At 67.7% G+C, this 165,124-nt stretch carries 139 protein-coding genes; 60 read left to right on the top strand and 79 right to left on the bottom strand.

All coding sequences use genetic code 11. The annotated features are described in order from the left end of the window. Positions 1-112: 112 nt before the first annotated feature. The 3 genes from F4Y45_02835 to F4Y45_02825 all read right to left on the bottom strand — a co-directional run bounded on the left by F4Y45_02835 (position 113) and on the right by F4Y45_02825 (position 8,424). Positions 113-970, bottom strand: a complete 858-nt coding sequence (locus F4Y45_02835) for a glutaminyl-peptide cyclotransferase (protein MXY23445.1) — start codon at positions 968-970, stop codon at positions 113-115. A gap of 99 nt (positions 971-1,069) precedes the next feature. Continuing rightward, positions 1,070-4,978 (bottom strand): AAA family ATPase, encoded by a 3,909-nt coding sequence (locus F4Y45_02830; GenBank protein MXY23444.1) that lies wholly within the window; start codon positions 4,976-4,978, stop codon positions 1,070-1,072. Further along, positions 4,975-8,424: a PD-(D/E)XK nuclease family protein gene (locus tag F4Y45_02825; GenBank protein MXY23443.1), complete on the bottom strand. Its 3,450-nt coding sequence runs from the start codon at positions 8,422-8,424 to the stop codon at positions 4,975-4,977. Before F4Y45_02825 ends, F4Y45_02830 begins: the two co-directional genes overlap by 4 nt. A gap of 15 nt (positions 8,425-8,439) precedes the next feature. On the opposite strand from F4Y45_02825, the gene F4Y45_02820 reads away from it, so the two are divergent. Further along, a complete protein-coding gene (locus F4Y45_02820; protein ID MXY23442.1) occupies positions 8,440-10,377 on the top strand; it encodes a hypothetical protein in 1,938 nt (645 codons plus the stop codon). A gap of 58 nt (positions 10,378-10,435) precedes the next feature. Continuing rightward, the gene (locus tag F4Y45_02815; GenBank protein MXY23441.1) at positions 10,436-11,071 is read left to right on the top strand and encodes a PspC domain-containing protein; all 636 of its coding nucleotides are present in this window, start codon (positions 10,436-10,438) and stop codon (positions 11,069-11,071) included. A gap of 83 nt (positions 11,072-11,154) precedes the next feature. Here F4Y45_02815 and F4Y45_02810 read toward each other — a convergent pair whose 3' ends face one another. Further along, positions 11,155-12,102, bottom strand: coding sequence for a homoserine kinase (locus F4Y45_02810; GenBank protein MXY23440.1), 948 nt, complete (start codon positions 12,100-12,102; stop codon positions 11,155-11,157). Positions 12,103-12,191: 89 nt separating this feature from the next. Between F4Y45_02810 and F4Y45_02805 the strand changes: the two genes are divergently transcribed. From F4Y45_02805 to F4Y45_02795, 3 genes are all read left to right on the top strand, one after another. Next, positions 12,192-12,440: an antitoxin gene (locus F4Y45_02805; protein MXY23439.1), complete on the top strand. Its 249-nt coding sequence runs from the start codon at positions 12,192-12,194 to the stop codon at positions 12,438-12,440. Further along, entirely contained in the window at positions 12,427-12,816 is a 390-nt protein-coding gene (locus F4Y45_02800; GenBank protein ID MXY23438.1) for a type II toxin-antitoxin system VapC family toxin, read from the top strand. Before F4Y45_02805 ends, F4Y45_02800 begins: the two co-directional genes overlap by 14 nt. A 128-nt stretch (positions 12,817-12,944) precedes the next feature. After that, positions 12,945-13,712 carry a hypothetical protein gene (locus F4Y45_02795; GenBank protein MXY23437.1) on the top strand — a complete coding sequence of 256 codons (768 nt, stop codon included), beginning with the start codon at positions 12,945-12,947 and terminating at the stop codon, positions 13,710-13,712. 80 nt (positions 13,713-13,792) lie between these two features. Here F4Y45_02795 and F4Y45_02790 read toward each other — a convergent pair whose 3' ends face one another. The 6 genes from F4Y45_02790 to sufB are packed head-to-tail and all read right to left on the bottom strand — an operon-like array spanning position 13,793 to position 19,786. Beyond that, complete coding sequence (locus tag F4Y45_02790) at positions 13,793-14,449, bottom strand: DUF59 domain-containing protein (GenBank protein MXY23436.1); 657 nt, start codon at positions 14,447-14,449, stop codon at positions 13,793-13,795. A 3-nt stretch (positions 14,450-14,452) separates the two neighbouring features. Next, entirely contained in the window at positions 14,453-14,902 is a 450-nt protein-coding gene (locus F4Y45_02785) for an SUF system NifU family Fe-S cluster assembly protein (protein ID MXY23435.1), read from the bottom strand. Next, on the bottom strand, positions 14,899-16,218 hold the full coding sequence (locus tag F4Y45_02780) for a cysteine desulfurase (GenBank protein MXY23434.1): 1,320 nt from the start codon (positions 16,216-16,218) through the stop codon (positions 14,899-14,901). The genes F4Y45_02785 and F4Y45_02780 overlap by 4 nt, the downstream gene beginning before the upstream one ends. After that, positions 16,205-17,680, bottom strand: a complete 1,476-nt coding sequence (gene sufD / locus F4Y45_02775; protein ID MXY23433.1) for a Fe-S cluster assembly protein SufD — start codon at positions 17,678-17,680, stop codon at positions 16,205-16,207. Before sufD ends, F4Y45_02780 begins: the two co-directional genes overlap by 14 nt. Then, positions 17,571-18,341: a Fe-S cluster assembly ATPase SufC gene (sufC, locus tag F4Y45_02770; GenBank protein ID MXY23432.1), complete on the bottom strand. Its 771-nt coding sequence runs from the start codon at positions 18,339-18,341 to the stop codon at positions 17,571-17,573. The genes sufD and sufC overlap by 110 nt, the downstream gene beginning before the upstream one ends. Positions 18,342-18,343: 2 nt before the next feature. Beyond that, a complete protein-coding gene (gene sufB / locus F4Y45_02765; protein MXY23431.1) occupies positions 18,344-19,786 on the bottom strand; it encodes a Fe-S cluster assembly protein SufB in 1,443 nt (480 codons plus the stop codon). 315 nt (positions 19,787-20,101) lie between these two features. Between sufB and F4Y45_02760 the strand changes: the two genes are divergently transcribed. The 5 genes from F4Y45_02760 to F4Y45_02740 all read left to right on the top strand — a co-directional run bounded on the left by F4Y45_02760 (position 20,102) and on the right by F4Y45_02740 (position 25,380). Beyond that, the gene (locus F4Y45_02760; GenBank protein ID MXY23430.1) at positions 20,102-20,566 is read left to right on the top strand and encodes a hypothetical protein; all 465 of its coding nucleotides are present in this window, start codon (positions 20,102-20,104) and stop codon (positions 20,564-20,566) included. 4 nt (positions 20,567-20,570) lie between these two features. Next, positions 20,571-21,158 (top strand): RNA polymerase sigma factor, encoded by a 588-nt coding sequence (locus F4Y45_02755; GenBank protein MXY23429.1) that lies wholly within the window; start codon positions 20,571-20,573, stop codon positions 21,156-21,158. Then, the gene (locus F4Y45_02750; protein MXY23428.1) at positions 21,155-21,634 is read left to right on the top strand and encodes a hypothetical protein; all 480 of its coding nucleotides are present in this window, start codon (positions 21,155-21,157) and stop codon (positions 21,632-21,634) included. Before F4Y45_02755 ends, F4Y45_02750 begins: the two co-directional genes overlap by 4 nt. Positions 21,635-21,745: 111 nt before the next feature. Beyond that, positions 21,746-23,014, top strand: a complete 1,269-nt coding sequence (locus F4Y45_02745) for an ATP-binding protein (GenBank protein MXY23427.1) — start codon at positions 21,746-21,748, stop codon at positions 23,012-23,014. A gap of 5 nt (positions 23,015-23,019) precedes the next feature. Next, complete coding sequence (locus tag F4Y45_02740) at positions 23,020-25,380, top strand: AAA family ATPase (GenBank protein MXY23426.1); 2,361 nt, start codon at positions 23,020-23,022, stop codon at positions 25,378-25,380. Between the two features lie 51 nt (positions 25,381-25,431). On the opposite strand, the gene F4Y45_02735 is transcribed toward F4Y45_02740, so the two are convergent. From F4Y45_02735 to F4Y45_02725, 3 genes are all read right to left on the bottom strand, one after another. Next, positions 25,432-26,145: a G-D-S-L family lipolytic protein gene (locus tag F4Y45_02735; GenBank protein ID MXY23425.1), complete on the bottom strand. Its 714-nt coding sequence runs from the start codon at positions 26,143-26,145 to the stop codon at positions 25,432-25,434. 95 nt (positions 26,146-26,240) lie between these two features. Next, positions 26,241-26,933 carry a sel1 repeat family protein gene (locus F4Y45_02730; GenBank protein MXY23424.1) on the bottom strand — a complete coding sequence of 231 codons (693 nt, stop codon included), beginning with the start codon at positions 26,931-26,933 and terminating at the stop codon, positions 26,241-26,243. Next, positions 26,869-28,314, bottom strand: coding sequence for a PQQ-binding-like beta-propeller repeat protein (locus F4Y45_02725; protein ID MXY23423.1), 1,446 nt, complete (start codon positions 28,312-28,314; stop codon positions 26,869-26,871). Before F4Y45_02725 ends, F4Y45_02730 begins: the two co-directional genes overlap by 65 nt. A gap of 396 nt (positions 28,315-28,710) precedes the next feature. On the opposite strand from F4Y45_02725, the gene F4Y45_02720 reads away from it, so the two are divergent. Next, the gene (locus F4Y45_02720; GenBank protein MXY23422.1) at positions 28,711-29,028 is read left to right on the top strand and encodes a helix-turn-helix domain-containing protein; all 318 of its coding nucleotides are present in this window, start codon (positions 28,711-28,713) and stop codon (positions 29,026-29,028) included. A gap of 11 nt (positions 29,029-29,039) precedes the next feature. Here the strand turns inward: F4Y45_02720 and F4Y45_02715 are convergent, their stop codons facing one another. The 6 genes from F4Y45_02715 to F4Y45_02690 all read right to left on the bottom strand — a co-directional run bounded on the left by F4Y45_02715 (position 29,040) and on the right by F4Y45_02690 (position 35,402). Next, positions 29,040-29,222, bottom strand: a complete 183-nt coding sequence (locus F4Y45_02715) for a hypothetical protein (GenBank protein MXY23421.1) — start codon at positions 29,220-29,222, stop codon at positions 29,040-29,042. A 61-nt stretch (positions 29,223-29,283) separates the two neighbouring features. Next, the gene (locus F4Y45_02710) at positions 29,284-30,129 is read right to left on the bottom strand and encodes a hypothetical protein (GenBank protein MXY23420.1); all 846 of its coding nucleotides are present in this window, start codon (positions 30,127-30,129) and stop codon (positions 29,284-29,286) included. A 2-nt stretch (positions 30,130-30,131) separates the two neighbouring features. After that, a complete protein-coding gene (locus F4Y45_02705) occupies positions 30,132-30,740 on the bottom strand; it encodes an outer membrane beta-barrel protein (protein ID MXY23419.1) in 609 nt (202 codons plus the stop codon). Between the two features lie 130 nt (positions 30,741-30,870). Further along, a complete protein-coding gene (locus tag F4Y45_02700; GenBank protein MXY23418.1) occupies positions 30,871-32,379 on the bottom strand; it encodes a sigma-54-dependent Fis family transcriptional regulator in 1,509 nt (502 codons plus the stop codon). Positions 32,380-32,448: 69 nt separating this feature from the next. Next, entirely contained in the window at positions 32,449-33,516 is a 1,068-nt protein-coding gene (locus F4Y45_02695) for an MFS transporter (GenBank protein ID MXY23417.1), read from the bottom strand. 194 nt (positions 33,517-33,710) lie between these two features. After that, positions 33,711-35,402 (bottom strand): sodium:solute symporter, encoded by a 1,692-nt coding sequence (locus F4Y45_02690; GenBank protein ID MXY23416.1) that lies wholly within the window; start codon positions 35,400-35,402, stop codon positions 33,711-33,713. Positions 35,403-35,501: 99 nt separating this feature from the next. Between F4Y45_02690 and F4Y45_02685 the strand changes: the two genes are divergently transcribed. Next, positions 35,502-36,227, top strand: a complete 726-nt coding sequence (locus F4Y45_02685; protein MXY23415.1) for a TVP38/TMEM64 family protein — start codon at positions 35,502-35,504, stop codon at positions 36,225-36,227. 22 nt (positions 36,228-36,249) lie between these two features. On the opposite strand, the gene F4Y45_02680 is transcribed toward F4Y45_02685, so the two are convergent. The 5 genes from F4Y45_02680 to F4Y45_02660 form a co-directional block, all read right to left on the bottom strand. Continuing rightward, on the bottom strand, positions 36,250-36,672 hold the full coding sequence (locus tag F4Y45_02680) for a type II toxin-antitoxin system VapC family toxin (GenBank protein ID MXY23414.1): 423 nt from the start codon (positions 36,670-36,672) through the stop codon (positions 36,250-36,252). 10 nt (positions 36,673-36,682) lie between these two features. Continuing rightward, complete coding sequence (locus tag F4Y45_02675; protein MXY23413.1) at positions 36,683-36,925, bottom strand: plasmid stabilization protein; 243 nt, start codon at positions 36,923-36,925, stop codon at positions 36,683-36,685. 59 nt (positions 36,926-36,984) lie between these two features. After that, the gene (locus tag F4Y45_02670; protein MXY23412.1) at positions 36,985-38,142 is read right to left on the bottom strand and encodes an ATP-binding protein; all 1,158 of its coding nucleotides are present in this window, start codon (positions 38,140-38,142) and stop codon (positions 36,985-36,987) included. Between the two features lie 123 nt (positions 38,143-38,265). Then, positions 38,266-39,366, bottom strand: coding sequence for a mandelate racemase (locus F4Y45_02665; protein MXY23411.1), 1,101 nt, complete (start codon positions 39,364-39,366; stop codon positions 38,266-38,268). Between the two features lie 23 nt (positions 39,367-39,389). Further along, positions 39,390-40,184, bottom strand: a complete 795-nt coding sequence (locus tag F4Y45_02660; protein ID MXY23410.1) for a hypothetical protein — start codon at positions 40,182-40,184, stop codon at positions 39,390-39,392. 284 nt (positions 40,185-40,468) lie between these two features. On the opposite strand from F4Y45_02660, the gene F4Y45_02655 reads away from it, so the two are divergent. Continuing rightward, complete coding sequence (locus F4Y45_02655; GenBank protein ID MXY23409.1) at positions 40,469-42,409, top strand: PQQ-binding-like beta-propeller repeat protein; 1,941 nt, start codon at positions 40,469-40,471, stop codon at positions 42,407-42,409. Positions 42,410-42,447: 38 nt separating this feature from the next. Here F4Y45_02655 and F4Y45_02650 read toward each other — a convergent pair whose 3' ends face one another. The 4 genes from F4Y45_02650 to F4Y45_02635 form a co-directional block, all read right to left on the bottom strand. Next, positions 42,448-43,401, bottom strand: a complete 954-nt coding sequence (locus tag F4Y45_02650; GenBank protein ID MXY23408.1) for a hypothetical protein — start codon at positions 43,399-43,401, stop codon at positions 42,448-42,450. A gap of 27 nt (positions 43,402-43,428) precedes the next feature. Beyond that, positions 43,429-44,787, bottom strand: coding sequence for a cytochrome c (locus tag F4Y45_02645; protein ID MXY23407.1), 1,359 nt, complete (start codon positions 44,785-44,787; stop codon positions 43,429-43,431). A 98-nt stretch (positions 44,788-44,885) separates the two neighbouring features. Next, positions 44,886-45,908: a hypothetical protein gene (locus F4Y45_02640; GenBank protein MXY23406.1), complete on the bottom strand. Its 1,023-nt coding sequence runs from the start codon at positions 45,906-45,908 to the stop codon at positions 44,886-44,888. Positions 45,909-46,026: 118 nt separating this feature from the next. After that, positions 46,027-46,350 carry a hypothetical protein gene (locus F4Y45_02635; protein MXY23405.1) on the bottom strand — a complete coding sequence of 108 codons (324 nt, stop codon included), beginning with the start codon at positions 46,348-46,350 and terminating at the stop codon, positions 46,027-46,029. Between the two features lie 129 nt (positions 46,351-46,479). Between F4Y45_02635 and F4Y45_02630 the strand changes: the two genes are divergently transcribed. Both F4Y45_02630 and F4Y45_02625 read left to right on the top strand, forming a co-directional pair. Then, positions 46,480-47,613 (top strand): M20/M25/M40 family metallo-hydrolase, encoded by a 1,134-nt coding sequence (locus tag F4Y45_02630; protein ID MXY23404.1) that lies wholly within the window; start codon positions 46,480-46,482, stop codon positions 47,611-47,613. A gap of 20 nt (positions 47,614-47,633) precedes the next feature. Continuing rightward, a complete protein-coding gene (locus F4Y45_02625) occupies positions 47,634-48,587 on the top strand; it encodes a ribokinase (GenBank protein MXY23403.1) in 954 nt (317 codons plus the stop codon). Positions 48,588-48,650: 63 nt separating this feature from the next. Here the strand turns inward: F4Y45_02625 and F4Y45_02620 are convergent, their stop codons facing one another. Then, positions 48,651-49,691, bottom strand: a complete 1,041-nt coding sequence (locus F4Y45_02620) for a neuraminidase (sialidase) (protein ID MXY23402.1) — start codon at positions 49,689-49,691, stop codon at positions 48,651-48,653. 82 nt (positions 49,692-49,773) lie between these two features. Here F4Y45_02620 and F4Y45_02615 point away from each other — a divergent pair, with 82 nt between their 5' ends. Both F4Y45_02615 and F4Y45_02610 read left to right on the top strand, forming a co-directional pair. Continuing rightward, positions 49,774-50,832, top strand: coding sequence for a hypothetical protein (locus tag F4Y45_02615; GenBank protein MXY23401.1), 1,059 nt, complete (start codon positions 49,774-49,776; stop codon positions 50,830-50,832). A 31-nt stretch (positions 50,833-50,863) separates the two neighbouring features. After that, on the top strand, positions 50,864-51,661 hold the full coding sequence (locus F4Y45_02610; GenBank protein ID MXY23400.1) for a transporter: 798 nt from the start codon (positions 50,864-50,866) through the stop codon (positions 51,659-51,661). Positions 51,662-51,684: 23 nt separating this feature from the next. Here the strand turns inward: F4Y45_02610 and F4Y45_02605 are convergent, their stop codons facing one another. From F4Y45_02605 to F4Y45_02590, 4 genes are all read right to left on the bottom strand, one after another. Then, positions 51,685-53,307, bottom strand: a complete 1,623-nt coding sequence (locus F4Y45_02605; protein ID MXY23399.1) for a solute:sodium symporter family transporter — start codon at positions 53,305-53,307, stop codon at positions 51,685-51,687. Between the two features lie 75 nt (positions 53,308-53,382). After that, positions 53,383-53,817, bottom strand: coding sequence for a hypothetical protein (locus F4Y45_02600; GenBank protein ID MXY23398.1), 435 nt, complete (start codon positions 53,815-53,817; stop codon positions 53,383-53,385). 70 nt (positions 53,818-53,887) lie between these two features. Next, the gene (locus F4Y45_02595; GenBank protein MXY23397.1) at positions 53,888-54,694 is read right to left on the bottom strand and encodes a lysophospholipase; all 807 of its coding nucleotides are present in this window, start codon (positions 54,692-54,694) and stop codon (positions 53,888-53,890) included. A 22-nt stretch (positions 54,695-54,716) separates the two neighbouring features. Continuing rightward, on the bottom strand, positions 54,717-56,270 hold the full coding sequence (locus tag F4Y45_02590) for an amidohydrolase family protein (protein MXY23396.1): 1,554 nt from the start codon (positions 56,268-56,270) through the stop codon (positions 54,717-54,719). A gap of 20 nt (positions 56,271-56,290) precedes the next feature. Between F4Y45_02590 and F4Y45_02585 the strand changes: the two genes are divergently transcribed. Then, entirely contained in the window at positions 56,291-57,355 is a 1,065-nt protein-coding gene (locus tag F4Y45_02585; GenBank protein MXY23395.1) for a DUF3833 domain-containing protein, read from the top strand. A gap of 46 nt (positions 57,356-57,401) precedes the next feature. Here F4Y45_02585 and F4Y45_02580 read toward each other — a convergent pair whose 3' ends face one another. Beyond that, a complete protein-coding gene (locus F4Y45_02580) occupies positions 57,402-58,559 on the bottom strand; it encodes a PQQ-dependent sugar dehydrogenase (GenBank protein MXY23394.1) in 1,158 nt (385 codons plus the stop codon). A gap of 303 nt (positions 58,560-58,862) precedes the next feature. Here F4Y45_02580 and F4Y45_02575 point away from each other — a divergent pair, with 303 nt between their 5' ends. Beyond that, entirely contained in the window at positions 58,863-60,074 is a 1,212-nt protein-coding gene (locus tag F4Y45_02575; GenBank protein ID MXY23393.1) for a hypothetical protein, read from the top strand. A 31-nt stretch (positions 60,075-60,105) separates the two neighbouring features. Here F4Y45_02575 and F4Y45_02570 read toward each other — a convergent pair whose 3' ends face one another. Next, on the bottom strand, positions 60,106-61,872 hold the full coding sequence (locus F4Y45_02570; GenBank protein MXY23392.1) for a bifunctional metallophosphatase/5'-nucleotidase: 1,767 nt from the start codon (positions 61,870-61,872) through the stop codon (positions 60,106-60,108). A gap of 175 nt (positions 61,873-62,047) precedes the next feature. On the opposite strand from F4Y45_02570, the gene F4Y45_02565 reads away from it, so the two are divergent. Continuing rightward, positions 62,048-64,570: a DUF1592 domain-containing protein gene (locus tag F4Y45_02565; GenBank protein MXY23391.1), complete on the top strand. Its 2,523-nt coding sequence runs from the start codon at positions 62,048-62,050 to the stop codon at positions 64,568-64,570. Between the two features lie 36 nt (positions 64,571-64,606). Further along, on the top strand, positions 64,607-65,941 hold the full coding sequence (locus F4Y45_02560) for a DUF1552 domain-containing protein (GenBank protein MXY23390.1): 1,335 nt from the start codon (positions 64,607-64,609) through the stop codon (positions 65,939-65,941). On the opposite strand, the gene F4Y45_02555 is transcribed toward F4Y45_02560, so the two are convergent. Together F4Y45_02555 and F4Y45_02550 are read right to left on the bottom strand one after the other, a co-directional pair. Next, positions 65,938-67,392: a hypothetical protein gene (locus F4Y45_02555; GenBank protein ID MXY23389.1), complete on the bottom strand. Its 1,455-nt coding sequence runs from the start codon at positions 67,390-67,392 to the stop codon at positions 65,938-65,940. The two genes, F4Y45_02560 and F4Y45_02555, sit on opposite strands and share 4 nt — an antisense overlap. Positions 67,393-67,399: 7 nt before the next feature. After that, a complete protein-coding gene (locus tag F4Y45_02550) occupies positions 67,400-69,565 on the bottom strand; it encodes a PQQ-binding-like beta-propeller repeat protein (protein ID MXY23388.1) in 2,166 nt (721 codons plus the stop codon). Positions 69,566-69,621: 56 nt separating this feature from the next. Here F4Y45_02550 and F4Y45_02545 point away from each other — a divergent pair, with 56 nt between their 5' ends. Together F4Y45_02545 and F4Y45_02540 are read left to right on the top strand one after the other, a co-directional pair. Further along, positions 69,622-71,370 (top strand): PQQ-binding-like beta-propeller repeat protein, encoded by a 1,749-nt coding sequence (locus F4Y45_02545; GenBank protein ID MXY23387.1) that lies wholly within the window; start codon positions 69,622-69,624, stop codon positions 71,368-71,370. Positions 71,371-71,579: 209 nt separating this feature from the next. Beyond that, positions 71,580-72,086 (top strand): PIN domain-containing protein, encoded by a 507-nt coding sequence (locus F4Y45_02540; GenBank protein ID MXY23386.1) that lies wholly within the window; start codon positions 71,580-71,582, stop codon positions 72,084-72,086. A 7-nt stretch (positions 72,087-72,093) separates the two neighbouring features. Here F4Y45_02540 and F4Y45_02535 read toward each other — a convergent pair whose 3' ends face one another. Continuing rightward, complete coding sequence (locus F4Y45_02535) at positions 72,094-74,280, bottom strand: PQQ-binding-like beta-propeller repeat protein (protein MXY23385.1); 2,187 nt, start codon at positions 74,278-74,280, stop codon at positions 72,094-72,096. A gap of 27 nt (positions 74,281-74,307) precedes the next feature. After that, positions 74,308-76,368 carry a PQQ-binding-like beta-propeller repeat protein gene (locus F4Y45_02530; GenBank protein ID MXY23384.1) on the bottom strand — a complete coding sequence of 687 codons (2,061 nt, stop codon included), beginning with the start codon at positions 76,366-76,368 and terminating at the stop codon, positions 74,308-74,310. Between the two features lie 166 nt (positions 76,369-76,534). Here F4Y45_02530 and F4Y45_02525 point away from each other — a divergent pair, with 166 nt between their 5' ends. Together F4Y45_02525 and F4Y45_02520 are read left to right on the top strand one after the other, a co-directional pair. Continuing rightward, positions 76,535-78,919: an FtsX-like permease family protein gene (locus F4Y45_02525; GenBank protein ID MXY23383.1), complete on the top strand. Its 2,385-nt coding sequence runs from the start codon at positions 76,535-76,537 to the stop codon at positions 78,917-78,919. 46 nt (positions 78,920-78,965) lie between these two features. Beyond that, on the top strand, positions 78,966-79,967 hold the full coding sequence (locus F4Y45_02520) for a hypothetical protein (protein ID MXY23382.1): 1,002 nt from the start codon (positions 78,966-78,968) through the stop codon (positions 79,965-79,967). Between the two features lie 81 nt (positions 79,968-80,048). On the opposite strand, the gene F4Y45_02515 is transcribed toward F4Y45_02520, so the two are convergent. After that, entirely contained in the window at positions 80,049-82,493 is a 2,445-nt protein-coding gene (locus F4Y45_02515; GenBank protein MXY23381.1) for a PQQ-binding-like beta-propeller repeat protein, read from the bottom strand. Here F4Y45_02515 and F4Y45_02510 point away from each other — a divergent pair. The 6 genes from F4Y45_02510 to F4Y45_02485 are packed head-to-tail and all read left to right on the top strand — an operon-like array spanning position 82,416 to position 86,565. Beyond that, positions 82,416-84,248 (top strand): cytochrome C oxidase subunit I, encoded by a 1,833-nt coding sequence (locus F4Y45_02510; GenBank protein ID MXY23380.1) that lies wholly within the window; start codon positions 82,416-82,418, stop codon positions 84,246-84,248. The two genes, F4Y45_02515 and F4Y45_02510, sit on opposite strands and share 78 nt — an antisense overlap. Positions 84,249-84,295: 47 nt before the next feature. Then, positions 84,296-84,892: a heme-copper oxidase subunit III gene (locus F4Y45_02505; protein MXY23379.1), complete on the top strand. Its 597-nt coding sequence runs from the start codon at positions 84,296-84,298 to the stop codon at positions 84,890-84,892. Positions 84,893-84,920: 28 nt separating this feature from the next. Continuing rightward, entirely contained in the window at positions 84,921-85,265 is a 345-nt protein-coding gene (locus F4Y45_02500; protein MXY23378.1) for a hypothetical protein, read from the top strand. 32 nt (positions 85,266-85,297) lie between these two features. After that, a complete protein-coding gene (locus F4Y45_02495) occupies positions 85,298-85,507 on the top strand; it encodes a hypothetical protein (protein ID MXY23377.1) in 210 nt (69 codons plus the stop codon). A gap of 20 nt (positions 85,508-85,527) precedes the next feature. Then, a complete protein-coding gene (locus tag F4Y45_02490; protein ID MXY23376.1) occupies positions 85,528-85,806 on the top strand; it encodes a hypothetical protein in 279 nt (92 codons plus the stop codon). Continuing rightward, a complete protein-coding gene (locus F4Y45_02485; GenBank protein ID MXY23375.1) occupies positions 85,807-86,565 on the top strand; it encodes a cytochrome c oxidase subunit II in 759 nt (252 codons plus the stop codon). Between the two features lie 34 nt (positions 86,566-86,599). Here F4Y45_02485 and F4Y45_02480 read toward each other — a convergent pair whose 3' ends face one another. Both F4Y45_02480 and F4Y45_02475 read right to left on the bottom strand, forming a co-directional pair. Continuing rightward, positions 86,600-86,959 (bottom strand): hypothetical protein, encoded by a 360-nt coding sequence (locus F4Y45_02480; GenBank protein ID MXY23374.1) that lies wholly within the window; start codon positions 86,957-86,959, stop codon positions 86,600-86,602. Positions 86,960-86,963: 4 nt separating this feature from the next. Further along, entirely contained in the window at positions 86,964-88,094 is a 1,131-nt protein-coding gene (locus tag F4Y45_02475) for a thioredoxin domain-containing protein (protein ID MXY23373.1), read from the bottom strand. Between F4Y45_02475 and F4Y45_02470 the strand changes: the two genes are divergently transcribed. Both F4Y45_02470 and F4Y45_02465 read left to right on the top strand, forming a co-directional pair. After that, a complete protein-coding gene (locus tag F4Y45_02470; protein ID MXY23372.1) occupies positions 88,036-89,730 on the top strand; it encodes an FAD-binding oxidoreductase in 1,695 nt (564 codons plus the stop codon). The two genes, F4Y45_02475 and F4Y45_02470, sit on opposite strands and share 59 nt — an antisense overlap. Beyond that, positions 89,727-90,089 (top strand): phage holin family protein, encoded by a 363-nt coding sequence (locus F4Y45_02465; GenBank protein MXY23371.1) that lies wholly within the window; start codon positions 89,727-89,729, stop codon positions 90,087-90,089. Before F4Y45_02470 ends, F4Y45_02465 begins: the two co-directional genes overlap by 4 nt. 13 nt (positions 90,090-90,102) lie before the next feature. On the opposite strand, the gene F4Y45_02460 is transcribed toward F4Y45_02465, so the two are convergent. The 5 genes from F4Y45_02460 to F4Y45_02440 form a co-directional block, all read right to left on the bottom strand. Continuing rightward, positions 90,103-92,499 (bottom strand): heavy metal translocating P-type ATPase, encoded by a 2,397-nt coding sequence (locus F4Y45_02460; GenBank protein ID MXY23370.1) that lies wholly within the window; start codon positions 92,497-92,499, stop codon positions 90,103-90,105. 92 nt (positions 92,500-92,591) lie between these two features. Beyond that, positions 92,592-92,777 carry a hypothetical protein gene (locus F4Y45_02455; GenBank protein MXY23369.1) on the bottom strand — a complete coding sequence of 62 codons (186 nt, stop codon included), beginning with the start codon at positions 92,775-92,777 and terminating at the stop codon, positions 92,592-92,594. 24 nt (positions 92,778-92,801) lie between these two features. Continuing rightward, positions 92,802-93,260, bottom strand: a complete 459-nt coding sequence (locus F4Y45_02450) for a hypothetical protein (GenBank protein ID MXY23368.1) — start codon at positions 93,258-93,260, stop codon at positions 92,802-92,804. After that, complete coding sequence (locus F4Y45_02445) at positions 93,260-93,769, bottom strand: hypothetical protein (GenBank protein ID MXY23367.1); 510 nt, start codon at positions 93,767-93,769, stop codon at positions 93,260-93,262. The genes F4Y45_02450 and F4Y45_02445 overlap by 1 nt, the downstream gene beginning before the upstream one ends. A 122-nt stretch (positions 93,770-93,891) precedes the next feature. Further along, positions 93,892-94,920 (bottom strand): hypothetical protein, encoded by a 1,029-nt coding sequence (locus F4Y45_02440; GenBank protein ID MXY23366.1) that lies wholly within the window; start codon positions 94,918-94,920, stop codon positions 93,892-93,894. Between the two features lie 43 nt (positions 94,921-94,963). Here F4Y45_02440 and F4Y45_02435 point away from each other — a divergent pair, with 43 nt between their 5' ends. From F4Y45_02435 to F4Y45_02405, 7 genes are all read left to right on the top strand, one after another. Next, positions 94,964-96,193: an efflux RND transporter periplasmic adaptor subunit gene (locus F4Y45_02435; GenBank protein ID MXY23365.1), complete on the top strand. Its 1,230-nt coding sequence runs from the start codon at positions 94,964-94,966 to the stop codon at positions 96,191-96,193. A gap of 65 nt (positions 96,194-96,258) precedes the next feature. Continuing rightward, the gene (locus F4Y45_02430; GenBank protein ID MXY23364.1) at positions 96,259-96,954 is read left to right on the top strand and encodes an ABC transporter ATP-binding protein; all 696 of its coding nucleotides are present in this window, start codon (positions 96,259-96,261) and stop codon (positions 96,952-96,954) included. Continuing rightward, entirely contained in the window at positions 96,951-98,102 is a 1,152-nt protein-coding gene (locus F4Y45_02425) for an ABC transporter permease (protein ID MXY23363.1), read from the top strand. The genes F4Y45_02430 and F4Y45_02425 overlap by 4 nt, the downstream gene beginning before the upstream one ends. Positions 98,103-98,127: 25 nt before the next feature. Beyond that, a complete protein-coding gene (locus F4Y45_02420) occupies positions 98,128-99,315 on the top strand; it encodes an FtsX-like permease family protein (protein ID MXY23362.1) in 1,188 nt (395 codons plus the stop codon). A 66-nt stretch (positions 99,316-99,381) separates the two neighbouring features. Further along, the gene (locus F4Y45_02415; GenBank protein ID MXY23361.1) at positions 99,382-102,129 is read left to right on the top strand and encodes a UPF0182 family protein; all 2,748 of its coding nucleotides are present in this window, start codon (positions 99,382-99,384) and stop codon (positions 102,127-102,129) included. 14 nt (positions 102,130-102,143) lie between these two features. Beyond that, positions 102,144-103,478 carry an amidohydrolase family protein gene (locus F4Y45_02410; GenBank protein ID MXY23360.1) on the top strand — a complete coding sequence of 445 codons (1,335 nt, stop codon included), beginning with the start codon at positions 102,144-102,146 and terminating at the stop codon, positions 103,476-103,478. 73 nt (positions 103,479-103,551) lie between these two features. Beyond that, positions 103,552-104,037 carry a nucleoside 2-deoxyribosyltransferase gene (locus F4Y45_02405; protein ID MXY23359.1) on the top strand — a complete coding sequence of 162 codons (486 nt, stop codon included), beginning with the start codon at positions 103,552-103,554 and terminating at the stop codon, positions 104,035-104,037. A gap of 6 nt (positions 104,038-104,043) precedes the next feature. Here F4Y45_02405 and F4Y45_02400 read toward each other — a convergent pair whose 3' ends face one another. Further along, complete coding sequence (locus F4Y45_02400) at positions 104,044-104,967, bottom strand: MBL fold metallo-hydrolase (GenBank protein MXY23358.1); 924 nt, start codon at positions 104,965-104,967, stop codon at positions 104,044-104,046. Between the two features lie 62 nt (positions 104,968-105,029). On the opposite strand from F4Y45_02400, the gene clpS reads away from it, so the two are divergent. From clpS to F4Y45_02375, 5 genes are all read left to right on the top strand, one after another. Next, complete coding sequence (gene clpS, locus F4Y45_02395; protein ID MXY23357.1) at positions 105,030-105,356, top strand: ATP-dependent Clp protease adapter ClpS; 327 nt, start codon at positions 105,030-105,032, stop codon at positions 105,354-105,356. A 6-nt stretch (positions 105,357-105,362) separates the two neighbouring features. Further along, positions 105,363-107,759, top strand: coding sequence for an AAA domain-containing protein (locus F4Y45_02390; GenBank protein ID MXY23356.1), 2,397 nt, complete (start codon positions 105,363-105,365; stop codon positions 107,757-107,759). Next, on the top strand, positions 107,760-107,987 hold the full coding sequence (locus F4Y45_02385; GenBank protein ID MXY23355.1) for a hypothetical protein: 228 nt from the start codon (positions 107,760-107,762) through the stop codon (positions 107,985-107,987). It begins immediately after the preceding gene. Positions 107,988-108,009: 22 nt separating this feature from the next. Beyond that, positions 108,010-109,062 (top strand): sulfotransferase, encoded by a 1,053-nt coding sequence (locus tag F4Y45_02380; protein MXY23354.1) that lies wholly within the window; start codon positions 108,010-108,012, stop codon positions 109,060-109,062. A gap of 81 nt (positions 109,063-109,143) precedes the next feature. Then, on the top strand, positions 109,144-109,401 hold the full coding sequence (locus tag F4Y45_02375) for a hypothetical protein (GenBank protein MXY23353.1): 258 nt from the start codon (positions 109,144-109,146) through the stop codon (positions 109,399-109,401). Positions 109,402-109,435: 34 nt separating this feature from the next. On the opposite strand, the gene F4Y45_02370 is transcribed toward F4Y45_02375, so the two are convergent. Beyond that, a complete protein-coding gene (locus tag F4Y45_02370) occupies positions 109,436-109,819 on the bottom strand; it encodes an ACT domain-containing protein (protein MXY23352.1) in 384 nt (127 codons plus the stop codon). A gap of 41 nt (positions 109,820-109,860) precedes the next feature. Between F4Y45_02370 and F4Y45_02365 the strand changes: the two genes are divergently transcribed. Genes F4Y45_02365 through F4Y45_02355 form a run of 3 tightly spaced genes read left to right on the top strand, consistent with a single transcriptional unit; the run spans position 109,861 to position 115,852 of the window. Continuing rightward, positions 109,861-111,075 carry an aminotransferase class I/II-fold pyridoxal phosphate-dependent enzyme gene (locus F4Y45_02365; protein ID MXY23351.1) on the top strand — a complete coding sequence of 405 codons (1,215 nt, stop codon included), beginning with the start codon at positions 109,861-109,863 and terminating at the stop codon, positions 111,073-111,075. Between the two features lie 3 nt (positions 111,076-111,078). Beyond that, on the top strand, positions 111,079-113,991 hold the full coding sequence (locus tag F4Y45_02360; protein MXY23350.1) for a M1 family metallopeptidase: 2,913 nt from the start codon (positions 111,079-111,081) through the stop codon (positions 113,989-113,991). A 34-nt stretch (positions 113,992-114,025) separates the two neighbouring features. After that, on the top strand, positions 114,026-115,852 hold the full coding sequence (locus tag F4Y45_02355) for a hypothetical protein (GenBank protein ID MXY23349.1): 1,827 nt from the start codon (positions 114,026-114,028) through the stop codon (positions 115,850-115,852). Here the strand turns inward: F4Y45_02355 and F4Y45_02350 are convergent. Continuing rightward, positions 115,803-116,699, bottom strand: coding sequence for a diacylglycerol kinase family lipid kinase (locus F4Y45_02350; GenBank protein ID MXY23348.1), 897 nt, complete (start codon positions 116,697-116,699; stop codon positions 115,803-115,805). The two genes, F4Y45_02355 and F4Y45_02350, sit on opposite strands and share 50 nt — an antisense overlap. A gap of 121 nt (positions 116,700-116,820) precedes the next feature. Between F4Y45_02350 and F4Y45_02345 the strand changes: the two genes are divergently transcribed. The 4 genes from F4Y45_02345 to F4Y45_02330 all read left to right on the top strand — a co-directional run bounded on the left by F4Y45_02345 (position 116,821) and on the right by F4Y45_02330 (position 120,918). After that, positions 116,821-118,095 carry a hypothetical protein gene (locus tag F4Y45_02345; protein MXY23347.1) on the top strand — a complete coding sequence of 425 codons (1,275 nt, stop codon included), beginning with the start codon at positions 116,821-116,823 and terminating at the stop codon, positions 118,093-118,095. A gap of 400 nt (positions 118,096-118,495) precedes the next feature. After that, positions 118,496-118,981 (top strand): 3-hydroxyacyl-ACP dehydratase FabZ, encoded by a 486-nt coding sequence (gene fabZ, locus F4Y45_02340; protein MXY23346.1) that lies wholly within the window; start codon positions 118,496-118,498, stop codon positions 118,979-118,981. A gap of 116 nt (positions 118,982-119,097) precedes the next feature. Then, positions 119,098-119,742, top strand: coding sequence for a hypothetical protein (locus tag F4Y45_02335; protein ID MXY23345.1), 645 nt, complete (start codon positions 119,098-119,100; stop codon positions 119,740-119,742). Between the two features lie 21 nt (positions 119,743-119,763). Then, positions 119,764-120,918: a PAS domain-containing protein gene (locus F4Y45_02330; protein MXY23344.1), complete on the top strand. Its 1,155-nt coding sequence runs from the start codon at positions 119,764-119,766 to the stop codon at positions 120,916-120,918. Positions 120,919-121,322: 404 nt separating this feature from the next. Here F4Y45_02330 and F4Y45_02325 read toward each other — a convergent pair whose 3' ends face one another. From F4Y45_02325 to F4Y45_02315, 3 genes are all read right to left on the bottom strand, one after another. Then, on the bottom strand, positions 121,323-121,592 hold the full coding sequence (locus tag F4Y45_02325; GenBank protein MXY23343.1) for a hypothetical protein: 270 nt from the start codon (positions 121,590-121,592) through the stop codon (positions 121,323-121,325). 398 nt (positions 121,593-121,990) lie between these two features. After that, positions 121,991-122,842: a FliA/WhiG family RNA polymerase sigma factor gene (locus F4Y45_02320; GenBank protein ID MXY23342.1), complete on the bottom strand. Its 852-nt coding sequence runs from the start codon at positions 122,840-122,842 to the stop codon at positions 121,991-121,993. A 279-nt stretch (positions 122,843-123,121) separates the two neighbouring features. Then, positions 123,122-123,331: a helix-turn-helix domain-containing protein gene (locus F4Y45_02315; GenBank protein ID MXY23341.1), complete on the bottom strand. Its 210-nt coding sequence runs from the start codon at positions 123,329-123,331 to the stop codon at positions 123,122-123,124. 210 nt (positions 123,332-123,541) lie between these two features. On the opposite strand from F4Y45_02315, the gene F4Y45_02310 reads away from it, so the two are divergent. Continuing rightward, positions 123,542-124,963 (top strand): sigma-54-dependent Fis family transcriptional regulator, encoded by a 1,422-nt coding sequence (locus tag F4Y45_02310; protein MXY23340.1) that lies wholly within the window; start codon positions 123,542-123,544, stop codon positions 124,961-124,963. Between the two features lie 3 nt (positions 124,964-124,966). Here F4Y45_02310 and F4Y45_02305 read toward each other — a convergent pair whose 3' ends face one another. From F4Y45_02305 to mfd, 6 genes are all read right to left on the bottom strand, one after another. Then, the gene (locus tag F4Y45_02305; GenBank protein ID MXY23339.1) at positions 124,967-126,220 is read right to left on the bottom strand and encodes a DUF1501 domain-containing protein; all 1,254 of its coding nucleotides are present in this window, start codon (positions 126,218-126,220) and stop codon (positions 124,967-124,969) included. A 25-nt stretch (positions 126,221-126,245) separates the two neighbouring features. Next, on the bottom strand, positions 126,246-128,021 hold the full coding sequence (locus F4Y45_02300) for a DUF1800 domain-containing protein (GenBank protein MXY23338.1): 1,776 nt from the start codon (positions 128,019-128,021) through the stop codon (positions 126,246-126,248). Positions 128,022-128,255: 234 nt separating this feature from the next. Then, complete coding sequence (locus F4Y45_02295) at positions 128,256-128,753, bottom strand: 8-oxo-dGTP diphosphatase (GenBank protein ID MXY23337.1); 498 nt, start codon at positions 128,751-128,753, stop codon at positions 128,256-128,258. Continuing rightward, positions 128,750-130,042 (bottom strand): tRNA dihydrouridine synthase DusB, encoded by a 1,293-nt coding sequence (gene dusB, locus F4Y45_02290; GenBank protein ID MXY23336.1) that lies wholly within the window; start codon positions 130,040-130,042, stop codon positions 128,750-128,752. The genes F4Y45_02295 and dusB overlap by 4 nt, the downstream gene beginning before the upstream one ends. Beyond that, positions 129,924-131,048 (bottom strand): hypothetical protein, encoded by a 1,125-nt coding sequence (locus tag F4Y45_02285; protein ID MXY23335.1) that lies wholly within the window; start codon positions 131,046-131,048, stop codon positions 129,924-129,926. Before F4Y45_02285 ends, dusB begins: the two co-directional genes overlap by 119 nt. 24 nt (positions 131,049-131,072) lie before the next feature. Continuing rightward, complete coding sequence (gene mfd / locus F4Y45_02280; GenBank protein ID MXY23334.1) at positions 131,073-134,525, bottom strand: transcription-repair coupling factor; 3,453 nt, start codon at positions 134,523-134,525, stop codon at positions 131,073-131,075. 131 nt (positions 134,526-134,656) lie between these two features. On the opposite strand from mfd, the gene F4Y45_02275 reads away from it, so the two are divergent. Together F4Y45_02275 and F4Y45_02270 are read left to right on the top strand one after the other, a co-directional pair. Then, the gene (locus F4Y45_02275; GenBank protein ID MXY23333.1) at positions 134,657-135,187 is read left to right on the top strand and encodes a hypothetical protein; all 531 of its coding nucleotides are present in this window, start codon (positions 134,657-134,659) and stop codon (positions 135,185-135,187) included. Further along, positions 135,184-135,564, top strand: coding sequence for a type II toxin-antitoxin system VapC family toxin (locus F4Y45_02270; GenBank protein ID MXY23332.1), 381 nt, complete (start codon positions 135,184-135,186; stop codon positions 135,562-135,564). Before F4Y45_02275 ends, F4Y45_02270 begins: the two co-directional genes overlap by 4 nt. Positions 135,565-135,682: 118 nt before the next feature. On the opposite strand, the gene F4Y45_02265 is transcribed toward F4Y45_02270, so the two are convergent. The 20 genes from F4Y45_02265 to F4Y45_02170 all read right to left on the bottom strand — a co-directional run bounded on the left by F4Y45_02265 (position 135,683) and on the right by F4Y45_02170 (position 156,128). Continuing rightward, positions 135,683-137,941, bottom strand: coding sequence for an AAA family ATPase (locus F4Y45_02265; protein ID MXY23331.1), 2,259 nt, complete (start codon positions 137,939-137,941; stop codon positions 135,683-135,685). Positions 137,942-137,943: 2 nt separating this feature from the next. Continuing rightward, on the bottom strand, positions 137,944-139,050 hold the full coding sequence (locus F4Y45_02260) for a metallophosphoesterase (GenBank protein ID MXY23330.1): 1,107 nt from the start codon (positions 139,048-139,050) through the stop codon (positions 137,944-137,946). Further along, positions 139,047-140,450, bottom strand: coding sequence for an ABC transporter ATP-binding protein (locus F4Y45_02255; GenBank protein ID MXY23329.1), 1,404 nt, complete (start codon positions 140,448-140,450; stop codon positions 139,047-139,049). The genes F4Y45_02260 and F4Y45_02255 overlap by 4 nt, the downstream gene beginning before the upstream one ends. Next, a complete protein-coding gene (locus F4Y45_02250) occupies positions 140,348-141,175 on the bottom strand; it encodes an ABC transporter permease (protein ID MXY23328.1) in 828 nt (275 codons plus the stop codon). The genes F4Y45_02255 and F4Y45_02250 overlap by 103 nt, the downstream gene beginning before the upstream one ends. Beyond that, positions 141,165-141,998, bottom strand: a complete 834-nt coding sequence (locus F4Y45_02245) for a serine/threonine-protein phosphatase (GenBank protein MXY23327.1) — start codon at positions 141,996-141,998, stop codon at positions 141,165-141,167. Before F4Y45_02245 ends, F4Y45_02250 begins: the two co-directional genes overlap by 11 nt. Continuing rightward, the gene (locus tag F4Y45_02240; protein ID MXY23326.1) at positions 141,929-142,360 is read right to left on the bottom strand and encodes a F0F1 ATP synthase subunit epsilon; all 432 of its coding nucleotides are present in this window, start codon (positions 142,358-142,360) and stop codon (positions 141,929-141,931) included. Before F4Y45_02240 ends, F4Y45_02245 begins: the two co-directional genes overlap by 70 nt. A 21-nt stretch (positions 142,361-142,381) precedes the next feature. Then, the gene (gene atpD / locus F4Y45_02235) at positions 142,382-143,833 is read right to left on the bottom strand and encodes a F0F1 ATP synthase subunit beta (protein ID MXY23325.1); all 1,452 of its coding nucleotides are present in this window, start codon (positions 143,831-143,833) and stop codon (positions 142,382-142,384) included. A gap of 84 nt (positions 143,834-143,917) precedes the next feature. After that, positions 143,918-144,811 carry an ATP synthase F1 subunit gamma gene (gene atpG / locus F4Y45_02230; protein MXY23324.1) on the bottom strand — a complete coding sequence of 298 codons (894 nt, stop codon included), beginning with the start codon at positions 144,809-144,811 and terminating at the stop codon, positions 143,918-143,920. A gap of 6 nt (positions 144,812-144,817) precedes the next feature. Continuing rightward, complete coding sequence (locus F4Y45_02225; GenBank protein ID MXY23323.1) at positions 144,818-146,347, bottom strand: F0F1 ATP synthase subunit alpha; 1,530 nt, start codon at positions 146,345-146,347, stop codon at positions 144,818-144,820. Between the two features lie 89 nt (positions 146,348-146,436). Then, the gene (gene atpH / locus F4Y45_02220) at positions 146,437-146,979 is read right to left on the bottom strand and encodes an ATP synthase F1 subunit delta (protein ID MXY23322.1); all 543 of its coding nucleotides are present in this window, start codon (positions 146,977-146,979) and stop codon (positions 146,437-146,439) included. 129 nt (positions 146,980-147,108) lie between these two features. After that, entirely contained in the window at positions 147,109-147,984 is an 876-nt protein-coding gene (locus tag F4Y45_02215; protein MXY23321.1) for a ParB/RepB/Spo0J family partition protein, read from the bottom strand. Continuing rightward, positions 147,977-148,801, bottom strand: coding sequence for a ParA family protein (locus F4Y45_02210; GenBank protein MXY23320.1), 825 nt, complete (start codon positions 148,799-148,801; stop codon positions 147,977-147,979). The genes F4Y45_02215 and F4Y45_02210 overlap by 8 nt, the downstream gene beginning before the upstream one ends. 117 nt (positions 148,802-148,918) lie before the next feature. After that, positions 148,919-149,590: a 16S rRNA (guanine(527)-N(7))-methyltransferase RsmG gene (locus F4Y45_02205; GenBank protein MXY23319.1), complete on the bottom strand. Its 672-nt coding sequence runs from the start codon at positions 149,588-149,590 to the stop codon at positions 148,919-148,921. Between the two features lie 7 nt (positions 149,591-149,597). Continuing rightward, complete coding sequence (mnmG, locus tag F4Y45_02200) at positions 149,598-151,442, bottom strand: tRNA uridine-5-carboxymethylaminomethyl(34) synthesis enzyme MnmG (GenBank protein MXY23318.1); 1,845 nt, start codon at positions 151,440-151,442, stop codon at positions 149,598-149,600. A gap of 20 nt (positions 151,443-151,462) precedes the next feature. Further along, positions 151,463-152,893: a tRNA uridine-5-carboxymethylaminomethyl(34) synthesis GTPase MnmE gene (mnmE, locus tag F4Y45_02195; protein ID MXY23317.1), complete on the bottom strand. Its 1,431-nt coding sequence runs from the start codon at positions 152,891-152,893 to the stop codon at positions 151,463-151,465. Positions 152,894-152,944: 51 nt separating this feature from the next. After that, entirely contained in the window at positions 152,945-153,397 is a 453-nt protein-coding gene (locus tag F4Y45_02190) for a hypothetical protein (GenBank protein ID MXY23316.1), read from the bottom strand. Beyond that, positions 153,390-155,291: a membrane protein insertase YidC gene (gene yidC, locus F4Y45_02185; protein MXY23315.1), complete on the bottom strand. Its 1,902-nt coding sequence runs from the start codon at positions 155,289-155,291 to the stop codon at positions 153,390-153,392. The genes F4Y45_02190 and yidC overlap by 8 nt, the downstream gene beginning before the upstream one ends. Before the next feature lie 14 nt (positions 155,292-155,305). Beyond that, a complete protein-coding gene (gene yidD / locus F4Y45_02180) occupies positions 155,306-155,632 on the bottom strand; it encodes a membrane protein insertion efficiency factor YidD (GenBank protein MXY23314.1) in 327 nt (108 codons plus the stop codon). Then, positions 155,595-155,939: a ribonuclease P protein component gene (rnpA, locus tag F4Y45_02175; protein MXY23313.1), complete on the bottom strand. Its 345-nt coding sequence runs from the start codon at positions 155,937-155,939 to the stop codon at positions 155,595-155,597. Before rnpA ends, yidD begins: the two co-directional genes overlap by 38 nt. Positions 155,940-155,987: 48 nt before the next feature. Beyond that, positions 155,988-156,128, bottom strand: coding sequence for a 50S ribosomal protein L34 (locus F4Y45_02170; GenBank protein ID MXY23312.1), 141 nt, complete (start codon positions 156,126-156,128; stop codon positions 155,988-155,990). Positions 156,129-156,399: 271 nt separating this feature from the next. Here F4Y45_02170 and dnaA point away from each other — a divergent pair, with 271 nt between their 5' ends. The 5 genes from dnaA to F4Y45_02145 all read left to right on the top strand — a co-directional run bounded on the left by dnaA (position 156,400) and on the right by F4Y45_02145 (position 165,053). Further along, complete coding sequence (dnaA, locus tag F4Y45_02165; GenBank protein MXY23311.1) at positions 156,400-157,725, top strand: chromosomal replication initiator protein DnaA; 1,326 nt, start codon at positions 156,400-156,402, stop codon at positions 157,723-157,725. 288 nt (positions 157,726-158,013) lie between these two features. Next, complete coding sequence (gene dnaN / locus F4Y45_02160; GenBank protein ID MXY23310.1) at positions 158,014-159,165, top strand: DNA polymerase III subunit beta; 1,152 nt, start codon at positions 158,014-158,016, stop codon at positions 159,163-159,165. 68 nt (positions 159,166-159,233) lie between these two features. Beyond that, positions 159,234-161,696: a DNA topoisomerase (ATP-hydrolyzing) subunit B gene (gene gyrB, locus F4Y45_02155; protein MXY23309.1), complete on the top strand. Its 2,463-nt coding sequence runs from the start codon at positions 159,234-159,236 to the stop codon at positions 161,694-161,696. A gap of 7 nt (positions 161,697-161,703) precedes the next feature. Further along, on the top strand, positions 161,704-164,289 hold the full coding sequence (gyrA, locus tag F4Y45_02150) for a DNA gyrase subunit A (GenBank protein MXY23308.1): 2,586 nt from the start codon (positions 161,704-161,706) through the stop codon (positions 164,287-164,289). Between the two features lie 53 nt (positions 164,290-164,342). Beyond that, positions 164,343-165,053, top strand: a complete 711-nt coding sequence (locus F4Y45_02145; GenBank protein ID MXY23307.1) for a hypothetical protein — start codon at positions 164,343-164,345, stop codon at positions 165,051-165,053. The last annotated feature ends 71 nt before the right edge of the window (positions 165,054-165,124 follow it).

Here is a 165,124-nt window from a genome sequence, read left to right as displayed (position 1 = left end):
AGGCGGGGGTGGCGGCGGCGGAGGCGGGCGCACCGCCGTGCCGCGGCGCTAGGAGCCTGCTCGCCTGCCACGCGTCCACCGGGGCGCGCGGGCGCACCAGCACGCCTGGCGGTTACTCGAACGTCACCTCGAACATCGCCGGCCACAGCTTGCCGGTGAGGTAGAAGGTCTCCGCGTCCGGGTCGTACGCGATCCCGTTCAGCACGTCGGTCCCGCGCCGTTCCTCTAGCGTCAGCAGCCCGGCCGCGTCGATGTACTGCGTGACGCGGCCTGTCGCGGGATCGATCCGCACCAGGAACTCCTGCTGATAGACGTTCGCGTAGACCGCGCCGTCGACGCATTCCAGCTCGTTGATCTGCGGGAGCGGCAGGCCGCGCAACGTCACCCCCACATCGCCGACGGGCTCGAACGTCTCGCGGTCGCGGAACGTCAGACGATCGGAACCGTTGCTCATGATGAGGCGCGAGCCGTCATCGCAGAGCCCCCACCCTTCGCCCCGATAGTTGAAGCTCCCGGTGGGCGTGAAGCTGTCGAACTCGAAAACGAAGGCCCGCTGCGCCTTCCAGGTGAGCATGATCAGGCGGTTTCCGACCCGGGCGAGACCCTCGCCGAAGAAGGCAGGCGAAATCGCAACGCGGTGCTCCACCGCACCCGTCTGCGGATCGACGCGCCGGAGGGTCGAGGCGCCGTACTGGCCGGTGCTCTCGTAGAGCTTGCCTTCCGACCAGATCAGGCCCTGGGTGTAGGCGGACGTGTCGTGCGCGAAACGCCGGAGCACGTTGACGCGAAGTGATTCGGCATCGCCGGCGGACGTCTGGCGGGCAATCGTCTCGGCGGTGGTAACGCCCCCACCGGCCGACCGGATGACGCCGATGCTCGCCGCCGCAGCTATCAGCGCCAGCGCGAGAACCGGTCCGAGAACCGATCCCGCAACCCAGGCCGGCTTGCCGGGCCGGACCACACGGCGCATCGAGTGTGCGGTCGTCGGCCGATCGCCCGACGACCGCTTCCTTCTATTGGCGCTCACCGCGTGGAACCCTCCGCCATTCTGTCACACAGCCACGGGCTGCTAGATCCTCAACAGCACGCCGCGGGCGGGCTCACCTGTGGCGCGCGCGATCATCCCGGCGTAGAGAGCGACCTGCCGTCGATAGACGTCGAGCGCATCGTCGGCTTCGTCCAGCTCGCGGTCGGTCTTGTAGTCGACGACCATCCAGGCGCCGTCTTCGCGGAAGGCCACGTCGACGACGCCTTCAATCAACACGCCGTCATCGTCGAGCATGCTGACCGGCACCTCGCGCCGGCACTCGCCCCGGGCGAGGGCGCCGCGGGCGCGGGCGATGAGCGGATGCGCCAGCGTCCGGATTGCCACCTCGGCGGCCGCTTCCACCTCGTCGTCCGTGGCCCCCAGCACGCGGCCGTGGAGGCGCGCCAGTCCGGCGAACACTCCCGGAGCGCCGCTGGGCTCTTCAAGCGGCACCGTCGCCAGCAGGACGTGAACGAGCGACCCGAAGCGCGTTCCGCCGGGCCGGTCGGCCGCACGGTCGATGTCGATCACCTCGATGTCGTCCGGCGTGATCGAACCGTCTCCTCCGTTTGAGAAAGCGGCGTCCGACGCGCTCCCGTCACCCGATACGCTCTCCGCCGCCGCTTGCGCCCGCGCGGTCGCCGTAGTCACCTCCAGGCTGCGACGCGCCCCCCGTTCCAACGTGTCGTCATGGCCCCGGCGCCACTCACGGTAACGGCGCACATCTTCCGCCACCACGCTGTCCGGCGCCTTCTTCGAGAGCAGCTCCTCCTGACGGATACCGAAGGGCGCGTCGACGCCGAGTTCCAGCCGCGACGGATCCCACCAGACCACTTCCCAGGCGCTGGCAGGAACCGACGGATCCCGCGCGCCGGCGCCATTCCGCACGCTTCGATCCGGGAACGGCACGATCTCCGCGCCCGGCGCGGCGGCCTTGCTAGCCGCGTCGTTTCCGTCGCCACCCGCGTCGCGGGCTCGGCCGCCGATGTCGGCCAGCGTTGCTTGCCCCCCCGGTTCCCACGAGTGCAGGCCGGGGGAGACGGTGTCCCTGGTGGCGCCGGTGTCGTCCGGCCGTTCCAGCACCGAGTCGCGCCCGAAGGGTGGGCAGCCCGCCGCCTGAGCCGCATCCCTGCGTCGTTCCATGAAGGGATAGACGGCGGAGTAGAGCGGGCTGGTCCAGACGCCACGCAGCGGCGAGTAGTCCTTCCAGCCCTCGGTCGTCGTGATCCAGGAATCCGGCTCCGGCCCATCGCCCACGGCCGGCACGACCAGCAAGTCGCGGGCGCGCGTCGCCGCGACGTAGGCAAGCCTGACGCCCTCCTCCAGGTCGAGCGCAACCTCCTCTTCCTCGTGCTCTATCAGGTCGATCGGCGACCAGCCCGCAAGACGGATTGCGCAGAGGCCCGCCTCCGAGTCGATGTACCGGCTCGCGGTGGACGCATGCAGCCGGGCGGTCGGGTCGGCCAGGATCACCACGGGGAACTCCAGCCCCTTCGCCGAATGGACGGTCATGATGCGCACGCCGTTGCTGGACGCTTCGAGAATCGGCGCCTCGCCCGCTTCGTGCTCCGCCGCCTCGTCCGCCAGGTGATCGATGAAGCCCCGGAACGACAGGCCGCTCCTTTCCTCGTAGCGCCGTGCCAGTTCGGCAATCTGGAGGACGTTCGCGAGCACCTGCTCCCCGGCGCGACGCATGGCGAATCCGGCGTGCGCGCGCGTGGCATCGAGCAGCATCGCTATGGTGCGCGCGATGGGCACGTCGTTGCGCCTCCGGCTGAGCTCGCGCAGCAGCGCCAGTGCATCGGCCACGGGGCGGAACCGTTCCCGGTCCGTCGTCGACAGGCTGTCGCCCGCGTCGCCGTCGCCGGCCTCCCCCTCCGCCTCCGGGCGGAGCGCGCGTGGGACGCGGAAGGGATGGAGGCGGCGGAAGTGGTAACGCCAAGCGAAGAGGGTCTCGTCGTCGAACGCGAAGAGCGCGCCGCGCAGCGTCGCGAGCACCGACAACTCGTCGTCCGGCCATTCGATCGCCGCGAGCGCGCCCCGCACCGTCGCCACTTCCTCGCGGTCGTGAAACGAGCGCCCCCCCACGAGCAGATGGGGCAGTCCGCGCGACTCAAGGGCGTCGACATAGGGCCGCGTCTTGTCGTCCCGGAAGCTGGTGAATCGCCGGAAGAGCAGCGCCACGTGACGCGCCTCGACCGGCACCCGCGCCATTGCCCCGCCCGGCTGCCGCTCGGTGACGGTCCAGCCACTCTCCTTAACCAGCCAGTGGACGAACGCGCCGGTTGCATCGGGCAGCGACGCCTCGATCTGCCCCTTCGTGACATTGCGGATGCTGTAGGGCTTCGGCACCGGCAGCGCGACCACTGCCGGCTGCGACGGCTCGTCCAAGCGGTAGGGCCCGAGGGGAACGTACCCCGATCTGTGGACATCGTTCCCACCCGAAGCAGGCGCGGGCGGCGTGCTCATGAGCGGCTCGAACGCCGCATTCACCAGGCGTTGAATCATCGGCACGGCGCGGTAGCTGGTCGAGAGCGACAACATCTCCACGCCGACCCGCGCCAACTGCTCGGTCACCTGCCGGTAGACGCGGACGTCGGCGCGGCGGAAACGGTAGATGGACTGCTTCGGATCGCCGACGATGAACAGCTTGCCGGTAGCGGGCGTCACCTCGCGCCAGTCGCGCTGTTCGGGGTCGTCAGCGGCAAGCAGCAACAGGATCTCCGCCTGCAGCGGGTCGGTGTCCTGAAACTCGTCGACGAAGATCCGTGCGTAGCGTTCCTGCATGTCGCCGCGGACGACGTCGTCGTCATGGATCAGGTCGCGCGCTCGCAACAGCAGATCGACGAAGTCGACCGCGCCGGCGTCGGCCTTCAGCTTGCCGTAGCGTTCGATCGGATCTCGCAATTCGGTCTGCAGGCGCGCGGCAAGGTCGGCATTGGCGATGCGGCGGAACTGCTCGAGAACCTCGACGATCTTCCCGTGCCGTTCCAGCACCTCCGCGCGAGTGATGGCCGCGCCGTACAGGTGGCGGCGACCCTTGACCTGTGGGCGGACCACGTCACGGTCGCCGGCGAGCTGCACCAGTTGCGCCTCGATGCCGTCGTAGTCGCGGCGGCGCGGCCGAATCGCGTCCGTCTCGCGGATCCGCTGGACGACGGCGCGCACCGGCTGCATCGCCCGGTAGAGCGGATCACCGCGCTGCTCCGCCTTGTCCGTCAGGTCGGCGAACTCCGTCAGATGCGCCGTCACCTGATCAATCATCGACTCGCGCGGAAAGTCCTCTCGGCGCCACGGCCGCGTGAAGTCGCGCCACTCGGCCAGGCTCCAGGCGGCGCGCTCGATGCGGTCGGTCGGGCTGTCGCCTCTCGTGTCCGGGTCGTCGAAACCCGACCAGTCCCTGCGGCGGAGCGCGCGCCGAACGCCTTCAGGTGGATCGTCGAGCGCCGCCTGCAACCAGTCCTGAAACGCCTCCCGGAAGAGCCGGTGCGACTGCGACTCGTCCAGCACCACGAACTGCGGATCGACCCTCGCTTCGACCGGCCGTTCCCGCAGGAGGTCGGCGCAGAAACCGTGGATGGTCGAGACCTGCGCCTCTTCGAGATGCGCGATCGCTTCGTCCAGTTTCTGAGCCCGCTCCGCCGGATCCGGTGACGAGGCGGCGGTCGCGGTATCGTCACGGGCGTCCGAGTGCCGCGCTCGCTCGAGTTCCTCACGCAGGCGCAGCTTCAGTTCCCCCGCCGCCTTCTCGGTAAACGTGACGGCCAGGATCTGGTCTACTCTCGCGCGCCCGCCCTCCAGCACGGCAACTATGCGGGCCACGAGCTCGCTCGTCTTGCCAGTTCCGGCCGACGCCTCGACGACCAGCGACTCGTCGAGGGAATGCCGGATCCGGTGGCGGGCCTCGCCGTCGGCGAGCGGCAGACGCGGAGGCGTGCGGCCGTCGCTCATGGCCGGGACCTCAGCTCCCGGAGATCGCTCAGGACCTGCCGTTCCTTCTTCCCTATCCGACGCTCCTCCCAAGGACCGCAGACCGGCCGAAAGTCGCACCAGTCGCAGGCCCGGTCGCGTGGCGCGGGCACCAGCACGCCCGTCTCGATGGCGCGGTCGATCACCTCCAGCACCTCGATCCCCTGTCGTCGCTCCTTCTCACCCAGCCGCACAACGCGATGCCGGTAGCGGCCGACGGATGTGGCGAAGAAGAGCTGCGACTCGCTGACGGGCCGTCCGAGAGCCTGCTCCACGGCAAGGCCGTAGAGCACCGGCTGCAGCGTCTCACCGCCGTTCACCACCATGTCCCGCTTCGTCCGGTCCTTGCCGGTCTTGTGGTCGGTAACCCGCAACTCGCCCGTCTCGCTCGGCCTCGCCGGGGCCTCGATCTGGTCTACGACACCGCGCAGCATCCAGCGTCCGTCCAGGGTGGCCGGCTCTGACACGCTCTCCGGATCGAAGCCGGGGCCGGGCGGCAAGCCGAAGGCAAACTCGGCATGCAGCGGGGTCCACTCGCCGCCCTCGTCGGCGACTCGGTGGAGCCACCCCTTCAGGTCGGTCCGCATCGTTTCGATCTCGTCGCGCCAGACCCGCTCTATCGCGGGAACGAGCTCGTCCTTCCTGCGCGCCGCGACATCGTCGAGGATCCTGTCGATCTCCTGCTCGGCCTGCGCGAGCCGCGCACGCGTCACCGGCAGGGCATTCTGCTCCTGGAGCGCCCGTGTGAACTCCGCCTGCACCTCGTGGAAGATGCTGCCCCGCGTCAGCGGGTCGAGCTGCTCGATCGGCGCCGGGATCTCGTCGAGGGGGTGGATGCGCGCGACCGATCCGAGGAAGAACTGGTACGGGCAGACGGCGAAGCGCTGCAGGCCGGAACAAGAGTACGCGCGCCGGTCGAGCCGGTGGTCCGCCAACATCGCGCGCGTCGCGTCGCTCACGGCGTACAGGCCGTCGTGCCTAGACCAGCGCCGGTCCCAGCGGGCCCACCGCGCGATGAGGGCGCGGCGCAGGCCCTCGTTCAGATGGAACAGGTACCGTGCGCGCCCCGTGATCTCGTCCGTCGGCCGTCTGAATAGATCGTGCAGCACGGCCAGGTCATGTTCCGTATCGTCGATCGCGAGATCGGGATCCGGTGGCGCCGGCCAGGCGAGGCGCGCCGTCACCTGCTCGGACGCGCGGCGCTCCACCTCGCGGAAATCCGGGATGCGGCCCGTGCGCGCCCGCTCTATGTCGAGCGCGTAGAACGACGGAACCCGCTGTCGCGCCTTGCTCGCTTCCAGGCGGGGATAAGAGACCCAGATCCGGTCGGTCGCGGCGCCGACGGCGACCTGCAGCAGCAGCTTCTCCCGCTGGTTCAGATCGTGGCGGCTCGGGAGGCCGATGCGCGGCGGGTCGTCGTTCGTCGCCGCGTTGAGCTCGGCGCGGTGACGGTCGAGCAGCAGCGGATCCTGCCGGTGCCGGTGCGGAAACACCCGCTCGGCGAGGCCCGGGATGAAGATGACGCGAAAGCGCCGGCCCCGCAGTTGATCCGGGTCACCGACGAAGACGCGGCCGTACCGTCGGCGCGGCGGGTTGCGCTGCAGGTCCGTCAGCCGCTCGGCAAGCACATCGCGCACATCGGCAAGCGGCGCCGGCCCGACATTGGCCATCGGCCGCAGGTCGCCCAGGACGGCGAGGACGTCGTCCGGATCCTTCAACACCTCAGGCGCCAGCGCCTCGAGGTGATCGAGCCATTCACCCCAGAGCGCCTTCTGGGGGAGAGCGGCCAGGCGATCGATCACGGGCAGGGCAAATCGCCGGAGGTGCAACAGGTTCCGAGTCTGATGCTCGACACGCCGCAGGCGAGGTGACTCGGGTTCGTCGCTTCGGAGTTCTTCCAGGCGGGCGGCGAGTTCGGCGGCGAAACCGTCGAGGCGGCGTTCCCATCGGTCGCGGCCGCCGACGACGGCCGAATCGACAAGCAGCTCGTCCCAGCGGTGCGGTGCGCGAAGCGTGCCGCCCACGACCGGCGTCTCGTCGCTGTCCGCCGTTTCCCCTTCCGCGGCGCCACAGTCGCTGTCGGCGACGGCGGTCTTCTCCCCGGCGTCGAAGAGTGAAGGCTGCGACAGCGCCGGCGTCATCTCCGGCGCGCTGTCGGGAAGCGTCCAGCGCTCGCCGCTGCGAGGGGGCCCGCCGTCAGGATCCAGCCGCGGCACCTGGCCCAGCGAAAGGTACTCGGAGAAACGCCGGGCCGACAGGTTCTCAAGCGCGCAAGCAAGTAGCGCAAGGAACGCACGGCCGGCCGGATGCGGCACACGGGTGCCACGGGAGAAGTACGCATCGACGCCGGCGCGGGCGAGTGCGGTCTCCACCAGGCCGGCGTAAACGCCCGGCGAGCGGATCACGATCGCCATCTCGTCGAATGGAATGCCACGCGCCGCTTCCTTGACGATCGCCCGGGCAATCTCCACCGCCTCGCGGCTCTCGCCCGGGGCGGAGAAGAACGTCAGGGTCTCGGTGTCGGTGTCGGACGCGGTGTCGGACGCGGCCGGCGGATCCTCCGCCGCGAAGAGATAGCGCCGTACGCGGTCGAGCGGATCCCGCGCTGCGGCCCCGCCAGCCTTGCTCGCCGCCGCGGCGGCCGATGTGTCGATCGTCTCCGCGGCCGGCAACCGCCGGAGTGCACCCAGCGTCGGGCCGTCACCGGCAGGCACGGTCGCGAACACGGAGCTGGCGCGGCCGGCGATCGCCGAAACGAAATCGTACGCCGCATCGTCCAGCACCGCCACATCGAGCAGCAGCAGCGGACCGCCCAGTGGGAGGCCCGTCGTCGTCCCGTCGCGCCTCGCAACGTCGGCCCCCACGCGGAACAGCGCCGCATCGTCCAGCAGGCCGGCAGCGTCCATCAACGCGTCGTACCGGTCGGCGAGCCGGGCGACGTCCGGACCGCAGCCGCCCGTTTCCTTCGCGGCGGCGGGATCGACGCCGGCGCAGCGCAGATCGCGCAGGGTCGCCGCGAGAGTACGGCCAAACGTGCGGAACTTCGCAATTGGATGGAGGTAGTTGAGCCGCCGGCCGGTCAGCTCCTCGAAGGCCGCGTGGGTGGCCACCGCTTCCGCCGCGAGCGGACTGGCCGGTGCGAGGCCGCGACGCGCCAGCTCCACCGCCGCCACGCGCCACGCTAGCTGCCGCACGCCGAATCGATGCAGACCGAACGTGGCCCCCGCCTCCAACGCCAGGCCGCGCGCCAGTTCGTCCGCCGCCTCGCGCGTCTGCCCGACCAGCAGCACCTCGGGCGCCGTAGAGTCCTGCAGGTTGCGTCGCAGATAGTCCGCCGCCGCGTCAAGGCGTGCGCCGGCGGCCGGGCCCGTCAGGATCGTGATGCGCGAGGCAGGTGCCAACGGGCGGGCATCGTACCACGCCGTCATCTACTATGAGACCGGATGAGAACGGAGCCCTCGGACCCGGACGGCACGGCGGACGCGCGGCGGTTAGGCCGGGCGCTGTTGATCGCGGGTCTCGTGGGGTTGGCCGGACTCGCCGCGGTTCTCGCCTGGTGGGCCACCGCGGACGATCCGCCCGCGCCTCCCGCCACCAGGCGCGCGCTGTCCATCCTGGTGCCGGACGACGTGGAGTTGCTCGACATCGCCGTGTCCCGCGATGGGCGGCAACTTGCCTATACCGCCATCCGTGACGGCCGCGCGCGCCTGTACGTCCGGCCGATCGACAGCTTCGAGGCCGTGGAGCTGCCGGATACCGCCGGCGCCGAACAGCCCTTCTTCTCGCCGGACGGCTCCGCCATTGCCTTCCTCGCCGGGCCCCAACTGAAGCGGTCGGCGGTTCCGGCCAGCCCGGATCAGCCGCCGCCCGTCCCGGTGCCGGCGCTCCTGGCCGAATTCACCGGTTTGCCGGTGGGAGGCCACTGGCGTCACGACGGCACCATCGTCATCGGCGGTCCCGGCGCGACCGGCCTCCTCGCCGTGCCGCCGGACGGCGGAACGCCAGCGCCAATTACGACCGTCGACACCGCATCGGGTGAAACGGCGCACGGCTGGCCGCAACGTTTCGACGACGACCACCTCCTGTTCACGATCGGGCGCGACGGGCGCGATCCGCGCGTGGCGCTGCTGCACGTCGGGACCGGGCGCATGCTCCCGCTGCTTCTGGCGGACGGGGGCGGCTTCGCGGTCGAGCCGAACACCATCGTGGTCGCGCGCCGCGGCGAGATCTTCGCGGCCAAAGTCGACCGGGATCTGCTGGACAATCTCGACGACCCCTCCGCCCCGCCCCGCGATCGCCCGTCCGACATCGCGATCGCGCTCGGAGCCCCCGCGGACGCCGGGATGGATGGCGCCGCCCTGGCGCTCTCGCCGCGCCCGGTTCTGCGGGGAGTCGCGAGCAGCGGCATCGGCTATCACGGCCTCGGTCGCGCGCGCTTCGCGGCTGCCCGTGATGGCACGCTCGTCTTCGTTCCGCCCGCCGTTACCGCCGGCGCCAACCGCCTCGTCCTCGTCGATCGCGACGGTAGTGCCGAGCCGATCGACAACGTCGTCGCGCAGCACCAGACGCCGCGCGTTTCTCCCGACGGCCAGCGCATCGCGTTCGGCGCCACGACAACCATCCTGCAGCGTGATCTCTGGCTGCTCGACCTTGCCGGCGGATCACGCCGTCGCCTGACCGAAGACGCCGGCGACAACCACTCGCCTCTCTGGTCGCGCGACGGCGGGTCGATTACGTTCGCTTCGTCTCGCGCCGGCCTGCAGCAGGTGTTCCGTCTCGGCCTCCCGCAGTTCGAGACGTCCGGTCCGATACTCGCCGGCGATCTCCGAACGCCCGGGTCGTGGTCGCCCGACGGCCGGCGCCTCGCGTTCCACGAACCGCACCCGGACCGCCACCGCGACATCTGGACCTGGCGCGACGGCAGCGATGACGAACCCGAACCGTGGCTTGCGACCCCGGCCAACGAGCGCGCGCCCGCTTACTCTCCCGGTGGCCAGTGGATCGCGTACGTCTCGGACGGCACCCATGGCGATCAGGTCTATGTTCGCGTCGCTACGGCCGGAGCCAGCGCGACGGCGGTCCGGGTCTCGCCCGCCGGGGGAACCGAACCCGTCTGGGCGCGAACCGGCGACGCGCTCTTCTTTCGGCGGGGCCGCAGTCTGTACGAGGCGCCGATCGGCGACGGCGACGCCCGGCCAGCGGTTGGCGAACCGGCGCTCGTCCTCGAGGGAACCTTCCTCGCGGACGCGCTCGGCAACCTCCCGGCATACGACATCACGTCCCAACGGCAATTCGTGATGATGGAACTTGCGAGCCGCCCGAGCGTCGTACATATCGTGAGCGGTTGGCGGCAGGCGGTGTTCCCGCCTCCTCCGGACTGAAACTAGAATCGCGAGGACGAGACACACCGCGACCGGACGCAACGGAGAGGAATCACCGATGGAGAATCAGCAGACACCCGGCGGCGCGACCCCAAAGCAACTGCGGCGCTCGCTCGTCGACCGGCGCATCGGCGGGGTCTGCGGTGGCATCGCGCGCTATCTCGACACCGATCCGGTGTTCATCCGCGTGTTGTGGCTCGGCCTGACGGTGGCGGGACTGCTGGGACTGGGCATCGGCATCTTCCTCGGCGTCTTCGCCTACATCGTGTGCTGGCTCATCGTTCCGGAAGCGGAGGAAGGGTCGGAACCGATCGTTCAGGGCGTCAGGAGGCTGGAGCGATCGTCCACCGACATCAAGCTGGCGGGCGTATGCGGCGGTATCGCCAGTTTCTTCGGCGTCGATCCGAGCGCCGTGCGCGTGTTGTGGGTGCTGCTCACGCTCTGCACCCTTCTGATCGGCGGGCTGCTGATCTACCTGACGGCGTGGATCATCATGCCGCTCGCCGCGACGCCGGCCGCGGCCGAGCCGGCGCCAGCCCCGGCTCCGGCGGAGGAAGGCTCTCCTCCGCCGACGGAGGCCACCGCGTCGCCGGCGGACGCCGTTGAGCTGGCGGGCGACGCTGACGCCGCAGCGCCGGCGACGGACTCCACGGCGTCAACGACCGATACTGCCGCGGAAGAACCGCGGTCCTAGGGGCGTGCGGGCGCGTTGGAAGTTTCGCTGGCGCGAAAGCGCGCCGTGCCCGGCGCGTTGGAAGTTTCGCTGGCGCGAAACTTCTACGGCGCAAGCTCCTGGTCGACAACTCGTGCGCCGGCCGCGTTGACCGGCCCGACGTAGCGGTCGCTGCTGACGCCGGCTCGGGCGAGCGCCCCTTCCATCGCTGTCGCGACGGAATCGGCCGCCGCATCCGAGTCGGCAAACGCCAGCACGCTAGGCCCGGAGCCGGAAATGGAGCAGCCCAGCGCGCCGGCGGCCAATGCCGCTTCCTTGACTTCGGAGAACGCGGGCACCAGCGGAGCCCGGATGGGCTCCACGAGAGCGTCGCTGATGCTACGCCCCAGCATCGCGAGATCGCCCTGATGCAGCGCCGCCACCAGCGCGGCGACGTTTCCGAGGTTGGCGACGGCCTGGCCGATCGAGAACCGGTGCTCCGCCACCAGCCGGCGTGCCTCGGCCGTCAGCACCTCCGCATGCGGATGGACGAGGACGACTCGCAGCGCTTCCGGAACCGGCAGCGGGATCAGATCGAGAGGATTCGACGCGCGAATCAGGACAATCCCGCCCAGCACGCACGGGGCCACGTTGTCCGCATGCGCCGTCCCCGACGCCGCCGCCTCGCCACGCAACGCACACGCTACGAGATCATCCGCCGTGAGGGTGCCTCCGAACAGCGTGTTCACCGCCACCGCCCCGGCCACGCTGCTCGCCGCGGAACTTCCCAGCCCGCTCCCGAGCGGCATCTGCTTGTGCAGCCAGAGCCGGACGCCGGACGCGCCGTCCAGCCGGTCGAGCGCCGCCTGCGCCGCGATCCCGACCACGTTCTCGCCGGGATCCGTGCTTAGCGAGTCAGCGCCGGTCACCTCGACGATCTCGACCCCCGGCTGATCGCGCGGCTCCGCGTCGACCAGGTCACCCGGCCGCTCGAGGGCCAGCCCCAGCACGTCGAAGCCCGGCCCCAGGTTCGACGCCGTCGCCGGCGCGAACACCCGCACCCGATCGGACATGCGGGGATTATCGCCTACGCGCCAGCCGGCGCGGCACTTCCGACATCTGACGCCTCTACAGCAGAGAAAATAGGAGTATGCTCATACTTATGAGTACCCGGCTGCAGGTCGTGATGTCGGAAGAGGAGTTGGCGTCGCTGCGCCAGGCGGCCACACGGGCGGACCTGACACTGAGCGAATGGGCGCGGCGCGCATTGCGCCGCGAACGCGATTCCAGCTCGGGGCCGACACCCGCAAGCCGACTTCGCGCGCTCGATCAAGCACTCGCATGTGATCACCCAACGGGCGACATCGACAAGATGCTTGCTGATATTGAGAGGGGCCGTGATCTTCGTTGATTCCAACATCCCGATGTACCTGGTTGGAGGTCCGCACCTCAACCGCGACCGCATCGAGGCGTTCCTCCGGCATCATCCGGCAGAAGACTACGTCACGAGCGCCGAGGTGTACCAGGAGATTGTCCATCGCTACGTGTCGATCGATCGCAGACATGCGATCGACGACGCGTTCCGCATGCTCGACGATCTAGTGGCGTCAGTATTCCCCATCACTCGCGACGACGTGGAAGCCGCCCGGCGGATCGCACACGAGCAACGAGTCCTTTCCGCGCGCGACTGCCTGCACCTTGCGGTGATGGAGCGGCGCGGTGCGCAGGTCGTTTTCACATGCGACGCCGGTTTCGACTATCGGCCTGGCGTCGCCCGCGTGCCCTAAGGGGCCGCGGAGAATCGGAGCGGTACCCTCGGGCAGCCCTCGCGGCCTCGGCGTTACACGTGCGCGACAGGTATACACTGTCGCTTTGCGCGCGCCGTGCCGGCTCGCGAGAACAGAGGGTTGTTGTGATGACTCCACGCCACGCCGTCGCCGGGATCATCGTCGCCGCGGCTTCGTTCGTTTCGGTTGCCTGCGGGCCGCCCCCGGCGCCGGATCCGCCGCTGCCGGAGATTGTCGAGAAGGCGATCGCCTACCACGGTGGGGACCTGTACGAGCGGGCCCGGATGACGATGACCATCTCGTCGCTTTCGGGGAGCTTCCGGATCGAGGCGACGCGGAACGGCGGTGCGTTCGACTTTGTCGTGATCAACCCGGCGCAGGGCGAGCGGCCGGAGCGGCGGGTGCAGTTGACGAACGAAGGCGTCACCGAGTGGATCGACGGCGTCGAATCGGAACTCGATGAAGAGGGCGTGCGGCGCGCCACCGCGTTCGTGAACGCGCGGGTCTTTTTCCCGCTGCTGCCCTATACCCTGAAGGGCGACGACGTCCTGTTCGAGGACCGGGGGCTCGACCGGTGGGAGGGTCGCGACCTGCATCGGATGAAAGTGACGTTCAACCCGGGCACGAGCAACGACGCGGATGACGCCTATACCTTCTGGTTCGATCCGGAGACCGGCCGCATCGAACAGTTCGGCTACGACTTCGACAACGGGCTCCGCTATCGCCGGGCCATTTCGTTCGAGCGCGTGAACGGCGTGCTCTTCTCCGATCAGGACAACTACGCGGTCGACGGTGGCAAGGTGCCGGTCGACACGCTCACGCCCGACTACGTCGCCAGCACCATGCGCTTGCTGTCGACGGTGCGGATTTCCGAAGTTACGGTCGAACCGTTGTAGTCACGGTTCGCCGGCCTCCAGGCCGGCACTTCCCCCCCGTGGTCTGCCGGCCTGGAGGCCGGCGCACCAGGCGCCGTAGCTCAGTCGAAGATGCCGAGCTGAAGCTTCGCCGCGTCTGACATCCGGTCCTTGTCCCAGGGGGGCTCCCAGACGAGGTCGACCCGGGCGTTGCTGACGCCCTCGATCGCCTTGACCTTCCCCTGCACCTCCGCCGGGAGGGTGACGGCGGCCGGACAGCCGGGCGCCGTAAGCGTCATCTGAATCACGGCGACGCCGTCCTTGTTGACGCCAATGTCGTAGATGAGTCCCAGCTCGTAGATGTTGACGGGGATCTCCGGGTCGTAGACGGTCGAGAGCTGCTCCACGATCTGTGGCTTCAACTCGAGCGTCCGGACTGGATCGGCGTCAAACGCGGGCGCTGGCTCGGGCGGCGCCTCGGGCGCCGCGGGGGAAGCCGGTTCCGGATCGGTCAGTGCGCTGGTGTCGAAGATGGACGATTCCGGCTGCGCCGCCTGGGGCGGCGGAGCGGAGCCGTCGACGTGGGAAGGGATGACGGCGCCGGTCGCCGTGGTCTTTGTGGTTGCGCCCGGGGCGGGCCTGGAGGCCGGCGGACCAGTCGAGGCATCTGCCGGCCTGGAGGCCGGCGCACCGCCCTGCACATCCGTGGGCGAATCGGACGCACCCCCGGCTGCGTCATCGAACGGCGGCGGCACGTCATTCAGGTTCAGAATCCCCATGGTCTACTCCGTTGTCACCGTCTCGTGGCGGTCGTCAACCGCGGCGCGCAGCGTGTGCCAGGCGAGGCTGGCGCACTTGACACGCGTCGGGTAGTCGCGCACGCCGGCGAAGACGGCCAGCTTGCCGAGCCCCGGGGCGTCCGCGTCCGCGGCGTCGTCCGTCACGAGCGTCAGAAACCGCTGGAAGAGATGGCGCGCTTCTTCCAGCGTCTTGCCTCTGACCGCATCGGTCATCAACGACGCGGACGCTTTCGAGATCGCGCAGCCGGACCCGATGAAACTGACGTCGACGATCTTCTCGCCGTCGAGATTGACGTACACCGCCAGGCGGTCGCCGCACAGTGGGTTGTGGCCGTCGGCATGGCGGTCCGCGCCATCCAGTTCCCGGAAATTGTGCGGGTTCCGGTTATGGTCGAGGATGACTTCCTGGTAGAGATCACGCAGTTCGCTCATAGAGGAAACATCTCCCGCACCCGTTCGAGGGCCCGGACGAGTGCATCGATTTCCGCTCGTGTGCTGTACATCGCGACGGACGCGCGTGCCGTCGCCGGCACCCCAAAGTAGTCCATGATGGGCTGTGTGCAGTGGTGGCCGGTCCGAATGGCCACTCCCTCGGTGTCGACGATCGTTCCGACGTCGTGTGGATGCGCCCCCTTCATGACGAAGGCGAGGATGCTCGCCTTGTCCGGGGCGGTGCCGATGAGCCGCAGGCCCCTGACCTCGGAGAGCGCCGCGGTGCCGTAGGCCAGCAGATCCGCCTCGTGCGGCGCAATGGCCTCGAAGCCGACGCCGGTCAGGTAGTCGAGCGCGGCTCCGAGGCCGACGACGCCCGCGATGTTCGGCGTCCCGGCCTCGAACTTGTTCGGCAGCTCGGCGTAGGTGGTCTTCTCGAACGTCACCGACCGGATCATGTCGCCGCCCCCCTGATAGGGCGGCATCGCGTCGAGCAACGACTCGCGCCCGTAGAGGACGCCGATGCCGGTCGGACCGTAGGTCTTGTGCCCCGTGAAACAGAGGAAGTCGCAGTCGAGCGCCTGCACGTCGACCGGCATGTGGTAGACCGACTGCGACGCGTCGATCAGCACCGGCACGCCGTGGCGGCGCGCCAGTTCGACGATATCGCCCACCGGGTTGATGGTGCCGAGTGAATTGGACAGATGCACGACGGAGATCATCCGCGTGCGGGGCGTGATCAGGCGCTCGAACTCGTCCATCTGCAACACGCCGCGGTCGTCGATGGGCACAACCCGCAGCCGCGCATCCACCTGCTCGCACAGAAGCTGCCATGGGACGATGTTCGAGTGGTGCTCCATGTGCGTGATCAGCACTTCGTCGCCCGGCCCGACCTGTCGCCGTCCGAAGCTCTGCGCGACCAGGTTGATGCTCTCCGTCGAGTTGCGCGTGAAGACGATCTCGCGAGGGGATCGCGCGTTCAGGAAACGCTGGACGGTGACCCGCGCGGCGTCGTAGGCGGCCGTCGCCTCCTCGCTCAGGACGTAGACGCCGCGGTGGATGTTGGCGTTCCCGCTGGCGTAGTAGCGGGCAATCGCGTCGAGGACGGCGCGCGGCTTCTGCGTCGTAGCGGCGTTGTCGAGATACGAGAGGGCGTGCTCGCGGATCTGCCGGCGCAGGATCGGAAAGTCGGCCCGGATTCGCTCGATGTCGAATGCGGGAACGGACGCCGGCGCCGGGGCCGGCGCGGATGCCGGCGCCTCGGCCGAAGCCACCGGCGTCGGGGCCGCGGCCGTCACGGTCTCAGGGAGTGACATGGAACGACCCTCCGCCGGAGCCGGGCAACTGCGCGAGGAGGAGATCGTCGAGCTGATCCCGGATCGGTTCCACCCGGATCCGGTTCAGCAGGTCGCTGGCGAAGGCATGGATCAGGACGTTGCGCGCCTGCTCGAGTCCGAGCCCACGCGCGCGCAGATAGAACATCGCGTCCTCGTCGAGCTGTCCCACCGTCGCACCGTGCGTGCACTTGACGTCGTCCGCGAAGATCTCCAGCTCCGGCTTGGTGTTGATCTGCGCATCCTCCGAAAGCAGCAGCGCCTTGTTCGTCTGCTTCGCGTCGGTCTTCTGCGCGTCGATGGCGACGATGATCTTGCCGTTGAAGACCGCGCGCGCGCGGCCGTCGAGGATCCCCTTGTACAGCTCGTGGCTGTCGCAGTGCGGCTTCGCGTGATTGATCGTCGTGTGGTTGTCGATGAGCCGTTCCCCGTCCGCCAGGTACAGGCCGTTGAGCGTGCACTCGACGCCCTCGCCGTCAAGCACGGCGTGCGCGTCGTTCCGAACGATGGCGCCGCCGAGCGTCACCGCATGCGACGAGAACGTCGCGGAGCGCTCGCAGCGGATGTGCATAGACCCGATGTGGTAGGCCGCGGCGCCCTCGCGCACCACCTTGTAGTGATCGACGACGGCGTTCGGTCCGGCAACCGCCTCGGTCACGGCGTTCGAGAAGTACGGCGCGCCGTCGCCGCCGCCGTAGCTCTCGATCACGCGGACCTGGGCGTTCTCCCCGACGAGCAGCAGAACGCGCGGATGGGTCATGACCGGTGTTCCGTCCGCCGGCGGCACGGTGACCCACAACAACTGAATCGGCTCGTCGACCACCATGTTGGCGGGTATGCGCACGATGGCGGCGTCCCGCAGGAGGGCGGTGTTCAGCGCCGTCAACGCCTCGCCGTCGATCGGCGCGTCCGCTCCGAGGTGTGCCTCCACCGCGGCCAGCGTTGCCTCGTCGTTCGTCGCGACCGCGTCCGCCAGGCTTCGCACCTCGACTCCGGAGGGCAACCCCTCGAGATGTGACGCGGGCGCGACGTAGGTCCCGTTGATGAAAGTGATCCCGTTCGGCACCACGCCATGCGGGCCAGCGGTTTCGATGGCGGCGGCGCGGTCCGCTTCGGTGGCCAGCGTGAACGCGGTGCCGGCGATCGGCGCGATGTTCGTGAAGCGCCACCGCTCCAGCTTCGTCGTCGGCAGGCCCAGCGCGGTGAAGCGCCGGAAGGCGCGGCGACGCAGATCGACCAGGCCGGCGGGTGCGGGAGCCGTGCGGCGCACCGCCTCGAAGGCGTCCGCGTAGGCTTCGGCGGGTGCGAGGGAGGTCGTCGTCTCGGTCACCGACTCAGGCTCCCGCGGCTGCCCCGGTCGCCGCCCCGTCGGCGATCCAGCTATAGCCCTTCTCCTCGAGTTCGAGCGCGAGCTCCTTGCCGCCCGACTTGACGATCCGGCCATCCGACAGCACGTGCACCACGTCCGGGACGATGTAGTTCAGCAGTCGCTGATAGTGCGTGACGACGACGATCGCGCGCTCCGCGCTGCGCATCGCGTTCACGCCCTCGGAAACCGTCTTGAGGGCATCGATGTCGAGGCCCGAGTCCGTCTCGTCCATGATGGCGAGCTTCGGCTCGAGCACGGCCATCTGGAAGATCTCGTTCCGCTTCTTCTCGCCGCCCGAGAATCCTTCGTTGACCGGCCGGTTGAGCAGGCTCTGATCGATGTGGAGAATGTTCAGCCGCTCCTTGACGAGTGCCATGAAGTCGATGGCGTCCAGCTCCGTCTCGCCCCGGTGCTTGCGGACCTCGTTCACCGCCGCCTTCAGCAGGTAGGCGTTGTTGACGCCCGGAATCTCCACCGGGTACTGGAAGGCCAGGAAAATGCCTTCCCGGGCCCGATCTTCCGGTTCCATCTCCAGCAGGTCCTGGCCCTTGTAGGTGACTGAGCCGGCGGACACTTCGTAGTCTTCCCGGCCCGCGAGCACGGCCGCGAGCGTGCTCTTCCCGGAGCCGTTCGGCCCCATGATGGCGTGCACCTCGCCTGACTGCACCGACAGGTCCACTCCCTTCAGGATTTCGCGCCCCGCTACCGACGCGTGCAGATTCGTAACTTCCAGCATGGCTATCCGACACTTCCTTCCAGACTGATACCGAGCAGCTTCTGCGCCTCGACCGCGAACTCCATCGGCAGCTCGCGGAAGACCTCCTTGCAGAAGCCGTTGACGATCATGTTGACGGCGTCCTCCGTCGACAGCCCGCGCTGCCGGCAGTAGAAGATCTGGTCCTCGCCGATCTTCGACGTCGACGCCTCGTGCTCCACCTGTGATGACGTGTTGCGCACCTCCAGGTACGGGAAGGTGTGGGCGCCGCACTTGTCGCCGATGAGCAGCGAATCGCACTGCGAGAAGTTCCGGGCGCCCTTCGCGTTCTTCCCGATGCGGACCAGTCCGCGGTAGGTGTTCTGGCCCTGGCCGGCCGAGATGCCCTTCGAGACGATCGTGCTGCGCGTGTTCTTCCCGAGGTGCAGCATCTTCGTGCCGGTGTCCGCCTGCTGGTGATTGTTCGTGACGGCGACCGAGTAGAACTCGCCCACCGAGTTGTCGCCCTGCAGGATGCAGCTCGGGTACTTCCAGGTGATCGCGGAGCCGGTCTCCACTTGCGTCCAGGTGACCTTCGCGTTCGTGAACGCCTTGCCCCGCTTGGTGACGAAGTTGTATATGCCGCCGACGCCGTCCTTGTCGCCGGGGTACCAGTTCTGGACGGTGGAGTACTTGATGGTCGCGTCATCGAGCGCGACCAGCTCGACCACCGCCGCGTGGAGCTGGTTCTCGTCGCGCATCGGGGCGGTGCATCCTTCCAGATAGCTGACCGTCGCACCCTCGTCGGCGACGAGCAGCGTCCGCTCGAACTGGCCGGTCTGCGCCGCGTTGATGCGGAAGTAGGTGGAGAGCTCCATCGGGCATCGCACGCCCTTCGGGATGTAGGCGAATGACCCGTCGGAGAAGACGGCCGAGTTGAGCGCGGCGTAGAAGTTGTCCGAAGCCGGCACCACCGAACCGAGGTACTTGCGGACCATGTCGGGATGATCCCGCACCGCCTCGGAGAACGAGCAGAAGATGATCCCGAGATCGGCCAGCTTGTCCTTGAACGTGGTGGCGACCGACACGGAGTCGAAGACCGCGTCGACCGCGACGCCGGCCATCATCTTCTGTTCCTCGAGCGGGATCCCCAGCTTGTCGAACGTCGCCTTGATCTCCGGATCGAGGTCGTCGAGGCTCTCGAGCTTCGGCTTCTGCTTCGGCGCCGAGTAGTAAATGATCGACTGGAAGTCGACCGGCGGATAGTGGACGTTGTGCCACTTCGGCTCGGTCATCTCGCTCCAAACGCGGAACGCGTTCAGCCGCCAGTCGAGCAACCACTCCGGCTCGCCCTTCTTCGCCGAGATGACCCGGATGATGTCCTCATTCAGTCCGGGCGGAATCGCGTCGGCGTCGATGTCGGTGACGAACCCGTACTTGTAGTCCTGGGTCGCCAGTTGTTCGATGTTGTCGGTCGATGTTGCCATCATCCATCTCCCGCAAGGGCGCGGCGCCGCGCACCGCCAGCCGCCGCAAACCCGGCACAGCGCGTCATGTCTGACCGAACGCGTTCGACCTGACGCGGTCAAAAAAGCCCGACCGGAAAGGTCGGGTATCAGAATTCTATCGAACCGCGTGGGGAAGGCGCAAGAGGACGGCACAGCCTCCCCGAGTAGCCGCGGCGTGGAGGCCGCGGCGAGACCAGCGGCCCAGGCCGCCGCCGCTGTTCACATCTTGAGCCCCTCGTGCGTTGTACCCAATGAGAGCCGCAATGACGCGGCCTCCGACACAAGGAGATTGCCATGTTGTGGGAGGGTCTGGACGAAGTCATCATCCCGATCGTGTTCTTCGGCTTCGTCGGCTTCGTCGTCTGGATGGCGATCACGCATAACACCCGCCGCGCGAACCTTCGGGCCGAAACGCAGAAACACTTGCTCGAGAAGTTCAGCTCGGGCCAGGAACTGGCGGCATTCCTGGAAACTGGAGCCGGGAGGGAATTCCTCAAGGGCAACATCGAAGAGAAGGAGTCGGGACCCAGGTGGCTGGGAATGGCGCAGGGCGCGACCGTGGTCATCTTCCTCGCCATCGGCTTCCTGGTGACGTCCGGCGGAGGAGGAGAAGAGGGCTACATGACGATGCCAGGCACGATTCTGCTGGCCATCGGCCTCGGCCTGCTCGCCGCTGCAGGTCTCGCGTGGTACGGCGGGCGCAAGCGCGACGACGACGATCGGCCCGGTGACCGACTCCCCTCACATCCCGTAGAGTGAACACGTGAGCTACGCGCCGGTGTGGGATACGCCGCTGGATAGACGCGCCGCTCTGACGAAGGACGTCGGCCGCGCCGAGGGCGCGGAACACGGCCTCGCACTCGACCAGGCGGCGTTCGAGCTGTTCTACAACCGGACCGAACGGCCGCTCAGGGCGTACCTTCATCGACTTACCGGCAGTTCGAGCCTGGCCGACGACCTGGCGCACGAAGCCTACCTGCGGCTGCTCAGGAGCACGCCGCTCACGCCGGAACCGGCCGCGCTCCGTTCCTACCTGTTTCGCGTGGCGACGAACCTCTACCGCGATCACTACCGCCGGGTCGGCCGGCGCGAAACAGAAATGACCGAACCTGACCAGCAACGTGCGGTGGAGCCAGACCCCGCCCTGCGGGCCGACATGAGCCGGGCGCTGGACCAGCTCCGGCCGCGTCACCGCGCGCTGCTGTGGCTGACGTATGTCGAAGGACTCACGCACCGGGAGGTGGCGACCGTGCTCGGTCTGCGCCCCATCAGCGTCGGGCCGTTGCTGTGGCGAGCGCGGCGCAGCCTCGCCAAAGTGCTGCGGGCCCAGGGAATGGAGTTGAAGCCATGATCGGCATCTGCCGGCACGATGCCGCCGTCCACGAGGCGATCCGAACCGGGGAGTGGACGCCCGCGCTGCGTCAGCATGCCTCCGGCTGCGCGCGATGCGCCGAAGCTGTCGCGATCGGCCGCCTTCTCAACGCCATGCCTTCCCCGGAGTCGTCGGCGCGGAAGGCGGATGTCCTGTGGTGGCAAGCGCAACTGACCACCCGTAACGCTCGTGCCGAGCGCGTCCATCGGACGCTCGCGGTGATGGAAACCGTCGCCGTCAGCATCGCCGGCGCGCTCGCACTCGGTGCGGTGATCTGGGCGCTGCAGCCGGTCCTTCCCGACCCGACGATCCTGCGGACCGTGTTTGCCAATATCGCAGTGCCGCCGACAGCGCTTCCCGACCTCGGGGCGATTCCCGACGCCGCCTGGGTCGGGGCCGGGCTGCTCGTATCGCTTGCCGCCGTCTTCGCGAACCGGGTCTGGCGCGACGCGTAGCCCGCACCGGTCTGCTTCTTCCTCCGGCACCATTCATCCGGTGATTCGGCCCCGGCTTGACAGCAAGCCCCTTTTACCATCAATATTGTTGGCAACGGATTTGTTGGCAGAATGGCAGTCCTGAGAAAAGCCGGGTCGAACTGGGTCGATGGGGATCGCTTCTTCGACCGGCAAGCTGAGATCGATCTCCTCAAAGAGCGGGTTCGGAATGGCACCCACACGCTGTTGACCGCGCAACGACGCATGGGCAAGACGAGCCTCGTGCGGGAGTTGCTGCGTCGTTTGGCGGCAGAAGGGGAGTTCGAGACGGTCTTCGTCGATCTCGAAGACGCCGGTTCCGCGGCAGACGCCGTCGTCGAGATTGGAATCCAGTCGCGGGCCGTGCACGGCGCATGGCGCCGCATCAAGCTGGGGTTCGCCAATGCCTTGCGAGAGGTCAGTGATCGGGCCGATACGCTGGCTCTCTCCGAGCTTCGGGTGAAGCTGCGGGCCGGAATCGACGCCGGAAGCTGGCGGCAGAAGGGAGACGCAATCTGCGCCGCTCTGGCGGAGAATGAGCGCCCGGTCGTGCTCGCGATCGACGAGCTGCCCATCCTTGTGAATCGGATGCTCAAGGATGCCGATTCCCGAATCGTGCCCGAGGGAAAGTGCGCCGTCGACGAATTCCTGAGCTGGCTGCGCAGGAACGGCCAGGAGCACCGAGAGCGACTCTGCCTGATCGTCTCCGGCAGCGTGAGTCTGGAGCCCATCCTGAGACAAGCCGGGCTCAGTGCTCATGCGAACATCTTCTCGCCCTTCGAACTGAGACCCTGGAACCAACAGACGGCGCTGGAGTGTCTTGCCGCCCTCGCGGAGGGTTGTGGGATCGACCTGCCCCTCGCCGCTCGGCAGGACATGTGCCGGCGGCTCCGGTCCTTGGTGCCACATCACGTTCAGCGGTTCTTCGACGGGTTGGATGAAGACCGACGCATGGCGGGTCGGCGCTATGTCTCTCTCGAAGACGTCGAGCGCGTGTACAACGGCGAGATGCTCGGGGTCCGCGGACAGGCGGATCTGGATCATTACGAGGGCCGCCTGAAACTGGTGCTCGGGCCGGCGGGGTATCGGAACGCGCTTGACCTATTGACCGAAGCCGCAGTCTGCGATGGCCTTCTGACCCGCGACTCCATTGACAGGTTCGGTGCGTACTTCCGCGCCCGGGAAGTGGCTGATCCGGCCCCGATCGACGACGTGCTTCGGGTACTCGAGCACGATGGATATCTGGAGCCGAGGGGAGACGGGTACGGCTTCGTATCAGGTCTTCTGGAGGACTGGTGGCGCGCCCGGCACGGCCGGTATTTCGTTCCCATCGCACAGCGCGCGGTCCAACACAGAGCTTGAAGCGGATGGCTACAACTGCTCGCAAGTACAACCCGGGTTTCCTCACCGACGAGGAACTCGTGGCGTCGTTCTGCGTCCGAACCACGGAGTTCGAACTGCTCGCCGACGCCTTGCGCGAATGCACAGGATCCGCGAACCAGCACCAGCTGGTGATCGGTCCACGCGGCAGCGGGAAGACCAGCCTGCTCCTGCGAGTCGCGGCCGAGATACGCCGGGACCCCGGGTTAGCGGCCCGTTGCTTCCCCATAGTCTTCGCCGAAGAGAGCTACGAGGTGTCCACTGCCGGCGAATTCTGGCTGGAATGCCTGTCTCACTTGGCCGGTCAGTACGCGCGTCGCGATGACGATCCCGACCTGCAACGCACCGTGAACGAGCTTCGTGCCAACCGCAACGATCAACTCCTAGCTGACCAATGCCTCGGCGCACTCCTGGACTTCGCGGATCGGCATGACAAGCGTCTCCTGCTCCTGGTCGAGAACCTGAACACGTTGTTCCAGGACATGAGTGATCGCGATGCGGGCTGGAAGTTGCGGAAGGTCCTCCAGACCGAACCGAGGATCATCCTGTTCGCAAGCGCCACCAGCCGTTTCGAGGAAATTGACAACCCGGATCGCGCTTTGTACGACCTCTTTCAGGTGCGTACGCTACGGCCGCTGAACACCGAACAGTGCGCCGTGCTCTGGGAAACGGTAGCCGGCCGGCAACCTGCGCGCCCGACCGTCCGAGCACTGGAAATCCTGACCGGAGGCAATCCCCGCTTGGTCGCTATCGTCGCCCGCTTCGGCGCGGGACTGTCGTTCCGTGAACTCATGGCTGATCTCCTCGACGTGGTCGACGATCACACGGAGTACTTCAGGAGCCATCTGGAGTCCCTGCCGGCGCAGGAGCGACGTGTCTATCTGGCCCTTGCCTCCCTCTGGAAACCGGCCACCACACGGGAGATAGCCGAGCGGGCACGCCTCGATACCAGCACCTGCAGCGCCCAACTCGCGCGCCTTGCCGAACGCGGTGTCGTCCAAGTGGCTGGGGGCAGCGTCAGGCGCAAGCAGTACTACCTGACCGAGCGGCTGTACAACATCTACTACTTGCTGCGGCGCCGACGCGGTCCCGATCCGCTTGTCGAAGCGCTCATCCACTTCATGGAGTCGTACTATTCGCCCAACGAACTGAAGAGCATCGCGACTGGAATAGCTCTCGATGTCAAGCGCGTCGATCGGGACGCCCGGGCGCTTCACAAGGCCGTACTCGCACGGCTGGTACAACTGCCTGGACTGGCTGAGTTCCGAAGTGCGTTGCTAGATGTCGCTAGCGAAGAAGCACTCGCCATCCTCAACGAGGCAATCCGTCGCTTTGGCGCAAGCCAGAGACTCGCCGATATGACTCAGGCGGCGAGGGCCCTTGCCACGAAGAGCGTCCTTCTCAGGGAGTTGCGTCGGCCTGACGAGGCGCTCGACGCTTGTGATGAGCTAGCAAGTCGCTTCGGAGGCACCGACGCACCCGCCGTACTAGAGTTCGTTGCACGGGGTCTCGTCAACAAAGGCGACCTTCTCGTCTCACACGGTCGCTTCGACCAAGCGGTGGCCGTCTCTGACTACGTGCTCCATCGCTGTGGCGCCATTAACACACCGGAACTCTCGCAGCGTTTCGCGGAAGCTCTCAACATTAAAGTTGGCTCGCTGATTCTGCTCGAACGGTTCGACGCTGCGGTGGAGGCGTGCGACGAGAGCCTGCGTCGCTTCGGATCGGACCGGAGGCCCTCGTCAAGCGACTCTATCGCGACAGTGCTGGGTTTCAAGGCCTTCGCGTTCAACAAGTTGAAGCGTTGGGACGAGGCCTACGCGGCGCTCGACGAAGCAGTGCAGAGGCTCGAAGAAAGCGATTCCCCGTCGGCACTTGAGACAATTGCGAACATCCTCTCCCTGCAGGCACAGGTCGAACTGAACGGTCGGCGATACGAGTCGGCGATCACAACAACAGATCGGCTGCTGGCCCAGTGCGCCGACTTGTCCGAATATCGCTGGCAGGCACATCTGACCCGTGCCCAGGCACTTCTCAGAACCGGCGGTCGATCAGCTTGCGAACCCGACGTCGAAGCTACCCTAGCGATCCTCCCGAAGCTCGACGGCCTCCCTCCAGAGTGCCTCGACACCCTGATGGCCTTGAGCAGTGAGATCGGGACGAGGCGTATGCTGGAACTCATTCACGCATCGCCGTCGGCCACCCTCTTGCTGCCGCTAGCTACAGCCCTGGAGCAGGACCTTGGGCTGGCGCCCAGGGTGGCACAGGAAGTCGACGAAGTCGCTCAGGACATCCAAGTGGATCTCGCTGGGCGCAAAGGAACGCGAAGCGACGACGTTAGGCGGTGAGAAGGCCCACGCCACGCACCGGCCCGGCGAGCCTGACGGCTCGGCGCCCGACTACTCCTCGGTGGGCTCGTGCTGGGCTTCGTCCTTCATCAGCGCCGCCTTGATGGTGGACGCCCAGATCTCTGTGCCCTTCTCGTTCAGGTGCAGGCCGTCGTCGATGAAGATGTCGTCCATCACCTGGCCGTTGGACTGCAGGAAGGGATTGGCGACGTCGATGTAGGAGACGAGGTCGTGACTGTCCGCGAAGCGCTGGGAGAGCGCGTTGGCTTCCTGCGCCTTGTCCCAGACGTCTACGCGGGCGAGGCTCGGCTTGACGGACATCACGTAGACGCGCGCCTCCGGCACCTCGGCGTGAATGCGGTCGACGATGGACTCGAGCCGCCCGACGATCTCCTCCGGCGCGACACCGTACGCCGTGTCGTTGTCACCCTCGTAGATCACGACGGCGCGCGGCTTGTACTTGAGGACGATGCGATCGAGGAAGTACTCGAGGTCCTGCATCGTGCTGCCGCCGAACCCGCGCGGGATGACGGTGAGCGGGGCGAGATCCTGCTTCAGGCTGGGATGCCAGCGGCGGATGCTGGAGCTGCCGGTGACGACGATAGCGCCCTCGGGCGGCATCATCGCGCGGTCTTCGGCTTCAAACGCCTGGATGGCCTCCTCGAAGCGGGTCGGATCGATGGTCTGGGTCTGGGCGGCGGCCAGCGTCGTAAAGCCGAGCGCGAGCACCAGCAGGACGGCGATGCGGGCATAGCGGGTCTTCATGTCAACCTCCAGAGTCGTTCGGTGCGGGGCCGCGACGGCCCTCACGCAGTGGCCGCCATTATAGAGGGTGCAGGGCCGGTGGGAAGTGTGCGACGTTAGCGCGACGCGGCCGGCTGCCACGCATCGGCCAGACGCCGGCTCTCGCGCACGTCCTCGTCGGTCATCAGGTCCGCCAGCGCCTCACGCTGCCCGGCGTAGAGCGTGCGCGTGAAGTCGCTATCGGCGCCCCGCCAGGCGAGCTCCAGCCACAGGTAGGCGCGCACGTGGTCTTCTTCCACACCCGCTCCGTAGGTGTACAGGTAGCCGAGCCCCGCCTGGGCCGGCGCGTAGCCCTGCTCGGCCGCCGCCCGGTACCAGCGCGCCGCCTCGGCGTCGTTTCCGGGGACTCCGCGGTTGCGGAAATAGAGCAGCCCCAAGTTGTACTGCGCCGGCGCGAAGCCCTGGTCGGCGGCAAGCTGGATCCATCGTGCGGCCTCGGCGTCGTCGCGCTCCACGCCGCGACCGGCGTAGTAACGGCTGCCGACGTCATTCTGGGCGATAGGGTCGCCCTGCTCCGCGCGTTCCAGTAGTCCCGGGGGCAGTTGCCCGGCGCCGGCCGGCTGCATCGCGCCCGCCGCGGCCGTCGCGGCCGCAACCAGCCACGCGGTCACGAGCCCGCGGCGTAACCCCGCGGAGCACCGGGAGCAGCGAGGCGCACGCATGCTCAGGTCCTTCCCGCCGTCTTCAGCGGTAGTCGTCTTCGTCGAGCGAGACCCGAATGATCTCTTCGTCGTTCCGGAGCACGACATGGCGGTTGGCGAACGCCGGGTGCGCCCAAACCACGAGCCGGTCGCTCTGGCCGTGCCGGAACCGCGACGCGGTGCCGGCCCGCGACCCGCCGTAGCCGGAGCGGGACGTCGGGTTCAGCAGGTGGGTCCGGTCCAGTTCGACGTAGCCGTCGGGGTTGAACTGCGCGATGATCAGATCGCCGTTCTCGTTGTAGACGAAGTAGCGGTCCTCGTGCTGGACGAAGTAGGCGGATCCCCAGCGGTTCTGGTTCGTCAGCCCTTCCGCTTCCCACACGCGCTCACCGGACTCGGCCAGCAGCCCGCGCACCTGGCCGTGGCTGCCGATGCCGTAGATGTAGTCGCCGACGACGAGCGGCGTCGTCATGACGGAATGCAGCCCGGTCTCTTCCGCCACCTCGATGCCGCCCTCCACAACGCGGTTCGTCCCGTCCTTCCAGACCGCGGTCGCGGCCGGCCGGTCGAGGTCGAGGCGCATCATCATCGAGCCGGTATAGAACCCCGACACGAACAGGTAAGAACCGCTCTGGACGGCGTCGGCCACGGTCATGTTGGCGCGTCCCTCGAACGGCTCCTCCCAGTAGAGCTCGCCGGTCTCCGGATCGAGTGAGGACAGCCCGCGTGGGTGCCACACGATCAACTGCCGGGCGCCCCCCGCCTCGATGATCTTCGGCTGGTTGTAGCCCATCTCGGTGCGGGTCTCGAGGGCGCGCCAGACCTCGTCTCCGGTGTGTTTGTCGAAGGCCATGACCAAGGCGTCCGGCTCGCCGCCGACGAGGAAGATGACCCGGTCGCCATCGACGAGCGGCGCGCTCGACGTGCCCCAGATCGGGATGCTCGTGTCGTATTCCGCGACCGTGTCCTTCTCCCAGACCACCGCGCCCGTCGCCGCATCCAAGCACAGGATGCGCCCCGTCGAACCCGTCAGGTAGACGCGGTCGCCGTCAACGGTGGGCGTGGCGCGCGGACCGGTCGCATACGTGAACATCAGCATGCGGTAGGTGGTCGTCCACTCGTGGGTCCAGAGCACCTCGCCGGTCTCCTCGTCGAGGGCGAGGATGCGCTCCGTCCCGTCCATCGTGCGGGGCTCGGTTTCGATGTAGTCGAGGACGAACACCCGGCCGTCCGCGACCGCCGGGCCGGCGTACCCGCCGTTCACGGGCGCGCGCCACTTCACCTGCAGCCCCTCGTCGGGAAACTCGCGCAGAATGCCGGTCTCGGTCCAGATGCCGAGCCGCTCGGCGCCGCGCCATTGCGGCCAGTCGTTGGCGAGGACGGTCGGTCCGGCCGCCGCCGCGGCCAGGAGGCCGACGGACACGGTGAGGCAGGTGAACCGCGCCGATCGGGATGTCACGCCGCGGCCGCGCGCTTGGGTTCGAAACATGGGGCCTCCTCCCGTATGCGGAGAAGGTAGCACGGCACGAAGGGCCACTCCGGCTCGATCCTCCGGTTGGTCGAGCTCGAACTCAAACACCGCCTGGGAAACTACAGGATGTTATTAAGTATTTGGCCAATTTATTTTACACGACAACCCGCGTCCAGACTCCATACTGCATGTTTAGTCTATAACTGTTAATAAGTTATCCCCGCAAGCATCACGGTCACGGGCAAGAACACGGAAAATAGCGAGGGCAGATTGGATAAAGGTCGCACTTGGTGCTATAGAATAGGTATGGCAATAGGCGTTCGCGGGGTCAAGATTGCAGACCTTCAAGACCAAGGCATTCGCTCGTTTCGCCGATCGCGAGGGACTGGACGACTCCGCGCTGTGCGAGACCAGATGACCAAGCAATACAAGAGTGAAGCGCTAGCGGCAGCACATGAGGCGGCGCTCGGCCTCGCCGAGGCCGGTTTGATGTCGAAGCGGACCATGCGGGCGTTCGACGAAATGTGCCTCACACCAGTCGAAGAGATGGCCCCGGAGGATATCCGCGCGCTTCGGCTTCGCGAAAACGCGAGTCAGGCAGTGTTCGCGCGCCATCTCAACGTGACGACCGGGCTAGTGAGCCAGTGGGAGCGCGGCCAGAAACGACCGCGCGGCGCATCATTGAAGCTCCTGACGCTAGTAGCGAAGAACGGCCTGAGCGCCGTGGCGTAGACAGCGCGCTCTCACTCGCCCTCGTCCTCCAGCGCGTGCTTCCGGTCGAAGGCCTCCCAATCCTTGTCGGTCCAGTCAGTGAATGGCACGGGGCGTTCACGGTCTTCGTGACGGGGCGGAATCTCAATTTCACCGAGGCGCGGCATGTTCTCGATCAGCCACTGGCCGAGGGACTCGCTCGGCTCGTCCGGCAAGCCGGATCTGTCCTGCTACTCCCGTGACACGCGCTCCTCGCTGGCCGTCAGGAAGAAGGGGTCATCGCGCACCAACAGGACCGACGAGCCGGGTGCCCGTTTCCGCCTCCCGGTAGTCGAAGAACTCCTGCGTGATCGATCCTTGGAACGCGCCACGCGCGGTCATGATGCGTCCCCTCACGGTCGCCCGCGCCGGCATCCAGACGTCGCCGACGGGGATCATCTCCGCCGATGCCTTGAAACCCTCGACCCGCGCGAGCCAGCGCAGCGGTAGAAAGTCCATTCCGGCGTTGGCGAATTCGTACTTCGCGATCTGCTCTGTCTTCACGTCGACCCAGAACGTGACGAGCGAAGTCTTGTTGAACCCCTGATTGAGCCGCGTGCTGGACGACTTGGGATCCGGACCGGTCGGGTAGTACTCGATTCGAACGACCTCGCGGCCGGCGACCGTGTCATGGCCCGCGAAGTAGTAGGCGCCCGGCTCGAACGGGAACTCGGTGCCGTAGAACGCGTCGCTGACGAAGCGCGGCGCGAGATCCTGCGGGTCGCCGTGGGCGCGCCGGCGGCGCTCGCCGCGCCGCCAATCGTTCTCCGCATCGCGACGGTCGCCCGCGTCGAGGTCGATGCCGTTGAACCGCACGGGGCTGCGGATGGCCATACCGTCGAGCACGTACCACTCGTACTCGCGCCGGAGCCCCGGGAACGGAATCTCCAGCGGCGCTTCAAGGTCGACGGCAAGCACGTGGCGCAGGGTGAAGTCCCCGAGCTCCTGCCATGACGTGTACCGGTTCTCCAGCACCCGCTCCATGAGTGCGTCGATGTCATTGGCCTGCGTACGGGCGGTCGGCATCGCGCTGGCCCACGCGACGGCCGCCACCAGAATCAGGCTTCGCAGGATGGCGGCCATTGTCAGAAGCTCAGGTCGACGCCGATCGAAAGACCGACTCCGGAAAGGTCATCGATTCCTGCGTTACCGGTGGTCGCCAGATAGATCGCTTCGATCGGAATCGAAACGCGTTCACCGAGAACGACGTTGAGGCCGCCCATGAGGCCAACTCCGAAGGCGTTTTGCGTCACTCGTTTCGACCACGCCCGCTCGAGAACCAGTTGCTCCTGCACGAAGTAGACGTTCGTCTGGAGATAGGGGACGACGCGCCCGGCCGCCCGGCGCCGACCATTGACGCGGACGCCGGGGCCGATGAATCCGCTGGCCAACTCGACGATGTGAGACGTCGCCGTTGTCCATTGGCCAATCCAGTGCCCGGCGTGCAAGGCGAGATCAATGGAGGGGTTGAGGGAGTACCGATAGCTGACGGCGCCGTAGAACGTGTCCCTGCCGGCGTCGAGGTCGAGGCCGCCGAACTCGAAGCCCTCGGCCGAGTTGTTGAAGACGCCCGGTTGCAGGCTGACGTGGTGTGTCCGCGGCTTCGGCTGCGCCTCCTGAGCCGCGGCGGGCGAGCACATTAGCAGCACAATGGCCACCCCGAGCGAGCGATGAAGGAGTAATCGTGCATCCATGCCGGTAGCAGGATGCAAATTGCGTGCCGTCCTGAGCCTGCGATGCGGAGGGTCGCGCCTGGCCGGATTCCTGGACGTGCCGGGACGGGCGCGCTACGAGCTTGCGCCGGCCGCGCCCGCCAGGGCGTCGCTAGTTCGGCTCGGCGGCCGTCAGTCGCCCGAGCAGATCGGGATCGATCGACCGCTTGACGGTGCGCCGGTCGAGATCCAGGCGGCGCGCGGTCTCCTGATAGCTTCCCGTCGTCGCGTAGACGCGCGTGCAGTAGCGCCGAAGGAGCTCCTTGGCGGTCAGATCGCCTTCACGCCATGCCGCCACCACGCCATCGGCTGCATCCGATGTCTCGGGAGCCGTCCTCGGCCGGTAGCGCTTGTGCACCAGTACGTTGCAGACGCACTGTTCGAGCTCCCGCACGTTGCCCGGCCACGCATAGTCGGGCCCGAGATCCCGCTCGATGCAGGCCAGCACTTCCCCGGCCACGTCCGAAGCCTCGTCGGACCCGACCACGCGCTCACTGACGAACAGCACCATGTTGCGGAGCTCGTCCGGCGAGTCGCGCAACTGATCGCGGAGCGACGGCGTTTCGATGAGATCCGCGCACAGCCGGTAGTAGAGGTCTTCGCGAAAGCGGCCGGCGCGCATCTCGGCGTCGAGGTCTCGGTTCGTCGCGGCGATCAGCTTGCCCTTGAACTCGCGGGGCGTCGTCTCGCCGATCCGCTGAAACTCGCGGTTCTGCAGGACGCGCAGCAGCTTGACCTGAATCGAAGGGTCGAGCTCGCCGATTTCGTCCAGCAACACCGTGCCGAGTGGCGGGCACGATTCGAGCCATCCAATGCGATCCTGCAGCGCCCCGGTAAAAGCGCCCTTCCGGTGCCCGAACAGTTCCGATTCGATGAGGGTCGGCGACAGCGCGGACAGATTGACGGCGTGGAACGCCCCGTCGAGGTTCGCCGCGAACGTCCCGGGCTGAGGGTCGAACGGGATGTACCGAGAGAGCCCGATGGCCCGGGCGACCAGCTCCTTGCCCGTTCCGGACGGTCCCGTTACGAGCGTCGTCACGTCGTGCATGCGCCGGTAGAGCGAGCGGCGGTAGCGCCGCATGTCGTGCGTGAAGATGGATTGCCACACATCCGCGCGCAGCTTCGCGGCGGCCTTCGACGTGCCGATGATGTTCCGGAAGATGAGGTCGAACGCGCGGCGGGCCTGGAAGAAGCAGGCGAACAGGTGCGGCGGCTCCACGCGCCACGGCAACGGGATTCCGTCGAGCGTCAGGAAGTGCTCTACGTCCCGGTGGAATCGCTCGTAGAACGCCAGCCGGCGACGGCTGCGGCTGGGGTCGACGTGGACCTGGTGCAGGTCGTCCTCGTACCGCCAGTAGAGCATCTGGCCGACGACGTAGGCGTACAGCGCCAGCTCCTCCGGAGTCGCCGATCCCGACCGCAGTAGGCGTTCCCTGGCGTCCCGCGCCGCCCGCTCGGAGGCGGACACCAGCGGTTCGAGGGCCGGATTCCCCTCGTAGCCTGCCTCGAGGCTCCAGACCGGCCCATGCGGCACAAAGTCGTCGCCGAGAACCGCGTGTTCGATCTCGATGAACTCGGAGCCGAACGGATTGGTGTAGGCCAGCCGCGCCAGCGACTCCATGGTTCGACGCTCTTGCGGCCTAAAGAGTGACAAGACATGAAATGTACGTCCGTGTACATTTCATGTCAATCACCCGCTGCGGTCGGGCTCAGCCCGAAGGGGGAAACAATGCCGGCCCGCCTCGTGCCGTGAGAAGGGCCGCCCGCGGCGGAACTCACGCTCTTCGCTGGCCCGCTCGAAGGTGGCGCACAGCTCGTAGGCCGTTCCCTCCCCGGCCGCGTAGCCGTACGGCTCGCCGGTCACCGGGTCCGCAATCGCAACCTGCACGTCGGAATTGCGCTGCAACTCGTCGAGCGTCGCCGGTAGCCTCTCGTGCGTCGCCTCGTAGCGGTCGATGGCCCGCGAGATGGCGTCGAGGTCCTGGGCGCGGCGCGCGTCCAGCCGTTCCATCCGCTGGTCGGCCGGCGACCCGAGCGCCACCAGGCCGGCGACCACGGCGACCAGCACCGACGCGGCGCCGAGGGCGGGAAGGAGATCGCGCCGGCGCGGCGTCCGCGTTTCGCGCGGGTCCCGCTCCGTATCCCGCAGATCCCGTAGGTAATAGCTGAACACGCCACCGGCGATCGCGGTCACGGTCAGCGACTTCAGCACGAAGCGGGCGGTCAGCTCACCCCCGAGGAAGCTGTAAACGAGCCCGGTGACAGCGCCCACCAGAACGCACGACGCGACGAACAGCGTCAGGTACGTCAGTTGCTGGCGGATGCGCGATCGCCGGGAGCTGGGCTGCTCTTCAACGCCGCGCCGAATGACCCGGGTGACGAAGACGAACACCGGACTCGCCACGACCAGGGCCGACACGGAGAACCGGAGGATCTCGCGGATCACGAACGGCGGCAATCCGGCCGGGTCGGGCAGATAGGTATCGATCAACCCGAAGACCGCCGCTCCCAGGCTGTAGGCGCTGACGAACAGCGCCATGAACATCACGACGTAGAGGAAGGCCTCGCGCGGCCGGGTCGACACGGCTGGCCGCGGGACCGGGATCGGGGACTCGACGTCCGCGAATCCAGCCAAGGCCCGCCGAACCTGATCCGCCGGCCAGCCCGCGCGGGTCAGAATGTCCGCAATCTGTTCCCGCGAGAGTTTCCGTTCGAGACCTTCCTTGACGAAACCGACCAGTTCCGGGCTGAGCGCCATTCTCGTTCCTCCCTACCGTGCAGCAGTGCGTGATTCCGATGAAAGCAAGCACCGTGCCAGTCGCTCGGCATTCTCACAAGTGCCTGGATCGCCGGTTGTTACGCAAGGAACGGAGGTTGGTCCCGACACCGCACTCGCAGGTAGGATAGACACCAAATGTCATACCCCTGTGCACGTGATGTCCACTGAACGTCCTAAGCAGACGCCGGTCGGCGCAGCGTGGTGATCCCGCCGATGGCGCACACCGCCACGACCCCCACGAGGTTGTGCCACATGAACGACACGTCGGGGAAGAACGTGGCGACCGCGGCGACGGATGCCATGCCGCCGATGAGCCCCCAGAAGGCGCCGGCGGCGGTGACGCGCGGCATGCCGACCGCGAGGACGAAGACGCCGAGGAGCGAGCCGTAGAAGAAAGAGCCGAAGCGGTTGACGACCTCGATCAGCGAGCCGAGATTGGCGGCGTAGAGGGCGGTGACCGACGCGAAGAGGCCCCAGAAGCCGGTGGCGATCTTCGAGAACCGCAGGTAGTGGGCGTCCGACGCTTCGCGCTTGATGTGGCGGCGGTAGAAGTCGATGGTGGTGGCGGCGGAGAGCGCGTTGAACTCCGCCGCGATGCTCGACATCGCCGCCGCGAAGATCGCGGCGATGAGCAGCCCGACGAGGCCGATGGGGAGCTGCGTCGTGATGAACGTCGGGAAAACGTAGTTGACGTCGCTGTAGGCGGCATCGCCGGTGACGTCGCGCACGAGGTCGCGCGCCTGGGCGCGGACGTCGACCACCCGCCGATCGCTCGCTTCGAAGGCCGCCGTCGCCGACCGGAACGCCGCCTCGTCACCCGCCCGCCGCGCCGCGACGACCGCCTCCGCGTCGGAGCGTCGCGCCGCATGGGCCGCGCGGAATTGCTCGTCGAGCGCCCGGTACTCGCCCGCCCGCCCACTCGCTTCCACCGCGGGCTGGTGCGAGTCGTTGAACAGCATCGGCGGTTCGGTGAAGAGGTAGAAGCAGAAGACCAGAACGCCCATCATCAGGATGAGCACCTGGAGCGGGATCTTCGCGTAGGCGCTCATCAGCAGCGAGTGGCGTCCGGCGTCGATCGACTTCGCGGTGAGATAGCGCTGCACCTGGCTCTGGTCGCAGCCGAAGTAGCCCAGCATCAGGAACAGACCGCCGAGCAGGCCCGACCAGAACGTGTAGGTCTCGTTCAGGTCGAAGGTGAAGTCGATCGCCTGCAGCCGGCCCGTCGCCCCCGCCACCTGCAGCGCCGGCTCCAGCGAGACATCGTCCGGCAATCCGGCGATCAGCGCCGCTACCGCCGCGCTGACCCCCACCATGATCACCACCATCTGCTTGACGTCGGCCCAGGTCACCGCCTGCACGCCGCCGAACATCGTGTAGAGCGTCGTCGGCACGCCGATGGCGAGAATGGTGAGGGGCAGGCTCCACCCCAAGACGATGGAGAGAATGACGGCCGGCGCCGCGATGATCACGCCGGCGCTGAGGCCGCGCGACATCAGGAAGAGAAAGCTGGCCAGCGCGCGCGTGCGGGCGTCGAAGCGCCGCTCGAGGTACTCGTAGGCGGTAAAGACCCGGGCCCGGTGGAAGAACGGGACCAGGGTGACGGACAGGATGATCATCGCCAGCGGCAGCCCGAAGTAGAACTGCACGAAGCGGATCCCGTCGTCGTATCCCTGGCCGGTGGTCCCGACCAGCGTGATGGCGCTCATCTGCGTCGCCATCACCGACAGTCCGACCGCCCACCACGGCAGCGAGCGCGACGCGAGGAAGTAGCCCTCGACGGCGCCGGTGCCCTTCGCCCGCTTCACGCCGTCGTACAACACCCAGGCGAGATAGGCGACGATGATGGTCCAGTCGACGGGATGCACGGCCCCGGAGTCTCGCCCACACCCCATCCGGCGTCAAGCGACTGCCGGCGGCCCGGCCCGCCGGGCGGGCCCGCAGAGGCGTTCCAGTAGACTGATCGCATGGCGGAAGTCGAAGAGGCGCAGGCGAACACCCGGAAACCGCTCCCCATCGGGCGGATCCTGTTCGGGCTTGTGGCGGTCGTGGCGCTGGTCGCGCTCGGACGGACGTTCGGCGTGTTCCTGGATCGGTTCGTGGAATGGGTGGACGGGCTCGGCCCACTGGGGCCTATCGTGTTCATTCTGGGCTACATCGGGTCGACGGTGGCCTTCATTCCGGGCTCCGTGCTGACGCTCGCGGCGGGCGCGATCTTCGGCCTGGGAGAAGGCGTCCTCTACGTGATGACCGGGGCGACGCTCGGCTCGTCCGTCGCGTTCCTGCTCGCGCGCTACGTCGCCCGCGAGGCCGTGGAGCAACGCATCGCCGGAAACGCGAAGTTCGCGGCGGTGGACCGCGCGGTGGGGCGCGAAGGGTGGAAGATCGTCGTGCTGTTGCGGCTCTCGCCCGTCTTCCCGTACAACCTGCTGAACTACGGGCTGGGGCTGACGAAGGTCCGGTTCCGCGACTACGTGCTGGCGTCCATCGGCATGCTGCCCGGCTCGTTCCTCTATACCTATTCGGGCTTCCTCGTCGGTGACGTGATTCGCCTGGCCGGAGACGCCGGCCCGGAACGCGGGCCGCTGTACTACGCGGTCGTCGTCGTCGGGTTGCTCGCCACCATCGCGGTGACCGCCGTCGTGACCAAGACGGCGCGGCAGGCGATCACGGAGGCGACAGGCACGGCTTAGAACCGAGTCGAGCAGGAACTGCTCAGGTGCTCTCCCAGGGGTCGATCACGTTGATCCCCATGTCTTCGAAATCCCGAACGTTGCGTGTCGCCACGGCCATGCCCCGGGCGCTCGCGATCGCCGTGATCTGAGCGTCCGCCTGCGAGACCGGCCGGCCCATCAAGCGCCGGGCGGCGGCGATCTCGGCATACGCGCGTGCGGCGGCGCTGTCAAAGGGCAGGACGCGGTTTGCAAAGCCTGCTCGCAACATCCGCTCAAGTCCCGCTGCCAGGCCGTCCCGGCGTTTGCCCGCGGCCATGACTGCAAGACCGAAGCGCAGCTCGGCCTCGGTCACCGCCGTCAGAAACAGGCTCGATGTCGGACGCTCCGCAACCCACGACGCAACCACGGGATCGCCGGCGGGATGCATCAACTCGGACACCACATTCGTGTCGAGCACCACCATTGCCGCCATCTCAATCGAGTTTCGGGGGCTCGCGCATCGGTTCACGCGGCGGCAGTTCGAGTTCTACGCCGCCGAAGGGCGCGAAACACTCGCGAATGAACCTCGCCAGATTCTCCGGTTCGGGTTCCCGGTCGGTCGCCTCCCGCAGGATAAGCCGCACTTCCTCCTCCATGGAACGACCGTTCCCCGCCGCGCGGGTCCGAAGCCGGGTCTTCACATCGTCGTCGAGATTGCGGATCGTGATGCTCGCCATGCTCGCAGTACCTGTTCAGGTCGAAATCCAGACTACTCGATGATTGCAATGCAATCAAGTCACGACGCCGGCCGCAGCTCGATGTCGCGAATACGCGTCAGCGGCAAGGCAGTGATGCGGCCGGTCAGTGGGTACTTCCGGTCGCCGGGGTAGACCACCCACAGGTGCTCCAGCCCGAGGTCGTCGATGACGACGTGCATCGAACGGGTGGTGCGCGGGGCGTCGGCGCACTTGAACTCGAAGCCCCAGCGCCGCCCCCGCCGCAACAGGAGAAGATCCAGTTCAGCGCCCCGCTGGGTCCCGTAGAAGTACGCTTCGCGCTCCCCGTGCGCCAGCAGCGTCTGCTCCAGGGCGAACCCTTCCCAGCTTGCCCCGTAACGCGGGTGCAGCGGCAGGTCTCGCCGCTCTTCCAGCCGGAGCAGGAAGTGCAGGATGCCGCTGTCGCGCACGTAGACCTTGGGTGACCTGACGAGGCGCTTGCGCAGGTTCTCGAACCAGGGCGGCAGCACGCGGAGCATGAAGGCGCCCGCCAACAGGTCACGGTAGCGGTTCACCGTCGTCGCGCTCACGCCCATCGAGCGCGCCAGCTCGGCGGCGTTCCACGTCTGTCCGTGCACGTGCGCCAGCATGCGCCAGAAGCGGCCCAACGCGTCGGGGGAGACAGCCGACCCCAACCCGCGGGCGACGTCCCGCTCCAGAAAAGTGCGCGTGAACGACTGCATCCAGCGCGTCCAGGCCGCGGCCGACGGCGCCAGCCAGGCGCGCGGAAACCCGCCGCGCATCCAGAGGCGGTCCTGCTCCGCCCCGACCTCGGCCAGCGAGAACCCGCCCACGTCGACGAACAGCATGCGTCCGGCCAACGTCTCGGACACGCCCTGGACGAGGTCCAGAGAGGCGCTGCCCAACAGGAGGAAGACTGCGCGCCGATCCGAATCGTCGCAGATCGGCCGCAACACCTCGAACAGTTCCGGTCTCCGCTGCACCTCGTCGATGACAACCAGGCCTTCACTATGGCGGAGCAGCCGCTCCGGGGTGGCGGACAGGGCTTCGCGCGCCGCGGCCACCTCGAGGTCGAAGACGGTGGTCGGTCCGGGCCACGATGCCGCCACCTGCCCGGCTAACGTCGTCTTGCCGACCTGCCGCGCGCCCAGCAGGGTGACCACCGGCGCTTCGGCGAGTCCCGTGGTGGTTTCGGCGAGCAGGCCCGGACGCGCTATGTATTGTTGCAAATCACACTTCTGCGAAGTGATTGACAACAATTATACCCAGGTCCCAAGCTCGCCGCCAGCACGCGCCGGTCTGGTCGGCGCCGTACGGCATCACCGGTGCCGGGCCGCGTCCTATTCCAGATAGCGCGTCACCGCCGCCTCGTCCCATTCCAGGCCGAGCCCCGGGCCGCGGGCGGTGACGCAGCCGTCGACCACCCGGGGCGGCTCGGCGAGCACGGCCCCGGCCAGGTCGAGGAACTCCAGGTAGTGCGCCAGCGGCGTGATGGGCAGGACGTGGGCGCTCGCCTCGATGAACAGGTGGCTCGAGATCGGCACGGCGGCCTGCTCGGCCTGCCCCATGGCGCGCAGCCATCCGGTGACGCCCCCGATCTTCATCAGGTCCGGCATGCAGAAGTCGCAGGCGCCGGCGGCGAGGGCGTGCGCCATGTCGTGACCGAACCACCAGTTCTCGCCGGTCTGGACGGGCACTGGTGAGGCCGCGCGGACCCGCGCGTGGCCGGCGAGGTCTTCGGCCGGCACCGGCTCCTCCACCCACTCGAGATCGAAGCGGGCGAGGGCGCGGATGCGCCGCAGCGCTTCCGGCGCCGTCAGCGACTGGTTGTAGTCGACCATCAGCCGGACGTCCGCGCCGATCAGGTCGCGCACGGCAGCGACGGTGGCGACGTCCAGGTCGAGACCGCCGACTCCCAGCTTGATCTTGATCGCCCGGAACCCCTGGTCGACGCTCCGCCGCAGCGCCGCCCCATCCGCAACCGGATCGACGACGCCGTAGCTGTCGTAGGCGGGGACCGGCGCCGCCCGACCGCCAAGCAGCTCGACGACCGGCCGCTCCTGCGCCCGCCCCTGCAGATCCCAGAGCGCCATGTCCAGGCCGGACAGCGCCATGCCGACGATGCCCTGGCGGCCCATCAGGCGGAAGCGCGCCGCCATATCGTCGTAGACCGCCGATGGCGCGGCGGGCCGTCCCCGCACCACCTCGTCCAGGTCCTCGAGGAACGCCTGGAGGGCCCGCAGCGACAGCGTGGTGTAGCCGAAGACGTAGGCCCGGCCTACCGGACCCTCTTCCGACGCGACGTCGATCAGGACGAGAGGCGACACGGGCACGTCCCCCGACGCGGTCCGGAGGGGACGGGCGAGCGGCGCGGCCACGGCGCGCGCCGTCAGGCCGCGAATCGTGAGCAGCGACTCCCGCGTAGCCGTGGCGGTGTCCATCGTCCGGGCGGCGCAGGGCGGAATCAGGGAAGCGAGTCGCGCGGCGGCAGCGTCAGCATGCTGCCGGGCGGCCGCTGTATGTCGAACGCCTTGAGCGTGTAGTTCACGGTGGTGTAGTGGCCGATGAGGCCGGCCAGGTCCATGATGCCCGTGTTGCCGAGCAGGCGCTGCGCGGCCTCGAACGTCTCGTCGCTCAGCTTCGGCTCGAGGATCATCTCCCGGACGGCGCGGATGATTGTCCGTTCCGTCTCGCCCAGCCCCGGCAGGTCGCCCGCATCGGCAAGCGGACGGTCGTACCGGATCAGGTCGATGATCTCATCCTCCAGACCGGCGCTCCGGCCGAGCCCCTCGTGGGCCGACCACTCGTACTGGCTGTCGAGGAGCCGGGCGGCGGTCAGGATCGCCAGTTCCGCCAGCCGCTGATCGCGGTTGCCGTCCGCGCCGAAGCGGAGGTAGCTGCTGGCCGGGAAGAGATGCTCGGCCATCAGCGGGCTGTACATCCACATGCCGATCGGCCCGCGCAGGCCGTCGGAATAACGGCTATCGGGATGGACGATGACGTCGTAGGCCCGCTGCCCGTCCGCGTCGAGCGACTCGCGCGTGATCCGCGGGAGCCGCGCCAGCGAATCCTCGTGAATCCCCGGCGGGATCTCGGCCTCCGTCATCTCGCGCGGCGTGAACGGCTCGGCGGAAGCCGCGCCGGCCGACGCGGCCTCTCCATCCTGCGCCGCCGCCGCTTCGGTGTCGACCGCGTCCGGACCGCCGCACGCCGCCAGGGCAATGACCGCCACCGCCAGGACCGTTTGTTGCAGCTTCACGGGTGACCTCCTTCCCGAGTGACACGCCGACCGTCGCCGCGGCGGCGAGGCCGACGGAGAATACTGTCACGAAGCCGGACGCCCCTAATCTCTATCAAGTACCCCGACCACTGCAAACTGATATCTTCGAGTGTTCACTCCAGAAGAGCTATCCGGAGCAGAAGATGGCGCAACTGGCGGCGCCAGTCCGAGGATTTCGCTTGAGTCGCCGCACGAAACGGCGTTAGATTGACGAACCGTTCCGGACCGGCGAGCTCATCCCGACGGTGCCCGGGTGAGGCTCCATGCGCAGGAGGCGCTCTCGACTCATGGCAACAAGGTTCCCGACGATACGACATCGTGCGGTGCGGCGCTCGCTGTGGTTCCTCCTGGTCGCGACCCTCGCCGCGCAGGCGCCGGCGGTGCAAGCCCAGGACGACTGGGTGCACTGGGGACGCGACGCCGGCAACCAGCGGCACTCGCCGCTGACGCAGATCAATATCGACAACGTCTCGACGCTGGTGCCGGCATGGCGCTACGAGATGACGAAGGCGGGCGTGCCGTCACGGCCGGCGCAGTCGACCCCGCTCATGGTCGACGGCGTCCTGTACCTGTCGTTTCCGTACTACCGCGTGGTGGCCCTGGAGCCGGAGACCGGTGAGGAGATCTGGGAGTACACGGCGCCTGGAGACTGGAACTCGCCGGAGCACCAGTTGCACTGGACGGGTGGTTCGATGCGGGGGCTGGCGTACTGGGAAGGCAACGACACGATACCCCCGCAGATCGTGTTCGGAACCGAAGAGGGCGAGCTGATCTCGTTGAACGCGGCGACCGGCCTCCCCAACCCGCGGTTCGGCAACGACGGCTTCGTCGACATGAAGACCCCCGACGTGATGAACGGCTTCCCGGACATGCACTACGGCATCTCGTCCGGCGTGGCCATCTGGAAGCATCTGGTGTTCACGGGTGTCCACAACGCGGACGAGACGGGATCGAAGGGGCCGGCGGGCGACACGCGCGCGTGGGATCTGCGGACGGGCGAACTCGTCTGGACGTTCCACACGGTGCCCCACCCCGGTGAGTTCGGCAACGAGACCTGGCTCGACGACTCGTGGCGCAACGTTAGCGGCGCCAACACCTGGTCGTTCTTCACCATCGACGAGGAGCGCGGCATTCTGTACATGCCCCTCGGTTCCGCCCACAACGACTTCTATGGCCACGACCGCCCCGGGGACAACCTCTTTTCGGACTCGATCGTGGCCGTCGACGCCCTGACGGGCGAGCGGCTATGGCACTTCCAGGCCGTCCATCACGATCTGTGGGACCTGGACATGCCGGCGCCGCCCATCCTGTTCGATGTCGAGCGGGACGGCGAGACGATTCCCGCCGTCGGCGTCATGACGAAGTACCCGGTGCTGTTCATCTTCAACCGGGTCACCGGCGAGCCGATCTACGAGATCGAGGAACGTCCCGTACCCGCCGGGAACATGCCCGGGGAGTACTACTCGCCGACCCAGCCGTTCCCGGTCAAGCCGCCGCCCATCGGACGCATCGATTTCACGATGGACGAGATAGCGACGGTGACGCCGGAGCACACGGCGGCGTGCCGCGAGATGCTGATGCAGTACGACGGCGGGCGAAACCGCGGCCCCTACACGCCGCCGTCCGAGGAGGGTGCGCTCGTGTTTCCGTCGACCGGCGGGGGGACGGAGTTCACCGGCGGGACCTTCGATCCGAGCCTCGGGTACTACATCATCAACTACGCCGACACCGGTCACATCAGCCAGCTCGTACGGGTGGAGGACGATCCGGACCGCGGCGGCTACGTGGGCCCGCCCGAGTCGCGCCGCATCTACTGGCACGTCGTCACCCGGCCGTCCGTCAACGGCTGGCCCTGCTGGCAGCCGCCCTGGTCGAGACTGGTCGCCGTGGACGTCAACAGCGGCGAGATCGCCTGGACGATCCCGTTCGGCACCGTGGAAGGCGCACCGCCCGGCGTGAACACCGGCGCCCCCAACTCTCAGAAGGGCGGGCCGACCTCCACCGCGAGCGGCCTGCTCTTCATCGGCGGGGCCACCGATCGACTGTTCCGCGCCTACGAGACGAAGACCGGGCGCGAACTCTGGAGCTTCGAGACCGAGCAGTTGATCAACGGCTCCAACCCCATCACCTACCTGGGCGATGACGGAAAGCAGTACGTCGCGGTGGCCGCGGGGACCACGCTGCTGGCCTTCACGCTGCCATAACTCGAAGCTGGGTCCAGCGGCTCGCGGACTCTGGACGGCTACGGCGTGACGGTGACCTTCACATAGCCATTCGTCCAGCAGCACTGGTTGCCGGCGGAGCTGTCGACCCGGCCGAAGTTGTCGGCGCGTACACGGATCACGTACTCGCCCGGCTGCTCGAAGGTCGCAGTCGTGGTCACCATCCCCTCTGTCTCTGCGATCGGCTCCGTGCGCGGGCTGAAGACCACCGCGCCCGGACCGGCATGCTTGAACCAGGTCACGTTCAGCGCCGCGGTGTCGCCCCGCCGTCTGACCGGGAGCGGTTCTTCGTCCCGCACGCTGTCATCATGGATCCAGACCGTCAGCGAAAGCGGCGTGTCCACCGACGCGCGCATCGGCTCCGCGTCGATCCCGGTGGGACCCCGGCCGGCAGGGCCATCGGGGCTGAAGCGGACCAGTGGGGGCTGCGACCCCATAGCCATCGGCCATCGGAGCTGGTAGGCACCGATCTTGTCGCTTCCAGGCACGGAGAAGGTCCGTTCCTGGTTGACCAGGGTCCAGACGACGTCGCCGCTGAAGCTGGCCGGCACGGTCACGGTGAACACCCCCCGCTCCCGGTCTCGCCGGCGCCTGCTCGTGGCGCCCTCACGCGCGACAGGCGGGAACGACGTGGGTTGCCGGCCGTCGAACTCCGCCGGTTCGATGAAGTTGTCTGCACCCAGGGGAATCTCCACGACCTCGGTCAGGTTGAGGTTGGAATAGCCGAACGACAGGGTGACGGTTCCATCCGTATTCCGGTACCAGCCGTCGAAGAACGGGACCACCCGAAGTCCGTTTGGCGGCAGCGGAGTAAGTGGTCGTTGCCGCTGGGCCCCCAGCGATGGGGAGCCGATGAGCATTGCGGCTGCGAGGCCGCCCGCGAGCCATCGTCCGAGCACTGGCGTTCCCTCCATCAACGCGTTGCCGCCGGAAAAGCGAAAGAGCCTCTCGATACCGAGAGGCTCTTTCGCCACAGACTGATTCCGCACGTTTCCGTGCTGCTACTCCTCGTTGTCCGTCTGCTTGCGACTCTCCCGCTCGGCCACCAGACGCTCGTAGCCCTCGTCGTCGAGATGCGTCACGGCGATCCATGCATGCGACATCTCGTCCGCCGTACGGCTGCCGGGTCCCACCCACTGGTTCGGGTCGGGGTTCTGCCGGTTCCCGGCCGTATTGTCGTAGTAGCCGGTGATCACCAGGACGGACCCCGCCGGGACGAGCGGTGCGGCGTCTTCTGCGTAGATGTGACTGGTGTGCCAGTCGTTGGTCCAGTTGGACACCGAGCTCACCATCTCCAGATCGCCCGTCTTCGTATCGAAGATCTCAAGAGTCTTGCCCACTAGACGGAAGTGACCGTGCGGCTGGAAGCTGTCGATCCGCACCGGGGTCTCGAAGGAATGGAACCCCTGCGTCATCGCCGTGCCATGCGGTGGAAGCTCGAGCTCGCTGCCCTTCATCAGCAGGGAATACAGCTTGAGATCCTGTTGGAATTGCACCTGCTCCTGATGGCCCTTCGGGTAGAGCCACACGCCCATCTCGACCACGTCGTTCTCGATGACCTCGCCGGTCGGATAGTAGTGGACGTCCCAACTGACCATCGAGTCGGCCGGGAGGAGACGACAGGCGTCCTCCGGAACGATCTCGCCGACCTTCCCGAGCGCGTACTCGGAGAGCCGCTCGACCTGGACCCACTCCCCGCTCTCCTCGTCGAAATCGAGCAACTGGCTGTTGGCGTGGTGCGCGGCGGCGCGCCCCGCGGGCGACGGCTTGACGGAGACCGCCTTGAGGCACCGGTCCTCGGTCAGGCCGGTCGGCACGATCGGCCGCCACCAGACGTCCGACCCATCGGCCGCCAGCGTGTACGGCTTCGTCCGGATCACCAGGTCCGGCGGGCCGAACTCATCCGCATAGGCCCACTCGCTGAGATCCGGAAACGATAGCGGCGGCGGAAGATCGGCCGGGTCGCCAAGGGGCGCCCCGTCGTCCACCCAGCGGGCTATCGTCTCGATTTCGGACAGGCTCAGCCGGAGGTCGTCCTTCAGTTCCTGAATCCCGATGTCGCGGTCGTATCGATAGGGCGGCATCTCGCCCGTTACCACGCGCTGCTTGATCGACCGAGCCCAGGGGCGCGCTTCCTGGTAGGTCGTGAGCGACATCGGGCCGATCGAGCCGGGCCGGTGGCACTGCTGGCAGTTCCTCTGGAAAATCGGGGCGATGTCCCGAGCGAAGGTAACCGCGGGCGCGTCGCCGGGCGATTGGGCCGCCGCGGGCGCACCCCAGGTCACACTGAGGACAGCGACCCCAAGACTCCAGGCAACCACCCGGCCGCCTGACGAAGCGTGGAGGGGAGTGTTTAGCATAACGACACCTCTCAGTACACTCTGGTTCCGATACGCACATCCTACTACGGAGTGTCCGTCCCGGGCAGGTTCTCGATGCCGTGCAGTGACCGCGCCGCTCACTGCTGCGGATCGGCGTCGGGCAGGATCCGCTGCGTGTCCAGGTTCCGGGCGCCACCGAGGATGCCGGCCAGGCCGATATTGCCCTCGTGGCAGGCATACTCGAACAGCGGGCCGTCGGTGCGGCGCAGTGGCATGAGCGCGGTCCAGGGCCGCGTATAGCCGTTCGGATCCTCGACGGTGAACTCGTACATCACCGTATCCGCGTCCAGGCGCCGAAACCGTTCGACCAGGATGGTGTCTCGGCTCGAACCGTTGAGGCTGGTCTCGCGCAGGAAGTGCTTCGTATTCACCACCAGCGTGTCACCGTCCCAGCGTCCGCGCGAGTCCCCCGAGTACTGATCGAGGCCGACGTGCGGACGGCCGTCGAGCGGGATGATGCGCGCGTTGTGCACCATCTCGTTCAGAATCACGACGTGATCCGGCGTCTGCACGATCAGCACGTTGTTGTTGTACGCGCTGGAGACCATCGGCGGACCGGCATTGAACCCCAGCAAACAGCGGTCGGACAGGCTGCGATCGGTGTAGGAGTCGGCGAATCCGTTGCTGATGTTCGCCCCGCGGACCCGCGCCTCGGCCAGAAACGCCTCCCGGTAGGGGATCCGGCCGTCAGGAGGATCCACGATCAGCGATGTGCGCTTATCTCGGGTCAGTTCGATGCCCCGCTCGTACCAGAACTCGTTGTAGCCACCGACACCGCCCTCCGCGAGGGACTGATAGCGCACTCCCGGGGCTCGGACCGTGAGATCCTGCGTGTCACGGTTCAGCTCCCGGCGCCGCGACGCCTCGTAAGCGGCCGCCTCCTCGGCCGTGAGCGTTTCCCGACCCGCCAGGAGCGCTGACGCGCCGGCATCGATGATCGGACGCTGAAGCGGGGTCAGCGTCCGAAACGTAAACAACCCCTGGATGTCGGGATCGCCATGCGCCGTGCGCTGGACCGTTGACGCGGACTGCCCCATCGCCGGTGTTGTCAGGGCGACGCAGACGATGGCCAGAAAGCCGTAGCGGGAAGGGTGACTCATCGCCGGATCCTACCAGCCCGCGACGGGCGGCTGTCGACCAGGCATTGTGGCGCCTTGCCCGCGCGGGCTGTCATGCCGATCTGGATGGCGGAGCCGGTGAGCGCACGCGTTTTCGCGGCTAGAAGGACATCAGGAGGATCAGAATAACGAAGACCCACGCGATTTCAAACAAGAACTCCATGCTCGCATCGGGTGTCGTTCGCCCCGGTTCCCGTTCCCGCTTCTTCAGGTGGCGCGCGATGCGGACGATGGCCATCAGCGGGATCAGCAGAAGCGCCACATTGACCACGTCAACGCCCCGCTGCCAGTACGTGTTGAACGCGAGAGCGCTCATGGCCGCAGTAAAGATGCACAGGCCCCGCACGGTGGCCATCCATCGAAGCCAGAAGTACGACCAGTGGTGCGTAAGGGGGCCGCCGTAGAGAATCCGCGTATGCCGCATCGCGCTCCCTCCTTTGGCCCGTGGCGGATATGGCCACCAAACGGCGCCACCGCCACGTTAGTCGAATCGTCGGCTCCGTAGCCACCCGGCCCGCCGCGAATACCATTCGTGCGTTGGAGCCGCAAACCGATGGACCCTGTTGTTGACCTGCTGCGCGATCTGGTCGCCATCGATTCGGTCAACCCGTCCCTGGTTCCCGGCGGCGCCGGCGAGGCAGCGGTCGCCGAGCATGTGGCGGATGCGCTGCGGAAGGGCGGCATCGCCGTCGAGCTGACGGAGGTCGCCCCCGGCCGTCCGAACGTCGTCGGCGTGATCGAGGGGCGAACACCGGGACGCACGCTGATGCTGTGCGGCCACACCGACACGGTGGGCGTGGAGGGGATGACCGCACCCTTCGATCCGCGCGTGATCGACGGCCGTCTCTTCGGCCGCGGCAGCCAGGACATGAAGAGCGGCGTGGCCGCGATGGTGGACGCGGCGGTCCGCGTGGCGCGCATCGGCGGGCTTCCGCGCGGGAGGCTGGTGGTGGCGGCGGTGGCCGACGAAGAGCATGCCAGTGCCGGCGCGGCGTCACTGGTCGAGGCCCACTCCGCCGACGGGGCGGTGGTGACCGAGCCGACGGATCTGCGAGTGGCGACCGCCCACAAGGGATTCGAGTGGGTGGAGATCGAGACGCGCGGGCGCGCCGCCCACGGCAGCCGTCCCGCCGACGGGCGCGATGCCATCGTCCACATGGGACGCGTGCTCGGACGACTGGAGGCCGTGGAGGCGGCGCTCAGAGCCGGTGCGACCCATCCGCGGCTGGGTCGGGCGTCGCTGCACGCCTCGACGATTCACGGCGGTCAGGCCCTCAGCGTCTACCCCGACCGTTGTGTGCTTGGTGTCGAACGCCGCACGCTGGTCAGCGAGCCACCGGATGCGGGACTGACAGAGGTTCGAGAGGCGCTGGCCGAGTTGGCTCGGGAGGACGATGACTTCAATGCCTCCGCGCGGCAATTGCTGACGCGTCAGCCCCACGAGATTGCCGACGATCATCCCCTGTGCTCGGAATTGCGGCGGCTCCTCCGCCGTCGCGGTCTCGACGACGCGCCGACCGGCATGACCTTCTGGACGGATGCCGCGATTCTCGGGGGAGCGGGAACGCCGTCGGTGCTGTTCGGCCCGGCCGGGGCGGGTCTCCACGGCCCGGACGAGTACGTCGAGATCGACTCGGTGTGCGTCTGCCGCGACACCCTCGTCGAGTTGATCCGCGCGTTCTGCTGAGGCGGAGCTACGATTCCGGCATGCGGATGCCGATCGGTCTCCCGCCCCAGGGCGGCCGACCCTTTGACGCGGTCGGCTTCGGCCTCAACATGACCGACCTGCTGGTCGTGTTGGAGCGCTTTCCGGCGCCCGATTCCAAGCAACCGGTCCGGCGTCAGGCGTACTCGCCGGGGGGTCAGGCGGCAAGCGCCATGGTGGCGTGCGCGCGGCTGGGCTGGCGCGCTCGCTACGTCGGCTGCTTCGGCGACGACGAGAACGGCCGGCAGGGACGGTCCAGCCTCGACGCCGAAGGGGTCGACATCAGCGCCTGCCGGGTGGCGCCCGACACGCGCAACGGTATGTCCGTGATTCTCGTCGAGGAAGGGACGGGGGCGCGCACGGTGCTCTGGTCCCGCGATCCGGGGCTCAAACTTCGGCCCGAGGACGTCGACCCGGCAGCGGTCGGCGCTGGCCGGGTGCTGCTGGTCGACTGCCACGATACCGCCGCCTCGACGGCGGCCGCCCGCCACGCCCGCCGGGCCGGAGCCCGGACCGTCATCGACGTGGAGCGCGTCCGCGACGGCATCGACGCGCTGCTCGCGGAGATCGACATGATCGTCACGGCGCAGGACTTTCCGGCTGCCCTCACCGGCAAGGGCACGCCCGGCGCGGCCCTGCGCGCCATCCGCGACGCCTACCGCCCGGCCCTCGTCTGCATGACCCTCGGGGCCGAGGGCAGTCTGGCCCTGGTCGGCGACACCGAGATCAGAACGCCGGCCTTCCGCGTCCCCGTCGTCGATTCCACCGGTGCCGGGGACGTTTTCCGCGGCGGGTTCATCGCCGGCTGGCTGCGCGGCGGAGACGACGCGGAAGTCGAGGATGTGTTGCGCTACGCGAACGCCGTGGCGGCGCTCAAGTGCCGCGGCCTCGGCGCCCGTGAGGCGAGCCCGACTGCCGGGGAGGTCGATGACCTGATTCGTGGCGGGCGGATTTGAGAGGCGTGCACGCGCTACGTGTTCACCGTGAGACGATTGCGTGGCGCCGGTGAGGTGACCGGCTCAGGGTCCCGTAGGAACCAAGTCCAACGGCACCGTCACATGCCGGATGCGGCGCCGGTTCCAGGTATAGGTGAGTTGCAGGTCCCCGTTCGAGTCCTGGATCATCGCGGGATAGGAAAGCTCGCCCCGTTCGCCCTCGGAGAGTTCCTCGACCACCAAGAAGTCGCGCCACGTCTCGCCGTCATCGAATGACACGGCGAGCGACAGCGGCGAGCGCTGCGTAGTCGACGGGTTGTAGAGCAGCAGGCAGCGGCCGTCGTCGAGCCGGAGCGAGTCGATGCCGGCGCTGGGATGATCGAGCCGCGTGAGCCGGATGGGCTCCCAGGTCCGGCCGCCGTCGCGCGATAGCGACGTCGCGATCCTGCCCAGGCGTCGCGGCGTCCGGAAGAACGCGCGGATCACGCCGGGCTCTATCTCCATCAGGGTCGGTTGAATGGTCCCGATCCGATCCCGCTCCGGATCGCCGAAGAGGAGCGGGCCATACTTGCTCCAGGTGGCGCCGCCATCGCTGCTGATCTCCATCCATGACGACCACGTCCGGTAGCTCTCAAGGGAGGTCCCGGCGAGGATCTCGCCGCTAGCGAGGCGGGTCGGCTTCGCCCGGACCGGTCCCAGCATCCCGGACGGCAGCCAACCCGGCTCGGACCATTCCTCTCCCGCCGTGGTCGTCGTCATATAGGCGCCGCTCCACGCGCGGGGGCTGGGGCCGATCTTGAAGTAGAGCCAGATGGTTTCGCCGTCGCCGCGGAAGAGGACCGGGTTCCAGGCGGGCTGGTCCGGCTCCTTGTAGAGCTGGACGGGCGGCGACCACTCGCCTTCCTTCGGGCGGCGCGACGACCAGACCCCGACGTCCTCCTGCCCCTCGCCCGACCCGCCGAACCAGGCGGCGATCAGCGTGCCGTCCGTCGCCTCGACGATGGTCGATGCGTGGGCGCGCGGAAAGGGCGCTTCCTCCCAGATGAAGCCGAGGGTGTGCTCCTGCGCCGAGGCGGTGGTCGCCAGCGCGACAAGGATGAACGGAAGAATCGCGGGCGCCCGCATGCCGTGAGGATACCGTCAACCGCGACCGGGGCGGGTATGATCGACGAAGTCTCGTTGATCGCTCCGGGCGAAGGAGTCAGCGATGAGTCGTCATTTCCACGTACACGTCGGTTTCGGTGCGTTGGTGCTGGCCGCGGGCGTCGTCCTGGCGCCGGCCGACGCGTGGTCCCAGCCGACCACGCCGGACGGCTGGGAAGCGCCGCGCACCGCCTGGGGCGATCCCGATATCGGCGGCGTGTGGAACAGCTCCACCGTTACGCCGCTCCAGCGCCCGGAGAACCTGGCTGACAAGGCGTTCCTGACCGCGGAGGAAGCGGCCGCCATCGAGCAGCGCGTCGTCGACGCCAATGCCCGCGCGAACGCGCCCAGCGAAGTGCGCACCGAGCCGCTGCCGGTCGGCGGCAGCGTCGGCGGCTACAACGCGTTCTGGCTGGACCGCGGGACCACCGTCGTCCCGACGCGGCGCACGTCGCTCGTCATCGACCCGCCGAACGGGCGCCTGCCCGCGCTCACGCCCGAGCACGCAGCCTTCGTTGCGTCGCCCGAGCGGCAGCGCGTGAAGGACATTCGGGAGGGACTGGTGCCGGCCGACTCGCACGAGCAGTTCGACTACGGCGACCGGTGCATCTGGTACCGCGGCGTCCCGTCGCTGCCCACCGCCTACAACAACAACTACCACCTCGTGCAAACGCCGGACGTCATCGCCATCGTGCAGGAGCACATCCACGACGTGCGCTTCATCCACCTCGACGGCCGCCCGGCGATCGACGACGACATCGCCCAGTTCGGCGGTCATTCACGCGGCCGCTGGGAGGGCGACACGCTCGTCGTCGAGACGACCAATTTCGGCCATCGCGCCTACCTGTTCTCGTCCGGCCCCGGCGTGCAGGGCGGCACCAACTGGGATCTCAGCCCGGCCCTGCGGGTGGTGGAGCGGTTCACCCGCGTGGGGCCGGAGACGCTCGACTACCAGTTCACGGTCGACGATCCGAACGTGTGGACCAGCCCGTGGACCGGCTCGTCACCGTGGGCCCGCAGCACGGAACCGATGTTCGAGTACGCCTGCCACGAGGGCAACTACGGCCTGACGAACATCCTCGCCGGCTCGCGCGCCGAGGAGGCGCGCGCCGCGGGCCGCTGAGCGGTCACCGTCTCCCGGCTCGAGCCGACGCGTGCACAGGGGCGTAGGTCGAGCCGGCCGGATTGCCAGAGTCGCCTTCCTTGTTGCGGCGGTGGCGGCAGGGACGACCGGCGCGAGGGCGCAGACTCAGGCGCCGGAACTGGTCACCGACCGTCCGGACCAGACCGAATCGGCGGTAGCCGTGCCGCGGGGCCTCGTGCAGGTGGAAACCGGCTACCTGTTCGCCCGCGCCCTTGACGGTGTCGACACCCATACGGCGCCCGGTACCCTCGTCCGCATCGGCCTCGGCGGGCGGACGGAACTCCGCCTCGGCCACACCGGCATCATCGGCAGCGGAGGCCGTCGCGGCGCCGGCGACAGTGAGATCGGCGCCAAGGTCAACGTGATCCCTGACCCGGAGGGCTGGCGGCCGCAGTTGGCGGTCCTGGGCGGACTGTCGCTCCCGACCGGCGCCGACCGGTATTCGAGCGGCGGCGCCGACCCGTCGTTCCTGTTCGCGTTCGCCCATGAGCTGGGACCGCGGCTCTCGCTCGGCTACAACGCCGGGGCGGCGTGGGAGTCCTCGCCAGGTCAACCGAATCGCGATGCGTTCGTCGTGTACTCGCTGGCGCTCGGAGTCGGCCTGACCGACCGGCTGGGAACGTTCCTCGAGGTATTCGGCGACCGTCAGGTCGCTGGCGCGGCCGCGACCAACGCTTCCGTCGACGCGGGGTTCACGCTTCTGCTGGACGAGCTCGTCCAGTGGGACGTGTCCGTCGGCCGACGGCTGCGGGGTCCCGCCGACGATCTGTTCGTCGGCACCGGGCTCAGTTTTCGACTGCCGAGATAGCCACCGCCGCCGAACGCGCCCGTTCACTGCGCGAGCAGCAGATAGCAGGCGATCGAGCAGACGCTCACGAAGACCCCCATCGCTTTCGCGTGCTTCCAGGGCGTCATGTCCACGGGTGCCGCGCCAGGCTCTGTGCCACGGCTTCGGGCGGGCCGGAGCCTGGCGGAAACCAGCATGAACGCGGCCACCGCGACGAAGACGATCGCGAGGAAATGCAGGAAGTGGATTTCGTCGTTCGTACCCAACACGCCCTGCAGGAACGACTGCACGGGATCGTCGAACGTGAAGACCGTCAGGAAGAACAGCACCGGGCCGCCGATCAGGCTCGCCTTGGCCGCAAACGCCGAAACCCGCGCCGAGAACATGCCCAGCAGAATCACGGCGAGCATCGGACCGAAGAACGCAGCATTGATCGTCTGCAGGTAGTTGTACAGGCTGCCCGACGTGTCGAGTAGCGGCGCGACGAGCATCGCGCCTACCGCAAGCGCGATGCTGCAGGCGCGTCCCGCATGGACGAACTCGCGCGGGGAGGCACGCGGCCGCAGGACCGAACCGTAGATGTCACGGCAGAACAGCGTGGCCGACGAGTTCAGCACGCTGTTGAACGTGCTCAGCACGGCACCGACCATGACCGCGGCGAAGAAGCCGGTCAGCCAGTCCGGCAGGACCGCCTTCACGAGCGTGGGGTAGGCCAGCAGGTAGTCCTCGGGCCCTAGCGTGTCCTTGAACATGTGGTACGCGATCACACCCGGCAGCACGACGACGAGAGGGCCCACCAGCTTGAAACACGCTGCGATCAGGACTCCCTTCTGCCCTTCCTTGAGACTCCTGGCTCCCAGGCCGCGCTGGATGAACTGCTGGCCGGTGCACCAGGCGAAGACCTGATTGACGACCATACCCGTGAACAAGGCGCCGAATGGCAGGAACGACCCCGGTTCGTCGCCCGTGATGTCGAACTTCGGACGCTCCTCCACGTACACGGTCTCCAGTCCCGCCCAGGGACTCCCGTTTCCGATCTGGATCAGCGCCAGCAGCGGGATCAACAGGCCTCCCACGAGGAACCCGACGCCGTTGATCGTGTCCGAGATCGCCACAGCCTTGAGGCCCCCGAGAATCGCGTAGAGCGAACCGAGCGTTCCGACGCCCCAGACAAGGAGCCAGATCACCTGCGCCTGGTTCAGGCCGAACGCCTCCTGCAAGCCGAACAGGCTGTCGATGCCGGTGGCCCCGGACAGCAGCACAACGGGCAGGATCGCGAGCACGTACGAGAACAGGAACACGCTCGCGGCGATCACGCCGGTGGCCCTGTCGTAGCGGGCGGCAAGGTACTCCGGTATCGTCGACAGGCCCATGCGCAAGTAGCGGGGCAGAAAGAAGAGCGCGGTCGCGACCATCGCGATCGCCGCGGTCGTCTCCCAGGCGGTGACGGCGATGGTGTGGTTGAAGGCGTCCCCGTTCAGACCGATCAGGTGCTCCGTCGAGAGGTTGGTGAGCATCAGCGAGCCCGCAATGACCCAAGCCGACAGGCTGCGGCCTCCAAGGAAGTACGCGTCCCAGGTCGTCATCCGGTCGCGTCGCGTGCAGACATAGGAAATCACCGCGACCAGTAGGGTGAAGCCCAGGAATGACACGGTAGTCACAAGCACGTCGGTATCCTCGCTGACGGATGAAGTGGTGCGTCTGCAACGGCTACTCGCGGGATGACGGCCCGCTGAGGGGCGTCAGAAACGACCGCGGCACCCGGGTCGGACTATCTCGAACTCCTCGACGACAAACACATCCTCGGGAGCCCGGCGGTCGTAACTTCGCTCGGACACCGAAACTTGAGGGTTGCCCGGCCTCCCCACGCCGGGAAGGCCGCCGCCCGGTGGCGGCAGAATCGGCGGCGCCACGCTCGGTTCAGGTGGGGACGGGTTGATATGGCCGGTCACTTCGATTTCGTCCCCTTCGTGCAGGGAGATCTCGTCCAGGAGGTCATCGTCGGCCAACAGAAGAAAACGACCGCTGCCACCGTCGAGGCGCTGCGGATCGTCAGTCGGCCACAACCGCACCTCCGTGTCGACAACGACGCACCCTTGGACGACAGTGGGTCGCTGGGCGAACGCAAGGGATGCAGCAAACAGAACGACAAAGAAACCGATGGTGAACCGCATCATCACTCCGTCGAACGCTGGCGTCCTATTCTGACATGGCATAGGAACGTCGCCAGCGCTGACGGGCCCGGCACTAGACTCTCCGTCCCTCCAGCGTGCGCACCAGCCACTCCAGCAGGACGTCGGCCGCCTGGCGCCATCCGGTGTCCAGCATCACGTCGTGTGCGAGATTGGGCAGTATCCGTAACTCGGCGCCGTAGGCCTCGGCCGTGCGCATCACGTCGCGCGTGGGAATCAGGCGGTCGCGTTCCGCTCCCAGGACCAGCATCGGCGTGCCGCGGACGCGTGCCGGATCGGGCCGCAGGTAGGTCACGTCCAGGCCCGCGCGAAACGACTCGCGCCCGAGCTGGGCCGCGTAGCGACGCGCCGCCTTCTCGCCAAGATCCCGCGAGAAGAGGAGCTTCCTGGCGCGTTCGGGCGGGGAGAACAGCTTGCCGGGATCGGTCGTCAGGAACACGTTCAGCATCAGCCGCGGATTGGCGAGAAACAGCCGCGCCGTCTGGAGGAACATCCCGCCGGGAGGCACCGGTGCGAGGAGAACCGCCGCCGACGGGTCGTGCCGCTCCAGGTAGCGCTGCACGATGAGCCCGCCCATGGAGTGTCCGATCACTACGGGTTTGCGCGGCAGGCCCGCCGCCACCTGCTCGACGTCGTTCACGTAGTCGGCAATGGACGCCCACCGCAGCCGGTCGCGGCCGCCGCTCGCGCCGTGGCCGCGGAGGCTCAGCGCGCTGGCATCGAAGCCGCGCTCCGCGAAGAAGTCCAGAAAGTGCTCGGCCCAGCACCACGCGGCGTGACCCAGGCCGTGGACGAACAACAGTGGCGGATAGCGCGACGCGCCACCGCCTCCCCGTGAGATGACCTCCAGCTCATACGCCATGCGGAAGGCCAAGGCGTTCCGGCTACGGCGCCGGCGGCAACGCCGACCGGTCCACCCACTCGCCGAGCCGCATGACCCGGTCGATGTCCAGTGTGTTGCCGATGTCGGCGAGCGGATCGGCGTTCAGCACCATCAGGTCGGCGACCTTGCCCGCCTCGATGGTGCCGAAGTCGGCTTCGCCCACCGGGGGCATCTGAGCCGCGCCGGTGGCGGTCGCCGCAACGATGGCGTCCATCGGGGTCAGGCCTGCCTCGACGTACATCTCCATCTCGTGGTGCATGCCCCAGCCGAACGGCACGTTCGGGGTGCCGGCGTCGTTGCCCATCGCGACCGAGACCCCGGCGTCGTGCATCGTCTTCACGAAGTCCAGAAGCTGCCGGAACGCAGCCTTGCGGTCTTCGAATCCCGGGTCCTCGAGCACCTCCGCCCGGCGTGCCGCGTCGTCCCAGCCGGCCAGTGCATCCGGGTTGAACATCTCGAACGCGGCGCGCAGCTCGAGGTCGTCGAGCAGCTCCGGATGCTCGGCGAAGTGCCAGCGGTTCTGGACGATGGACAGGGTCGGGGTGAAGTAGACGTCGTTGTCCAGGCACATCCGGATGAACTCGGCCGAGGGTTCGGGATCGTCCATGGGGACGCCGGAGCCCGGCCCGAAGGTCAGCACGGTGCTGTGCAGGAAGTCCCACAGGCCGGCCTCGACGAGCTGGCGGCCGTCGGCCTCGTCGTCGATGTGGGCGACGGGGATGGCGCCGTTCGCCACCGCCTCGTCGATGATCGCCGCGCGTATCTCCGGCGGGATCTTCAGGCCCGGCTCAGCGACCTCGTTCACCCACATCTTGATGAAATGCACGCCGAGCGCGACTTGGTCCCGCACCAGCGCCCGAGCTTCCTCTTCCGTGGTAGGAGCATTCCTGCCGGCCGCGTTGAAGCCGCCGGGGTAGGAGAAACCCATCCCCGCCGTGTAGGTCCGGGGGGCGTCGGCGCGGCCGGCGGCCCCGAGCAGGTAGGCGACCCGCTCCGGCGTGTCACTACCGGTGCTCCGCGCGGTGGTCACGCCGTAGTGGAGCTGCGACCGGAACTGGCGCTCGATCTCCTCCGGTCCCTCCCGATAGTGCACATGCAGGTTCACAAGGCCGGGCATGATCGTCTTGCCGGTCAGGTCGAGCGTCTCCGCGCCGTCGGGTACGGGAGTTGTGTCCCGCGGGCCGGCGCTCTCGATCCGGCCGTCGCGAACGACGACCACCGAGTCGGCGACCGGCGCGCCGCCGGTCGCGTCAATCAACTGCGCTCCCACAAGCGCGAGGCTGCCGGCCCCCTCGGGCGCCGCGCTCTCGTCCGGCGCTCCGCCTCCGCACCCAGCGAAGACCAGCGCCAGTCCTGCTGCCAGTAGATGAAGTCTTCTCATGGCAAACCTCTCATTCAGCACGCCCACAATCCCGCGTCGCCCCGGACCGTCTCCTCGCAACATAGCACAGCCGATCCGCGGTCCCGAACGGGCGGATTCTCCGGTCGATCCGTGGCTGCTCCGGGCTGTATTCTTGCGGCATGCCGGCGGTTCACGAGGCGCGGAGTTGTCCATCCGCGGTTGGAGGAAGAGAGATGCGGAACCTCACTGTCACGGTTACATCCATCGTTGCCGTCGCGGCGCTGCTGATCCCCCTTTCCGCGTCCGGGCAGACGGAGCCCGACCCGGCGCCGCGCACCGCCTGGGGCCAGCCGGACCTCGGGGGTGTCTGGGAGTACAAGACACGCACACCGCTGGAGCGTCCCGAGCAATTCGCCGACCAGGAGTTCCTGACCGAGGAGCAAGCGGCGGAAATCGCGGAGCGCGAGCGCGCACGGATTCAGGCGATGGAAGAGCGGCCGGCGCAGCGCACGGTCGCCATTCCGACCGCGGGCGATCGCCCCGGCCGGTGGCTCGACTCGCCCGATCACCCCAGCCTTCAGGGGCAGACTGGTTCGTACAACATCTTCTGGTTCGACTGGGGCACGACCGCCGTCAGCACCCGGCGCACGTCGCTGATCGTCTACCCGCCGGACGGCCGCATGCCGTCGCTAACGGAGGCGGGCCAGGAGCGCGCGCGCACGATGGGCGCCCGCTCGTCCTTCAGCGACACCGTCGGCTCGGCGGAGTCCCATCTCGACTACAGCAACTCCGACCGCTGCCTGATGAGCGGCAACGCGGGGCCGCCGATGCTGCCGGGCGTCTACAACAACAATATGCAGTTGTTCCAGACGCCGGACCACGTCGCCATCATGAACGAGATGATGCACACGGTCCGGGTCATCCCCCTCGACGGGCGTCCCGCGCCAGCGGTCGGCGTCCGGCAGTTCGTCGGCGATTCGCGCGGCCGCTGGGAAGGCGACACGCTGGTCGTCGAAACGGTGAACTTCAACGACCCCGAGAGGCATAACACGTGGCGGAACACGAGCCGCAGCCGGACGCTCGTTGAGCGCTTCACGCGGGTGGACGCCAACACGCTGATCTACCGGTTCACGGTGACCGACCCTGACACCTGGGAGCAGCCGTGGTCGGTCGAGCTGCCGATGCTGCGGAGCGAGCTGCCGATCTTCGAGTTCGCCTGCCACGAGGGCAACTACGGCCTGGAGAACATGCTGGCCGGCAATCGCAAGGCGGAGGCCGACGCGGCCGCGGGACGGTAGGCGAAGGGATCGGGCCCCGTCGGCCAGCGCGCCCACCGCGGGACCGCTACTGGCGGGCCACCGGTTCGAGCCGCACGATCCAGCCCGGCCCTTCACGTTCCTCGACCGCCAAGTAGATGTAGCCGTCCGGCCCCTGCCGGACGTCCCGGACCCTGCCGATCCCGTAGGCCAGCGTCTCTTCCTGTTCTATCTGCCCCGGCTGGTCGACACTTGGCGTGAGGCGTGCGAGCTGTTGCCCCGACAGCCCGCCATTGAAGAAGCTGCCCTGCCATTCCGGGAACCGGTCGCCCGTGTAGACCATCAGGCCGGACGTGCCGATCGAAGGGACCCAGAAATGCGACGGCGATTCCATGCCCTCGCCGTGGGTCCCGGCATGGATGGCCGACCCGCTCCTGTAGTTCACGCCGTAGCCGACCACCGGCCAGCCGTAGTTCCGGCCGGGTTGTACCAGGTTGAGTTCGTCGCCACCCTGCGGGCCGTGTTCGTTCACCCAAAGATCGCCGGTCTCCGGGTGCACGAGCAGCCCCTGCGCGTTCCGGTGTCCGTAGCTCCAGATCTCGGGCAGGGCATCACCCTGCCCGGCGAACGGGTTGTCGTCCGGGACGCGGCCATCGTCGTGGAGGCGAAGGGTAACGCCATGGTGGTTCGACAGGTCCTGCGCGGGGTGCGCGCCCAGATCGCCGGCCGGGCGCGCCATCCGATCGCCCACGGAGACGAAAAGGTAGCCGTCGTGGTTCCAGGCGAGCCGGCCCCCGTAGTGACCACGGCCTTGTGATTGCGCCTCGAAAACGTCGACGACGTCGGTGAGCCGATCGTCCTCGAACCGGCCTCTGATGACCGCCGTCGTCGAACCCTCCGGCGTCGGCCGGGCGTAGCTCAGATACAGCAGGCGGTTGGTGGCAAAGTCAGGGTGCGGGAGCACGTCGAACAGACCGCCCTGCCCCTCCGCGACGACCTCCGGCACACCCGGAACCGGATCGGGCAGCAGGGCCCCATCGCGAACGATGCGAAGCCGCCCCGGGCGTTCGGTGACAAGCAGGTCGCCGTTCGGCAGCCACGTGATGGACCAGGGCACTTCGAGGCCGTCGACGACGGTTACGGCGCGATAGTCGTGATAGGCGGACCGGTGAATCTCCTGGGCGGCGATCTGGGTTCCGACGAGGGTCAACGCCACGGTGGCGCCGGCGAAGGCGGTACGGATCATCTTGAAACTCCTGTAGCGCGGGCGTCACGGTACCTGTCGAAACAGGCCCCGTTCCCGAAATGGTCGTATGGATACAGACAGCGACAGCGGGCGCGGCGCTTACCTGGGAGCGCACGGTTTGCCCGCTGGCGCACACCGGACCTGCTGCGGCCCTCCTCAGCCGGCCGTCGCCCCGCGAGGTCCATAGTGCGGCTCGGCGACACCGACCTCCAGCGCTCCAAGGTCGGGCGCACTCCCCGTGAAGCCATCGGTCACCGTCGGCCCAACGCGACGATAGCTGCGAGCCGGGGGTTTCGGGCTACCATGGGGCCAGAAATCACGAACCGTGAATTCGATGGGAGAGATGCCATGTCGTCACGATATCTGATGTCCACGTTCCTGTTCTGCGGCGCTCTCGTGCTGGCCGGGTGCGCCGGCGCGACGGAAACGCCGGCCGAATCCGCCGCGGCTCCGGACCCGGTGAATGGCAACACGATCACGGGTGAGGGCCTGCCCAATCCGACCGCGACCGTGATTGCGAATTGGGGCGAGCTGCCCGAGGGCCGGGAGTGGGGGTCGACCGCCGGGATCGATATCGACCCGCACGACGGCCACGTCTGGGCGTACGAGCGCTGCGGCGCCGGCTCCTTCGGAGGCGGCGTGCCGGTCAACTGCGATTCCAACCCCGTCGATCCGATCTTCAAGTTCGACCGCCACACCGGGGAAGTACTGGCGAACTTCGGCGGCGGTGTGATGATGACGCCGCACGGTATCCACGTGGACGCCGACGGCAACGTGTGGGTGACCGACTTCGTGGGCAACCAGGAAGGGACCAAGGGTCACCAGGTCCACAAGTTCAGTCCCGACGGCGAGCTCCTCATGAGCCTCGGCACGCCGGGCCAGCCGGGGAGCGGGCCGAATCAGTTCAACCAGCCGAACGACGTCGTCACCGGGCCGGACGGCAGCATCTACGTCGCGGACGGCCACGGCGGCCAGGGCATGACCACCAACCAGGCGATTGAGGCGGGGCGCGAGGCGGGGGCCACCGGCCGCATCCTGAAGTTCGCCCCCGACGGCACGTTCATCAAGGAGTGGGGCCGCATCGGCACGCTGCACGGTGAGTTCCGGACTCCCCACGCGCTGGCGTTCGATTCCCAGGGGCGCCTCTTCGTCGCGGACCGCGGCAACCACCGTATCGAGATCTTCGATCAGGACGGCAACTACCTGGACTCCCTCTACTCCTACGGACGCATCAGCGGCATCTTCATCACCGAGGACGACATGCTGTATGCGATCGACTCGGAATCGAGCCCGACCAGCCATCCGAACTGGGTGAACGGCGTGCGCATCGGGCATGTGAGCGAGGACCGCATCACGGGTTATATCCCGCCGTTCGAAGCGGAGACACGGCCGTACCAGGGCGCGGCCGGCGAAGGCGTCGCGGTCGACGCGGACGGCAACGTGTTCGCCGCCGAGGGTCCGAACTCACTCCGCTTCGCGGGTGGGGCGTTCACGAAGTACGCGGTCGCTCAATAGCCGGGCGTCGTGCCCGTGCGGGGCGCGCCGGTCAATCGAGGCAGGCTCCACCGTCGGGAAGTTCCCAGCGCGGCGGCGTCGCGAAGTCGGCGGGGCTGATTCGTCCGCCGCGAGCGGTGAGCCAATGGGAGACGGCCTCCCGGACGAGCGGGGCCGACGCCAGCGCCGCCCCCGGTGAGACGGCGTCGACGTTGCGTGCGGCGCGCCGGGCGAAGAAGTCCGTGGCCGCCACGACTATCGTTTCTTCCGGATGGATCGGTGCTCCCGTTAGCCGGACGATCTCGAATTGCCGGCCGACGCCAGCGCACGTCAGCCTGACGCGGACTCCCGACACGCTCGGCATCCCTCGCGGATTGCGTACCCGCTCGCGCGCCAGCTCGCCAGCCAACGCCTGCTGCAGCTGTGCTCCCGTCATCGTCAGGACGGCGATTCGATTGTCGAAGGCAAACACGTCGTAGAGCTGCCCCCGCGTGAGCGCGCCGGCCGGCAGGTCCCCACGCAATCCGCCGCGCCTGGCTCCCATGCCGATCGCGAGGTCGGCGTGCGGGACGGCGGCCAGGAACGCATCCGCGAAAAGGTTGCCAAGGGGCGACTCGGCGCCGTCCCGGTTCCGCGGGACGGGTGCTTCCAGGGTTATGCCCACCGGCTCGGCGCGCCAGCGGTTCACGCGCTCGAGCTCCGGTTGCATCGCGGCGACGACTGACGCGTCGGGCCGGACCGGCGCATCCTCGTAAACCGCTGGCCTCCCGTCGCCACCGGCCGCGCAGGACCACCCGTCCGCGGCGACGGCGGCGCAGACCGCCTGGGGAGGAAAGAGCCGCGCGGCGACGACCCCCACGGCGCGCTCGACGGTCAGATCGACCCGCGCGAACGCGCTACCCCGCGAATAGGCCTGGATGATCGGGATGCCCGCGACCTGGTGCGCCACCGCCCGATGGGAGTGTCCGGCGACGATCGCATCGACGAGACCCGGTGGCAGCCGCCGGGCCAGCCCGAAGATCTCGGCATCGTCGTCACACGACGACAGGTCGGCGGGATCGTCGAACTCGAAGCACGCGCCACCAGCGTGTGCCAGAACCAGCACCAAGTCGGCGCCCCGCTCGCGCAGGCGCCGCGCCTCGTCCTCGACGACGGGTCCGAGAGCCGTCGTGTCCAGCCCCTGGACATTGGCGGCGAGCGTCCTCGTCAGACCGTCGCGGGTCATGACGCCGACGATGCCCACGCGCAGGCCCGCCGCTTCGACCAGCGTGGACGGCCGCACGTTCGGCCAGTCCGGCACGCGCCCGGTCGACGCGTCGATCAGGTTCGCCGCCAGAAACGGAAACCGGGCGCGCGCGGCTGCCGCCTTGAGCGCCCCGCGCGGGTCCGGCGCGCCGCTGCCGCCGCCGGCTACGGTGTCGATCGCCCCGTAGTCGAACTCGTGGTTGCCGATGGCGAGCGCGTTGTAGCCGAGCGCGTTGTAGGCATCGACGACCAGGGCTCCCTCGGAGATGTTGGAAGCAATCCCGCCCTCGAAGGTGTCGCCCGCGTCCAGCAGCAGCACCGCACCTCCGTCTGTCGCTCGCGCCGCGCGCAGATTGCGCAGGTAGCCGCCCAGCAGTGCGAGGCCTCCCTGACCATCGCTGGGAAACACCCGGCCGTGCAGGTCCGTCGTGCCGACGACGGAGAGCGTCACCCGCCCCGCCGCACCGTCCTGATCGCTGGTAGGAACCTGCGTCGCCCCGACCGATCCCGCCAGAGAAACGGCGGTCGCCACGAGCGCAACCGAGGCGACCGTCGACAGGCATCGGCGAGTCATCGCTTTCGGAGTGACTATCCTGGTGCGGCCAACACTCGTATCGCTGGGTGTTGGGACTTGCGACTGGAATGTGGTCGGTGCCAATTGTAACGATGCAGCCAGCGCGGGAGCGCGTTGGCGCGAAGTGCGCGACACCGAACTTTCGACTTCGGCCATTCGGCACTATCATCAGCGGGTGCATGCGCTGGTGGCGGCCCGAGCCCGTTCGATGGTCCGGATCCTGGCCGTCCTGGTCGGCGTGCTGGCCGCCCTCGGCCGCCCGGAGATCGCTGTCGCCCAGACGTCGGAGCCGGCGGAGCCCGCTTCCGCCGAGTCGGTTCGCGCGACGCTCGACGGTTTCTGCGTGCGCTGCCACAACGATAGGTTGCGCACGGCGGATCTGGCCCTCGACGCCCACGACCTGGCCGACGTCGGCGCCGACGCCGAGACCTGGGAGCGGGTCATCCTCAAGCTCCGTGCGCGGACCATGCCGCCCGCGGGGAACCCGCGGCCCGCGGAGAACACGTACCGCGCCGTCGCCTCCTGGCTCGAGACTGAGATCGACACGGTGGCCATGGTCAGCCCGGACCCGGGCCGCGGCGAATCGTTCCACCGCCTGAATCGGGCCGAGTACCACGCCGCCGTCCGCGATCTGCTCGCGGTCGACGTCGACGTCGCCGAGCTGCTGCCGGCCGATGACACCTACGAGCACGGATTCGACAACAACGGGGACGTGCTCTCGATCTCGCCGGACCTGATGGCGCGATACCTCTCGGCGGCGCGCCGGATCAGCCGCCTCGCCGTCGGCATTCCCCCCGTCGGTCCCGCCGTCGCGACCTACCGCGTGCATCCCGGCCTGGTCCAGAACGACCGGCAGGACGAACGGCTGTCGTTCGGCTCCCGCGGCGGCATCGCGATTCCGCACTACTTCCCCGTCGACGGCGAGTACACGATCCGGATCCGCCTCCACCGGAACTTCTCGGACTACATCCTCGGCTTCGCAGCGCCTCAGGAACTCGACGTGCGCGTGGACGGCGCCCTCGTCGAGCGGTTCGAGGTCGGCGACGCCGACGCGGTCGGGCAGATGGCCCCGCTGAGCTTCTCGGGGAACATCGCCGGGGACCCCGACTGGGAGTACTACATGAACACCGGCGACTCTCACCTGGAGGTCCGCTTCCCGGCGAAGGCGGGCCAGCGGACGGTGGGCGTCTCGTTCGTGCGGCGGCTGTCGGAGCTGGAGGGCGTGCTGCAGCCGCGCAACCGGGGCTACGGCCGCTTCGTCGACGAGCGCTACGACGACGACGCGGCGGTGGAGCAGGTCGCGATTGGCGGCCCCTACAACGTGGAAGGTCCCGGCGATACGCCGAGCCGCCGCGAGATCTTCGCCTGCCGGCCCGCGGCGGGAGCCGCGGCCGACGAGGAGCAGGCCTGCGCCGGCCGGATTCTCGAGAAGCTCGCCCGCCGGGCGTATCGCCGGCCCGTCGACGATGGGGATCTCGACGCGCTGCTCGACTTCTTCCGCACCGGGCGGCGCGACGGCGGCTTCGACGACGGCATCCAGTTCGCGCTGGAACGGATGCTGGTCGACCCCGAGTTCCTGTTCCGCATCGAGCGCGATCCGGCGGGCGCCGCACCAGGGACGCCCTATCGTCTCGCCGACCTCGAGCTGGCGTCGCGGCTGTCGTTCTTCCTGTGGAGCAGCATCCCCGACGACGAGCTGCTCGAGGCCGCGGCCGACGGGCGGCTCCAGGATCCGGCGGAGCTCGAGCGGCAGACGCGCCGCCTGCTCGCCGACGGCCGCTCGCGGGCCCTTGTCGACAACTTCGCGAGCCAGTGGCTGCGACTGCGCAACCTCGAGTCGCAGGAGCGCGAGTCGGCCGACTATCCCGAGTTCGACGAGAACCTGCGCGAGGCGTTCCGGCGCGAGACCGAGCTGTTCGTCGACAGCAACCTCCGCGAGGACCGGAGCCTCCTGGAGCTGCTCAGCGCCAACTACACGTTCGTCAACGAGCGGCTCGCGCGGCACTACGGCATCCCGGGGGTCTACGGCGACCGCTTCCGGCGGGTGACGTTCGACCGCGACCATCCGCGCGGCGGCCTCCTCGGCCACGGGGGCCTCCTGATGGTGACCTCCTATCCCAACCGGACGTCGCCGGTCGTGCGCGGGAAGTGGCTGCTCGAGACCATCCTGGGAGCACCGCCGCCCGAGCCGCCGCCGAACGTGCCGGGGCTGCCGGACCGCGGCGAGGGGGGCGAGCCTGCATCGGTCCGGGACCGGCTCGAGCGGCATCGCGCCAACCCCGCCTGCGCGGGCTGTCACGCGCCGATGGATCCCCTCGGTTTCGCCCTCGAGAACTACGACGCCATCGGCCTCTGGCGCGCCGCCAGCGAAGCCGGCCGGCCCATCGACGCGTCGGCGACGATGCCCAGCGGCGAGGCTTTCGAGGGGCCGGCGGGGCTGAGGCGGGTGCTGTTGAGCCGGGGCGATGACTTCGCCGCCGCCGTCACCGAGAAGCTGCTGGCGTATGCGCTCGGGCGGGGGCTGGAGTACACGGACCGTCCCGCGGTGCGCCGGATCCTGCGCGACGCCGCAACCGACGACTATCGCTGGTCGTCGATCGTGCTCGGCATCGTGGAAAGCACGCCGTTTCAATGGCGCCGCGCTCGTTCGGACGAGTCGGAACGGGTTGCCGGCAGTCCGGACCCTCAGGGTCGCTGACGCTTAACATCCCCCAAGGCGCACAAGGTCCCCATCATGATCATCAAGAAGATGTCGCTGCCTCGACGCACCGTGCTGCGCGGGTTGGGCGCCGCGGTGGCCCTGCCGTTGCTGGACGCGATGGTCCCCGCCGCGTCGGCCTTGTCGCGCACCGCGGCCGCGCCCACCAGGCGCTTCGGCGTGGTCTACGTCCCCAACGGCATCGCGATGGAGTACTGGACGCCGGCCGAGGAGGGGCGCGGGTTCGAGATGACGCCGATTCTCCAACCGCTGGAGGCCTTCAGGGACCAGCTCACGGTGGTCTCGGGTCTGCGAGGCTACTGGACTCCGGCCCACGCCGGCGCGTCGACGACGTTTCTGACCGGCGCGGCGGGCGTCGCCGGCGAGACCGCGCCGGTCGCCGACGTCTCGATGGACCAACTGCTCGCCCGCGAGTACGGCCAGCACACCGAGCTGGCGTCGCTGCAACTGGCGATCGACAGCCGGGCGAACGCTGGCCAGTGCAGCGGCAACCACAGCTGCGTTTATACCAACACCATCAGCTGGCGCAGCCGGACGACACCTCTGCCGATGGAAAACAACCCGCGCGTTGTGTTCGAGCAGATGTTCGGGGACAGCGGGAGCACCGATCCCGCCGTCCGCCGGGCCCGCATGCGACGCGACCGCTCGATTCTCGACTCCGTGACCAGGAAGGCCGCCGACCTCAAGCGAGAGGTCGGGCCCGCCGACGGCCTCAAGGTGGACGAGTACCTCGAGGGCGTCCGGGACATCGAGCGTCGCATCCAGCGGGCGGAGCAGCGACAGAACTACGACATGCCCGAGCTGGCCCAGCCTGAGGGCATTCCGGCCACGTTCGCCGAGCACGTCGAGCTGATGTTCGACCTGCAGGTCCTGGCGCACCAGATTGATCTGACCCGTGTGACCTCGTTCATGCTGGGACGTGAGGTCAGCTCGAGGACCTACACCGAAATCGGCATTGCCGACGCGCACCACCCGCTCTCCCACCACGAGTACAAGCCCGAGAAGATCGCGTCGATGTCCAAGATCAACGCGTACCACGCCTCGATGTTCGCCAGCTACCTGGAGAAGCTCCGCGCGACGCCGGACGGCGACGGATCGCTGCTCGACAATATGCTGCTCCTCTATGGGTGCGGCATGTCGGACAGCAACGCGCACAGCCCGCTCAATCTGCCGGTCCTGCTGCTCGGGGGCTGCGCCGGCGAGCTCGAAGGCGGGCGCCACATCCGCTATGAAGGCGACCCGCTGATGCCGAATCTGCTGGTGACCCTGATGGACAAGCTGGGCGTACCGGTCGAGCGACTGGGGAAGAGCGACGGCAGGCTCAGCACCGAGCGCCTGACCGGCGTCTAGCCGCCGGTTGCCCCGAGGCGGCGCAGCAGCTCGACGGTGCTGTTGTCGTCGTCTCCGCGCCCACGGGCTCGCGCGAGCGGTGTCTCCCCCTGGTCGTTCAGGGCATCCAGCTCGGCGCCCCGGTCCGCAAGCAGTTGGACGACGGTGTCGAGGCGTCTCGACGCCGCGATGTGCAGCGCCGTGTTGCCGGCTGAGTCCACTGCATTGACATCGATCCCCGCGTCCATCGCCGTCCTGGCCGCTTCCATCACGAGCCGCTCGTCCTCGGCCGGGTCGGCGGCCAGCCCCGGTTCTCTGCGGCGGCGGGCGGCGACGGCCGCCATCAGGGGCGTCGTGCCGTCCCCCACGACCACGTGCGGCTCAGCACCATGGTCGGCCAGCGCCCGCATTATGGCGGGCTCGGCGAAGTGCGCGGCCAGCCAGAAGGGGGTCGCGCCGACCACGTCGTGCTCCAGCACGTAGTCCGGGCTGTTGCGCCGGCCCTGGCTGCCGCGGACCACGGGAGCGTTCGGATCCGCGCCGCGAGCCAGCAACGCCGCCACCAGCGTCTCGTCGCCGCGCAGCGTGGCGGCGTGCAGGGCGGAGTAGCCGGCCTCGGCCGCGTTCGGGTCCGCGCCCTGCTCTAGGAGGAACAGAGCCAAGGCGGAATGACCGCTGTGCGCCGCCACGACGAGGACGCTCGTTCCCGTGGCCGCCGTATCGTTCACGTCGGCGCCGGCGGCCACGAGATGCCTGGCGACGTCGAGGTTGCCTGTTCGAGCCGCGAACAGGATAGGCGTGTTGCTGCCCAGTACGGTATCGATGACTCCGGAGGGATTGAACCCGGCCGTGCGCGTGTGGATGCGCCGGGTCTGCGGGGCCGAGCGGACATGGATGTCCGCTCCGAGCGCGACCAGCGCTTCCACGACGTCGGGATGCTGCTGGGCCACGGCCCACATCAGCGCCGTCTGTCCGCGCGTGTGCTCGCGAGCGTTCACGTCCGCCCCGTGTGACACGAGAAGGCGAACCGCCTCTGCCGAACCGCTGCGGGACGCGGTCATCAGCACCGTCTCGCCCGAGGGCAGCGCCGCGTTCGCATCGGCGCCGGCCGCCAGCAGGACCTCGACCATCGTCTCACTGCCGTTGACGCAACTCAGCCAGAGCGGCGTGGCGCCGAAGTCGTTCGCCGCGTCGACATCCGCGCCGGCCCGAACGAGCGCATCCGCCATCGCCGCGTCGTCCCAGTGGGCAGCCCAGTGCAGGGCGGTCGCGCCGTCCGCCTGCCGGGCAATCGCCGAAACGCCCTGTTCGAGCAGAGCGATCACCTGCGTCGAGTCCGCCGCCCGGGCCGCGTCTAGCAGCCGCGTGTCCTGGGCGGCGGCGAGGCCGGCCATGGCCAGCAGCAGCGGCGCCAGGAGCATCGACCCGGCCAGTTTTCTCACATGCACGCTCTTCGCCCTCCAAGAGTCCATGGTGATCTTACGGAACAACGGTGATCTCCCCCACGGCCCAAGGATGAATTTCACAGTGGTAGAGGAACGTGCCCGGCGTGTCGAAGGTGAGGTAGGCCGACATCCCCGGCGTGAGCGTGCCGGTGGTCCAGCTTCCGTCGCGCGCCGACACCGTGTGCGTCATCTCGCCGTTGTTGGTGAACTGGATCAGGTCGCCGGCCGTGACGCGGGCCCGGACCGGGTTGAAGTTGTGTTCGTCGAATGCGTAGCGGCGGCCGCCGACCGATCCCCGTGGATTCTCGAGCAGCGTGGCGGTCTCGATGGTATCCGTCTCGCGCGGGGCGGGGCCGCTCGGCTGATCGTCCACCGGCGGATCCGGCGACGGCTCGCCGCGCGCCGGCACCGTGCCGTCGAGCGTGAACGCCCAGATCTCGGGTCCCATCGGGACGACAATGTACTGCGTCCCATCCAGCTCGTAGGTCGATGCGGGGCCGGGCCGTAACCGCGAGCCTTCCTCGCTGGTCCGGAACGCCCAGCGGCGCGCGCCGTTCCGCATGTCGTACGCCTCCACCTGCCCGCCGGGGGAGCCCCGGAACAGGAGGCCGCCGGCCGTGACGAGGGGACCGCTCGTGCCGAGAAACGCGCTCGGCATCTCCTTCTTCCAGACGACGCTGCCGGTGCGGGTGTCGACGGCGGCGAGGATCCCGACCGCGTCCGGCAGGGTCAGGTGGAATCTGGCCGTGTTCCAGACGAACGGATCTTCGAAGCGACGCGCGCGGCCGACGTGCGCCCGTCCCTGCGCGTAGATGTGGCCGGTCTGCGGCGAGAACGCCAGCGGCGTGACCCGCACCAGCGGAATCGGCACGCCCGGCGCGACGACGGTCTGCTCGTCGACCGACGGCGGCGTGTAGCTGCTGCAGTTGAGTTGGAAGGGCGGCGGCACGCGATCGCGCCAATAGGAGCACTCCGGGAGGATGCTCTCGGTCCGGACGGGAAACGGCTGCGTGGGTACGGTCCGCTGGTGCGGATCCTGCGGCACCGGACGCTCCTCGATCGGCAGCAGCGGCTCGCCGGTTTCGCGGTCGAGGAAGAACAGGTAGCCGTCGGCCCGCATCGCCGCAACCCCCTTGACCGGCTCCCCGTCGACCGTCATGTCGTACAGCAGCAGCGGCGTGGCGATGTCGGCGTCCCAGATGTCATGCCGGACCACCTGGTAGTGCCACCGCCGTTCGCCCGTCTCCATGTCGAGTGCGAGGACCGACGCGGTGAACAGGTTGTCGCCTTCGCGGATCTCGCCGCCGAACATCGGCACCGGATTGCCGGTCGAGAAGTAGACCATCCCCAGGTCCGGATCGACGGTGCCGACCAGCCAGACGCCTCCGCCGCCGAACGTCCAACTGTCGTTGTCCTGCGGCCAGGTGTCGTGGCCGAACTCGCCCGGACGCGGGACGACGAAGAAGTTCCACTCCACCTCGCCCGTCTCCGCGTCGAGCGCGAGGATGCGCCCTTGCCCGCCAATGTCGCCGTTCGCGACGCCGACGAAGATCTTGCCGCGCGCGTACATCGGCGCCGTCGTCACGGTCTCGCCCGGCGTCGGCGGGTCGTTGCCGGCCTGCGTCGCCCAGACCTCGTCACCGGACTCCTTCCGCAGCGCGACGACTTCTCCGCTCCGCGTCCCGAAAAAGACCAGGTCACCGCCCAGTGCGACGCCCTGCCACGACGGCACGCGCCCCGCCTCTGGGTCCGGCTCCCAGCGCCAGACCGGCTCGCCCGTCCGCGCGTCGAGCGCGAAGACATTGGCGCCGCCCGTCAGGTAGAGGACGCCATCCTGCGTCACCGCGGTCGCGCGCGACGCCGCGCCGCCGGGCAGTCGCGTCACCCACGCTGCGCCCAGGCGCTCGACCGTGGCGGTCGAGATGTCGTCGAGCGTCGAGTAGCGCGAGCTGGACCAGTTTCCGCCGGTGAAGGGCCAGTCGGCCGAAGGATAGCCACGCCCCGGCTCGGGGGCCTGGCCGGCGAGGCCGGCCGCGACCAGCCCGAGCGTGACCAGCGTTCCGGTGACAGACCAGGCGGCGCGACAACGTCTCCGTGTGACCATGACGCTCTCCTTCTTCGGTCTCCGTCCGCCCCACGATATACCTGAACGGTTACACTTTCCGTCTTTGTGCGTGAAGGGAGTCGTGTCATGAAACATCTGCTGCTTAACCGACGGACGGGGACATCGGCACTTTGAGGAGCAACACGCGGCCGATGCGACCGTTCCCTCGACCCGTCTTCGGCGTAGTCGCGGCCTGCCTCCTGCTCGCGGGAGCGCTCGTTTCGGCACAGTCGCCCGTCGACGACTACACGCCGGTCACCGAACAGATGCTCGTCGACCCGCCGGCGAGCGACTGGCTGATGTGGCGGCGGACCTACAACCACTGGGGGCACAGCCCTCTCGACCAGATCGACGCGACCAACGTCGGCGACCTGAAACTCGCCTGGGCGTGGACCATGGCCGAAGGCCTGCAGGAGACCACGCCCCTCGTGCACGACGGCATCATGTTCCTGGTGCAGGCGTGCGACTACGTCGAGGCGCTCGACGTTCGCGACGGCACCCGCCTGTGGGAGTATCGCCGGCCGCGGGTCGAGCACGCCGCAACGCTCGCCTGCGCGAACCGCAACGGGACGCTCTACGACGACAAGCTGTTCATCGGCACCCACGACGCCCACCTGGTGGCGCTCGACGCGCGCACCGGTGAGGTGGTGTGGGACGAGACGGTGGGCGACTGGGAGGTCGGCCAGCACTATTCCGGCGGCCCGCAGATCATCAAGGGCCGGGTGGTGGCCGGAATGTCGGGTTGCTATTTCATCAATACGCGCTGCTGGATCTCGGCCCACGACGCCGAGACCGGCGAGGAGGTGTGGCGCACGTACACGATTCCCCGCGCCGGCGAGTTCGGCTACGACAGTTGGGGTGACATCCCTGACGAGCTGCGGCGCGGCGGCTCCTCGTGGAATGCGCCGAGCTACGACCCGGAGCTGAACCTGATCTACGCCGGCGTCGGCGTGCCGATTCCGTGGGGCTCGGTGCAGCGCGGCACCGGCGACGGGGACGTCCTCTACACCAACTCGACCCTCGCGATCGACGCCGACACGGGCGAAATCGTGTGGTACTTCCAGCACACGCCGAACGACGAATGGGATCTCGACCATCCCTACGCCCGGCTCGTGGTCGAGACCGAGGTGTCGCCGGACCCCGACGAGGTGGAATGGCTGAACGGCGGGATCAACCCAGGCTCGCGGCGCAAGATCGTGACCGGCATCCCGGGCAAGACCGGCATCGTCTGGGCGCTCGACGCCGCCACCGGGGCGTTTCTCTGGGCCGAGCCGACGAACGCGCAGAACGTGGTCGCCGACGTCGATGCAGAGAGCCGTCGCGTGATCCTCAACGAGGACCTCAAGTTTCCCCAGGTCGGCGAGCCGGTTTTCGTCTGCCCGAGCCTGACCGGCGGCATCAACTGGAATGCGACCGCCTATCACCCGGGCACCAACGCCTTGTACGCACCGACCAACAACGTCTGCATGACCCTGACCCTCAACGAGTTCCGTGACCGCACGGGCTACCACCACGGGTCGGCGCGCGCCACGCGCGAGGTGGCCCCGGACGTCGACGGGCAGGTCGGCATGCTCACCGCGATGGACATGGCAACCGGCGAGACGCGGTGGGTCCATCGCCAGCGGGCCGGCATCGGCGGTTCCGTCCTGACCACGGGTGGTGGGCTGGTGTTCGTCACCGATGACGCGCGGCGCTTCCGGGCCTTCGACGCGGAGACCGGCGACGTCCTCTGGGAGCAGATCCTCAATTCGAGCGCCGGCGGCTTCCCGGTCAGCTACATGCACGACGGCGTGCAGTACATCGCCATCGCGGCCGGGGGCGGGGTCCAGTACCGAATGGTCACCCCGGAGATCCAGCAGCCGCCGCGCGGCAACATCCTCTGGGTGTTCCGGCTTCGCTAGCGGCGTCGGGGGAGTACCCTCGGGTTGACGGGCCGGACGGCAGGGTAATACCGTAATACCCAAATGCCGACCGTCTCCTTCAAGGTCAGTGCCGAGGACGCTCGCCTGATCCGGTCGCGGGCCAGGAAAGAAGGCGTCAGCCTGTCGGAGTACCTGCGGCGCCGGGCGCGTCTGGCCGCGCCCGCGCCCGGCCCGCCAGAGCTCGTGCGGTGCCCGCATACGGGCGCGATGATCTTCGCTGCCCCGGAGGATCAGCCGCCGCTGACGACAGAAACGGTGCGGGAGCTTCTCGCGGACTTCCCGTGAAGTACCTTCTGGACGTCAACGTTCTCGTCGCCTGGGGGTGGTCCGATCATGTCGCCCATGAGCAGACCGCCAAGTGGATCGCCGCTACCGCGAAACACCGGGACTCCAGGTTGTTCACGTCCCCGATCCCGGAACTCGGGTTCGTGCGTGTGTCGGTTCAGCGCACGGCGGGACGCGTCACGGTCCGCGCCGCAGCTGGCGCGCTGGCCGGCATGTTGCACAGTCTCGGCGCGCACCATGCCTTCCTGCCCGATGACCAGTCGGCCGACAGGTTCCCGGAGTGGTGTTTTCAGGCGTCCCGCACGACGGACGCTCACCTTCTGGAGTTGGCCGAGGCGCACGGGGCGAGACTCGCCACGCTCGACGAACGCATTCCCGGAGCGTTCCTCGTCCCCGGCTTGCCCGAGTGACGCACGGCTACGGCAGCGCGTAGGCCACGAGCGAGCCGGGGAAACCAGTCTGAATGCTGCCGACCTGCACGACGATGTACTGCTTCCCTTCGTGCAGGTAAGTCATCATGCCGTACTGCCCGGGGGCGGGGAGCTCGACGCTTCCGAGGATCTCGCCGGTGTACTTGTCGCGGCCATGCAGCATCAGCGGGGCGTCCGGCACGATCTGCCGGGTCCCCTCGCTGAGCGAACGGGTCTGCACCAGGAGGTCGCCGGTCACCAGCTGGATGGAGAAGCCGGCGCCTCCTGCGTTGGGGATGTCGATACCCGCCAGCCGCGGATTCTCGCGGATCACCTGGGCCGTCTCGCCCACCGGCAGCGACCAGGCCTTGTCTCCGGTGTTCATCTCGTACGCGGTGAGCTGGTTGTCCATCGGCTTGTAGAGGCGCAGGCCGTCCAGCGTCGGCAGACCCGTCACCGAGACGAACGGCTCCTGCTCCGGAGTGGGACGCCGGAAGCCGCCCGGCAGCCACGCGGCGACCGTCGTGCCGGTGGTGGGCGTTGAATTCGGCGTGGCCCCGCCCGGGCCGGGCCGCGCGTAGTCCGGGTCGTCCTCGTCGACCCCGCCCGTCGCCCGCATGAACGACGGCGCACCGCAGCTTCGGCGGTGCGAGTTGAACATCATCCCGGTGCTCGGATCGGCGACCGGCGGATGCGGAATGACGTTGCCGCCGCCGAGGCAGCCGACGTTGTTGTAGAAGTCGTCGTTCGTGTGGTTCTCCGGCAAGGCCGGCACGTACAGCCCACCGACACGGTAATGCTCCAGGATCGCCAGCGCTTCCTGCTTGAGCTCCGGCGTGTAGTCGATGACGAACTCCTCGGTCAGGCCGTCGGTCACGATCCGGTCGACCGGCTCCGGCCGGGTCGGGTACGGCTGCATCGGTGAGGTGTAGTTGCCCGGCACCTCGGTCTGGATCACCGCCCGGTCCTCGATCGGCCAAATCGGCTCGCCCGTCTCCCGGTTGAAGGCGAAAACCAGTCCCTGCTTCGTGTTCTGGATCAGGGCCGGAATGGTCTCGCCGTCCACCGTCAGATCCATCAGGATCGGCGCGGTCGGCAGGTCGTAGTTCCACTGATCGCTCCGGTGGATCTGGAAGTGCCACCGCCGTTCACCGGTCCGGACGTCGAGGGCGAGCACGCAGCCGCCGAAGAGGTTGTCGCCCGGCCGGTGCCCCGCATAGCTCTGCACCGTCGACGCGTTGGTCACCAGGTAGACGAGGCCCAGCTCCGGGTCGGCGGCGGCCGGCGCCCAGGTCGACATGTCGCCCGACCACTGCCAAGCATCGTTGTGCCAGGTGTCGTGGCCGAACTCGCCGGGCCGCGGGATCATGTGGAACTTCCAGAGCACCTCGCCGGTCGCGGCATCGACGCCCATCACATCGCCCGGAACGTTCTCGATCCGCGTCTGGCCGTAGCTCGGCTGATGCCCGACGAGCACGACGACGACGCCGTTCACGACGATCGGGGGCGACGAACTGGTCACCATCCCCAGCTCGCGCGGGATGCCGTAGCCCGGGTCGTAGCTGGGGGAGCGGTCCTGCCAGCGCCCCCAGTCCTCGACGAGAGGCGGGATCAGATCCAGGCCGCCGCTCGCCGGAAAGCCGTCCAGTGGAATCTGCCGTCCCCAGTTCTCGAGCGGGCGACCCGTCTCCGCGTCGAGCGCCCAGAGGAAGAAGGCGGGGCTCGTAACGAAGATCACGCCGCGGCCGTTGACCTCGGCGTAGGCGACGCCCTTGCCGTAGGCCTGCCGGGGTGAGCGGAGATGCCGGACCGTCTCCGGCTCGCGGAACGTCCAGAGCGTCTCGCCGGTCGCGGGATCGATCGCCACGACCTGCCGGCGGGGCGACGCGACCGTGTACACGACGCCGTCGACGTAGATCGGCGTGGCGCGGTTGAAGTAATCGAGGTTCGGGCCGAAGTTGTCCCCCCGCCAGATCCAGGCAACCTCCAGATCCGAGAAGTTGCTGCCGTTGATCTGGTCGAGGGCCGACGAGCGGGTGTGCCCGGCGTCGCCGCCGAGGTAGCGCCATTCGCCGTTCTCGGTGCCGGTCAGGCGTTGCGCCTGCGCGGTGGCCCCAGCCAGCAGGGCTGCGGCGAAAACGACGGCGACTGCCACGACGCGGGTGATGTGCTGCGATCTCAGATATCCAGGCATGATGGGTCCATTCTAGTGGCGCACCGGCTACGGCTCGACGGTGATCTCGCCGATCATCCACGGGTGTTCGGTGCAGTGGTACACGAACGTGCCGGGCTCGTCGAAGGTCACCACTTCCCATGTCGCCGGCAGGAGGGGGCCGGTGGACCAGCTTCCGTCGCGCGCCGCCACCGTGTGCGACATCTCGCCGTTGTTGACGAACCGCACGCTTGCGCCGACCGTCACGAGGGCGCGCACCGGGTTGAACGCGTGTTCGTCGACGGCGTAGCGCCGGCCGCCCACGGACCAGGAGGGATTCTCCAGAAGCGTCGCGGTCTCGATCGCCTCCGTCCGCCGCAGGGCGGGACCGGAAGGCGGGAGGTCGGCCCACGGGTCCGCGGGCACTTCGCCGCGCGCCGCGACGGCGCCCCCGAGGCCGAACGCCCACAGCTCGCGGCCCATCGCGATGGCGATGAACTGCTCGCCGTCGAGCTCGTAGGCAGCGGCCGGGCCGGGTCGCACCCGCGCACCGGCGGGCGTGGTCTGGAACGCCCACACGCGTTCGCCGGTCCGCGCGTCGTACGCCTCGACTTGCCCGCCGGGCGAGCCGCGGAACATCAGTCCGCCGGCGGTGGTGAGGGGACCGCTCGTGCCGAGCAGGGGAGTCGGCACCTCCTGCTTCCACACCACCCGGTTGGTCCGCGGGTCGACGGCGGCCATGATGCCGATGGGGTCCGGGAGGCTGATATGGCCGCCGCTCGGACGCGACAGCCAAGGATCCTCGAAGCGGCGGGCGCGCCCGACATGGGCATGGCCCTGGGCATAGATGTAGCCGGTGTCCGGGCTGAACGACATCGGCGTGACGCGCACGCGAGGAATCGGCGCGCCGGGCGCCACGACGGTGTGGTCGTCCGCCGACGGCGGCGTGTACGTGCTGCAATTCAACTCGAACGGCGGTGGCACACGGTCTCGCCAGAACGAGCAGTCGGGCAGGATGCTCTCCGCTCCCACCGGAAACGGCTGGGTCGGCGCCGTGTGCAGGAACGCATCCTGGGGCACCGCCCGCTCCTCGATGGGGACGAGCGGTTCGCCGGTCTCCCGATCGAACAGGAAGAGGTAGCCGTCCGCCCGCATCGCGGCCAGCGCCTTGCGCGGCTCGCCGTCCACCTGCGCTTCGTAGAGCAGCAGCGGCGTGGCGATGTCCGCGTCCCAGATGTCGTGCCGGACCACCTGGTAGTGCCAGCGCCGCTCACCCGTCTCCATGTCGAGGGCGAGCACCGACGCGGTGAACAGGTTGTCCCCGGCCCGGATCTCGCCCCCGAACATCGGGACCGGGTTCCCGGTCGAGAAATAGACCAGTCCCAGGTCGGGATCGACGGTCCCGACCAGCCAGACGCCGCCGCCGCCGAGCCGCCAGTTCTCGTTGTCCTGTGGCCACGTGTCATGGCCGAACTCTCCCGGCCGTGGCACGACGAAGAACGTCCACTGCGTCTCGCCGGTCGCCGCATCCAGCGCGATCACGCGCCCCTGCCCGCCGCTGTCGCCGTTGGCCAGTCCGACGAAAACCTGCCCGCGGGCGTACATCGGGGCCGAGGTTACGCCCTCGCCCTCCCGCCGCGGCTGGCTGCCCACCGACGTGATCCACGCCACCTCGCCGGTGTCCTGACGCAGGGCCATCACCTGCGCGCTGCGCAGACCGGTGAAGACCAGGCCCTCTCCCAGCCCCACGCCCTGCCAGGACGGAACCATCAGCGGCTCGTCTTCCGGCGGTTGCCAGCGCCAGACGACCTCGCCGGTCCGGGCGTCGATGGCGAACACGTTGGCGCCCGCCGTCAGGTAGAGGACGCCGTCCTGCATCACCGGTGTCGCGCGCGATGCCGCGCCGTCCGGGAGGGCCGTGACCCAGGCGCCGCCCAACCGTTCAACGTTGTCCAGGTTGATGTCGTCGAGGGACGTGTGGCGCGAGCTCGACCAGTTGCCGCCGACCAGGGGCCACGCGCCGTCCGGATAGCCGCGGCCAGCCTCCGGAGCCTGTCCCGCCGGTCCGGCCGGCGTGACCGCGATGGCGGCTGTCAGCGCAACCCCAAGTCTCCACTGAAGTCCGCGCATGATGTCCTCCTGGCGTCCGCACCGAACTCGGCGGCGCGCGTGGATGCGAATCGTCCGCTAACTGCTAGAGTGGACCCTGCCTGGGCGAGCGAGCAGTCGAGCTCGAGGCCTCCGTGCACGCTACTGGTGCGGAAGGATAACAGGGAACGACAGGGGCGAACCCGCCGTGTTGCGCCGCGCGTTGCGATCCCTGGTCCGCCGCCGCACGTTCACGGTGACGGTCGTGCTGACGCTGGCGCTGGCGTTCAGCGTTCCCGCCATCGTGCTGTCGACGGTCAGCCGGCATTTCTGGCGGCCGCCGGACCTCGTCGATTCGGATCGGCTCTTCACCGTGCAGATCCAGGTCGACGACGGTAGCTTCTCGCCACTAAGTCACGCCGAGTACCTGCAGTTGCGCGGCGTGGAGCCGGCCGCGTTTTCCCTGGCGACTTTCGGTCAGTTCGATTTCACGCTCGTCGCCGGCGGCACCCCGACTCGCGTGAACGTTGCGCTCGTGTCGGCGAACTTCTTCAGCGTGCTGGGGGGGCGCCCGGCGCAGGGCAGGCTGCTGGCGCCCACGGATGACGGCCCAGGCGGTGGTGCGGCAGTGGCCGTCGTGTCGCGGCGCGTCTGGACGACGCAGTTCGGCCGGGATCCGGATATCGTCGGGCGCGCCGTGCGCCTGGGACCGCAGGCGTTCACCGTGGTCGGCGTCGCTGCCAACCCGCTGTCCGGGCCCGCCCACGAACCGGATTTCTGGGTTCCGCTGCCGGCGTTGCAACAGTTGCTGCCGAGCAGCGCCGAGCTTCTGCTCAGCCCGCCGGCGCGCTGGCTGTCCACGGTTGGGAGGCTGGGAACATCTACCTCACAGCGCGATGTCGCGATTCTGGCGGCCCTGGCCAGGGATCGGCTACCGGCCGATGTGGCCGCCGCCCGGACCGAGGACTGGCGGTTTGTCGTTCGGCCCGTCAATCATGTCCGGCTCGGTCCCGAGTATCACCGGGCCGCCAGCCGGTTGCTGACCGTCCTGATGCTGCTCACGAGCGTGTTTCTCTTCGGGGCCTGCAGCAACCTAGTCCTGCTCCTGTTGACGCGCGACGCCGAGCAGGCGCATGAGTTGGCCGTGCGGCGCGCCCTGGGGGCGTCGGGTCTGGACCTCATCAGTCCGCTCGCTATCGAGTTGCTGGTGCTGGTCGGCGGCGGCGCGCTGGCTGGCCTGCTGGCTCTGCGGTGGGTGGGGGGCGTCATCTCGGCGCTGCCGCAACTGGCGCCGCTGGGTACGGCAGCGGGAGCGGACGCCGGGGTCGTGCTCTGGCTGTTGACGGTTGCCGCATCGAGCTGGGCCGTGATGTGTCTCGGGTTGCTGCTGATGACGGCGGTTCGACCGCCGGCGCTGATCGGCGCGCACGGACCCCAGGCAACGAGGCGCGGTGGACGCCAGAGAATACTCGTGGCCGCGCAGGTCGCTGTGTCCGCAGTCCTGATTGTGGCGGCGGGACTCCTGCTGCGCAGCGCCCACGGCGTGGCGTCGATCCCGCACGGTTTCGTCGCGCAGGACGTGGTGACGGCGCGGATACACCCGCCGGGGCCTTCGGGCTCGGAAGGGCTCGACGTCTATAGGCGTCTACTGGACGCGATCGAGCGTGGCGGAGTCGTTACCTCGGCTGCGCTCGCGTGGCATACCCCGCTCAGCGTTTTCTTCCTGAGCGTCTCCGTGGAGGTTCCGGGAACCTCGATGGACGTGCCGGGGAACATAGTCTCCGCGGGGTTTTTCCGGACGCTGGGGGTGCCCGTTCTCGAGGGTCGGGAGTTCAACGATGCTGACCAACCCGACGCTCCGCCCGTCGCCATGGTGAACCGCACCCTGGCGTCGCGGCTGTGGCCGGGTAGCTCGGCGGTCGGACGGACCCTGGCCTTCCCGCGTAGCGGTGGGGACCGGACCGTGGTCGGTGTGGTCGACGACATGCGTTATCGCACGTTGGCGGAATCGACGCAGCCCCTTGCGTACCTGCCGTTGGAACAGCGGTTCATGTCGCCGGTCTTCATTCATGTCCGGTCGCCGGCCGATGCGGATTCCGTGGTGCGGCATCTGCGGCAGGCCGTTGCCTCCGTCGATCCCGGCGTGCCCGTGAGCGACACCGGCACCCTCCGCGATCGGGTGGACGAGGCGCTGAGCCGCTGGCGGACACCGGCACTGCTCGCCGGCGTCCTGGCGCTGATCACGCTCGTGCTGGTGATGGGCGGACTCTACGGCGTCCTGATGCTGGCGGTGAGGCAGCGAACGCGCGAGTTGGCGATCCGGAGAGCGCTCGGGGCTCGCGAGGAGTCCGTGCGGTGGTTGGTGCTGTCCCAGGGATTGCGGGTGGTGGCGGCGGGGACGCTGGTCGGCCTGGGTGCCGGCGTTCCGCTGATGGGGTTGCTCGGGAGCCAGCTGTACGGCATCGCGCCGCACGACTTCATGACGGTGGGCGCCAGCATGATCGGGCTGTTCGTGGCGGGTGGTCTCGCCTGCGACCTGCCCGCGCGCCGCGCGGCCCGCCTCGACACCGCCGCGGCATTGCGAACGGAATGAGCCGGCCCAGGCTGGTATTGTAGGTACCTCTCGAAGGGAGAAGCCGATGCGCAAGACCTGCTTCGCGGCGTTCGTCGGTCTGGCGGTTCTGTTCACGTCCGCTGCCTCGCCGGCCACGGCCCAGCCGCGCGGGGACGGCATGCCGATGCGGACGCCCGACGGGCATCCCGATATTTCCGGCACATTCACGTTCCGGACCCTAACGCCAATGCAGCGACCGGAGCAGTTCGAGGGCCGGGAGACGCTGGACGCGGAGGCTGCGGCGGTCTTCGAGGCATCGGAGCGGACGCGCCAGAACCGCGATCTCTTCGACCCGGAGACGGGCCAGCCGAGCGCGGGCTACCAGCCGCGGGCCGACGGCGGCGTGCTCTCCTATAACGAGTTCTGGTACGAGCGGGGCGTCGAGCTGACCTCGGACAAGCGGACGTCGCTCATTATCGATCCGCCGAACGGGCGGTATCCCCCGCTGACCGAGGCCGCCCGGCAGGCGGACCGGGAGCGGGCCGCCCACCGCCGCGAGCACATGTACGACTCCTACGAGAATCGAAGCCTCGGAGACCGGTGCATCGCGTTCGGCAAGTCGGGGCCGCCCATCCGGTCCGGCGCGTACAACAACAACCTGATGATCTTCCAGACCGCCGACCATGTCGTGATTCTCACCGAGCAGGCGCGGCTGGCTCGGATCATCCCGCTCGACGATACGGAGAAGCCGCGGTTCGAGCAGTTGACGGGCGTTTCGCGCGGCCGTTGGGAGGGAGAGACGCTGGTCATCGAGACCACGCAGTTCGGCGATTGGGGCAATGGCCGGATCAGCCCGAGCGTGCATCTGATCGAACGGCTGACCCGTCTCGATCCCGATACCGTCGCCTATGAGTACACCGTGACCGACCCATCACGGTACACGGCGCCCTATACCGTCATGATGCCGTTCCGGCGCATGGAGGGCGAGATCTTCGAGTATGCGTGCCACGAGGGCAACATCGGCCTGTATGGCATTCTCGCCGGCGCGCGGCAGTTCGAGCGCGACGGACGCGAGCTGCGTCCCTGACCCCGCGCGCCCAGCCGGGCGCGCTGTGGCGTCAAGCGTCCTGGCTGACGCCTGCCGGTCCGCACGTCGAGGCGGCGGGCGTCAGGGATCGACGGTGATCTCGCCGATCGCCCACGGGTATTCCTCGCTGTGATAGAGGAACGTTCCCGGCTCGTCGAACGTGACGTAGACGGACATCCCCGGGGCCAGCGTGCCGGTGCTCCAGCTTCCGTCACGCGCCGTCACCGTTTGCGACAGCTGGCCGTTGTTCAGGAACCGTATCCGCCCTCCGACCGAGACGCGGGCGCGCACCGGATTGAACGCATGCTCGTTCAGCGCGTTGCGGCGGCCGCCGTACGACCAGGACGGGTTCTCGACGAGCGTGCCGGTCTCCACCAGATCCGTCTCGCGCGGCGGGGGGCCGATCCAGCGGACCAGATCGTCGATCTCGCCGGGAACCGCCGGCCCGCGCGCCGGGACGTCGCCGTCGAGGGCGAACGCCCAGAGCGCGCGCTCGAACGGCGCGGCGATGTACTGCCGGCCGTCCACCTCGTATGAGATCGCCGGACCGGGACGCTGCCGCGTCCGCGGCGCGCCCGCCTGGAAGCCCCAGACCCGCTCTCCGGTCCGCGCGTCGTAGGCCTCGATAAACCCGTCCGCCGCCGCCCAGAACATCAGTCCGGTCGCCGTCAGCAGCGGACCGCTCGTCGCCAGGCGAGCGCCGCGGAACTCGTTCTTCCAGACGATGCGGCCGGTCCGGCCGTCGACCGCGGCCAGGATGCCGACCGACTCCGGCAGCGTCAGCCGCAGGTAGCCGCTCGAGCGATTGTCCGAGATCCAGGGATCCTCGAAACGGAACGCACGGCCGACATGGCCGCGGCCCTGCGCGTAGATGTAGCCGGTATCCGGAGAGAAGGCCATCGGCGTGACGCGCACCATCGGGATCGGCACGCTCGGCGCGACGACCGCCTGCTGGTCGATTCCCGGCGGCGTGTAGGGGCTGCAGTTGAGCGTGAACGGCGGCGGCACGCGGTCGCGCCAGAACGAGCACTCCGGCAGGATGCTCTCGACGCCGACCGGGAAGGGCTGCGTCGGCGCGGTCAGGAGCGCGTCGTCCTGCGGCACCGGGCGGTCCTCCAGCTCGACGATCGGCTCGCCGGTCTCGCGGTTGAAGAGGAAGAGGTAGCCGTCGGCGCGAATCGCGGCGAGCGCCGGCACCGGCTGGCCATCGATCTCGGTGTCGTACAGGAGAACCGGCGTCGCGATGTCGGAATCCCAGATGTCGTGGCGCACCACCTGGTAGTGCCACCGCCGCTCACCCGTTTCCATGTCGAGGGCGAGGACCGCCGCCGTGAACAGGTTGTCGCCGGCCCGGAGCTCACCTCCGTACATCGGGACCGGGTTGCCGGTTGAGAAGTAGACCATGCCGAGCTCGGGGTCGACGGTTCCGACGAGCCAGACGCCGCCGCCCCCTACCTGCCAGATGTCGGAATCCTGCGGCCAGGTGTCGTGACCGAACTCGCCGGGCCGCGGCACCACGAAGAAGGTCCAGAGGACTTCGCCCGTGCGCGCGTCGAGGGCGTGGATCCGCCCCTGCCCCCCGCTGTCGCCGTTCGCGAGGCCGACGAACACCTTGCCGCGCGCGTACATCGGCGCCGTCGTGACCGTCTCGCCCTCCGCCTGCGGCTGGCTCCCCACCGGGGTCGCCCAGATCAGCTCACCCGTTTCCTGATCGAGCGCGGCCACTTCCGCGCTCCGCAGGCCGACGAACACCTTGCCGTCGCCCAGCCCGACGCCCTGCCACGACGGCACCCGCTGCAGCGCCGCATCGTCCTGCTGCCAGCGCCAGATCAGCTCGCCCGACCGGGCGTCGAGGGCGAAAACGTTGGCGCCTCCGGGCAGGTACATCACGCCATCCTGGACAACCGGCGTCGCCCGGGTCGACACGCCCCCCGGCAGATCCGCTACCCAGGCGCCGCCCAGCCGGTCAATCGTGCCGGGCGTGATCTGGTCCAGCGTCGTGTAGCGCGAGCTGGACCAGTTGCCACCGGCGAGCGGCCAGTCGGCGGCGGAGTAGCCGCTCCCCGGCTCGGGAGTCTGCCCGAACATGCCGGCCGTCAGCGTGATGAGCGCGGTCGCGACCGCGGCGGTCGCGGCCGGGAATCGGTGGGGCGGTATGCTCATGGTGGTAGCCTCCCTCGGGGCGCGCGGCGCCCGATTTCGACGATGCGATCCGGGAGTGTAGCAGGCCGGCGACACGCGCCGTCCGAGCGCCCCGCAGAGTGGTTGCGTCGATCGGGCGGGGCCGGATAAGATCCGCGCGGGTCGTGTGGATTCGTGCGGCCCGCGGATACGGGATGGCCCCTCAGGTCTTGGATCCGAAGCGATCGGCTTCGTACGATTTCCAGCGGACTGAAGCGGCCGGAACCAGCGTGACAGTGCTTGAAAGGAGTCACGACGTTGGCTGACGTGACGACGACGAAGGAAACCGCCCACGGCGAGGGCGAGGAACACGAGGCTGCCCACGGGCACGACGAGCACGGGCATCACGAGCTCGGCTTCTGGCAGACCTACGTCTTCTCGGTCGACCACAAGGTGATCGGCATCCAGTACGCCGTCACCGGCCTGCTCTTTCTGCTGTTCGGCTTCACCCTGATGATGGTGATGCGGTGGCAGATCGCCTACCCGGGCGAGCCGATTCCGCTGATCGGCGCGTGGCTGGGCGACGAGCGCGCGCCGGGCGGGATCATGCTGCCGGAGTTCTACAACCAGTTGGGGGCCATGCACGGCACCATCATGGTGTTCCTCGGCGTCGTCCCGCTCGCCGTCGGCGGCTTCGGCAACTTCGTCCTACCGCTCCAGATCGGGGCGCCCGACATGGCCTTCCCGAAGCTCAACATGGCGAGCTACTGGTCGTTCTTCCTCGGCGGCGTCGTCATGTTCGCCAGCTTCTTCGTGCCGGGCGGGGCCGCTAACTCCGGCTGGACCTCCTACGCGCCCCTGTCGGTGCTCGCCACGACGGGACAAACGCTGTGGCTGGTCGGGATGATCTTCCTCATCACGTCGTCGCTGCTCGGCTCGGTGAACTTCATCGTCACCACGATCCAGTTGCGCGCGCCGGGGCTGACGTTCATGCGCCTGCCGTACTTCGTCTGGGCGCAGCTCGTGACGGCGGTCCTGCTCCTGCTCGCTTTCCCTCCGCTCGAAGCGGCCGGCGTGCTGCAGTTGATGGACCGCGTGGCCGGCACCAGCTTCTTCATGCCGAGCGGCCTGGTCTACGCCGACGCGCCGGTGGAGGTCGCCGGGGGCGGCAGCGTGCTGCTCTGGCAGCACCTCTTCTGGTTCCTCGCGCACCCGGAGGTGTACGTCCTGATCCTCCCGGCCCTCGGCATCGTCGCCGACATCGTCGCCAACAACACGCGCAAGCCGCTCTGGGGCTACCGCGTGCTGGTCTACTCGGCCGTCTTCCTTGGCTTCATGTCGTTCATCGTCTGGGCGCACCACATGTTCCTGACCGGCATGGGCACGACGATGAGCTCGTTCTTCCAGACGACGACGATGATCATCTCGATCCCGTCCGTCGTCATTCTGTCGTCGTTGTTCATCTCGCTCTACGGCGGGTCGATCCGGTTCACGGTGCCGATGCTGTTCGCGCTCGCCTTCCTGCCGATGTTCGGTATCGGCGGGCTGACCGGGCTGCCCCTCGGCCTGGCGGCGCCGGACATCCACCTGCACGACACCTATTACGTCATCGGCCACTTCCACTACGTCGTGGCGCCCGGCACCCTGTTGGCGCTCTTCGGCGGCATCTACTACTGGTTCCCGAAGGCGACCGGCCGCAAGATGAACGACTTCCTGGGCCGCGTCCACTTCTGGGGATCGTTCGTCTCCATCAACGTCGTCTTCCTGCCGATGTTCATCCAGGGACTCGCCGGCATGAACCGGCGGATGTACGACGGCGGCGAGCAATACATCATGAACGCCGAAGTTCTGATCTGGAACGAAGTGATCAGCGTGGGCGCGTGGGCGCTCGGCCTGGCCCAGCTCCCGTTCATCTACAACTTTTTCAACAGCATCAAGCGCGGAGAGAAGGTAGGCGACAACCCGTGGCAGGCGACCACGCTCGAGTGGGAGGCGCCGTCGCCGCCGCCCCACGGCAACTTCGCCACCCCGCCGAAGGCGTACCGCGGCCCCTACGAGTACAGCGTCCCGGGCGCGGCGCGCGATTTCATCATGCAGGGCGATCCGGATCCGTCCGGCTCGGGAAGCCCCGCGACCGAGCCCGAGCCGGCGGGCGCCTGACGCGAGAGACAACCGGACGAACGAACGACAGGGCATAGCGTCGACACATGGATATTCCGTACATCGTTGATGAACGGCCGGATACCGGGCTGACGAACGTCAAGCTCGGCATCTGGCTCTTTCTCGCGTCGGAGGTAATGCTCTTCGGCGCCCTCTTCTCTTCCTACGTCCTGTTGCGGCTCATGGCGCCGGAAGGCACGTGGCCGTTCGGCGTGGACGTCCTGAACGTCCCCGTCGGCACGTTCAACACGGCGGTGCTGATCGGTTCGAGCGTCACGATGGTCATGGCCTACGCGTCGCTCAAGATGGACGACCTGAGCGGCTTCAAGAAGTACATGGGCGCGACGGTCGGGCTGGCGCTCCTGTTCATGTGCGTCAAGGCCTACGAGTACAACCACGAGTTCGAGATCGGCAACTTCCCCTGGACGAACACCTATCTCGCCATCTACTTCACGATGACCGGCCTGCACGCGCTGCACATCATCGGGGGCGTGATCGTCAACACATACTTCCTGTTCCCCGGCTCGAGGATGTGGGAGACGAACAAGACGCAGTTCGTCAACCGGATCGAGGCGGCCGGGCTCTACTGGCACTTCGTCGACCTGGTATGGATTTTCCTGTTCCCGGTGCTATACCTGTTGTAGGCGGCCGCGGAGGACAACGAGCGAACCCATGAGTGAAGACGTTCAGGCGCACATTCGGACGTATATGAAGGTGGCCATCGCGCTCGCCGTGCTGACCGTGGTCACGGTGCTGGTTTCGTACATCGATTTCTGGGGCGTACCGATCGCGGTCATCGTGGCGCTGATCATCGCGACGACCAAGGGTTCCCTGGTGGTCAGCTTCTTCATGCACCTGATCGGCGAGCGGAAGCTGATCTACTGGTCGTTGCTCCTGACGGTCCTTTTCTTCCTGGTCCTCATCTTCCTGCCGCTTCTCGGCCATGCCGACAAGGTGGGCGAGTACTACACGGTGCCGAACGCCAACGCGCCAGCGCCCGCCGCGCCAGCGCACTGAGGACACGAAACGCAGAGATGACGGAGGCCGCCATGTCGCTCCGATCCATTCACCTCGTTTTCATCGTCGCCTCCATCCTGCTGGCGGCGCTCATGACCTGGTGGAGCGTGGCGATGTTCACGACCGGGCGGGGCGGCAGCGGGTACTTGCTGTTTGCCGGCGGCTCGCTGGCGGCGGTGATTGGAATGGCGGTCTACGCGGTGGTGTTCGTCCGGAAGACGCGCGCGATCGGGATGCGCTGACGCTGGCGGAGGGTTATGCCATGACCAGGTTCTCCACAACAGCAATTGTCGCAGCCGTGATTACGCTTGCTCCCGCAGTGGCGTGGGCGTGTCCGATCTGCTTCGGGGCCGACCCCGACTCGGCGGAAGCGCAGAGTCTCAACTGGGCCGTCTTCACGTTGCTCGGCGTCACCGGGGGTGTGCTGAGCGGCTTCGTCGGTTTCATCTTTCACCTGTTGAAGCGGTCCCGGCAGGCGCTGGGGAACGAGAACGAATTCGACGCCACGGACGAGCGTGGCAATGCGGGAGGGACTTCGTAGATGGACGAGTTGACGGGCGAGCTTCTCGGACTGCCGGCTCAGGCGTCGGCCCACGCCGGCGAGATCGATCAGATGATCATCCTCATCCACTACCTGATGGCGGTGCTGTTCGTCGGGTGGGGAGCGTTCTACATCTATACGCTGATCCGGTTCCGCGCGAGCGCGAACCCGAAGGCGGACTACACGGGGGTCACCAGCCACACCTCCACCTACCTGGAGTGGACCGTGGCGGCCATCGAGGCGGTTCTGCTGGTCGGCTTCGCCATCCCGGCGTGGGCGCACCGCGTCAACGATGTCCCGCCGGACGAGCAAGCGACCGTCGTGAACCTGATTTCGAAACAGTTCGAGTGGATCTCGCATTACCCGGGCGCGGATGGGCGGTTCGGGACGCGTGACCTCAGCCTGATTACGCCTACGAACGTGATCGGTCTCGACCGCAGCGCTCCGAACGGCGCCGACGACATCGTCACCATCAACCAGTTGAACATGCCGGTGGACAAGCCGATCATCGTCTACCTGTCGTCGCACGACGTCATCCACAGTTTCGCCATCGCCGAGATGCGCGTGAAGCAGGATGCGATCCCGGGCATCCAGGTGCCGGTCTGGTGGGTGCCGACCGAGATAGGCGATTACGAGGTGAACTGCTCGCAGCTGTGCGGCCTCGGCCACTACCGCATGCGCGGCTTCGCCAGCGTGATGACGCAGGCGGACTACGACGCCTGGCTTGCGGAAGAAGCGTCGTTCCTGACCGGCAACTGACCGGTCACCGCCGCCGCTTGACCTCGTCGTGCGGCTAGTTCGGGGCGGCTTCGAGCATCGCCTTCAAGTCTGCCACGACCTCATCGAGTTGATCGGCGGCATCGGCAGCGTCCGTCGCCACAACGCGGCGCGCCGCGTTGATCCGATCCTGGATCGGGCCGATCGGAAGCTCGCGTTGCGCCGCCGCGATCATCAGGCGGAGCGCTTCGACGCTGAGGCGCTGGAAGCGGGCGACGTCACCTTCCGCGCCCGGGCTCGCGGCAACCGCGGGAGGCTGTGGCGAGAGTTCCGTCGGGGATGGCGCCTCCTGCGCGCCGCGGGCGGATTCCTCGGCTGCGCCGCAAGCGGTCAGCGCAAGGCAGACGGCCAACGCCAGGGCTCTGCCGGCAGTCACGAGGCTACCGTCCCGCGGCGGCGATTTCTTCGCGGACGATGTCCGCGAACGTGTCGTAGGGAGCGGCGCCAAGAACCGCACGGCCGTTGAGGAAAAGGGTGGGCGTGGAAGAGACGCCGTAACTGTCGCCGATCTCCATGTCGCGTTCGACCGTGGCGGTGTGCCGGCCGCTGTCGAGGCACTCGGCGAAGGCGTCGGTGTCCAGTCCGAGGTTCTCTGCGTACGCGTGCAGCTCGTCGACGCTGAGGGCGCCCTGGTTGGCGAACATCGTGTCGTGCAGCTCCCAGAAGCGGCCCTGCTCGTGCGCGCAGTTGCCCGCTTCCGCCGCCTTGAAGGCGTCCGGGTGGGTCGGAAGTGGATAATCCTTGTAGACGAAACGGATCTGGCCGGTGAACTCCTCGAGGAGCCGTTCAATCGTCTCGGTCGCGCGCTGGCAGTAGGGGCAGTCGAAATCGGAGAACTCGACGATTTGCACCGGCGCCTCCGCGGGCCCCCGCGCCGGATCGTCCGGGAGCGTTTCGATAGTCTGCCGCGGAGCATCGAGCAGGACGACGACATTACCCGCCGCTTCCCGCAGTTCGTTCGTGTAGGCGTGCAGCGCCTGCATCGGACGCTGTTGCTCGATGGCGGCAACGATCTCGGGCCGGAGATCCTCGATCGTCTGATCCGGAAAACGGTCCTTGTTACGGTCCCAGAGCAACTGGATCTCTTCTTCGGTTATCTCCAGCGTCCGGCTGGGCAATTCGGCAATGAGCAAGTCCTCACGGGTCATCCCGCGGGCGGCCGCTTCACGTTCTATCAGCTTGTCGCCGAGCAGTATGTCGAGGGCGCGGCGCCGCGTGTCGTACAGCTCCTGCAGCATGCGCAGGCGCGACGCCGCGTCGTTATCCCGCCACGCCGCCTCCAGCTCGCCGAACGTCACCTCGATATCACCGATGCGTGCCACGACGTCGCCATCCGCCTGCTGGGCGGCCACCGCTACGCCGCCGAACGCCAGCGCCAGCGCCAGCGTCGTCGCAACGACCGCGACCGCCGGTGCACTCAAGCGCCGCGCCAACCTTCGATATGCCCTGATCATGCCGCCGACTGTACACCCCGCCCGCGTGCGCGTCCATGCGGGATCGTGCGTGACCATGCGCGATAATGCCGGCCCGGTGCCTTCTCATCGCATCACGGCGCGAGCGCCGCACGGACACGCGGGCGAAACGGCGGTCCGGACGGATGCCTCCGTCGTGACGGCGTACCTGGAGGATGCGGCGCACTTCCCGGGTGGGCATGCCGCTGGCGTGGCGCGACCGGCGACAGAGGCGGACGTGGCCGCGCTCGTTACCGGGGGCGCCCGGATCCTGCCGGTCGGCGCCCAGTCTTCCCTTACCGGCGGAGCGACGCCCATGGGTGAAGTGGTCGTCGACATGCAACGGTTCGACCGGATCGGCCGCATCACCGGCGACGAAGTGACTGTCGAGGCCGGGGTGCCGATCGCGACGCTGCAGGCGGCGCTCGCGCGGAGCGACCGGTTCTACCCGCCGGCCCCCACATTCGACGGCGCGTTCGCGGGCGGCGTCGTGTCGACCAATGCGGCGGGCGCGGCCACGTTCAAGTACGGCACGACGCGGGACTGGGTGCGACGGCTGACGGTCGTCCTTGCGTCGGGTGAAGTGCTCGACATCGCGCGAGGCGAGACTACCGCGCATCCGGACGGCTGGTTCGAGGTGGAAACGGCGGGCGCGGTTCGGCGCGTGCCGGCGCCGCCCTACCGCATGCCGGACGTGGTGAAGTGCTCGGCCGGGTACTTCGCCGAGCCGGAAATGGACCTGATCGACCTCTTCATCGGCGCGGAGGGAACGCTGGGCGTCGTCACGGGAATCACCTTCGCCGTCGTCATGCCCGCGCCGCGCATTGCGATGGTCTGGATCCCGCTGCCGAGCGAAGCGGCCGCGGTGGCCCTGGCGGGGAGCCTGCGACAGGCTGCCCTCGACTGTTGGCGAACGGACGGCGTGTCGGGCGTCGACATCGCGGCAATCGAACATCTCGATGCACGCAGCCTGCAGATCGTCAGTGAGGATGGGGCGGCGCGGCGGCAGGGGATCGCGTGGCCGGACGGCACGGAGGTGGCCCTGCTCGCGCAGATGGAGCTGCCGGCCGGCAGCGCCGCCGCAACCGATCCGGCGTCAGCGTATGCCGAGATCGCCGGTGCGCTGTCGGCTGATGCCGCTGACCTCCCGCTCGTGCGCCTCTGCCGACAGTTGGCGGAGGCCGGCGTGCTGGACCGGACCGAGGTCGCACTCCCCTCCGACACCCGCCGGCAGGCGCGATTGCTCGCGCTGCGCGAAGCGGCGCCCGAAGGAGTCAACCGACGCGTCGGTGACGCGAAGCGGCGTTCGGAGACGGGGATCGCGAAGACCGCGGCCGACATGATCGTGCCATTCGACCGTTTCGAGGAGAGCCTCGCGCTGTTCCGCGAGGCGTTCGACTCGCGTCGCCTCGACTACGCGATCTGGGGGCACATCTCCGACGGCAACGTGCATCCGAACGTGATCCCACGTACGATCGATGACGTGAGACGGGGCCGCGAGGCGATTCTCGACTGCGGGCGCGCGATTGTCCGTCTCGGCGGATCGCCGCTGGCGGAACATGGAGTCGGGCGCAACGAGGTAAAGCAGGCGCTGCTGCGGCAGTTGTACGGGGACGACGGGATCAACGCCATGCGCGCCGTCAAGGCGGCCCTCGATCCGGACGGCGTGCTCGCGCCGGGAGTCCTGTTCCGATGAAGTGGTTCTTCCTGCACTGGCTGACGACCGGCATTGCGCTCGGCGTCGCGGCCTGGATCCTGCCCGGCGTGACGATCACGTCGCTGCCGGCCCTCGCCGTCGCCGCCCTCGTGCTCGGCCTGGTGAACAGCGTCGTCAGGCCGGTGCTGCTCATCCTCACGCTGCCGCTGACGGTAATGACGCTCGGCGTCTTCTATCTCGTGGTCAACGGTGTCGCGTTCGCGCTCGCCGCGTGGATCGTGCCGGGCTTCCAGGTGGCGTCGTTCTTCTGGGCCGTGGCGGGAGCCGTCCTGGTCGGCCTGATGTCGATGTTCATCGGCAGCTTCCGGTCTCGCGAACGCGACCGGTTTCGCGCGTAGGGTCACGCCCGCCCTACAAGGCGGCGCGCCGGAGACGCAACGCGTTCCCAATCACCGAGAGCGAGCTCAACGTCATCGCCGCGCTCGCCCAGATCGGGCTGATGAGAAGGCCGATCACCGGATAGAGCACGCCCGCCGCCACCGGCACGCCAACGCCGTTGTAGACGAAGGCGAGGAACAGGTTCTGCCGGATATTGCGCATCGTCGCCCGGCTCAGGCGACGCGCCCTCACGATGCCCCGTAGGTCGCCGCGCACGAGCGTCACCCCCGCGCTCTCCATGGCGATATCGGTGCCGGTGCCCATCGCGATCCCGACTGACGCCGCGGCCAGCGCCGGTGCGTCGTTGATTCCGTCCCCCGCCATCGCGACGATCCGCCCCGCCGCCAGTTCTTCCGACACGATCCGCTGCTTGTCCGAGGGCAGCGCGTCGGCATGGATATCGTCGCGTCCGATGCCGACCCGTGCCGCCACCGCGCCTGCCGTCACGCGATTGTCTCCCGTCGCCATCACGACGCGGATGCCCTCCGCCCGCAACAGGCCCACCGCCTCGGCCGCGGCCTCCCTGACCGGATCGACCACCCCGATGATCCCTGCCGCCTCACCGTTGAGCGCCACGAACACGACGGTTTCGCCACGCTCACGCGCCCGCTCCGCATCCTCGGCCAGCGCGGCAGCCTCCACGCCGCGTTCCGCCAGGAACGTCGCTGCCCCGATTACTACCGGCCTGCCCTCGACGCGCCCGGCAACCCCCTGCCCCGGCCGGTACTCGAATTCCTCGGCCGCCGCCGCAACGGCGCCCCGCTGTTCCGCCGCCTCGACGATGGCCGCCGCGAGGGGATGCTCGCTCGCCCGCTCCAGACCCGCCGCCAGACGCAGCAGCTCGTCCTCCTCCAGTGGACCCGAGACCGTCCCGACACGCGGCCGTCCCTCCGTCAGCGTGCCCGTCTTGTCGACGATCAGGGTGTCGACGCGCGCAAGCGTCTCGAGCGCCTCGGCGTCCCGGATCAACACGCCGGCGGTGGCTCCGCGGCCCGTGCCGACCATGATTGCCATCGGCGTGGCGAGGCCGAGCGCACAGGGGCACGCGATGATCAGGACGGCGACGGCGCTCAGCAGCGCGAGGGCAAGGCGCGGTTCCGGCCCGACGAGGGACCAGGCGATGAAGGCGACAACGGCGACCGACACGACCGCCGGAACGAAGACGCTCGCCACCTGGTCCGCGACCCGCTGAATGGGTGCGCGGCTGCGCTGGGCGTCGGACACCATCTGGACGATTCGCGCCAGCAGGGTGTCGCAGCCGACCCGCTCGGCCCGCATCAGGAGACCGCCGGCGCCATTCACCGTGGCGCCCACGACCGGCGATCCGGCCTCCTTCTCGATGGGAATCGGTTCGCCGCTGACCATCGATTCATCGACCGCACTGCGCCCCTCGGTCACGACGCCATCCACCGGGATCCGATCACCCGGCCGCACGCGCAGGATGTCGCCCACCTGGACGTCCGCAAGCGGCACGTCCGCTTCACCTGCCGCCGTCACGCGGCGCGCCATCGGCGGCGCAAGGTCGAGCAGCGCCCGCAGCGCTCCGCCGGTCCGGTGACGCGCGCGCAGCTCAAGCACCTGGCCCAGCAGGACGAGAACCACGATCACCACCGCGGTGTCGAAGTACGGCTCGACCCCGCCGTTCATCCGGAAGCCGTCGGGGAAAGCGCCGGGGGCAATCGTGGCGGCGGCGCTGTAGACGAACGCGGCGCCCACTCCCAGGGCGATCAGCGTGAACATGTTCGGACTGCGGTTCACCAGCGATGTCCAGGCGCGCTCGAAGAAGGGACGGCCCGCCCACAGGACGACCGGCGCCGCGCAGGCAAGCTGCAGCCAGTTGGAAACCGCCCGCGAGATCGGCAGTCCGCCGGCGCCCGCCACCATCTCCGTCATCGCCAGCGCGAACACCGGGAATCCGATCGCCGCCGCAATCCAGAAGCGGCGCGTCATGTCGATCAGTTCGACATTCGGCCCCTCGTCCGGCGTCGCCCCGAGCGGTTGGAGCGCCATGCCGCAGTTGGGGCACGGCACGGGTTCCGTCTCGCGGACGTCCGGGCACATCGGGCAGACGTACACGGCGCCCGCAGGGACGGGCGAACTACCGGCCGCCGTCGGAACACCATGGGCGGCCGGCGATGGCCGGTCCGGGCGCGCGGCCTCTTCGGTCGGCGCGGCGTGGTGGCCATGCATCATGGGGACGGTTGCGGCACCGCCGGAAGCCTTCAGGAAGGCCTCGGGATCCTGCTGGAAAGCGGCGTGGCAGCCGCCGCAACAAAAGTGATACGTCGTGCCGCCGTAGTCGAACGAGAAGCGGGACTGCTCCGGATCCACGGTCATGCCGCAGACCGGGTCGCGGGTAGCGACGGACATGAATTGATGATAGCCGCAGTGGCCGGACTCAACGGCCCGTGGTGAAACCTCCGCTACATTCTCGGTGTGACGCGGGGCTTCACCACAGGCTGCTAATCGCCGAGAGCCTGCGCCACGAACTCCGCTTCGGGGAGGGCGCCGACTATCTCGATCGCGTCGTCCACCACCGTCTTCGGCACGCCGGTGACGCGGTACCGTTGGGCGAGGTCAGGGAACTCGGTCGCCTGGATCACCGAGGCGGTGATGCGCGGGCTCGCGGCCGCAAGACGCAGGGCCAGGCTGACCGCCTGGGGACAGAACCGTCAGGTGGGCGTCACGAAGACGCGCAGATTGACATCCCGGTCGAGCGCATCGACGGTATCGAGGGTCTCGTCGCTGAGGGCCGACTTCCCGGCCGCCACGGCCGCCGCGCCCCCGGCGGCGACCAGTTCGATCGCCTCGACGATGGACTCCATTTCGAAACCGGCGGGCACGCCGTAGTAGCGAAAGCCCACGTCGCCCGCACCGCCATCGTCATCGCCGCCGACGACCGCAAGGGCGGGCGCCCGGTCCACGCCGTATCTCGCCGCTTCGTCCTTGTCGAGCACGAGGTTGTGCTCGACGACCGTCAACTGATCGGACGCCGCGACAATTCGGTCGACGATCTGCCGCGCCATCAGGCAACTGTCACAACCGAACGTCTGCGTGAAGAAGACCAGCCGCACCGGCGAGTCGAGTGCCGCCAGACGGGACTCCAGACGGGACGCGCCGGCGAAGTCCATTACTTGAATAAATCGTCGAACGCCTGCCGGGCGCTGGCCGCGTCAGGCGACGGCTCGTCCGGGGAAACCGACTGTGGCGCATCTTCGTCCGGCACGGTCGGCGCCGGCGCCGCGCGGGAATGGGTTTCCCTTTCTACAGTGACCCGCGCTTCGAAGAACGTGCAGTCGTTCCGCGCATCCTTGGGCGATACGCGCTTCGTGATGGGCTGGGCGCACTCCAGCGTCTGACTCGTATCGAACCAGGTGCATTGCGCGCAACTGTGAAGGTCGGCGCCACATCCCTCACACTGGGTATCGAACCGGATGAAAGCGGAGTCGATCGCCTGCCCGCACCGGTCGCACTTCATCACTTCCCGGAAGGCGGGCATGTTCATCGTGCGCGGCTCGCGCGAACCGTATCCGCGACGCGGGCGGCCATCTCCCTTCGGGCGGCGTTCCCGATCGAAGACGTGCTCCGGCCGATCGCGTTCGTCTTCCTGATAACCGCGCTGGCGGTACTTTCTCGACATGGAGCCGGGCGGGTACTTCCTTCCTAACTCAACTAACCGGCGTTTGTCCAGATCGGCCGCCGAGCGCAGGTGCGCCGACGCCTATGCCGGTACGCTCGGTCAGCGTGCAACGGGGCGCGGGGTCACCACTCTTCCTTGTCCGTGTCGAGGCCCGCCTCCCGAGCCGCCACCTCGATATCCGCCATTGCCCGGGCGTTGCCGCAGGTGAGCAGCATCGTGCGGCCGGGCGGCATCCGGGAGCGCACCGTCTCCAGCGTCAGGTGCCGGGGCAATCGGGGCCGCACGGAGCGCTCCAGGGCATGCTCGGCCTGGTCGATTCCGCTTCCTGCCGCGCGCGCCGCAGCGAGGGCCGCCTCCTCCGCGGCCGGCAGCCCAAGGACACTGCGGAGCACGTTGTTCCCCCGGCCAACGCCCACGAGGCCCGCGGCCCGGTCGCGGTCCGTCGGCCGGCTGACCGTCGGAAGATAGACGAAGTCGAGGGCATGCGCCCGTTCGATTTCGAGCAGTTCCGCATGGTACGCCAGTTCCTCATGCGTCCGGTTGGCGTGGATCAGTGTGAAGCGCCGGTCGTCGCGACGCCCGGTCACGGCATCGTTGTGCAACTGCTTCACCATGGAGATGAACGGCGCCAAACCGGTTCCCGACCCGACCATGACCACGTGGTCATAGCCGCCGGCCCGTTCCGCCAGCGTAAACGTGCCGACGATCCGTTCGACATACGTCAGTTGCCGGTCGTTGTCCGTATCCATCCGAAGCAGGACGGAACTCAGCCGCCCCGACAGTCCCCCGCGGCTGAGCTCGAGAACGACGTAGAATTCCAGGTAGCCATAGGCCTCCTGCTCCCAGGGCGCGGACGCTATCGTGTACGGGCGGACCACACGCCCGGTCCGCACCGCCCCCGTGTCGTCGGTGTCCTCGACGTACCTCGGCCGTCCGTCCGGCCACTCGCCGTCCCGCTTCGTGAGCGGGGCATCGTCACGCCCCAGCGCGATGTACTGGCCCGCAACCGACGGCGGAAAGGCGTACCCCACCTCGGGGACGACACGAAATATCGTGAGAATGGACGATAGATCGCGCTTGTAGACTATTGTTCCGGCCCGTCGCGTGGGCATGGCCCCCATTATGTCCCCGTCGTCACCCCCTGCCGCCATAAGCCGATCCCGGACGGTCTGATACGATGCGGGGAAGGCTCCAATGGCTTCGCTGGACGAACTGAAGATCGACCGGTCCCGCCGCCGCTACACGTGGATCGCTCCCTTGATGGGGGTGATCGGAGTGATCGCCATCACCGGCGCCGGCGGGCTCGCGGCATGGCGGTGGTGGGACGCGTCCCAGGTTCCAACCGTTCGGACGGCGGCGGTGCGGCAGACTGTCGCGGGCGATCAGCAGCCCACCGTGCTAAATGCGTCGGGCTACGTGACGGCGAGGCTGCAGTCCACGGTTTCCTCGAAGGTGACGGGACGGATCACCGAAGTGCTGGTGGAAGAGGGTATGGAGGTGCGCGAGGGGCAGGTTCTCGCGCGCCTGGATGACTCGACGGAACGGGCACGACTAGCGCTGACCGAGGCGCAACTACAGGCCCAAAGGGGCGCGCTGGCCGAAATGGAAGTCCGTTACAACGAGGCGATCCTCGACCTCGAACGGCAGGAGCGGCTGCTTGAGGAAGGGATTGTCGGCCGGGCCGAGTTCGATACCGCCAGGGCGGAAGCGGATTCCCTGCGCGCGCGGATCGCCAATCAGCGGGAACAGATCATAGTTGCGGAACGTCAAATCCACCTGCAGAGGACCGCGATCGACGACATGGTGATCCGGGCGCCGTTCAGCGGAGTCGCGATATCGAAGGACGCGCAGCCGGGAGAGATGATTTCTCCCGTGAGCGCCGGGGGCGGCTTCACAAGGACCGGTATCTGCACGCTGGTCGACATGTCCTCGCTGGAGATCGAAGTGGACGTAAACGAGAGCTACATCGGCCGCGTCGAGCCGGAACAGCGGGTGGTGGCGAACCTCGACGCCTACCCGGACTGGGACATCCCGGCGTCGGTCATCACGACAATACCGGCCGCCGACCGGCAGCGGGCGACCGTGCTCGTGCGAATTGCGTTCGATGAACTGGGCGATCCGCGCATCCTGCCCGACATGGGCGTGAACGTGGCGTTTCTGGAGGCGGGAGAGCCGGCTGCGGTGGCTGATGCGGACCCGGATGCGGAACCGCGGCTCTGGATACCGGCGAATGCGGTGCGGAACGAGGGAGAGACGACGGCGATCTTCCTCCTCCGGGGCGATACGGTGGAGCGGCGGGCGGTGACGCTCGGGATCGAGGATGGAGCGGATATCGAGGTGCTGTCTGGGGTGACATTGAGCGATCAGGTCGTGGTGGAACCGCCGCCGGCACTGGTCGACGGGGACCGGGTCCTGGCAAACTAGTCGGCCGCGCCGCCGCCGGAAGGAGCCGGCCGGTCCGGGCGTCTCGCGGCCCCACGGAAACGAGCATGAGCGAGAACGGATCACTGGTCGACGTGCTGAACCTGCACAAGGAGTTCCGGCGAGGCTCGGAGCGGATTGACGTGCTCAAGGGGCTGACCCTCGACATGCCGCAGGGGGATTACCTGGCCCTGATGGGGCCTTCCGGTTCCGGGAAGACGACGCTGCTCAACCTGCTGGGCGGCCTCGACCGGCCGACCGACGGCTCGATCACCGTCGGGGGCGACCGGATCGACCGCATGTCGGGCGGCAACCTCGCCCACTGGCGCGCCCGGCACATCGGCTTCGTCTTCCAGCTCTATAACCTGCTGCCCGTACTGACCGCGGAACGCAACGTCGAGCTGCCGCTGCTGCTGACGCCGCTCTCGCGATCCGAACGCCGGAAGCACGTGGCTACGGCGCTCGACGTGGTCGGCCTCTCGGACCGGGCGAAGCACTATCCCCGTCAGCTTTCCGGGGGACAGGAACAGCGCGTGGGCATCGCGCGCGCCATCGTCACCGACCCGACGCTGCTGCTCTGCGACGAACCCACCGGCGACCTTGACCGGAAGTCGGGCGACGAGATTCTCGACCTGCTCGACGCCCTGAATCGCGAGCACGGCAAGACCATCGTCATGGTGACGCACGACGCGCACGCCGCCGCCCGCGCGCGGCGAACACTCCACCTGAACAAGGGAACGCTCTCGACGGAGCCGGTCGCATGAAGTACCTGCCGTTCGTCTGGAAGAACCTCTTTCGGCGGAAGACGCGTACCTTCTTTACCGTCGCGTCGATCGCCGTCGCCTTCATCCTCTTCGCATACCTGATGGCGGTGCGGCAATCGTTCAGCATGGGCGTCAGCGTCGCGGGCGCCGACCGTCTGCTGGTGAGTCACAAGGTGTCGCTTATTCAGCCGCTCCCCGAGAGCTACCTGGGGCGGATTGCCTCCGTCGACGGCGTCGCGGACCTCAGTTTCTCGCAGTGGTTCGGCGGCATCTACCAGGATCCGCGTAACTTCTTCCCCCAGTTCGCCGTCGATCCCGAGAGCTACCTTCGCCTGTACCCGGAGATCGTCCTGACGGACGGCGAACGCGATGCCTGGTTCCGAAACCGGACCGGCGCCATCGTCGGGCGTAGTCTCGCCGATCGGTTCGGCTGGGAGGTGGGTGACCGGATCCCGCTGCAGGGGACGATCTTCCGAACCGCCAATGACGCGCCGTGGGAGTTCACGATCGACGGCATCTTCGAGCCCGGCGAGGAAGGTTTCGACACGCAGATCCTGTACTTCCACTACGAGTACCTCGCCGAAGCAAACTCGCTCGGGGAACGGTTCGTCGGCCAGTACGTCATCCGGGTGGAAGACCCGGACGCGGCGGACGCGATCGCGGCCGCGGTGGATGCCCGCTTCGCCAACTCGCCGGCCGAAACGAAGACCTCCACCGAATCGGCGTTCGCGCAGGCCTTCGCCAATCAGGCGGGCAACATCGGCGCCATCATTTCAGCCGTCCTTGCCGCCGTCTTCTTCACGATCCTGGTCATCGCCGGCAACACGATGGCGCAGGCGGTCCGGGAACGGACGAGCGAGCTGGCGGTATTGAAGACGCTCGGATTCACCGATCGGAAGGTCCTGATGCTCGTGCTGCTGGAATCGTTCGCGCTCGTGGCGGCGGGCAGCGGCGTGGGGCTCGGAATCGGGTATCTGTTCATCCGCGCGGGCGATCCGACCGGCGGCTTCCTGCAGGGGTTCCACGTCCCGCCGGGCGACTGGGTGCTCGGCATCGCGCTGGCGGCGGGGCTGGGCCTTCTGACTGGCATACTTCCCGGCGTGCAGGCCACGCGCCTGCGGATCGTCAACGCTCTCCGAAAGGTATGAACGGCCGCCAGCGAAAGCGGACACGATGCGCTTTCTGACCCAGATCTTCGCCGTCACGGGCCTCACGTTCCGCACGATTCCGGAGCGGGCCGGATCTTCCGCCGTCGCCGTCATCGGCGTAACCGGCGTGGTGATTGTCTTCGTCGCCGTGCTCTCGATCGCCGAAGGGTTCCGCGCCGCCATGGTCGGCGCCGGCTCTCCCGACACCGTCATCGTGATGCGGGGCGGCAGCGACACGGAGTTGAGCAGCGTGCTCGACCTGGAGAGCGCCCGGATTGTGAGTGACGCCGCCGGGGTGCGACGGGACGACGGCGGGCCCGTGGCGTCCGCGGAACTGTTCGTCGTTGTCGACGTCCCGAAACGGACCACCGGAACCGTGGCGAACGTGCCGCTGCGCGGGGTCGAGCCCGCCGCGTTCGCCATCCGGGACGAGTTGCGGATCGTCGAGGGGCGCGCCTTCCGTCCCGGCACGAACGAGATCATCGTCGGCCGGAGCGCCACCCTGCAGTTCGCCGGCCTGGACCTGGGATCGACGCAGCGCTGGGGCGAGAGCGCCTGGGAGGTGGTCGGGGTCTTCGAGGCGGACGGAACCATCGCGGAATCGGAGATCTGGTGCGATGCCCGCGTCCTGGGTCCGGCGTATCGGCGTGGCGACAGCGTGCAGTCGGTCTTTGCGAAGCTCGAATCGGCCGACACGGTCGACACTTTTCGCGATGCGCTGACCACCGACCCGCGCCTGGACGTGATGGTGGAACGCGAGACCGACTACTACGCGGGGCAGTCCGAGCTGATGACCGGCATAATCCGGGGCGTCGGCACCGTCATCGCCATCCTCATGGGCATCGGCGCCGTCTTCGGAGCGATCAACACGATGTACAACGCGGTCGCGACGAGGACCCGCGAGATCGCGACGCTGCGGGCGCTAGGGTTCTCAGGCCTGCCCGTCGTCATCTCGGTGATGCTGGAGTCGCTACTGCTGAGCGTGACGGGCGGAGTGATCGGCGGCTCGCTCGCCTACCTGGCCTTCAACGGCTATCAGACCGCGACGCTCAACTTCCAGACGTTCAGCCAGGTGGCGTTTTCCTTCCTGGTCACGCCCTCGCTGGCGGTTCAGGGGATCGTCATCGCCGTGGTCATGGGCTTCTTCGGCGGCCTCTTCCCCGCCATCCGGGCCGCCCGCCTGCCGGTGGCGACCGCGCTCCGCGAACTCTGAGGCGCCGGGCCGGGCGCTCCAATAGCGCCTTGCAAGCGGGCACCGGGTCAACTAACCTTCGTGGTGGTGCGCCTGAAGCTATCGCTCGCGCTCATCGTGCTGGTGCTGGTCGTGCTGCTGCCGTCGATGGCGGAGCTGTACACGGAGTGGCTCTGGTTCGGCGAAGTGGACTACCAGGGCGTGTTCCTCAAGAGCCTGACCGCGCGGGCGCTCGTCGGCGTCGCCGCGTTCCTGGTCGCTTTCGCGTTCCTCTTCGGCAACCTCCGCTTCGCGGTGCGGCGGGCGCGGCGGCCGTTCGTCATCTTCACCGGCGGCGGCGACCTGCAGCCGATCATCCTGGAACGGCATCACCTTGGCTTCCTGGCGCTCGGGATCGCTGCATTGGTCTCGCTCTTCGTCGCCGGCGTGGCGTCAAGCCGCTGGATAACCGTCCTGCAGTACCTGGAGGCGACGCCGTTCGGCGATGCCGATCCGCTGTTCGGACGCGACGCCGGTTTCTACATCTTCACGCTCCCGATGCTCGACCTGCTTCGCGTCGGCCTACAGTCCATCGTGATGCTGGCTGTCGCGGGGGCGGCCGGCGCGTACATCGTAGCGGGTGAGATCTCGCTCGATCAGGCCGGCTTTCGCGTCGCCTCGGCCGCGCGGCAGCACCTGCTGCTGCTGGCCGCGCTGGTATTCGTTCTGTTCGCCTGGGGAGCGTACCTCGACATGCCGCGCCTGCTGACGACTCCGGCCGGCATCGTTCACGGCGCGTCGTATGTCGACGTGACCGTCCGTCTTCCAGTCTTCCGGATCCTCATGGCGGTTTCCGCGCTCGCGGCGGGGGCGGCGCTCTACGCCGCGTTCGCTTCGACCACCTGGCCGGTCGCGGCTGCGGTGGGCCTCTATATGGTCGTCTGGGTCGGTGGCGGGGCCGCCGCCGCGCTGACGCAGCAACTGGTAGTGACGCCGGACGAGCAACAGAAGGAAGCGCCCTACATCACCCACAACATCGCCGCGACGCGCACCGCCTTCGATCTGGACGCCGTAGAGGAGCGGGATGTCTCCGGCGACGCCCTGCTTACGATGGACGACATCGCGAACAACGCCGAGACGATCAACAACGTCCGGCTCTGGGATCATCTGCCGCTGCTCGACACGTTCGGGCAGATCCAGGAAATCCGGACCTACTACGAGTTCGCATCGGTCGACAACGACCGCTACGTCATCGACGGCGAGTACCGGCAGACGATGCTGTCGGGCCGCGAGCTCAACTCGGACAGCCTGCCGAACCGGTCCTGGGTGAACGAGCGGCTGCAGTACACGCATGGCTTCGGCGTCGCGCTCGGGCCGGTGAACCAGGTGACGCCGGAGGGCTTGCCGGTGCTGTTCATTCAGGACCTGCCGCCGACAACGGAGACCGACCTCCACGTCGAGCAGCCGAGCATCTACTTCGGTGAGCTGTCCAACGACTACGTAGTGGTCAACACGAACACCGACGAGTTCCATTACCCGGAGGGTGACGACAACGTCTCGACCCGCTACGACGGCACGGGCGGGATCGAGCTCGGGAACTTCTTCCAACGGTTGCTCTTCAGCCTGCGCTTCCGGTCGTACGAGGTCCTGGTCAGCGGACAACTCAACGCCGACAGCCGCATCATTTTCCACCGGAACATCTCGGACCGCGTGGCCACCATCGCCCCGTTCCTCCGGTACGACGCCGACCCGTACCTGGTGATCGCCGACGGCCGGCTGTACTGGATGCGGGATGCCTACACCGTTAGCGACGACTATCCCTACTCGAGCCCGGTAGGGGGCGGCATCAACTACATCCGCAACTCGGTGAAGATCGTGATCGACGCCTACAACGGCGACACCACGTTCTACCTGGCGGAGCCGGACGATCCGATTGGCGTGACGCTCGGGAAGATCTTCCCCGGCTGGCTCCAGCCGCTCGACACGATGCCGCAGTCGCTGCGCGACCACATCCGCTACCCGGAGGGTATTTTCTCGCTGCAGACGGCGATGTACTCCACCTTCCACATGACCAACCCGGCGGTCTTCTACAACCGCGAGGACCAGTGGGAAGTGCCGGTTATCGACAACGAGCAGATGGAGCCGTACTACACCATCATGCGGCTGCCGGGAGAGGAGCGGGCCGAGTTCATTCAGATGCTCCCCTTCACGCCGCGCGGCAGGAACAATCTGGCCGCCTGGATGATCGCGCGCAGCGACGGGGACAATTACGGCAGGATGCTGGTGTTCCAGTTCCCGAAGCAGAAGCTGATCTTCGGCCCGTCGCAGGTCGTCGCCCGCATCAATCAGGACCAAGTGATCTCGCCGCAGATCACGCTGTGGAACCAGCAGGGCTCCGAGGTGATACAGGGGACGCTGCTGGTCATCCCGATCGAGGAGGGGCTGCTCTACATCCGGCCGCTCTACCTGCGCGCCTCGGGCGGGCGGATCCCGGAGCTCACACGCGTAATCGTCGCCTACCAGAACCAGATCGTGATGGAGGAGACGCTCGACCAGGCGCTCGATCGGCTGTTCACCGACGGACTGCCGGGACTGGGACCACCGACATCGAATCTGCTGATGACCGACGCCGCGCCGGACGTTGATCCGGGCGCCGTCGACGGCGGGGCAGGCGCTTCCATACCGGCTGCCATGACCGGCGACACCTTGGCCGTCGGCACCGCGCTGGCCACCCGGGCGCAGGATCACTATACGCGGGCCCTGCAGGCCCAGCGCGATGGCAACTGGGCTCTCTACGGAGCAGAGATCGAGCGCCTCGGCGAGATCCTCGAGGAACTCCAGGAGAACGAGAACTGAGGAGTGGAGACGAGATGACCAGAGTGCACCGGCAGGGACGACCTGTGGCGGTCGCGGCGGCGACCCTCGCCACCGTCGCGCTGTTGGCCGCCGCGTGCGGTCCGGGCGAGCCGGAGATGGTGGAACCGACGCCGGGTCTTCTGGCGTTCACGGGGGCGAAGTTGATCACCGGCGAGGGCGACGCCATCGACAACGGCACGATGATCGTGCGGGACGGGATGATCGAGGCCGTCGGCGCCACGGACGCGGTCGAGGTTCCGGCCGACGCAACGACCGTCGACCTCAGCGGCCGGACCGTCACCCCGGGACTGGTCAATGCCCACGGCCACGTGAACAACGTCCGCGGCCTCGAGGCCGACCCGTCGTTCTACACCGAGGAACACGTCGCGGATCAGTTGGCCCTCTATGCCCGCTATGGCGTGACCACGGTGGCGAGCCTGGGCGGGGACGGTCCGGAGGGGGTCGCCGTTCGTAACCGCGAGGACGCCAGCCTCACGCATGCGCGGATCCGTGTCGCCGGACCCGTCGTGGTCGCCGACGACCCGGAGGAGGCGGTTGCGATCGTGAACGAGATTGCCGACATGGGGGTCGACTTCATCAAGATCCGTGTGGACGACAACCTCGGCAACTCGCAGAAGATGACGCCGGAGGTGTACAAGGCGGTCATCGACGCTTCCCACGCCCGCGGCCTGAAGCTGACGTCGCACATGTACTATCTGGAGGACTCGAAGGGGCTGCTCGAAGCGGGCAGCGACTTCCTGGCCCACAGCATCCGCGATGCCCCGGTGGACGACGAGATGATCCGCCTGCTGCAGGAAACCGGTGTCTGCTATTGCCCGACGCTGATGCGCGAAGTATCGACCTATGTCTACGAGGACCGGCCGGACTGGTTCGATGATCCGTTCTTCCTGCGGGACGCGGATCCGACGGTGATGGCCGCGCTTCAGGAACCGGAGCGCATGGAAGGCGTTCGCAACAGCTCCAGCGCCCAGACCTACAAGGCGCAGTTGCCGCTGGCGATGGAGAACCTGAAGACGCTGCACGATGCCGGCATTCCGATTGCGATGGGGACCGACACCGGGCCCGCCGCCCGCTTCCAGGGCTACTTCGAGCACGGTGAGCTGGAGTTGATGGTGGAGTCGGGCATGACGCCGATGGAGACGATTCTGGCCTCGACGAGCGTCGCCGCCGACTGCCTCGGCATCGAGGGCGTCGGCCGTCTGGGGGCCGGCAATCATGCCGACTTCGTCGTCTTCACCGCGGACCCGTCGGTCGACATCGCGAACAGCAAGACCATCGAGTCGGTCTGGATCGCCGGCAACGAGGTGCCCGGCAGCACCAGCAACTGACGCCGGCTGGACGTGATCCGCACCCGGCCGGACACTACGCCGGGCGGGTGCGTCCGCACGCGAGCCCCACGACGTGCCCACGCGAAAGACGCTCTATCTGGCGAATCCGTACGGTTTTTCCGGCCAGTTGAAGACCGGACCCCTCCAGGCGCTGGTTGCCGCGCTGGACGCGGCGGGCGCCGAGGTGTGGGAGCCCTTCTCTCGCAACAGCCAGGCGGACACGCAGGGCGCAGGTTGGGCGTACCGGATCGGTCAGGCCGATGTACGTGATGTCCGCGATGCGGATGGGATCTTCGCCGTGGTCAACGGCTGTCCGCCCGACGAAGGCGTGATGGTGGAGCTGGGCCTGGCCATTGCCTGGGGAAAGCCCACATTCCTCTTTCGCGACGACTTTCGCCGCTGCACGGACAGTGTGGACTACCCCCTCAACCTGATGCTCTTCACCGGCATGCCCCAGACCGGGTGGGAACGCTACTGGTACACGTCCCTGGACGAGATTGCCGATCCCGACAAGGCGCTGGTCCGGTGGCTCCGGGGAGAACCGCTGACGGGGATCTGAACGATCTTACGGGGCGGTTACGCCCTGCTTCTTCCAGTAGCGGGCAAGACCGAGCCAGCACTGATCGATCGGGGCCGCGGCGGTGTAGCAGGCCGCCTCATCCTTCGGCAGATTGTCGGTGATGTAGGCATTCGCCCGCGCGATGAAACGGAACGCCTGCGCAACATCGTCGCCGCCCGCTTCGATCACGTTACGGGCAATGTCCGTCAAGGCCCGCAGATGTTGGACCGCGGCATCGAGGTGGAGGGTGACGTCCGTGTGCGGACCGAAGTGGGTAGTCAGCAGGGTCGAGGGATTCCAGGCCCGGATCAGTTCGATGCTGCTGATCCAGGTGTCCAGATCGACGTCCGGCGGGGGCGTCGGCGGCAGGACGAAGAGCGCCGGGCTCGTCCGCACGCCGGCGACGTCACCGACGAAGGCGATTCCGCTGTCTCGGTCGAAGAAGCTCACATGGTGCCAGGCATGGCCCGGCGTGTAGGCGACATCGAGACACCGGCCGGACGCCTCGATGCGCTCGCCGCCGGTCAGGACGTGCACGTTCGCCTCCGGAACCGGCAGGAACGCCCCCCAGAGCATGTCCATCTGCTCGCCATAGAGCCGGGTGGCGCTTGCGAGCAGCCTGCTCGGATCGATCATGTGCGGCGCGCCCCGCTCGTGGACGTATACGGTGATCTCCGGATTCTCGGCCAGCAGACTTCCCGTCGCGCCGGCATGGTCCAGGTGGATGTGGGTCAGGAAGATCGTCCGGAGGTCCGCGACCCGAATCCCGGCATCGTCGAGCGCCTGACGCAACGTGGCGAGACACGACGTCGGGCCGGGGTCGATCAGCGTGACACCGTCGTTGCCCTGCACGACGCTGGCCGCGATCACCCGGGGACGGCCCATGTGAGTCAGATCCAGGTAGCTGATGCCCGGCACGATCGCTTCCATGGGGGCGATTCTACTGTGCTTGACCCGGCGAAAGCGGTGTCGGTACGCTGGCGTTGGCAACGATGTCCAACCACGAAACCGACCGGCAGGTCGGCGGCGAGGTGCTTGAACGGACCGAGAAACGGACCGTCACCCCGAAGATGTACCGCGTCCTGCTGCTGAATGACGACTACACGACAATGGACTTCGTCGTCTCGATCCTCGAAGAGGTGTTCCAGAAAACACCCGCCGAGGCGTTCCGCCTGATGATGCTGGTCCACAACCAGGGCCAGGCCGTGTGCGGCGCCTATCCGTACGACATCGCGGAGACGAAAGTGGACATGGTGCGCGAGCTCGCCGCGCGTGACGGGTTCCCGCTGCAGGCGACGCTCGAGGAAGACGGCGAGTAGCGAGCCATGTTCAGCACGTCGCTCGAGTTCATTCTGAACGTCGCCTACCGCGAGGCGATGTCGCGCCGGCATACGCACCTGACGCTTGAACATCTCCTGTACGCGCTGGCGCACGACTCGGAGGCGGAGCGGATCCTCTCGGCCTGCGGCGCCGACCTGCCGGCTCTCCGAAGCACGCTCGACGAGTTCCTGTCGACGCTGGAGACGGCCGGGCGCCGCGAGCGGACGGGCGAGCCCGCACAGACCCTCAGCTTCCGACGCGTGCTGCAGACCGCCGTGCTGCAGGTCCAGAGCGCCGGCAAGGACGAAGTCCGTTCAGGCGACGTGCTCGCCGCCATCCTTCAGCAGCCCAAGGCGTACGCCGCGCAGGTGCTGGAAGAGCAGGGCGTGACCCGCCTCGACATCCTCAACTACATCTCGCACGGCATTACAAAGGTACCGAGCGGCAAGACGGACCGCGGCGGAGCGCGACAGGGCGCGGAGGCCGGCGCCGGCGCCGAGGATCGAGCGGCGGCCCGCGATCCCCTCGGGACCTACACCATCAACCTCACGGAGCGCGCGCGTGCCGGCAAGCTCGATCCGCTGATTGGACGAACCCCCGAGTTGCAGCGCACGCTGCAGATTCTCTGCCGGCGCCGAAAGAACAACCCGGTCTTTGTCGGAGACGCGGGCGTCGGCAAGACGGCCCTGGCCGAGGGTCTGGCCGCACGCCTGACGGAGGACGGCATCCCGGCGCGCCTCGCCGGCGCCGAGATCTTCTCGCTGGATACGGCGGCGCTCCTTGCCGGCACCCGCTACCGCGGCGATTTCGAGGAGCGCTTCAAGGCCGTCGTGAACGCCTTGGCGGATCACCCGATGCCCATCCTGTTCATCGATGAAGTCCACGCAACGGTAGGGGCGGGCGCCACGACGGGCGGGACCATGGACCTGGCGACGCTCATCAAGCCGTTGCTCTCGGCCGGCGATCTGCGCGTGATCGGCTCCACGACCTTCGAGGAGTTCAAGCAGATCGAGAAGGACCGTGCGCTGGCCCGGCGGCTCCAGAAGATCGTCGTTGAGGAACCGAGCGTCGACGAGACGTCGAAGATCCTCGAGGGTCTTCAGTCCCGTTACGAAGAACATCACGGAGTGACGTTCGCACCGGACACCGTGCCCGCGGCGGCGCGGCTGGCCAAGCGGCACCTGCGGGAATCCAGGCTGCCCGACGCGGCGATCGACATCATCGACGAAGCGGGCGCGACGATCGGGATGCGGCGGACGGCAAACCAGGACGACGAACGCGAAGAAGGCGCCCCCAGCATGACCGTTGCGGAAGCCGACGGCTCCACCGGGAGCGAACCGCCACGGGTGACGGTGGAGGACATCGAGCGGGTAGTCGCGCGGATGGCGCGCATCCCGGAGAAGCAGGCCACCTCGTCCGACAAGGAACGCCTCCGGACGCTCGACGAAGCGCTCGAACGCGTCGTCTTCGGCCAGACGGAAGCGGTCCGGACGGTAGTGTCCGCGATCAAGCGGTCACGCGCCGGCCTGGGGACCCCGGACCGTCCCGCCGGCTGTTTCCTCTTCACCGGTCCGACCGGCGTCGGGAAGACGGAGTTGACGCGCCAGCTTGCCATTCACCTCGGAAACGAGTTCGTCCGCTACGACATGAGCGAGTACATGGAGAAGCACGCGGTGGCGCGGTTGATTGGCGCCCCGCCCGGCTACGTCGGGTTCGAGCAGGGCGGGCTTCTGGTCGATGCCGTGCGGACCCACCCCTACAGCGTCGTCCTCCTCGACGAGATCGAAAAGGCGCATCCCGACATCTACAACATCCTGCTGCAGGTGATGGACCACGCCACGCTCACGGACAACAGCGGCCGCAAGGCGGACTTCCGCCACGTCATCCTGATCCTCACTTCCAACGCCGGATCCCGCGAAGCAAGCGCCGGCGCCATTGGCTTTGGCGACGATCGCGCGACGACCGCCAAGGGGCGGATGAAGGCGGCGATCGAGCGGATCTTCAGCCCGGAGTTCCGGAACCGGCTCGACGGGATTATTCCCTTCGATCCACTGACGCCGGCGACGATGGAGACGATCGTCGAGAAGTTCATTCTGCAGCTTGAATCGCAGTTGGCCGAGCGTCGAGTCGCCATCACGCTCGAGCCGTCGGCCCGCGCCTGGCTGGCCGCGAAGGGCTACGACCCGGTCTACGGTGCGCGGCCTCTCGCCCGCGTCGTACAGACGGAGGTGCGCACTCCGCTGACCGACGAGATCCTGTTCGGGAAGCTCGAACACGGCGGGACGGTCCGGATCGGCCTGACGGACGACACGTTGACGTTCGACGTGGAAGCATCTCGCGCCGGGGCGGCGGCGGATGACGATGGCGGCCCGGCCGAGCACGCTCCGGAAGCGGTCGAGTAGATGCGCCTCTACGTCGAACCGATGGACGCCGTGCTCGTGGAATTCGACATCGACGGACGGGTTCGCTTCGACGGAGAGGATTGGAGCACGCCATCCTTGCAGGAGACCCGCGCCATCCTGTACGCCGCCGAAGGAGAACGGGCGGCCCTCGAAGAGTTGACCGACGCGCTGGAGGGCGCCATCACCGCTTCTGATTCGCCACGCCGCGCGCCGGAATCGCGCGACTGAGCGCGGCACCTGGCGCGCGACCTTGTCCAGCCAGTCCAGCCCCTACGGCCCGGCGGCGCGCCTGCTCCATACGCTCGCGCTCGACCGTCCCTTTGTCGCGGAAACGTGGCTCGACCTCGAGGAGCTGCTCCACGGGCGCAGGCTCGCCACGGCGACGAACGGGCCCCACGTCTTCGTGGCCGGCCTCGCCCGCGCGGGAACGACCATGCTGATGCGGCTGCTGCACGCATCGGGCCGGTTCGCGTCGCTCAGTTATCGCGACATGCCCTTCGTCCTCGCGCCCAACCTCTGGGCGTCGCTTACCAGCCGGTCGCGCCGCGACATTCCGGCGCAGGAACGGGCGCATGGCGACGGCGTTCTGGTCGATGCCGATAGTCCCGAAGCGCTCGACGAGGTCTTCTGGCGGGTCGCCTGCGGTTCCGCCTACATCCGGCCCGACGCGCTGGTCCCGATGGCGGCGGACGACGACACGCTGGAGCGCTTTCGCCGCTATGTCGCGTTGATCCTGAAGCGGTATGGATCCGACCGTTACCTGTCGAAGAACAACAACAACGTCCTCAGGCTTCCGTCCCTTCGACGGGCGTTCCCCAACGCCAACCTCATCGTCCCGTTCCGGGATCCGCTGCACCAGGCATTCTCGCTATTGACGCAGCACCGGCGGTTCTCCGCACAGCAGCGCGACGACCCGTTCGCCCGCCGCTACATGACGTGGCTCGTTCACCATGAGTTCGGCCTCGACCATCGTCCGTTCGCATTCCCCGGGAGCGATGGGTCGGCCGACGCGGATCGTGAGGACCCCGGATACTGGCTGCGCCAGTGGATCGCCGCCTACACGCATCTCCTCCGACACCGCGAAGACGGCGCCGTCGACCCGATCTTCGTCGGTTACGAGTGGATGTGCGAGGCGCCGGACGAAGCATGCGCCACCCTGGCGTCACGGCTCGAACTCCCGGGCGCCACGCTGACGTTCACACCACGGGCTTCATCCACGGAGGCGCCGGAGATTGCCGATCGGACCCTGGTCGAGCGAGCCCGTGATCTCTACGCGGCCTTGCGCCGGGCAAGTCTCGGCTGAGCCGTCCGCGGGGGTGGAGTGCCGCGTCGCGAGATGACCGTAAGGTATACTGCCGTGGCCGCAGGGCCGATAACCCTTCTGATGCGACAGGCGATACGACTCATTCCGTTGCTGCTGCTGGCATGGGCGCCAGCCGCCGAAGCCTATGTCGGCCCGGGCGTCGGGCTCGGCGCGATTGCGCTGGTGGTGGGAATGATCGGATCGCTGGGTCTCTGGTTCCTGGCGATCCTGTGGTATCCCTTCCGGCGGATGCTGCACCGGCGGCGCCAGGCGATGAAGGGGACCGCGGACGCGTCCGACGCCCTCCCGGCAACCGGAACCCAGGCGGCTCAGGACTGAGCCGCGTTCCGATTGCGCCGCCCCGTAGGATCGTTCAGATCCCCGTCACGGTGGCGGCCCGCCGGGCGTCCTCGACGCCCACGACGACCTGGGCCGTCGGCTGATCCTCGACCGCCGTCGCGTAGGCGTATTCGACGTTGACCCCGGTTCCCGCCAGGAGCCTCGCCAGGTCCGCAAGCGCGCCCGGCCTGTTCGGCAGCTCGACAACGAGCACGTCGCGCTGCTCCGCCCGATAATCCGCTTCCTCGAGCGCGCCGGCGGCCCGAAGCGGATTGTCCACCACCATTCGGAGCGTACCCGCCGCCTCGACGGTGAGGGCGACAATATTCACCCGCGCGTCGGCCAGTACCCGGCAGACTCGATCGAGCGCTCCAGGGCTGTTCGGGAGCCTTAGGTACAGTTCCGTGCGCGCCGCCATGCCGGGAGCTTAGCGCCGGGGCTGGAGTATCATCAATAGACATGACGGTTCAGGCGCTGCCGGCCCTTCCGGTGGCGCAGCGCAGCGCAGCCTTCGACTACGCCATCCGCAGCATCGTCTCGGAAGCACGCAAAGTCGAAGCGGCCGGCCAGCACATCGAATACCTCAATATCGGCGACCCGATCCTGTTCGGGTTCCGGACTCCGCCGCACCTGATTGACGCGGTGGAACGGGCGATGCGGGATGGCCAGAACGGCTACACGCCGGCGGCGGGCGTCATCGAGGCGCGCGAAGCCGTGGCCGCCGACTTCGCCGCGCGCGGCCTGGCCGTCTCGCCTGACCGCGTGGTGCTGACGGCGGGAGCATCGGAGGGAATCGACCTTGCGCTCAGCGTCCTCGTCGACCGCAACGACGAAGTGCTGGTGTCGGTCCCGACCTACCCCCTCTACACCGGCGTGCTCGCCAAGCTGGGAGCGCGCGCGGTGTACTACAGAACGGATCCGTCGAACGGGTGGCAGCCCGATCTCGACCACATCGCCAGCCTGATCTCGCCACGAACCCGGGCACTCGTGGTGATCGACCCGAACAACCCGACGGGCGCCGTTTATGGCCCGGAGTGCCGTCGCGCCCTGATCGATCTGGCGGAGCGGCACAACTTCGTCCTCATCTCGGACGAGGGCTACACGGACCTGGCATACGGCGGGCCGGTGCCGCCGCTCGGCTCCTACAACCCGGACGCGCCCATCATTTCGTTCTCGTCGCTGTCGAAGGCGTACCTGGCGCCCGGTTGGCGGGCCGGCTGGATGGCGGTCGGCAGCAGTCCCCGCCTCGACACCGTGCTGCAGGCGATCAAGGACATGGCGGACGGCCGAATCTGCAGCTCCGGCCCGATGCAGTTCGCGGTGGCGGCGGCGCTGAACGGCGACCGGTCGCACCAGGCGGCGTTCCTGGCCGCGTTGCGGGAACGGGCAGCCGTGACGACGACGCGCCTGAACGCAATCGACGGCATCTCGTGCGTGCCGCCAGCGGCGGCGTTCTATGCAATGCCGAAAGTGGAACTCCCCCCGGGCCGCAGCGACACCGATTTCGTGCTCGATCTGCTGCGCGAGACGGGTCTGCTCTGCGTGTACGGTTCCGGATTCGGAACGGAACCGGCGGACGGCTACTTCCGGATCGTCTACTTGGCGCAGCCCGCCGTCCTGCATCGCTACTTCGACGCTATCGAAGCATTCACCGCGCGGTTTCTGGAGGGTTAGCCCATGATCACGTGCCGCGCCACCATGGTGCCGGCCGCAGCATGCCTCGTGGCGTGCTGGCTGGCGATGGCGGGCACGGCGTCAGCCCAGTCGGGGACGGCGCCGCCGTCGATGGAGGAGCTGGACCCGCTCGTCGAACGCATCGAGACGGCGGTGCGCGCCGGCGATCCGGATGCCTTCCTCGCCCTGGTCGCGGACGGCGCGGACCCCGACGCGACGCGAACTCTCGCCAACCGGATGTTCCTGCGCACGGTCGACGCGGCAGCCGTACGGTCGCGCCTTCTCCGGCCGGTCGAAGGCGACTCGGAGACCGAGACCGATGGCAGCGATTCCGAGCCCGAACGCTACGAACTGACGGTTGAAGTCTTCACGGAGCAGGGGATGGCCGGACTGCTCCGCACGTGGCGTATCGAGGTGATCCGCGCTCCCGGCGCCCACCGGACACTGGACGACACACCGCCGGACGGAGCCGCATCGGATGACGCGCGGGCCGCGCCAGGCGACTGGCGCATAGCGGCCCTTGAAGAAGTAGACGCCATCTCGGGCCTGGTTCACCTCGCGCTCCGGCCGGATCTCGCGTACAACGCCGCGGGCCTGGTGGTGTCGGGCGAGGACATGACGCTGCGGATGACGAACGGCTTCGCCTTCGTGGCTGAGACGCAAGCGGGAGAGGTGACCGCCCTGATGCTTCTCGGCGACGGCGTGCTGACTTTTTCTCCGCAGCCGGAAGCGGAACGGGGTCAGGTCCGGATCCTCTCCGGCCGCGACGCGCTCGAAGCCGAACTGTCGGCCGCCTACGTGCGGCTGAATCCACTCACGTTCGCCAGCCGCGTGTCGTACCCGGCGTTGGTCGCCGGGGCGGCACGGCAAGGCGACTTCGAGCGGGCGCAAGAGCTGTTCAGCGAGTTCGTTCCGCTGTCGTTCGGCATCGACCTGAGCGATCTGAGCGATCGGACCTGGTCACTGACGCCGAGTGCCGGCGACATCGTCTCCGAGATCGTGACGGAGCGCTACGGCACCCTCACGTTCGCACAGTCGATGGGTCAGCCGGAAGATGTCTCGCTATACGAGCGGGAGACGCAGACCATCATTGCACTCTACCCCTCGGCCGAGAAACGGGCGACCCGCGACCGCTACTTCAGCGAGGACGACACCCAGGAGTACGACGTGCGCGACTACTCCATTACCGCGTCGTTCGAACCGCAGGGCGTCAGGCGGGCAAGCCTGAGCGCGCGGCCGGTATTGGTCGGCTGTTTCATCCGCGGGCGCACCCGGCTTGCCGTACGGATTACCGGGTCGAACGTGGCGTCGCTGACGCTCCGCCTGGCCGCCGAACTCGACGTCCACTCGATCGTGTCGGATCAGCTGGGCCCACTCCTCTTCTTCCGGGTACCGGAGCGCGACAACGTCGTGGTGAGCCTCCCGGCCGGCTCGCCGCCCGTGGGCACGGAGTTCGTTCTCGACGTCCGGTACTCGGGCGTGCTCCAGGCGCAGGAACTCGAGGAAAACTGGCTCGGTCGGCAACAGATCTTCGTCGACAACATATCGCCATTCGGGATTTCGGCGCCGCGCTACATTTACAGCAACAACAGCTACTGGTATCCGCAGGCGAGCGTGTCGGACTATGCGACGGCCACGATGGACCTTTCGGTGCCGGCTGATTACGCCATCGTCGCGAGTGGCGTGCCGGAAGAAGATGGGCCGACCGAAGCCGCGGCGGCTGCCACCGAGGATGCGGGCGACGACTGGCGAAGCGTTCGTTTCGTGACGTTGCAACCGGCACGGTATCTCTCCGCAGTGATCAGCCGGTTCGCGTCGCCCGACCCGCCTCCGGCCGGCGATGACGCCATCGCACCGCGCGACGTGCCCGCCAGGCTGGCGGCCGATGCCCCGGCCGTGGACGTGGCCGACAACCGCCGCGGCGTATCGTACGACGGTGTCCGACTCTCGGTCGTCTCGAACCAGCGAACCCGCGGTCGGATTGACGAGTTTTACGCCGAAGCCGAGGCCATTCTCAGCTATTACGGATCGATTATCGGGGAAATGCCCTACCCGACGTTCACGCTGCTGCTGACCGACGCACTTCTCCCCGGAGGCCACAGCCCCGCTTACTTCGCGGTCCTGAATCAGCCCCTGCCCCGTGCGGTGGGCAACATTCTGTCGTGGCGGACCGACCCTGTCGCCTTCAGCGGCTATCCCTCCTTCTTCGTGGCGCACGAACTGGCGCACCAGTGGTGGGGACAGGCGGTCGGGTGGAAGAATTACCACGAACACTGGCTTAGCGAGGGGCTTGCCCAGTACTTCGCGGCGCTCTACGCCGAACACACCCTCGGTGCGGAAGCGTTCGAGGACGTGATCGCCCAGATGCATCGCTGGAGCCTTCGCCACTCCGATCAGGGCCCGGTGTACCTCGGAAACCGACTCGGGCGGATCGAAGATGAACCCCGCGTCTTCCGCGCCCTCGTCTACAACAAGGCGGCGCTCGTGCTCCACATGCTGCGGCGCACCATCGGCGACGATGCCTTCTTCGCCGGCCTGCGACGCTTCTACTACGAGATGCGGTTCCAGAAGGCGGGAACCGACGACCTGATCCGGGCGTTCGAGGCGGAATCGGGCCGGCCGCTGGAGGAGTTCTTCGAGCGCTGGATCCAGGAAGACGACCTGCCGGACGTCACGTTCAACTACCGGACGGAGGCGCGCGCCGGTGGCGAGAACGAAGTCGTGCTCCGGTTCGAGCAACGTGGGAAACTCTTCGAGTTCCCGGTGAGCGTGACGCTGCAATACCGCGGTGCGCCGGACGAGACCCTCGTCGCGCACGTCGTCGGCGAGGTGACCGAGCTGCGCCGGCCGCTACGGGGCGATCTCCGCAACGTGGAAGTGAACGACGATCGGGCGGCGCTCGTCGACATCGATTAGCAACCGTGATCCTTGGTAGGATCATCAGTTACCGATGGCTGGCTCTCTGAACGGACTCCCGGGCCGGAATCGTCTGCTCTCGCTGCTGCCGGCAACGCTCGTGGCGCTCGCGCTGGGCGGTGCGACGTCGGCATCGGCGCAGGTGATGCGGATCTCCATCGATATCGAGACGGTGGGTGAGACCGACGTCGCGCCAGCCGGATCGAGCTACCGCGCAGCTCTCGACGCGACCCTGTCGCCAACCGGGCGTGGCCTCCACGTGAACTCGGAGGCGCCGTTAGAGGACTTTCTGATTCCGACTGTCCTGACGCTTGATCCCCCCGAGGGGATCGCAGTCGATGGCCTCGCCTGGCCGGAGCCGATCCTGCTGGAACAGCAGGGCGCGGAGAAGCCCCTCGCGGTTTTCGAGGAAGAGTTCGTGATTGGGGCGTCGTTCGCCGTCGCCGGGGACCTCGCGCCGGGGGACTACGTGGTGCCGGGGACGCTCCGCTACCAGGCGTGCGACGAGAGGATGTGCTACATCCCCGCGACCGCCGAGGTGAGCTTCCCGGTGCGGGTTGCGGCGGCGGAAGCCACGCCCGCCCAGACAGCGCAGGCAGCGCTCTTCGCGGGAATGAACTTCACGGATCCGCCCGTCCCACCCGCTCCCGGGACAACTTCTCCCACGGCCGCACCGGTCGACGGCGTCTCCGTCGACGGTGAGGCGGCGCTTGACCGGTTCGGTCGATTCGACGTCCTGGCCACCGCCGGCGGCTACCTGGACGAGGAGCAGTTCCTCGAGTTCATCCGGCGAGCGGAAACGGGCGAAGCGGAGCGCGGCTGGTTCGAAGGACGCGGGCCCTTCGCGATACTCGCGCTGATCCTGCTGGGCGGGCTGGCGCTCAACCTCACCCCGTGCGTCCTGCCGATGATTCCGATCAACCTCGCCATCATCGGCGCGGGCGCGCGCGCCTCCTCGCGCTGGCGTGGCTTCGCGCTTGGAAGCGCGTACGGCGCGGCGATGGCGATTGTCTACGGAGGCCTCGGGCTCGCGGTGATCCTGACGGCGGGCACGTTCGGGACGATCAACGCGTCCCCCTGGTTCAACCTCGGCATCGCGCTGCTCTTCGTGGTTCTGGCGCTGGCGATGTTCGACGTCGTGACCATCGATTTCTCCAGCCTGCAGAGCCGTTTGCCGGGCGGAGGATCGGGGCAGGGAACGTTCCTGCTGGCATTCGGCATGGGTGCCGTGGCGGCGCTGCTCGCGGGTGCGTGCGTCGCGCCGGTCGTCATTCAGGTGATCGTCTTTTCGAGCAACCTGTACGGCACCGGTGTCACGCTGGCGCTGGCCTTGCCCTTCATCCTGGGGGTCGGCATGGCAATCCCCTGGCCGATAGCCGGCGCGGGGCTGACCGCGCTGCCGAAGCCGGGACCCTGGATGGTACGGGTCAAGCAGGCGTTCGGCGTGTTCATCCTGGGAACCGCCATCTACTACGGCTACCTGTCGTACGGGCTGTTCAGCCAGCGCTGGGTCGATCCGGATCTCGTGGCGGAGAGCGTGCAGGAACTGATCGCGGAAGGGTGGTACCCATCGCTCGACCTCGGCCTGGCGGCGGCGGAAACGGAAGAGAAACCGGTGCTCCTCGACATCTGGGCCACCTGGTGCAAGAACTGCCTGACGATGGACCGGACCACGCTGAAGGCCGACGGCGTACAGGATGCGCTCGACGGCTACGTCAAGGTCAAGTTCCAGGCGGAAGACCTCGGTTCCTCTCCCGCGCGCGAGGTGATGGAAAGGCTCGAAGCGATCGGGCTGCCGGCGTACGCGATTCTCAGGCCCGGCGCTGCGCCGGCACCCGCACCCGTAGCGACGAGCGATTAACGCTGACGCGTAGGCCGCCGCCACGCGCGGCGTACACCTCGCCGTCGACGTGAAACACCAGGGGGCCGTCGCCCTCGATCTCGATTGACGATTCCGGCAGGTGGCGCACGCCGGGGACCCGGTCGGCCCGGCCCGCGAACAGGTAAGGCAGATGCCACAGCAGCCAGGGCAGCGATCGTTCCGGCACGACGATCAGGTCCAGCAATCCGTCGTCCGCGCGCGCACCCGGCGCGATCATCATGCCGGCTCCGTAAGTCGGACCGTTCGCGATTGCCAGCAGGTACGCCGCCGCCTCGATCGTCGCATCGGCGGTCCGTACCGTGTAGCGCACGGCGCGGTAGCTCAGCAGTTCGCGAAGGCCGGCGCGGAAGTAGGCCACCGGCCCGCGCGTCGTCAGGTCGTTGAAGACGCCAGCGAGATGTGCATCGAAGCCGATCCCGGCGACGTTCACAAAGAGCCGTTCGTCGATCGTTCCCGTATCGATCACCCGCTCGTCTCCGGTCAGTGCGATTCGAAGCGCCTCCTCCGGTGGCCGGACGAGACCGAGCCCCTGCGCAAAGCCGTTACCCGACCCGCCGGGGACGACGCCAAGCGAGGCGCCGGCCGCCCTTACCTCCGACGCCACTTCATTGATCGTCCCGTCGCCGCCCCACGCCACGACAGTGCCGGCCCCGGCGTCGAGCATCGAGCGGGCCAGGGTGCGGGCGCTGCCCCGGCGCTCGGTCAGGCGAACCTGCCCCGCGACGCCGTAGCGCGCGAGCGCGGCTTCGGCACGCCGTCTGTGTGCCTCGGCCCGACGCGCGCCACTCCGCCCCGCCGCCGGATTGATGATGATCCCCGCCTGCATGCCGATACGGATGCCCTCTCCGTCCTATCGGCAGATGAGGGGCCAGCATGCCCCCATCATCTGCGGGTTCGGAACGTCCCACACCACAATATGTGCGGGTCTGGTATCATAGGGGTCCTAGATGCGTCGGCTGTGGCTGAGAGTGGTCCTCGTTGTCGCCATGCTCGCGGCCGCTGTCGCGGCGTCTCTTGAGATCTTCCGCGCTGAACAGCGCATTGCCGAGAATCGACGGGCCGAGGAAGCCTTCACCTCGGACACGTGGGCGCTGACGGTGGCGCTCGGGGAATTGCGCACCGCTCAGCGCGCATACGTCTCCGCCGGCCGGGACATCAACTCCGGGATGGTGGACGTCACCCGCCGGTTCGAAGGGGTCAGTGATCAGCTATCGGGGCTGGCGGGCAAGGCGACCGCGAGTGGGGCGATCACCGCCCTCAACGATGCGGCGGCGATGATCGCTTCCCTGCAGCGGATGGATGTCCAGATTCGAGAACACGTGCTGGCGGAGCGCCCGCTCATCGCCTCCGATCTGATCTTCACCGACACCAGTGAGCTGACAGGCGAGATAGTGGATCAGTTGGAACGGGCCCGGGCCACCGAGCGGGCTTCGCATCAGGCGGCCACGGCGGCGGAGCGGAGGACGGAGAGCAACCTGCTGGCGGGCGGCGGCGGCGTGGTTCTTCTCGTAGTGCTGCTGCTGCTGCCGCGGGCCGGCGCTGCACGGGTGGACGAGGACGCTGGCGCGGACGCCGGGGAGATTGCGGCTGACGACGCGGATGCAGATGCGTCCGCTGGCTCCGTTACGGCGGGGGCCGCCGGGGACTTGCTGGGCCTCCACGAGGTGGCCGACAGCAGTCCTTCGGAGGCGGCGCCTCCCTCTCCTGCGACGGGAGCGGCGCCTGCGGTGGAGACGCGCGAACCGGCCCCCGACCTGCAGCGAGCGGCTGACCTCTGCACGGATCTGGTCCGGTCGAACAGCCCCGCGGACCTGCCCGCGCTGCTTGCCAGGGCGGCTCAGATGCTGAACGCGAGCGGCATCATCGTCTGGGTGCTCGACGGGACCGGCAACGCTCTCCGCCCGGCGATCGGTCACGGATATTCCTCTGCGGCCCTTGCTCGGATCGGTCCGTTGCCGTGTGACGGTGACAACGCCACGGCCGCCGCCTGGCGCGACGGTCGGATGCACGTCGTTGCGTCGAACGGTGACGGCCCTTATGGCGCGATCGTTGCGCCGCTGGTCTCACCGGACCATTGCAGCGGAGTGCTCTCACTCGAGATGGACGACGGGTGGGAACGAAGCGAGGCGGTGCAGTCGACCGTCGAAATCGTCGCCGCGCAGCTCGCGACGCTTGTCTCCGCGGATCCGGCCGCGGAGGCCGCGAGACGCACCCGCGCCTGACCGGCCTGGCAGCCCGCACCCCCACGCTCCCGTCACCTGAAGAGGTCACCGGTGTCGTCCGGAATGGAGACCTGCATCCTCCGGCGCGCGACCGCCAATCACCTCTCCGGGGCCGGGGAATCCAACAACAGCCCGTAGACACGGGGGCAATTCCCGATCGCGGAGGAAGCACCCGGTCCTGGCACGGAACTTGCTCTTCTTTCTGTCAGCCGCGCCGGGGTCCTGCGGGATGCAGTAACCAAGGCAGGCGCTGGCAAAAGGGAGCATCCCGCAACCGTTCGAACTTCGGACCTCGGCGCGGTCATTCACACTATTCCCGAACGACCTCCAACCGGGGATCGGGGACGATATACTCTCCGCCGTGACCCGCTATCTGACGCTCCCGCTCGACAACGCCGCCATCGAACGGATTCTGCCGCACCGTTATCCCTTTCTCCTTGTCGATCGGATCACCGAGTTCGAGCAGGACAAGCGGATCGTGGGCGTCAAGAACGTCTCACTGAACGAACGCTACCTCTCGACCCTCCCTGGCGGGACGCCGGTCCTCCCGCCGACCATCCTGACCGAGGCGGTGGCGCAAGTGGGCGCCATCCTGATTCTCGCCAAGCCGGAGAATCGGCAGAAGCTCCCTTTCTTCACCGGCATCGAGCGGGTTCGCTACCACCGGCCGGTCCACCCCGGCGACGTGGTCGTGATCGAAGCGGAGGTCGTCCGGCTCCGAAGCCGCATGGGACGCCTGAAGGGTTTTGCCCGGGTCGGCGATGATGTGGTCATCGAAGGGACAATGACCTTCGCGCTGGGTCCGAAGGTGCGCGGCCTCAACGGTGGCAACGGTGGCAACGGTGGCAACGGCGGCAACGGCGGCAACGGCGGCAACCACGACTAGGTGCTCGCCTTGCGCCGGCCGAACTTCCACGCGCCCGCCAGGGCGCGCGAGCACTGACGTCGGGCGGCAGCGCGCAGGGGAAAAGGCGACCGCCAGTCCCGTGATAAGATGCCGGAATGGCTGGCAAAAAGAAGTCTCGGAGCCGCGGATCGGCCGCACCGCCGCCTGAGCGGCCGGTCGAGAGCACCGGTGGACCACCCTGGATTCTGATTGGCGGCGCGGCTGTCGCGCTCGTGCTGATCGCTTTCCTCGGATTCTATGGCGGCGGCGACGCCCCCGTGTCACCCGATGGCGAGACTGTCGCCGACGCCTCGGACGAGACACCGGAGCGGCCTCCCGCCCCACCGGCGCCTCCGCCCGCGGAGCGCACGCCAACCCCGCCGGCGGACGCGGCGATGCCGCCGCTTCAACTGCAGGCCAATCTGATTCCGCGCGACCCTGAGGTGATTCAAGAGGTCTACCTGTTCGCCGCGCGCCACCCCGAGATTCTCGACTACGTTCCCTGCTTCTGCGGCTGCGAGACACGCGGCCACAGGCGGAACGCTGATTGCTTCGTCCGCGAGCGGAACCCTGACGGCACCGTGCGCGAATGGGAAGAGCACGGAATGGCCTGCATCGCCTGCGTCGACGTTGGACGTACGGCTATGCAGATGTATGCGTCCGGCGCACGGGTAACCGATATCCGCGACGAGATCGAAAGGCTGTACGCCGGGTCTCCGTTGCACACCCCGACACCGGCCCCTCCCGTCGACGCGAACTAGCGGCGAGGACGAACCAGGGCCGTGCCGCCCGACGCAGACCGGCACGCGGCGCCCGACCCACCGGGCGTGTCATCCCTCGGCAGTACGAGTGACGCGCTCACGCGGCTGTTCGACGCGGTCCACACCGGCATGTACGTCGGCCTGCTCCCCCTCGCCGGAACCGGTACGACCATTGCGGCCAATCCGTACCTGAAACTGATGTTCGGCTTCGAACCGGAGACAGCCGACACGGACGTCCGCCCGTTCGCGCCCGATCGCTTTCTGGATCTCGCGGCGCACCGCGCGCTGGTTGGCCAGTTGCTGCGCGACGGCGCGGTGACCGACCACCTGGTGCGTCTGCGGCGGATCGACGAAAGGCCGATCTGGGTCGAGGTCACCGCACACGCGACGCGGACCGACGACGAGACCGCACGGGTCGAGGCGGTGCTCAGGGACGTGAGCGAGCGCCGCGCCCTTGAAGATCAGGGTCGCGACATCTACCACCAGTTGTTGCAGGCGGAGAAGCTGGCGGCGCTGGGGCAGACCGTCTCCGGGGTCGCCCATGAACTGAACAATCCGCTCGCAACCATCCTCACGTCGGCGGAACGGCTCGCCGGACGCCAGCACGACGACGTGACACGGAGGGGACTCAAGACGATTCTGAGTGAATCGGAGCGGGCGGCGCGAATCGTTCGAAACCTGCTCGATTTCTCGCGCAAGCGTCACACGACGCGTGGCATGGTCGACATCAACGAGGTGGCGCGGGAGACGTTGTCGCTACGGGCCTACGATCAACGGGTATCGAACGTTACGACCATCGATGCGCTGGCGACCGGATTACCACCGGTCTTCGCCGACGCGCATCACCTGAAGCAGGTGCTGCTGAACCTGGTGATCAACGCGGAGCAGGCCATGCTGGCGACCAACGGTCGCGGAACGCTGATCGCGCGTTCGTGGCACGATGTCGATCAACGACTGGTCGTACTGGAGATCCACGACGACGGCCCCGGAATCCCGCCGGATGTGCAGGAGAAGATCTTCGATCCGTTCTTCACCACCAAGTCGCCGGGCAAGGGGACCGGCCTCGGGCTGACCGTTGCGCAATCGATCGTGGCTGACCATGGCGGACGGATGCGCGTCGAATCGAGTCCTGGCGGGGGAGCTTCGTTCCGAGTCGAATTGCCGACAACCGGCTAGACTAGCTCAATTCCCCGGGCCGCCCCAGCAGCACCATACCCCTCGGACCTTCGTAGACCATGTCCAGGAGTTGGAGGATGTCGCGGCCGACCACCACATCCCATTTTCTCATTGGGTTGGGGTAGACGGCGAACCGACGTGGCGACGGTATTCCCAATCTGCCCATTTCGATGTGGGCTTCTACCACCTTCCACGTCTGCGGACCGTGGACATCTGCCCCCGTTCTGTCGAGCTCATCGCAGCGGATCAATGACAACTCCGTCACGAGTCGTGTGCTCACAAAAGACGAGTCTGCGCCCGTGTCTATCAGGGCGTGAACCGTGGTCAGCCTCTCTTTGGCTGGACCGATGCCGACGGGTGCCAGGGGACCGTCGCGCAACAGCTCTATGGATGTCTTACTCAGATCAAGGTGCAACCGAACCCTCAATCACCAAAGAGGCCGGTGCATCGATCACGCGACGTGGACCCACCTCGCGGATCAGAACCTCCGTGTCTCCAAACACCGGGCGCGCCGCGTTGCTCGCGTCCTGGAAGCTCTCGAACGACTGTTCTCCCCAGAGCTTCTCGCCAGCAATCACGACCCAACGTCCCAGGTGCGCGCGTTCCAACTCCGCGCGCATGCGCTCAAACGCCGCCAGCTCCCGATCGAAGGGATCGTCCTGCACTTCACTCATCGTTAGCCTCCGGGGAAGGTGAATCGGCTGCATCCCGCCAGCCGATGATGACGATCGCGATTCAACGGTTGGGAGCCGTCACTGGGGTGGAGTCGGTGAAGAAGGGAATGGCGCGGGCGGCGGGGGGCAAACAGGACCAATCAAGCACCCACGAACACCAGTGGGGACATGCTAGCACACGCCTATATGTGACCAAGAAAAAAGGGCCCCTAACGGGGCCCGAGCTCAACGCGTCCCAACGGGACCTCTTACTGTAGTTGGGGTCCCGGCTCCGGCGCAACTTGGCCAAGTGTCGTGATCAAGCAAGCGGCCTTGGTACGGACGTTTGCCCGGACGCCCCGACGCCGGAGGAGGAACGGCGACCGGGGCGGTCCGGGTCCGGACGGCGCGGGGAGGGACTACCGCGCCGCCGCACGCCTGGCGGCAGGGCGTTCGGCGACCCGCGTCGATGCGAGGCTCGCCTTGGCCATCTGCAGCCGTTTCTTCGACCCAGGCTTCGACGGTCCCTGGGTCAGCGATGCGGCCAGCAACTCCGGCGCAAGGTCAGGCGCCAGGAGGTTGCGGAGTCGCCCGATGGCTCGGGCGCGAAGCTGTGACACACGCGATTCGTTGACGCCGATCTCGGAGCCAATCTCCTTCATCGTGATGTCGCCGTAGTAGTAGAGCGTCACCACCTTCCGCTCCCGTGGAGGCAGCGCCGCTATGGCGGCACGGATGCGATCCTGGACCTCGACGCGTTCACACGCTTCGTCCGGGGCCGGCGGCGTGCTGGGTGACATGACCGGCGGCAGGTCAGCCGCCTCTACCATCTCGCTGGTTGCGAGGGGCGATGTCGCCTCGATGACGCCGATCCGGCGGAGGGTTCGCGTGAGCTTCCGCTCGTCCATGTGAAGGTGGCGGGCGATGTCGGCCGTGCTCGGCTCCGCCCCCAGTTCAGCGCGGAGCTTTTCGCGGGCTTCATTCACCTCGCGGCGTACGCGCCGGATTCCGCGCGGCCACGCGCCTCGACGTAACGCGTCGATCATCGCTCCGCGGACACGCCGCTCCGCGAACGTTTCGAACTTGATGCCGCGGGCGGAATCGAACCGATCGGCCGCATCGATCAGGCCGATCATCCCGTCCTGCATCAGGTCGCCGACATCGATCGAATGAGGCATCTGAGCCGCCATCCGTCGAGCCAGGGCGCCAACGAAGTGCACGCCCGCATCGATCCGTTCCTGCCGCGTTTGGGGTCGATTCTGTTTCTCCATGACCCCCGGATGGAGCAAGAAGCGTGCCAACTCGCGCAGATCTGGCGAGATCTCTCTCCGCCAATACTCCCAGCGGGAGTGTAAACTGCTGATAATAAATAACTTGCTTTATCGTGCCGTCTTGTGACGTGATGGGCAGGAGCAAGCAATGTTCAGCACCGGCGGGCCAGAATGTGCGTCAACCGTCTGACATTCGGCATGGCGACCGTCATTTTCTTGACAGTCGGGGCCGAGTTCGACGAGATGGCGGCCGAGGAATTGAGACGACGGCGGGGGATGCTAGTGGGCGGGAGAATCAGTCAGTGGGCGCTGGTGCGCTGTCGCGTCGGGCTGGCGCCATAACGTGTCGGCGAAAATCCGTACCGAGCCGCCGGCCGTCCGGACGTATTCCACCTTGCCGCTGGCGATCCAGTTGTAGATCGTGCGTCGGCTGACGCCAACCAGTTCGCACGCCTTCATGATCGAGACGGTCTTTCGGTCAACGTTCATGTTTTTTGTCTCCGCTCCAAGTGACACAGCGTGAGCGGGCGCCGCAACCGGCCGCGCCCTCTCCTGTCACGAACGGGGTATCGGCAGGGAAACGGGTCAACTGTAGTCCTCTTGCGTCCAAGAGACTCCAACCGGCTTCGCGGGCGGCGCCTTGACCCCTCTCGGCTCCGAGCGTCAAAATACTGACACTTCGGCCGTCCTTGCAGCCAAGTGTCCGAGAACGAGACACATCTACTCCTTGTCGAAGACGAAGCGCCCCTGCGCGAGTCGTGGGCGGAGCGTCTGGCCGAGCAGGGCTATCGCGTCGCGCAGGCGGAGAGCGGGGAGGTTGCGCGCGAACGGCTCGCGGAGTTCGCCTTCGACGTCGTGATAACCGATCTCCGCCTGCCTGGCATCGATGGGGCCACGGTCGTGGAGACCGCGCTCGAACGGTACCCCGAAATCGTGGCGGTGGTCGTCACCGGGTACGCCACAGTCGAGACCGCGGTCACGCTGATCAAGCAGGGCGTGGCGGACTTCATCGAGAAGCCCTGCCCGTTCGATCGGCTGCTGCACACGTTGGCGACGGCGCTCGAGCGGCGCCGACTCCGCTCGGAGAACGAGTACCTTCGAGCGCAACTCCAGCAGCGGTACGGGCTCGAAGGGATTGTCGGTGAGAGCCCGCCGATGCATAAGTTGCGCGAGTTGGTGAAGACCGTGGCCGGCACGACGAGCACGATCCTGGTCACCGGCGAAACCGGTACAGGGAAGGAACTCGTGGCTCGCGCAATCCACCACAACAGTCCCCGGCGCCGCGAGCACTTCGTCGCCCTCAACTGCAGCGCCATCCCGGAGACACTGCTTGAAGCGGAACTGTTCGGTCATGTCCGCGGCGCATTCACGGGCGCTGTCGCCAACCGGAAGGGCCGGTTCGAACAGGCGAACCGGGGCACGCTGTTTCTCGACGAGATCGCCACGATGAGCATCAATCTCCAGGCCAGGCTGTTGCGCGCGCTGCAGGAGCGGGAGTTCGAACGGGTGGGCGGAGACGACACGATCAAGGTCGACGTGCGGGTGATCGCGGCGACCAACGCCGATCTCGCGGAGCAGGTCGAGGCTGGCGAGTTTCGGGAGGACCTCTACTACCGCCTGAATGTCATTCCGATCCACCTGACCCCGCTACGCGACCGTCGCGAGGACATCCCGCTGCTCGTTCAGGAGTTCGTCGCGCGGCTCGGCGCGGCCCAGACGCCGCCGCGGGACGCCGTCGCCGTCTCCCAGGAGGCGATGCGCCAGATGATGATGTACCGGTGGCCGGGGAACGTTCGCCAGCTCGAGAACGTGATCGAGCGGGCGCTGGCGTTGAGTCCGGGCCGGGACCGGATCGAGGCGGACGATCTTCCCGACGAGGTCCGGAGAGGCGGTGGCGGGGCGGACGCCAAGCCCGCCCTGCCGGACGCGGGGATGGACCTTCCCGCCTACCTGCAGCACATGGAAGCCGGACTGATCCACGCCGCGCTCGAACGGACGGGTGGCAACAAGCTTCAGGCGGCTCGGCTGCTGAACATCAAGCGCACGACGCTCGTCGAGAAAGCGAAGCGGCTCGACTCCTCGGCGGCTGCCGGCCACGACGCCGGCGCACCCTCAGCCTAGCAGCTAGGCGAAGACCCCCATCGGGTCGAACGATCCCTTCAAGACCTGCGGGGACTGGTCGAATCGGAGCCACTCCTCGATCATCGTGGCGTAGACCCGGCGGAAGTCGGTCGTCTTGAACAGATTTCCGTCGTCCAGCTCGGTCAGGCTCGGCGGCTGGCCGTAGAGACCGCCCTTGACATGGTTGCCGATGACGAACATAGGCGTCGCCGTCCCATGGTCGGTGCCGAGGCTGCCGTTCTCTTCCACGCGCCGGCCGAACTCCGTGAAGACCATCATGGCGACGTCATCGCCGCGGCCGATGCGGTCGAGGTCGGTCATGAAGCCGCGGATCGCGTCGGCGGTGTAGGCGAGCAGCCGCGCGTGCGGATCCATCTGGTGCACGTGCGTGTCGAACGAGTTGCCCTGGTAGACGACGTAGTACAGACGCGTCGGCATCTCGGCGTTGATCAGGGCCGCCACCTGCCGCAACGGACCTGACAGGCCGCCGATGCCGTAGTCGACCGTCGTCCGGTACGCGGCCGACGCCTGCCGGACGAACTCGGAACTCTCGGCCGCGTTCTTCGCCGTGCCCGCGAGGAACTCCAGGGCCGGGTTCTCCACCGCGCCGGTCGACGCCAACCGGCCGATTGCGGTCTTCTCGCTATCCGCTCCCTCGCGCCGGAACGTCCGCGGATCGTTGAAGACCAGCGGCGAGTGGTGCTGGGCCCGAACGGCGAGTGATTGCCGCGTGCCGATGTTGACGATCCGGTTGCCCTGCGCGTCGTGGTCGTAGGCGCCGTCCGCCAGCCGGCCCAGCCAGCCGAGCGACTCGCCGCCGTTCGGGACGCCGGTGTGCCAGAAGCCCATCGACGAGAAGTGCGACAGGCTCGGGTTGTCGTACCCGCAACCGTGAACGACCGCCATCTGGCCGTCCTTGTAGAGACGCTCGAAGCCGACCATCGACGGATGGAGGCCGAAGTGGTCGTCAATCTTGATGACCTCGGACTTCGGGATGCCGATGGTGGGACGCGCCCGGTAGTACGCATCGTCGCCGTACGGCACGACGGTGTTGAGCCCGTCGTTGCCGCCGGAGAGCTCCACAACCACCAGGATGCGCTCCGGACTGTCCTCCATGCTGGTGCCCTGCAGCGCCTGTGCCGCAAGCGCAGCCGACGTGCGGTTGAGGAGCACCGGGAGCGTCGCGCCGACACCCAGGCCGTACATCCCCTTGATAAGGAAGTCTCGCCGTGAACATCCGCAGGTAAATCGGGCCATCGTTCTCTCCTCCGGCCTTTGTTCTTCAGGCCAGTTGATACTCCGGCGTACTCAGGATCAGGTATAGCAGCGCGCGCAATGCCGACTCCGTCTGGGGCGTTGCGTCCTCGATGCGGTCCGCGCCCAGTTCGTCGCGGAGAAAGTCAACCAGGACGGCGCGGTCGGCTCCGCTCAACCCGACGCGCAGGAAGCGGCGGACGAGGTGATCGACAACATCGTCGACGGTCGAGGCGTCGGCGTCCCCAAGCAGCTTCACCATGTCGAGGTCGGCCACGCGGCGGGGGATCGGAATGAGACGGTCGAACGCGATTATGTAGCCCATGTAGCCACCATACCGCGTGTTGTACTCCTCGTCGCGATCCGCCAGCATGCTCGACTCGGCATCTCCCTGTTGCGTGGCGGCAGTTATGTTCATCCCCTGCGCCAGCCGCTCCTCGACCTCCTGATAGATGCCGGGGACGCTCCGGTCGGGCGCCCAGAAACCGTCCGTGTCGGGATAGAGGACATCGCGGAAGAGGTTGCCGCGCTGGAGCAGCGTGGCCGGCGTCACCCAGGTGCGGCCGCCGGCCCAGCCGGCAACGTTCGGCGGATTGAAGAGCGTCTGGCCCAGTCCGGCGGTCAGCCGGTTGAAGTCGGGAATCGTCGGCAACTCCGTCAGCCCCAGCTTCCGGTAGGTGGAAACGACCAGGTGCACCGGGCTCTTGATCTGCGTGGCATACGACGCCTGGCTGTAGAAGTCCCGCGACAGGAACATGCGCCGGAGCAGCGGGCGGAGAGCGTAGTCGGCGTCACGGAACGTCGCCGCCAGATCGTCGCGGACCGCCTCGTCAATCTCGTCGCGCACGAAGTAGCGGTACAGCTTCGCGGTCATGAACTCGGCGGCGGCATCCTGCTGGAGGATGATGTCGATGATGTCGTCCCCGTCGAAATCGCCGGTCTGCCCAAGGAACGTCTTCTCCGCGAAGTCATGCTGCTCGGCGTCGAACTTGAAATCGAGAACGTCGTTCGTCCAGCCCGTGAAGGCGCGCGCCGCCTCGCGGATGTCGGTCTCGGTGTAGTTGCCGACACCGAGCGAGAAGAGCTCGAGCAGCTCGCGCCCGAAGTTCTCGTTCGGATGGTCCTTCACGTTCTCGCCGTTGTCGAGATACACGAGCATCGCCGGGTCGGTCAGGATGCCGAACAGCAGATCGCGGAATCTCCCGTTCGCGTCGGCGCGCAGCATCTCGATCTGCTGATGCATCATCCGCGCGTCGCGCACCTTCGTGTTGCCCGTGGCGAAGTGTCCGTGCCAGAAGAGGGTCAGCTTCTCCTCGAGCGGGCGCTCGGTCACCAGCATCCGCTCGCCCCACCACGTTGCCAGCCGTTGGGTTTCGACCGCGTTCGAGCGAAGGCCGTAGAAGAACTTGTTGACCACCGGCTGCAGCCGCCGCTGCTCGCCCTCCGGAAGCGGCTCGACACCCATCGACACGCCCCGTTCGCGCGCAATCCGAACCGCCTCGGCCCGGCTCTTCGGGAACGGGTCCATTCCAGGATCCCAGATTGGCGAAGGCTCGAACGCCGGGGCGACATCCGGCCGGCCCTGGTAATTGACCAGCCCATCGACCGCCTCGGACGGCGTCATTGCCGCCAGACGCTCGATTTCCTCCGGAGTCCCTCCGAAACCGGCGCGCTCCAGAAGGTGTGCGGCCCGGTCGTAGTTCCAGTCGGCGACCGTGATCGACGTCAGGTCGTTCTTCCACGCCTCGGGCGCAGGGGTAGTTGCCGTCTCGCCTTCGGCGCCACCCGTGCCGGCGGCGCCGATGAGCGCGGTGGCGCCCACCAGAAGCAGGATGGCGGCGATCGGCAGAGCGAGCACCCTCAGCCAGGCCCAGCAGGGACAATCAGCAGTCTCGGCGTCGTCGAATCTTGTCCGCGCCACGTCTCCTCCGATCGCCGGGTCAACTCGCGTGACCCCGGCAAACAGACGTCCAAACGCGCATCATATGCCACCCGGAGCCGCCCGCCAACCCTCCGGATCCGCACAATCGCGCGCCCTTCACGGAAGGACGTCGAGGGTGTAATCCAGCATCTGGTCGCCGTCGAAGATCCATCGGCCGGCGAAGCGGCGGCCGGCGGCCACGAGGGGAAGCCAGTGACGGTCGTCCTCCCACATTTCGTCGAAGGGAATGGCGTCGACATCAACCCAGTACGGGGTCGCTTCGCCGGTCTCCGTCGGCTCCCCGTCCATTCCGTCGGCGCGGAAAACATGGACGTAGGTGGAATAGCCGTCGACGAACTGGAATCGGTGGATCCCGGCCAGTTCGGGATGGTGCGGCGTCACACGGAGTTCTTCCTGCATTTCCCGGACGGCGCAGTCCACGAAGGACTCGCCCGGCTCGCGGCGACCGCCAGGACCATTGATCTTGCCCGCACCGAGCCCTCGCTTCTTCCGGATCAGGAGGATCCGTCCCTCAATGATCACGAAGACGAGAGTTGCGGGGTCGACCGCCCGCCAAGCCGTCCAGTCGATCTCGCGCACGCGCCGGGCCGTCATGCGCTCAACGCCACCGCGGCGCCCACCGGCGCGTCGTCCGATTCAAGGTAGTGCCCGCGGATGATCCCGCGGAGTTCGTCGATGGATCCGGCCCGATTGATTGCCGTCCGGAGCAGCGCGCCGCCGTGCTCACCCTTGGTGTACCAGGAGCCGAGCGCCCGCAGCTTGTTGATCACCCAGCGTTCGCGGCTCTGGCGGGTGCGCGAGGGGCGCCGGCGCGCGGCGCCTTCGCCCGGCGCGACATGGCGGAAGCCGGCTGCCTCATCCTCCCCCTCCCGCAGAAGCAGGTCGATGTAGTCCAGCAGGAAGCGGCCGCGGTCCGCGAGCGCCACCTCGGGCGGATCGCCTCCCTCGGCAAGCGCCGCCGCCTGCTGGAAGATCCACGGATTGCGGAGCGCGCCGCGGCCGATCAGGACGCCGGCGACGCGCGTTGCGCCGGTCCACTCCACCGCCTGCTCCGGCGTCACGCAGTCGCCGCTCCCGAAGACGGGCACGGAGACGCCTGCCGCAACGCGGTCGATCAACTCCCAGTCAGAGCTGCCGGTGTATGACTGCCGGGCCGTTCGTCCGTGCACGGCGACCGCGGCGGCGCCGGCATTCTCCATCCGTCGGGCCACCTCGGGCGCGTTGATCGTCTTCTCGTCCCACCCGGCGCGCATCTTGACGGTGACCGGTATCGACACCGCATCGGTCATCGCGCGCACGACCGACGCCGCATGCGGAGGCTCGCGCATCAGGCTGCACCCGGCGTTGTGCTTCGCAATCTTCGGGACGGGGCAGCCCATGTTGACGTCGACGATGTCGGCTCCCATCCCTTCGACCACCTGCGCAGCCGCCGCCATCTTGCCGGGATCGCCACCAAAGATCTGAATCGAGACCGGGCGTTCCTCCTCGGTGTACTCGGCGTACTCCAGCGTGCGGTCGATGCCGCGCACGAGGCCCTCGGAGCTGACCATCTCGGTCACGACCAGTCCGCAGCCGCCGCGCGCCTTCACCAGTCGGCGGAACGCGGTGTCGGTCATCCCCGCCATCGGGGCGAGGGCGTACGGGTGATCGAGCGTGATTGTGTCGATCCGGGTCTTGCGCGTCATGCTCAGGGCCTTCGTTCCGGCGGTGGCTCCTGGCGCCCGCGGAGCGGAGGCCACCGGCGAGGCGGCGGGCGCCGGTCCCTTACTGAGCGCCGCCGGCGATCCGCTCGGCCCGATCGAACGACTCGAACGCCTGACGGAGGGTGTCGTCCTTCCATTCGATGTCCGCTTCCTCACGCAGCTCGTCCAGGAAACGGGCATACTCGGCGGTCCGGCGATCGTTGAAGACGTTGTTGGCGATCATGTCCTGAACCTCTTCGAAGGTCCGGGGTTCGGGGCGCGTCCGGGCCTCGAGCTGCAGGACCTGGTAACCGACCGCCGTCCGGACGGGCTCGCTCACGTCGCCCACCTGCAACTCGTCCAGCACAGCAGCGACCTGTTCGCTGATGATCGACTCGTCCAGCGGCCCGATCAGGCCGCCGTTCGCCTTCGACGCGGCGTCGGAGACGGCTATTGCCACGTTTGCGAACTCCTCTCCCGCGAGCACGCGGTCGCGTGCCTCCTGCGCCCGTGCGAGGCCTGCCGTATCGGCGGCATCGGCCAGGGCGCCGGCCGGTCCATCGGAGACGCGAACCATGATCTCGCGCATGGTCACGGTTCCCGGCTCGGTGAACTGCTCGATGTTCTCATCGTAGTACTCGCGCGCCTCGACCTCGGTAAGCGTCACCTTCGACAGCACTTCCACCTGCTGCACCTGGCTGATGAGCATCTGCCGCTCGAACAGTTGCCGCAGGTCGGGGAGGGTCATCCCTTCGGCGGCCAGCGCCGTGGTGAACTCTTCCTCGGTGTTGAGGTCGTTCTCTTCCCTGATGCCGTCGACCATCTCGGCGAACATCTCGTCCGTCAGCTCATAACCCAGCTCGCGTCCCCGCTGCATCAGCAACAGTTCGTCGATCGCGGTCGAAATCACCTCCGGGGTCACGTCCCGGAGCAATCGCACCAGGTCGGCGTCCGTGACCGGCTGGGAGCCGCGCGTGCGGATCGCATCGATCTGACGCTCTTCCAGTTCGGTCTGCGTGACGATGTCGCCGTTCACCTTCACCAGGATCCGCTGCACCACCTCGCCGACGGCGGTGTCCGGACTGCTGCCTCCCAGTTGCGCGGAGGCCAGCGCCGGTGTGAGCACCAACCCGCCGGCCAACCAGAACACCACTCCCAGCGCGCAAACGCTCCCGCCAACCGATGTCCGTCGCTTGAGTCTCGCCATTTCGTACGCGGCTCCTTCTGCCTGCTACCCCAAGTTTAGCGCCGATAGGCCGTCAAGCAAGTGGTTGACCCGCGCGAGCAAGGCCAGGTCACGCCGCGTCGCCGCCGTGGCGGCCCGTGTCGGCGGCTGCCCGGCCTCGGACGCGGACACCAGTTCGCCCTCGAGGTCGAGTCGCAGCAACCCGCTCGGCGAAAGGGCGATGCCAGGCCGCGAGCTGACGAACTCGACCATTCGCGCCGCGTCGAGCGGCGCATCCCCGCGGAATCGGATCATCAACTGCGATCCGTCTCGGTCGATCGCCTCCACGCCGATCCGATCCGCCGCGATACGCGTCCGGCCGTACGCGGCGAGCCGGTCGATGGTCGGATGAACCGGCCCGTAGCGGTCGGCCACCTCGTCGAGCGCGGTAGCCAGCGCCGCCTCGCCGGTGGCTGCCGCCACCTTCCGGTAGACGGCCAGACGCTGATCCGACTCCGGGATGTACCGTTCGTCGATCCGGAGGTCGACGCCCAGGTGCACGCGGGCCAGGCGTTCCTCGGCCACTTTTTCGCCCTGTAGTTCGCGAACCGTCTGCTCCAGAAGCTTCACGTAGAGGTCGAAGCCGATCGCCTCGATGTGGCCGGTCTGCTCGGCCCCCAACAGGTTGCCGGCGCCGCGGATTTCGAGATCGAGCGCCGCGATCCGGAAGCCGCTGCCCAGTTCGCTGAACTCACGGATGGCGGCGAGCCGCTTCCGCGCCACCGGCGAGAGCTGATCCTTGGGCGGCACCACCAGGTAGGCGTAGGCCCGGCGGTCGGAGCGGCCCACGCGCCCGCGCAGCTGGTAGAGCTGGGCGAGACCGTACCGTTCGGCACGGTTGATGATGATGGTGTTGACGTTCGGAATGTCGATGCCGTTCTCGATGATCGTCGTGGCGATCAGAATGTCGTAACGGTGCGCGACGAAGTCGATCATCACCCGCTCGAGCGTCGCCTCGTCGGTCTGGCCATGCGCGACCGCCAGGCGCGCTTCGGGCACCAGGCGGCGGACGCGGTTCGCTACCGCGGCGATCGATTCGACCCGGTTGTGCACCAGGTAGATCTGGCCGCCGCGCGCCAGCTCGGTCCGGATGGCGCGCGCTATCAGGTCGCCGTCGAACCGGATCACGTTCGTCTGGATCGCCAGACGGTCCTTTGGCGGCGTCTCGATCACCGACAGATCCCGGATGCCCGCCAGCGACATGTTCAGCGTGCGCGGAATCGGCGTCGCCGTCAGCGTCAGAACGTCGACCCTGCGCCGCAACTGCTTGATCCGCTCCTTGTGCGCCACCCCGAACCGCTGCTCCTCGTCGACGACAAGCAGGCCGAAGTCGCGGAACCGCACGTCCTTCGACAACAGCCGGTGCGTGCCCACGACGAAGTCCACCTTACCCGCCGCCAGGTCCGACAGCGTCTGCTTCTGCTCCGCCCGGCCGACGAACCGACTGAGCATGGCAACCCGGATGGGGAACGCCGCGAACCGCTCGCGGATCGTCTCGGCGTGCTGGAACGCCAGCACCGTGGTGGCGGTGAGCAGGGCGACCTGCTTGCCGTCCATCAGCGCCTTGAACGCCGCGCGGAGCGCCACTTCGGTCTTTCCGTAGCCCACGTCGCCGCACAGCAGCCGGTCCATCGTGCCGGGAGCCTCCATGTCCCGCTTGATGTCGGCGAGGGCTGACTGCTGATCGGGCGTCAACTCGTACTCGAACGCCGCCTCGAACTCCCGCTGCCAGTGCGTATCCGGGCCGAACGCATGACCCGGAAGCGCCTTCCTCGCGGCGTACAGCTTGAGCAGTTCCTGCGCCATGTCGCGCATCGACTTGCGGACCCGCTTCTTCGCCTTCTGCCAGCTCGTACCTCCCAGCTTGTCGAGCGATGCGTTGGCGGCGCCGGTGTACTTCTCCAGCAGGTCCAACTGCTCGACCGGGACGAACAGCTTGTCGTCGCCGGCGTAGCGCAACTCGACGAATTCCTGCGCCGCGCGGCCCGGCCCGGTGCCGAGGTGGCGGAGGCCGACGAACGCCCCGACGCCGTGGTCGACGTGCACGACCGGGTCCCCCGCCTTCAGGTCGCGGAAACCGGTGAGAAACGAGCGCGCAGCCGACTTCTTCTGGTGGCGGACCAGGTGCTCGTCATCGAACAGGTCCGACTCCGCGTAGATCTGCAGGTGGGCGCCGGGCAACCGGAACCCGCGCGACAGTTGCCCCGTCGCGACGAGAACGGTCGCCGGCGCGGTCGTCTCCGCCCCCTCCACCTGGACGCCTACCAAGTCATGCTCGGCCAGCAACTCAATAATCCGCTCGGCCCGGCCCGCCGTCTCGGCGACGAACAGCAGGCGGTCCCCCCGCTCGCGGCCGCGCCGCACGTCGTCCAGCCACTCGTGCAGATGGTTCCGGAAGCCGAGGGCGGGCTGACAGGCGACGTGACGTGCGCCGGCCTCGACGTCGAGTGGATCGATCGTTGCCGCGCCGTCGAACCAGCCGATGGCCTCGTCGTCGTTCACCGCAAGGGTCTCGGGCAGCGGCGCCGGATCTCCTCTCTCCGCCGCTCCGACCCGCGCGGTGCGCAGTTGCGCCACGCTCTCGCGGACGTGATCCATGGATTCCTCCGGGCTGGTCACGACGAACCGCGCGTCGGCCGCGTGCACGTAGTCGGCAAACGTCGCCGACCGGTCCGGCGCCGGCGCAATCTCGCCGTCGCCGTCCACCGTGTCCACTCCGTCCAAATCCCGATCCAGCTGATCGATCAGAGGGCGGACCAACACCTGGTCGAGCGTCGAGACCGACCGCTGCGTCGACGGATCGAACCGACGGATCGATTCGACGCTGTCGCCGGCGAACTCCGCGCGGATGGGGTACTCCTCCCCCGCCGGAAAAACGTCCACGACGCCACCCCGGCCGCAGTACTCGCCATGCGCCTCGACCGGATCGGCGCGCATGAATCCTGCTCCGGCAAGCCGATCCACCAGCTCGATCGGATCGCAGACGCCGCCAACGCGCAATTCCGCTACCGATTGCGTCAGCCGTGGCGGCGGGCTGAGGCGCGGCAGGAGAGCGGCCGCCGAGGCCACGACGACCCGCGCGTCGCGCCTGGCAAGCGCCACCAGAGCTCGCGCCCGGGAAGAGGCCACGTCGAGGTGCGGGGCGATGCCGCGGTACGGGTCGACCTCGGGCGAGGGAAACGGCAGCACGGCCCGCGCCGCCTCCTCGCGCGTAAGGCCGTCCAGCGCCGCGAGGAAGAACCGCGCGTCGCCGGTCATCGATTCGATGTCCCGGTCACGCGGCACGACCAGCACGACCGATCCACCGCCGGCAAAGACCGTCGCCGCGAAAGCCTGCGCCGGCGGCGTCAGCCCGGAGATCGACCCACCGGTGGACGCACCACGCCCCAGGGCGGCGCCATCCGCCGCCTGCCGAAACAGGGCGCGCAACGTCAGCGACACGTTCCGATCCGGCGCCATCCGCGCGCCGAACCGTAGAGTCTATCTTGGCGCCGCCAGTCGTGCAGTGCGGTGCGCCGGCCTCCAGGCCGGCACCATCTCCACCACAGCCTATTGACAGAGAATAGGGTTACTGACATGTTCAATACATAATGCCGACACATTGGGAGCCGCGCAGTGCCTCGGGAGGCGGAACGACCGCCTACCGTCGTCCCAAGCCGGGCACCCGCACCGCCCGAGTCTGGGAAATCGCGGACGCGGTCACGCGCGAGCGGGGTCGCCTGGCAACCGTGGCGGAAGTGCGAGAGCGCGTCGTCGCCGAAGCGGGCAACGGTCGAACGGCCAACACGCAGTACTACCACTGGAAGGCTCACCGCGCCGCCCGAAGCGAACTCAATGCGCCGACGCCGCCCGGAGCCAATCGGCTGGGCGACGTTCCGCCCCAGTCCCTCCGCGTGGCGCCGGATGGACGCATCGTGGTTCCCGCCGCCATGCGCGACGCGATGCGAATCGGACCGGACGGTGGGGTGGTCGCGCGGGTTGAGAACGGCGAGCTGCGCGTGATCTCCTCAGCCGTCGCGGTGGAACAGGTGCAGGCAAGCATGCAGCGCTACAAGCAACCCGAAGAAAGTGTGGTCGACGAGTTCCTCGCGGAGCGGCGGACGCTGTGGGGCGAGGAATGAGCGTCGTTTTCGATGCCTCCGCAGTGCTGACGATTGCGTTCGCTGAAGACGGCGCCGACGTGGCCATCCGCGACCTGGAAGGCGCTCTGATGTCTTCGGTCAACGCCTCCGAGGTCGTGGCGAAGTTCATCGATCGGGGGTCGAGCCCCGAGGAGGCTCGCATCGCGTTCCTCAAGTTCAACATGAAGGTCCGGCCGTTCGATCAGCAACTCGCCATCGCGGCCGGTCAGATGCGCGCGCAGACGCGGACGCGCGGTCTTTCCCTCGGCGACCGTGCCTGCCTTGCTTTCGCAAGCCGCGAAGGCGCCCGCGTCGTCACGGCTGACCGATCGTGGAAGGACGTGAACTTGGGCGTTGAGATAACAGTGATCCGTTAGCCGCGCATCGCTATTAAGCCTTGGGCTGTCAAGTGTTGTTATGGGTCTTCGGAAGGGCTCTGCATACCAAGAGATCCGAAGCTATTCTTTATTATGTACCGCGTAGCCGCCGCAGTGGCTAAACGGGTTGTTCCCCCGCCGGCTTCGACAGGGGCGGCGGCAGCATGACGACGCGATCTTCCGGCTCGGCCAGATGCTCCTTCGCCCAAGTCAGCACGTCATCCTCGTGGGTGAAAAGGACCACCTGCGTCTCCCGGCTGATCGCCCGCAGCGTTTCCAGCACGGCCACCTTGCGGCCGGCGTCGCACGCGGCGACGACATCATCGAGGATCATCGGGCAGCTCTCCCCGGGCGCGGTCAGGTGCCGGGCTAGCGCGAGGCGGAGCAGCAGGTAGACCTGCTCGGCCGTGCCGCGCGACAGATACGATGCGTCGCGCCACCGGCTGCCCCCGCCGCGGACGTCCACCTGGAGTGATTCCGGGTCGACCTTGCAGTCGTCGTACCGCCCGCCAGTTACGCGCGGCAGCCACTCCAGCACCGTCTTCTTGAGCACCGGCGCGATGTCACGGTGGACCCGTTCCTCGGCCCGCTCCAGGAAGTCGACCGTCGTCTTCAGCGTCTTGCCCAGTTGCTGCAGATGCGCCAGATCGCGTTCGGCCGCCTCCAGATCCTCCTCGGCACCGACGACGCTCGGAAGGTCCGCCTCGCGCTGGCGCATCTCGCCCCGGAACCCATCGCTGGCGGCGCGCGCGGCGCGAGCATCTTCCTCGAAGCGGCCGAGCTGGTCCGCGCCGGGAGACTCCCGCCGAACTTCAGCCATCACGTCCGCATCGACGGTCGCCGACAGCCCGTTGGCCTCGTCGCGCAAGCGCTCCGCGTGCCCCCGCAGGTCCCCGACCTCGCGGCCCGCGAGCACCTGCTGAAGTTCGTCCCACTGCGCGCCCAGGCGATCCTGCTCGGCGACACGTTCCTGCCGCCGCCGCCGCCACTCGACCAGGCCGTCTGCCTGCCCCTCCGGGTCCGGCGCCGCGACGCCCGCCGCCAAGGCCGCGGCCCCGAGAGCCTCTGCCGCGCGCGAGTGCCGTTCCATCGCCGCCGCATACCGCCGGTCGGCCGCCAGGCGCTGTTCCTGCTGGTTCCGGATCAGTCGGAGGCGTCCCTCGATCACCGTGTTCATCGCGGCGGTGTCCGGGACGGCAAGTGCCGCTCGCCGCTTCACCAGACCCCACCACACAAGCCCCGCCCCGCCGGCGAGTGTGGCAATGCCGGGAAGCGGCAGCTCCGCGAGGAGCAGCACGATCCCCAACACCATGCCGACGACGCCCAGCGCGAGGAACGCCGTCGCTGAAGCCCCCGGTTCCCGCGCCGCCGACGTTGACGCGGCTTCTGTCCTGGTCCGCCCGGCGACTTCCGCCGCCTCACGTTCAAGTTCCTCCACCGTCTTTCCCGCGGGCGGCGTCGCGCCGGGGAGCGCCCGCCACCCGGCAAGCGCATCCGCCACCTGGTTGAGGAGGCGATCGTCCTCCATCGTGGGGCGCGGGGCGCCGCCCGGAAACCGGGACTGCAGGTCGGCCGCCCGTTCGGCGCGACGCTCCGCGTCCTCGGCGGCCACGTCCGCGATCAGTGCACGAAGCGCCGACACCCGCTGCTCGCACAAGGCGGCCTCCTGGACGTGTCGTTCCAGCCGCGCGTGCCGCTCGGCGTAGTCATCGTGCTGGCGACGCGCCGCGTCGAGCGCCTCCCGCGCTTCGTCGAGGCGTCTCCGCGCGACGGGCAGCGGTTTCGTTGTCGCGCGCGGCGACCCGACCCGCTCCCGGAAGCACTCCTCAAGGAGTTCCAGGGCGCGGGCGGCGGTCGAATCGGCCCCCGCGGTGGCGGCGGCGCGCTGGAGATCCTCCTGAAGCGCTTCGGGATCGTCGAGCACGCCGAGCACGTCCGCCTGCCGCACGCACGCGACGCCGAGAAACGTGTTGCGGTTCAATCCGAGGAAACGCGAGCCGTCCGGTGATCCGTCGTGCACGATCTCGTTCGCGTAGTCCGCCCCGGCGAGGTCGGCGTCCGTCGCGCTGCAGTTCCGGCTGGCGAGGTCCTGCCGCAGTTCGATCCGGCGCCCGTCCGCGAGGGCGACGACCGCGGTGACCGTCCAGCCGCCGCCAGCGGCGTCCCAGGGCCGGTGGCGATCCTCGAAGTCCCGATCTTCCGACCGGACCGCCCCCTTGCCCCGGCGCAGGCCGCACAGCCCGGCGTAGAGCGCCGCGTGCCAGGACGACTTACCCGCTTCGTTCGGACCGTAGATAACGGTCATCCGCGGCGCCGGCGCGAGCGTGGCGTCCTCGAACGGGCCGAAGGGATGCGCGCGGACCGAGTCGAACCGCATCCTCAGAGCACCTCCAGGTCGGACCGCCCTTCGAGAGCGCGGAGACCGGTCGTCAGGACACGCCGCCGTTCGTCCGCCGCCAACTCCGCCTCGAGCACGTCGCGGACGAACTGGCCCCGCACGGTCTGCTCGGTCCGGACCGCCTCGATGTCGTAACCGGACCGAAGGCTGCCGGTCCGGACCTGCACCGCGTCGAACCTATCGAGCAGGGTGGAACGCAGATCCTCGGCGTGCAGGTCGACCTCCCGGCTCACCTCGCCGACAACCGTGACCCGGGCGACGCCGCTACGGCCCGCGGCAATCTCCGCAAGGCGATCGAGCACCGCACGCTGCGAGGTGCAGCCGGAGACATCGAGGGCGAGATCGTGTGTCTCGGTGACCGCCACCACATGCCAGTCGCGCTCCACCGACCCGTCCGCCCCGATCGCCGCCACCACCGGGCCGCGCCGCCCCTCCTCGCCGAACGCCAGCGGGTCGGGATTGCCCGGATAGGTGTGGCGGGGGGCCGCCTTCGGCTGATGGTAGTGGCCCATGAAGGCGTGCGCGACGCCGGCTCGCGCGATGTCCGCCTCGTCGAACGGCGCGTGCAACGCCTTGCCTTCCTCCTGCGCGTCGAGCCACGAGCTTTCCGCGGCGTGGCAGAGGGCGACATGGACACCCGGCCCGCGGGCCGTGAAGCCTTCGAAGAAGTTGCCGGTGTTCGCCGGCTGGCAGTGGGCTGCGCCCCAGAGCGTCACGCCGTCGCCGAGGGGAACCGGCTGCAGCCGCGCGTCACGGAAGATGTGAACGTTGGCGCTCCACGCGACGTTGGCGTAGAGACTCTGCGGACCGTACCAGTCATGGTTGCCAGGCGCGATGTACACCGGCACCGGCGCCAGTTCCTCGAACGTACTCCGGAGGAACTGCGCCGTGTCCGGCGTTACCCGCTGGTGCTCATACAGATCGCCGCCGCAGAAGAGCGCGTCGGCAGCGACATCCCGGGTCAGCCCGGCGATCCGGTCCAGGGCCTGCTGCAAACCCCGGCGGCGCTTGCGGGCTTCCTGGCCGTCCGCGCCCGCCCACGCGAACGCGGAATCGAGATGCAGGTCGGCGAAGTGGACGATCTTCACCGGAACCGGACGTTGGGCGTGAACGCCCAGTCATGGCGGGGCCGGTAGATCCCGGTGTCGCCCACGTCGGACTTCACGCGGAACGTGTAGAGGAGGCGATGGTAGTCGTACTGGAAGCCGGTCACGCTGTGCACCGCGACGTCCAGCTTGTAGGTGCCCGCCACCAGGTCGAGATGGTCGATCGTGAACATCACCTCGCCGTCTCCCGACAGCTCGAGGGCCTCGAACCGCTCGATGTCGGTATTGGTGCCGTAGCAGCAGACCCCTTCCGTGTTGAAGATACTGATGCCGAAGACGAAGTCGGCGACCGGTTCGGGGGTGCTGTACGCGAGACGGATGGTCATCCGGTCGCCGCTGTCGAACAGATGCGCCTCCTGCCCGTCCCGCTCCATCGTTACCCGGTGGATTCGGACCGGGCCGGAGCCCCAGCGTCCCTCCGCCGCGCTGAACATGTCCTGAGGGCCGCCGTCATCGGCGGTCTCCTCCGGGTCTGGCAGACCGCCGGCCGTCTCCAGCACTTTCTGCTCCATCGCGGCGATTACGTGCTCCTCGCCGAACGCGACGTCCGTCCGGTAGGCGTGGACGATGCGGCGCGAGTCACCCCGGTCGCGAAGGCGGCCGGCATCGAGCCAGGCGGCTTCGTCACAGAACCGCTCGACCATGCTGAGGCCGTGCGTGACCAGCAGAATGGTCTTGCCGCGGCGCTTGAACTCGGCGAACTTGTCGATGCACTTCAGGCCGAACGCCTCGTCGCCGACCGCCAGCACTTCGTCCACCAGCAGGATGTCGGGATCCACGTTGATGGCGACCGCGAAACCGAGGCGGATGTACATCCCCGACGAGTAGGTCTTGACCGGCGAGTCGATCACGTCGCCCAGCTCGGCGAACTCCACGATCTCGTCGAACCGCCGCGCGATCTCGCGTTTCGACATTCCGAGCATGACGCCATTGATGAAGATGTTCTCGCGGCCGGAGATCTCCGGGTGAAAACCGGCGCCCAGCTCGATGAGGGCGGAGATCCGACCGTCTACCGCAATGGCGCCGGTGGTCGGCCGGGCGATGCCCGCGATCAGCTTGAGCAGCGTGCTCTTGCCGGACCCGTTGCGTCCGATCAGGCCGACGGTAGCCCCGCGCGGGACGTCGAGGGAAACCCCATCCACCGCGCGGACCACCTCCTCCGGACGCAGGTCGCTGGCCAGGCTGCCGCTCAACAGCGCGCTCTTCAGCGTCTGGAACTTGCGCTGATGCGCGTAGCGGCGATAGAGCTTCGTGACGTCCCGAATCGCGATGGCGTTATTCACAGCTCCTCCGCGAACGAGTCTCGCATGCGGTCGAACAGCGCATAGCCCGCCACGAACAGGACCAGCGACGCGGCGCCGAGCGCGAGCAGCCACTTCCAGTGCCCGAACGGCCCGTCGTAGAAGAGGATCTCCTGGTATGAGATCGCCAGGTGCGCGAACGGGTTCATGTCCATGAGCACCTTGCCGAGGGGCGGCAGGCTGCCGATCTGCGGACCGCGCTCCGCGACCATCGACATCGGGTAGATGATCGGCGTCGCGAAGAACCAGAGGGTGAGGACGTTCGCCAGCAGGTCGCGGATGTCCCGGAAGTGCACGGTCAGCGCGGCGAGGATCAACGCGAGGCCGAGCGTCAGGAGAAACTGCACCGCCAGAACGGCCGGGAACCAGAGGAGTTCTATCGGGCTCGGGAGATTGACCGCAAAGAAGGCCAGCCCGAGTACGAGGATCGGCAGCGCCAGCAGGAAGTGCACCATGTTGGCGACCACCGACACGACCGGCAGTACCTCCGCCGGAAAGAGCACCTTCTTGATCAGGTTGCCGTTGACCAGCAGCGCGTTCGAAGAATCGGTCAGCGCGGTCGAGAACCACGTCCACGGAAGCAGGCCGCAGAAGAGGAAGAGCGCGTACGGCTCGATGTCGACCGGCCGGAACCCGACCAGCACGACCGAGAAGACGAACGTGTAGACGAGCAGCAGCAGCAGGGGGTTGGCGAACGACCAGAAGAACCCGAGGATCGAGCCGCGGTAACGTGCCTTCAGTTCACGCGTGACGAGAGTCTGAATCAGCGTCCGGTGCCGAACCAGCCGCTGCAGGCTATCGATCATTCACATCCACCACGACCACGGTGATGTTGTCCGGACCGCCCGCCGCGTTGGCGGCCTCTATCAACGCGGTCACGATGTCGTCCGGTTGCCGGTCCGCGCCGAGCAGAGCGTTGATCCGGGAGTCCGAAAGTACCACCGGCAGGCCGTCCGAGCAGAGAAGCAGCCGGTCGCCCGCCGCCAGGTCGACCTTCGCCACCTCTACGTCGAGCTCTTCCTCGCCCATCAAGGCGCGCGTGACGACGTGGCGCCAGTGGTGGCGCCGCGCCTGGTCGGCCGTCAGGCGGCCGGCACGGACCTGATCCTCCACCCAGGAATGGTCATGCGTCAGCCGCTCGATCCGGCCCCCGCGCCGCCGGTAGGCGCGGCTGTCGCCCACGTGAGCGACCGCTCCCTGCGCACCGTGGGCCAGGAACGCGACGGCCGTGGTCGCCATCCCCTCGAGGGTGGAGTCGTCGGCGATTGCCTGCGCCAACTGCCGGTTGGCGAGGTGCAGCCCGGCGCGCAGGCGGTTGCCCTCCGGGCCAAGCGACGGATCCTCGTCGACCGGCCAGGGCCTGCCGCCGCCGGGGATGAGCGTGGCGGCGACGAAGTGTTCCAGTTCCTTGACCACCAGGGCGGCCGCCACCTCGCCCGCGACGTGGCCTCCCATCCCATCCGCGACGACGCAGAAGTCGAGGTCGGCACGGACGCGTACCGCGTCCTCGTTGCCCGACCGCCGAAGACCGGGGTCGGTGCGCGCGGCGTAGCTGAGCTTCACCGCACCGGGGTACGGCGACGGCGCATCCGCTCGGCCACCTGCAGACGGGCCAGCGACTTGAGCAATGCGATCCGCGCCCGCTGGAAATCTACCTCGGTTGCCTCGGCGAGCCGCTTCCGCGCGCGCTCCGCCGCGGCCTCGGCCCGCTCGATGTCGATCTCGTCCGCGCGCTCCGCCGTGCGGGCCAGGATCCGGATCCGATCCGGCAGGATCTCCGCAAAGCCGAAGGCGACGTGCAGGTACGACAGGTCCTCGCCCCGCCGGAACCAGACCTCTCCCACGTCCAGCGTCACCAGCAGCGGCGTATGCCCGGGCAACACCCCGAGGTAGCCCTCGGCGCCTGGGATCTGCGCCTCGTCCACCGTCTCGTGGACGATCGCCCGGTCCGGCGTGACAATCTCTATCGTCAGGTGCTGCGGTAGCGGCATCGGTAGAGTTTCCGCGCTGGCCTAGGCGGCCGAGCCCTGCTGCTCCGCGTTGGCCACCGCTTCCTCAATGGTACCCACCATGTAGAACGCCTGCTCCGGCAGATGATCGTGCTTGCCTTCGACGATCTCCTGGAAGCCGCGCACGGTGTCGGCAATCGGGACGTACTTCCCTTCCTTGCCCGTGAACTGCTGGGCCACGAAGAAGGGCTGGGACAGGAACTTCTCGATCTTCCGCGCACGGGAGACGGCCAGCTTGTCGTCCTCCGACAACTCGTCGATCCCCAGAATGGCAATGATGTCCTGCAGGTCCTTGTAGCGCTGCAGCACCTGCTTGACGGCGCGGGCGACGTTGTAGTGCTCCTCTCCGATGACGCGCGGGTCGAGGATGCGCGACGTCGACGCCAGCGGATCGACGGCAGGGTAGATACCCAGCTCAACGATCCGGCGCGACAGGTTGGTCGTCGCGTCGAGGTGCGCGAACGTCGTCGCCGGCGCCGGATCGGTGTAGTCGTCGGCAGGCACGTAGATCGCCTGCACGGAGGTGATCGATCCCTTGCGTGTCGACGTGATCCGTTCCTGCAGCGCGCCCATCTCGGTCAGCAGGGTCGGCTGGTAGCCGACCGCCGACGGCATCCGTCCGAGCAGGGCGGAAACCTCGGATCCCGCCTGCGTGAAACGGAAGATGTTGTCGATGAAGAGGAGAACGTCCTTCCCTTCGGCGTCCCGGAAGTACTCGGCGACGGTGAGCGCGCTCAGGCCGACGCGCAGGCGCGCGCCGGGCGGCTCGGTCATCTGACCGTAGATCAGGGCGGCGCGGGACTTCTCCGGCTCCTCCAGGCTGACCACGCCGCTCTCCTGGAACTCCAGCCAGAGGTCGTTCCCTTCGCGCGTCCGCTCGCCGACCCCGCCGAACACCGACACGCCGCCATGCTTCATGGCGATGTTGTGGATCAGCTCCTGGATGATGACCGTCTTGCCGACGCCAGCGCCGCCGAACAGGCCGATCTTGCCTCCCTGCAGGTAGGGCTCGAGGAGATCGATGACCTTGATGCCGGTCTCGAACATCTTGAGCTCGGTCGACTGATCCTCGAGCTCCGGGGCCGGCCGGTGAATCGACCAGCGCTCGTCGGCCTCGACCGGCTGATCCGGGAAGTCGACCGGCTCGCCCAGCACGTTCAGCACCCGGCCCAGCGTTTTCGGCCCGACCGGCATCGAGATCGGCGCGCCGGTGTCCACCGCTTCCATCCCGCGCTGCATCCCGTCGGTGGGCTTCATGGCCACGGTGCGGACGCGGCTCTCCCCGAGGTGCTGCTCGACCTCGCAGATGACGTCGACCGGGTCGGTCCCGTCGACATCGGCCCTGATCTGCAACGCGTTGTAGATCGGCGGCAGGTAGCCGCCCCCGAATTCCACGTCGACCACCGGGCCGATCACCTGTACGACGCGCCCGACCTTGTTCTCCGCATCCGCCATCGTCTCTTCTGCTCCTGATCCGTGCCGTTCCCGGTGAATTCGCCTATGCCGTCCGGCCCCGACGCTCCACGTTGCGCGCGGCCGCTACAGCGCCTCCGCGCCCGAAACCACCTCGATCAACTCACGGGTGATCGCCGCCTGGCGAACCTTGTTCATATGGAGCGTCAGACCGTCGATCATCTCGCCCGCGTTCCGCGTCGCCGCGTCCATCGCGGTCATGCGCGCCGCGTGCTCTGCCGCCGCCGACTCCAGTAGCACGCGGAAACACTGCGTCTCGACATGGTGCGGAAGAAGGTCGGCGAAGATCTGCTCGGCGGCCGGCTCGAAGAGGTGCCCGGCCTCGGTCAGGTCGGACCCGTCGGCCAGCCCCTCGACAGTCTCACCGTCCACCTCCTGAAGGGTCGGGATCGGCAGCAACTGATCGACCACCACCTTCTGCTGCAGGACGCTCTTGAACTCGTTGTAGAGGACGACGACGCGCGAAACCTCGCCGTCGACGTACTGCTCGGTCGCGATCCGCGCCATTTCCTCGGCGTGCGCGTAGGTCAACCTGCTGAACAGATTCACCATCTCGAACCGGATCTCCACACCGCGGCGGCCAAAGTAGTCGCGTCCCTTCCGTCCCACCAGTCCAAGCGCCACCGGCTTGTCCGAATTCACGATGAAGCTCGACGCCTCGCGGACCAGGTGGGAATTGAAGCTGCCGCAAAGCCCCTTGTCGGCGGTCACCAGGAACAGCAGCACCGGCGCCTCCGGCGCGCGCGGCGCCGCCAGCAGCGGGTGGCCCGGCGCGTCGGCGTTCCGCTCCGCCAGATCGGCCAGCACGCGCCGCATCAGGCTCGCGAACGGCCGAGCGTTGACGATCCGGTCCTGCGCGCGACGCAACTTCGACGCCGCCACCGTCTTCATCGCCTTGGTGATCTGTTCCGTCGACTTGACGGCCCGGATCCGGCGGCGGAGATCGATGAGGGAGGGCATCGGTCGTCAGGCCGCCGCGTCCTTGCGCGCCGCGACAAACTGCTGCGAGAACTCGCGGACCACTTCCTCGAAACTGGCCGCCAGCTCGTCGCTCAGTTTCTTTTCTTCCGCCAGGCGCGACACCAGATCGGCGTGGCGGGTCTCCATCAGGCGGTACAGCTCGGTCTCGTAGGTCGCGACATCGCTCTCCGCGACCTCGTCGAGAAAGCCCTTCGTGCCGGCGAAGATGAACATCACCTGACGCTCAACGGGCAGCGGCGCGTACTGCGGTTGCTTCAGCACCTCGACGAGGCGCGCGCCGCGGTTGAGCTGGTGCTGGGTTGCCTTGTCGAGGTCGCTCCCGAACTGCGCGAACGCCTGCAGCTCGCGGTATTGCGCCAGGTCCAGCCGGAGCGTGCCGGCTACCTGCCGCATCGCCCGGATCTGGGCCGACCCCCCGACACGCGAGACCGAGTTGCCGACGTTGATGGCCGGCCGGATTCCCTGGTGGAACAGATCCGACTCGAGGAAGATCTGCCCGTCGGTGATCGAGATCACGTTGGTCGGAATGTAGGCGGACAGGTCGCCCGCCTGCGTCTCGATGATCGGCAGCGCGGTGAGCGAGCCGCCGCCGAGCTCGTTGTTCAGTTTCGCGGCTCGCTCGAGCAGGCGGGAGTGGAGATAGAACACGTCTCCCGGGAACGCCTCGCGCCCTGGCGGCCGCCGCAGCAGGAGGGAGATCTCACGGTAGGCCTGCGCGTGCTTCGACAGGTCGTCGTAGATGCAGACCGCGTGGCGGCCGCTGTCGCGGAAGTACTCGCCGAGCGTGCAGGCGGAGTAGGGGCTGATGTAGAGGAGGGGCGCCGGCTCGGAAGCGGCGGCGGCGACGACGATGGTGTAGTCCATCGCCCCCTCATCTTCCAGGGTCCGTACCACCTGCGCGATGGTCGACTGCTTTTGCCCGATGGCGTTGTAGATGCAGACGACGTCGAGTCCCTTCTGGTTGATGATCGTGTCGATCGCGACCGCGGTCTTGCCGGTCTGCCGGTCGCCGATGATCAGCTCGCGCTGGCCGCGGCCAATCGGGATCATCGCGTCGACTGCCTTCAGCCCGGTCTGCAGCGGCTCCTTGACCGGCTGCCGGTCGACGACGCCGGGCGCAATCCGCTCGATCGGCGACTGCCGGGTCGTCGCAATCGGACCCTTGCCGTCGATCGGTTGGCCCAGCGCGTTCACGACGCGGCCCAGCATGGCGTCACCCACCGGCACCGACATGACGCGACCGGTCCGCTTGACGGTATCGCCCTCGCGGATCTCCGTCGTGGCGCCGAGAAGCACGGCGCCGACACCGTCTTCCTCCAGATTCAGGGCGATACCGAAGACGCCGTGCGGGAACTCGAGCATCTCGGTCGCCATGGCCCGGTCAATCCCGTGCAGGCGCGCGATGCCGTCGCCAACCGAGACGACGGTGCCAACCTCCGCCACGTCGACGTCGAGCGAGTAGTCGCCCAGCTGTTCCTTGATGATCTGTGAGATTTCGTCTGCTTTGATCGTCATCAGTCTCTGTCGTGTGCCGTCCGTTCGGTAATCGTGATCGTTTCTCCGCCGCGCTCACCTGGAGCGATCCGGCGTCCGTCCCGCCGCGGTCAGGCGGTCATGAACCGCTGGCGAAGCCGCGTGATGTGATGCGCGACGCTGCCGTCGAACACCGTGCCGCCAATCCGCGTCACCATCCCGCCCACCAGCCCCACATCGACAGCAGTCTCCAACTGCACTTCGCGCCCCGTCGCCGTCTCGAGAGTCCGCGTGATCGCCGCCAGGCGCCCCGGATCGAGCGGTTCCGCCGTCGTCACCCGGGCGTGCACGATCCCGCGGTGATCCAGCAGCAGGTCGTGGAACACGTCTCGCACCTCCGGCAGCAGCGCGAGCCGATCGCGCTCGGCCAGCATCAGCAGCAGGCGCCGCACCACGGTCGCGCAATCCGGCAACTTTCCCAGTACCGCCTCGACCACCGCCCGCTTGCGCGACGGCGGGATCGCCGGGTTCAGCAGGGCGCGCGACAGTATCGCGTGTTCCTCGAGCAACTCCGCGAACGTCGCCAAGTCCTGCTCGGTACTCGACAGGTCGCCGTCGAGGCTCGCCTCGAACAGAGCGCGCGCGTATCGCGTTGCCGCCGCGTAGTCGGTCATCCTGAACCCGTCCCCAACCAGGAGGGGAGTAGGTGGGCTACTCCCACGTAGGCCAAACGGGGTTTTATATCACTCCGCCGCGAACACGGGCAAGCCGGCGCCCGCTGATGCCGACTAGCCGCGCGGAGGTCACGAGCCCGTCAGTTGTTCGTAGAGCCGCTGGAGTTCGTCGGGCGACTTGAAGGTGATTTCAATCCGGCCCGTCCGGCCCCGCTGGACGATCCGGACCGGGGCGCCGAGCGTGCGGCGGAGTTTCGCCTCGGCCGCGCGCACATGGACATCGCCCGACGCCGTGTCCGACGGACGGCGCTTGCGGTCCGTGCCGGTGGCTTGCCGGACCAGCGTCTCGGTGGCCCGGACCGACAGGTCCTTCCTGATTACCTCGCTCGCCACTCGGCGTTGGACGTCCGCATCCGTCAGCGCGGCAAGGGCGCGGGCATGCCCCATCGTCAGGCGGCGCTCCGCCACGTCGTTCCGCACGTCCTCCGGCAGGCCGAGGAGACGCACGTAGTTCGCGATCGTCGCGCGGTCCTTTCCGACAGAGCTGGCTATCTGCTGTTGCGTCATGCCGAAGTCGGCCGCGAGACGGGCATACGCGGCAGCCTCCTCCATCGGGTTCAGGTTCTCGCGCTGGATGTTCTCTATAAGGGCCAGCTCGAGGCGGCGAGTCTCCCCGATGTCTCGTATCACGACGGGGACGCGCAGGAGGCCCGCACGTTGCGCGGCACGCCATCGCCGTTCGCCCGCAATGATCTCGTAGCCCTCGCCCCCGTCGCGGCGGCGGGCAACGACGATCGGTTGAATGACGCCGTGCGCCCGTATGGACTGCGCCAGCTCGTCGAGCGCCGGTCCTTCCCCCGAACCCCTCGGCTGATCCTGATTGGGATGCAGCAGGTCCAGATCCACGTCGCGCACCGGAGGCGTCTCGCGAGTGGGGTCGAGCGGCGGCAGCTCCGGGATCAGGGCGTGCAGCCCACGCCCGAGCGCCTTGCGTGTCTCAGCCACGTTGCGTCATCCCTTCTGCGGCGGCAGCAGCGCCGCGGGTGCGGGTCAGGAATTCCATGGCGAGTGTCTGGTAGGCCTCGGCCCCTCGCGACCTGACGTCGTACAGAATCACCGGCAGTCCGTGACTCGGGGCCTCCGCGAGCCGGACGTTGCGTGGAATGATGGTCTCGAAGACCGCCCCCCCGAAGACGTTCCGCACGTCCGCCGCCACCTGTTGCCCCAGGTTGGTCCGCAGGTCGGCCATGGTAAGGACGACGCCGGCGACGCCGAGACGCGGATTGAACGTCGCCTGCACCCGGCGCAGGGTCGCCATCAGCGTGGCAAGGCCTTCGAGTGCGTAGTACTCGCAGGTCATCGGAATCAGCACGGCCTCGGCCGCGATGAGTGCGTTGACGGTCAACAGGCCGAGCGATGGCGGCGTGTCGATCAGCACGTAGTCGAACCGCCGGCGTGCTTCATGGAGCAGTGGACGGAGGCGTCGTTCGCGGCGCTCGAGGCCGGCGAGGACCAGCTCCGCGCCGGCCAGGCTGCCGTCCGCCGCGACCAGAGACAGCCCGGGAACGGACGTGGGCGACAGGTAATCGTCGAGGACGGGAACGTTGTCGTTCGTAAGGGCGTCGAAGACCGTCAGCGGGGCCGAAGCGTCCTCGCCGGCCGGTTTCTGGCCGAGGCCGCTGGTCAAGTTCGCCTGGGGGTCGAGATCGACCACGAGGACGGTTTGGTCGGCAAGTGCAAGCGCGGCAGCAAGGTTGACGGTGGTGGTGGTCTTGCCGACTCCCCCCTTCTGATTGGCCACGGCGAGCACGCGCGCCTGCACAGCTCTTTCCTTTGTGGGTCAATCGCCCTAAGTCTGCCGGCGCCTTCCGGTCCGCAGAGAGTCGCAGCTACCGTCCGCGAGCTGTTCCACGTGGAACATCGAGTGCGCCAGGTCGACTCAACGGTCGACGCGCACCATGATAAGCCGACTTCCGAGCGTCGCACCAAGCGGGGCTGACGCGTGCCAGACAAGGGGCGGCTGGAGCCCCAGATCGTCCACGCCTTGCCCGTCAGCTCGTCCACTGGCAAAAAGGCAGATCAGACCGCCTGGACGAAGGAAACGCTGCAACCGGGACAGCACGGCCACATCCCAGGCAACGCCGCGTAGAGTCAAGGCGTCGTGCGCGTCATGCAGGGCCGGGTCTTCCAGCAACGCCTCGTAGCGATCGTTCTCGACCACCACGCGGTCCAGCCGCAGCTCCCGGATCACCTCCCGCAGAAACACGCCTCTGCGCATCCTTGATTCGACGAGTCGCACGGCCACGAGGTCCGGTCTCGCGATTCGCAGCGGGATCGCGGGCGAGCCATTCCCGGATCCGATGTCGATGACCGACGCGCCCAACGGGATGTGCCTCGCGGCCGCCAGCGGCTCGACGATCAGCCGATCGATCGCCTGATCCGGGCCATCGAGCGCCGTGAGGTTCATGCGCGCGTTCCAGCGGCGCACGAGGTCGAGGTAGATGGCAAGCGTTTGGGCCGTCGCACCGCCGACGGCTACACCGGCGAGCGACGCACGGTCGACCAACTGCGCGGGATCGGTGCCGGTGGCGCCTTGCTCCCCGGACGCCATGACGTGCCTACCTGTCCAGCCGGCAGGCGATGAGCTCGACAGCGGCGGGCGTCACGCCTGGAATCCGCGACGCCTGGCCGATTGTCTCCGGCCTGACGGCGCTTAGCCGTTCCACCACCTCGGCGGAAAGTCCTGAAATCGCCCCGTACGTGATACCGGCGGGAATCCGTCGCGCTTCGAGGCGTCGCGCGCGAGCAACCGCCGCCTTCTGGCGCTCCAGATAGCCACTGTACTTGCAGGCAGTCTCGACGCTCCAGCAGTCTGTCGCTTCCTCTCCCGGCGCCACCTCCAGGACCACAGCTCCCGTCGTGCGGAGTTGATCGAGCGTGGTGTCGGGTCGACGCAACCATTGTGCGGCAGGCGTGCGCGCTCCGTCGGCGCACGTCACGCGCGTGTGCGTTACGGCATCCATATTGCGATCGAACCGTCCTTGCCTCGCCTCGAAGCGGCGCCATCGCGCATCGTCGACCAGGCCGATCGCGCGACCCCGCTCCGTGAGTCGCAAATCGGCATTGTCCACCCGCAGGTGTAACCGATGCTCGGCCCGCGACGTGAACATGCGGTACGGCTCCAGGCAACCACGCGTCGTCAGGTCGTCGGCCAGGACGCCGAGATACGCCTCGTCCCGGTGCAGAATGAAGGGTGCCTCCTCTCTGACGCGGCGCGCCGCATTGACACCAGCCACAATCCCCTGCCCGGCTGCCTCTTCGTAGCCTGACGTCCCGTTGACCTGGCCGGCCAGAAAGAGACCCGCGACTGCTCGCGTCTCGTAGGTTCGGGACAGCTCCGTCGGCTGCACGAAGTCGTACTCCACCGCATACCCGGGGCGCTTCATTACCGCCCGTTCGAGGCCGGGCAGCGCATGGACCAGCCGTTCCTGGACGGCAGCCGGCAGACTCATCGAATAGCCGTTCACGTAGATCTCGTCGCTCGCGAGTCCCTCCGGCTCCAGCAAGACATGATGGCGTTCACGGTCCGGGAAACGCATCACCTTATCCTCGAGCGACGGGCAGTAGCGAGGGCCGATACCGGTAATCTGACCGTTGTACAGGGGCGATTCCGCGATATGCGCCCGGACCAGATCGTGCACGGCGCCTGTCGTATGGAGAAGATGGCAGACAATCTGGGGCCGGTCGATACGGTCCGTCAGGAAAGAGAAGGGAACCGGCGGATCATCGCCCCGCGCTTCATCGAAGCGGCCGAAGTCGATACTCTCCCGCTCCAGACGCGGCGGCGTGCCGGTCTTTAGCCGCCCCCACTGAAGGCCCAGGGCCTTGAGCGATTCCGCCAGGTGATGCGACGGCGGCTCTCCCGCGCGTCCGGCCGGATGCTGCTCCGGGCCGATGTGTATCAGGCCGTTGAGGAACGTGCCGGCGGTGACGACGACCGCCCGCGCCCCAAGGCGCGTTCCGCCGTCACCAGGTTCCAGTTCTATGCCGGTGATGCCACCCCGCTCCATCAGGAGACGACCCGCCCGCCCGATGATCCACTCTATCCGCGGTTCGCGGCGTAGGGCAGCGGACACCCAACGGCCATAATCGCGCTTGTCCGCCTGCGCCCGGGGCGAGCGGACGGCGGCGCCACGGCTTCGGTTTAAGAGCTTGAACTGAATGCCCGTCGCGTCGATCGCTAATCCCATCAGGCCGCCCAGCGCATCGATCTCCCGGACAAGGTGACCTTTTGCCGTGCCGCCGATCGCCGGATTGCACGGCATGTGCGCAACTGTCTCTTCGGACAGCGTGCAGAGACCGACCCGGCATCCCAGGCGCGCGGCCGACCAGGCCGCCTCGACCCCGGCGTGTCCCGCCCCGACCACGATTACGTCGAACGACCGGCGTCTCCGCCTGCCCATCACCGTTGTTCCCGTACGTACTATTTTCCGATGCAGAACGACGAGAAAATCCGCTCAATCAGTGCGTCCGGGGCCCGCCGGCCAGCGATTGCTTCCAGCGCGCGCCGGGCCTCCTGCAGATCCTCTAGCAACAGCTCTTCCGTCGCGCCCTGCGCCGCCGCTTCCGCGGTACGCCGGAGGGCCGCGCGCGCCGTCTCCAGCGACCGCACGTGCCGGATGTTCGAGACTGCCGGCGCGTCGTGGACCGCCTCGGCGGCATCGCTCCCGACCGCGTGCGCCAGTACGGTCGCGATCGCTCGCTGCGCTTCGTTCGCGCCGGCCGCCTCCGGCAGCAGGCACGCCTCCACGACCGGCGTCGCGGGCGCCAGCGCTTCCAGCGCGTCTACCTCCCAGGCGGGCGGGCAATCACGCTTGCTCACCACGATGACGCGCTTCCGGCCTGACGTCTCCTCCAGCAACGACCGGTCCTCCGCTTCAAGCCGGCGCGACCCATCCAGGACGACGACAACCGCGGTCGCGACGCCGAGCGTCCCGCGAGCCCGCCGAACGCCTTCCGCCTCCACAACGTCCTCGGACTCGCGCAGCCCCGCGGTATCCACCAATGTGACCGCGATCCCCTGCAGATCAACTGTATCCGTCAGCAGATCGCGTGTCGTTCCCGCAACTTCGGTCACGATCGCCCGCGGCGCGCCGCATAGCAGGTTGAACAGCGTTGACTTGCCCACGTTCGGCCGGCCGAGGACCGCCACCTGGCAGCCTTCGCGTATCAGGCGTCCGCGCGCGGCGCTGTCCAGCAGTTGATCGATCCGCGACGCCAGCGCCTCCGCCTCCGCACCTGCGGCCGCCTTGTCGACGAAGTGATAACCCTCCTCCGGAAAGTCGAGCGACGCCTCGAGCCGCGCCATCAGGTCGAACAGCGAGCGATCGAACGCGGCGACCGCCGCGGTGACCGTCCCCTCCAGCTGGTCGAAGGCGACGCGCGCCTGCAGCGGCGTTACCGCCGCGACCAGGTCGCCCACCGCTTCGGCCTGCGGCAGGTCGAGGCGCCCGTGCAAATACGCGCGAAACGTAAACTCCCCCGGTTCCGCAAGCCGGGCGCCGGCCGCCATGGCCGCGGCGACGATCTGGCGCAGCACTACGGGACTGCCGTGCGCGCTCACTTCCATCACGTCTTCCCCGGTATAGGACGCGGGGCCTGGAAACCAGGTGGCCAGCACCTGGTCTATCGACCGGGAATCTCCTGGCGCGACTACTTCGGTCAGCGTTGCGCGGCGCGGTTCCAGACGAGGTGGTCCCGCGAGGATCGCTCCTCCGATGTCAGCCGCGCGGCCCCCGCTGAGCCGGACGATGCCAATGCCACCCGGGCCGGGCGGCGTTGCGATCGCCACAATCGTGTCGTCGGTGGCAAACATCTCGGAGCCCGCGCCGCAGAAGTTTCGCGCCAGCGACACTTCCAACGCGCCCGCCGGAGCGCGCTCGCACGCTGCGGGGCCGTTTGCGAATCAGTCGTCCGCCGAGATCAGGATGGTCTTGACGAAAGCGTCGCCTATGCTCTCGGAGGACGCACCAGACACGTCCACAACCGCCAGATGCACGATGCGCCGCGCGTACGGGTTGAGCGGACCTATCTCCTGGGTCTCGCCGGTTTCGACCGCACGCTGGGCCAGCAGGCGCGCCGTCTGGCGCAATTCCTCGTCCTGACCCTTCCGGAAGTCCAGGCAGTCAACGACTATGTGCCCTTCTGGATGGTCCCGCCGGAACGCGGCGTTCACCACGTGCTGCAGCGCGTCGAGCCCGGCCCCCTTCTGCCGCAGGAAAACGTCGCAGCCGCTGCCCGCGACGGTGATCCGCGTACCATCGTCGATCTGTTCCGAATTCACGTCGAGGGCAAGCCCCATGGCCGTGCCCAGTTTCCGCACGAACTCCGTCATCCGGGAATGGCGTTCGTCAGCCACGTTTCTGTCTCCTCCTCGACCGCCGCGATCCTCGCCGCGCTGCCGCCGCCGGCGGCGTCTCCGGTGACGGCGCCGGCGCTTCCTTTGCCGGCGTCCCTGCTCCCGTTTCACTGCTGCCCACCTGCTTCACGCGTCGCTCCGCGGGGGGGCGCACCTTGTGAACCGGCGGCGGGCCGATGATCCGGTTGGTCACGAGCGTCTGGCCGATCCCGAAGACATTACTGGTCAGCCAGTAGATCACCAGGCCGCTCGGCATCCGCAGGAACATGAAGGTGAAGATGACCGGCATGAGCATCATGATCTTCTGCTGCATCGGCTCGGCCTGCGTGGGCGTGAGTTTCTGCTGCCAGACCATCGACGCGCCCATGACGATCGGCGTGATGTAGTACGGATCGTATTGTGTCAGGTCCGTGATCCACCCGATGAACGGCTCGCCCCGGATTTCCACTGCCGCGCGCAGCAGACTGAAAAAGGCAAACAGGACGGGGAAAGTGAGCAGCATGGGGAGGCAGCCGCTAACCGGATTCGCGCCCCGGTCGCGGTACAACTGCATGATCTCCTGATTCATCTTCGCCTTGTCCGGATCGGTGGCCTTCAGGTGCTTGTAGCGGTCCTGAATCGCCTTCATCTCGGGCTGCAGTTCCTGCATCTTGCGCATCGAGACGACGCTCTTGTGGCGCAACGGCACGATGATGATGTTCACCAGGACGGTCAGCACGATGATCGACCAGCCCCAGTTGCCGACGTAGCTTTGAATCCAGGTGAGCGACCGGTGGAGCGGCACTACCAGCCAGCCGAGCCAGCCGAAGTCGACCGCCTGCACCATGGCCGGGCTTGCCGCCTCCAGCACGTCGAACGCCTTCGGCCCGAGGAAGAAAGGCAGATCGTTGAGAGCCTCCTCCGGGACTCGCAGCGTGAAGGCGATCAGCTCGCGCGACGGTCCATCCGGCACAAGGGCGGGCAGCGGCACATTGCGATACTCCACCGCAGCTTCGCCGTTCGCCGTCAGGGCGGCGGCCAGGAAGTAGTGGTTGTCCACGCCGGCGAAACGGAACTGGCCATCGTAAATCGGGCGCTCCGCAATGTCGCCCGCGTCCTGGCGCCAGACGTCCTCCTCCGTCAGTGCCCCACCCTCCAGCACGCGGCCCACGACCAGGCCGCGCGGGCCGCTCAGGTACGCAATGCCGGAACTTGATGATTCGATCCCGCCGAGGGCAGGTCCCCAGGCGATGGCCGGCACCAGCCGTTCGCCCGCAAGTGTTGCGTCGACCCCAAACCGGACGACGTAGCCGTTCTCTGACGGATCGAAGCGGAACTCCTTCCGTATGCGGAGGCCGCCCGAGTCTTCGTAGTCGAACGCAAGCGTCACGGGACCGCCCGTGAGTACCAGACCGTCCGCACTCGGCCTAAAGAGCGCGTTGCGCGCACGCGCGGTCAGCGCGGGGTCATCAAACAGGAGCGTGAACGGCGCCTCCGCACTCTCCGGCAGACTGCCCGGCACGAGGTCTATCGGCGCGCCGGTCTCCGGATCCACCTGCCGCAGCATCCGCCAGCTCGCCAACACAGCGCCTCGGTTGCCGAACTCCGCCTCCACGAACTCGCCCTCAACCGCGATCTCCCGGGCCGCGGTGTCGGCCACGACCGGAGTCACCACGTCGGGAGGTGCAACCGCCGGCACGTCACCGCCGTTGCCCGACGACGCCGGCAGGGGCGCCGCGGGCGGCGGCGCCACGTTCGTTTCTGTGGCGGCGGCTGACGGTGCCGGTTCCGCCGGCGCCGCTGTCCCCGGCGGTGCGGCCACGTCGGGCGCCGGCTGCGGAGGAACGAAGATGCTCTGGTACACGAGCAGCACCAGAATCGACAGTGCCAAAGCGAGCAGGACTCGACGTTCCATCGTTATGGAGGGACCTAGGAGTTCGGCGTGCCCGGCGGGAGCGGTGGTCCGGCAGGGTCCGGCACTGGATCGAGACCACCCTGACACAATGGGTGACAGCGCAGGAGCCGGGTCAGGGAAAGCCAGCTCCCCCGCACCGCGCCATGGCGCGCTACTGCCTCGGCCGCGTACGCCGAGCACGACGGAACGAACCTGCAGCACCCGGCGAACATGGGCGACAACAGAAGCTGATACCCCCTGATCACCACCAGGAGCAGCCGCGCGGCGGGCGACGGCCTCGGGACGCGGGCGGCGTCCGGTCGATCAGGAACGGTGACGGGTGATCCGTTCGAGAGTGGCACGGTAGTCCGCGTCTATTTCGGAATACGCGACTTCGTCAAAACCCGGGCGCAGCAGGGCGACGATGTCCAGGCCGCCCTGGCCCTTGCAGTGCCGGAACACCTCGCGCATCAATCGCTTGGCCCGGTTCCTGCGCACTGCTCCGCCGAGGCGCCGGGTCGCGATGATACCGAGCCGGTTACGATCGAGGCCGTTCGCACGACTGAACACCGTCAGGAACCGGCCCCTCGTTCGGCGGCCACGCTGCTGAACGATCAGAAAATCCGGACGGCGACGTATTCGCTCACGATAGGTCAGCGTCCGATCCACAGCCCGCGTGGTGTCGAGAACCTAAACAACTTAAGTGAACACAACAACTTAGGACGATACGCTCAGCCGCTTCCGGCCCTTCCGCCGGCGGTTCCGGATCACCTGCCGCCCGCGCCTCGTCTTCATGCGGGTGCGGAACCCATGCGTGCGGCGGCGACGGCGATTGTTCGGCTGAAAGGTCCTTTTCATGGCACTAGAACTCCGGCACGCGAAACAGGCATGCTAGTCAACGCGCTGGCGCATTGTCAAACGCGGACAACCCCCGGTCGCGCCAGTAAGCGGGAACATTCCTGTAACAAATCGGGTTGCGGATGCCCCCATGGTGTGATACTTTTCGTCCACCGCAAATCGCGGGGTTCCCAGGCTCTGGCAGCGTCATTTTTCCACACATGTTGAAGAATGTGTGGAAAATGCTCCGGCTGTAGATGTGCCTCGTGTCGTTTGCGACGACGCGCACCTGATGGCCAAAGACGCCTGGCACGCCCTGGTAGACCGAATTGAAACGAAGGTCACCCGGGACGTCTTCTACCAGTGGTTCAAGCCGACGATCCTGCTGAAAGACACTGGCGACCGGTTGACGGTTCGCGTGCCAAACGAGCAGTTCCGCACCTGGCTCACCAAGCACTACGCCGCCGTGATTGACGAAGCGGCGGCTGAAGTCGAACGGCCTGGGGTAATGGTGTCCTTCGTGATCGACACGGATATCAGTGCGCCGTCTTCCCTGACGGACTCTGCCCACCAGTCCGACGACTCGGCGACCGCATCGGTGGCCAGCTCTCTCAACCCCCGGTACACGTTCGACAGTTTCGTCGTCGGCCCGTCGAATCAGTTTGCCCACGCTGCCGCGGTAGCTGTCGCCGAAGCGCCCTCTCTTGCCTATAACCCGCTCTACCTGTACGGCGGCGTCGGCCTGGGCAAGACCCACCTCATGCACGCGGTGGGACACATGCTGCTGCGGAACTCGCCCAACCTGAAGCTCACCTACGTGACGTCCGAGCGGTTCATGAACGAGATGATCAACGCTGTTCGGTTCGACCGCATGCTTGACTTCCGTGAGCGGTACCGCGCCGTCGACGTCATCATGGTGGACGACGTTCAGTTCATGGCGGGAAAGGACGGCACGCAGAACGAGTTCTTTCACACGTTCAACGCGCTGCACGAATCGCAGAAGCAGATCGTGATCAGCAGCGACTGCCCGCCGCAGGAACTTTCATCACTCGAGGATCGGCTCCGGTCGCGATTCCTCTGGGGACTGATCGCCGACATCCAGCCGCCTGACCTTGAGACGAAGATCGCAATCCTCAAGAAGAAAGCAGATGCGGAGCATCTGCCCCTGCCCGACGATGTCGCCCTGTACATCGCCAACCGGATCAAGTCCAACGTCCGGGAACTTGAAGGATCGCTGATCCGGCTGATCGCCTACGCGTCGCTCAAGGGCGAGATGATCTCCCTCCCTCTGGCGCAGGATGTCCTCCACGGCACTCTGAGGCCCGACGAGCAGCCGATCACGATCTATATGGTGCTCAAGTTCGTGGCGAACTACTACGCGTTACGACCTGGCGAGCTCAAGGCCAAGAACAACTCCCGCGCCATAACGGAGCCCCGCCAGATTGCGATGTACCTGAGCAAGCACCTGACCAACGCGTCACTCAAGCAGATCGGACACGCGTTCGGTGGGAAACACCACACGACGGTGCTCCATTCGATCAACAAGGTCGCGGAACGGCGCCGCACGGATCACGCTTTCCACAACCTCCTCCACAGCTTCACCGAGACGTTCAAGTAGCGTCATCCCGCGCATTGGCCGGTCGCCGGCGAACTCTTTCCACAGCCCGTGCGCGCTGCTGATCCTCCGATCTTGTGGACGCTCGCGCGTTCCACATCTCCGCCCTTCCCACGCACCCTCCCGTCAACAGCCCTTGCACGCTCCAAGTGACTGAAAAAAGGAGGTTTAAAAAGGTATCTCACACTTTTCACAGGCCTTCTGATCCTGTATATTTAAAGACATCTCTCCTGATCACAAAACGATAGTGATCGGTCGGATTTTGCTCTCCACTCGAGGTCACGGATTTCCATGGAACTGAGCGTTCGCAAGAGTCATCTTCTGCACGAGCTGCAGCTATGCCAGGGCATCGTCGAGCGCAAGAACACCATTCCGATCCTGTCGAACGTCCTGCTGGAGACGGATGGCGACGACAGCGTCGAGCTGCTTGCGACGGACCTCGACGTGACCCTCCGGACGCGCTGCGAAGCATCTATCGGGCGGGCCGGTTCGGTGACGGTGCCGGCCAAGAAGCTGTTCGAGATCGTCCGTAACCTGCCAGAAACCGAGATCCTGATCCGCGAGGAGTCCAAGGGGACGGTCAGTGTTCAGGCGGAGAACTTTCACTCGAAGCTGCAGACGCTGCCGCGCGAGGATTTTCCGACCTTGCCCGACGTGGCTGAGGATGGCGCCGTGCCGGTCGACCGGGCGGCTTTGCGTGGCATGGTGTCCAAGACGTCTTTCGCGATAACCGGCGAGGATACGCGCTTCTATCTGAACGGCGCCCTGTTCGTCGTCAAGAACGAGGCAATGAGCCTGATCGCGACTGATGGACACCGCCTGGCGTTGGCCGCCGCCAGTCGCGACGCCGAGGCGCCGGCGGTTGGCGAGTTGAGTGCAATCCTCCCGAAGAAAACCCTGAACGAGGTGAATCGGCTCCTGGTGGACGGCGATGGCGACCTCCAGTACAGCATCGGGGAGAGTCATCTCTTCTTTCAGGTCGACGGGCGCCTGCTGATCTCGCGGAACATTGACGCGACGTTCCCGACCTACGAGCGTGTCATTCCGACGAGTAACGACAAGACAGTCGAGATCGACCGCGACCGGCTGACGAGTGCGATCCGCCGGGTCGCCTTGCTGTCCAACGAGCGGTCGCACGCGATGAAGTTCCAGATTACGGCGAAGGCGCGCGCAGACGCGGCGGATGGCGCGCCCGACGGTCCGTCGGCCGAAGTGAGCGCCGAGAGCCCCGAGCATGGCAGGGCGAACGAAATCATTCCGATCGATTACGACGGACCCGATCTCCTGATCTGCTTCAACGCACAGTACGTGCTCGATTTCCTCGGCGTGGTCGAAACGGAGGCGGTGACCCTTGAGTTGAAGGATGAGACCAGCCAGGCGGTCATGCACCCGACCGGCGAAGAGTCAAACTATACCTACGTGATCATGCCGATGCGCGTTTGATGTCTGTTCCCCCCGCCACTGAAGACTCCGCAGCCGCTCGTGAGCTGGCCGGGCCGTCGCCCGATCAGATGACGCCGATCGATCCGGCGGCCTACGGCGCTGACCAGATCAAGGTTCTGGAGGGCCTCGAAGCGGTCCGGAAGCGGCCGGCAATGTACATCGGGTCAACGGGGCCGGACGGCCTCCACCACCTCGTCTACGAGGTCGTGGATAACTCGATCGACGAAGCCCTGGCTGGCCATTGCGACGCGATCGACGTCACCGTGCACATCGACAACTCGATCACGATCGTCGACAACGGCCGCGGCATCCCCGTCGATCGGCATGAGAGCGGCACGTCAGCGGCCGAGGTGGTACTCACGGTGCTGCACGCGGGCGGCAAGTTCGACAACAACAGCTACAAGGTGTCGGGCGGTCTGCATGGCGTCGGCGTCTCGGTCGTCAACGCGCTGGCCGAGTGGCTGGACCTGGAAATCTGGCGCGACGGCCACGTGTACCGCCAAGGCTACGACCGCGGCGGCCCGCGGGCGCCGATCGAGATGACCGGCACCACGAAGCGCCGTGGCACCAAGATTACGTTCAAGCCGGATCCCGAGGTCTTCGAGACCATCGAATTCAGCTACGACACGCTTGCGCACCGGCTTCGTGAACTGGCGTTCCTGAACGCCGGCGTCAAGGTGACGCTGAACGACGAGCGGAGCGGCAAGCGGCGTCAGTTCGAGTACGGCGGAGGCATCCGTTCGTTCGTCGAGTTCCTCAACCAGAACAAGTCGCTGGTGAACGATGCGCCGATTTATATGCAGGGAGAGCGCGACGGCGTGAACGTCGAGCTCGCCATGCAGTGGAACGATGGCTACGCCGAGGCGCTCTACACGTTCGCCAACAACATCAACACCCGTGAAGGCGGCACGCATCTCTCCGGTTTCCGCGGCGCACTCACCCGCACCGTCAATGCGTATGCCAACCGGAACAACCTCGCCAAGGACCTGAGCGACAGCATCAGTGGCGATGACATCCGCGAGGGCCTCGTCGTCGTCATCAGCGTGAAGATTCCGCAACCGCAGTTCGAGGGCCAGACTAAGACGAAGCTGGGGAACACCGAGGTGCGTGGCATCGTCGAAGCCATCGTCAACGACAAGCTGGGAGCGTTCCTCGAAGAGAACCCGGCGGTCGCCAAGCGGGTAGTCAGCAAGGCCATAGACGCGGCCCGGGCCCGCGAGGCGGCCCGAAAGGCGCGCGATCTCGTCCGTCGCAAAGGGGCGCTCGACAGCGGCTCGCTTCCCGGCAAGCTTGCCGATTGCCAGGAGCGCGACCCCGCGCGCAGCGAGATCTGCATCGTCGAGGGGGAATCCGCCGGCGGATCGGCGAAACAGGCCCGCGACCGGCGATTCCAGGCCGTGCTGCCGATCAAGGGCAAGATCCTGAACGTCGAGAAGGCGCGGTTCGACAAGATGCTCGGGAGCGACGAGATCAAGACGATGATCGCCGCGCTCGGCTGCGGCATCGGCAGCGAAGACTTCGACATCTCCAAGCTGCGCTACCACCGCATCGTCATCATGACCGACGCGGATGTGGACGGCTCGCACATCAGGACCCTGCTGCTCACGTTCTTCTACCGCCAGATGCGGGAGCTGATCGAGGCGGGGCACGTCTACATCGCCCAACCCCCGCTGTACCGCGCCAAACGAGGCAAGTCCGAGCACTACATCAAGGACGACCACGAACTGGAGTCTTTCCTGATCAGGCGGGCGAGCGAGGCGCGGACGCTCAGGCTCGACGATTCCGGCGAGTCGCTTTCCGGGCAGCGGCTCGAGGCGACGTTGCGACGTCTGATCGGCTTCCGTCGGCTGCTGGGAGTCGTCGAGCGGTTCGGGCCAAGCCGCGACGTGGTGATCGGACTCCTGCAGCATGGCGCGCGCGACCGGTCGTTCTTCACGGACGCGGCGCGCGTGGACGACCTCGCGGAGGCGTTGGCGACGCCGACACGGAGCACCAGCGTCACGGCCGACGAGGAACATGGCGGCCGACTGCTGGTGATCGAGGAGCGGACGAACGGCTACTCGCGAACATCGACGATCGGCCTGGAGTTCATCGAGGGACCGGAGTACCGGACGCTGCTGTCGCACCACCGCGACATCGCCAATCTGCACGGAACGATGGTGGTCGTCCCGTCTCGTGCCTCGGGCAACGGATCCGTCGCCGCGGACGCCTCGGCGGCGGCAGGCGCCGCCGGCGTGTCGGAGCCGCAGCCCGAGCACCGGGTTGGATCCATCGAGGAGCTGATCGACTACTTCATTGCCGCCGGTAAGCGGGGACTCGCCATCAACCGCTACAAGGGCCTCGGCGAGATGAACCCGGAGCAGCTCTGGGCCACCACCATGGACCCGGAGCACCGGACCCTGCTGCAGGTGCACGCGGAAGATCACGCGGAAGCGGATCAGATGTTCACCACCCTCATGGGCGAGCACGTAGAGCCGCGCAAGAAGTTCATCCAGGATCACGCGCTGGACGTCCGGAACCTCGACGTCTAGCAGTCCGATGTCCGACCTCGACCAGCCGAAACGGATCAACGTCCCGGTCACCATCGAGGACGAAATGCGCCGGTCGTACATGGATTACGCCATGAGCGTGATCATCGGCCGGGCTCTCCCCGACGTGCGGGACGGACTCAAGCCGGCCCACCGCCGCGTCATCTACGGCATGCGGACGATGGGGCTCACGTCGAGCCGCGCCTACCGCAAGTGCGCGAAGATCGTCGGCGAGGTGATGGGGAACTTCCATCCCCACGGCGACAGCAGCATCTACGACACGCTGGTCCGCCTCGCGCAGCCCTTCAACATGCGCTACCCCCTGGTCGACAAGCAGGGGAACTTTGGTTCAGTCGACGGCGATCCCCCGGCCGCGATGCGGTATACGGAGGCCCGGCTCAAGCCCCTCTCCGACGACCTGATGGCGGACATCGACCGCGACACGGTCGACTTCGTCCCGAACTACGACGAGACGACCGAGGAGCCGACAGTTCTGCCGGCGCCCTTCCCGAACCTGCTCGTGAACGGCTCCGACGGGATCGCGGTCGGGATGGCAACCAAAATACCGCCGCACAATCTGCGTGAGGTAGTCGACGGAATCATCTGGGCGGCGCAGCATCCCGAGGCGTCGCGCGAGACGCGCGAGCAGGAACTCCTGCATCGCATTCCCGGTCCTGACTTTCCGACCGGCGGCATCATCATCGGCCGGGCCGGCATCCGCCACGGCTACCTGACCGGTCGCGGATCGGTCGTCGTCCGGGCGCGCACCAGCGTAGAAGCGGCGGGGCGCAAGAAAGACAAGGACGCGATCATCGTCACCGAGATCCCCTATCAGGTGAACAAGTCGCGCCTGCTCGAGAAGATCGCCGATCTGGTCCAGAACAAGACGATCGAGGGCGTATCCGACCTGCGGGATGAATCCGACCGCTCGGGGATGCGCATCGTGATCGAGCTGCGCCGCGGTGAAGTGCCCGAGGTAGTGCTGAACAATCTCTACAAGCACACGCCGCTGCAGACGACGTTCGGCATCAACGCGGTGGCGATTGTCGGGGGGCGGCCTCGGACGCTGGCGTTAATCGACCTGATCGACGAGTTCGTCGACTTCCGGCGCGACGTCGTCCACCGCCGGACCGCGCATGACCTCCGCAAGGCGGAGGCGCGCACGCACATCCTGGAAGGACTCCGGACCGCGCTCGATCACCTCGACGCGATTATCACGTTGATCCGTGCCGCCGCGAGTCCGCCCGAGGCGAAGGCGGCGCTGGTGGCGCAGTACGACCTCAGCGAAACACAGGCCCAGGCGATTCTCGACATGCAACTCCAGCGACTGACCGGTCTGGAGCGGCAGAAGATCCAGGACGAGCTGGCGGAGCTGCGGGAGAAGGTCGAGCAACTGCGCGCAATCCTCCAGGACGAAGCCCTGCTTCTCGATCTCGTGGTCGGTGAACTCCGCAAGATTCAGGACGAGTATGGGGACGATCGCCGCACCGAGATCGCCGAGGACATCGACGGCGAGTTCACCATCGAGGACCTGATCGTCGACGAGGATGTCGTCATCACGGTGAGCAACACCGGCTACGTCAAGCGCACCGCGGTGACCGAGTACCGGAGCCAGCGCCGGGGCGGCAAGGGCAGCATCGGAATGCGCATGCGCGACGAGGACTTCCTGACCCACCTCTTCGTCGCCTCGACGCACGCGTACCTGATGATCTTCTCCGACCGCGGCCGGGTCTACCCGCTCAAGGTCCATCGGATCCCGGAGGTGGGCCGGGACGGCCGGGGCAAGTCGATTGCCAACCTCGTCCCACTCGCCGAAGGGGAACGGGTCGCGGCGCTCGAGACGCTCCGGGATTTCCCGACGGAACCGGGCGAGCGCTTCGTCGTCATGGGGACGCGCCGCGGCGTTGCCAAGCGGATCGATCTGAGCGCGTTTCGCCACGCGCGCCCGGCAGGCGTAATCGCGATGCTGGTCGCCGAGGACGACGCGATCGTCGGCGCCGAGCTGACCGATGGACAAGGACAGATTTTCATCGGCACGCGCAACGGCATGGCGATTCGTTTCGCGCAGGACGATCTGCGGCCGATGGGCCGTGTCGCGGTCGGCGTGCGGGCAATCAAGCTTCGGGACGACGACGAAGTAGTGGCGATGGCGTTGGTCCACGCGCGCGGCACCGTCCTTACCGTCACCGAGAACGGCTACGGCAAGCGAACCGCACTTGACGAATATCGGGTGCAATCTCGTGCGGGAGTCGGTATCATTGGGATCCGTACGGCTGGCCGTAACGGCCCGGTCGTCGGCGTGGCTTTCGTGGACGGTCCGGAGGACGCGGTTCTGCTGATCACACAGCAGGGCAAAGTGCTTCGGATGCGTGCCGAGGACGCCCGGCTGATCGGGCGGGCGACTCAGGGCGTTCGGCTGATCGGCATTGACGCCGAGGATCGCGTCGTGTCGATCGCCAAGTTCGTCAATCGGGCCGGCGTCGAGACGGTCGAGGTCGATGAGCCGGTGGAAGCCGGCGACGCCTCGCGATCCGACGGCGGCGCGGCGGAGGTGGAACTGGAGAAACCGGGAGAGCCCGACGGCGGCAGCGGTTAGAACACCGCGGCGGCGCTGGACGGCGCTGCCGCAAAGATCCAAGGAGGCAGGAGATGTCTCGTTTCATCACGCACACACTCATCGTTACCATGGCCCTGCTGGCCGGCGGAGGGTTGCTGGCCGCGTGCGGAGGCGGCGGCGAGGAGTTGACCATCGTCCGCGGCTTCTTCCAGGCGTCTCGATACCAGGACCGGACCACCTTGGGCAACATGTCGATGGTGTTCTTCAGTCCGGATGAGGACGGCATCGCGTCAAGCCCGAGCGTGGATGCGGTCTCGGAGGTCGACCGCCGTCCGCTCCGGCTGCAGGAACTGCAGGAGGCGTTGACGGAGGTGCAGGCGGCAGAGACCGACTTCCGAGCCGAGAAGAAGCTGTACCAGGACGAGAACGAGGAGACGATCGCGCGCGTCATCGAAGCTCAGCGTGAGGGAGAAGACATCGCCAGCAGCGACGAAGAGGTGCGCGATGTCTGGACGCAGTGGGTGGACGACGAGCGTGAGTTCGCCCGCAAGGTCTCGGACGCGCAGAACGAGTTGAACGAGGAAAGCCGAATCGCCTCGGCGAGTACGTATGACCCTTCGAACCCGATCAACGTGGTCGACTACACCGGCGACCTTCTGACCAAGGACGTCACGGTGACCGCCAACATATCGCTCGACGGATCCGATTCGGAGCGGACGATGGTCTTCACCATGCAGAAGGTGGAGCTGCAGGACGGCGAGGGCCTGATTGACGGCCGCTGGATCATCACCAACATCGAGTAGCGGCCCGGCTTTCCGTAGTAGGGTGCTCTGGCGATCGTCAGCGGACCAGGTTGTTGATCGGGCGGCCAAGC

It is taken from the genome of Acidobacteriota bacterium, from assembly GCA_009838525.1.
Taxonomy (GTDB): Bacteria; Acidobacteriota; Vicinamibacteria; order Vicinamibacterales; family UBA8438; genus VXRJ01.
This window is presented reverse-complemented; position numbering and strand designations above follow the sequence as displayed.

Coding starts and splice junctions, on each gene's coding strand:
- F4Y45_02835 (MXY23445.1), bottom strand. CDS start 970: ATGCGCCGTGTGGTCCGGCCCGGCAAGCCGGCCTGGGTTGCGGGATCG.
- F4Y45_02830 (MXY23444.1), bottom strand. CDS start 4,978: ATGAGCGACGGCCGCACGCCTCCGCGTCTGCCGCTCGCCGACGGCGAG.
- F4Y45_02825 (MXY23443.1), bottom strand. CDS start 8,424: ATGACGGCGTGGTACGATGCCCGCCCGTTGGCACCTGCCTCGCGCATC.
- F4Y45_02820 (MXY23442.1), top strand. CDS start 8,440: ATGAGAACGGAGCCCTCGGACCCGGACGGCACGGCGGACGCGCGGCGG.
- F4Y45_02815 (MXY23441.1), top strand. CDS start 10,436: ATGGAGAATCAGCAGACACCCGGCGGCGCGACCCCAAAGCAACTGCGG.
- F4Y45_02810 (MXY23440.1), bottom strand. CDS start 12,102: ATGTCCGATCGGGTGCGGGTGTTCGCGCCGGCGACGGCGTCGAACCTG.
- F4Y45_02805 (MXY23439.1), top strand. CDS start 12,192: ATGAGTACCCGGCTGCAGGTCGTGATGTCGGAAGAGGAGTTGGCGTCG.
- F4Y45_02795 (MXY23437.1), top strand. CDS start 12,945: ATGACTCCACGCCACGCCGTCGCCGGGATCATCGTCGCCGCGGCTTCG.
- F4Y45_02790 (MXY23436.1), bottom strand. CDS start 14,449: ATGGGGATTCTGAACCTGAATGACGTGCCGCCGCCGTTCGATGACGCA.
- F4Y45_02785 (MXY23435.1), bottom strand. CDS start 14,902: ATGAGCGAACTGCGTGATCTCTACCAGGAAGTCATCCTCGACCATAAC.
- F4Y45_02780 (MXY23434.1), bottom strand. CDS start 16,218: ATGTCACTCCCTGAGACCGTGACGGCCGCGGCCCCGACGCCGGTGGCT.
- sufD (MXY23433.1), bottom strand. CDS start 17,680: ATGGCCGGATCGTCAAGTCGGGCGGCAAGGAGCTCGCGCTCGAACTCG.
- sufC (MXY23432.1), bottom strand. CDS start 18,341: ATGCTGGAAGTTACGAATCTGCACGCGTCGGTAGCGGGGCGCGAAATC.
- sufB (MXY23431.1), bottom strand. CDS start 19,786: ATGGCAACATCGACCGACAACATCGAACAACTGGCGACCCAGGACTAC.
- F4Y45_02760 (MXY23430.1), top strand. CDS start 20,102: ATGTTGTGGGAGGGTCTGGACGAAGTCATCATCCCGATCGTGTTCTTC.
- F4Y45_02750 (MXY23428.1), top strand. CDS start 21,155: ATGATCGGCATCTGCCGGCACGATGCCGCCGTCCACGAGGCGATCCGA.
- F4Y45_02745 (MXY23427.1), top strand. CDS start 21,746: ATGGCAGTCCTGAGAAAAGCCGGGTCGAACTGGGTCGATGGGGATCGC.
- F4Y45_02740 (MXY23426.1), top strand. CDS start 23,020: ATGGCTACAACTGCTCGCAAGTACAACCCGGGTTTCCTCACCGACGAG.
- F4Y45_02735 (MXY23425.1), bottom strand. CDS start 26,145: ATGAAGACCCGCTATGCCCGCATCGCCGTCCTGCTGGTGCTCGCGCTC.
- F4Y45_02730 (MXY23424.1), bottom strand. CDS start 26,933: ATGTCGTGCTCCGGAACGACGAAGAGATCATTCGGGTCTCGCTCGACG.
- F4Y45_02725 (MXY23423.1), bottom strand. CDS start 28,314: ATGTTTCGAACCCAAGCGCGCGGCCGCGGCGTGACATCCCGATCGGCG.
- F4Y45_02720 (MXY23422.1), top strand. CDS start 28,711: ATGACCAAGCAATACAAGAGTGAAGCGCTAGCGGCAGCACATGAGGCG.
- F4Y45_02710 (MXY23420.1), bottom strand. CDS start 30,129: ATGGCCGCCATCCTGCGAAGCCTGATTCTGGTGGCGGCCGTCGCGTGG.
- F4Y45_02705 (MXY23419.1), bottom strand. CDS start 30,740: ATGGATGCACGATTACTCCTTCATCGCTCGCTCGGGGTGGCCATTGTG.
- F4Y45_02700 (MXY23418.1), bottom strand. CDS start 32,379: ATGGAGTCGCTGGCGCGGCTGGCCTACACCAATCCGTTCGGCTCCGAG.
- F4Y45_02695 (MXY23417.1), bottom strand. CDS start 33,516: ATGGCGCTCAGCCCGGAACTGGTCGGTTTCGTCAAGGAAGGTCTCGAA.
- F4Y45_02685 (MXY23415.1), top strand. CDS start 35,502: ATGGCGGAAGTCGAAGAGGCGCAGGCGAACACCCGGAAACCGCTCCCC.
- F4Y45_02680 (MXY23414.1), bottom strand. CDS start 36,672: ATGGTGGTGCTCGACACGAATGTGGTGTCCGAGTTGATGCATCCCGCC.
- F4Y45_02675 (MXY23413.1), bottom strand. CDS start 36,925: ATGGCGAGCATCACGATCCGCAATCTCGACGACGATGTGAAGACCCGG.
- F4Y45_02665 (MXY23411.1), bottom strand. CDS start 39,366: ATGGACACCGCCACGGCTACGCGGGAGTCGCTGCTCACGATTCGCGGC.
- F4Y45_02655 (MXY23409.1), top strand. CDS start 40,469: ATGCGCAGGAGGCGCTCTCGACTCATGGCAACAAGGTTCCCGACGATA.
- F4Y45_02645 (MXY23407.1), bottom strand. CDS start 44,787: ATGCTAAACACTCCCCTCCACGCTTCGTCAGGCGGCCGGGTGGTTGCC.
- F4Y45_02640 (MXY23406.1), bottom strand. CDS start 45,908: ATGAGTCACCCTTCCCGCTACGGCTTTCTGGCCATCGTCTGCGTCGCC.
- F4Y45_02635 (MXY23405.1), bottom strand. CDS start 46,350: ATGCGGCATACGCGGATTCTCTACGGCGGCCCCCTTACGCACCACTGG.
- F4Y45_02630 (MXY23404.1), top strand. CDS start 46,480: ATGGACCCTGTTGTTGACCTGCTGCGCGATCTGGTCGCCATCGATTCG.
- F4Y45_02625 (MXY23403.1), top strand. CDS start 47,634: ATGCGGATGCCGATCGGTCTCCCGCCCCAGGGCGGCCGACCCTTTGAC.
- F4Y45_02620 (MXY23402.1), bottom strand. CDS start 49,691: ATGCGGGCGCCCGCGATTCTTCCGTTCATCCTTGTCGCGCTGGCGACC.
- F4Y45_02615 (MXY23401.1), top strand. CDS start 49,774: ATGAGTCGTCATTTCCACGTACACGTCGGTTTCGGTGCGTTGGTGCTG.
- F4Y45_02600 (MXY23398.1), bottom strand. CDS start 53,817: ATGATGCGGTTCACCATCGGTTTCTTTGTCGTTCTGTTTGCTGCATCC.
- F4Y45_02595 (MXY23397.1), bottom strand. CDS start 54,694: ATGGCGTATGAGCTGGAGGTCATCTCACGGGGAGGCGGTGGCGCGTCG.
- F4Y45_02590 (MXY23396.1), bottom strand. CDS start 56,270: ATGGACAACTCCGCGCCTCGTGAACCGCCGGCATGCCGCAAGAATACA.
- F4Y45_02585 (MXY23395.1), top strand. CDS start 56,291: ATGCGGAACCTCACTGTCACGGTTACATCCATCGTTGCCGTCGCGGCG.
- F4Y45_02580 (MXY23394.1), bottom strand. CDS start 58,559: ATGATCCGTACCGCCTTCGCCGGCGCCACCGTGGCGTTGACCCTCGTC.
- F4Y45_02575 (MXY23393.1), top strand. CDS start 58,863: ATGGGGCCAGAAATCACGAACCGTGAATTCGATGGGAGAGATGCCATG.
- F4Y45_02570 (MXY23392.1), bottom strand. CDS start 61,872: ATGACTCGCCGATGCCTGTCGACGGTCGCCTCGGTTGCGCTCGTGGCG.
- F4Y45_02560 (MXY23390.1), top strand. CDS start 64,607: ATGATCATCAAGAAGATGTCGCTGCCTCGACGCACCGTGCTGCGCGGG.
- F4Y45_02555 (MXY23389.1), bottom strand. CDS start 67,392: ATGGACTCTTGGAGGGCGAAGAGCGTGCATGTGAGAAAACTGGCCGGG.
- F4Y45_02550 (MXY23388.1), bottom strand. CDS start 69,565: ATGTTTCATGACACGACTCCCTTCACGCACAAAGACGGAAAGTGTAAC.
- F4Y45_02545 (MXY23387.1), top strand. CDS start 69,622: ATGCGACCGTTCCCTCGACCCGTCTTCGGCGTAGTCGCGGCCTGCCTC.
- F4Y45_02535 (MXY23385.1), bottom strand. CDS start 74,280: ATGCCTGGATATCTGAGATCGCAGCACATCACCCGCGTCGTGGCAGTC.
- F4Y45_02530 (MXY23384.1), bottom strand. CDS start 76,368: ATGCGCGGACTTCAGTGGAGACTTGGGGTTGCGCTGACAGCCGCCATC.
- F4Y45_02520 (MXY23382.1), top strand. CDS start 78,966: ATGCGCAAGACCTGCTTCGCGGCGTTCGTCGGTCTGGCGGTTCTGTTC.
- F4Y45_02515 (MXY23381.1), bottom strand. CDS start 82,493: ATGCCCGTGCTCGTCGTGCCCGTGGGCAGCCTCGTGTTCCTCGCCCTC.
- F4Y45_02505 (MXY23379.1), top strand. CDS start 84,296: ATGGATATTCCGTACATCGTTGATGAACGGCCGGATACCGGGCTGACG.
- F4Y45_02500 (MXY23378.1), top strand. CDS start 84,921: ATGAGTGAAGACGTTCAGGCGCACATTCGGACGTATATGAAGGTGGCC.
- F4Y45_02495 (MXY23377.1), top strand. CDS start 85,298: ATGTCGCTCCGATCCATTCACCTCGTTTTCATCGTCGCCTCCATCCTG.
- F4Y45_02490 (MXY23376.1), top strand. CDS start 85,528: ATGACCAGGTTCTCCACAACAGCAATTGTCGCAGCCGTGATTACGCTT.
- F4Y45_02485 (MXY23375.1), top strand. CDS start 85,807: ATGGACGAGTTGACGGGCGAGCTTCTCGGACTGCCGGCTCAGGCGTCG.
- F4Y45_02470 (MXY23372.1), top strand. CDS start 88,036: ATGCCGCCGACTGTACACCCCGCCCGCGTGCGCGTCCATGCGGGATCG.
- F4Y45_02475 (MXY23373.1), bottom strand. CDS start 88,094: ATGGTCACGCACGATCCCGCATGGACGCGCACGCGGGCGGGGTGTACA.
- F4Y45_02465 (MXY23371.1), top strand. CDS start 89,727: ATGAAGTGGTTCTTCCTGCACTGGCTGACGACCGGCATTGCGCTCGGC.
- F4Y45_02460 (MXY23370.1), bottom strand. CDS start 92,499: ATGTCCGTCGCTACCCGCGACCCGGTCTGCGGCATGACCGTGGATCCG.
- F4Y45_02450 (MXY23368.1), bottom strand. CDS start 93,260: ATGGACTTCGCCGGCGCGTCCCGTCTGGAGTCCCGTCTGGCGGCACTC.
- F4Y45_02445 (MXY23367.1), bottom strand. CDS start 93,769: ATGTCGAGAAAGTACCGCCAGCGCGGTTATCAGGAAGACGAACGCGAT.
- F4Y45_02440 (MXY23366.1), bottom strand. CDS start 94,920: ATGGCGGCAGGGGGTGACGACGGGGACATAATGGGGGCCATGCCCACG.
- F4Y45_02435 (MXY23365.1), top strand. CDS start 94,964: ATGGCTTCGCTGGACGAACTGAAGATCGACCGGTCCCGCCGCCGCTAC.
- F4Y45_02430 (MXY23364.1), top strand. CDS start 96,259: ATGAGCGAGAACGGATCACTGGTCGACGTGCTGAACCTGCACAAGGAG.
- F4Y45_02425 (MXY23363.1), top strand. CDS start 96,951: ATGAAGTACCTGCCGTTCGTCTGGAAGAACCTCTTTCGGCGGAAGACG.
- F4Y45_02420 (MXY23362.1), top strand. CDS start 98,128: ATGCGCTTTCTGACCCAGATCTTCGCCGTCACGGGCCTCACGTTCCGC.
- F4Y45_02410 (MXY23360.1), top strand. CDS start 102,144: ATGACCAGAGTGCACCGGCAGGGACGACCTGTGGCGGTCGCGGCGGCG.
- F4Y45_02400 (MXY23358.1), bottom strand. CDS start 104,967: ATGGAAGCGATCGTGCCGGGCATCAGCTACCTGGATCTGACTCACATG.
- clpS (MXY23357.1), top strand. CDS start 105,030: ATGTCCAACCACGAAACCGACCGGCAGGTCGGCGGCGAGGTGCTTGAA.
- F4Y45_02390 (MXY23356.1), top strand. CDS start 105,363: ATGTTCAGCACGTCGCTCGAGTTCATTCTGAACGTCGCCTACCGCGAG.
- F4Y45_02385 (MXY23355.1), top strand. CDS start 107,760: ATGCGCCTCTACGTCGAACCGATGGACGCCGTGCTCGTGGAATTCGAC.
- F4Y45_02375 (MXY23353.1), top strand. CDS start 109,144: ATGCGACAGGCGATACGACTCATTCCGTTGCTGCTGCTGGCATGGGCG.
- F4Y45_02370 (MXY23352.1), bottom strand. CDS start 109,819: ATGGCGGCGCGCACGGAACTGTACCTAAGGCTCCCGAACAGCCCTGGA.
- F4Y45_02365 (MXY23351.1), top strand. CDS start 109,861: ATGACGGTTCAGGCGCTGCCGGCCCTTCCGGTGGCGCAGCGCAGCGCA.
- F4Y45_02360 (MXY23350.1), top strand. CDS start 111,079: ATGATCACGTGCCGCGCCACCATGGTGCCGGCCGCAGCATGCCTCGTG.
- F4Y45_02355 (MXY23349.1), top strand. CDS start 114,026: ATGGCTGGCTCTCTGAACGGACTCCCGGGCCGGAATCGTCTGCTCTCG.
- F4Y45_02350 (MXY23348.1), bottom strand. CDS start 116,699: ATGCAGGCGGGGATCATCATCAATCCGGCGGCGGGGCGGAGTGGCGCG.
- F4Y45_02345 (MXY23347.1), top strand. CDS start 116,821: ATGCGTCGGCTGTGGCTGAGAGTGGTCCTCGTTGTCGCCATGCTCGCG.
- F4Y45_02335 (MXY23345.1), top strand. CDS start 119,098: ATGGCTGGCAAAAAGAAGTCTCGGAGCCGCGGATCGGCCGCACCGCCG.
- F4Y45_02325 (MXY23343.1), bottom strand. CDS start 121,592: ATGAGTGAAGTGCAGGACGATCCCTTCGATCGGGAGCTGGCGGCGTTT.
- F4Y45_02320 (MXY23342.1), bottom strand. CDS start 122,842: ATGGAGAAACAGAATCGACCCCAAACGCGGCAGGAACGGATCGATGCG.
- F4Y45_02315 (MXY23341.1), bottom strand. CDS start 123,331: ATGAACGTTGACCGAAAGACCGTCTCGATCATGAAGGCGTGCGAACTG.
- F4Y45_02305 (MXY23339.1), bottom strand. CDS start 126,220: ATGGCCCGATTTACCTGCGGATGTTCACGGCGAGACTTCCTTATCAAG.
- F4Y45_02295 (MXY23337.1), bottom strand. CDS start 128,753: ATGACGGCCCGGCGCGTGCGCGAGATCGACTGGACGGCTTGGCGGGCG.
- dusB (MXY23336.1), bottom strand. CDS start 130,042: ATGCCCGTTTCCTGGACGAGCTGCGTGAGGAAGCGGACATCGAATGGA.
- F4Y45_02285 (MXY23335.1), bottom strand. CDS start 131,048: ATGGCGAGACTCAAGCGACGGACATCGGTTGGCGGGAGCGTTTGCGCG.
- mfd (MXY23334.1), bottom strand. CDS start 134,525: ATGGCGCCGGATCGGAACGTGTCGCTGACGTTGCGCGCCCTGTTTCGG.
- F4Y45_02275 (MXY23333.1), top strand. CDS start 134,657: ATGCCGACACATTGGGAGCCGCGCAGTGCCTCGGGAGGCGGAACGACC.
- F4Y45_02270 (MXY23332.1), top strand. CDS start 135,184: ATGAGCGTCGTTTTCGATGCCTCCGCAGTGCTGACGATTGCGTTCGCT.
- F4Y45_02265 (MXY23331.1), bottom strand. CDS start 137,941: ATGCGGTTCGACTCGGTCCGCGCGCATCCCTTCGGCCCGTTCGAGGAC.
- F4Y45_02250 (MXY23328.1), bottom strand. CDS start 141,175: ATGATCGATAGCCTGCAGCGGCTGGTTCGGCACCGGACGCTGATTCAG.
- F4Y45_02240 (MXY23326.1), bottom strand. CDS start 142,360: ATGCCGCTACCGCAGCACCTGACGATAGAGATTGTCACGCCGGACCGG.
- atpD (MXY23325.1), bottom strand. CDS start 143,833: ATGGCGGATGCGGAGAACAAGGTCGGGCGCGTCGTACAGGTGATCGGC.
- atpG (MXY23324.1), bottom strand. CDS start 144,811: ATGCCCTCCCTCATCGATCTCCGCCGCCGGATCCGGGCCGTCAAGTCG.
- F4Y45_02225 (MXY23323.1), bottom strand. CDS start 146,347: ATGACGATCAAAGCAGACGAAATCTCACAGATCATCAAGGAACAGCTG.
- atpH (MXY23322.1), bottom strand. CDS start 146,979: ATGACCGACTACGCGGCGGCAACGCGATACGCGCGCGCTCTGTTCGAG.
- F4Y45_02205 (MXY23319.1), bottom strand. CDS start 149,590: ATGGCGTCCGGGGAGCAAGGCGCCACCGGCACCGATCCCGCGCAGTTG.
- mnmG (MXY23318.1), bottom strand. CDS start 151,442: ATGGGCAGGCGGAGACGCCGGTCGTTCGACGTAATCGTGGTCGGGGCG.
- yidC (MXY23315.1), bottom strand. CDS start 155,291: ATGGAACGTCGAGTCCTGCTCGCTTTGGCACTGTCGATTCTGGTGCTG.
- F4Y45_02170 (MXY23312.1), bottom strand. CDS start 156,128: ATGAAAAGGACCTTTCAGCCGAACAATCGCCGTCGCCGCCGCACGCAT.
- dnaA (MXY23311.1), top strand. CDS start 156,400: ATGGCCAAAGACGCCTGGCACGCCCTGGTAGACCGAATTGAAACGAAG.
- dnaN (MXY23310.1), top strand. CDS start 158,014: ATGGAACTGAGCGTTCGCAAGAGTCATCTTCTGCACGAGCTGCAGCTA.
- gyrB (MXY23309.1), top strand. CDS start 159,234: ATGACGCCGATCGATCCGGCGGCCTACGGCGCTGACCAGATCAAGGTT.
- gyrA (MXY23308.1), top strand. CDS start 161,704: ATGTCCGACCTCGACCAGCCGAAACGGATCAACGTCCCGGTCACCATC.
- F4Y45_02145 (MXY23307.1), top strand. CDS start 164,343: ATGTCTCGTTTCATCACGCACACACTCATCGTTACCATGGCCCTGCTG.